Origin of the sequence: Paenibacillus sp. FSL E2-0178 (assembly GCF_038593005.1) — a bacterium.
In the GTDB taxonomy this organism is placed as follows: Bacteria; Bacillota; Bacilli; order Paenibacillales; family Paenibacillaceae; genus Paenibacillus_AQ; species Paenibacillus_AQ phytohabitans.
Genome location: NZ_CP151953.1, coordinates 7,775,233 through 8,005,918, shown reverse-complemented (window position 1 = coordinate 8,005,918; position 230,686 = coordinate 7,775,233). Strand labels below are relative to the sequence as shown.

Here is a 230,686-nt window from a genome sequence, read left to right as displayed (position 1 = left end):
GCCTGTACTTACAATCCCGGCGAGCAGGACGAAAAGAACGGCACACTGAATCAAGCGCACATGCTGGCTGTGGGCTGCCTGATTTCGTTTTTTTCTAACAAATAACATGCTTATCCCCCTTTTTATAAATATAATTATTCGACAATTTTCAATGTTTTCCTTTTATTATAATATTTAATTATAAAATTCCTTAGCAGCTCAGATTATTGTTATAGCCAGATTGTAACTCTTATGGAACAGCATAGATTCACCTATAAAGAGTGCTTCAAGGAAATATCACTCTGAAGCATGCACTGATCCGCTGTGTACTCTCGCTATACCTGTATTTCAGTTATACTCTCTGTTAAAATAGCAAGCGCCGGAACCCGCGGATACTCCCGCTTCCCGGCGCTTGCAGTAGGTGCACTCAGTCACTAGACGCTGTCAGTCTCCATTATTCTTCCCATACCACAGTGCAGAGGCGATTTATTTCATCCTCCGCCGGTTTGCTTAAGTGGACCTTGTGATATAAAAGCCAAAGAATAGAAATATACGGACTGAAGCCTGACAACAGATGATTCCGTTCGTCGTCATCCATAAAAGGCGGAATACTCTGGTAGCACGATCACTGCTTCTTCCAATTTATGAGCAAAAAGACACCAACAAGTTGTTAGTGTCTTGGTTTATAACTTCAACAATAAGGATCAAAGCTCACCGTTCAAGTTTTTTGACCTTCTCTAATTGCTGTGACCAGAAATCCGGCTGCGCGTAGCCGATGTATGAATAATCCAGTTCATCACCCTGCGGAGTGGCTAATTGAATGAGCAATACCTTTTTGAGATCAAAGGGACGCAGATCACCTGTTTTGATAGTTGCGACTTGAACGCCACCATGTTTGGGGGTACCTGTGACAACTACCTGATTGCCTTTGGTATACACAGCTGTAATCTCCGTTTGAAAAGCAATGATATACAGATCCAGATCCGTTTTGTTCTGGAACAGCGGGAATTGAATGCCTACATTTTGCTGGAAATCGTATTGGCTGGATAGACCAATGTCGTAGGTTGTAAATAACCGGTGGAGTGCGTATTGTATCCGCGTAGGCATGTAACTCCATCTTCCTCCACTATAGGTGCTATGCCAGTGTTTTTCGTACACAGGCCTCTGATAGAGAGGGTCATTCTTTATAATAAAGAAAGGAATCCTCGTGCCTTCATGTATTACTCTGGAAATGGACATTGTATCTGTAGGCTGGTGAGCCGCAGCCTCCGCTTCCTCTGGCGAGTTCATAATGGTAACGGGTTCGCGCGGCTCCAGGTGCTTCAGGCGAAATTTCAGCTGTTCCAGTTGTTTAGCGGTCTCTTCGGGATTACCGACCCCAGACTTTGGTAAATTTTGAGCATAAATAGTTATGGGGGATGTAGTAAACGCGAGTAACAGGGATAAGATTATTGCCGGACCTTTGCTTAATAATGGCATATGGACCACCTCATCCATAGCTTGTTCCCCGCTCCATGAATTTATGTAGGCTGAACGTAAGGTAACCTATTTAAATCCTGCACATAATACAACATTTCCCTAAATTAATCGGCCCAAATCCAAAATTGTTGTACAAAAGGCAGGATTTCTCCTTCTCCAAGCGGCCTAGCAGAATTATTGTTGTATTTCGTACAACAATCTTCCCTAGTACCCGGGTATCTACGCATCAAAGTTGCAAAACGTACAACAATTTTGTCTATAGCCTTTATTTGTCTATAGTGCTTACTAAAATGTATCCTACTGCCGATGTGTTTTCGCCCAGCCTATACTATTTATCAAACAACCCCAATAACCCATCCAGACGATCAATCACATGATCATAGCTGCTCACTTCGCCAAATCCGTAACTCGCGTACACAAAAGGAATCCCGGCAAAACACGCCGCCTTCATATCACCCTCCGTATCCCCCACATAAACAGGACTGCTTAAGTTATTCCGGTCCATCACCAGCTTGATGTTCTCGCCCTTGGATAGTCCCGTTCTGCCCGGATTCTCGTAGTCTATGAAATACTTCTGCAGCTGATGGTATTCATAAAAAGCCTCAATATACCCCGCCTGGCAGTTGCTCACGATGAACAGCTTATATTTTGCCGACAACGCCTTGAGCACTTCTTCCAGCCCTTCATACAGCCTTCCGCCTTGCTTCGCCAGACTAAGACACTCTACTTCACAGCATTCTCTGAGAATTCTCTGCTGGGTGTCCTCATCGATATTCGGGAACAGCTTCCGGCCAGCCTCATCTACCTGCAGACCCATGATTCCCTGTAAATCTTCCTTGGTTACTCCGTTCACAACGCCTTGGTAATTGCTGAGCACACTATTCCATCCCACCACTACTACATCCGAAGAATCCCATAACGTGCCATCCAGATCAAAAATAATGCTGTCCATTCCACTTCTCCTAACGTTCAGTTCGTAGTTGCTGCTGCGGCCGGGCCCAAATCAAATGAATCATATTCAGCGAGTAGCTCTCTACCTTACTAATCTGCATCCCGGACTCCCGGACCAGTCCAATAATATCCCGGGTGTGATGGCATCCATAGACACGGTACAGCAGCGGATTCAGTGCCCGTTGCAGCGTTGACACCACGAAGTTAGAACTGATTCCATGCTCCAAAAACAGGATAGTTCCGTCCGGCTTACACCAGCGGTTAATCTTCTTCAGCATCTCCAGGGGATTCTGATAGCTGCAACAGGATAACGTAGAAACAATAGTATCGAAGGATTGCCCGGGGAAGCTCATTTCTTCCATATCTGCACATACAAAATTGGCGTTCACGTGGTAATGTCCTGCTGCCTGCTGCGCTTTCTCAAGCATTGCGCTGCTGAAATCCGCTGCAGTAATCCTGACCTCCCTGGGATAGTAAGGGAAGTTAGCCCCCGCCCCCACTGCCAGCTCAAGCACATCTCCTTGTGCCTGGCCTATAAGATTCCGGCGCCAGCGCTGCTGTTTGGGATCTTCTCTTTTGCGGGCATAGTCTGTGGCCTGTTTATCAAAAATACGGATCAGCTTCTGCTTATCCATCTGCGCCGGTCACCCCATTCATTAATAGAGTCGTTTCTCGTAGCTCTCCTGTATGCCTTGCCGGACTACTTCCACAGTAAACTCGGCAGAATTCACATGATCCGCGATAATCGCCGGAGCAGACGGAAGCGAGGCTTCTGCGGGCCAGGAGCCGCTGTCCCAGAGCTGCGATCTTTTAAAAGCCTTGGCACAATGCATATAGCATTCCTCCACCTTCACACCAATTCCCAAGGTTGGCCGTTTATCCCGGACCCTCATCCTATCCAGAATAGCCTCATCTCTGATCACGTAAGCTTGCCCGTTAATCCGCAGGGTCTCTTCAAGCCCCGGGATGATAAAAATCAGTCCTACATTGGGGTTAGCGAGGATATTTAGCAAGGAATCAAATCTGCGGTTGCCCGGCCGCTCCGGAATCACCAAATGACCGTCATCCAGCACCACTACCGATCCGGGTGCATCCCCGCGTGGAGAGACATCGCAAGAGCCGTGTTCATCTGCGGTGGACAGGAATAACAGCGGTGACATAGCGATAAAATTGCGGCAATTATGATCCAGATGATGGATCGATTTACGCTTCACCACCTCACTGGGATAGCCCAGGAGTTCTCTAAGCTCCGCTTCTGAAGTCAGAATTTCTGTAAAAGGATTATTCATCTAGCGTCCTCGATTCTTGTTTGGCTTCTATAAATATATTCTATACTCAGCGCCAGATCTTCATCCGCTCATCGAGGGTAGAAGTATGCAGTTCTAGCTGGATTCCATCCGGATCCAAGAAATTAACGGACCAGCCTACTCCACGCTGTATCGGGCCTCTTACAATGGTTACATTACTTTGCTTCAGGATGCCCACAGCATCATTGAAATCGTTCTCTGCGATATAAAAAGCCACATGATCCATCCCGGCAAATCCGTCTGCGTGTTCTCCGGCATCCATGCGTTCGACCAGGCAGACCCAGGCACTTCCCCACTCCAGATAAGCATCCGTTCTGCCTCGGTGTCTTAAGGTCATACCGAGAATGCCATGATAAAAATCCAGGGACGTCTGCAGGTTGCGAACATTGATTGTAATATGACTAAATCCGGTGACTTTCATTGCGGTGCCTCCTTTGTGGTTTAAAGGTTTAACTTTTCAGATGATTTTAGCACTTGTATACCATGTTCATAAACTCATAAGTGCTTCCGTTTGTATTCTGATTGTAGGTATTTGCTGCGGTAAACCCGGCTTTTAAATACACTTTGATAGCCCTGGTATTAAAGGTTGCTACAGCCAGGGTAATCTGTTCAGGATTGAAATTCACAGTAACATAATGCAGCACCGACTTCAGGAAAGCTTGCCCTGCGCCTCGCCCGGTTAGATCGGGTCTCATGCCTAAACCTATCTCAGAGGTATTACCCTCAATTTGAAGTATGGTAAAAAAGCCTATAAGTTCATCGTCTTGCGATACAGCGTATGTATGATCCCCACGTCCGGCCGGGTCCAGGAATTCGATTAAATCTTCCTCGTCCGAATCCATATCATAAAAAGAATATTTACCCGCATAATGCCAATGGTATGCAATATCATCAGCTTGAAGCTGTGTTAATGGTCTAATAACTACAGCCATCGCGTAAACCGTTTGTGCAACACTTCAATCTGATGCTGATCTGCCCATTCCTTCAGGTCCTCTATCCCTTGATCCTCTTTGGCTGAGAAACAGAAACAGTATTTGTATGGCACCAGCAAATTTGCTTTGGGCTTAACCGCTATTACGGGCTTAAAGTATCCTTTGATAAAAATCTTCTTAACCTTTCCCGCTTGTATCTCAATATTCTTGATCTGAAGGGCTTCAGGCTTAATCTCAATGACGAACACTCTGCTACATGTCACCAAGCGAAAAATTAATATCCCCATAATAATTCCACCTGCTATGATGAGTAAATAAATTAAGAAAAGATCGAATCGGTTAGATCTATTAAATAGTATTACTAAGTTTAGCCAGGATAATATCAGTAAAGTAAAGCTTATCGTCATCCCAATTTCAGCAGGACGTTTGCCTTTATGTCCAATCATCGTTTCCATTCATATCCCCCCGCTTTGGCGATAATAACAACCACTTGGATTCTTATTATAATACAGGAAAAAGATGGAACGCAGCAATCTGTCGTAACATTCTTTGACGGAATAGGCGAATCCCTTAATTTGCGTATTCTTTTTTTTGACTAACCGGGTATGAAACTATAAGATATATGGCATGAGAGTGATTTCAGATCAGGAGGGAAAGCCATGGAAGAGTTTGCAGAGTATTTAGCTAAAATTGATAATCCGGTACACCGCGCTGCGACGGAAGAGGTACTGACCTGGGTGATACAGGAATTCCCCCAATTAACGCCGAAAATTGCCTGGAACCAGCCGATGTTCACCGATCACGGAACTTATATTATCGGCTTCAGTGTATCCAAAGCGCATCTGGCTGTTGCTCCCGAGAAGGCGGGAATGGATCATTTTGCCGATGCCATTAAGCAGGCTGGCCTAGATCATACCAAGCTGCTGGTGCGGATGAAATGGACGAGCCCGGTTGATTACACCATACTCAGACAAATGATCGAGTACAACATTGCGGATAAGGCTGACTGTACAACTTTTTGGCGGGCATAGAAGCCAGCAAGGAAACACGGGGATCAGCCACGAAAAAAAGGACGTGCAGGATAGCACGTCCATCGTATGACATATCATTTTACAGGATAACCCCAGTGACAATCTTGCGGTGATCCGATACATAAGCTCTGAATTTATTCTCTTGCGCTGCATCCTGGAACGATTGCTTAGCAATGAACCAGTATTCCTGTTGACCGTGGAACAGTAAGTAATAGCCTTTATTCTCCCACACCCGGGTGAAGGAGCCCCATTTCATGATGGACTGGTCTACTTCCGGACTAAAGTTGATCCCTTCTGCATCGAACAGATATTCGAATTCCTTGTTGTACCTTGTATCTGCCGACAGTATCTTTGGCAGCAGCAAGGTACGCATAACCATCGACATAGCGATCGTAAGCACAAGCGTTATCGATATCCCGAGGAGTATAATGGATTCGTTCTTAACATATAGAATCATACAAACGGCTACAAACACCGCTTGAACCCCAATGGAGAGTATAGATTTCCACGAATGGAAATATAGTGCCCGCGCAACCTTTTGAATATGTTTCCCGTAATGAAAGCTGATTTTCTCCATCTTGTCACCCTTTATCTGTTCACTTAATAACCTCTAGTAGTATAGCATTCATTACACGAAACCCATAGCGGATTAAATAGCTTGCCGCCTTCTGCAGTCTACTTGGAGCTAGGCTCCACCGCCGGCACCGGTCCCAGCTTCACGAACAGCGTAGCAATCAGCGCGATTAGAAAACCGGTCGCACAGGCGATCAGGAAGCCGCCGAACCCGTCTCCCAGATAAGCAGGTAAAGTCGCCAAGCCCGGAAAAGCGAAAGAAATCGCCGACGATCCGAACATCCCGACCATTCCGCCTCCGATCGCTCCTGCGCAGCAGACAATGACCATCGGCTTGCGCAAGGGCAGATTCACACCGAACATCGCGGGCTCGGTCACTCCGAACAAAGCCGAAATGGACGCGGACAAGCATAAGGTTTTGAACTTCTTGTCTTTGGCTTTGATGAACACGGCGAGTGCCGCTCCTGCCTGTGCGAAGGAGGCCGGTCCCATCAGCGCGAGGATGGTATCCGAGCCATGTACGCTGATATTGTTGATTGCCAGCGGTACCAGACTCCAGTGCAATCCGAAGATAACCATCGGTTGAATAATCGCGCCAAGCACCATTCCCGCCCCTACCGAACTGAGTTTGTATACAGAGCGGTATCCTTCAGCAAGCACGTCTCCGGCAAGTGAGCCAATTGGACCGAACACCAGCAGTGTCACGGCGGACACCGTCACAATCGAGATCAGCGGGGTAAAAAACTCCCGGATCACCTCAGGCAATATTTTAACGCAGAATCGTTCTACATACACTAAGAGGCCTACCGCAAGGATGATCGGAATGGCGCTCGCAGGATAGTTAACGGGAGTAATACTCATCCCGAGAAATTGTATGATTTCCTGGTTGTCAAACAGCGTGGTCAGGCTCGGGTACAACAGCACCCCGGCAATCACAACAGCAGTAAAGGGGTTAGCCCCGAATTTGCGGGCGGCTGTAAACGCAAGCAGCAGCGGAAGATAGTAGAACAGACTGTCCGCCATCGCATTCAGCACCGTATACGTGCCTTCTGTCTTGCTGATGATCTCCAGTGCAACCGCGCCGGCGAGTAAACCCTTCATAATGCCTGCCGCACTAAGAATATTAACGATTGGAAGAAAGATTCCGGAAATGCCGTCAATGATGACATTGACTATACTTCTCCTGACTTGCTTCACAGGTATCTCCTCATGCTTCTCTTCCATATGTTCCTCCTGAACCTATACTTACATCTTGACATAAATGACCCGTAAGAAGGGGCACTTTGTTCAAAGCTGTCCTCTTACGGGTCACCGTCAGACCGGCGTTATTGCCGGCTTTTTAGAATACTTTTGTCGTCCACGATTCGCAGTTCCAGATATCCGTCACGATATCGCGGTAAAATTCAGGTTCATGGGAAATCAGCAGGATGCTGCCTTTATAAGCTTTGAGCGCACGCTGCAGCTCTTCCTTGGCATCTACATCGAGATGGTTGGTAGGCTCATCCAGTACAAGCAGGTTGCTATCACGGTTGATCAGCTTGCACAAACGTACTTTGGCTTTCTCGCCGCCGCTTAAGACCGCAATCTTGCTCTCGATATGCTTGGTCGTCAGGCCGCATTTGGCCAGTGCCGCCCGGATTTCAAATTGGGAGTAGGACGGGAACTCGTTCCAGATCTCTTCAATACAGGTGTTGTAATTCGATTCCTTCATTTCCTGTTCGAAATAGCCGATCTCCAGCAGATCACCGAGTCTGACCGAGCCTGAAATGGCTTGAATCTGGCCGAGAATGCTGCGCAGCAGCGTCGTTTTACCGATCCCGTTCGCACCGACAAGGGCTATTTTTTGTCCCCGCTCCATGCTCAGATCAAGCGGTCTGGACAATGGGGAATCGTAGCCGATCACCAGATCCTTCGCTTCAAAAATCACCTTACCGGAGGTCCGGCCCTGCTTGAAGTTAAATTGCGGCTTCGGCTTCTCCTTGGCAATCTCGATGACATCCATCTTATCCAGCTTCTTCTGCCGGGACATTGCCATATTCCGGGTAGCTACGCTGGCCTTATTGCGCGCAACGAAGTCCTTCAGATCGGCGATTTCCTGCTGCTGGCGTTTGAAGGCCGATTCCAGCTGCGATTTCTTTGCTTCGTACACCTGCTGGAAATACTCATAATCGCCCACATAACGTGACAGCGACTGATTCTCCATATGATAGATCAGGTTAATTACGCTGTTCAGGAACGGAATGTCATGCGAAATAAGAATGAAGGCATTCTCGTAATCCAGCAAATAACGCTTCAGCCAGTTGATATGCTGTTCATCCAGATAGTTCGTAGGCTCATCGAGCAGCAGGATGTCCGGCTTCTCCAGCAGCAGCTTAGCCAGCAGAACCTTGGTCCGTTGACCGCCGCTGAGATCGTTAACGTCTTTGTCCAGACCGATGTCGGTAAGACCCAGCCCGCGGGCCGTTTCATCGATTTTGGCATCGATCATATAGAAATCCTGGCTGGTCAGCATGTCCTGAATCGTTCCGACATCCTCCAGCAGCTGCTCCAGCTCCTCCGGGGTAACCTCACCCATCTTGCCGTACATATCGTTCATCTCTTGTTCCATATCGAACAGATATTGGAAGGCTCCGCGCAGAACATCACGGATGGATTGTCCCTGCTGAAGTACAGCATGCTGATCCAGATAACCGGCGCGCATGCGTTTCGCCCATTCCACTTTGCCTTCGTCCGGCTGCAGCTTGCCGGTAATGATATTCATGAAGGTCGATTTACCTTCACCGTTGGCACCAATCAGACCGATATGCTCGCCCTTCAGCAGGCGGAAGGATACATCGGTGAATATGGCCCGGTCTCCGAACCCGTGACTCAGCTTTTCTACATTTAATATGCTCATGAAATTAACACCTTTTCCTTTATTCTATATTCTCGTCATATTATAAAGGCTAAAGCGCCACAACTCCAGACGGTTTGCAAAAAAAAGGCGAAAAAACACTAACATGACGTTAGTGTCTACTTACGCTATGACCTCTCTTGGAACATAAGCATAGTTCTTGGCTCAATCCAGGCATTTGGCGAAAAGCTCTGTTAACTGGATGCCTCTGTGCCAATCTGTTCCTCCATCTTCGATCGTCCAGCATGCCTCAAGCACGCCTCGTACCACGCCCCACATTGCGATTCGGCGAGGGTCCAAGCCAAGACGGCCGGCCATAATCGCAATCCGGCCCCGAAGTGCCTGCTCGCAATCGCCACCCCGATCCATATAGTTAAGCAGATACTGTACAGTATCAAAATGAACGTCACCGATGATGCCCTTGGGATCAATAACAACCCATTGCTCTTCTCCTTGGCGGAGGATGTTGTCATGATGCAGATCACCGTGCAGCAGATAATTCTCTTCCGTGGTGTTAATGAGATACACCAGACATTCTTCGGCATTCTCCACCCAGCTCTCAGGCAGCGGCGCTGCAGCGTTCCCATCGTCGAATCGCTCACGGTATCGCTCTATGGCCGCGAAGTGCTGCTTCATAGACGGGTACCGGCTGCCGGCTGGTGCAGGAAGCTGAAGACGCTGAAATACTTCACAAAAGATATTCGTCGCCTTCGCATCATCCTCAATCGCAGACAACGGCGTGCCCGGGTCAGCTCCCTCCAGCAGAGCAATCCCCCAATCTTCGTCTGCTTCCAGTACACGAATCGCCCCCCGGCCCTCATAGGCACGAAGTATACTAACTTCCTTAGAAAGCTCCTCCTTCATGAAGGATAATTTTAGGACTGCCGGCTTCCCGTTACTGAGCTTTGCCCGGAGTACAAAGTTATAGGATAAATTGGAAAAGGGAGCTTCCGGACTAATGCCGAAGCGGTCTGCACAGTCGGTAATCAGATCAGGCAGCGCCTCCGCCCATGCTACGCCCTGCTTACCGTAGAGTTCGTGCATTCTTTTGGTAAAAGGTTCAGGTATTACAATCATGCCGCAACGGCTCCTTTCAGTCATGTAGCCAGTCTGCTCTCCATTCCGCTTGGGTCAACTCATAATCGATAAAACTCTGCCTTTCTCCAAGCTGATCTGTCCACGCATCCGTTCGTACCGCAATTTTCCAGAAGCCGAGTTTCTCATATACATGCTGTGCTCTGGTGTTCTTAAGATTGGTATCGAGGATGATTGTGTGATATCCCGGAACCTCAAATAAATAACGGATAAGCATCGTTAGAAACCGGGGCCCCGCTCCTTTATTCTGCTCTTTGAAATCGCAGATTTTGATACCGATCTCTGCCACACGGTCTGCAGCTGCGCTGTAACTCATCTCCCCCACCGGAACGCCGCTGATCTCCAGGATCAAACGGCCTTGCCGTTCCGGGTCCGCCCCGCTCTGCAGTTTGCTTCGTACCTCTTGTTCAGTAGTGCCTATTCCATGGGGAAAACCGGCGTGCGCCATAATCCTCCCGTCGTTCCACCAGCTGCATAACAGCTTTGCATCGCCTATAGCCGCATCCCGGATGACCAGGTTCCCTTTGTGCAGATACATTTCTTCCCCTCTGTTCCTTCAGCCCTGAATAATCGCAAGCTCATTATATCATGCAACCATTTCCAGATTAAGGGAGGGTTTCGTTATACATAAACTATACGGAGTTGAAGTTCACTAAGCTCTAATCAAGCGCTATGGTCATGTTCAGATACAGATACAGAAGCAGCAGCACGTAAGCAAGCGTGACTCCCCCGGCGGTATAATCCATCCGCGATAATCTTAGCTCTCTATAAGAAGTGCGGCCCCTTCCAGTCCCATAGGCTCTTGCATCGATTGTCATTGCCAGCTGCTCCGCCCGTTGAACCGTTATTATTAGCAGGGGAACCACCAATGACAAATATGCAAATACCCGCTTATGTCCTTTGATTGCTATAATGTCATACCCTCTGGCTCTTTGCGCCAGCATAATGCGGTCCACCTCTTGAATAATTGTCGGGATGAAGCGGACTGCAATTACGAGCATCAATGCGATAGCCTCTACCGGGACTCCCCGGCGGGATAACGGCTTAAGCAGTTGTTCCAGGCCTTTTGCCAGATCCAGCGGCTTGGTCGTCAAGGTCAGCAGCGAAGCAAGCGACACGAGCAAGAGAATACGCCAGACAACGAAGAGGCCCTTCTCTATTCCTGCTTCTGTCACTTGAACGGCCGAACCCGGCCAGAGTGGCGTTCCCGGGGTAAAGAAGAGATGGTATACAAAAGTAAAGGACAGGATAAGCACAACCGGCTTTAATCCTCTAAGTAAATTCCGCAGCGGAACTCTGGACAACAGCAGCTGGCTTCCCACAAAGACAGACGCTATAGCATATCCGCCATAATTATTGAGTAAAAGAGAGCAAATTGTAAAGGTTAGCATGCTTAACAGCTTGGTACGGGGGTCTAGCCGGTGGAGTACTGAATCTGAAGGGATATACTGGCCCAGCAGGATGTTATCCTTCATGCTGAAGACCTCTGGACTGCCAGACGTTCCTCACAAGCTGCATAATATCTTCTTCCCTGCAACTCGCCGGTGTAAGAGTCCGTCCGGAAATCCCCTCAATGAATCTTAAGAGCTGTATGGGCTCCGGCAAAGGCAACCGGGCTTGCTCCAACAAAGCTGCACGCTTCAGAAATAACTCATTTGCCACCAAATGGGCTAATAAGCGTCCCTTCTGGAAGACCATCACCTCGTCCGAATAGTCGGCAACCTCCTCAAGCTGATGAGAGATGAGCAGTACTGTCCGGTTCTTCTCCCTCTGCCATACCTGGAGCTGCTTCAGCAGCGCTGTCCTGTGCACGGAATCAAGTCCGGCGGTGGGCTCATCCAGAATAAGGAGCTCCGGCTCCGTAATCAGCACGGAAGCGACAGCGACAAGCCGCTTAAGCCCCCCGCTAAGCTGGAACGGCTTCTCCTGGAGAAGATCCGCCGGGAGTCCCAGCTGCTCCATAACCGTCTTGACCGCTGCTTCCACTTTCCCCGGTGATTCCCCCTTTACGGTGAGACCAAAGGCAAGCTCTTTATAAACCGTCGTTGCGAAAAGCTGCTGCTCCGGATATTGAAATACATAACCGATCTGCGGGACGGCCTTCATATTCCCTTTACTGTCCCTGGGCAGAGGTTGGCGTTCATGCGTATATTCGCCTCTGTAGAAAGGAACCAGCCCCTTCATTACTTTGGCAAAGGTCGATTTCCCTGCCCCGGTATGGCCAATTACCGAAATCCATTTCCCCTCCTGAAGCGTGCAGCTTACGGATTGAAGGATCTCTACCCCGTTCAACTTTACACTTACGTCATTTAACTCGTAGCCCATAAGGCAGACACCGTCTCCTTCCAATCCGCACGCAGGGGGGCTTTCAATCCGAGCGCTTGATGTAGTCTTACCGCAAAAGGGGGAGAGAGCTGATGCTCTGTAATGGATACGCTGCTAAACAAGGCGGAGGGTGATCCGTCAAAAGCAATTTCTCCTCTGCTCAGAAGCAGAACACGGTCAGAGGAAAGAATCTCATCCATATGATGCGTGATCTGAATAATGGTCTTACCCTGCCGGTGAAGGGAGTTCATCAGCTCGAGGATGTCTCTTCTTCCCTGCGGATCGAGCATGGAGGTCGCTTCATCAAAGATGATTATCGAAGGTTCCATTGCCACAACGGCAGCAACAGCAACCCGCTGTTTCTGGCCGCCTGACAGTTGATGCGGCATGGCTTCCGCATAATCTTCCATGTGAACTGCTTGCAGAGCCATATTCGCCCGCCCGGCCATATCAGCTCTCGGCACGCGCAGATTCTCCAGTCCGAATATCACTTCATCCAGAACAGATGTTGTGATGAACTGATCGTCGGGATTTTGAAATACCAGTCCGGCCTGCTCCCGAATCTTCCCAAGGTCATCAGGATTCCGTGTATTCCATTGGTCCAGCATTACTTTTCCGTCTCTTGGCTGCAGGAGCCCGTTCATTAACTTGGCGAGCGTGGACTTTCCGCTTCCGTTCCCTCCAATGATGGAGAGGAATTCACCTTGGCGGATTCCAAAGCTTAGCTGGTGAAGAACCGGATTCCCGCTCCGGTAATAATAATCGACCTGATCAAATACAAGCATCTGCCCCGCGCTCCCTCCGCTGTTTACTTATTTCAAAAAAATCTTCCGGCGCAGAAGTAACTGTAGCAAGCGGCCGTGGCTTCTCCCAAGGTGTAATCTGCTGTCCGTTAATGCCGAACACTTGCCCCGTCAGCTCCGGGTCCTTGTGATCCAGAAGCGCACGCACGAACCGGGCCACATCGTCCGCTTCACCCAAGCTCCATGCCTCAGGAAGCGGCTCATTAAGCTGTGCATATTTTTCTGTCAAATGTTGAATCACCGGCCGGGTCATATCGGTTAAGGCAGCAGGAGCAATGCCGTTAACCCTGATCCGCTTGACCTTCAGTTCATCAGCAAGCGTCCACAGCATCCCGAGAAGTCCGGCCTTGGCCGCACTGTAATTGACCTGTCCCGGCGAACCGGTGAGTCCCGCAGTTGAGGTCAGCAGCAGGATATCGCCTCCGTCCCGGCTCAGATGGGCAATTGCACGCCGGATGCAGTAGAAAGCCCCATTTAAATGAACATCCAGAACGGACTGCCATTCCCGGTCTGTCATGAATCCGCATTTGCGGTCATGAATGATGCCTGCGTTATGAATTAAAATATCCAGGGAACCCATCTTCCCGGTCACTTCGTCCATCATTGCCGTAACGGCAACGGGATCGGCAACATTGGCACAGAATCCCTCCGCGAAGCCGCCTGTCCCCCGGATGTCCTCGACTACTTGCTTAACACTCTCGCCATTTAAACCATTAACGGCGACCTGATATCCGCAGCGTCCCAGTTCAATAGCCATGCTTCGTCCAATCCCTCTGGTTGCCCCTGTAATCAATACCGTCTTCATATATCCATGATCCCCTTTACAACGCAAAAAGAGCCTTTAGCGATGATATCCCCGTGATCTGTCACTATCGTTACCTGGATCTGATCATGCTTCAAATCGTTATACCGGAAGCATACGGCTGAGCCTTGAACACACGGCTGCTCAAACCGCATAGTAATGGACTTAATCCAATGGGAACGGTGTTCTTTCATATATAAAGACTGCGCCAGCCCCATGATATACATTCCATGGGCAATGGGAGCCTCGTAACCCGCTTCTCTTGCGGCTGCGGCATTCAGATGAATCGCTGCCTCATCCTTGGTGACAGCAGCATATTGCCGGATATCCGCCTCAGAGATCCTGATTCTCATATCATTCACCTCTCCCGATCAAGACGGTTTCTGCTACAGCGATGGGGCTGCCCCGGTGACAGCAGAATAGAGAATGGGTATAGAAAGTCAGCACGCCGCTCCGGCCGTTTTTGTGCTCTACAGCAAGTAAGGTTAGTTCGCAATTCAGATTCATACCCGCCATCAGCGGAGCATGATAAGTAAACTGCTGCGTTCCGTGAATCATTGCCGCTTTCAGGGGAAGCCAGGGGACATCTGCTGTCTTCCAGAATGTGACCGGCATAGTCGAAGGAGCAACGGCTGCTCCTCCTATTCTCTGTAGGGGCGAAGCTATGCTGTGTGCATATTGCACGATATTTCCCGTCGTGAGCTGAACCTGAAAGCGGATCTTGTTCATATAACCGCCTCCATCAGAACGGCCAGCCCCATCCCGCCGCCAATGCCAAGTGTAGCTATCCCCCGTTTGTAGGGGGTTTGCAGCATCTCCGAATATAGACGCGTCATAAGGATCGCACCGGATGCGCCGTAAGGATGACCTAGAGCTAACGCGCCTCCACCGGGATTAACCTTATCTGCTGGAAGCTGAAGCTCCTGCAGTGATGCTAATACCTGAGCGGCAAAAGCTTCATTAAATTCAACGATATCCACATCTCCGATGGTCAGACCCTGGCGGCATAACAGTTTCCGGACCGCCGGAACCGGTCCGATCCCCGGATAACGGGGGTCCACTCCGGCAGCCTGAGAGTCAACAAAACGGAGGATGGGCGTCAGGTTAAGCTGTTCACACTTGTCACGCGACATGATGAGCACCAGAGCGGCACCGTCATTAATAGGACAGGCATTCCCGGCAGTCACAGTGCCATTCTCCGCAAATACAGGCGGCAGGCTGCGCAGCTTCCCCAGGCTTGTATCCGGTCTCGGACATTCATCCTCTGCAATCCGTAAACCGTTGAATTGCAGCGGTACAAGCTCCGGTACATATCTGCCTGTACTTTGAGCCCGGACGGCTTTCAGGTGGCTCTCCAGCGCATACAGATCCTGCGCTTCACGGGTAATCCCGTATTTGGACGCCACATTCTCTGCAGCAAGCCCCATGTCAGGATCTCCGTAAGCAATGGGTGTGAACGGTGCGCGTGTATATAAGGTTGGCGTCCCCGCCAGCGTGCCGGGTCTGAACATTCGCCAAGGCGCCCGGCTTACACTTTCGGCTCCGCCTGCCAGGAATATCTCTCCGGCACCGCTCTGAACGAGGCGGGCCGCCATGATGATGGCTTCAAGCCCTGAACCGCATTGACGGTCGACTGTGACTCCCGGTACCGTAACAGGCAATCCTGCTTCAAGCACAGACTTACGGGCAATATTCCCGCCAGGTCCCACTACATTGCCGATGATGACATCATCAATCCATTCCGGCGGCAGCTGTGCTTCAGTAACGAGGAGGCGAATCAGCGGGGCAAGCAGCTGCTCCGGTTCGAGCGAGCTTAGCTGTCCACCGATTTTGCCGACAGGTGTACGCCTGGCCATAACCAGCACGGCCTCTTTGATTTCTCTCATCTCAACCCTTCTCTCACATTGTCCATCATCCGCTGGCGTGCGATTTTTCCGCTGCTGGTATAGATGAACTGTTCCACAGGAACGAGCTGCCTGGGCACCTTATAGCTTTCAAGATATGGACGGCAGTAATCCCTGATCTGCTCCAGACTGAGCTGCTGTTCTCCGCTCCACTCAATCAATGCCGTTACCTGCTCTCCCCACCGCTCATCCGGCTTGCCGAATACCATAACCTCGCGGACCGCCGGAATACGTCGCAGCACACTCTCCACTTCTTCGGGGAACACCTTGAGTCCCCCGCTCTTGATCATGTTGCTGGCACGGCCAGCCAAGTGCATATGCCCGTTCTGATCAAGGAGCATGTAGTCGCCCGTACGCAGCCAGCCCCCGCGAAACACGCGTGCCGTCTCTTCCGGCAGCAGGTGATACCCGGTGAACATCATTTCACTCCGGATATACAGCTCACCAACCGCACCCGGAGGCAGCACACGAAACTGCGCATCTCGGATAGAAATATGCACGCCGTCGAACGGTTTACCTAAGGAATCTGCCTCCTCCTCGCCGGTTATTTCAAGATAGCTGATGTAACTGGCCTCCGAGGAGCCGTAATACTCATAGAGCTTCGTCTCCTTGAACAACTCATGGCATCTTTGTTTCAACGTCACTGGCCACTTGCCCCCAGAGCTGATTATGGCCTGTATTGATACCGGGGCCGTGGTTGCAGCGGCCTGCCGGACCAATGCATCAATCATCGCAGGCACAACGAACAGGACCATATCAGGTTCATGGGAGCAGAGATTCAATACGCTCACAGCATCGAATACGGGCAGCAGATGAAAAGTCGCCAGACTATACAGGGATTGCATCATGGCAAACAGCGACAGGGAATGCACGAACGGCCCGGGTGCAAGTACGTGCTTCATACTATTCAGCCTGAATGCTTTCTCCGTCGCCTCAAAGCTTGTTAACCAGGACCGGTGAGTCCGCATGTACCCTTTGGGGAGACCGGTTGTGCCTGATGTATACCCGATGAACAGCAATTCCGGGTTCTCCTCTGCAGCGGCATCCGGCGCGAAGGCAGACAGCCAAGAGCTATAGCTGCCGATGCTCTGCTCCCCGCCGAAGTATAGCTGCGGAATTTCTTTATAACGTGCTGTGAAATCAGCCGCAAAACGCGCTTCACCAACAATCAGTCCGGGCTCACACTGCCGGATAACCTTATCCATCTCCTCCGGATGCCATTTGGGGTCCATCAGCACGGGAACACATCCCGCATAGATGGCGCCGAGAACAAACTCGGCGAACTCCATACGGTTACCGGATACAACAGCAATATTCCGCTTTATGTGTCCGCCATGCCGCAAACCGTTTGCAACCTGTTGTACCAGCCTCATCAGCTGGGTGTAGGAGCGTTCTTCCCAGCCGTCCGTGATCGCAATGCGGGAAGGGGCAGCCTGTCCACGTTCTAAAATGTGCTGTACAAGGTTCATGGGTATGCTCACACCCCCGCTTGATCTTCAATGGGGCTGATTTCTTTCAGCTGCATCGTTATGACGGCCGCAATAACCGCTTTGATCATGTCTCCGGGAAGAAAGGCCAAAGCCCCAATCAGTCCGGTCCAGACCGGTGTATCTGTAATTAAGGCCATGACGGGTGCGCCAATCAGATTCACCAGCAATACGCCAAAGATCAGGTTGACGGCTATCAGTTTCCAGATGCGGACCCTGCGCCAGATTTTCTCGGAGCACCAGCCGATGAAGCCTGCCGCGACCAGCCAGCTGAATATGTATCCGGCAGACGGTCCAACGAGCAACGCCAGTCCGCCGCGCCCGCCGGTCAGTACCGGCAATCCGAGGGCTATGAGAATGATAAAAACAACCAGACTGAGGATCCCCATCCGTCTGCCCAGAAAACAGCCGGCCAGCATGACCCCAAGCGTCTGGGCAGTGACCGGAACAGGAATGAAGCCAAGGGGCAGGGGCGGAATCATGCCGAGCACCGCGATGAGTGCAGCGAATAATGCGGCATATACAAGTTCTTTTGTCTTCAAGATATTGACCTCCATTGGATAAAATAAAGGTTGTGCTCTGGTTAAAGAATACAGCCAGTACGCTGAATTATAATGGAGACTCATTCTATTGTAAACCAATTAAATTAATTTGGTTCACAATACAGCGAAAATAACACCTTCGTTTTCCTATTGTTATCTAAGCATGTTAATATAATCGAATAGGATTGATCGGAACGTAATATTTCTGGAGGGTTATTTCCATGACAGTTAAAGAACAAATTCTATCCTTGCTGGGCAGCAACAAAGGCGGTTATATATCCGGCGAGGAGATTGCAGGGCAGTTATCCGTAACACGCAGCGCAGTCTGGAAAGCCATCAAGTCGCTGCAGACAGACGGTTACTCCATACAGGCTGTAACCAATAAAGGGTATTCCTTATCCCCACTAACGGATATTTTATCTGCCGGTGCCATTTCGAAACACCTGAAACCACAGGGTCAACAGCTGCGCCTTGAGGTTTACAAGACTATACCTTCAACGAACGAAGCAGTAAAAATCCTGGCCGCAACTGGAGAGGCTGAAGGGAAAGTGATCCTCTCGGAAGAGCAGACTGCCGGCCGCGGAAGAAATGGCCGGCCCTTCTTTTCCCCGCGGGGAACGGGCATCTACATGAGCATCCTGCTGCGCCCCAAGCTATCTGCGGCAGAATCCATTCTTCTGACGACCTCCGCTGCAGCCGCCGTTGCCCTGGCCATCGAGAGCGTATCCGGTAAAGACACGCAGATTAAGTGGGTCAATGACGTATTCATGGATGGCAAAAAAGTGTGCGGAATTCTCACCGAGGCTTCCTTATCATTGGAGAATGGCTTGCTGGATTATGCCGTTCTCGGCATTGGTATCAATGTAACCCTACCGGCGGCCGGCTTTCCTGACGGGCTTGGCGGGATTGCAACGTCTGTATTTTCCGAAAGCAATCATTATGATGATCTCCGCTGCCGGCTCGCGGCAGAAGTGCTGAATCATTTCATGGAATACTATGCGCATTTAACGGACAGACCGTTTCTCTCCGAATATAGACAACGAATCCTTTCCCTTGGTAAGCCTGTAACGGTGATGAAGGATAATAAACAACGCGGGGCGACAGCCATTGACATTGATAACGACTGCCGTCTGAAGGTCAGATATGAGAATGGTGACGAGGAGTATCTTTCAAGCGGAGAAGTCAGCATTACCATCTAGCCGCTGGCTGTATCAAATCCATACCGCAAAAGCGTAAAAGTGCAGATAGAACAAAGACAGATTCAGCAGCAGTCCAAGTATAGACAATTTGTTTCTAGAGAAAATCCCCAGCACACTGATGCAAATGGCGAACAGCAGGAAGAAGTATACCAGATAGATTAGAAAGTCTGCGTTAAGCGCCAAGACTTCCGAACCTGAATTATTTAGCCAGATTTCGTCGTACAGGCTCTTGTTCTTGCTGATTGTATATATCAAGAGACCACTGATACAAACCGAAGACAACAACACAGGGATAGCAGTCAAGCCTCTGATACTCTTCTGGTGTCTTCCCGAAGTCACTGACCATACACCATATACAACGAACACTACGGCAAGACAGACCAAGTACAGCTGATAGAAATATAACCCTTCTTCCCGGTCCCCGGTTCCGCCGCCATCCGGACCTGAAGCGTATAAGAGCAGATTAGTAATGACTAGTATAAAATTCAGGATTGCATATTTGATTGTGCTGCTTCCTATTCCCGCAAATTTGTTCATGATTACGCCCTTTCTTGCGATCGTAACTTTTACTGCATATCTATAATTCTCGGATTCCCTAAAATAAACCAATAATTCACTTCGTCGTACCCTATAATATTAGCTGTTACATTTAGACCTTTATGTATGTTCCGGTTCTTATAGTTTGTCTGAACGCCCAGCCTGCCTCATCCACTTCGAAATACCATCTTTCCTTACCGCTATGATCAAGCAGATATATCATTTGAGTTCTTTCCCCTTAAATAGTATGCGCAGATTAATCTTTAGGAGCAGCGTGGAGTGAATAGCGGAAATAGATGTATTTAGTGCAATTAAAAGGCGGCGAAAAACCGCATGTCTAGGAATAACTGCATTCTGTACAATTAAAAATAGGGAAATTGTTCTTTTACAGCAAAGAAGCCATTTATAAGTGTACAAAGTGCAATTAAAACTGTTCCGGCGCAGGAATGAAGCATTATAGTTGTACAAATTACAGTTATAATATGAGCGGTAATCCGGTTGCAGACAATCTGCAACTTGCAATCGAGGCAAGACGTGCTGCGAATCCGGAAGTTCTCCAGTTCAAGCTAAATAGTTAAATATAGAATAAACTTCAACATTTGATCCATCATTTCCTGCCAAAAGCACAAAAGACGCTAACCCGATGTATTTCTACATCCGTTAACGTCTTTGATTGAAGTGGATTACGTACGGCGCATATACGCACGCACCGTGATCGGAGCGAAGATGGCGACAATGACTGCCGCTCCGACGAGGGAATAGACCAGATCGCTGCCTACCGTTCCATTGTTGACCAGATTACGGACGGCAGTGACCAGATGTGAAATTGGATTGATGTTTACAAACCACTGCAGCCATTTCGGCATCGTATCAACCGGCACGAACGCATTCGAGAGGAAGGTTAACGGGAACAGTACAATCATCGAGATCCCTTGCACACTGGAAGCTGTCCGGGCGATTACACCGAAGAAAGCGAAGATCCAGCTGATCGCCCATGAGCATCCGATTACAAGTACCGCTGCAAGCGCAACATTTCCGATGCCGCCTTCTGGGCGCAAGCCCATGATGTAACCCATAACGAAGGTAAGAACAGTAGCAATGGTATAACGGATAGTATCTGCGAGCAGCGCGCCAGCCAGAGGAGCAATCCGTGCGATCGGCAGTGATTTGAAGCGGTCAAACACACCTTTCTCCATATCCTCCCGCAGCTGGACACCTGTGACGACAGAGGTCGTAATTACGGTCTGCACTAGAATACCAGGTATAATCACCGGCAAATAGCTTGCTACATCACCGGCAATTGCCCCGCCAAAGATATAGGTGAACATTAGCGTGAAGATGATCGGCTGGAACGTGACGTCAAATAATTGTTCCGGTGTCCGCCGGATCTTGAGCAGCCCCCTGTAGGCCATCGTTAAAGAATTGCGTACCGCCTGGCCGAAGCCTGTATGATTCTTCAGACGCCGTTCTGTCCCCGGCTTGATGAATGTACTCATGCCATTACCCCCTGTTTGTTCTTGGCTGATCCGGATGCATATCCGGCCTCTTCCTTCACTCCATCACCGGTTAAGGTGAGGAATACTTCATCGAGCGTCGGCTTCTGCACACTCATCTCCAGCAACGGAATTCCCGCCCCGCGAAGCGCGATCAGCAGGTCGGTTACCCGGTCAACATCGCCCATCGGCGCCATGATTTTTGCGGATTCTGACGATACATTGGACCGCACCTGAAGCACCCGCTCGACGATTAGACGGGCATTCCCCATATCCTGCGGGTTCAAGACCTTCAGATGCAGCGAGGAGTTGCCGACTGAAGCCTTCAATTCATCTACGGTGCCCTCTGCAACCACCTTTCCGGTGTCGATCACGGCAATCCGGTCAGCCAGCTGATCCGCTTCTTCCAGATACTGCGTGGTTAACAATACGGTTGACCCGGTCGATACAAGCCGCCGGATGGTGTCCCACATTTGATTGCGCGTCCGCGGATCAAGTCCGGTCGTTGGTTCATCCAGAAAAATGAGCGGCGGCTGCGCAATCAGACTGGCAGCCAGATCCAGCCGCCGGCGCATCCCGCCGGAGAAATTCTTCAGCGGACGCTTGGCCGCTTCCGTCAGGCCGAACTCTTCCAGCAGCTCTTCAGCCTTATTTCTCGATTCGGCGCGTCCCAGTCCGAGCAGTCTGGAGAAGATGATCAGATTCTCTGTTGCACTGAGTGACTCATCCACTGATGCATATTGACCCGTTACTCCGATTAGCTGACGCACGATCTGCGGTTCTTTAACCACATCATGTCCGAAGATACGCGCCGAACCTGCGTCAGGCCGCAGTAAGGTGGCCAGCATGCGGATTACTGTCGTTTTCCCTGCCCCGTTCGGACCCAGCACCCCATAGATCATGCCCGTGCCGACCTTGAGATCCACACCATCGACCGCGCGGTTGCTGCCGTACGTTTTGACAAGCCCCTGCGCTTCGATGGCATAGCTGCCAGTCTCCTGCGCTCTTCCTGATTGTTGTACTTGTTTCATCCCTTATTCCTCCTAGACAACTGAATGTATTAGGATGGTAACCGACTTTTTTAAACTGAATATAAACTTGCCTCTCATCCGCCGGATTGCTTTTCCCACGTCTTATTAAAACAAAAATCCGATCCCTTGGGATCGGACTGAAGAAGTACGCTTGCAGACGTACCCTTTAAATACAATATTATTAATCATAACCGCCCTCGGCTTCCGGCAATGCCTGGTACGCCTCCTTACCGGCTACGATGTCCGCGATGAAGTTCCGCAGCTCCAGCAGCTGCCCGGCATCTTCTGTAAGCTCACAAGTCTCACCGGACCAGCTCAAATCACGTGTAACTCCGTCTACAGTTATCTGCCAGCTGTCTTCCTGGTAAGGGGTGACGGCACAACTCTGCCTGGCGGGCACAAGCTCCATCGTCCCCAAAATGTTGATTTCCTTCATCTGGTCATAGATGCTGCGCATTTCATCCCCGGTCAGAGTAACATTCGCCGTCGCTGTCCCATTCATGATCAGATCCTTTACCACTATATCCTGATACGTATTGATCTCATTCTTGGTAGCTTCTCCATAGCCGTACCGGACCAGAAAGTCGAAATCTCCGGGCATTTGTTGCGGCATTTCCTGCTGCTCCGGAGCGGGTTCTGCTTCATTATGTGTATTACAGCCTGCTATAAGCAGTACTGCGAGCAGCAATAAGTATACCCGCCTCAATGAACTCACCTCCATAGGGAAACGTCTTAAGCTTGATATGAGCCTGTTATAATAGGATAATAATACCAATAATAACATTTCAATCACTAGAGGGAGGATATCTTTTTTGAAAAAAACTATCATACTATTAGCTTGTGTCTTCTTACTGGCAGCCTGTGAAGAGAATTCAGCAGGCGGGACAGTGAATGAAACTCAGGTTCAGCTGGATGCTCAGAAACTCGATTTCCTCCAAAAAGAGAATGAAGCGCTGAAAAATCTGCTGTCAGAACCGCCTTCGCAACCTCAGACTAAGGAGGCCGTTACTCCGGATACCTTTAAAGCCAGCGATCATGAGAACCGGCTGCTGGATTCAGTAACGTTCCGTAATCTGCAATACCGCTTTTTCAACAAATCTGCAGACAATTCGGCGGAGATCGGTGTAGCCAAGGTCGATGACGGCGCTGTAGAGATCTACTTTCAATTTACCAGAGAGAATGATATCTGGCTATTTGACGGGATGATTACCAATTAGGGTGATCTAAATAGGTTGAATAAGTGAACACCAACTCCTGATTCCGGTAATGCTGTTGCGTGATGATATCCGGTTCGATCTATAATTTCTTTTTCCTCTCAGTAATACGCCCGTTAGGTATATGTTCGATTCTGACCGCAAAAAGGCTGCCGGCCACAGATTTCTGCACACCGCCAGCCCCGCATATTATGCTTACCGCCAATTCTTCACTTCTACCCATGCTGCATCCGGGCCGCTCCGTTCAAATGCCGTACCTACAGCTCCTCTAAAAGGCTCCAGTAAGCCCGGGTCGCGGTCAATCAGATCGTACACATTCATGATCGCGGTATTCTTGGGATCACTCAGGTATGCTCCATCCTCATCCCCGGTGAATAGCCTCCATCCGCTGTCCTGCTCCCGTGTGGCTGCTTCACGGTACATCCAGCGAACCCCGCTGCCGGGCAGCATGCATTTCTTGGTCACCAGCGCCGCCTTCTCGCCTGCCTCGACCCACGCCGGGTCTCCTTCTCGCAGAATTGTCCGGGCAATATGTCTGGGCTCGAATTCCACGGTAGCTCCAGGTTGCAGTGTCTGTATCACTCCGGGCACATTCGTCAGCAGCCCCGTATAACGTCCGGTAACCGGATCTTGCCCGGTAATCTCCACCCACATCCGTTCAGCGCGGGGTTCTCCTTCTTTCGGGTTCGTCAGGATGAAATGCAGCCTAACCATTCTTCCTGGGTTCTGGGTCATCCGTTCTTGCCGGGAGGGAATAAAGAAAGAATTAGGATGCTGCCGGCTCACTTCTTCCACATCTTCCAAAGTCCATTCCATAACGTGTGCCTCCTAGTCTGTAGTGCTAGACTACCATTACCCCATTGCGGGAGACACGATTCATTTGGACAGGAAAATCCACCCATCTTAAGCTCAGGCACAGGTACAATTAAAGGAGTTTCGATTCCTGTACAGGTATCCATATTTCACTTTTGTACGCTGGCGAGGTTGTATCCTTGCTCTCATTCCAGAGGATCTCCGGCCCTTCGACCTGCTCGTAATTGGAAGAGGGAAACCATTCGGAATAAATCCGGCCCCAGATATTCTGGAGCGTATCCGGAAACGGCCCCACCGCTTCAAATACAGCCCATGTAGACGCAGGGACTTCAAGCTTGGCATAGGAGGGAGGACAGTCCAGTGTGGTAGCTACACCAATATAATGATCGAGCTCACCCCGTTCCTCCATCCGCCCTTCGGAGAAATTCACCGATGCGCTGATCATCCCCGCAGGAACGATGTTGGACAGCTGCTTCAGTTCTGTAATGATCTCCATATTGAGACTCTGCCACATCGCTGCGATTTCCGGATTCACTCCGTTGAACTGGATAGGCACCCTTTTCTTCAGTCCGACGATGCTAAAAGCCGCTTTCTCTTCCATACGGTAATTCATTTCACTGCCTCCTCTGATCGTTAATTGAAAAGTCATCCGAGGAAAGGCCTTCAGCGGTGTCCCTGCGCTTCTTGCTTCCGACGGCGTCACGCCGTGAACCAGCTGGAAGGCCTTGGTGAAGGCATCCGGTGAACTATAACCAAATTCCAGGGCCAGATCAATAATCCGCTGCTGGCTGCCCTGCAGTTTGAATGCGGCCAGTGTGAGACGTCTGCGGCGGATATATTCCGACAGCGGAATACCTGCCAGAAAGGAGAACATCCGCGTGAAATGATACTCCGAGCATAACGCCCGCCTCGCTGCCTCCCTGACATCCACCTCACCCTCCAGCTGCTCTTCAATATAGGAGAGTGCCGCGTTCATATTTTCGAGCAGGTTCATCGTTTATCACCCTTTCCTCACCATCAGATTAACAGCTATCCCAAGACCGGGTCCGACAGTTCCTGCACCAGATTGACGGGTACTGCCCCTGGAGCAGCAATAATTCTGCCATAATATAGTTGATATATATGAAGACAATCCGCTCTATTTTAATGATAATAAAGCATAGATACTATATAAAAAGCAATTTCCCACAGCGGGAAGACGGAGGGTTGAAATGAAGCTTATACCCAACTGCATAACGCTCAGCCGGACCTTGCTGGCACTCCTGCTGTTATGTCTTGAGCCGCTGGGCGCGGGCTTCACCGCTGTCTATATCCTGTGCGGATTCACAGATATGCTGGACGGGCCGATTGCCAGAAAAACCGGAACAACCAGCAGTATCGGCGCCAAGCTTGACTCCCTGGCTGACATGACGCTGGTAGGCGCCGCATTATATACATTGTATCCGTTCCTTGGACTTACACCCGGGGTTCTCCTCTGGATCATGCTGATCGCCTTAATCCGGGGTGCCTCCATGCTGACCGCACTGCGCAGATTCCGGACCTACGGCAGCATTCATACCTATGGCAACAAGCTCGCCGGACTCCTGTTATTTATCACACCTCTGCTGCTTCCGTATATTCATCAAGGTGTCTGGACTGCTGTTGTATGCACCGTAGCTACTATATCCGCTGTGGAGGAATTCATCATCCTTCTGAGCTCAAGCCAGCTGCAGCTGGACCGGAAGGGGCTGTATCGGCGGCGCTAATCTTCTGTTCATACACCCCAAAGAACCCATAACACGAACAACGGGTTCTCCGGTAACACTGCCTATTCTTCTATAATCCCGCACACCACGAATACTTAGCCAAAAGGTCCGGCATCCGCAAAGCTTCTGATTAACGCCTTGACCTGTCGTCTGGAGGTAACGGTGATGACTTGCTGATGAGCGCCGGCCTGCCGGAGTCTTGCAATGGTGTTGTCGCGGCTTCGTGTCTTGTAGTTCCAGACCCATTTCACGAACGCCCGGTCGAGCTTCTCCGGACAGCCTTCGTTCATATCGGGTCTGGTTTGGTTATGATACATCAGACGCCGCTTCACAATCCGGTACATGCATAAGAGCCTCGGCAAATCCAGAAAAATGATGACATCCGCCCGCTTGATCCTGATATCCATCGTCCTTGAGTAGTTGCCATCCATAATCCACTGCTCTTGATCCGTATATTGCCGGACCAGCCCGTCCCATTCCTCATCCGGCTTGGGAATCCAGCCCGGGCTCCAGAAATGGGAATCCAGATGCACAACCGGAAGATGGAGCAGACCGCCGAGCTGCCGTGCCAAGGTGGATTTGCCCGAGCCTCCTGATCCGAGAATTAGAATCCGGTTCATAAGTTCTCCCTGTCCAATATGACGTAACTACTATCCCTTCAATCCAGCTGCAAGTATTCCTTGATTCCATCCGCGATGGATGAGGCCACTGCTTCCTGGAACTCATTGGTCCACATCTTCGCCTCATCGCCCGGGTTGGTCAAATACCCCAGTTCCAGCAGCACGGACGGCATCTCCGTCTCCCGCAGCACAAAGAAGTTCGCAGCCTTGACTCCGCGGTCTTTGAGCCCGGTAGCCAGAATAACATGCTTATGTATAGTCTCGGCAAAAGCCAGTGATTCGTCATGATAATAAAAGGACTCCGTGCCCGATGCCGATGCATCCTCATAGGTATTACCATGGATGGAGATAAATAAATCTGCCGGAAGGTCATTCGCGAACTCCGGCCGGTACAGCTCATGCGTGGAAATGAAAGCATCCCCGGTCCGGGTTAGCTCAATCTGAAGCTGCGGATCATCCGCCAGCTTCGCTGCTATTGCCTGTGATACGCTGAGGTTGAACTCCTTCTCAAACCGTCCGCTCACAGAAGTCGCACCCGGGTCTTCACCGCCATGCCCCGGATCGATTACGACCTTGTATACAGGTCCGGAATACACCGGATCACTGCTTCCAGGCCCGCTTGTACGATCTGGTTCATGAATTGCCCGATTACCCGCCGCCGGAGCCGCAGCCAGACTTGAATCTGCGCTGTTCCCGCCTGAACCGTTACTGACGCCATCACTGCATGCCGCAAGCAGTAGCAGACTGAGCCATGCGGCAGCTATAATGTACATCTTCCTCATTCCGGTCTCTCCTTATCGCCTACTTCATATTCGTCTCCCCTTCCATTTCAGCATACCGGAGGCTGGATAGGCAAGACCTAATTCTGAAACGATACACGGACACCTATAGATTCTTATCCTTGCAAAAAAACTGATGGAGGCCTTTGTCATGGCTCCAATCAGTCTTTTGTTATTTCTATGCTATTTGGCGGGTGTATGCTCTGCTGCCTGCCCGGCATGACTAGATGAATTCAGCAAGACGAGCCCCCCGATAATGATAAGCAGACTAATACCGGTGAGCAGGTTGAAGGGATCATTCCAGATCAGGATGCCGATAAGTGCAGTCAGCGCCGTCCCTGCCCCGGACCAGATGGCATAAGCCAGGCTTAACGGTATGGTTCTGAGACTAATGGATAAGCTGTAAAAAGCCACACCCATTCCAATCACCACTCCGATAGACGGCAGCACAGTGCTGAATCCGTCGGAGAGCTTGAGCATCGTTGTGCCGAAGATTTCCGAGATGATGGCAATACTTAGTGCAAGATAACTTTTCACAGTTCAACCCTCCGTTGAAAGCTTCAGGAGCACCACACCGCCAATGATGAGGACTAGTCCTGCTACTTTTTTGACATTAAGACTTTCTTTATAGACCAGTACGCCAACCAATGCGGTTAACGCCGTTCCCACACCTGACCAGATGGCATAAGCCGTCCCGAGGGGGATCTCTTTCAGCGCGAGTGACAGATTGAAGAACGCCAGTCCCATGCCGGCGACCACCGCAATGGATGGAAGCAGTCTTTTGAACCCGTTCGATGCCTTGAGCATGGAGCTGCCGAAGACTTCACTCACTATAGCCAACGACAATAATACATAAGAATTCACTTGGGTTACCTCCTAATTAATCATCTCCAGCAATTTGCGGACAACCTTGTCACGCATTTCGCTGCTGAGATCGCCGATTCCAAAAACCTCCGATAACCACAAGCCGTCTACAGCCAACCGGACCATCGAGGAGATCACCGGATCAAGTCCATCGTTCTCAATGTTCTCCTGCCAGACGGAGTACTGTTTCCGAAGGTCCTCCAGCAGATCCCCGTTGCTAAAAAGCGCTGCGTTAAGCGCTACGTTCATGCCCTGCGCTTCCTTATCTGCTTCGACGGTGGACTGCAAATAGGCCCGGCTCCATTTCCCTTGATCCCGTGTATCCCGGGCTGCCCTATTCTGAACATCGGTTATGAATTCATTCGTTATCCCTGACACCATGCTATGAATTAAGGCGTCCTTATTCGGAAAATGATGCAGCAGTCCGCCCTTGCTCACCCCTGCTTCGGCGGCCACCGCTTCAAGCGTAAGCTTCTCAATTCCTTGATGCTTCACAACATTTGAAGCGGCTGCCAGAATCAAATTGCGTTTGGAATTGCTGTTCATGTGAATCACCCCTACATTTACTATACCGTCTGGACGGTTTGTTTGTCAAATGAAGGACAGGAGTAACGTCGCCCGGCAGAAGAATCCAACTGGAGTTTATGCATATGCGGCTTATCCGGCTTTTAGCAACTTTGGAGATTGTAGGCCACCACATGCTCCCCTCAGACTTCTTCTGGGGCAGCTCCCTCTGTACAGTTCCCCCCGGGAAATTAAGCGCAATACTACTCCTCATCCCCGCTTCCCGCCCACTTTCGGCGGATTCAGGGGCACTTTTGCCCCTCATTTCCGCTTCCCGCCTACTTTCGGCGAATTCAGGGGCACTTTTGCCCCTCATTCCCGCCTCCCGCCCACTTTCGGCGGATTCAGGGGCACTTTTGCCCCTCATTCCCGCCTCCCGCCCACTTCCAGCGGATTCAGGGGCACTTCTGTCCCTCATTCCAGCTTCCCGCCCACTTTTGGCGAATTCAGGGCCCCTCATCCTGCTAATCAGAGGGATTTATCCATTTGATTTTCCCATGCCAGCCACTTTCGGTGAAATCAGAGGGATTTATCCCTTTAATTTTCCCGTGCCGCCCAATTTCGGCGAAATCAGAGGGATTTATCCCTTTAATTTTCCCATGCCGCCCACTTTCGGCGAAATTAGAGGGATTTATCCCTTTGATTTTCTCATACCGCCCGCTTTCGGCGGGATCAGAGGGACTCCGACAAAATCACCTTCTTTCTTCAGACGGAGAAGGATCTGCCCCAAATTCCAATGAAACTTATCCCCAACAGACGAATATCATAATTTCCGGGCACCCCTTACACAGCAAAAAACGCCCATCCGCTGATGAGCGTCACGCAACCATTATTCCCGCGCTATTAATAAGAACTTGATTATCGGCCTGCTTATGATCCTGATAACAATCCCTTAATATAGCCGCTTAACTCTCGCGCCGTCTGCTGATGGGCCAGTAACCCCGGATGGGTTCTTGCTCCCGCCGTTTCGTCTGTCATATCCGGCAATTGAAACACTGACACTTTCTTGTCGCCAGTGGACTGGATATAAGCATCCACAGCACGGTATATCGCCGGCATCAGCGGAATGCCCAGCATGCCATACGCCCAGAGAATATGGGCAGTGTTGTTATAACGTCTCAGCTTGCCCAGGAATTTCACAACCGCCGCCTCAAAAGCTGCCAGATCCTCTTCATGGTAACTTCCATCTTCCTTCAGCCGCTGCTTATATCTCTGCCCGGTACCTTCATCCACCCATTCCGGGGAATGAAATGCACCGTTATCATTGGTGCCAAGATTAACGACCACGACATCCGGCTGCCAGGATTCGAAGTCGTTCACCTTATGCGCTCCGAGCGCTTCATTAAGCTCTCCGGTGAGCAGACCGCAGACTTGCTCGTAGATATCTGGAAGATTACCCTTCGGATTGTTATCCCAGCTGGTGAGCACACCCCATCCGCTCTGCGAAATTACCCGGTATTCTGCCTGTACTGCGTCTGCAGTCATAGCCGTATAATTATGTACTCCGCTGAACCAGGCCGGTATCCAGTCCAGCTCCTCCCGGGCTCCGATGACGCCTTCACCTGAAGTGATACTGTCGCCGATGAACTCAAGCCGGTAGGGCTTCGCTTCAACCGGCAGGAACGCTCCGTCTGTCCGGACCGCATGGAACTGCAGATAGCAGCCCGGGTCGCCGCTCATCGCCTGAACCTCTTTTACAATCCGGATATTCTTCACGGTGTCAGGGTTCATCCCGCGGAATACACAGATCCAGTGCCTTCCGGCATTCAGCATCTGTCTGCTGACCGGAACGGAGTTAATCAAGATACTGATCCAGGATTCGTATTGGTCATAGCCGGATTCCACCTCAATCCACAGCCCGGAAGCCTGGACATTCAGCTCGATGGCACTGCCCGTCCAGAATAACGTAACCGGGTCCAAGCCGCCGGTCGTTCTGCCGTGAATCTTCAAATGCTCGATTTCAGCCAGCCGCTGTACCTGTAAATGCGCGTCCCCGCTCATTCTGATCCCTCCCGCCTTGTGGCAATCGTGAAGCTGCGGACCTTCATCCATTTGCCGCCGACCCACTCGTCGATGGTTCCCTTCTTCGTCCGGACACAGAATTTATGCGCCGTCCCGCGGTCAAAGCCCGTTGCCTCATACAGCAGATCATCACCTTGCTGCCCTTTGAAGTACACCTGCTTCAGTCCGAGTCTGTTCAATAATTCCAGCTTCACACTTTCGGTATATTGCCGTGAGAATTCTTTTGACATCTATGTTCCTCCTGCGCTAATTAAGTTCTTTTGTGTTTTTTCGGATCGCTTATATGAGGATAACGTAAAAGCTGCGGATTTACATCTTTATTTTAAATCCCGCTGCCTTAAATCTAGTTGATTTTGAACTCTCCCATGTAATAAAATGAAAAGATTAAATAGAAAAGGATGCGCATACGCAATGCCGTTTAAGGAATCACGCTCGCTCAGTAAAAGATCGATTCTATTCTTCTCCCTAATTATGCTAGTTAAAAGCTATTTCGCCTGGTATTACCTGTTCGAAGACGGGCCGACCTGGACCACATGGCTGAAAGAGATTCCTTTTGTGCTGCTGCTGTTCTGCCTCATCGAATGGTTCGCCACGAAGCGGAAAATTGCCATCTATATGCTCGTCAATCTGCTTATTACCGTTTTATTCTTCTCTCTGATTGTCTATCATAATCATTTTGGCATTATTGCTACTTCTCAGGTCTTCGGCCAGGTCAAGCAGGTGGGAGCCGTCAAGAAAAGTATATTCGCCGTCGTGCACCCTCAATATATGCTTATTTTCGTAGACATTATCATTATCAGCCTGGTTATGCTCAGACGCAAGAAGGCGCTGGCTTGGAAGCACTCAATGTCACGCCCCAGTAACCGCAAGGCGGTCGCTGCCTTGTTCTGTGTTTCACTTGTCATGTGTATGATGAATATTTTTCCGAATAAGGCCAGTATGAACGAGAATGTCAAAGCCGAACAAATGGGGATCCTCAATTATGAAGCTTATGCCCTGCTGGGTGAGCCGGAGGAAGAGCCGATTAATCAAGCGGAAATCTCACAGGCAGGCATTGATAAGACCAAAGGCATTCAGACCCTAGCCAATCCGGTCATGTACGGGGCCGCCAAGGGTAAGAATCTGATCATCCTGCAAATGGAGTCCTTCCAGAACTTCCTGATCAATCTGTCGGTTGACGGTACAGAAATTACACCTAACCTGAATAAGCTTGCCGCCGAGAGTTATTACTTCCCCCGGTTCTTTCAACAGGTAGGTCAAGGTAACACATCGGATGCCGAGTTTATCGTAAATACTTCCTTCTATGTTCCGCCGGATGGTCCGGCTACAGAAATGTATGCACCTAAAGATCTGCCGAGTCTGCCGAAGCTGCTGCAGGCCCAAGGCTACGACACGGCAACCTTCCATACGAATGAAGTCGACTTCTGGAACCGTGGAGAACTCTACGATGCGCTTGGGTTTAACCGTTATTATGACAAAGCCTACTTCGGTGAAGACGATACTGTCTTCTATGGTTCATCGGATGAGGTCCTGTATAACAAAACATCGTCAGAGCTGGCCCGGATGGACCAGAACGAACAGCCCTTCTATTCACATGTAATCTCGATGTCATCGCATAACCCGTTCACCATTCCAGAGAGCAAATATAAGATGACACTGCCGGAACGTTACGAAGGTACGCTTGTGGGAGACTATATCCGTGCCGAGAACTATGCCGATTATGCGCTGGGTCAATTTATGGATGAACTCAAAAGCAGCGGGGTATGGGATAACAGTGTGGTTGTGCTTTATGGTGATCACCGGGGACTTCCTATTTTCTCGCTCAAGGATGATGATAAAGTCTTAATGGAGGAAATTCTGGGGCATGAATATAATGAACGCGATCTGATTAATATCCCGCTCATCATATCAGCTACCGGCATTACATCTCCAAGCGTGAAGGAGCAGCTAGGCGGACAGGTTGACATTCTTCCTACCGTAGCGAATCTGCTCGGTGTGCCGCTGGACTATCATATTCATTTTGGACAGGATTTATTGAATCAGACCCATTATAACCTGCTGCCGCAGCGCTATTATCTGCCTACGGGCTCCTTCGTTAATAACGAAGAGCTCTTCTTATCCGGCAGCGGGTTCGAAGACGGACAGCATTATACGTTATCCGGTGACGGGACAGAGCTCCTGCAATCGACAGAGGATGAGTTCACCCGCGCACTTGAGCTTCTGCGGATGTCGGACAGTTATGTTACACAGCTGCCGGACCGTGAAGTTAAGGATGAGAGTAGCTCTGATTAAAAGCTAGCACGAATAGAGCCCGGACCCGGAGAAGCGTCTCCAGGACCGGGCTCTTTATCTATGATTATAGCTGCTAATTCAGGAAATCCTTCACAGCCTGACCTGCAGGAAGCGGCAGCTGCATCCAGACATAAGCATGGAGAGAGTCAGGAATCCGCGTAATCTCATAGCTGTCCAGCAGCCCTGCGAAAGCGTCCAGACTGCGGCGGATGGACTCGTCAGCCCACTCTTCTTCGCTGGGGAGGAATAGTACCGGACACTCTATTTTCTGATAATACTGCTCAAATGACAGATCCCAGAACTTCACGATATATTCGGTCCTTACACGGTTCAGATAACAGTAGGTGTACTTGCCGTCCGGAAGCTGCTGCAGACTATGTTCATAAAAGGCCGAGAAATATTCATTCCACAGCCCCTCCGCTGTCAGCTCCGCCCGTTGTTCGGCAACATACTCCTCTATGCTGTTGAAGATCCGTTCTTCCCGCTCACCCAATTCTGCACGCAGCTGTTCTTTTCTCTGCACAATTTCTTCTGCTGTACCTTGGAAAATTCCGTATTCGCCGAATTCATTATTAAGTGCGCCTTCGCAGACCAGGGATAACACTCTCTCCGGATGCGCCGCCGCCAGACTCAGGCCAACCTCTGCTCCCATCGAGCTGCCGACGATATGGCACTTGTCTACCTGCAAATGCTGCAGCAGCAAATACATATCCTCAGCCATCTGATCGATATGATAGCCGGTTTCCGGTTTGTCCGATTGACCATGTCCCCGGATATCGGGAGCAATGATGCTGTAGTCCTGTGCAAACTGCGGGAGAATTCCCTCCCACATGTTGAGGTTCCCGCCGCTGAAATGAAGAAACAGAATAGCAGGCTTGCTGTTTAATGAATGCCTCACGTTTATCGCTAGCTGCCCTAATGAAATACGTTCCTCGATCAAAATTTAAACCTCCATGTTATGTATGATAATCCTATGTATTGGCCAGAAATTCTGGTGCAACCGCCCATCCATAGGCACCAATCCCGCCTGCTGATCATACACAGATAGAAAGAAGGGCGGGATGCGGGATGAGTAACATGCGGGATGAGTAACATGCGGAATGAACAGGACTGGGCCATCTTTCTGGCTGCCGTCTGCGGGCAGACCTATGTACAATTTGAACATGCGGACGGTTCGTTCGTGGTTCCGGCGGACTTCTCGGTCGTGCATAATTTCCGGGCGAAATCCATGGGCGGAATCTCCGAGCCGTTTGGTTTCATTCTGGAATCACCGCAGGAGATCATTATTGCCTGGCGCGGAAGCAGCTCAACCACCAATTGGCTCTCCAACATGAATGCTGCGCAAAAAAAGTTCAAATATATCAAGGAAGATTGCCTGACGCACAGAGGCTTCACAGATATTTATTCGTCAGCAAGAGAGGAAATCCTCTCCATACTCGGCACCTTGTCACCGGAGAAAACGCTATACGTTACAGGCCACAGCCTCGGCGGGGCACTAGCAACCTTATGTGCTATAGATATCGCTGCTAATTCAGCCTACAGGTCTCCCCGCCTGTATACGTACGGATCTCCGCGTGCGGGTGATCCTGCATTTGCCAAAGCATTCAGCAGCTATGTCCGCAGCAGCTTCCGTTATGCCAATCTTTTTGACGTCGCCACCTACGTTCCGCCTACCATCTACAAGCTGCCCCGGCATGAGAAAAAATATTATTACACCCATGTGCAATCGCTGTACTCATTATCTTTCCAGAACGGGACGGTTGAGCTCAATCATGTGCTTAGAAGCTACTTCGCAGTACTGTCGAAGCAACGGCCAGAATACACAGAAATGTTATGTTCCACGAATCCCGGCTTTTGTCCGGTGCTTGAATTGATTACCTGATCACCGGGGGAGCCCCTGCATATTGTTAATTAATTCGCCAAAATTTGATTCAGGCTCTTCTCCAGCACTTTCAATCCTGCTTCCGGCTGAATCCGGTTACGGATAATATTCTGCAGCTCCTCTGACATTGCAGTGAATAGTGCCGCATATTTATCGGTTTGCGGGGCGAACTTCACCTGATCCCTCGACTGGATAAACAGCTCGCGGTAAGGCAGCTCCCGGTAAGCCCGGCTCTCTGCGATATCAAGATTGGCCGGGACATGACCCGCCTCCCCCCAAATATGTCCGCCCACCTCTGAGAAATACTTCATGAAGTCCATCGCGCCCTCCTGCTCCTCCAAGCTTACGTAAGCCGGAATAACTAGCGTATGTGAGCTTCCCCAGTGGGCGGCGCTGCCGAAGATGGGCGGGAGAGGCATAATACCGATTTCGGTATCCTCATTGCCCAGATGATGGCCCGCTTCCCATACTCCGCCGAACCACAGTCCAGCCTGGCCGTTATAGAAGGAGTCCCAAGGTGTATTATCATTCAGATCACTTAATCCCTCTTCGAACAGCTGCTGGTAGAAGGTCAGGACTTTCACCGACTTCTCATTATCGACCGCTGCATGCTTCATATCGGGACTGAACAGCTCTCCGCCTGCCTCATAATACAGATCCAGGAACGATTCCTGAAAATAAGGGGTGTTGACCGCCATCGGCTGTACCCCCGGAACCCGCTCAGCGATCTGCCGCAGCATACGGATGAACCCTGCGGGAGAATTCTCTTCGAGCGTCGGTGTTCCATCTGGAGTAAGCAATCCGGCCCTGGCCAGTATATCCTTGTTGTAATAGAGCATGTGAAAATGGGTATCGAGCGGGACTGCATAATATTGTCCGCTGTAGCTGACGCTCTGCAGGTTCTGTTCACCGATTTCACTCCACTGGAATCCATCCTGCTCAGCCAGAGCATTCAGCGGAACAATTTGCCCCGCTTTAATGAACGGCGACAACCGGTCCGCATGGACAACGGCTACATCAGGCCCTTTGCCGAAGGACAGAGCAGTGCTCAGCCTGGCGTAATATTCGTTAGATTCAAGTCTGAGCTGCTTCACAAACACTTCACTCTGGGAAGCATTATAATCTTTGATAATTCTCTCTACGAATTCGCCTTCGCCGCCTCCGAACGGATTCCAGAAGGATACCTCGACAGGCACTGTACTCTCCTGGGGACTCTGATTCCCGGAAGAGAGCTCTGCACAGCCCGGCAGCAGGAACAGATACAGCAGCAGAACGGGCAGCATACGGCCCATGGTTTTCATCTCACTCCCCCTTTCCGGAACAGGTTCACTCCAGTCATATTCTGTAAGCGTTTGCACAAAATCCCACTCTCACAGCCCTCATTGGCCGCTCTTACGAACCAGCCCGCGATATTCCGAAGGAGACACGCCAGTGATTTTCTTGAACACCTTGGAGAAATATTTCGGGTCCTGAATCCCGACCAGGGTACCGACATCTCCAGCCTTCAGTTCTCCGGTTAGCAGGGTCTTGGCCTTCTCAATTCTGATCCGGGTCAGATACTCCAGGAAGCTCTCGCCTACTTCCTTCCTGAACAGGTTGGCGAAATAATTCTTGCTTAAATGTACAAGCCGGCTAATCGACTGCAGTGTGATTTCCTGATCATAGTACTGCTGAATATACTGGGTTGCCTTGATAATGCTGTTCCGGTCGCTGTTATACATCTCTATCATATGCTCTACCAGCGCTTCGAAGGCCTGCATGAACCATAGCCGGCTCTGTTCAAGCGTTTCCAGCATCGACAGCTCGTCAAAGTACTGCTTCTTGAGCTCCAGAACCTGTTCAGCATCCCTGGATACATCGGGCCACAAGGTTGTTAGGATCATCAGCAGCTCAAGTGAGATAATCTGCACGAGATCCGCATCCCGGCGTACAGCCAGCTGCCCGAACAGCTGATTCAGATACTCCTCCAGCTCTCTGGACTGGAAGGCGTACACCATAGACTGGATCTGGCGGCTGCTGATCTGAAGTGCCTCAAGCGGAGGTACTTGCGCCTTCAATTCTTCGCTGCCGTGAACCAGAACACGACCGCTCCCCATAAACAGCTTCTGCCTGGCAGCTTCCACGGCCTGGACATAAGCATTCTTCAGTTCTGCCCACTGCCCGTTCACTCCGCTTAGACCAATCGTTGCAGTCCAGCCGTATTGGGCCGATAAGCGGCCGATAAGCTCTTCACTACAGCTGTGCACGAAGTCTAACCAGGCTAATCCTGCGGGCTCTGCGTTTACGTCTGTGGTCACTACAATATTAAGCTCCCCCTGTCTGTCCGGGAACATCTCATAGCCGAGGGTTCGCTCATCCCACATCTGCTCCAGCAGCCTGCGGATCGCGCTCTGTCCTTGCCCATACCCCGGCTCAGCACTGCTGCCCAGGCTAATATGCAGCAAATATAGCGGCCGTGAATCCGCAAGTCCCGCCTGTGCGAGTCTATTTCTGTCTATCTGCCCCTGAGCCGCCCCTCGCTCCATGAGCTCCAGCAGGAAATTCTCCTTATGCACCGGCTCCGGGGGAGCAGCCTGGGAAGAGACGGGCATATTCTTCTGCACCGCCTCCAGGCTTTCCTTCAATTTAAGCAGCACCAGCTCAAAGTCACGCGGCATCATATCCGATTTGATCATATACTCGGATACACTATGTCTGATCGCCTCCTTGGCATACTGGAAATCTTCGAGGTTGCTGAGGATAATAATCCTGATATCCGGTGAGAGCTTCCGTACCTCGGCAATGAGCTCGATGCCGTCCATCACGGGCATTTTGATATCGGTAATCAGGATATCAGGCAGCCCGGATTCCATCACCTCCAATGCCTCCCTGCCGTTCGACGCTTCGCCTATGACCTCCATCCCGATGGACTCCCAATTAATCATCGACCGGATTCCATATCTTACGATAAATTCATCTTCTACGATAATGACCCGGTGCATCTCAGCGGTTCCCCCTTATATCCTCTGTCATGAGTGGCAGCTTGATTCGTATGGACGTTCCTGTACCAGGCTCACTGTGAATCTCGATGCCGTACATTTTCCCGCAAATCAGCTTAATCCGTTCATCCACATTGGCAAGTCCAATGCCTCCCGGCTTCTCCTCCTCCGCCGCTTGCCCGGCCAGCAGACTGCGCGCAAGCGCCGGGTCTATCCCCTTCCCGTTGTCCGCCACTTCGAACCATACCAGATTGCCCGGCGCTTTGCTGCACGATATGCGGATGCAGCCGCCGGACTCCATATCTCCAAAAGCATGGATAATCGCGTTCTCCACAATCGGCTGCAGAATCAGCTTGGGCGTCCGCAGGTGACGGACATCATCGTCCATCTCAACAACGGTCTCAATATTGAAGTTGAAGCGAAACTTCTGAATGCCCAGATAACACTGCACATGCTCGATTTCCTCCTCCACCGTAACGGTCTCTTCCCCTTTGCCCAGACTGATCCGCAGCAGCCGCGACAATAAGCTGACCATCTCTGCCGCGTTGTTGGCTTTCTGAATCAAGGCCGTCCATTTAATAATATCCAGGGTGTTGTAGAGAAAATGCGGGTTGATCTGCGCCTGCAGCGCCTTGAGCTCCGCCATCCGTTTCTGATCCTGCTCCAGATATACCGCTTTCAAAAGCTCGTCGATCCGCACAACCATGTAGTTGAAATTATCGCCGAGAATATCGATTTCGTCATGCCGGCTTTTGGCTTTGTAGCGGACGCTGAGCTCGCCGGACATCACCTGCCGCATCAGACGGATCATCTTCAGAATCGGATTCGTAATAGAATTCGCCAGCACCAGTGCAGCAATGACCGAGAAGACAATGCAGAGCAGCCCGACGAAGATGAAAATCTGCAGCAGACGGTTCGAATCCTGGTACAGCGCCGCCTTGGAAATGACATTCACCACCACCCAGTCATTGGTGTGCAGCTTCTTGGCATTCACAATCAGGCTGTCGCCCTTGTACGTGAGCGGAAATCTCGTCTCCTCCGGTCCGGAGTCTATGAGCTTCTCGTAACCCGCCTCACCCAGCACCTCAGTCACACTTCTGCCAATCAGACCACTGTCCGGGTAGGAGACCAGCATGCCACGTCCGTCCATCACGAAGCTTTGCAGATCCCGGTTGTTGCTCACCGCCTTCGAGACCAGCTCCTTAATGACATCCTCCCGGATATCCAGAACTGCCACAATCCCCAGCGGACTGTCATCGGATATTTTGTACAACTGCTTGGCTACCGAGAAGACGTGGGTGCTCTGCGAATTCAGACTGTCTACATAGGTCCCGTAGCGGGTCGGATACCAGCGGAAGTTGCTGCCGCCCTCAAGCGTCTGCAGGAACGGCTCTACCTCGGCGGGCGTGCGCTTGTTCCAGCGGTAGATTCCTTTGATATAATGCCTATCCGATACAAAAGAAATCGACTGCACATCCTGATTGATCGCCACAATCGTGGACAGCTTCGTCGTTAGCGACAGACTATCCACATCATAGCTGGCCGTGTCTGTCCGATCAAGGGTCCGCAGCATGCCCACGATCTCGTTATTGTTCAGCACCTGCATCATCATGTCCTTGTACACACCCAGCCGCGTATCCAGATTATCAGCGGTCTGGTACAGCAGATGCTCGGAATATTCGGTTACTTTGTGGTTAATCGTTGATTTGGAGATCGAAAATGAAATAATCCCCATGACCACCAGCGGTGTCAAGGAGAAGAGAACAAGAAGCAGCATCCACTTATAGCGCATGCTGCTCTTCATAATTTTGATCCAGGATATCAGGCGGAGCCGCATGGGCCTGGCAGAACTCTCAGGAGATGTAAGCATGCCCACTATCCTTTCGCGTTTAAGAATTAACCTTTGACACCGGACATCGCCACGCCCTGGACAATATGCCGCTGAAGAAGAATGAACACCAGAATTGTCGGTATTGCTGCAATGGCACTTGCCGTCATAATCAGATTGAGCGACATGTTATTATTCGACAAAAAGGTGGGCAGCCCTGCCGAAAGAATCATATTCTCTTCTGAGGTAATCGCCAGATAAGGCCACAGGAAGTTATTCCAGGAGAGGATAAAGAAGAAGATTCCCACAGAGACCATGGCTGAGCGCGTAAGCGGTAGACAGATGCTCCACCATAACCGGAAGCTGCGGCTGCCGTCAATCTGCGCGGCTTCAATATAATCCCTGGGTACCCCGTCCATGAATTGCTTCAGCAGCAGAATGCCGATCGGGTTGGTCAGCCCGGGCAGGATAATCGCCCAGATGTTATCAATCAGCTGCAGATGCAGCGCAGTTTCATAGAGCGGAATCAGGATAGCTTCTGTCGGAATCAGAAGACCTGAAACGATCAGCACATAGAATATCCCCCGCGTCCGGAAAGGCAGCTTCGAGAAGGAGAATGCCGCCAGCGAGCTGAGCAGAATGGATATGACGGTGGTGAGGACACCAATGACCAGACTGTTCCAGGTCCAGTGCAGAATTTGCGAATCCCGGATGACTTTGACATAGTTGTCGGTATTCAGATCTGACCAATTCACCCAATCAGCCAGCGTATATACGTTCACACCGTCAGGCTTCAGGGAGGTGAGGAACATCCAGATCAGCGGAAAAACAAACAGCAGCGCAAGCAGAACAGCAGCAATATTTAAAGCAAGCTTCTTCATGAACGTCTCCCTCCTATCCGTCTTTGCGGTCTGTGATTTTGAATTGAACCACGGCGATCAGCAGCATGATGAAGCAGAAGATCATTGATTGCGCTGCGGCCAGGCCGAACATATCCTTCTTGAACCCCGTGACATAGATATAGCGGATCATGGTATTGGTGGAATCTCCCGGCCCGCCGCCGGTCATAATCTGCACCTGTCCGAACAGCTTGAGGCAATTGATAATCTGATAAAAGATCTGGATCTTCATCACACTGGACAGCCCCGGCAGGGTGATGCTCCAGAAGCGCTGCCAGGCATTCGCGCCGTCGATCTTCGCCGCTTCATAATGATCTGTAGGGATTTCCTGCAGTCCGGCCAGAAACAGCACCATCACAAACCCGACGCTCCACCAGTCTGTCGCTATCGTAATCGCCCACCACACGAACCTGTGATCGGTGAGCCAGTTGATATCCGTGTTCATACCGAGGGCATGCAACAGAGCATTCACCGGGCCGTTCTTCGCATCGAACAGCTTCAGCCAGATGAAGCTGACCACAGAGACGGACAGGACATAGGGCAGGAAGAACACGGAGCGGATCAGGGTCCGTACCCAAATTCTCTGATTGATGATCAGCGCCAGTACCAGTCCAAGCACCAATACGGTTGGCGCGCACAGCAGTACGAAATAGAAGGAGTTCCACAAATACGAATAGAAATCCGGATTCTCTAAGATTTTCTTATAGTTGGCCAATGCAACATACTTCTGCATCCCCTGAATGCCCCAGACATGCAGGCTCATCCAGGCTCCATTGATTACCGGCCACAGGTAGAACACCGTAAACGGTACCAGAAAGGGGATCAGATAAAAAATAGCTTTCAGTTCCTTCAGTAGGTGTATGGGCTCTCTCCTGCGAAGAGGCGTTGCCGCTTTATTCTCTATTACACTCCGCTCCATCGGTCATTCTCTCCTTCAATTAAGTTTGCGCTTGGGCTGGAAGGACAGGCCACCCGCTCTTTATTTAAGTCGGCGGGGGGCCGTACCTTTCCTGCAGAGGGAGCTAGTTCTCCAGCACTTCGTTAATCTGTTTCTCCAGCTTCGCCAGCCCGTCTTCCGGACTCTCACTGCCGAAGATGATGTTCTGCAGCTCTTCGGAGATCGTTGTAATGATGGTTGTATACTTATCTGTCGGCGGAGCAAATTTCACGGTCTTCTGAGCCTCGATGAATTCGCTGCGGTAAGGCAGACTCTTGTAGGCATCGCTGGTGGTTACTTTGCTGTTCGCAGGCACATGACCCGCCTGTCCCCAGGTTTCTCCGCCGATTTCAGAGAAATACTTCATGAACTTGGCTGCCGCCTCCTGCTTCTCAGGAGTGACGTAGGACGGAATTACAAGCGTATGGGAGCTGGCCCAGTGCGTCTGGCTGCCAAAGATCGGAGGAAGCGGCATCGCGCCGATATGCAGGGATTCATCCCCGAGGAGCAGCCCCGCTTCCCATACACCGCCGAACCAGAAGGCAGCTTTGCCGTTATGGAAGGTATCCCAAGGTGTTTTATCGTTGAGATCGGCATATTTGTTGTTGAAGACGTCCAGATAGAATTTCAGGACATCCAGCGCCTGCGGATTGTTGATACTGGCTTTGGTCATATCGGAATTCAGGATATCCCCGCCGGCTTCATAATAGAGATTAAGGAACGGCTCCTGGAAGTAGGGGGTGTTCACAGCCATCGCCTGCACATCCGGCACTTTGGCCTGAATATCCGCCAGTGTCTGCTCGAAGCCCGCCGGTGTCAGGTCTCCAAGCTTAGGGGTGCCGTCTTCATTCAGCAGACCAGCCTTCTGTAGGATGTCCTTGTTGTAGTAGAACATATGGAAGTGGGTATCCAGCGGAACAGCGTAAGGCTTACCCTCGTAGGACACGCTCTGCATGTTGGAATCAGAGATTTCCTTAAGGTCAAATCCGGCCTTGGAGGCCAGCTCATCTACAGGTACAATCTGCTGCGCCTTCACGAACGGGGAGATCCGGTCCACATGGGCAATGGCAATATCCGGTCCTTTGGAGGAAGACAGCGCCGTACTGAGCTTCGCGTAATATTCATTGGATTCGAGGCGGAGCTGCTTCACAGTTACCTCTTTCTGCGAGTCATTGAAGTCCTTGATAATCTGGTCTACGAATTCCCCTTCCCCGCCGCCGAACATGTTCCAGAACGAGATCTCTACCGGACTGCCGCCTGCACTCTCTGTCTTTGCCGGTGCATCCGATGCCTTGACGGCTTCTCCGTTCTCTTGGTTTCCGGATGAGCACCCCGGCAGAATCAGGGCTAACGCCAGCCCGGCCGATACCAAACCTGTGTACTTCTTATTCATCCTCATTTGAACAACCCTCTCGTCAAAAAAGTTTGTGTGCGAGAGCCCTTTCAAACATTCATGTAAGGGCTTTCTTATCACTTACTCTACAGGGGATGCGGCAACGGTTGAACCGACAAACCGCCGCTCCTTGGTGAACAAATGACAGGTGTTAATGGCACGGAGCCGCCGTGAGGGTAGACGATCTTAAGGAGGGTGGAGAATCGAAAGGTGCGGAAACGGGACTTCCTGTTCCCCATTGAAATTAGCTGCTGCTGGAAATGGTGGTCATTCTCGCATCTGCCGCATCTCTCTGGCTCTGGCTCTGGTTCTAGCTCTGGCACTGGCACTGGCACTGGCACTGGCACTGGCACTGGCACTGGCACTGGCACTAAAAATATTAGTTGGATAAATGTATCTTAATTTGGAGGTTCTGGAGGTTTTGAGGTGATTAGATGGATAAACGTCATTTAATTACATGAATACACCCTACTTTGGATTATTCCCGGAATATTAAGTGCTTTTTTTCCAACTGTTGCCCGGCAAGGGCACCTCCGTTCATAAGCAAGTGGAGAAAATCCAACTGCTATATAGATTGGTACTTGTACCAATAAAAAAGAAGCCCCGAAGGGCTCCAGAAAGAAATTGCAGATTAATTCACTGTAATATTATCGAAGCTTACGCTGTTATTGAAGCCGCCGCGTACTCCGACGGTGCCCGAGGTAAACACCGCGTCATTCAGGTTAATCTTAGGCACAGCCATATCACCAGCATATACCTTGATGTTGCCGCTGCTTACGACCACCTTCATATGATACCAGGTGTTTACCGCAATGGGTGTGGCCACGGTCTGGAGCGGGGTCCAGTTATTGTTGAAACGTCCGAGCCATACCTGACCGGCAGAGTCAATGCCTGCGGCGTATCCCTTCTGAGAATCGGCACCGGTACCCGGACCCGTCAGATTGAAGACCAGACTGCCCTGGCCGGCATTATTCAGCCTGATGTCTCCTTCGAGCGTATAGTTCATTTTAGATGGGTACGGGGTAAGCACGGATTTGTCCGCATTGACCGAACTGAGGTTATAGGTTCCGCCGCTCACGGCCCAGGTTCCCCCATAACGGGCCCATCCGTTGTCATTCGCCGCAAAATCGTTGCTATACGAGCCGCTGAGCGTGCCGAACCGGACCTGGACATTATGCCCGCCAACACTCCGCTCGACCGAATCCACAAAAGCAATCTCATTCGCCCCGGTCTGGTACATCGCTGTCCACCACGAATTCCCGAACGCCGGAACATCATTATCCACCCATGTGGTCCCGTAATCATTACTTAACGAGAGCACATTGGAGTTGGAGCTGAGCAGCAGACGCCCGTCGGTTAAGGAGAGGAGATAAGGTCCGCCCTGCTGATTGGTCGATACCTGGGTGCCGATGCCGCTGGACCATGTCTTGCCATCCGTGCTTTTTTTGGTGAAAATCCGGCAGTTCTGCGTTCCGCACACCTCAAAGGCGACAATATACTGTCCGTTCGCCATCTTGCTCCAGACCGGCATGCCTGGACGAGCCCCGGCGTTAGACGGGTCCCAGGCTACATAAATCTCATTCCCCCAGCTGGCTCCGCCGTTCGTGGAAATTTTCTCAGAGATGATCTGGCTGTAGGAAGGGTTCTCGGTCACATGCTTCTCACTCGCATACATGACTGCCACCGAGCCGTCGTTCAGCAGCTGCATATGCGGCTCATATACCCCTTTATCCGGGTTCCCCAGGGAACCGGCGGTGCCGTTGTTCTCATCAATTGTGCTCAGGAAGCTCCAATTCGCGCCGCCATTCACACTCTTATACACTCTGAGCTGGTACGACTCCTGCCAGCGGACCGAGCGCATGGCCAGCAGAATATCGCCATTGGCCAGCTGCACGAACTGCCCGTTGTCCAGGTCACGCCCGTCTTCCCACAGGGTGGACACCAGCGACCAGGTGCGGCAGTTGTCTGTGCTGCGGAAGACCTGCAGCCGGGTGCCACCCCAGGAGACCTTGGTATAGCCGTTGTTGTCGTAAATAGCAGTGACGGCCAGCCAGTCCCCGTTCGCCAGCTTGATCATCCGGGCATATTCCGCCCCGAACGTTCCGGGTCTGAGCCCGCGGGCATCAGTCCCCGCATCTGTGAAGGTGTTAATATCGGTAATCGTGGATGAGGTACCCCACACCACCGGGCCATTCGCGGCAAATGCCGGAATGGCGGTCAGGACCAGAAGCAGACACAGGGAAGCCGACAGCGAGGTGAATAGTTTTTTTAACAAATAAGCCCCTCCTCTTCATCTTCAATTATGAAACCTGTTGACCGCACCTACATGTAAGTGCTTTCACTGAAGATTCTAAAGGGCTTCTTCTTGTCATTGAACCGATAATTCACCGCTTTTTGGGTACCAATGTTACGATTATTCCGTCAGCTGCAAATTGGCCTTCCGGATCACTTCCAGCGGAATCTTCGGTGTCCGGTCCGCAGTGAGCAGCCCGTTCACTTCCTGCTGGACATCCGTAATCTGCGTATAGCAGTAGCCGCAAATATAAGGGGTGTCCTTGATAGCCTGCGTAATCTTGCTGAACCGTTCAATGAAGGCATCGGTGCTGCTTACCTGCTCTCCATACCCCCAGCCGTCGCCGGAATCAAAGGCAATGCCCCCGAATTCGCTAACGATCACCGGCTGGCCGCGGTATTCATAGCCCTGAGCCATGGCATATTTCCAATTGTTGAATGAGGCTGCCCTGCCAAGTATGCTGCCGGAGTCTGCATAACGTTCAAGCAAGACATCTCCGCTCTCTTCATAATCATGCAGGGTGATGATATCGCTGATGGTATGCTCCCAGCCGTCATTCACAATGACCGGACGATTCGGGTCGATGGATTTGGTCAGATGATAGATTCCCTCGGTGAATTTCTGCTGCAGCTTGCTCGTGTAGACCTGCGGAATCCCCCAGGATTCGTTAAAAGGCACCCAGGTGATAATCGAAGGATGATTATACTGCTGCCGGACAATCTCCGTCCATTCGTTCGTGAAGTTCTCCACAGCTTCATCATTGAACTCAAAGGTCGCCGCCATCTCCGACCAGACCAGCAGGCCCTTTACATCGCACCAGTACAGGAACCTGGCATCCTCGATCTTCATATGCTTGCGCACACCGTTGTAGCCCATCGCCAGAATCGCGTCGATATCGGCAATCAGTGCTTCTTCGGACGGCGGGGTCAGATGGCTCTCCGGCCAGTAGCCCTGATCCAGAATGAGGCGCTGATACACAGGTGTATTGTTAAGCAGCACCTTGCCTTGTTCGACCGAAATTTTGCGCAGTCCGAAATAGGAGTATACCCGGTCAATGACCAGATTATCTTTATAGAGAATAAATTCCACTTCGTACAATGTCGGCGCAGCAGGTGACCATGACTGCAGCTTCCACGGGCCGTTTGCTTCGTGAGTCAGCTCCACATCCAGCTGCAGCCAGGCCCGGTCTACATGGAGCGAGACCTGCTTGAATGTCTTCTGCCCCGTGCTGATCTTGGTCTCCAGGCGGAGATGGTCGTCCGCTGCCTGTGTCTGATATTCGAAACGGACAGAGCGGTTATCGAGATCCGGGGTGATTTTGACAGCTTTGAGATAGGAGGGCGACACATACTCTACCCACACACTTTGCCAGATTCCCGTTGTCTGCACATAGAAGCACTCGAAATTCTCATCCACCCAGCGCTGCTTGCCCCGCGGCTGAGTACAGCTCTGGCTGTCTTCCACCTTAACCACCAGGCGGTTGGACGCTGCCGTATCCGTGTTAACATAATCCGTAATATCCAGCGAAAAGGCCGCATAACCGCCTTGATGCCCTCCTGCATAGCTGCCGTTAACCCACACCTTGGCTGTATAATCCACCGCCTGGAAATTCAGCATCACCCGCTTACCGTTCAAGTCCGCAGGTAGCTGCAGTTCCCGCTCATACCATACATAAGGATGGAAGGTCGTCTCGCCGATCCCGCTGGCCTCCGTCTCATAAGTAAAGGGAACCTGTATCTTCAGATCCCCGTGCAGCTGCTCATTCCAACGCTCCCGTTCACCAACGTTGCCATCATCAAACCGGAAGCTCCAATCTCCGTTTAAGTTCTGCCATTCCTTGCGGACGAACTGCGGACGCGGATAATCCTTAATATAATGCTCGGTTGCCATAGTATTGCACACGCTCCTTAAGAACAATATTTTTGTTTTATTACAATAAATATGTATTAATTATTGCAGAATCTGCTGAAATGTCAATCACCGATTGTACAGCATGAAGAACCTGTGCCTAAGGCGTCAGGTTCTCTGCATAAATATCATAGGTTCATCGCAAATGCTACTCCGTCTATCGCTTGTCGTTGAAATTCCGTGACTCAGGTTTCTTATACTGTATAGAAGATCTTCATCACCAGATCCTGCTCATAATCGCCGAACTTCCGCCCGAACAGATTCATTCCGCCCTTGAAAACCGCATTCTCCTTCACACCCAGCCGCAGATCCACATGGTTCTGCTCTGTAAGCTTCAGCTGGCTCAGATTGACGGCGGATATCTCTTTGTGGTCGACCGTGCTGCGGGTATTGTCTACGCTCCAGGTCTTGAGCGAGCCGAACTGGGTACCCGTATCGATCCACCAGGAAGGATTCAGCTTCCCGCGTCTGCCGCCGAAGTCGCCGGGCGAGGTCCAGGTGCCAACCTCCACATTGTTGATCCACAGCGTAATATCCGAAGGCCAGTCATTCTCATAATTCGGCGCCTCGGAGCAGATCTCCATCGAGAACTGGATCAGGCGGACCGCTGCCCCCTGCGGGATTTCCAGCGGATAGCGGTATTCGAGATACCCCTTTCGCAGCCAGAGCAGTTGGGCATGAACACGGTCCGGATGGAAAAAACCCGCCGGCGAGTCCTCCACAATAATCGGCCCTGCCTCACTGACCATGCCGCAGGTAGGCGCCACTTCACAGGCCGTGAAATTGCCGATCGGCATTGCAATCTCGTAGCAATAGTCCCCTTGCTCCGCCTTCGCGCGGCGTTCCGGCACATTAATGATGATCTTGATATCATCATAGATGCGGCTGCAGACCTTCATGGAGCCGCGCGAAGCCGGCAGCAGCTCGGTCTCAATCAGCCCCGCCTGCTCCAGTACCTTCACATTCGAGGCGGAGGTGGATACCGGTATCTCCAGCGCCTCCGCCAGCTCCACTACATTCATTCTCCGGCTGTTGAGCAGCTCCAGCATTCTTAGTCTAAGCTCCGTAGACAGCGCATGCGTCACTTTCACCAGTTCCTCAGGATGTTCCATGGATAATTCCAGAATATCAATCACCGCTTTGCTGTCTATTTAAGATCTATTCCTATTCCTGCACAAAATACAACATTTCCCTCATTAAATCAGCCCAAATTGAAAATTGTTGTATAAAAGGCAGCATTCCCCCGCCTTCAAGCAGCTTAGCGGGAAAATTCCTGTATTTCGTACAACAATCCTCCCGAATGTCCGGGTATTCAGGAGTCAGAGTTGTATTATCTACAACATTCCTGCCTAGTCAGCGTCAACTTAAGAAACTCACTCCGCTGCGGACCCTTCCGGCAGCAGAACCACCTGATCCCCCAGCCGGACCTCCCCGGTCCGGATCACAGAAGCATATACGCCAAAGTTCAGATTGAACTCCTTATTCACTTGTTTGAGCAGCGAGCTGTCCCGCTCCAGGGTATCCGGGTTCATCGTAATCATAACGCAGCGGTCACAATAGCTGTCCACCTGCAGCTCTGCACCACCTATCGATAAACGCCGGCCGAGCCATTCCTCTTCCCCAAGGGAATCCTCACTCACTTCCACGACAAAGTTCCCCCGGAAGCGGCGCTGATCAACAGGCTTGCCCCATAAAGCCTCCAGCTTCTTCAGGCTCTTATCGGTCACAAGCAGGATACTGGCCCCGTCCACAGATAACAGCTGCGGGTGTTTCGCTTCCGGGTGAGGCGCTTTGAACTCGGACATCGTAATTTGCGTGGAGGTCAGGCTCTGGATTTCATTGAGCAACTCCGTATCCCAGCCGAAGACTCTGCCGTCTGCCGCCGTCACCCGGATATTCCCTTCGATATATTCCGCCTGATAACTAAGCATATTGGGGATCTTTCTGGCGGTAACATACTGCCACCAATCCTTCTTGGTCATATCATAGAAGGAGCAATACCGGTCCCCCTGCACCCCGTAAGATTCTATCTGACACACTTCCAGCTCTTCTCCCGCAAAGGATTTTACAGGATAGCGGTTAATCGCCGTAATTTCACCAACTGTTAAGGACACTATTTCCGCACCTCTTCTGTCTATAATGTAATGTTCCAACCATTCCCTGAATCTTCAATCATCCTTCTGCTCTTATCCGACAATGCCTTCTGCAGTAAGGTTTCATTGTAGCCCCGATCCTTGAACACACGAAGTATCGCTTCTGCCCGGTCCATCCTGTTTCTCCGGATATTCGACTCCAGCTGAATCTCAAGCGGGACTACAGGAACGGTATATCCGTCAAAAGGCACCTGCTTAGCGTAGCTCCAAATCGACTGCCCGCCTTCCCAGATTCCCGCCCCATCTTCGGAGTCAGGAATGCCCGCTGAATCAGAAATATGTACTGCTTCCACATCAAAACCTTCAATGATCCATTTCCCTTTGGTCCAGGTGAACCCTGAAGCAAACGACTGCGTGAACAACGGTTCCTCGATTGACGATAACCAGCCCGGTTGTTCCCAGGACAAGGGAGGTTTAACCTTTAAGCTAAAGGGTTCAAGGACAGAAGCGATAACCGCCGCATCCCCTGCGTTCTGTGCATACAAATCGAGATCCCCCGGGGTCATCTCCGCTCCTTGCAGTACCGAAGCGACTGAGCCTACGATGATCCATTTACAGTCTGCGCCTGATTTGGCGTAACGCTCACATACTGCTTTTAATGCTTCACTATAACTCATAGATGCCTCCTGCAATATAAACAGTATAGACCATACACTTTACCGTTTCGGCAAACACCTGTCCAGTTCCTTCCACTACACAAAGTTTCGCAAAATAGCCCCACAAAGTGGGGCCTTGGCTTCGGGTGATGACTTATAGTGATTCCCGGATCACACGCTTGTAATACAGTACGGAGAGCAGTCCGAAGATCGAATACAGCACAGTGTAAACCGCCATTACCACGAACATCGGAGTAAGCATTTCGGTGCCGAAGAAGAACCATCCGGACTTCACCGCGAAGTAGCTGTGGCACAGGCCGATGACCAGCGGAATGCCGAAATTGAACAGCTGTTTGAACTGGATACCGCGCAGCAGGTCTCCCTGAGTGAAGCCCAGCTTGCGCAGAATCGTGTATCCGCCCTTCTCCTCCTCGCCTTCATCCATCTGCTTGAAGTAGAGAATGCAGCCGGAGGTGATGAGGAAGGTCAAACCCAGGAAACCGACGATGAACATAATGAGCCCCATATTCGTACGCTGGTTCAATTCAAATTCATATTGGGCGAAGCTTGGTGCTGCCGGCTGCTGGTCCACATAGATTTGATATGCTGCTTCTCTCTGCGTGCGGTCAAGCAGTTCAATACCGTAATAGTTATCCGCTTCTTTCTTCATCTGCAGCTTCGGGTCCAGCGATTTAGCCAATTCCTGATACACAGTTTCATCGACTACAAACACACCGGCGCCGCCGCTATAATAGTAGGGAAGGATCGCATCCGCAGATAAGCTGATTAACTGCTGCTTAATGCTGCCGTTAGCAGTTATTAGCCCGACTTCTCCGGGATCAAGGCCCATGAATTTGTCCAGCGTGCTGTCATAACCCATAATCCGGACTTCCCCGGGTAATACGTCGATACCTTCCACACTGCTGTCGCTGACAACAGAGGTGCTGAGGATGCGGTCATCGGGATTGTCGAAATTATTTTTGCTCATGATATGCTGTGCGTCCACTTCGATCTGAAGCAGGTGCATTTCAATCTCTGTGTACTTAATGTGCTGCTCATCCAGGGCCTGGACAAACCGCTCCTTCACGGCCGCTCTGGCGAAGCCGAAATCATCCGGGGAGCTCTGCTTGGCTGTGGCCTCCGCCGAATAGTACGAAATATAGCTGAGGGACAGCAAACCGATGGCAAGCGCAGAGACCGCCGTGATGATTGTCAGCAGCAGCGAATTCGACTTCATCCGGAACATAATGGACGAGAGGGATAAGACCTCGTTGATGGATAAGTAGCCTTTTTTGCTATTGCGGATCGTATTAAATATGAAGCTGACTGAGCCCTTATAGAACAGATAAGTGCCGGCAATCACCAGAGCGAGGATGACAATCATGGCGGCCATCAGACCAGTCATAGTGACGAATTTGCCGCTGAACAGCTGTGTGGATACATAATAACCGCCAGCAATGAATCCGATGCCGAGCAGTCCGAGAATAATCTCCCACACCGGCATTTTACGGATACGCTGCTGGGTGGTGGATGTCGCCTTGAAGAGGGACAGGATGCTTTGCGCTTTGATGAAGGTGTAGTTCATGATCATAATCAGCACGTACACGGCAGCAAAGACCAGAATCGTCCGCACAAGCGCCTCCGGAGAGAAGCGGAGCTTCGCCTGGGCTTCTACGGCAAGAATTTTGTACAGGATCATCAGAATCAGCCGTGACATCACAAAGCCCGCACCCATGCCAAGAATCATAGACCCGAAATACAGAATCAGGTTCTCCGCACTCAGCAGCCGGAAGATCTTCCCCTTCGTCAGCCCGATCAGCTGGAACAGCCCGATCTCCTTGCTGCGCCGCTTGATGAAGATCGTATTGGCATACAGCAGGAAGATCGCGACAATGGCAATCAGCAGTATGGAGGAAGCGCCAATGGCTGCACCGCCTTTGATTGAACCGCTGACGGCATCCATAGCCGGATCGAATTGCAGCGTCACGAATGAGAAATAGAGGGCAACACTGAACACAAGAGCGAAGACATACAGATAATAGTTTTTGATATTCTTCTTCAAATTACGGAAGATAATATAGTTCAGACTCATTGCGCAGCACCGCCAAGCACGCCCTGGGTATTGATAATATCGTTGAAGAAGGACTGCCGCGATTCATCGCCTTTGTTCAGCTGTGTGTAGATTTGCCCGTCACGGATGAATACTACCCGGCTGCAATAGCTCGCGGCAACGGCATCATGGGTGACCATGACAATAGTGGCCTGGCGTTTCTGGTTCATATCGGCGAGCTTGTTCAGCAGATCGGAAGCCGACTTGGAATCCAGAGCCCCTGTAGGCTCATCAGCAAAAATAATACTCGGATCATGCACAAACGCCCGTGCCGCCGAGGTACGCTGCTTCTGCCCGCCCGAGATTTCGTCCGGATATTTGTCCTTCAGCTCATTTATTCCCAGTTCGCCCGCCACCTGCTCGAACTTCTGGTGAGCCTCCTTCTTCGGGATCCCGGTGATTGAGAGCGGCAGCAGCACATTTTCTTTAACAGTCAGCGTATCCAGCAGATTATAATCCTGAAAAATAAATCCGAGATGTTGCTTGCGGAATTCCGCCAGCTGTTTCTCCTTCATTCCCGTGAATTCCTCGCCCTCTATTTCAATGGTCCCCTGGCTCACCCGGTCGATGGAGGACAGGACATTCAGCAGAGTCGTTTTACCGGAACCGGAAGGACCCATGATTCCCACGAACTCCCCTTTATTCACCTGAAGATCGATCCCCTTCAAGACCTCCTGCTTGTTAAATTTATTGCCATAGGTTTTATAGATTTTGTTAGCCTGCATGATAATCATTTTGTTCACCCACTCCTTTTCTATAACTCAATCATAAGCGGGCTCCGGTTTATTTTCCTGCGCATCGCCGAACAATGTGAAGAAGCATGTGACATTATTGTCACACGCCTGTAATTCTCTGAAAGTCGTTCTCCCGGGGAAAAGTAAGCGTAAATATACTCCCTTCTCCGGGTACGGATGCCGCATGAATGCTGATCAGCAGCGGCTCTGCCACCTGCCGGGTCAGATAGAGTCCCATTCCGGTGGCTGCACCATCCTGGCGCCCACGCGATGACGTGAAGCCTTTGTCATAGATCCGCGGAAGATCCCTGGGATCAATGCCCTGGCCGCTGTCTTCGATGGTAAGCACGGTATGACCGTCCTTTTCACCGCTCCTGATGAGGATATCGGAGACTTCGCTGTATTTCACAGCATTCGTGAGCAGCTGTCTGAGCATGAAGGCCAGCCATTTGCCGTCAGTCAGCACCTCTTCCACCTCAAGCTCCACATCAAAACCGATTCCCTTGGAGATACACCATGATTTCAGCGCCCGGATTTCCTTATTAAGAACCGGCTCCAGACTGATATTCTCAATGAACAGATCATTGCGCATAAAAGGAATCCGTTTCTGATGAAGCTGCTGGTCGAGCAGATGATGAATCCGCAGCCATTCGTACATGAGCTGTCTTTGCAGGGTTTCATCCGGCAGCCGCTCAATCATCAGCTGCATGGCGGTGAGCGGTGTTTTGACCTCATGAATCCAGGACAGCAGCTCGTCCTTCTCAGACTCCAGCAGCTGGTAGTTCATGGAGGATTCGCGTTTGTACCTGTTTGTCTGGGCGGTAACGGCCTCATGGACGATCCGCTCCAGCGGATTGCCGGGCTCAATTACAGCATGAAGGTCATAGATCTGATCCCAGGCTTCCAGGCTCCTGTAGAATCTGGTTTCTTTGGCGTATCTCAGGAATACGAACGCGAGACATAGCAGCACATTCAGCAGCACAATGTACAGTACCGGCAGCAACGGGATAGCCGCATCAACATAAGCCACGAATATAATGATGAGCTGCAGGACGGCAAGGAGCAGCAGCCAGCTCCGCTTCTCGGTTATGTATTTCCTTATCATTCTGCCGCCTCTTCGGTCGCCATATACCCCTGCCCAACTTTCGTTTCAATGAAGGCTTCAAGCCCCAGCGGTTCCAGCTTTTTGCGCAGCCGGTTTACATTTACGGTCAGGGTATTGTCACTCACGAAATGCTCATTGTCCCATAAGCTCTTAATCATCTCTTCACGGTCAACGATGCTGTCCTTGCGCTCCACTAATATTTTTAGGATCAGCATCTCATTCTTTGTCAGCAGAGCTGCTCCCTGATTGTTAGTGACCGTATTCTTCACGAATTCAATCGCTGCCCCGCGCCAGGTCTTCAGCTCAGTGCGTTCGGTGCTATAATTGTAGACCCGGCGGAGCGTGGCCTGGATTTTGGCAATCAGCACTTCGAAGTGAAACGGCTTCTGGATGAAGTCATCCGCTCCCAGCTGCATGGACATGACCATATCACTCGGATGATCGCGGGAGGAGAGGAAGATAATCGGCACATTGGAGTGAGCCCGCAGAATCCGGCACCAGTGGAATCCGTCGAACTGCGGCAGCTGAATATCAATCACCACCAGATCCGGCTTCACCTCCGTAAATTCCTGCAGAACCTTGCCGAAATTCGTGATCCCGTATACCTCATACGACCACTGGGACAGTCTTTCCTTGATCTCCCCGAACAGGGTGATGTCGTCTTCAATAAGCATAATTTTGAACAATAGAGACTCTCCTTCTGCAGTAGTGCTATTCATTAATCCAATTGGAAACTGATAAGCTGATTCGGCAAAACACTTTTGATAACCTCAGTGTTACTGGAGTACAGCGCTGTCATATACTTGTCGAAGGTTAACTTATTGTCATTGGTTAGTAGAGTAACTGTTGTATCTCTTGAAGGATTTCCGGATTTGCCCCTCAAGGTTAATAAATAAGAAAAGGGTGTTGGTTCACCGGTCTCATCAGCACTCTCAAATATATAATATTTGCCATCCTGAAGGAATAAGTCAGAATAAGAAGAAGAAATGCCCTCTTCATTATCATGAAAAGTGGCTAGCCGAACCCCCGTATTCAACCCTTGCGCAGACGCTGCAACAAACTGGTCCCATACTGCCCTGCCTGCAACCACCTCTAAATTGTGCTTAACCACATATCCGCGGGCTGCGGCATCCATCATTGTATAATCCCCGGGCAATCCGGTGAACCCTGTATAGAAACCTCTCATGTCCTGCGTCAGGGCAACTGTATGACCGGCAGCTTCTCCCGCGGTATTATTTGTAAAATCATCTGTTGCTTTACCCGTTGTATTCCCCGCTGCAGTAACCGCAGTAATATCAGCAGTCACACCAGCAGCATTATTAACGGTATTCCCCTCATTCTTGCAGCCTGCCAGCACACCCGCAGCACATATGACCACCAGAACACCTGTCATCATTTTAAGCCTCTTCATCCTCATTACTCCCCGCCGGAAATTGTAATTATTGGATAATTATACTTCACATTGATGAATTGACAAAGGCTTGGGCAAGTCTTAGAATATGAAATATATCTTGATGATCAAGATAATTGAATTCGAAGATATTTTTTCGAACCGGGAGGGCTCATGAATGGCATCACTAATCTTATACGCTACCAAATCTGGAGCTTCAGAGCAATGCGCGTTCCTGCTGGCAGAATATATTCCCGGGAGCACGTTATGCAATCTGGAGTCAGAGAAGCCGGACATTGAGAAGTATGACCACATCATTCTGGGCGCGGGTGTACGCGACGGTAAGCTCTACAAGCCAGTCCGGGATTTCATCAAAAAAAACAAACCCGCCCTGCTGGACAAGCAGATGGGCTACTATATCTGCAATGAGAAGCCCAAGAAAACCGAAGAGATTATCACAGAAAATATTCCTGAGGATCTAAGGCAGGCCTCTCTCTGTATTGAGTCTTTTGGCGGATATAAAGCCTATGCCGCTCCCGCAAAGGATGCGGATCAGCTCAAAGGAATTTTCGTGGAGAGAATCCGCACTTTTTCAGAACATTTCAAATAACCCGCTATGTCCCTCACTCATACTGTCTGCCGCTCAATCATGTTCAAATGAATCTCTTCATGGGCCCGGCCTCCGTCCACCGCCTGCAGGAAAGCCCTCCGGCCGATCTCCACCAGCGGAATCTCGAAGGTCGTGATATGCATCATCCGGGCGATCGGCTGATTGTCGAACCCTACAATGGCAAGCTGTCCCGGAACCTCAATCCCATTCTCCCGGCAAAAGGCCAGAATTCCCGCCGCCACCTGATCACTGGTAACCAGCAGTGCAGTTGGAGGGTCGTCCATCTTCAGAATCCGCTGCATAATCCATTCCCCGTCTTCCAGCTGCACACAATCGTAGAACATATAGTCATGGTTATAGGCTTCATGCCGGTTCATATAGAAGTCCCGGTAGGCCGCCTCCCTTAAATTGCTGTTGGGACTGGACTGCCTGGCCAGGCAATAGCCGATTTTGTGATGGCCTTTGCTTCTCAGATAGGTAAGCGCACGGGTGAAGCTCTGATAATGATCCATAAATATAGAAGAAACCTGATGTCCCCTGCCGTCCTCCAACACAATAATAGGGCCGTACTGCGTATACTCCTCCACCGTCTCCCAGCTGCACGTCCGCGAACAGATAATCAGCGCATCAATCTGCTTCAGCTTCAGCATCATCAGTGCATCCAGCTCCCGCTCCGCTTCATAGTTGGACTGAATCAGCACCAGCTTGTAATTATCCTTGATAGCCTCATCCGCTATTCCTTCAACGAGCATCCCGAAATACGGCCGCGTGATATAGGGAACGACCACCCCAATCAGATTCGTCCTGCCCCTGCTTAGATGTACTGCATTTATATTACGTTCATAATCGGCCGTCTCCATGGCCCGCAGAACGGCTTCCCGCTTCGCTGTGCTTACATAAGGATGACCGTTAAGAACTCGGGATACGGTTGTAACCGAGACACCGGCCAGCTTCGCGATATCTTTGATATTCGCCATAAATTCCACCTTCCCATGCTTGCTGCATACAGCCTGTACTTCTCTTAATCTTACCTCAAACCGCCGGAATGCGTTACATTCAGACCACAAATAAAGCATTTGACATGGAAGGCGTTTCATAGATTACAGTGGTTCTGTAATAGGGCGAAATCAGGGCTAAGTATTGTAAAAGAGGTGAGTAGAAGATGTACAACGAGGATGCCGGGGCTGATCCTAAGAATCACCACCGGGACTTATGGGATACGTATGAGGCTCTGGCCGGATTCATGGGTGCGCAGCTGATCGAGCACCCTTTTCCGCAGACGATAGGGTCTCTTGTTTCGCTTGAGCTGATGACCAAATTCCATACGTCATTGCTGGCAGAACGCCTGCTGCTGAATTCAGGCTTCTGCCATGAGGCTTATTGTATACTGCGCCTGATGCTTGAATACACAATTACCTTGAAATTCATTCTGCTCCTGCCTGAAGAAAGGGCCATGCGCTATTTGGATGACACCTCCGCAGCTTCCCGGCCGTTTGATTTCGACATTCCGCTGATGGCAGACGAAACCCATATGCAGGAGTGGCTACGAATCATTGAACACCCTCTTTCCGGCTGCTCCAGCCCGCTTGAAGCCGGTGATCTGCTGGCGAAATCCTGTGAGCTGACATCCCTTATGCTGGAAACCGGCCGGAATAGCTAAGAGCCGGGCAGGCAGCCCAAGAGTTCATCCTGAATACTGCCTAGCCCGGCTCAATGTTGAAGCGGTATCCTGTGCTTAGTTCAAACCTGCTGCAATTTCTTCACTGGTCCGTACCCGGCCTATTCGCGGGAAGATCGTGCTGCAGACATAATCATGTTCTTCCTTGGTGCTTGCTGTCATCGCGTCCTCTGCGAACACTTGCTGATAGCCGTGCTGATAGGCTTCTCTGGCTGTAGTATCCACGCCAATGCTGGTGGAGATGCCGCAGAGCACTATGGTCTGAATTCCGCGGCGGCGCAGCTGCAGGTCAAGATCCGTCCCGAAGAAGGCCCCCCATTGCCGTTTCGTAATTGTGTACGTATTCTTGAATTCTGCAATAGCGGGTACAATATGGTCCCAGCCTTCAGGATAACCCGCCGCTGCCGAAACGGAATCGGTCACAGGTCTGACCATATCCTTGCCGTCGAGCGTAGATACCTTGACCAGCACCACAAATGCCCCTTTCTGCGTAAAAGCATCCACCAGCTTCGCCGCATTCCCTATTACCTGAGCAGCCGTATAAGGAGCAGCCTGACGGCCTCCTCCCGCGATGCCGTTCTGCAGGTCGATCACCACTAATGCCGCCTTGGCTGCTTCAAGGGTTAGTACCGCCGTTTCATGTAAGTCTTCCATGTTCTTCCCTCCTGTTATTCTACGATTTTATTCTGCTGCTGCCAGACTGATTGCATTCAGCTTCCGGTAGACTTTGAAGTACACCAGGGCAGCATTAATCAGCAGCAAGCCGCTTGTAACTATAAATACATACCGCATGCCGAATGCCGCAGCCACTTGTCCGCCCAGCACGGAACCGCCGAACACACCCAGATAACCTGCCGACATATTGAGGCCGAACACTCTCCCGGTCAGCGCCGCAGGGGTGATCTTTTTGACCATAATGGATACCGAAGGCACCAGTCCGCCGGCCGCCAGGCCCAGCAGGAAACGCAGACCCATCAGCTCCCAGGGACTCCGGACAAAAGCCTGCGGGATAAAAATCAGTCCGGCCGCAATCAGGGCGAACAGGATTACCTTATGCGCACCGATCCGGTCCGACAGCCTGCCGAGTCTTGGCGCAGCCATAATATTGGCCAGCCCGGAAGCCGAGAAGGTAAGTCCGGCGATCAGCGCCACATGACTGGCCGTCCGGGATAGCTGGGTTACATAGACCGTCATGATCGGCTCTATCGAGTATAGGGCCACCGATAAGATGAAGAAGGTTACGAACAAGGTAATCGTTAGGCTTTTCTGCGGGACACTGCCCCATATTTCCTTCATGCGCAGCGTCTTTTTATGCTCACGGGTGAACGATTCTTTCACGAAGCCCAGCGTCAAGGCAAAGGCAATCAGCATCAGAATACCGGTCACAAAAAACGTATTCTGCACACCCAGATTCTCGGCAATAAAGCCGCCGATGGTCGGTCCCAGCAGGGAACCGGCGATATTCGCCGTGGACAAGGTGCCCAGCGCATATCCTGCATGTTCCTTATCCGTCTGCGTGGCAATGAGTGTCGTACAGGCGGTGCCGTAACCAGTGACAGCCCCCTGTAATAGACGCAGGCCGATTAAGACATATACATGTTGCGCAAACCCCATACACCCGATAATCAGCGCCATCCCGAGACTCGCCCGCAGCAGCATCGGCTTGCGCCCTACCTTGTCGGCAGCCATTCCCCAGATGGGTGAGAAGATGGCAGATATGATATAGGTGATGCCAAAGGCTAACCCTGACAGCTGTGCAACAGAGTCTGCATTATCTACTCCCAGCTGCTGAATATAGAGCGGAAGGACCGGCGCAAGCTGGCTCATTCCCACACCTGTCACGAACATGCCGAACCAGCATACGATCAGATTTCTTTTCCATACCGGCATGACAACAAGCCTTCCTTCTGTTATGAATCCACTATTGTGTATGCGCACTTCACAATAACATCCTCATATTATCAGCCGGAACGGCTCCACACCATGCATTATTTTAAACTACATGGACATTTTTGCTGTAGAATTCGGAAGGGCTGATGCCTTCAATCCGTTTGAATATCCGGCTGAAGTAGAATTCATCCGCGTACCCGAGCTCCCCGGCGATCTCTTTCACTTTTTTGCCGCTGCCTTCGAGGATCAGCTCCTTGGCCTTATCCATTTTGATTCTGCTGAAGAACTCTATAGGCGAATAGCCGGTAATCTCCTTGAACGCCCTGGACAAATACGCAGGTGACAGCTGTACCAGGCCGGCCAATTCCGGCAAGGTGACTCTGGTGCTGATATGCTCCTGCATATACCCGATGACCTTTTCAACCTTCAGGGAGGTGGAGAAATTCTGGTCATGCCGCTTGTTGTTCTGGTAAATCGCTATCAGCAGCTGCTGCAGTGCTGTCTTCGCGGTAAATTCATAACCCGGCAGCTTGGCACTCCAGCCTTCCACCAGTTTACTGAAGATCTCTTCAATCTGATAATAATCCTTCAAGTCCTGTGCAGTGTGCAGCGGGAACATCTCCGGCTCTTCTCCCAGAGTCCACCTTCCCTCCATCAGATTCACCTGCGCATAACTGAAATGTACAGCCAGGAAGCAGAGCGGGTCCTCAAGATCAAACTCCATCGAATGAAATACACCGGGCCGGATATAGAACAGCATCCCTGCCTTGAACTGATGTTTCTTATGATCCACCGTCACACTGCCTTGTCCCCCAATGACCAGGATCAGCTCATGATGCTCGAGAGTACGGGCGATTCGGGTTGAATATTTCCGGGTATCCTTGAATCTTCTGAAGTTACAGTAATGGATATGGAAAAAAAGATTGTTGATGTTCACGTTTCCCTCCGTATGTCCGTACAAGATGTATTGAAAGTAATGGCTACCCTCAAACCATTCGCTTCACTCGCAATAATTCCTTTATAGTACTCCCCTTGTATGTTGTATAGCAAAAAGCAGCGCCTCCCGCTGACAGGAGCTGCGCTGCTAGTATCATTCCCCCGCTGACCGGCTTCTACTGATGGTTCAGCACAGCCTTATGACAGGATCGTTGGTCTGATCACAATCTCATTCACGCTGGTATCCTCAGGTTCATCAATCGCGTAAGCAATCGCTCTGGCAATACTGTAAGGCGATATAGCCATGCTGTTCATCTGGCCCGCTATCGCCCTGATCTCCGGACTGCTGATCGTGTGGGTCAGCTCTGTGTCCGTCATCCCCGGCGAGATAATGGTCGAACGGATATGGGAGGCGGCTGATTCTTCCTGGCGCAGCCCTTCAGAGATGGCCCGGACAGCATATTTGGTCGCGCTGTAGACTGCAGATGAAGGACTCACGTTATAACCCGCAACCGAGGACAGGTTGATGATATGTCCTGACTGCTGCTCCCTCATGACCGGCAGGACCGCAGCAATGCCATACAGCACGCCTTTGATATTGACATCAATCATCTGATTCCATTCTTGTACCTTCAGCTCCTGGAGCATGGATGCGGGCATTACCCCGGCGTTGTTCACCAGTACATCAATCCGCCCGTATTGCTGGAGGGCAAACCCTGCCAGCCTCTCCATCTCCTCCGCAGAAGTTACATCGGTCTGCAGATACACCGCATCGCCACCTTCCTGGACAATCTCTCTGGCGAGTACCTGCAGACGGTCTGTTCTTCTGGCTGCCAGGACTAGCTTTGCGCCTTTCTGAGCCAGCAGCCGGGCTGCAGCTTCACCTATTCCGCTTGAAGCTCCCGTAATGATGATTACTTTGGATTGTTTCTTTTCCAATTCTGACCTCTCCTTTATTCAACTTGTGTTGATTATCTAACTAGTGTTGATTATTATTATATAGAGAAGAGATGGCAATTCAATCGCTAATGTAAGCGGAAATGTCCTATATGCAACAAGTGCAGGCTATGTGTTCATTAACTGAAGGAGGTTCATCATCATGGGTACCGGAATCAAGACAGACAGACGGATTCTGAGAACAAGAGAGGCGATTAACAGAGCCTTTCTGGAGCTTTTTGGGGAGAAGGAGCTGGAACAAATCACGATCAACGATATCGCGGAACGGGCGAATGTAAACCGGGGAACCGTCTATCTGCACTACACCGACAAATATGACCTGCTCAACAGATGCATTGAGGACCACCTGGGCAAAATGTTCCTATCCTGCAATATGACCCGCACTCCGGACGGAGATGTTGGACTCATCAGTGAAATGAAGCCGGTATTTCTCTATTTCGAACAGAACTTCCTGTTCTTCTCCGCTATGCTTGCCAACCAGAGAACCACAATCTTCCGTGAACGCCTGCTGGAGATTGTCTCGGCGAATGTAATTCGTAAGCTGGAGATGGAGAAATCTGTTCCTGAAGGGATGGATGAACAGCTGATTGCCCATTTCATGGCCTCCTCCTTCGTGGGCACAGTGGAGTGGTGGATTCAGAAACGGATGCCGCATCCCCCCGAAGAGATGGCGCAGCAGGTGCGGAGCTTGTTTGAGGGTAACACAATGTATAGGGGACACCAATAATCCCGCCTCCTTCCACTTGGGAAAGATGCGGGATTCGCAGCCGGGGACCAGGGCCTCCGGGTTAATCAATATGTACGCTGAATTAGACTAACTTATTCAGTTCAGTCAATAATGCCTGTTTCAGTTCTGCCAGCCTTTCCTCACTTGGTTTGCAGCTGTCTGCGTACATCGTTTCTCTGGGTGTCCACCAGACGGGATGTGCCGGATTCGGTTCCGTTAGCTGTCTCGGGAAAATATGCCAGTGCATATGCGAATCGCCGTTTCCCAGCAGCTCATAATTTAATTTGTGCGGCTTGAATGCCTTATACACCGCTTCTGCTGCGATGCTCATTTCGACCAGAAATTTCTGTTTGTAGCCGCTGCCCAGTTCATGCAGTTCGCGTTTATGTTCCTTACCCAGAAATAAAGTGTAGCCTTCGAAATATTGATGGTCTCCAAGCACCACACACCCTGTCTCGAGCTCGGCTACAAAGTACTTATTTGTGCCTTCTTTGATCATATTAATGCGGCTGCAAATCAAACATTCTTCCATATTGTGAAACCTCCCATTAGATAAGTAAAACTGTCCATTATCACCACTTGTGTAAGCTGAACTTAAAAATGATGGCCAGCCGATAGACACTTCTTCCTGAGCCGGGTTTAGTCCATGCAACAAGTCAGATTCTTAAGTTGACTCTATATAGCAATAATTATTTATGAAATGCCCCTAAATAATAACATTACAGATGTCGATAATATTAAAGTAATATAAATTCCTTAGAAAGGAAAATAAATATATTATTGAGATTTTAATACATAGGTCAAATATCATATAGTGAGTAGGAGGAATTATTTAGTATGAATATTACAAAAAAAGTATTTATCTCTTCCATTTTGGCTACCGGATTGTTATGCGGGGCTGTAGGGGTTTACGCTGCAGACGGGGTTTCGTTAGTACAAGCTTACCTTAATAGTACTATTAAGTTTACTGTGAATGGCGTTTCGTGGACTCCTAAAGATGCTAGTGGAAATAAACTCTCTCCTCTAGTATACAATGGTTCAACCTACCTTCCCGCCAAGGCAGTCGGTGAAGCAATGAATGCATCCGTTCTTTGGAATGCCGGTACTAAAACCGTTGCCATTACAACTACAGGAAGTGCCAGCGCCGGAGAACCTTATAATGATTCATCATCAGCTACGACTACACCAGTCACTAACGTACCAGTAACAACTGCTCCAGCAGCTACCGCCCCTGCCTCTCAGTCAAGCAGCCTTCCAAGTGGACTGCTCACCCTGCCTTATAATCATGATCTCACTGCAGTAGGCGAAAATAACAAATCGGTAGCATTAGCTTTTATCCAAGCTTACGGAAATGCCTTAACTTCCGGATCCAACTCAAGCTATAATGCTTTAATCGATAAATATGTGATTGACGATTTAAATGACTACGACATGGGCTACAAAAAAACATCGAAGGACAATGCAGCTAAATCGATTTCCGGGGTAGTAAAATTGAATGATAGTGGAGTTATTACGAAATATGCGGGTATTTTAAAAAGTGCCACACTTAGTGATGTGAAATTAGACACAACCTGGTCTGAAAAATATTCAACCTCTACTACATTGTGCTACAAAGTAGAATTACCCGGCTTCTTCATATCTTCATTCAGTGTCTTTTTTGAATTTGATATGGATAAAGAAACGAACACTTATTATCTTGTAGCAGTCAATATCTAAACTTCCAAATGAATGGAAGGTGTGCGGGCCCATGATGGCTTGCACACCTTTTTTGGATATATCCAAAAGAAATAGATACTTCTCAAAAGTTTGGAAGGATGCCGCACCAAATGAATGTCTAAATAGCTCGCTCTTATTCGCTGACAACGATGAACTGGCGATTCTTCCATTCGAAATCCGGCTCCGCCTGGAACCCGGAGAGGCTGATCTGCCGGTTAAGCTCCTTGCGGGGCAGCTCCCCGAATCGTCCTGTATCATCTGCAAAGCAGGAATACAGCTCGAATTGCTCACCAGGAAGCAGGTTATCCTGCAGATAACGGAATAACTCCGCAACGCATTTCCTGCCTGTTACAGCAGCACCGGGATAGGGTTCAGCCATTTCGGAGATCATTTGGAAGCTTCCCCCTTCAGGATTCACCTGATAAACCAGAGGTTTCTTGAACAGATGCGACGAATCCTCCTGTGTCAGCGGTCCGGAAACATACAGACCGGCAGCATCCTCCGCCGTCTCAAAGACCTCAATCATTTTCCCTTCCAGCGTACCGCTCTCCCTCATACCCTTCACTGGAAATTTGTCCAGGGCAGCAGGATCATTCTGCATCAAGTAATCCTTGAGCTTCATCATGGTCCCCCGCTGTCCGAAGGAGCCGGCAGGAAGCTCACGGTCAGCGGCAATATAATAAAATAAAGTCATCCGTGTTCTCCCCCTCTTTAACGCAAGCCGCCAAGTTTGCTCTGACTAATATACCGGAGTTCCGGACTACAATGCCTCTCGCGCGGGCAGCTGCAATAATGTACTATAGCCATTTCCCTGCCGGGTGTATATTCATGTGACTACTTCACCTGGAGGTCATCATGAATATCGTTTCTTTTATCATCTATTGTATTGTGGTAACCTTCACACCCGGCCCTACCAATATAGTGATTCTATCTTCCGTGCAGCATCACGGGGCCAGAAAAACAATGGGATACGTCGGCGGAGCCACACTGGCGTTTGGACTGCTGCTTGCCGCCTCCGCCCTGCTGAACCGCATGCTTGCGGACATCATCCCGCATATTCTCGGCGTTATGCAGATCATCGGCAGCCTGTACATGCTCTACCTGGCTTACCAGGTCTACACTATGGGCCGTACAGAGGAGAATCCCCGGCAATCCTCCGGATTTGTCTCCGGTCTGGTGACGCAATTCGCCAATCCGAAGGTGCTGCTGTTCACGCTGACCGTTATCCCGGGTTACGTTATGCCTTATTATAGTTCACCCGCAGCAGCCTTCATCTTCGTTATGGTAATTACTGTAATAGGTTTTCTCGCATTCACTACCTGGGTCGTATTCGGCTCCATATTCAAGAGCTTTCTGCAGCGGCATCAGCGGGTGATGAATAGTATCATGGCACTTTTTCTAGTATACTCTGCTGTAATGGTATCCGGAATTTTATAGAGGACGGTGATTAAGGTGGAACAATTCAATTATAGAAAGTCTGCAGAGATTCTCGCCTTATCGGCCAGCATGACGGATTTCACTTACAAAAAGCATTGTCACGAAGAATATGCCCTGGGCGTAACACTGCGCGGAATCCAGCAATACCATCTGGCCGGCAGCCTGCACTCCTCCCATCCGGGCGGTGTCATGTTGTTTAACCCCGAACAGTATCACGACGGCAATTCCTATGATAGAGAAGGTATTGATTATGTCATGCTCTATATCAAGCCGGCCATGTTTGCAGAGATTCTGGGCAAGCAGGAACTGCGGTTCACCTCGCCTATCGTCTATGACAAGGAGCTGGCGCAATCTATCTGTTCCTTGAATCAAGCGGTCCAGAATGGCGCTGACAGCGCACTTTGCAGTGAACTGCTGCTTCAGCTGGCCCATCTGGCCGCCCACACCGAAATCGAAGCCGCCATGCGGACCGATAGTGCCTTTGTTCAGCAGGCCAAGGAAATGATGTACTACAGCCTCGGCCAAGTACTTAAGCTTGATCACATCTCACAGGAGTTAGGCCTGTCCAAATACCAGTTCATCCGCGAGTTCAAATCACATACAGGCATCTCCCCTTACCAATTCTTCCTGAACTGCAAGGTTGAGCATGCGAGACAATCGATCGAAAAGACCAAAGATGTCTATTTCGCAGTAGCGGAATGCGGCTTCACAGACCTGACTCACCTGAACCGGCATTTCAAAAGTGTCTTTGGCCTTACAGCCTATGAATACATGTCCCAGCTGGCTTAATCCATATTCTTCTGCGCCCGCATAGCACTGTACCCTTGTGCACTTCTTATGTTACGGAATCCGCTCTGTTACTCTGCCGCCAGCACCTTCTCAAGCTGCTCCAGCACCATCGGCCACGCCTGCTCATGCTGGTCCCTGGACTCCTCATCCGGGAAACCGGCATGCGTCAAGCGAAGCAGGGTATCAGTACCCCGAGTCTCTAATTCAACCCGTACCACGGTTTCCGCCCCCTTCGTCCCTCCTGCACCGGTAACCCAGGTCATTTCCACCAGGCGGTCCTGCTCCAGACTCAGGAATCGCCCGTAATGCGGATAACGCTGGCCTTCATGACGTGCCTCGAAGAAGAACGGAGTATTCACGCTTCCCTCCATGGACACCGTTCCCGGCGCTGCAAACCAGCGGTCAAACTGCTTTGTCCAAGCCTTGTACAGGTCTTCTGGTGAGGCTGACAACAGGCGTTCCACACTCAGGTTATACGGCCTGGATGAAAGATCAGGTGCATTTACGGCCATAGCCATTGTAATCATCCCTCCCTATTCGATGTCTAGTTCTACAAAACGGTTTGTTAAGGCATTCAAATAATACAGTTTATTATCCACGATGTGGATATATAAAGTCTTGTCATCACTCAGCTTCTCACTGGTATAATCGGTTAGATTGAGCCGGTACAGCTTCTTGCTGTACTCTGAGTAATTGCTGAAGTACAGATAGTTTCCGCTCAGATTAATCTCTTTGCCATTCAGACCGGAAATTCGGGTTAATCCGCTTCCATCCAAGTTCATAGTATATAAATTCTCTTTGAAATTGAAGTACATAATATCGTCTTTCATCACTATATTAGTGATGTATCCGCCATCCAGCAGCTTCTTTTTGTGGCTGCCGTTCAGATCCATAACAAACAGCTTACTGAAGTCAATCGTATAGTAGATCTTTCCGCCATACACCGCCAGGCTGGATACCCCGTACTGTTCAAGCACCGTTCTGGAGCTGCCGTCGGTCTTCATCCGGTAGAGCGGCTTGTTCATCGAAGAGTTTCCCTGCGTGAAGTAGATCCAATCATCAGCAACCGTCACCAGGTTCTTCCCGATGGCAAAATCTCTAAGCATCGTCCGGTCCGAGCCGTCCGTATTCATGCTGAACAGCTTGTTGTTGTCGCCCGTATAATACAGCTTTCCGTCTACAAGATTAATATAAGCCGCATATTCGTCATCGCTGAGCTTCTGAAGTTCAGTACCCTCCTTCTTCTGTTTATAGAGCCTCCCCGAGTCTTGCGGATTATTGAAATATACCCATTCATTGTCTGTAGCGTACAAGCCTCCATTGTTCAGATTGCCCACCGAATTCCCGGTTATACCAGGACCGACGGGTTGTACGGATTCTTCCTGCTTGATTGCTACCTGCCCGTTGGCATAGGTGACCGTTGCATCAAAAACCTCAGAAAGCACCCGGAGCGGCACCAGCATTCTTCCATTCACCAGTCTCGGAGCCGCGGCCAGCGTGAACGGCTGCTGATTCTTATAGGCTGCGGTCGAGCCCGCCGTTAGACTCAGCGTAATGGTTCCTTTGGAGATTATGATTGCTTTATTATTCCCCGGAACAATCATCCCGCCCAGCTCATCCGCCACGAAGCGGAGGGGAACATATACCGTACCCTGATCATTCACTGGCTGCACATCAAAATTCACCAGCTTCCCATTGACTGTAACCGTAACCCCCGGCTGATCCGCCGAAGCTGCGAAGCCTGTCCCCGCCCCCGTTAAACTCAGCAGCAGAGGGGCAATAACGAACCATTTTCTCAATGAACACACCTCTTTGAACTCAATTTCTGAACAAACAACTCCTATGTATTCTACACCCTTCTTCTTCATTCTTCCATAATATCAAAGGATCACCATCCTGAAGATCAGCTTCCGCACACAATCTTCACTTTACAATTTCTTGTATATGGTTTATTTTAACATTAAGTATTCACTGAATGTTGTTGTATGTAAGTTAACATTCAGTATTCAAAATAATTAACTGGAGGACATGATGAACCATTCTTTGCAGGAGACATTACTGAAGAATATCCGCTTTGCTTACAATGAAGCAGTCGAACTTGTGATTTCCATGGGAATGCTTGCTTGTGAGGACCAGATCTCAGATTTGGCAGATGATTATAAAATCGAAGCAGATGAGCTGCTTGGAGCCTATCTTGATGATGCGCGCAAGCGGTTATCCCCCTTCTTTACCCGTGAGCTGCTGTTTTTTTTCCGTTATGACTTGCTTCATAATGCACTTGATTTCCCGTTGTATGAATCCATCTTCACTCATCGGGAAGTGCTAACTGCAGAGGCGTTGATTAACCGGCTGGATAACAGCCCTGCGGAGCATATCGTTGCAGAGATGGTCTACGGCGTCTACAACGATAACCTGGAAGCGCTACTCCAGGGCAACGACTGGGAGCTGGTCAAGAAGGATCTGAAGAAGCTCTCTGAACTGGTGACTGCAACAAAACCGCAGCCCGAGGTTGCTGAAGCCCATGCGCCGCTGCTTGAATGTCTCGCTAATCCGCAAGAGACCAAGCTGCGCTACCTGCAGCTATTGCGTCAATTCAATCAGGATGTCTTCATTCACTGGAAAGACCGGATCCGTGAGCTTTCTGAGCAGGCTTCCCGCAGGTATGAGGCTCAATTCCGCAGCAACCCTGAGGTTTTCATTCGTGAAATCCACAATAATGAACCTTCGCTGTTTGACTTCCCCGTCACCTTCCATGTCAGCTTTGTTTTCCAGGTGGCAAATGGCTTTTACAATTTCCACACCGATGCCGGGAAGGTCGGCTGGGTCATCTTCGGCATTAATAATGAACGGGTGCACGGCCCCGCCGCTGACCGGGAGAAAACCGAACTGTTTCTCAAAGCCTTATCGGATAAACGGCGGCTGGATTTCCTGCTGTTACTCAAGCAGCGTCCGCATTACGGCCAAGAGATTGCTGCAGCGCTAGGCATTACACCGGCTGCTGTGAAGTATCATTCCAACTTCCTGTTCTTTCTGGATCTGCTCGATGTCGAGCGGGTGGATCACCGGCTGTATTACGTGCTTAGAACCGATACTTTGCGCAATCTGCTGGCCTTGATGGCTAAAGTTATGCTGGACAAAGATCAATTCATGAGTTGATAACTGGAGGGGTTCACTTGAACAGGATCACGAATACCGTGGCAACGCCGCTGGATGAACCGCCCGCCGCTGCCCAGAGTACATTTATACGTTTGCTGCAGCTAGGCAAACCTTATACAGGCTGGTATATCATTCTGTGTGTTCTGGCAGCGGTCAGCTCACTCACAACTGTAGGTTTGGCTGAGTCCCTGCGGCGGATTATCAATGCGGCCACCAACCACAACACCTCCGGTCTGACAGCCGGAATGACCTTTGCTGCTGTCATCGTAGTTACGGATGCCGGAGTCCACTTTCTGAATACATATCTCTCAGGTCTGCTTGAGATCAAATCTACCTCGAAACTCCAGATGTCCATGCTGACAAGAATGCTGAATGTCCGGATGAAGGATCTGGACCGCTATCATTCCGCCGATCTAATCAGCCGGATGAATGACTCGGCTCCAGCCGCACAGCAGGGAATAAACCGGAAGACGATTGAACTGATCAGCAATCTGCTGCAAATCATTTTTCTGCTCACTTATCTGCTGTCTCTGCAATTTGCTCTGACACTGGGGACAATCATCATCTGTGCACTGGTTCCGCTGGTTATGCTCCCCTTCACCTCACGTCTCCGCACCATGAATGAGCAGCGTCAGAGCATTGAGAGCGCCCAGCAGGCATTCATCCAGGATTCGATGCAGGGCGCTGAGGTGGTGCGTGCCTTCTCCCTTGCTCCCCGTCTGCTCGGGCAGTTCACAGGCAGAGCCCGGCAATTCAACACCGTACACGTGCCCGTCTCACGGATAGAGGCTATAGGTTACAATATGCCGCTGGCCGTTATTCTGGGCGGATTACTGTATGTACTCTCCTATGGCGGCTATCTTGTAATTGGAGGGCGGATTGATGTAGGCGCCGTTGCTGCTTTTCTCATTTGCTTTGAACAAATTTCGAATCCGGTATCGCGGCTCGCCAACCTGTGGACAGAACTGCAGGCTTCGCTGGCACAGGGGAAGCGTTTATTTGAAATCATGGATTTAACCGAAGAAGGCAACAGCCCTGCTAATCCCGGTACCGCAGGGCAACTGGCTGAAGCATGGGATACCGTTAATCTGCCCGTTGCCGGACAGCAACCGATCATATTCAACAATGTCAGCTTCGGGTACGGACAAACGAAGGTATTAACTGAAACTCAGCTGCGGATTGAGCCCGGTAAGGTTACCGCTTTCGCTGGTGCCAGCGGGAGCGGCAAGAGTACGATTCTTCAGCTAATGCTTGCAGCTTATGTACCTGACGGAGGAAGCATTTATCACGGCAGCACGCCCCTACATACGATTCCTCCGCGCAGCTGGCGCAGCCGTATCGCCTATGTATCCCAGGAGCCTTATCTGTTCTCCGGAACTCTATACGAGAATATTGCCTGGGGACGGCCGGAAGCCTCCCGGGAAGAGGTGATAGCTGCCGCACAGAATGCAGGTATCCACGAGTTCATTATGCGGATGCCGCAGGAGTACAGTACTCTCATCGGTGAGCGAGGGCTTACCTTATCTGGAGGTGAACGCCAGCGTCTGTCGATTGCTCGCGCCTTCGTCCGTGAACCGGGGCTGCTGCTGCTTGATGAACCTACTGCTGCCCTTGACAGCCATAATGAAGAGATTGTCCAGCAGGCATTGAAGGCCCTGATGACGAACCGGACAACGGTCGTAGTCGCCCACCGGCTCTCAACTATTAAGTACGCTGATCATATCTACTTCATGGAGGCCGGAGCAATTGTTGAACAAGGGACCCATATGGAGCTGATGGCGCTGCAAGGTAAATATCACGCAATGGCCCAAGCGGGCGTTCAGACAGAGGCTGCTGCCGGAGGAGGACTGCAAAATGAATACTAAATCATCATCATCCGGCCGAATCCGGCTCGGGGAAGCCCTCCAGCGGCTGCTTCCTTATGTCAAGCCATACCGGCTCGGCTTTCTGGCAGCAATAGTGCTGCTAATGGCCAGGCTTGCACTGGATATCGGATTTGCTACAATTCAGCAGGTTTTCATTGATACGATCAACAACACGAACATGCAGTCACTGACACGGATAACCTTAATTTGTTCACTGGCCTGCTTCCTGATTATTCTCTGTCTTATGCTGCAGCATTACTTCCGCTTCACCGTGCACAGCCGGATGGCCTGGGATTTCCGGGCGAAGCTGTTTAACGCCAGCCACCGGCTGCCTTTCCGCCAGCTGGAAGCCATGCACTCCGGGGATCTGACCTCCCGGAATACCAAGGATGCCGGAGCGGCCATGGGGATGATTAGCAGTCTGGTCTACGATCTGGGTTATAATCTTCTGCTCTGCCTGGTTGCATTTCTGTATTTGGCCAGCATGGATGTCTGGCTTGCACTCCTTGCACTTGGAACGGGCCCCGTTGTCTTTCTGTCCGGCCGTTTCTTTGACCGCAGACTGCGTAAGCTGTTCACGGAAATCTATGCCCAGGAAGCCTTGCTGCGGGGAATCCTGCAGGAGACCCTCCAGGGGATGAAGGTTATCCGTTCATTTTCACTGGAGAATACGCTGCTGGGCAGGTATGCAGCTGAACGCGAGCAGTTGAACCGGCTGCAGAAGCAAAAAACTCTGTTAAACGCACTGCTCTGGCATTCTTCAGCCTTCATCAACAATGCAGTAATGATCAGCTGTGCGGTACTAATTGCCCGGTCAGCGCTCCGTGGGGAGACTTCGGCAGGGGAAGTGCTTGCCTTCATCATCCTGATGGGACGTGTTCAGTGGCCATTCGTCCACATGTCGCAGACTTGGGGCGGGGTACAGGAATCACTAGGGGCGGCTGACCGTGTATTTGAGATTCTTGATGCTCCCCGGGAAGGGGCAGCATCTGACGATGGACAGGATATTGCTACCGTATCCGCTGCGGTAGCCGCCGCTGAAGCAACCGCCTTGGCGGAAGCTGCTGCACTAAGCATACAGGGGCTGCACTACAGCTTCGCGGGACCCCAGTCCAGGGAGGGAACCTGTCTGAGCGGGATCCACCTTGAGCTGAAGTATGGCGAGACGGTTGCCGTTGTGGGCCCCAGCGGCTCGGGCAAGACGACACTTGTACGGTTGTGCTGCGGACTCTATGAACCGGAGGCCGGCAGTATTACCGTGTGCGGTTATAGTGTGCATGATCACCTGGAGGCGGCGCGCCGGAGGATCTCCTATGTGCCGCAGAATCCTTACCTGTTCTCCGGCAGCATCCGGGATAATCTCGCGTTCAGCGATGAACATGCCAGCGATGAAGAAATCCGGGAAGCTGCCCGCCTGGCAGGTGCAGATGAATTTATTATGCGGATGCCTGAAGGATACGACACGCTGATTGGTGAACACGGCTCTACTTTATCAGGCGGTCAACGGCAGCGCCTCGCCATCGCCAGAGCTTTTCTGCGTAATGCCCCGCTCCTGCTGCTGGATGAAGCTACTTCAGCACTCGACAACGAGTCCGAACGGCTGGTTCAGCAATCGCTTGACCTATTGATGAAAGACCGGACCACCCTCGTGATTGCCCACAGGCTCTCAACGGTAAGGGAGGCTTCGCGGATCATTGTTCTGGATCATGGGAGAATTGTTGAAGAAGGCACACATGATGCGCTCATTGAACAGGATGGGCTCTATGCGGAGCTGTATCATTTACAGTTTAGAACATCACCGGCTGAAGAATTGGAATCCGCATCCTATGCGAAATCCCTTACTTCAGTATTACCGGCATAACATCAGTTCTCCCGGGAAAACAAATCACAATTACAGACGAAGACCCCGAAAGTCCGTGTCACCACAGCTGCCGGAGTCTTCGTCTCTTTTCAGACTCAAATAGAAATGTTGTAAATTAACGGCTTGTTCACGGAGGAATGCTGCATTGTGTACAACAATTTGCGATTAGGGCTGATATTACAAGGGAATTGTTGTATTTCGCACAACACTTCCATCATTGAAGGTTGTGCGAAGCCCCTGCACTCTTATTTTGAAGCACCAAGCGGAATCGCCCCGCTGTCTCTGGCGTCTGTTATGATTTTGGAAGCGGCCACTTCCCCGTCCTCATCAAACCCTTCAATCTCAAACGGGACACCCGCCGTAACCGGCTGAAAAGCGAACCAAATCGTCCGGTCTGATCCGACTTTAATCAGCTTCGCTTCGGATGTATCCGTTCCTGCCTCCTTCTGCTCGACAGTAATATGCTGAATGGACGGGTTCAGAACATCTCCGATCACCATGGGAAATGGAGTCGAAATATGCTCCAGTTCAGGAAAACACATATAATTTATCGCAGAGCTCTCCGGACCTCCGCCCATTCCGTAGCCGCCTCCCCATACCCACTTCCATCCGAGCCAGGTTTTGCGGACATACTCTACTTGAAGATTACTGCTGCCTTGCTGCCCCGCCCGGGTAAGAAATACCAGCTCCCCTCTGGCTGCAGGCTCCTGATGAATTACAGTCATCGGGTCAGAGCCGCGGAACAGCCGGACAGCTTCTTCCGGACTTTTACCAAGTGGAATCTGGAGGGTCTGGTCCATTCCGAGTGAGCGGGACATCCGCTGGTCAGACCACCCGCCTGGTCTTTCATACATATACAAAAGTAAATAGAGTACGGCTACGGAAGCTAGAATCACTCCGGCAGCCATTCCCAATCTCCGGCTATTCTTCATGAATAATTGCATCCCCTGTCTCATGTGTTTGCGCTTACAATACCTTCCATAATACTATAGAATATTTCAGCGCAGAATACAAAAAAGCCCGTAGAGCAAGCCCCAAAGGGCCTGTCTACAGGCTGTTTGCAATCCATTCTAATATTGTAACTGCTATATTAGGTTCGAATTATTTAACTTCATTTGCTCCGGTTACTTTGCCTTCGATCACAGCAGTAGCCTTCACATCTTCACTTGCATAGTACAGGTTACCGTCGATAGTAGCATCCTTATACAGGTTGAATCCGTTAGCTTCTACATATACGTCGCCTTTGATTGTACCGCCTTGAACGCGGAAGTTCTCGCTCTGTACAGTTACTTTAGGTGCTGTCAGTGTGTAGGTAGCTGTAACCTTGTGGTCAGCATCCTGTGCATACAGGGCAAGTTTACGGTAGATCGCTGCAGATGCATCGCCTTTATCATGGAATTCACCGGCTACAACAACATCTTTGTCAACGGTCAGGTCGTTCAGGATGGCTACAATCCAGTTGCCGCTTTCGCTTACAGCAGCAGTGAAGGCATCTGCCTGGTTAACGATGGAAGCTGTTGTTACTGCATCAGTCTGCTCTGTGGCTGGAGCTGTTGTTGCTGCTGTACCTGCATTATTAGCTGCGTTATTATTATTCGATCCACAACCCGACAACAATGCTGCTGATACCCCTGCTACTACTAGAACTTTGAATAATTTCATTTTTAATTCCCCCTGTTTCTTTTAATTAACTTTATTATATATTAAAATTTTATGATAACAACGTGATAGTTTTCACAATATTGTGTCTTTTTTCACAAACAAGCATTATGATTATTTCACATCGTGCAAAATGCAGGCATTTCATGCTTATTTGTCTAAATTTGTTCGTGAACCTCCAGCGGCTGATCCTTTCAATTCTAAAGCTTCCCACTCCTCTCTAAGCAGCCCCATTCGAATAGAATCGTAGAACTGCCCATCGTAGTAACGGCATTTCCGGAGTCTCGCTTCCATCGTCATGCCTAATTTCACCCCGGTCCTGATCATCCGCTCATTCCCGGACCATGTGGTATAGCCTACACGGACCAGCGGATACGCATTGAACAGATGACCGATCCACAGTCTGAGAGCTTTTGTCCCGTAACCACTGCTCCAATATGCCGGATCATAGATGATAATACCCATTTCCAGCCAAAGGGATGGCTCATGTTCCCAATAGTAACTGACATCGCCTATAACCCCGCCCTCTACTTCTATTACCCAATTATTTCCGCATCCAACAATCTCCGCTCTGTTCCCATAATACTCTTCCCACGGAATCCGCTTGTGTTCGTAGTAAGGTGCATCCCATTTCTTCCACTCCGGTGCTTCCTCTTTGTGTGAGAGCTCCCACAGTCTGAATAGATCCCCTTCAGCTATCGGCCGAATCTGCAATTCATTATCCTGATACATAGATTTCCTCCGTTGCCGCTAATATTTTACATACTGATATTATATTAACTGAACTGCTGAAGCTGTTGCCGGTAGTGAACATTTATAATTAAGGAATACTGAATGTAACGGCTGCTGTAAACTTTTCACGGAGCTTAGCGTTGTATAGGGGAAGGGGGCAGGACATGGCCAAAGAAACCATTCATCACTTTCTGCAGCAAGCCGGAACTTTGCTATACCGGTATTTGAGGAAACGCGGACTCGCCCGCGAGGATGCTGAAGATATCGTTCAGGACACCTGTTATAAATACTTAATCTATCAGGATGGTATCGGCCCGAAACAAGTCATGGGCTGGATGTTCCGTGTCGCCACCAATCAGTTCTATGATCTCAAGCGAAAAGACAAACGCCATCCGGCGGTCGATGTTGACGATATCCAGCTTCTTTCTTTAACCCATCTGCCGGAGATCCAGCTGCTGAGGCGGGAAACCGCACAGAATATCCGCGACACGCTGTCTATGCTCTCTGAGCAGCATCAGGAGCTGCTGATTCTCAAATATGAGCTGAACCTTACTTATAAGGAGCTCTCGTCCCTGTACGGTATGAATGAGAACACGCTCAAGACTCATGTTACACGCGCCAAAAACCAATTCATCAAACATTATGGGGAGGATTATTAAATGGAACAGAATCATGAGCAGGACCCGTTTATATTCGGAGGGAAAGGGACTCAGCAGATGATCAAAAAAGCCAGACTCCGCTCCACCCTGAAGACCATTGGCATCATTGTTATCGTAACCCCGGTTATTCTCGCCGTTATCTGGTATGGCCTCTACCACTTGAGACTGAACCAGGGAGACAAGGTACAATCTGAGATTCTCTGGAAAAATGAAATCAGTGCACCCAATGTGCACATCAGCAACCAGTCGGTGAAATTAGACAGCTTTGGAGGCGAAACCTACAATCAGACTTACAAATGGCTGGGAAATAAACCTTATATCTGGCAGCCCATCGAGGAATCCTATAATCTGCTGGGCCACTCGACCGGCAGGTATGGCGCATTCGGAGCGATTTCTCTCCCGGAACAGCTGAGCGCAGCGTCCACACACCGTTACAACTCTGCCACCGGGGACCGGGAAATGATCTTTTATCATCCGGAGATTGATTATGATTCCTATGAGGACAGCATCAGCCAGCTGAAGCAGCTGGGAGACGATACACTTGTGGAGATGGCGTTGTCTTTTGACCAGGCCTATACGCTGGATAAGACGCAGAAGCTTCTGCCTGCCGGGATGCAGCCTGTCTGGTTATGGACGGATGCATATACTCCCTCTTATAAAAAATACCTGAAGGAAACGCGCCAGACCATCGCAGCTGATTCGATGATCATCTACGGATTTCATGGAGAGCAGTTTGCCCCCTACGGCGGTGTAAACTCCTTCATTAATAGTGTCGAACAGCTGCGGAAGCACGGCAAGAACTTCACCTGGGAAGCAGATCAGGTTCATCAGAGCCTGGCCGGGGATAATAATATTCTGGAACCGGATGATATCACAATTATTGGTGTAGTCGTAACCGGCACCGCTAAACAGCTGGAAGCTCTGCAGAATCAGGCTTATATCAAAGCCTCTACCTTCGGAGTGGTCTCTGATTCCATTACACTTCCTAATTAAGCTGTCATTCTAAGGTAGCTTCCCAGCCGGACGGTTGAATTGGACTTCTTCACTACAGCTTGAGATAATTAAGCCAATCTATCCAAAGATTACTGCAAATCCATAAAGCAAGGAACCCAGCAGTATGGGCAGCATGATATAAGACTGCCCGGATGACATAACGAAAGGACACAACTATGAACCTGTCAGCACTTTCCGACTCCCTAAAGCCGCTGAATCTGCGGAGCTGTCTGATCCAGCAGCAGGGCCGTCTGATCTTTGAACATTATAGAGATCAGCGCACTTCTTCCGAGATTGCCAAGATCAACTCCTGCACCAAAAGCATACTCTCCGCACTGGTCTGCATCGCGATGGACCAAAGCCAGCTTTCCGGTCCTTCGGCTTCTATCAGCGAATTCTTCCCGCAGCTCAGCCGCGACGCTGATACACGTAAACCGAAAATTACAGTCGGACAGCTGTTAACCATGTCGGCCGGCTTTCGCTGGACCGAATTCGGCGGAGCGAATTCCTTCCCCAAGATGACCCGTTCCTCCCATTGGGTGAACTATGTACTGGAGCAGCCGCTCGCGGATGAACCGGGAACCCGGATGGAGTATAACTCGGGGATCTCGCAACTGCTGTCGTCTATTGTGGTGCAGGCTTCAGGAATGAGCACAGCAAGATTCGCCGAGCAATATCTCTTCGGACCTCTCGGAATTACGGAGTATGAGTGGGAGACAGATCCCCAAGGCATCCATACGGGCGGCTACGGGCTGAAGCTGAGGCCCGCCGACCTGCTGAAATTCGGACAGCTCTATCTGCAGCAGGGAGTATGGGAGAATTCGCAGATTATATCCGGCGAACGGGTCGCATGTTCGGCGCAGCCGGCTCTGCCGGCTGAACCGCCCCGCCATGGCGGATACGGCTGGCACTGGTGGACAGATTCAATAACGGGTGATACAAGAACCGGGGGGTCTGCTGCTGTGGATTATTATTATGCACGCGGGTACGCCGGGCAATATGTGTATGTACTTCCGGAGCTTCAGGCCGTTGCCGTGGTGACCCAGGATAACAGACGCGGCAAAAACAACCCTCCGCCAGAGGTCTTCCGCGAGTATATTGTACCGCAGCTTATGAATCCAAGCGGACTTTAGCAGCCTCCAAATAAGCTGCCTCTCCGGTGAAACCAATCAGCTTCCCGCCTTCTTCACGTATGCTGAAGAAATCCCGGCTTGCCTGCGGTGCCTGCCGGAAGGCGGCTTCTACGCGTTCCCGCTCCAGTTGCGTAAGACCGGCCCGTTCACACCAGGAGGCAAATTCAAACGGCTTGGCCAAGCATATTAATGCTTCCAGACGGAAGCCGGAATGCTCCAGCCTCTGAATCCATTCCGATTTGGGCAGGGCACGGACATGACTGGGATCTCTCAGCTTCTCCACCTCATTATAGAATCTGCCCAGCGCTTCGTCCTCCGGCACAACATTATCGATCAGCTGGAGTCTTCCGCCCGGCTTCAGCACCCGGTAAGCTTCGGAGATGAAAGTCTGAACCTCCGGGAAGTGGTGGGCCTGCTTAGCTAGATTTAACTCTATTCCTTAATTTATGGGCAGTATACCACAAGAGCGGGCACAGGAGGTTAAAGAAGAATACGTTCAGATACCAGACTTCATTAAGCTCGGCAATCACGGAAGGATTATCCCAGACATTCATCGCCAGCGGAATACTGGCCAGGGCCAGTGGTATCAGGAGTCCGGTATGCTGCTTAAGCCCGAATAACTCCGCACAGCCGTGAGCAGCGATATAGAGGGTAAGAATCAGGCGGTAAAAGATAACGATAAACCAGATCACCGTAACCACGGTTTCACTCCGCTCATAGAATCCGCCGATGGTGACCGTTTTGGCCGCAAACTGGCTTACATAAGGCATATTTGGAGGAAGACTTTCTCCGAGCACCATGATAATTAGTGCCGTAAGTAATACTAAGGTGATGCCGGTAATCCACGTGCTGTGGATCAGTGCCTTTTGATAAGCTTGTTTATTCTTCATCAATGGGACCAGGAACAGACTTAACGCAACCTCACTGTTGGGATAAGCCATGAAATTTATTGTACCTTCAACAACAGGATGAACACCCTTCTCAAACACAGGCAGAAAGTTGCTCCAGTCCGCCCCATATATAAGTGAGAGCAGCAGCATTACCAGCAGTACCAAAGCAATGGGAAAGGTAATCTCCGTGGATCTGCACACCGCGTTAAACCCTTTGTACAGGCAGTACACCAGTGCGAACAGGATCAGCGCGTAAATCGCCGATGGCGGCGTTTCTATAAACAGATCATTGCTGGTAAAGTCACCTAAACTGCGGAGCGTCAAAATAAAGATCAGAAAAGGCACAAAAAACAGGTATAACGCCAGCATGGTTTTTCCGGCTGTTTTGCCCAAAGTACGTACTAAGTATTGCCCCATGGTGTCGCCGTTCATTTGACTGTATATGGCTACAAATAACGGGATGATCAGCATTTGAAACAGCATGCCGAGCAGGATGGGAGCCCAGGCGTCTTTTCCCGACAAACCGATCATCATCGAGGGAAGCCCGAGAAGCGCACTCCCCCAATAATGCAGCGCTAACAGCATAGTCAACTGGCGGGAGCTCATCTGCTCTTCCCCTCCTCTTTGCAGTCAGATTCCCTGGGTCAGCCAGTTCCGAATAACCGGTTCACTTGCCCAAGCAAGCTAATGAACGGCCTTAGTAAATCCGGGATGATCCAGTTCTCCGCTAACATAATACCTAATCCGAGTGCGATAGCATACAGGCTGTAGACAATCACTTTATCCCGGACATTTGCCCGCTTCCCCCGGAACCGGCGGATCTGCCATGCCCACAACAGCACATTAGCTGAGATCAGAAAAACACTCATGGCTCCTCTTCCTTCAATGGAGGATTCACGATCCTTCCTCTGCCCTTAATGGTATAATCCATAACCACCTTCACATCCATCTTGCTAAATTCCTCATTCCATTGATTATGCTTGCTGGCCCAATACGCGGGATACTTCTTATGAAACTTAGTGCCGAAGCCGAAAATATCCACACCAAAATCGCTCTGCACTTTGCGGATACCGCCGGCAATCAGTTCCTGTGTGCGTTTCGCAGCCTGTGTCTTCATCATGTCCAGTACTTCACGGTTGTTCAAATCGAGACTGCATTCCACCTCTGCAATATTGGCTTCAATCGTTATCTTAACCGTGGCAGAGGGTTGTCCATTATGAAGCTTAGGGATAATCCTGGATTTAGCTTGCAGGACCTCCATCACAAAAGTCCCCGCTTTATCCGGACAATCTACCTTGCCCACCGTGGATTTTACTTTTCCGGTCACATAGTTATAGGCTTTGCTGTCATTCTCATTCAGCCAGCCGAGCAGCACATCATCCTTCATCACCCCGATGCCCCGGTACTCGAATTTCAGCGGACTGTTGATAGATTCCACATTTTCTTTGGTTTTGCCCTTTTCCAGGTTGCCTACCAGATGAAGACCGGTTAACACCGCCTCCTGCCCGTCCAGATCAAACCACTTCATCAGGTCAAGCAGACGCACTGCGGAGGTGGGTGCCCAATTCTTCTGGGAACCGTTCAGAGAATCATACAGATCCCTGGCCGGGAGACGTTCAAGAGGAGTCATAATAGACAAGGCATCGTAGGCACTGCCGTCCCGGACGATGGCAACATCAAAGTCCGGCCGTACTTCATGATCCCTGAACAGGAAATCGAGCGGTTTACGGATTCCGTCTTTAGCCATAGCTTCATCGAGTAAAAGCATGCTTAAATGCGATAAATAAATTTTACGCGGCAGCTTGGTCGTTAATTTGCGTAAAGCCTCCATAATCGTAGCTGCTTCAGTATCAACCACAAGGGCTGGAGGACCTCCGCTGCCTCCGCTGCTGGCAGCGGCCAGACTGGGTGCGACAATCTGCACTGTTACCCGGTACCCCTTGTCCGTCCGGTCAATGCCAAGACCGATGGCTACAGCCAAATCCCCCAGTTCCTTACGGCTCCAGCAGCCGGACAGCGCCGTTACCATCACGGCCAGCGCACAGATCAGCATTACCGGTCTTCTCATCATTAGACTCCATCCTTGCTGCGTTTATTCCGCGGGCTTGACCAGTAGGGGCTGCGAAAGACGCCATCTGCCTGTTCTTTTCTGAGATAAGGGGCATAGGGGCGCATATAAGGGATTCCCACAGACTGCAGGCTGCATAAATGCACGACAAGAATGAGGAATCCGACGGTTATCCCGTAAATGCCGAAGGAAGCAGCCGCACCCATAAACAGGAAACGGATCATCCGGATGGAAATAGACATATTGTAGGCGGGAATGACAAAGCTTGATATCCCGGTAATCGCAACTACAATAACCATCCCTGCCGAGACAATGCCGGCATCCACCGCAGCCTGTCCTACGATCAGCGTCCCCACAATGGATACAGCCTGGCCGATGTTGCGGGGCATGCGGATTCCCGCTTCCCGTATAATTTCGAAAGTGATCTCCATCAGAGTTGCTTCAACAAAGGCCGGAAACGGTACCCCCTCGCGCTGAAACATGATACTCAGCAGCAGCCGTGTGGGCAGCAGATCCTGATGGAAGGTTGTGATGGCGATGTATAGACCGGGAGCAAAAACACTGATGATTACAGCGGCAAGGCGCAGGACCCGAACCAGACTGGAAAATAGATAAGGCTGATAGCTGTCCTCCGCAGACTGGATAAAATCTATAAACAGGGAAGGAACAATCATTGCAAACGGGGTTCCGTCAACTATAATAGCTACTCTTCCTTCAGCCAGCCCTGCGGTAATGCTGTCCGGCCTTTCCGTGTTAAGAATGGTAGGAAATACGGTGTATTTGTTTCCCTGCAGATATTCCTCGATATATTCGCCTTCGAGTACCATTTTCAGTCCGATCTCATCGAACATCTCCGCTATTCTATCCAGGACCGGCTCATCTGCCAGACCTTCTATGTACAATATGGAGACATCGGTTTGAGTGACTTGCCCCACGGAGCGGGTAACAATTCTAAGCCGCTCATCCTTCATTTTTCTGCGGATCATGGTAATATTGGTCCGGAGGTCATCCGTGAAAGCCTCCTGCGGTCCCCGGATTACGGTCTCTGTTTTGGTTTCTCCGATGCTTCGTTTCTCATATCCCTGAATGGCAAGAGCGAGCGCTTCATCATAACCGTCAATGAGCATGAGCAGGCAACCGGACAAAATATCTTTAACCGCACCTGTCATATCCCCGGTGATTCTAACCTGCCCTGCGGTCAGGATCTGATCGCTGAAGTACCGGGGCAGGCTGTATCCCTCCGGGACGGGCGGAGCTGACTGAATGGCCGGAATAATCGATTCCTGCAGCACTTGACTGTTCACCATACCATCCAGAAATATTAATTGAATTACACATTCCCTCTCCAGGCTGCTCCAGTCCAGACGAATGGACCGCACGCTGACATCTGAGCTGGCGCCTAATCTATGGCAGATCAGTTCCGTATTGATGAAGGCCTCACGGCTGAGACGCTGGAGGTGGGGGTCATGCGGTTTACGGGACTCCTGATCATGGAATTTCATGCTGATGTCTCCCTGCTGCTGATATCTCTTCCTTATGGAGTCTAGTGTTGCCTAACAGGGTTTATTTCTAAACAAAAAACTCCATTTCAGCCGCACTGGCGAAATGGAGTAGCTTATGTATATACGCATAAATCCCCGCTGCCTGATTACTTGAGGCACGGGGATTTATGTGTTAATTCCTGTATTCACTTCAATCATTTCCTCCTGCTAACAAAGCCATATCCCTGACATGGTGATTGTTCAAATTTCATGTTACCGTGTTGCCCGTTCGCTCCTCTTCGGAGTGTTGCTCCATGTCCTGCATATGGGGTGGATTCCCGCGTACACGATTTCACGAAAAACGTTTTCACGGACGTTTTTCCTGCTGTGAAGAATCGTCTTAGTACGCTTCGCTAACCTTTTTCAACGGAATCACGCTCTTTCTTCCGCAAGATTACTCTTGCTTGAATGAATAGCTTTGGTTCATCTTCAAAGATTTGCTCTTGGGTTCCCGCATACCCACGATCTGCCAGAAGATGTTATCATCCACCTTCCTCATCAGCAGCCGATTCCGGCACGCTTCGCTAACGCTAGTACATCGGGATTCTCTCCTTTCCTTCATTCATTGCTAAATTTAGGAATGAGGCAATCACCTGTGGTTACCACCTGTGGATTGTTGCTGTGGCTCCTTTGGTGATGTCTACATTATACACCGGAAATGATAAAATTTAAAACTTCAAAAACCTGCATATCCCGTCATAATCCCTGAAATTCCCTGCTATTTATAAGCAGAATGCCTATGCCTAACGATTACTCTTTTTAGGGATAATTTGCTCCTGCTTGCTGGTTTCATGTCATGTATGCGTTATCATTGCAGGTTGTCTAATGATTCCTGGGACCACAAAAAAAGCCGGAAAGCCGCACTGCTGCCTGCTTACCGGCCTACTTTTACATGGACAGACTGTGATTGTTCTTCCTGCGGTTCAACACAATCAGCAAATAGATGCCAAATAGCAAATAGAGAATATTCAGAATGGACACCAGCAGAAGCTCATGCTCCACATTCTCATTGCTGACCATCGCCAGTGCATCATAGATGAAATGGAAGCCGATCAGCGGAATAATATTGTTGCCTGCCTCAATCAGCAGTGCGAGGACGAAGCCCAGCAGCAGCGCATTGGCTACCTGGAGAAGTGTGCTTATGATATCTTTTCCGCCAAGCGCGTTGGCCATATGTAGAACACCAAAGAATACAGATGAGAAAACAATATAAAAAACAGGTCCCTTATGCTTCAGCTTATCTCTGATAATTCCTCTGAAGATTGATTCCTCCGTGTATCCCACCAGCAACGTCATGATCACGATACTGATCACCTCAGCCGCCGTCAGCTCCACATTGATTCCACTCATAAGCGGCTGAGCCACTGCAAGAAGCAGCATTGGGATGTAGAACAGCACAGGCCTGGCCTGCTTGGCCTCAAGCTTGCGGAAGCCGAAGCTTACCAGCGAGGAATCCTTTCTTTTCATATATACCGTAACGATAATAGCCATAACCAGGAAGGCGCAGGCCTGGGCATTGCGGACTCCCATATCCCCGAACTCCTGAATGCTAGCTACTGCGGATGCTACGGATACGAGCAGGGTCAGGACAACCCCAAGCATCAGCGAGAATATAACCGGATGTCCTTTTGCAGCGGTGTTCTTCATTTGTTAGCTCCTTTATGTAGTTGGTTTCATCATTGCCATTCAAGGACAATAATGGATTTATTGTAAACGATCGCTTGGAAATATACTACAATTTTCACTGCGGTTATCAGGCTTCAGTCCATCACTTTACCTAATATTCCAGTGGGAAATACGGCTGACGCATGCTATAATCTCTGAGTCCTATAGTGAGAATTGAACATAAGTATGGGGGTTGCAGGAGGTTTCGCTCAACATGAACAGTCCTATTAAAATCTTTAAAGTAACCGTGCAGCTGGAGAAGGATGAATATGATGTCGAAGCCAGTCATTGGAGACTGCTGACAGAAACGAACCGCTACTATGAGATCAAACCCGAAAGCGGCCCTGTAAAGCGGATTTACAAAGAAAAATTGAATACGGTAGTGGACGACACCAAATCCTACACAGATGGATATCTGGCTTGCTCGGCATTCTGTATTGAAGACCGTATTCATGATATGCATATCGAAATGCTGCACAAGCTGCGGATGAAGGTCAACGCTTATATGGATGAGCTGCAGCTGAACCAGCAGGCCATCGAGCTGCAGATCAAGAGCCCCAAGGCTGTTCCGCACAAGAAGTAACCCTATTTCTGCTTGCGGCACGCAAAAAACCGGAAGAATCGCAGTGTGCTGCGGATCTTCCGGTTTTTTGTGTATCTGATTCAATTACAGCAATCCGGCGTTCTTCACGGCATGTTCCCAGCTCGGAAAATAATGCAGCGCACTGCGCATTAACTCCGGATCCTGCTGCTTGACCTGCTTCTTGTTTACGGTACCTCCACCAGACTGAAGCTGCTTGATCCGACTGATTACTTCATCTGAAGCCAGCGTAATATCCAACTCTCCACCCCTTTCTGGTACGTCTTTCCATATTTTTCACAACTCCTGCGTGTTCTATACAAAACCTGCAGCAATGAAATTAATGGCTGACCAGATAGGAGGCATCCAGAATCAGTGCAACCCGCCCGTTCCCCAGAATTGTTGCCCCGGAGAGATGATTCATCGTCCCCAAATACGCACCCAGCGACTTAATGACCACTTCCTGATTACCAATGATCTCATCAACGGCAAAGGCGGCGATCCGGTCCACAGACCGGACAATTACCAGCGGGATGGTCTTGGAGCTGCGCTCGGTTCGCGGGTAATGCAGCTTGTCTCTAAGCCAGGAGAGCGGCACAATCCGCCCGTGGTTGATAATCGCCTGTTCGCCTTGAACGATCTGAATGTCTTCGGGGGAGATCCGCACTATTTCCGCTACATTATACATGGGAAGGATCAGCACCCGGCCGGATACATTCACCAGCAGCCCCTTAATGATGGCGAGTGTAAGCGGCAGACGGATAATGAACACAGTCCCTTGGCCTGGTACCGTTTCAATATCAATGATACCGTTAAGCCGTCCAATCTGGCTGCGTACGATATCCATCCCCACCCCCCGGCCCGATACCTCACTTACTTCGGCAGCCGTTGAGAAGCCGGGCTCAAAGATCAGGTGGATGGCTTCTTGAGCGGTTAAGAACCCGGCCTGTTCTTCAGTGATGATGCCTTTGCTAAGTGCAGAAGCTTTGATTCTGGCAGCATCTATGCCCTGCCCGTCGTCCTCCAGACGGATAACCACCTGATTCTCCTCGTGGAAGGAGGTGAGCGTAATCATACCCTTGGGAGATTTCCCCCGCTCTGCCCGGACTTCCGGGCTTTCAATCCCGTGATCGGTGCTGTTGCGGATCAAATGGATCAACGGATCACTCAGCTCTTCGATAATCATCCGGTCGAGCTCGGTCTCGCCGCCCCGGATCACGAGTTCAATCTCCTTCCCCAGCTTGTGGGCGAGATCCCGCACCAGGCGCGGAAAACGGTTGAACAATTGATCCATCGGCAGCATCCGGGTCTTCATTACACCTTCCTGCAGCTCTTTAATAATAGTCCCCATATGATCCGACACTCCGCCTATACCCGGCAATACCTTAGCCGGATCATTCCGCTGGCCGGCTGCGCTCAGATCGGCTAGAGAGGTCTGCTCGATCAGCAGCTCGCCAACCAGATTCATCAGATGGTCCAGACGTTCCACACTGACCCGGACCGTCGGCTGGGCGCTGTTCCCCCGTTGTTCCTTGTTCGGGGAAGACGGAGGCCCCGCCAGTGACGGTTCAACCGCTGCCGCTGCGCCAGTAACCGTTGCCGGACCGGGCACAAAGGGAGTGATGACAATACTCTGGACATCTGAATCACCCGCCAGCTGTTCTGATATCTGCTGAATTTCTTTGCCGGCAGCAGCCACTACAGCAAACCGGCTGTAACGCGAGTCTTCGTCGTCTGCTCCGGCGGCCGCCGCTGCCGGCAGCGCGACAGCAATGACCTTTCCGCATACATCTTCCATACGCTGCAGCAGCATATAATACCGTGCCGCCTTCATCAGGCACTCCTCTTTGAGCGTTACCGCGAGGGTCAGCAGCGAGTACCCGGCAGCCACGGCTTCTTCGGCCAGGAGCATCTCCGCCGGACTTAAGACGGGCAACCGGACCGGCTGTGGTTCAGCCGGCTGATTAATCAATGCCTTGATCTCCGCAACGACGGCGCTGCAGTCGGCGTAATCCCCGCCGCTGATATATTGCGTGCGCAGCAGCTTCATGGCGTCAAGCGCCCGGAAGAGCGTATCAATCAGCTTTGCGGTAATCTCCGGTTTCCTCTCCCGGACCCATTCAAGGGCATATTCAACCTCATGCGTCAGATCGCTCATTTCACGGAAGCCCATGGTTGAGGCTGAGCCCTTAATCGTATGGGCTGCGCGGAATATCGTCTGGACCAGCTCTGGTGCCGGAGCATGCTCCAGTGTGAGCAGGGATTGGTCGATCCGCTCCAATTGCTCATTCAGCTCTTCTATGAAAATATCGCGGTAGGCAGACAGTTCCATCATCATTACTTGTTCCCCTTCCTAACCGCCCAATATTTCCTCGAGCTTGAGAATGCCAATCAGCTGGTCATCCCGTTGGCCAATCCCGTGGAAGACCGCTTCGCGGCTGCGGTTATGCCCGCCCGCCGGAGGGTGGATCTCCGCATAAGTAGTCACTTTATTGACCTTATCCACAATGAGGCCCACGAATTCCTCCCGGTAGTTGACCACAATAATTCTTGTATTCCGGGTGTACGGCTCATCCGCCATCCCCAGCAAATTGCGCAGGCTCATCACGCAGACCACTTTACCGCGCAGATTGACCACACCCTTCACTTCATTCCGGGTGAACGGGATATCTGTAATGCTGAGCATTTTGATTATTTCATGAATTTCTTCGATACGGATCGCACAGGTTTCGGCTCCTACAGCAAGCTCGATATACTGTTCCTTCTGTAAGGATGACATGGCTTCACCTTCAGTCTGTAGAATTAATGAGTCTTGAATGCGGCAGCGGACTGGGCTAAATCCTCGGATAACAGGGCCAGCGCCTGGCAGGTAGCTGCCGTTTCCTCTGAAGCCGCTGCGGATTCCTCGCTGGAGGCGGCAATGGACTGGACCGAGCTCATCACTTCGGCTGCCTGGGCGGATTCCTCTTCACAGGCGGCAGCAATTTCATTCACTTTGAGTGAAGAAGTATTAACCATACTGATAATCTGTTCAAAGGCCTGGCTGGTCATCGAAGACTGCTCAACGCTTTCCGCTACTGCCCGGACGCTTTGCTTCGTATTCTCCTGCATGGCCTTGATGATCTTCGTGATTTCCTTCGTGGCATCACTGCTGCGCTCGGCAAGCTTGCGGACCTCATCCGCCACCACTGCGAAGCCGCGGCCCTGCTCTCCGGCGCGAGCAGCTTCAATCGCCGCATTCAAGGCCAGCAGATTGGTCTGCTCGGCAATATCATCAATCACTTCGATGATATCTCCGATTTTGCCGGAATCTTCTTCGAGCTGTTTCATCTGGTGATTGACGGTCTGCATCCCCTGCAGCGAGGTCTCAACCACATATCCGCCTTCCCGGGCCGTGCGCACCGTCTCATTTGACAGCTCCGCCGCTTCCTCAGCACTGGAGGCTACGGAATCAATCGCCAGCGACAGCTCCTTGAACAGTTCGGTAATGTTCGTTGCCGCCGCAGACTGGTTCGTGCTGGTGCCGGCGATTTCCTGGGTACTTGCCGAGATTTGCTCGGAAGACGCAGCTACACTCTGTGAATTCATAACAATCCCGTTGATCAGGTCCTTCAGGTTATGAACCATCCGGTTCAGGGCAGCAGCCAGCTGGCCAACTTCGTCCTTGGTGGAAATATCGGATTGCTGGGTCAGATCACCGTTCGCCACCTCTGAGGCCAGCCGCAGCATCTGCATAAGCGGTTTGGAGATGGATCTGGCGATCAGGTAACCTATAAGAACGCTGATGATAACCGCAGCCACGATAACTATAATGGTAAGTACCAGCGAGGAAGAATAGGCCGACTGCGAGTGGCGGTTTGCTTCCTCGGCCAGCTGCACGTTAATTTCGATCAGCCCGTCCAGGTTGCCTAGCACCTTCTCTCCCTGTACAGATAACTGTGTAGTCAGGAATGTATTAAATTCAGCCGGGTCATCCTGCTCTGCCAGAATGAGCGCCTCATCAAAAAGCTTTTGGTAAATCTCATACTCCTTGTCAAAAGCGCTTAGCAGCTCCACCTCTTTGGCGGTAGTCGCCAGCGGCCGGTAATTGTCCACCATCTCGGCAATATCCTGCCGGGATGACGCAATCTTTTCCTGATAATCTGCAATTTTTGCCGCATCTGTTGTGTTGCTCATATCCCGTGTATATACCCGGTTGACCTGATAACTGATTTCAGCGGCGGATAAGTCTCTCACTGAGATCAGGTTATTGTTGTACATTTCTTTCATATTCTGATTGCTGCTGCGAAGTGTGAAGATCGAATATGCTCCGAGTCCCGCCAGAATTAAAGAAACAACCAAAAAAGCTGAGATAATTTTTGTTGCTGTCTTCATGTTTCCGAACCATTTCATGTGATTTCCCCCTGTGGTTAACTTCTTAGTGTCCATCCTGCCGTAATCCTGTTGTATTCTCCCATAACACTCTCCCATCAGCCGGACACATCAGCTATATTTCGACATTTTTCGTTAAATAGTTAATATAATTATTTTGCATTAATAATTTTTTAATTATTTTCCTGTAATGCGCTTCCACATTGTCTATATGTAACGGTTATCCAGCCGGCTGCGTTAGCCATATTCAGCTTGACAGAACATCAAAAAAAGTTATAAATAAACATAATTAGCAAATGGTACAATCCCTACATATACACAACGAAATGAGGACTGCCCATTGACAACAAAAGTACCTTTGGCTGAGAAAATGGTGTTCTCCGGCGGCTTGCTGGGCCAGAATATGCTGTACAGCTTCATGTCGATGTATATTCTGTTCTTCTACACGGATCTGCTGGGCATTCCGGCTACTACTGCCAGTGTCATTCTGGTAGTGGCGAGCATCTTCGATGCTTGCCTTGATCCGCTGATGGGCATGATTACTGACAAAACACGCTCCAGGTGGGGCAAATTCAGGCCTTATCTACTGTTCGCCCCCTTCCTGATTGCACTGGCAACCATCGTCTGCTTCTGGGACTTCGGCGGCTCCTCTACGACGACGCTGGTGATCGCCACCGTATCGTATCTGCTCTGGGGTATGCTGTATACGGTCTGTGATACGCCGCTTTGGGCCTTGTCGTCCGTCATCTCTACAGATCCGGGTGAACGGACCTTGTTCGTCACTTTAGGCAAAATCGGCGGTACCCTCGGTGCGGTCGTGATCACAGTCGGCGGTATCCAGCTGCTGCTGGCCTTCGGCGGTGAACGGAGCACGCAAGCTTATCTGTATTCTGCAATTATTATAGGAATCATTGCTGCGTTATCTATTTTGCTGACCGGAATTCTTACCAGGGAAAGGGTCGCCCCTTCACCCGGGAAGATCTCGTTCCGGCAAAATCTGCAAACGGTGTATAAAAACAAACCGCTGCTCACCCTGCTTGCCTCGCTGCTGATTATCAACCTGGTCAACGGCATCCGGCAGAGCATCCAGCTGTATTATGTGGTCTATGTCTGGGGAGATGCCGGTTATGCAACCCAGGTCGGGATTAGCCTTGTTGTAGGCATGCTGCTGGGCATGACGGCTACGCCGCCGCTTTTGCGCCGCTTCTCCAAGAAGAAGGTATTCATCCTCTCCTGCATACTGGGGAGCTTGTCCTGCATCCTGCCTTACGTTCTCGGTGACCACAATGTTATGACCACACTGGTGTTCTTCGCGGTCAGCTTCTTCTTCTCGGGCATGACAACCATTGTGAGCACGTCCATGCTGCTGGATACCATTGATTATTCGGAGTGGAAGCTGGGCTTCCGGGGCGAGGGGATTGTGTTCTCCACGAACACCTTTGTCACTAAATTCAGCGGGGCATTGTCACGGCTCATTATCGGTGCAAGTCTGGGCCTGCTCAGCTATGTTGAGAATCAGCCGTCGACTCCAAGGCTCCAGCAGGGGCTCAGCTTCGTGATGTTTCTCCTGCCCGCCCTCTGTTTCCTGGCCGCAATTCTGCCGATTCTGTTCTACAATATCAGTGACAAGCAGCGGCTGCAGACGCTGAGTGATTTGGAGAATACCCGGTCCGTATAGAAGGGACAAAAGCATTTATCTGATATAAGGAGTGATCATGAACATGGATATATCCACAATGGCAGCACTGATGTCCCCTCCCGATCTGACAGACTGCCGCAGAATATTATGCGTACAGCCGCACCCGGATGATAATGAGGTGGGCATCGGTGGGACAATCGCCTCTTTGGCGGAGCGGGGCTGCGAGATTCATTATTTGACTGTGACGAACGGGGATCTTGGTGCGTTGGACGAGCATTTGTCTTCTGCCGAGATTGCAGCCGTCCGCGCACGTGAGCTGGAGGCCGCAGGGCGGTCGCTGGGTGCTACGGTGTTCCATCAGCTGGCCCACGGCGACGGCACCCTGGAGCATATTCCGGCGCTGGCAGAAGAGATTGCCGGGATCATCCGCACCGTGCAGCCGGATGTTATCCTCTGTCCTGATCCGTGGCTGAGCTATGAGGCACATTATGATCATATCGTTACCGGCAGAGCCGCAGCCCAGGCCTTCCTGTCGTCCGGACTTCCGCTGTATCCCCGAGGGACAAGCACCCGCCCCTGGCAGCCGAAGGCGATTGGTTTCTATTTCACCTCGGAGCCTAATACGGTGATCGACATTACAGACCACTTCGAGCGGAAGTTCGCAGCCTTAGCCCTGCACAGCAGCCAATTCAGTGAGGAGACTCTGGCGATGTACCGGATCTATTTCCGTGAAAAAGGCCGCCAGCTCGCTGAAGGCAAAGACTTCGAGCTTGGTGAAGGCCTGAAGGTGCTGTCCCCGCTGCATCTGCACTGCTTCGTGGATGCCCGGCTGATCTAAAGTGTATTAACATCTAGAAGAGCAGCACTTCTCACCTTAACGGGAGATTTGCTGCTCTTCTTTACGTGGAATCTATGAACTATAGGCTTATTCCAGGATCTCATCCTTCTCCAAGGCAAATCTCAGCAGACGGCTCAGCGCCGCAGGCAGTACGCTGACATGGCTCTCCCCGGCGAATTCATTAAGACTCGTCTGCAGGCCATGCTCCGCCAGAGATACCAGCCTTCCGGGAAGCTTCCCGGCATCCTCGACCATATGCTCCAGCTCGTCGGCACCGATCGTAATGAGCAGCTTACGCTGCAGAGCCTTAGCAGGATATGCTGCCAAGAACTGCTCCAGTTCAGCCAGCAGGGCATAATCATTCCACCATACTGAAGGACTGCCAGCCGTATAATGGGTTACCAGCTCCGGACGCGTGAACAGTGCGTGCAGTACAAGTAAACCGCCGAGGGAGTGGCCGAACAGCGCCTGACGTTGTGTGTCTACCCGGAACAGGCTGGCTATCATCGGTATAATCTCCAGCTGCAGCAGATCGAGGAATTCGTCTGCCCCGCCGCTCTCCGGCCACTGGCTGCCATCCGGCCGCTTGGGCAGCTGCTGCTCCTCAGCCGGCATGGTGAAATCATAGCAGCGGCGCTTCATATCGAAGGGCTCACCGGAAGGATAGCCGATCCCCACCACTACCACCGGATCATAACCATGCGGTTTGCGGGTCTGCAGACGTGCAGATTCGGCCAGGGTATGGAATACGGCATGTCCATCCAGTGCGTAAATGACCGGATACCCCTCCGGCGGGGCTTCTCCGGTTGGATGCGAGATCAGAATCCGGTACTCCTGGCGTCTTACCCCGGCATAAATGACATGTTCCTCGCAGCCAAGATGCGGGTAGCTCCGTTCATTCGTCATAGTCATGGCGCGAGGATCTCCAGAACATCGTCAATGACATTGCTGAAGGCAACGATACCGCCGCCCAGCCAGTATCGGTCATCCACATCATAGACCTTGCCGGCCTGGACGGCAGGGATGCTTTTCCAGAGAGCGCTCTCTGTCAGTTCCTTATAGAAGGACTCACCGGTGTTGGCTGTATCGTTGGCCAGGAAGATGTAATCGGCATCGATCTGCGGCAAAACCTCAAGCGACAGCTCTACACTGTTCTCTGTAGCAACAAGATCGCTCTTGGTAATTCCCAGCTCTTCCGCCAGTACAAACCCGCCGTAAACACCGCCCATCAGGAACATCCCCCGCGAATTGAACCGGATAATCAACGCCTTTTTGTCTTGGATATGCGGAGCCAGGGTTGTCTTGGCCTCCTCTACCTTTTTGCGGTAATCTGCAAGGCCTTTAGCCGCTTCCTCCTGCTTGCCGAGGAGATCACCCAGTATCGTTACGGAGCTGTCCAGGTCACCTGCCGCCTGCTGGAAGACATAGGTCGGGGCAATTTTGGAGTATTGCTCATAGACACCATTCTCCGCATAGTAGGAGTTATGCAGCACAATGAGATCAGGCTGCATCGCCATGACAACCTCCGGCGAAGGCAAGCCGCTGGTGAAATCAACAAGCGGAACCCCGGCAAGCTGATCCTGAAGATACTGCTGTCCCTGGCCTTTATTGGACCACTGTCCCACCGGCTTGACGCCGAGCACTACCAGAGAGTCTTCCATATATGGGGCAAACACTTTCGTTGGAGCAGTGTTTAATGTAACCTCATGTCCCAGTTCGTCCTGAACCACTAACGGATAGCTGGTTGCCTCTGCAGCTTCAGCCACTGCCGGCTCCACTTCAGGAGACGTTGACGGTGTCGCTTCTGCGGTGTTTGTCTGAGCGGCTTCATTCCCGGCCCCGCTGTCAGCCGCCGAATTGTTGCCACAGCCCGCCAGCAGCATAATCACGAAGATTAGCGATAACAGCGCCGGGATTCCTGACTTCCTTCTCTTGGCTGAATTGACCTTATGATCTTGCATGTTTTATCTCCCCCTAGTGATAATCATTCTCATTACTAGGGATTATAGAGGATAAACAGAAGGGTAACCATGGACAGTTTCCTGTTCCGGGCTTGGACTATTTCCTGTAAACATCAGAACGGCCTCCTCCAGCATCCGGTCCAGCGCTACCGCCGAGTACTCGAACCAGGGATCTGACGGTAACAGGTCCAGTTTGCCTGACTGTACTGCCGGCAGATTACGCCAGCTCTCACTGTGCTGCAGGGACAGCCAATGCCGCCTCGTGGCAAAATCAGGACAGATGATCAGCATTAGCCGCTGCGGATTCAGCAATCTGACCTCCGCAAGCGAAATCGGCTCATTATACAGCGTACCGGAGCCGGTATATGCCGGCTTCAAGGCAAGTTCGCCATAGATCACATCACGGATTCCCCTGTTGCAGTAAGCATGCAATTGATCTTCGTATAGGCGGAGCACCATACAGCTCTCCTCACCCGCAGCAGAGGCCACCTGCTCTCTGGCATGGCGGGCTTTGTGTTCAAACCGCTGCAGCCATTGGCCGCACTGCTGTTCCCTGCCCAGAAAAGCAGCGATCTCCCGGAGCTGGACATCCCAGCGGTCCTGTTCCCGGGGGATGAAGAGGTTCTGGCTATTGCGCAGCAGATGCTCCTCCCATGCTGAATCCAAGGCATCGTGGCCGATAATTGCCTCCGTCCGGGCATTGATCAGCTTAGCCCGCTCAAGCTCCTGGTCCATCAGGTCTACCCTAAGATGTGTTTCAATCCGGTCGTAATACTTGTTGAAATAATAGGAAGTCCATTTGGAATCCAGCGGAGCGGCCACCGGGATAATATCCAGGGCCAGCAGTTGCCCGACCGCAGCTGCAGAGCAGGCGGCAACCCTCCGTTTATGTTGACGGATGAACGACGAAGGCGGGACTCCGGTTTCCTTTTTGAATTTGCGGCTGAAATAGAATTCATCGCTGTAGCCGACTTTATGAGCGATCTCACGGAGTAGATAATCCGATTCCTGCAAGTATTGCTTGGCCCGGCTGATTCTCAGCTCTGTCAGATAGTCCAGCGTGCTCTGTCCGAACGTTTTTTTGAACAATTCGCCAAAATACTTCGGCCGCAGTCCTGCCATACCTGCCAGCTGATCAATGGACAGCGGTTCATGATAATGCTCCGCTATGTATTCCCGGACGGCCGCCAGGTTAAACCGCCCGCCTTCCGGATGAAGACTGCCCTCCAGCAGCTGTTCCCGCTCCATACGTATTCCTCCGTTCTTATTTTTCTTATATAGTGTCATATTGTAATGCAGACCGCAGCAAATGCGGCCGGCTGCAGAATATCAGCTCTACAGCGATAATGATAATCATTATCTGTGAAAAACTCAATAAAAAAGAACGCCACCGGGCACTCTTCTCTGGATTGATGTTAAAAATCAATAAATAGGTTAGCGTAACTAAAATCCTATTCGATTTGTATTTTATAGTGTTATTTTTGTATAATATATTAAACGTAAGGGGGTTATTTCTTGGATGCTATTCACATCAGGATAGGACACAACTTGCAACGTGTGAGAAAGCAAAGGCAGTTAAGCTTAGATAAAGTGGCAAATTTAACTGGGGTTAGCAAAGGTATGCTACATCAAATCGAGCGAGGGGACACACAGCCAACAGTGACCACCGTTTGGAAAATTGCAACGGGACTTAATATTTCTTTTTCATCCCTAATTAAAGACGACAAATCAACAATATCAATCGTTAATCGAAAAGAAGTACCAGATATAACGGAGGATAACGGTAATTGTCTAGTCTATTTATTATTTCCATTCCATCCGCAAACTCAAATAGAAATTTTCACGATTGTATTAAAGCCTAAAGGGAATTATGTTTCCACACCCCACAATGAGGGTGTCCAAGAGTACATTACTGTTGTTACAGGGGAATTTAAAATCATGATTAGGGATGATGAGTATACCCTTCCTACAGGAGGCGCTATACGGTTTGCAGGAAACGTTACACACAAATATATAAATGACACGGATGAAGATGTCATCCTACAAGTTGTCATGCATTATCCTGAATCGTAAAACTGGTATGTAATTCATGATGTGATAAGGAAGTGCTGATATGGTTGAAAAAGTATTTTGGACAACCCCATACTTAACAAAACTAGATACTCGCATAGCCAGTGTAAATGGCAATGACATTACAGTGGAACGAACCATCTTTTATGCTTTCTCTGGTGGACAAGAAAGTGATACAGGATTGATTGGTGGATATTCCGTACATCAAGCAAAGAAAGATGGTCATGAAATCATTTATACAGTTGAAGAAGGGCATGATTTAAAAGTTGGTGATCAAGTGACGATGACCATAGATTGGGATCGTCGTTACAGACTTATGAGACTACATTTTGCTGCGGAGGTTGTATTAGAATTAGCTTACAAACATTTGAAAAGTATAGAGAAGACAGGCGCTCATATCGCTCAAGATAAAGCCCGAATAGATTTCGTATGGCACGAGAACATTTCAAAATCATTTTCTTTGATCGAGAAAGAATCTCGTGAGATCATTGCGGCAAACCTCGACATCATTAGTGATTTCAGTGACGAAGGAAATGGAAGAAGATATTGGGAAGTTAAAGGTTTTTCAAAGGTTCCCTGCGGAGGAACTCACTTGAAGAAAACAGGCGAAGTTGGAGAAATTAAGTTGAAGCGTAACAATATTGGGCGAGGGAAAGAAAGAATCGAAATCTATGTAAGTGAATAAAAGCTAATTATTTCTTATTTAACGGGAAACGTTTATTTAACAACAACAGCGGCAGTCTAAGACTTTATTTATCAAGTCTTAGACTGCCGCTGCTTCTTTTGATTGATCGGTTAAAAACTTAAACAATTGACAAATTATTCTGCTGAATCTGTTATTCACTCGGCCAACCGGTAATAAGGGATGTACAACGATGGCTTGAAGCCCAGCTTCTGAGCCAGTCTGTAAGAACCCTCATTCTCCCGGCGGCAGCCCCACATCGGCTCCAGCCCTTGCTCCAGGCAGTAATCAATCAGCGCAGAACATACGGAGAAGGCAAACTGCTTCCCCCGGTGGCCCGCTGCTGATTCAATCCCAATCTCCAGCTGATCCGCTGTACGGTACGCCGAGAACGCACTCGAGGCCTTCTCCCCCTTCCAGAGCAGGGTGTATCCTATGCCTGTACTTAGGAAATGCTCTGCATCTCTCCAGAAATAGCGCGGAATCACAGCACCTGATTGCCCGTCAAACAACTCGCCGGTCATCTGTACAATCTCTGCATCCTGCCGGAACCATTGCTCCTTCGCACTGTAGTAGACTTCCGGGTCAAAGGTGAAATTCACTCTGGTATGGGTGTACATCCTCCGGGTATCGGCCGTTTCAGGACCGGGCTCAACCGCATTTAGCAGTGCGTTATGCTCAGTAATCATAGACTCAATCAACGGAGACCAGCCTCCTGCCGGGTCTCCCTGCAGCCATTCCGGAGACTGCCTGTCCCCTGTCTTGTTGGTAATATAATCATATAAGCTCCGGTTAAACGCCTCATTGCCTGAATCCCCATAGACCAGCGACATCCCGTAATCATGTGCCACATAAAAGGTACGGGGGTTCTGCACATTATCCACATAAACAGTGCCGGTAGTCTGGCCCTTGAGCACTGCTTCAGCGAAAAGGGTGTTGATCTTCACTTGACTTAACAGCGGCAGAGCCAGCGCATAGTCACGTCTATCCAGCTTCAGCATCATTTTCTCCTCTTTTCTCAGGATTGATTATATGTATTGTACAGCCAGCGGAAATTCCACTCAAAAATATGGGAGCCCTCCCATGTATCAAACGGTGCCGGAATTCCCTTGGCGAGCCAGAAATCCGCGCTCTCCCCGCTCCGGACAGCCGCTGCGGCATACGCCTGGATCTCTTGAAGATAACTTAACATTTCAGCGATGCTCTCACGTCCGGCAACCCCTCCATGACCGGGGATCAGCCGGGTGAAGTCAATCTCGCGGCCAATCCGTTCCACGATTAAGGCCCATGCTTCAGGGAAACCGTGCAGCATAGCCGGATTGGATTGGTTCAGCACCAGATCCCCGGCGATCAGCACCTTAACGTCAGCAATATATACCATGGCATCGCTGCAGGTATGGCCGCCGCCGTATGTAAACAGCTGTATGGACCGCTCTGACCCGTGGATATCAAGCGTATCCTTGAATGTCACAGCAGCTGTTACTCTGCGGATCGCAGGTGTTGCCTCCAGCAGGGCCTGCTTTTCCGATATTTCATATCCCAGCGCTGCCTGCAGGCGGGTGTCCGCAGCAGTACTATGAGCCTCCTGAAGCGCTGCAATCTGCTTCTGCAGCCCTTCCTGCCATTCCCCAAGCTCAGGCGGACCATTCGTTGTCAGCACTTCACGGGTAAGCTCCGTGGAAATGATGACACAGTCGGCAAACTCCATATTCCCGTAATGATGATCCCCGTGATAGTGGGTATTCACTATGTATTGGACCGGCTTCCCCGTCAGCTGCTCAGCCGTTTCCCGCAGAAGCCTCGCTGCCCCGGGCAGGCTGAAGGTATCCACCACGACTGTGGAATCCCCAAGATCTATAATGGACGCATTGCCTACCGCGCCCCGGCCCGGAATAACAATCGCTGCCCACACTCCCTGTGCTACTTCCTCTACCGTGAACATACATATCCTCCCATTTATATTTTTACTTATTATACCTTAATATGGCATGCACTTATTGACTAATTATTTGCAGGGAAAAACAGGAGTAAAAACAGATCATTGTCCCCTGAAATCGTATGTTATAATACATTCAATGTAATTCCATAGCCTTCATTCTGATTCGACCTGAAAGGAAACGATCTATGATTATTCCAGCACCTGAATTGAACTTCACAGCATCCCCATTTTATAATCCCAGCCTCAAAAATGTAGTTATTCTGGCTACCGGCGGCACCATTGCCGGCAGCGGCGAAGCGCATAAAACCTTGAACTACGAACCCGGTGCCCTGCCCGTGCAGGATCTGCTGGATAGTGTGCCCCATCTGGAACGGCTTGCCAATTGTGCCGGCGTGCAGGTCAGCAATCTCTGCAGTGCAGATATCACCAGCGAACACTGGCTTACACTGGCAGCGTACATCAACACACTCGCCCTCCGGGAGGATGTGCACGGCTTCGTAATTACCCACGGCACCGACACCCTGGATGAGACCTCCTATTTCCTGAACCTGGTGATCAAGACCGACAAACCGGTGATCATTACCGGCTCCATGCGTCCGGCTACCGCTATCAGTGCCGACGGACCACTGAATCTGTATCAGTCCGTTGCACTGGCGGCGAATCCGGATGCGTCCGGACAGGGCGTGATGGTTGTCTTCGCCGAAGGCATCTACAGCGGGCGGGATGTGCAGAAGGTGAACACCTTCAAGGCCAACGCCTTTGATGAGCGTGATTTCGGCTGCCTGGGCTACATGCGCGACAGTCATGCCTTCTTCTATACCCGGACGCTCAAAAGACATACGACTGCTTCACAATTCGATGTATCGGCCATGACCGGACTGCCGGAAGTATCCGTAGCCTACTTCCATGTTGACGCCGATCCCGGCATCCTGGATTATCTCGCCACGATCTCCAAGGGCATTGTGATTGCCGGAGCAGGCGGAGGCATCTACAGCAAGCCATGGATTGATAAAGTCGGCGAGCTTAAGAATAATAACATCCCTGTGGTCCGCTGCTCGCGGATCTCAAGCGGAATTACACTCAAGGACTCCTACATTGATCTGTCCGCCAATTCCATTCCCTGCAACAGTCTGGTGCCGCAAAAAGCACGGATTCTGCTCTCCCTGGCGCTGACTCAAACAACCGGATACGACGAAATCGCTGCAATGTTCAACGAATATTAAAACATTAGATATCACTCTAAGGGGGTGTCCCGTAAGCCTTATAATGGCTTCCGGGACACCCCCTTTTTTTGAGTAAGATCAATGTATGCACTTGAGAGGACGCTGCGTGAACGGACCGTTGTTCCAATCGCTTTGCTCTCCAGCTTAGAAAATCAGTAGACTAAGGCGAGTATTAAAACAAACTGCAAATGACCAAAAGCGCAAAGCGGCGATCCCCCAATAACAAGAAATATGCTCTGACTCTACTTATGAATCTACTTATAGACTCTACTTATAAGACGCCACTTTTTTGTCTGCAGGCAGCTATTACCCGGCTGCGGATGGAAATTCAAACGTGAGGACGGCCCCGCCTTCCGGGCAGTTCCAGGCGGTAATCTTACCGCCGCAGCGCTCCACGATGGCGCGCGAGATGGCCAGACCCAGCCCGGAATCACCATTTTTCCCTTTGACGAACCTGTGAAACAGACTGGGCAGCAGCTCCTGCGGAATGCCGGGGCCGTCATCCGAAACTGTTAATGTAATCAGTCCCTTGCTTACATAGCCATGGACATCAATCTTCCTGTCTGCATAACGCGCAGCATTGGATAATACGTTCAGCAGTGCCTGCAGCAGCTTATCACGGTCAGCCCTCAGCATCAGCCCGCGGTCTCCGGAGATTTCAGTCTTGAGCGACAGCTTTCTTGCAGCCAACTGCGGATTGACCCGTTCTACCGCCTCTGAGAGCAGCTCTTCCAGATCGCATTCTACCGCCCGGAATATATCCTCTTCGCTGTCCAGCTTGGCCAGAAGCGTCATTTCGCCCACCAGGTCACGCAGCCGTCCGCTCTCGCACAGGATAATATCCAGCCCTCTACGGACATCCTCACCTTCAAAAATCCCGTCCCTGATGCCCTCCGCATAACCGGATATCGACATCAGCGGTGATTTCAGCTCATGCGAGGCATTCTGGAAGAATTGCTTCTGTACCCGGTTGAACCGGTGCAATTCTCCGGCCATTTCGTATACGGTCCGGGCTACAGAACCGATCTCCCCACCCGCCCGGATCAGATTCACTTCGGCAAACCGGCGGTTTTTCACTTTTTTGAGTTCCTCGCGCAGGCTGATCAACGGATCAATCAGCTTCCTTGTGATAAACAGGCTGAACAGGAACATCACGGCTGCACCGGCGGCAAAGACAAGAATCAGACGTTTGAGCAGTGACTGCTCAATCGCTTTGATTCTGCTGACAGGGGTCAGCAGGGTCAGCTTGCCTTGGGGAAGCGCATTTACCTGCACCAGATAACGCGGGTCGTTGCCGTCCCATAAGCTCTGCAGGCTGCCTGTCTCTACTGCAGCTATGCCGGTAACTGCCTGTGCCTGTCCGGGTATCGCCGGGAGGGTGCCCGACACCACCTTCCCCTGCTGATCCGTCACAATGGCCTGTACTCCGCTGGAAAGCGTAGCATATTGAACCGGAAACAACTCATTTTCTTCAATTGGGACTGCACTTATTGCTGCGGCGGGCAGCTGCTGCATGCTGGCGGTCAATGTTGCGCCTAGCGTCCGCAATCCCTCCTGTTCCTTACCGATGAAATGATCCATCAGTACGAAATGTATCATCACTCCCGTGATGGACAGGACAAGCAGCAGAGACAATCCGAAGGCGAAGTTGATCTGATGCACCAGCTTCAGCTTCTTCATCTGCCCGTTTAGCTTCATCCGCATATTCATCATTCCTGACCTTCTCTCATCCGGTAGCCGTGTCCCCAGACCGATTCCAGCGGCAAGCCGTCTATTTTTTTGCGGATGCGTTTGATCAGATGGTCCACTGCGCGGTCACTGCCGAAATAATCATCCCCCCAGACATAACCCAGCAGCTCTTCCCGCGTAAACGCCCGGTTTGGATGTCCGGCAAACACCTTCAGCATCAGGAACTCCTTACTCGTCAGCTCCACCTCTGTTCCGTGCCAGAAGGACCTCCTTTCTTCCGGAAGCAGCAGCAGTCCGCCCAGCTCTATGCCTGAAAGGGAAGGCAGCGCAGCTGCGGGCTGAGGCTGATGGAGCCGTTCCCACCTTTCCAGCTGCCGTTTGATCCGGGCCACCAGCTCACGGGGACTGAACGGCTTGACCAGATAATCGTCACTGCCCAGCTCAAGACCCAGTATTTTATCGACTTCATTATCTTTGGCTGAGATCATAATGATCGGCACCTCTGCTTCATCACGGATGCGCCTGCATAGTTCATACCCGTCCATCCCCGGAAGCATGATATCGAGCACCCACATGCCGGGAGGATCGCTTGTCCACAAGGCCCAGGCTTCTTCGGCACTTCCCAGGCCAATCGTGCGGAAATTCTCCTTATGTAAATAAGCCTCGACCAGCTTGCGTATATTCTCATCATCGTCCACAACGGCAATGACCGTTTGATTGTTCATCCGTAGCCCTCCACAGTTTTGTCTGCTCCATTATAACAAGCAGCCGGAGGCGGTAGGGGCCTGCCATTGTTTTTCCACAAAGCCACCAATTTCCTGCCACAGTAGAACGCTATATTGGGAGCTGTAAGACAAACCTCACCCATAAGGAGTGTTAGTTCATGAACCGTTTAATTTTCAGAAGAATGGCCCTCTCCACCCTCTTGCTGTCCTCCATCGCAACCCCGGTGTTCGCCAATGCAGACCGCACACCGCCACAGGCCGGGAACGCCCCCGTTACCTTAAGTGCAGCCTCAGCCCCTTTACAGGGAAGTATCCTGATTACTGCACGTATTCCAGACTTGCTGGACCTTGCAGAACGCTACGCGCCGGAAACCGTTCAGGACTGGACCGACACGCTCAGCAGATACAATAAGGCCATCCGCCTTAACGTACAGGTGCTTACCCTGGATACAACAGGAGAAGTTAACGCTCCAGCCGTGCGACTGGCCACACCTGTAACCTTGACAGCAGCCATAACTTCCCTTGCCGGTTCAGCACCGGCAGCCGATCTTCAGCTTGCCGGAACAGACGGCATCCTCAGTGCCTTCGCAACAGGAACAGCGGCTTCATCCACTGCAGATTTCACCGTATTTGCAGTCCCTGACAGCCTCTCGTCCGCCGGACTCACAGGCTCGGGCTCCATAACAGCTGCTGCAGCCCCGGCTCTGCTCCCGATGACTGAAGATAACGGATTCTTCACGGCACAGGCTGCACTGGCTGAAGCCGTAGAAACCAAAGATGCCGGTGCGGTCAAGCACGCACTGGGCGGGCTGCTGGAACAGTACAAGGACCTTACCAAAAAGCTTGAAGAAGCGAAGTAAGCACGGAATAACGTTTCTATAACAGCAGGAGATACAAAAAGCAGGCCAAGGGCGGGTACCTTTGGCCTGCTTTTCGTTTAGACAATCTATCGTCAGGAGAGCGCGGCCACCGATTCAGGGGTAAATGCCTGAAGCTCACTCAGCCGTCCCTCACGGATTTTGACCGCCCAGGCGGGATCTCCGAGCAGCGCCCGGCCCACGGCCACCAGATCAAACTCATTGTTGCTAAGCCGCTCCACAAGTCCCTCCAGTCCGGGATGAGTCTGGCCTTCCCCTTCGGCGGGATCACTGTCCATGCCAACCGCCCCGACCGTAATGGTCGTCTTGCCTGTCAGCTTCTTCACCCAGCCGGCAAAGCTAAGATCCGAGCCGGCAAATTCGGGCTCCCAGAAACGGCGTACTGAGCAGTGGAAGATATCTACCCCGGCGTCCACCAGAACGCCCAGCAGGTCCTTCAGCTGTTCCGGTGTGTCCGCCAGTCTGGCAGCGTAATCGCCCATTTTCCATTGGGACAGACGTATGGCTACCGGATAATCCGGACCTACCGCAGCACGTACAGCTTCGACTATCTGAGCAGCAAACCGGGCGCGCTTCACCAGATCTCCGCCGTAACGGTCTGTCCGCTGATTGGTCTTCGCCCACAAGAACTGATCGATCAGAAAGCCATGGGCTCCGTGAAGCTCTATGCCATCGAACCCGGCTTCTTTGGCATGAAGCGCTGCAGCCGCGTAAGCCTGAATTACATCCGCTATTTCGTCCTCTGTCATCGGCTCGCCTGCCTTGTTCCCCTCCAGATCCAGTCCGGACGGACCGATGGACAGGGCTTCCGGATTAGGCTGGGAACCATTCGGCCGGATCATGCCCATATGCACGATTTGCGGGAAAATTTTGCCCCCTGCTTCATGCACCTGTCTGACCACTTCCGCCCAGCCGTTCAATGCTGCTTCCCCATAAAGCCTAGGCAATCTGGACTCACTGGTTGCTGAAGGATGGTCAATTAGGGCTCCTTCGGTTATCACAAGACCGACACCGTTCTCGGCACGGCGGCGGTAATAAGCGGCTACGTCGGGTCCCGGCACACCCTCAGGCGAGAAGGCACGGGCCATCGGCGACATGACAATTCGTGTCGGCAAGGTCAGTTGATGGATCGTATAAGGCTGAAACAAGGCTTGAATGGAATGATTATTGTTCTGCGGATGACTCATGAACCGCACCTCCAATATTATTTTGGCACCCGCAGTTAAGGGGTACGAATGCAATATTAGCAATGCCACCTGCCCCATTCAACCAACAATCCGCACCATCTGTTGCTTAAGCGAAATGAAAAATATATTGTTGGTTATCCAGGAATACCTTGGTTGGCGCAGCCGCAGATGTTTATAATAGTTAGAGCATTAGTTACCGAAGGGAGCATGGATAGAGGATGCCCAGTATACTTTCACCGAACCCGAACGACCCGCGCGTCATCCGGACACGCCAGTTAATTCTGGACTCATTCGCCGAGCAGTTAAATACCATGGACTTCAATGCAATTACCGTACAGGATATCACGCGAAAAGCCACGATTAACCGGGCCACATTCTATGCTCATTTCCCTGATAAATACGCACTGCTTGAATCGTTCTTATCAGATGCCTTCACGGAGCTTGTCCTCCGCAAAATCGATGACCAGGCAGCCTTGACCGAGGAAACGCTCTATACGCTGGTTGCCGCTCTTTGCGATTATCACGAATCCAGCCATCACTGCCTGAAGAAATATGATTCCCTGGCGCTGATTATTGAAGAGAATATTAAGCTGCAGCTGGAACAGCTGCTGCAAAGGCTGCTGTCCGGAGTAGACAGCACAGTGGATAGCCGCACACTGCAAACGGCTGCAACCCTGCTCAGCTGGTCAATCTACGGGGTGACCTATCGCTGGAATAAGGAGGGCCGTCATGAATCCGCTGCTGCGCTGGCCGGCAGACTAGTGCCATTGATGAACAACGGAGTATCGTTGCTGACTCCCGCTGGCGGAGAGTGAGAAGCACGGTTCCGCTAAACAGCTTCGGATGATTGTCCCCCGCCCGGCAGGCAGCATATTCTTTCCGGACCCAGGCAGTCCCGGTGAAATCAAGTGCACTTATTTTGCTCTTCATTCCCTCCTTTTGGCAGCATTTGGCGGCAATTAGCGGAATTAGAGGGGTTTTTCCCTTTAATTTCCGCGTACAGCCCACTTTCGGCGGAATTAGAGGGATTTTCCCCTTTGATTTCCGCATACAGCCCACTTTCGGCGGAATTAGTGGGATTTTTCCCTTTGATTTTCGTACACAGTCCACTTTCGGCAGATGCAGTGGGACCCCTGATACAAGGACAAGTTCTTCCTTCAGCGGAAACGGATCTGCTCCAATTTCCAAAGAAAAGTATGCAGGGCATTATGCATGTTATATCCACAACAGACGAATATCATAATTTCCTGCATAACAAAAAGGAGCGCAGCCGTTCTGCGCTCCGCACCTCCGCCGCTACTTCTGCTTCCGCTTCTTCCGCTTGCCTCCACCCTTTGTCCCGCCCTGGCTGGAATGCCTGCCGCTCTGATCCGGGCGGTTATGACGCTCCTGTAGCCGTCCCTGATGACGATCCGTCCATTCCTCCGCAGCCTCCATCTGTGCTCTGCCTCCAGGTACTTTAACCTGCAGGGAGGGCTGCCGCCTGCGCCCGGATTCTCTCCCCTTACGCAGTGCCCCCACCGCATAAATGCCTGAGAACACCAGAACAAACATAATTCCCGCGGCCAGACCTCCCCCTTGTCCAGGAATCAGCGGCATGCTGGCGAGTATGGCGACCAGACTACCCATTGCAATCCATGAGCTGTACGGAAAGCCGCGTAACCCGCGCTGGCCCTTGAAGGGTCCTCCGTTGCGCCGGCGCAGCCGGTAGTGGCTGGCCATGATAATGAAGTAGGAGAACAGCAGCGCGAAGCCGCCGGAGCTGACCAGAAACAGGTAGACTCCCTGCGGCAAAAGCATACCCAGTCCCAGCCCGGCCAGCATGGCACCGCCGGAAATGAGGATGCCCCGGTACGGGATATCCGTACGGTCCCGCATCCAGGCCGGAGTATGCCCTTCCTCCGCCAATGAGCGGAGCATCCGGCCCAGGCCGAATACGGAGGCCAGCATCGTTGACAAAATAGCAGACACCAGGACGATATTCATCACTGTCCCGGTCCAGCCGAGGCCATACAGGCTGAGAGCTGATACGAACGGGCTGATCTGCTCAGAGACCAGAGCCCGGGGCAGCAGCAGAAACAATGCGGTCATCGCCGCCAGATAGAGGCTGACCAACAGCAGGATCGTCCGCCGGATCGCTCTGGGGATGGTGACTCCGGGATTGCCTGTCTCCGAGGCTGCCAGTCCCAGCACCTCAAATCCCGCATAGGTAAACATCACCATGAGCATGCTGCCTGCAATTCCGGCGATTCCCCCGGGGAACAAGCTCTGGCCGCGCACAACTTGAATACCGGCTGCAGCTTCGCCCCTGGTTCCAAATCCGGCAACTATAGCCACCGCAATCACAATGAAAGCAACAATGGCCAGCAGCTTGAAGGCTGCCAGTCCGCTCTCCAGCTTGCCCAGCCGTTCTGCCCCGAGCAGATTAAGCAGCGTTACCAGAACAATGATCCCCGAGCCCGCCAGCGCCAGCGGCAGCGCAGGAAACCAGCCCCGCAGCAGAATGGATACTGCCGTCGCTTCACTGGACATCGCGAGCACAAGGCCTGTCCAGTATACCCAGCCGACCGTGAATCCCGCTCCCCGGCCGAACGCCTGCTCAGTGTACGTGCGGAATGAGCCGGGTGCCGGATTCGCCACCGTCATTTCCGACAGCGCGGAGAGGATGAGATACACCAGAACCCCTCCGATTACATAAGCCAGCAGCACAGACGGGCCAGCCGCCCGGATCGCCACGGAAGACCCCAGGAAGAAAGAGCCGCCGACCACGGTCCCCAGTGCGAGCATCGTCAGCTGCCATACAGATAATCCTTTTTTGCCCGGGTTCCCGGACTTCCGCGGCTTCTCCAGCTTCTGCAGCTTATCCAGCCTCGCCAGCTTCTCCACCTGCTCATGCTTCACCTGACTACCTTGTTTTCCTTCCTCCATAATCCTGCCTCCCGGTTTGAGATAACAGAAGTATCTGCATATTCCGGGGAAATTAGCCAGGCTGCCTGAGGGAGAATGATAATTGGCGAGATTCTGCGGGGCTCCCGGTATCCCTTGTTAGTAAGTCTAGCGGCGCGGATACATCGGATAGGGATAAAAAGCTGCCGCCGGCTGCTGGGCTGTGTATGAAGGCATGCCCTTGGCGGCTTTGCCCGCATTCATACCTTCCGTCATACCGTTATATGGCATCACCTGTGCATTGGGATGGAAGGTATTCTCTGCGGCACCGGAAATAACGCATCCCGGAGGTGGACCAAGAATAACCGATTCCTTCAGCGGCGCAACCGCCTTGGCATAATCCTCTTCATTGATACAATAAGCCCGCTGGATCACTTCTTTGGGAACTGCTCGCAGAAAGTCTGACCCATACACGATATCAGGTGTTGGCGCATCGAAGATAGTCAGGAAATGGACCTGGTCGCTCTCAGCCAGAATCCAGTGGAACCAGCCTTTGGGTAAGATGGAGACCTGTCCGGGCTTCAGATGATAGGTCATCAGCTTCTGGGTAAACGGATCGAACACGGAGGTAATCAGCTCGCCGCTGATGACGAACACCATCTCCGTCACATTCGTGTGCCAATGCGGCTGTACAATAAACCCTTTGCTCATATGCGCATTGAAGAACCCGTTCCGGATCGCCGGAAGCTGCTCGCCAAAAAGCTGTGTAATATAGTTATTGGCATCCCGTTTATAGTTAAGTACCTGGTTCGAATCGGCTGCGAGCTTCAGGTCCGGTGCCTGCAATACTGGATCCAGCATTTAATATTCCTCCTATAAGCTTAAGTTTTGTAAGCCTGTAACTCAGCTGGGCAATCGTCCAGATACTTTATGCCGGGGAGGAATCTTTTGACACAGCGGCTTCTATGGCCCAGCAGCATAATCACTCTGACAGGTGAATCAAACGGTGTCGTACGTACGAATCAGATCGCACACCGGGCAGGCGGCTCAGAACCGCTTTTAAAAAAATGTTGAGCGCCCCAATTCAGTTTTTGGACATACCGGTCACCTAGTGACACCCTTCCTTTAACGTCTAATATGATCATTTTCCATTGTAGATAAGAACACAACAAAGGCTGACCCAGGCAGCCATTTCATGGCATACCCGGTCAGCCCACACTTCATTTCATTACCGCTCGAACAGCGTGACGCAGTTGCGTCCTTCCGCTTTGGATTGATAGAGCGCATCATCGCCCAGCTTGTAGATATCCTCCTCGCGGAGCCCGTCGACAAGAACGGCCGCTACGCCGATGGACACGGTAATTCTTCCGTATTCCGGGCTAAGCTCATGCAGAATCCGCAGCTCCGCGATGCTTCTTCTGATCGCTTCGGCATATTCCCGCGACTGCTGAGGGGTGAACCCGGCCACCACAATGCCGAACTCTTCTCCGCCCAGACGGAACGCAACACCGTCAGCCCGTTCAGCTAGCTCATTCAGCAGCTGGCCGACTCTCCGCAATACGGTATCGCCCTCGTAATGGCCGTAGGTATCATTGTATTTTTTGAAATAGTCTATGTCGAGCATCAGGTAGGTCAAATGCCGTTTGTCTGCAGCTGCCTTCTCTACCTCATCCAGGAACAGCTTATTGAAGTATCTGCGGTTATACAGCCCTGTCAGCTCGTCGGTAATCGAGATTTGCTCGATCAGTCCGATATATTTGTTCAATTCCTCGTTGTTAAACTCCAATTCCTTGGTCCGTTCCGCCACGAGCTCCTCCAGATGCTCCTTATGCCGCCGCAGCTCCTCTTCCGCCTTCTTGCGCTCGGTAATATCCTTCACGGTCCCCTGAATGGCCGGTTTGTCCATATACATGATCCGGATGACCTTGTGGATTACGATGACTTCACGGGTCTTGTCCTTATGAACAAGCCGGGTCTCATATTCATCAGGCACCTGCTTGCCTTCAACTCTTCTTGCATAATAATGCGATACTTTCTCCTTCTCGGAGGGGCTAAGGAAGTTCTCGAAGGGCTGATCCAGCATCTCATCCATCTCATACCCCAGCATCTGCGCCAGGGCCTCGTTGACATATTTACACCGCTTGTCCTGGGTAATGAATACCCCGTCCTGCAGATTGTTCACCAGTTCACGGTATTTCTCTTCCGACCGTTCCAGCTCGGTATAGAGGCTGGCATTCTCCAGCGAGAATACCATTTCTCTGGATAACAGATTAATAATCTTCATCCGTTCCTTGGTGAACACGCCGGTAACCAGGTTATTCTCCAGATAGATAATCGCAATCGTCTTATTCTGGTTGATCAGCGGCATACAGACCATCGATTTCGGCTGATGCTTCACAATATACGGATCGTTCACGAACGGTGTCTCCGAAAAAGCATCATTGTAAATCAGGCTCTCCCGGCTCTCTTCCACCTGCCTGATAATGGAGACCGGCAAATTATCCAGCCGGGACGACTCATGAACAGCCACCGAGATTCTATCAGCATCGGCTTTGTATTCACCCTCCACCAGAAGATTCGCCTGGGAGGTCATCAGAATGCAGCCCCGCTGGGCACCGGCATTCTTGATGACAATCTCCATGAGCGCTTCCAGCAGATTGTTCAGCTCAATCTCCTTGGAGATTGCCTGGGAAGCCAGGATCATTGAATTCAGATCAATGCTCTCCGTGTAGTCCGTAACCGTCCGGCCATGGAGGAATTCCTTCGTGTTAATTTTTTTGACTATAGAAGAGTATCGCTCGTTAATGAACCTGATCTTCTCTTTGGCGCCCCAGACCGAATAATAGTATACGGATTGTCTGAGCAAATAAGCGGCGAACTCATTGAACTCCTTATGATAATAGAACCGGGCTGCCAGCTCATTGCTCAGCGCCTTATAGCGTACGAAGCTCCCTTGCTCACTGGTCTCAATCGCCAAATCATAATAGCGGCTTGCCTGATTATCGTTCCCGCTGACTCTGGCCCATTCGGCCTTCATCAGATATTCATGCTGGCGGAAGGTTCCCGGCGCATTCCTGGCCCATTTGCGGACCCGCCCGTACTCTTTACGCATTCTGGATTTAGCCTTACGTTTGCCGTTCACACTTAAATCCTTATAGGCATAAGCCAGATTCAGGAACGTATACAGGGCGAATTCCTCCATAAAAGCAGAACCGGCCAGCGTTCCGATGATCGGGTAGGCCTTATCGATATACTCCAGTGCTTCATGGTGTTTCTCATAAGTGAACAGCAGCTTCATTTTATATATATAATAGATTGCAATTCCCGAATAATACCGTGCTTCTTCCAGCTGGATCAAATAGGCCTCTTCACTAAATGACTCACTGTTGAAGGAAGTCCGGTCCGGCAGCTCGCCTGCGAGACTGCGGAAATACTGGCGGGCCAGCTGCGCTGTGGCAAGCGATTCCTTATATTTCGTATTCTCAATCATAGAAATTGTACGCGTACTCTCCTGAAGCGTGGTCGCGATGTCCATCGACGGGTTCCAGAGATTCACATAGAATGCGGAATGGGCGAGATAGAGCAGATCCCCTGTCCGCAGACTGGCTTCAATCGAGGTGCCGAACCAGTCCTGCAAGGTATCCCAGGGCTCGGTCCAGGAATGGCTGAACAGCGTATATAATACATGTGCCGCGCCTTTCCACTGCAAATCATTGAACCTGTCGTTAATCCTGATCCCGAGCCGCCCGAATTCAAAGGCCCCTTTGGTATCTCCGAAGCCGGACAATAGCATGGCGTATCCGATAAAAGCAAGCGCCGACTCGGGGGAGTTGCCGTATTTCAGGGTCAGGCCCACCTTTTTGAGCACCACCAGTCCAAACAGCGAAGTCTCTCCTGAAATAAAAGATGGCGGGATAAAATTAATCAGCAGCCGCATGACCAGCTTCATCTCCGGATCTTTCATTTCCGGGGACGCAAAAATTCCTTCCGGTGTTCTTCCCCGCAGCGATGCCTTGATCACCAGCAGCTCCTTCAGTACGGAGGCCATTCCCACCTTGGCGGGAATCCGGATTCCCAGCGCCTGCAACCCTTGTCTGCCTGCAGCGATCGATTCCGGCATCATACCCAGATACATATAATGATTAGCCTGCATTTCGTAAATTTCCGCGAGTGCGATTCGGTCTGTAGTATGTTTTTGCAAAAGGCTGCCAGCCTGATCCGCCTGTTCTACATGGTGGGTGAGATAGCCGCATTCCGCATACAGTCTGTAGATCTCCGCAGTCTGCTCCCTGTCCGCCAGCCAAGAATTCTCCGGCAGCAGCAGCATTGCCGCCTCCAGCAGGATGAATGCCGAATCATACCCGTAACCAGCCTTCGCTTTCTGCGCTGCACGGAGATTAAGAGCGATCACATCCTCAATTTCAGAGCGCTCGCTGATAAATTCCAGGCCTTTGTTCATGTGTGCTGCAATATCTACGATCTTGTCCTCGGCATCCCCGTTGCCATAATTCTTCAGCAGAAGACGTCCGATGCTAAGATGCAGCCTTTTCCCCCGCTCAGCGTCAAGCATCTGGTAGAAGGCCTGCTGAATCCGGTCATGGGCAAATTTCAGCCGGATTTCCGTCTGCAGCAGTGCCGTCCCTGCCTCACTCAGCGTCCCGGAGAATATGGCATAGCGGTGGTCCGCAGGAAGAATATACTCCTCGTGTACGGCCCGGCTGATGGCAGCTGCAATCACCTCCGGCGGTTCTTCACCGATCAGGGTAAGCATGCCGTAATCGAATACATTGCCGACGGCCGAGCTTAACATTAAGATCCTGCGGACATCCGCAGGCAGATTCTGCAGCTGACCCACAAGGAAATCAACGACATTCTCATTGACCGGCAGCGCCTCAATCCGCTCCAGATCCCAGTTCCATTCCCCGCTCAGCTTATCAAAAACAAAAAATCCGCGTTTATGCAGATCCTTCAGAATTTCCGTCAGGAAAAAGGAATTGCCTTTGGACCGCTTGAAGATCAGTCCGGTAAGCTTCTGCACTCTCTCCTTACTGCTGTACAATGTGTCAGCGATAAGACTCTGCACATCCTCCTCGTTCAGAGGCTTCAGGTGGATGCGTGAAACCTCACGGCTCTTCTCTATTCTGGCGATGGAGGCAAACAGAGGATGCCCTTCATGAATTTCATTCTGCCGGTAGGAACAGATTACAAACAGCCTCTGCAGATGGTTATCCAGCACCAGCTTCTCCACCAGCTGCAGGCTGGAGTAATCCGCCCACTGGACATCGTCCAGGAACAGGACGAGCGGTTTGTCATTATGGGTGATCCCTTCCACGAACTTGGCAAAGGTCAGGAAGAAGCGGTTCGTCTCCTCGGCTGGATTCAGGGGCTCAACCTCCGGCTGAACGCCGATCCAGGCGGCAAGCTCAGGGATTAACCCGGTAATTACACTGCCGTTTCCGCCCAGCGCCTTGTTCAGCGAACGGCCGATATAACTCTTGTAATCCTCATCCGGGCTCTCCAGCAGCTGGCTGATCAATCTCCGGAAGGCCTGGATCAGCGCGCTGTACGGAATGTTCTTGTTATACTGGTCGAACTTCCCTTCCGCGAACAGCCCTTTCTCCTGGCTGATGGTCTGGTGGAGCTCATGGACCAGTGCCGTTTTGCCGACACCGGCATCGCCTGATACCAGCATCAGCTGCGAGCTTGTTTTGAGGCTGCTGCGGAAAGCATCCCCCAGGCGGGACAGCTCCTGCTGCCTGCCTACAATCTTTTGCGGAATGCGGAAGGTATTCAGGAGGTCCTCCGTACCTATCACGAAATCCTCATGCCCGGCCAGACATTTCTTCAAATCCGCCTTGATTCCGTGAGCGCTGCGGTACCGGTCTTCCGAGGACTTCTCCATAAGCTTCATAATTATAGCCGACAAGCCGCTGGATACACGGCCCCCGCTTGCCTTATAGGGAGGAATAGCCTCTTTGGCAATGATGGAATAGATCTGCTCAAGCATTTCCTGTGAATTAAAGGGCTTAATGCCGGTCATCATCTCATAGAGTACGACGCCCAGCGAATAATAATCGCTCCGGTAATCAATATTGCGGTTCATCCGTCCCGTCTGTTCAGGAGAGATGTACAGCAGGCTGCCTTCAAGCACTCCGCTGTTCTGGAATTCCCGTTTCTCCTTGGACAGCTTCACCGCAAGATCGAAATCAATCACCTGCACAATATCCTGTTCCCGGTTCCAGATAATATTGGACGGCTTGATATCCTTATGGATTACATTCTGCTCATGAATAGAAGCCAGAATATCCACAACCTTGACCGCGAGCTTCAGCAGCGCCTCCTGCCCGGGTTTCTCCTCCGCCAGAACCTTCTTGAGCGAACGCCCGTGGATATCCTCCAGCACCATGATATACAGGCCGTTCTGCTCTTCCAGCTTCAGGGGCCGGATGACCCCCTGTACGGTGTGGCTAAGCTCTGTAAGCAGCCTATATTCCTGCTTGAAGCGCATGACCGCTTCGGTTCCGGTAAATTCCGATTTTAATACTTTTAGAATGACTGTTGCTCCGGTTGTAGCTTCGCTGCATCTGTAAACCGCTTTTATATTATTATCTGAAATGGTTTCCAGTATCTGATAGTTGTCGTTAACAATCATTCCTACTCCACCTTTAGCTCTGTTCTCCCGTGACTTCGATATCGGCGTCGAATTTAAACACGTACGCGGCAATCAGCCAAATAATCCAGCAATTCAGCCCAAAGAATAAATAACCGAAGTATCCGAGAAGCGGCATCTCGGAGAAAATATGAAACTTGTCCAGATAAGGCACGGAATATTTCCAATAATTCGGATTGGTAGGGGCATCGTCATGGAACCACTCACTGCCAAAGTTCCAGAACTCCCAGAAGAAGCCGTTGAATACGGTAGCCAGACCAATCAGCATGACCTTGGACCAGTCCCCGTTCTTAATCGGTGTAAAAGGCGTCCAGTAGCCGGCAAGCGCCATCGCTGCAGACAGCATGGGAACAAGCGCGACCCACAGCACCCAGAACAGCAGATATGGATAATAACCCATCCCAAATGCCAGGATCAGCCCGAGGATATAATAAATGATCAGGAAGACTCCGGATACCTTCAGTTTAGGGCCGTTATTATACCGGGTACGGAAAAAGCGGAAGGTCTTCAGGAGCAGATACCATTCGAAGATGGCCGGAAGAACAGTCGTATAGGATAAGGAGAACCAGAACACATTGCCGAAATTGGAGAACACTTCATTATTGGGATAATACCAGTTCTCGAGTACGAAGAAATTGAGATATTCGAAGGCAAACCAGCTGAAGCAGGAGACCACAGCCAGCAGCTGCATTACCTTGGGCTTGCGCGAGATAATCGAGGCCCCGTTATTTCTTTTATACACCAGTCCGTCCAGAATCAGAATGAATGACCACCAAAGCGGAACAAACGTGTAATACTCCAAGGAAACATGCAGCTTAAGCCGTGCCCACATCAGAAACCAGCTGACCGCGAGGACCGGCAGACTCCACCAGAACCAGACTGGAAAAGGTGTAGCTGCTCCCTTCTGCCGTGGGGCCTCCTGGGTTTTCTTGAAGCCAAACAGCCGGGGGAATACAAAAACCAGCGTAATGATCAGCGCTACAACACAGGCCAGAGAGAAATAAAGCAGGCTGAATCCGGGGTCAGCTTCCACCTTTAGGGCAGGAAAGTCGCCGTAGCCGGGGGGCAATCCGTGCCATTTCGCCAGACTCCCGAATAACGGAAGCAAGAAGATCAATCCAAAAGTAACGATCAGAAATAGTGTTTTTTTCCATGTTTTCATTGTGCAATACCCCGCTTATGTATGTAGTTGAAAAGTCGAAATTTGTTGATATTCGCTACTATTCGATAACCCTCCAGATTATTCCTGCTGACGGCACACAAAAAGATGCCCCAACGTCCACTTCCATGACGTATGGAGCATCCCGTGTGAGGTTTCTATACAATTACCCCTCCAGATCGAGCTTCATGCTTAGCGAACGTATCCCGCGCTCTTCTTCCTCTTCCCCAATCGGCACAAAGCCTTGGGAAGCATAGAAACCAATTGAATTCGGGGATGAATTCACGGTAATTTGCCGGACCCCGTCTGCCTTCATCTTGTCAACCGCATGCTGCAGCAGGATCCGGCCGATCCCGGTTCCTTTGTGTGCATTCTTCACGAACAGCAGCGAGATGTGATTATTGTTGCGGAGTTCTATGATCCCTGTAACCCCCGGCCCGGACGTGGTGATGAATATCTCATGATCCTGCTGCATGCGCTTACGGATCGCGGCAAGTTCAATATACTTATAGAATTCAATAACACCCTGCGCCGAATAGTTAACGGAAATATGTATATCAAACGCCTCGCGGATTAAGGGAGTAATCAGCTTCTCCTCACCGGGCATCAACTGTCTGATTGCTATAGCTGTCATACGGCAAGTCTCCTTTATTCTGACTGGATGCTTCAACCTTCTAAGAATAGCATAATTTAGGGAAATTCGCCCAGTATTTAAGAAATAGAAAAGACAGTCCGCTTCTTCCTGCGGAAACTGCCCATTATACACCATTTCCGCCATGATCTAAGCGATAATTCAAAATTGTTGTGCGGGTTAGCTGGCTTGCGGCTTAATGATTTGCTCCAGCACGGCAACGATCATCTCATGATCCTCCTCACCGGAAAGCCCGGACACGGATATGGTTCCGGCCGCTCCGGCATCCCGGATCAGAAGCGGGAAGCACCCGCCTTCGGCGGCGTATTCCATCGGATCGACAAAAGCATTCTCCTGAATTGTGGTATTCCATGATTTATACAGCACATTCATATAATAGGAGCTGTGTCCGAAATGGTTCACTACATTGATTTTGCGGGCGATCCAGCGGTCATTGCCGGGGCCGTTCTCATCCATTTTGGCGTGAAACAGCACGGTTCCGTTCTTCCGGATATCCACCGTAATCTGCTTGTCCATGCTCTGCGCTCTGGCCAGAATTGCGCTGCCCACCTGGATGGCTGTCTGATTGCTGAACGCGCTGAACTGCAGCTCCTGTTCCTGCTTAAGTATCTGCTCCAATAATGGGGTGTAGTCTTCCATAATCAACACTTCCTTAGTCCGGTTATAGTTGTAGTAGATGGATCTAATGCAGTTAATCGGGTCATTTGAGATATTCAAGTTTGGTTAAAGGCAGACCCAGGAACAGCGCATAGCGCTCAGCGGCCTGCTGCACTCCTTCTATTCCCTTGTGATCCAAGGGGGCGAAAGGGGTTATGAACAGCTCGACACTTTTTTTCTTAATCGTCCGCTTCCAGGTTCCGGCTACCCGCCCGTCAGCTACCACCGTCGCCAGGAAGATGCCGTTATTGCCCGGCACGATCAGCGGGAACGACTCCGGCTCCAGCACGGCACTCCGGTCTTTATAGCCGAGAATATATTCATCGAACCCGGCCAGCAGATGAACACCGGCAGGCTCTGCTGCCGTTACTGCAGCAGGATCAGGCATCCAGTATTCACTGCCGTCAATCACTTCCGGTTGCAGACTGCTCCGCACTGCCTCAAGACCTGCTCTTGCATCCGTTAACGTCAGCCCTGCCCACCAGGCAAAGTCCTGCACAGTTGCAGGCCCATGCGCCGTGAAATACAGCGAGGCCAGTTCATTCAGTGACTCCTCAAATGAAAGCTCACGCGAGTATTCCACCCATTCATCCAGCAGAACGAATGTCTGCTGCTTGCCGCTACGCGGACCAAAGCAGATCAGGCCGTTATACGCACTATGCCATAGAATGTGATAGCCGCGCTGGCCGGAGATGCTGATGCCCTGATCCTCCAGCAGCTTCAGCAGCTCGGGACGCGGGAGCTGGCGTCCGCCCTTCAGTGCGTTATAGATGATCTTCCGGCAGCGCTCCAGGATCTTGTCGTCAAGTTCAAGCTGGGTCAGTCTGGCTGCCGCCTGACGCAGAATGCGCGGGGCACAGAGCTGAAGCATCCACTTCGCATTCTCCGGCGGCACGAAGTGAAGCGTCCCGCGCAGCGTCCAGGTCAGCAGCAGCTTCCTGTCCGCGATGGCCTGCTCAACCTCTATTAATCCTGCTGATGGTGTTCGCAGCCCTATAGCCCAGACGGCCTGCATATAATCCTGAGCCTGCATCGCACCGAACGCACGCACCACTTCTCCGGGCTGAAGGGATGGAGGCTGCTGAATCCGCTGATGCATCAGCCGCTGATCTGCAATACGCTTGCTCATCACAATCATTCTCCTCTGCTGTCCCTGGTACTTTCCTCCAGTATAGGTATCTGCCTATCTGCTGTCCATCTCCAATAAGTAAGCTGCTGGTAGAGCGGCCGGCAATTTGCATCCGCAAGTATAACTCTTTTGCAGGTAAAAACTGTATTATGGCGAATTATACATTCTAAATAAACCTCACTGTAGACAACAATGTTGTACGTTTTACAACTTTGAATCACTGATAGCCGGGTGTTCGGGAAGATTGTTGTATGAAATACAAGAATAATCCTGCTAAGCCGCTTGGAGACGGTGAAATCCTGCTTTTTATACAACAATTTTGGATTTTGGCCGATAGGATGAGGAAAATGTTGTACTATGTGCAGGATTCTATAAACAACCTCCTGATCTCTGCCTCAGAAGTCGATGAATCAAGGACTTCCTGCGGCAACAGCTGCCCCCGGAAGTCCAAATTTCCACAGGGTGAAGGAGTACAAATCACTAAGACATACGGGGTGAATCATTTGCAGCAATTCATGATTGGTCAATACGGAGGATTCGATTACAGCAAATTCCGCAAGGATTTCAAAGCCGGATTCTATGGAATCGAGGCCTGCTCCTTCAAGTCAGAGGAAGATTGCCTGAATCTGATCGCTGAAGCGCAGCAACACCAGTTTCACACCGGTGTCCATTTCCCGCTGCGCGCCGATCCTGCGCGGCTGCGGGACGCCTTGTTCCTCTCGCCGGATGAGTATGAGCGTGCGGAAGCGTTCCGGCACATCCAAGAAGAGCTGGATTATATGGTCAACCTCCGTCCGGGATATGTATTATTTCATTATCCGAAGCCGGTCATCCTGGATGACCGCGTGGACTGGCAGCAATGGCGGTTCAGTGACCGCCGGGAGTACATCTATGAGAGTGAAACCTCTCTGGAAGAGCTGATCCGGCACAGTGAGTATCTGTTCGACTGGCTCAGCCGGAAAGGACGAGAGTATCATTTCCAGCCTATTTTGGAATTCGACGGACTGAACAGCTATGTCTATAATCAGGATTTTCTGGAACGTCTATTAGTGAGGTATCCTGATATTAAGCTGTGTCTGGATACAGCCCGGCTGTATCAGCAGGATAGGTTTGACCCCAATTTCGATGCCCGGGCGCTCCTGAGGAGATACACCAAATACGCAGCACTAATCCATCTGTCGACTGTTCAGGTCAAGGACACCGTCCGGCACAGCCATTACCCGGCACTCCCGGAACTGAGTCCCGCAGACGGCTGGGCACCTATTGAAGACTATCTCCGCATCATCCGCGAGGAGAACAGCGGAGTGAAAATCATGTTCGAGCACCGCTCAGACCTCATCACAACAGAGCAGCTGGAGCGTTGTTATGCATGGGTGGATGGCATTCTATCCGGGGCTGCTGAAGCTTCCGGAGCTTGATATTGCTTCAAAAGAGTCTGACTGCAAGTCCCTCCCGCTCCCTGTTCGCCCATTCTTCTTCCGTGGCGAAGGGCGGCCGGACAGGCCAGTGTTTCTCCAGATTGTATTTGTAGATACAATACGCGAGCGGTATGCAGGCCATCATAGAATCTCTGGCATGCGGATTGGCCTTCCCTGCCGCATCCAGTGTTCCAAGCGCAGACTGCGCCGTGACCGTTATCGCGAATGTTTCGTCCACCAGCGCTTTGAAGCGGGTGCCGATCTCCGCGGGCGCTGCCGGATCACTGCTTTTCAGCTGCAGGGTCTTCCAGCCATGACTCGGGTATACCTCATACAGCCGCGAAGCATGATCCCGTACTTCATCGAAGGGGTAAACGGATACCGCCTCCCGCAGATTAAACAGCAGCTTCCGTCCGCCATACAGCATTCCGTGCATGGCAATCGGTGTCGAAGAGACCGGGCTTTTGGCCTGCAGCGCAATGTCTGTCACCCGCATATCCCGGCTGTTCCTGCCGCTGTGTATCACCCCAAACCGCTGCTTGAAGGACTCGCGGGTATCGTCATAAGCCCCCTTCAGGAAATTGTCCCATGATGAATGATATTGTTCCTGCAAATAATAGTCCGGTATTGAAAATGGAAAGTCGAGGCCCCAGGGGGCCTGGCTTGAGCGGATATAATACGCCAGATCCAGCCTGTCTTCACAGCTGAACACCCGCTCTACCGTTAATTCCCCCGCCTCCAGGTTCCCTTCAGTCACGTAAATTTTGCCCTCCGGATTCTTCGCTCCGCTGAAATCACAGCCATATATTTTCACAGCATAGTCCTCCTGTAATTCTTGTCTCCACTTGTTTCCCTATCTTAGAGTCTGCCAAGTATATTTGTAAATAGACAGGCACATGATACAATATGACAGAACCGTGCCTGCCTTAATTTAACACTAGAGGAGTGACGCATGTGGCAATTGATATTTACTTGAATTTCAACGGAAATACCCGGGAAGCTGTTGAATATTATGCTGAAGTATTCGGGACCGAACCTCCGCATATTATGACTTTCGGCGAAGCTCCTCCCGATCCTTCCCACCCTCTGCCGGAAGAGGCCAAGCACCTGGTGATGCATGCCAATCTGAGAATTGCCGGCAGCACGGTAATGTTCTCGGATGTATTTCCTGGAATGCCTTTTGTGGAAGGCAATAACATCAACCTGACGCTGATGGATACGGATGAAGATAAGATCAAAGACTGGTTCCATAAGCTTAAGGAAGGCGGCACAGTCAGCATGGAGCTGCAGGAGACGTTCTGGAGCAAATGTTACGGCAGCCTGAAGGACAAATTCGGCATCTACTGGCAGGTCAGCCACGATAACGGCCAGAACGGCTAACAATTCCAGCATTAACATATCTTTTATATACAACAAAACCGGTTAGGATATGTTGAATCTTCCCCTTGGGAGGGCGGCATATCCTTTTATTATTTGCTCTTAGCCCTCTCCCTTACGAAGTTGTAACCCAATTGTTAATGCGCTTACATCATGTTATGTGTTTTAATTGAACTAACGTTTATGTACACATCCTACTGTAAAGGAGACTAACCTATGGAAATATCCTCTTTTTTGCTGCCCAAAGATCAGGTGGCGTTTATCACTTCCTCGATCTCAATGCGGGAAGCGCTGGAGCAGCTGGAGAATCATTATTACTCGGCCATTCCGATTATTGACGAAGAAGGCAAATATGTTGGGACCTTGTCGGAGGGCGATCTGCTATGGAAACTGAAGAACACCGAGGGTCTTAGCTTTGAGAATATGACCGGGGTGACTGTGGGCACCATTCAGCGTCATGTGCATAACGAGAGTGTAGAGATTCACGCACAGATGGAGGATATGCTGACATTGGCCGCAGACCAGAATTTCGTCCCTGTGGTGGACGGAAGCGGGATCTTCCTCGGCATCATCCGCCGCAAGGATATCATCGAGTATTACACCCGGAATATTACCGATTAACCTCATAACGCCGCATTAAGTGATCCATTGTTCATCCGCAGCAAAGGCAAAGGCAGGACTGTCCTCCGAAGGACGGCCCTGCCTTTGTTCAAGTCAGCAAGTCTATATAATCTCAAACACATGAGTCAGCCGGGTCAGCTCAAAAATCTTCCGGACATTGTCATTCATCCCCGTCAGCCTAATGGTGCCGCCAGTCTCAACACATTTCTTGTAGGAGCTGACAATCACGCCAAGTCCGGTGCTGTCAATGAAACGGCAGGTCCCGAAATCAAGCAGGAAGCTTGAATGGCCGCCAAGAATATAATTCCGAACTTCTTCTCTGAAATGTCCGGCTTCCTCAACCGAGAACAGCTCCGGCATCTCAATAATAATCTCGCTCAAGCTACTCACCCCTGATTATAAATTTCTCAACAAGAATCTCCAGTTCATTAGCCATAGCACTGATCTCTTGCGCGGAAGCCGCGAAATTATTGACCGTTGCCGCCTGCTCTTCCGTTGCACTGGATACATTCTCTGTATTCGCTGCCGCAAGCTCCGAGATCGTGCCCATGGAATCAATCAGCTTAATAATCTGATCAGAGGTTGCTACTTCATCTCTGGTAATATCCAGAATCTCCTGCACATTCTCTGTAATCCTCTCAACAGACTGAATGATATGCACGAATGCGCGGTCCGTCTCATTCACAATGCTTACGCCGCTCTCTACCGCCTCTGCAGCGCCTCTCATGGAATCTACAGCCTGGGTAATCCGCGTGACCATCTCACTAACCAGACCCGTAATCTCGCCGGCCTGGGTATGCGTCTCATCCGACAGCTTCCGTACTTCACCGGCCACTACACTGAAGCCGCGGCCATGCTCACCGGCACGCGCTGCTTCGATGGCAGCATTCAGGGCCAGCAGATTGGTCTGCTGGGCGATCTTGTTAATTGTTCCGATCATTGTGGATACCTTCTCTGACAACCCGCTGACCGTCAGCAATAGCTCTTCCGTCTCTTGGGTGCTGCTGTGAATCGTATCCATCGCCTGCACTGTACTGATAACTCTGGCTCTGCCTTCCTGCGCTGCCTGATTCGTGTTATCGGCATTACCGGAGGTAGCCGACGCTTTACTCTGCGCCAGCTGCACCAGACTGGATAGCTGCACAAGCACCTGGGAAGCATTGATTACCGACTGGTTATTGTTCTCGGCTCCGGAAGCAATCTCCTGGGTACTGGAGCTAATCTCTTGAATCGATGCGCTGATCTCCTCTGAAGAGGCTGCCATTTCCTCGGACATGGAGGTTAAGGATACCGAGCCTGCTCTTACCTTCTCGATAATGGCCTCCTGCTTGTCAATCATGGTGTTGAATGATTCACTCAGCGTCTGCAGCTCATCTCCGGAGCGGATTGAGGTATGAACGGTCAGATCCCCGTCACCAGCCCGGCCCATGGCTCTCTCCAGCTTCTTGATCGGATTCACAATATTACGTGTGGTAAAGTAATATGCAGCCAGCATGGCAACGACGATAAAGCCCAGAATAATAATCAGCGTAGTATTACGGATTTCGTCCGCCGGAGCCATATAATCCTGTACATTGGCCGTTGTAGCTACTACCCAATTGCCTGCGGGCTGAAAGGAAACATATTTACGCACGCCTTCATAGGTGTAGAAGCCGTGTGCGGTTTCTCCGGCCTTCATCAGCCGGACCAGCTCATTCAGTTCAGCATTGCTGTTGCCGTCCAGATTCTCCTTCAGGACTTTGTCCTGCTCAGGATGCGAGACGATCAGGCCGGTACGGTCAATCATATATCCGTAGCCATGCTCTCCAATCTTCACCCCGGTTACCGGGGAAGTGATATTCTCAAACAAGGCGGTACCGATTAATACGCCTGTAATCTGATCATTTACCCGCAGCGGTCTGGCGATCGCTACGATGTATTGATTCGTCTCCCGCGACAGAATAACTTCACTGACGGCGTCCTTGCCTTGCAGCGCTTCCTGGAAGTATGCACGGTCCGATACATCAAGCCCGGGTGATTCGGAGCTGCTGGTAATCAGCGCCTTACCGTGTGTATCGGCGATGATCAGCGATTCCAATAGCTTGGCGTTGTCTTTTTGCACACCGGATATGTAATTAAATGCTGTGTTTCTTAAGGATGCAGCAGAAGGATTCCCGGCGAAATCGGCCAGCGCGCTGTTCCTGCTGGTGATGCCCAGATCATTGCCTACCGCTTCCAGCTCGGCATCTACCGCTCTGGCTGTAGAATTAGTAGTCCCTCTTAATTCCTCTTCAATCGTCTTCTGCAAGGCTCCCGAAGCCAGCTGATAGGATACAGCCCCGGATATGCCCAGCGGTACGCTGATAATCAGAAATAACAGGATACTCATTTTGACTTTCAAGCTTAATTTCACCGAATTCTCCCCTTTGTAATTCTATGAGGGACAGATACTTTTGCTGATGTACATCGTATTATGTATCATCTCTGCACTGTCCGAGAAACAGCGGATCAGGTATAAACCCCTTCCCCCTTCTTCCAGTAACTCATCGCTCCCGATAGCCTCCGGGAACACCAGTCCGCTGTCCCCGGCCCCCGAATCCTCTATCTGCAGCTTAAGCAGCTGATCCATTAGCAGATACCGGATGGTAATCGGTTTGCTGCAATCACTGAGGTTCCCGTGGTAATAGGCATTGGTTACCGCTTCGATCAGAATCAGGCGGATATCAAACGCATAGGCTTCTAAGTCAAGCTCCTGAATGATTCCGTCAATAATCATCTGATGACGCTCCAGACCGTGAAGCATCACTTCCTTATGAATAGCTCCCATGACTCACTCCTTATAAGTTCTGAAATCATCGTCCCGCGTATGTACACGCCAAGAATCCGCCCTGCAGGCAGCGCCCGTCCGTCACTGGATATTCAGGCCGAGCCAGGTGCAGTCATCCTGCAGCGTTGCTCCGGCAAATCTCTCGAGCAGATACCCGTACTCCCGCCCCAGCTCATCACTGTTAAACAGCAGCTCCATCCCGTCACTATAAAAGCAAAACCGGTCCCCGGATTGAAACGGGATGGTCTTCTCCTCAAATTCACTGCTCTCAAACATGCCGAGCGGTGCCCCCTTAACGGTAATTCTCTCGCAGTCCCTGCCGCGGGGAACATAGAGAAACTCATTAATTCCGGCTCCGGCTGCCTTGAGCAGTCCTGTCCCGAAGTCGAGCAGGAAGCAGCAGCCCGCGATATAATCCTCGCCCAGATGCTGCAGCGCTTTGTAATTCAGATCGCGCAGTACCTGTACGGGGTCCTGTGTACATGACAGGCTGTCCATGAACAGCACCCGTAGGGCCGAGATATTCAGCGCTGCAGTAATCCCCTTACCGGTCACATCACCGATAATGCCAATGACCTGTTCTTCGTTGACCTTATGGAAGATGAAGAAATCGCCGCTTAAGGTTCGGGCCGGGATGTAGAGCTTCTCCAGAACCGCCTTGCTGTCCAGCGGGAAGGATACCGCATGCCGGTGCTCCTGAAGCCGGACTGCCCGCTCCACTTCCCTTTTACTCTCGGTAATATCCCTGAACACCAGCTGCAGCGCCTTCGCTTCTTCATATATGACCGGCACCCCGGAAATTTCAAGATCAAAGCTACGGTTGTCCTGCCGCCTGATCAGCCGCTGTTCAATGCGGAAGCGTTCTTTCAATAGACCTGTTGTCTTGAGCTTGTTATGCTCTGCACTCTGGAAGTACACCTCATTGAAGAAATCCTCAATTCTTTTGCCGGTCAGCTCCTGCTTCTTGGCGCCGAACATCCGCTCTGTCTGCTTATTGGCGAACAGGATAGTGCCGCTGCTATAGACCAGAATAGCCTCGGGGCACAGCTCGACCAGATCTCTGTACCGTTCTTCACTTTCTCGAAGCCGCTGCTCGGAACGGACCCGTTCGCTGATGTCGTGAATTACGGTGTATACACAGTTTTTGCCCAGCATCGTCATCATGCCGGTATGAACCTCCACATCAATGGGCTCTCCGGTGGCCAGAACATGCCGGTCGATGAACACACGGTTCTTCTGGTCAGCGCCCTCAGGCAGCGCCTTCTCTACAAATTCCTGAACCCCTGATTTCGGGTCAGCCGCCAGATCGCAGATCAGAAGCTGCCTGAACTGCCGGATGCTGTAGCCGTAGAACTCGCATGCTGCCCGGTTGGCATCAGCAATTCCGCCGTTCTCCGGGTCCACCAGCAATGTAATGAGATGATTATTCTCATAGATGCAGCCATAATGCTCCATGCACTGCGCCGGACTGGGGGAGCGATGCAGATTCTTACACGGTTTATCTGTTGCCATTTCACAAGCCTCTATTCTATTCAGCTTTAAAGTCTCCCCATTATATTCAATAAAATGGAGATAAGCCGTGAATTCCGACACAGTTAGACAGAAAAACCCGGCCTGCGGCATGAAAACATGACCACAGTCCGGGTTTTTACCTAACATCCTTCATTAAAATAGCAGGCAGAAGCTGATTCTTACAGCTCTGTCAAAATGATGGTGCCCTGCGGAGTTACCGCCAGCGTATGCTCATATTGTGCCGACAATCCGCCGTCAAAGGTACGCGCTGTCCACCCGTCCGCATCAACCTTGGTCCGGTAGCTGCCGGTGTTCAGCATGGGTTCAATGGTGAACACCATACCTTCCTTGATGCGCGGGCCTTTGCCTGCCGGGCCATAGTGAGGCACATCAGGCTTTTCATGCATTTCAGAGCCGATGCCATGCCCGATGAAATCACGGACTACGGAGAAGCCGTTAGCTTCCGCGTATACCTGGATGGCATGAGCGACATCACCAATCCGGTTGCCGGCCACAGCCTGCTCAATGCCTTTGAACATAGCCTCTTTGGTGGTAGCCAGCAATTTGTCCGCCTGCTCGCTAATTGTGCCAACGCCATAGGACCAGGCTGAATCTGCCAGCCACCCGTTCAAGTTGACTACCATATCAATTGTTACAATATCTCCATCCTTCAGCTCCTCGTGCTTGGGGAAGCCGTGGCAGATGACATCATTCACAGATGCGCAGGTCGCATATGGATAGCCATGATAGCCTTTTTGTTCAGGGGTAGCCCCCTGGGAGAGAATGAACTTCTCAGCAAACTGGTCAATCTCCCAGGTCGTAATTCCGGGCTTCAGCATCTGAGCGATTTGCCGGTGGCATTCGGCCAATATTTTGCCAGCCGCACGCATTTTTTCGATCTCTTCCATCGTTTTCATGATGATCATTAAATTCGCCTCTTCTGTACAGAAGCCACTACTCACAGCAATGGCTCTTGGTTATGATTTTGTAGTGCTACTCTATATTATGTAAGAAAACCGCCGGAAATCCAAATTCATTCTGTGAATTGTAGCAAATTCACTGCTTTCTCATAAAATAAAACAGTGCAGGGTTGTGTAGGGAGGGATTTCGGCAGCGCATGAACAAGAAAACGAAACACCGTATCAGAACCACCGGCAAAACCATTCGGCTGCATCCCAGATCCAGAAAGCTTATTGCTCATACGGTAATCCGGGCACTCAAAAATATAAATATAAATCAACAGAATGTATCCGCTAATCTTCCGCAGCCTGCCAAGGCTGTTGAGTTCAAAAAACTGCGGGTTCTACTCGTATCCGCCATGCCGGAAGAGGAGCTGTGGCAGACCGAACAGCTGATTGCCGACCAGTTCAGGCTGCTTACCAAAGAAGTTGTAGCCATTAAGGCATTCCAGAGCTTCTCTACAGCGCTGGTCCAGCTCAATCCGGATCTGCTGCTGGTCGTCGGAGGCGATACAGACTTCTCGGACAATGATCTGGAGGTGATCCGCAGAGCCACTCTCCAAAAGGCAATCTGGCTCACCGACAGCTCCGGCACGAGCAGCTCAACCGGGCGTCTGGCAGCTCTGTTTAACTATGTCTTTACGCAAAATATGTACCATATCCCATTTTATCAGCACTCCGGCAGCAGTTCTGTTATGTATCTGCCTTTTGCTGCGGACCGGAACCTGTTCAGTCCAAAATATGTGGATGAAGCCTGCCGCTGCGATGTGCTGCTGCTTGGCGACGCACTTCCAGCCGGTATAGCCTACCTTCACGAGCTCTCTCCGCTGCTCAGCGGCTGTAAGGTATATGCAGCCGGCAAAGGCTGGGAGGAATATCCCGGAATTACCCCGGTATCTCCTGGTACAGAGCTGCAGGATTATTACAATGGCGCCGAGATTATTATCCACTGGGGCCAGCCGCCGCTTCGGGCTTTTCAAATCGCTTCCTGCGGGGCTGTCCAGCTGGTAGAGGATCATCCCAATCTGTATGCATTTATGAATCCCGGTGAAGACATCATCACATTTCACACCGGCCAGGAATTGAGCGAGAAGCTCAGCTACTACCGAAGCCACCCGGAGTCCGCAAGGGCGGTGGCTACCCGTGCCTTATGGAGGAGCACCTACGATTACTCATTTATGCAAATGGCGGCGAAGCTGCTGCATACTGTTTTTAACAGTTAAACGGGGAGCCCGCAACAATAACCAGTGATTACCTGCAGCAGAATTGGGAGGTAGGTGGATTGAAGCTCATCGCTTTTTTATTGCCGCAATTTCATGTGATTCCCGAGAACAGCCTGTGGTGGGGGGAAGGCTTCACAGAATGGACCAACACCAGGAAAGCTGTTCCGCTCTACTCAGGACATCAACAACCCAAGGAACCGCTCGAACAGTATTATTATGACCTGACGGACGCAGCAGCGAGAAACTGGCAGGCAGAAGTAGCCAAAGCCTACGGCATCTATGGGTTCTGCTACTACCATTACTGGTTCAAAGGCAAGCCGCTGCTGGAGCAGCCCTTGAAGCAGATTATGAAGTCCGGCGAACCGGATTTTCCGTTCTGCCTCTCCTGGGCCAATGAATCCTGGACCCGGAAATGGGACGGCGGAGAGCATGAGGTGCTGATCCGCCAGGATTATGGAGATGAACAGGATTGGGAGAACCACTTTCAAGAGCTGCTGGGCGCCTTCAGGGATAAACGCTATATCCGCATCGGCAACAAACCATTATTCATCATATATAGACCGGGGAATATTCCCCGCTGCGAAGAGATGCTGCAGTTCTGGAATACCCTTGCGCTGCAGAATGGCCTGGATGGTATTTATTTTGTCCGCACACTGGGCGGTTTCGACATTCCGGGCCAGGGTGGCTTCGATGCCAATGTGGAATTCGAGCCGCATTACACCTTTGCCCACGGCAATACAGAACGTCTGTGGAATTACATGATTATCGACGGGCAGGAGCATCTCGTCTTCGACTATGACCAGGTCTGGCTGTCAATCCTGAGCAGGTCTCCCCACCGGAACGGAGGCAAAATATTTCCGGGAGCCTACGTGAACTGGGATAACACCCCGCGGCTGGGCAAAAGGGGACAGAGCTGTATAGGGGCTTCGCCGCACAAGTTCGGCTGGTATCTAGCGAAGCAGATTGAGAGAGCCAGAACCCTGTATCAGAGTGAGTTCCTCTTCATTAATGCATGGAATGAATGGGCTGAAGGTGCGTTTCTGGAACCGGACCAGCAGCATCGCTTCCGCTATCTAGAAGAGGTCAAGAAAGCGCTGGAGCAGACGGGGAGCCTTCCTTCTATAAATTCCCGCAGCTAGGCAGTCTGCATTACACTACGCCAGATGAATAGCCAGGCTCGGTGTCCCGCTGCTGACATCGATAAAAATAACATAATCCAGACCATCTGTGCCCTTTAGCACCAGACCCGGCTGATTCGGCACAGGCAGGAAATAATGTCTGACCTGCTGGATTACTGCCACGCCTGCTGGTAAGGAGGGCTGGTTACTGGCTGACAGCCGGCCTACCGCCAGCACATTTCCGCCTGCATCGACATCTCCGCCGGTTGCCAGGCTGTTGACAATGGACTGGTTGCCGTTGATCTGCATATCTCCCGAAACTGTTTCATTGCCTACAATGTTTAAGGCTCCCATTATTGTTTGATTTCCATTGACCTGCAGGTCCTGCTGAATTGTCTGGTTCCCTGTGACAAGTATGCTGTCGAAGGTTGGCAAGGCTATCATCCCTTTCAATCGGTGATACTATACTATATGTGATTATCAGTAGATGGATATAGTACAACCATACATTTCATAGAAATAATAAAAGAACCTGTCCCTGTGTCATTAGGGAGCAGGTTCTTTCGTATATGGAGAAAAGGCAAACCTAGTCGTGGAAGTTAAGTCCCGAAGTAACGGCTTTGACATAGCCGCTGCGGATAACGAAATCTCCGAAATGCTCACCCGTACTGCGTTCTTTGGCATAACGGTGAATGATCGGCCCGAGAGTGTCGAGAATCTCCTTCTCGTCAATGTTCTCCTTGTACAGCTTGTTCAGCCGGTCTCCGGTAAAGCCGGCACCCAGGTACAGATTGTATCTGCCCGGGCCTTTGCCGATGAACGAAATCTCGCCAAGCGCAGGCCGGGCGCAGCCGTTAGGGCAGCCGGTCATACGGATGATGATCTCTTCATTACGCAGGCCGGCTTCATCAATGATGACTTCCATTTTATCGAGCAGAAGCGGCAGATATCGCTCAGCCTCCGCCATCGCGAGACCGCAGGTCGGCAGCGCCACGCAGGACATAGCGCTTCTGCGCAGCGCGGAATGATGAGCTCCGTCGGTCAGCCCGTATTGCTTGGCAAGCTCGGCTACCTTGCGTTTCTTCGCATGGCTGACACCGGCAATGATCAGATTCTGATTCGGCGTCAGGCGGAAATCCCCGCCGTGAATCTTGGCGATCTCCCGCAGGCCTGTCATCAGCGGATACCCCGGGACATCCTGAATCCGTCCGCTCTGGATATACAGCGTCAAATTCCATTTGCCGTCGAAGCCTTTCACCCAGCCGTAGCGGTCACCGTTGTGGTCGAAATGATATTCCCGTGCCGGTTCAAGCGTCCAGCCCAGCCGCTCATGCAGCTCGCCCGTGAACCATTCCAGACCGTGGCGGTCGATCGTGTACTTGAAGCGGGCGTTCTTGCGGACCGAACGGTTACCGTAGTCACGCTGAATGGTGACGGTCTTCTCCGCCAGATCAATCATCTGCTCCGGACGGCAGAAGCCGATAATCCGCCCCAGCTGCGGATACGTGCTGGTGTCACCATGCGTCATCCCCATCCCGCCGCCGACCGAGACATTGAAGCCGGCCAGCTTCCCGTCTTCCAGTATAGCAATGAAGCCCAGGTCCTGGGAGAACACATCTACATCATTGGAAGGCGGCACCGCCAGGCCAATCTTGAACTTGCGGGGCAGGTACACAGGCCCGTAGATCGGTTCAACCACCTTGCTGTCCACTACCTTCTCGCCATCCAGCCAGATTTCATGGTAAGCCGCGGTGCGCGGGGCTAAGTGGTCACTGATTTTTCTGGCCCACTCGTTTACCTCGGCATGCACCTCTGACTGATACGGATTGGGTCCGCTCATGACATTGCGGTTGACGTCACCGCAGGCTGCAAGCGTAGTCATCAGCGTATCATTAATTCCCTTGATCGTCTTTTTCAGATTCCACTTGAGTACGCCGTGCATTTGAAAAGCCTGTCTTGTCGTAATACGCAGTGTGCCGTTGCCGTATTTCTGGGCCAGATCGTCCATTACGAGCCATTGCGCCGGTGTCGCCACTCCGCCTGGCGCTACAACACGCAGCATGAACTGGTAAGCAGGCTCCAGCTTGGAGCGTTCACGCTCACTGCGCAAATCCCGGTCATCCTGCATATAACTGCCGTGGAATTTCAGCAGGCGGTTGTCATCCTCCGGCAGCCCTCCGGTGATCGGGTTGCTGAGGGTTTCGACAAGTGCACCGCGCAGATAATTGCTCTCCAGCTTAATATGTTCAACATCACTCGGGGGTCCGCCAATCGGCTTCACCGCTGGTTCATTGTTTGCCATTATTGATCCTCTCCTTCCGCATTGCCTCGCACTCTTCAAGAATTGTATCGTAAGCCCAGCGGAGGTTCCTCCGCTGAATATCATTTAATATACATCACGCTGATAACGCTGCTCCTGCTGCAGATTCTCCAGATAAGCGGCTGCCCCTTCCGGGCTCAGTCCGCCTTCCTGCTGGATTACTGTAACCAGCGCAGCGTGTACATCATGGGCCATATGCTTCTCGTCTCCGCATACATAGACATGTGCACCCTCCTGCAGCCAGTTGTACAGCTCCCGGCTCTTCTCCAGAATGCGGTGCTGTACGTAAACTTTCTCATCCGTATCTCGTGAGAAGGCAACGTCCAGCCGGCTAAGCACACCGTCCTTCAGCATTCTCTGCCAATCCGTCTGGTAGAGGAAGTCTGTGACGAAATGCCGGTCGCCGTAGAACAGCCATGACTTGCCCTGTGCCCCCTGCTCTTCCCGTTCCTCCAGGAAGGAGCGGAACGGGGCGACACCAGTACCCGGTCCGATCATGATCACCGGCGTATCCGGATTTGCCGGAAGCTTAAAGTTCGGATTGTTCTGGATGTAGACCGGCAGTGTAGCGCCCGGCTCTGCACGTTCCGCACAATGTACGGAGCAGACTCCGTAGCGTTCACGTCCATGCGACTCATAGCGTACAGCCCGTACCGTGAAGTGTACTTCATCCGGGTTGGCATTATAGCTGCTGGCAATGGAATACAATCTTGCCGGCAGCTTGCGCAGAATCGTCACGAAGCTGCGGGCCGGAACTTCCCACGGTGCGAAATCCTGAATCAAATCCAGCAGATCACGCCCATGGATGTAATTCTTCAGCTCCTGCTGCCGGTCCGGGGACAGCAGCTCCTGCAGGGCAGGCGCAGAGTTCAGCTTGGCTGCCTGCTCCAGCAGCGGTTTCGTCAGTACGGTAATTTCGTAATGCCGCAGCAGTGCTTCATGCAGTGTGCCCTCTTCCCCCTTCTTGTTCAGGGGAACGGATTCACCCGCCTCCCAGCCCATGGCAGCAATGATATCCTGCACAAGCTGCGGGTGGTTCTCCGGATAGACTCCGAGCGAATCACCCGGCTCAAACGTAATATTCGAACCGGCCAGCGACAGCTCCAGATGGCGGGTCTCACGGTCTGAGCCGCGTCCGTTCAGATTCAGATTCTCCAGCACCTCGGCATGGAACGGATGGTTCCGTGAGTATGCCGATTCCAGCGATACTGCGCTCTCGGCTGCCAGCACAGCCTCATCCGCGATCCCAGCAGCCTGCTGCGAACCGGAACCGCTTAGCGAGCGGATTACATGCTCGAACCATTCCGCTACAGGCTCATCATAATCGAGATCGCAGTCCGCACGCGGTGTTAAGCGCTGTGCGCCCAGTTCTTCCAGCTTCTGATCGAAATCTTTCCCGGTCTGGCAGAAGAATTCATAGGAAGTGTCGCCGAGTGCAAGTACCGAGTAACGCAGCTGCGGAAGCTGCGGGGCTCTTTTACTGTAGAGAAATTCATGGAAGGCACGGGCATTATCCGGCGGCTCGCCTTCACCATGGGTGCTGACCAGCAGCAGCAGATTCTCAATCTTCTTCAGTCCATTCGGCTTGAAGCTGTTCATTGCGGCAACCGTAACCTTGAAGCCCTGCTCTTCCAGCTTGCGCGAGAGGCTCGCCGCCAGCCGCTGGCAGTTGCCGGTCTGGGAGCCGAACAATACGGTCACCTCACGGGATACCTCCGGCTGTGGCATTGCGTTGGTGGACGTTGACACTCCTGCTGCCGCCTCAGCAGCAAGGGGGAGCACCGCCGGGCCTGCTTGACCGGTGTCTCCCAGCAGAGACAACGCGGATAAATAACCGCTTAACCATACCTGCTGCGAATGGGTCAGCGTCGGCAGCAGCTGGTTCAGAAGCTCAGCCTGGCTCTCATTAAAGGGACTGTTCGTAACTTGTAATTGCAACAATATCGACCTCTCCTTAACGTGCAATCTTCTATCCTCTTAACATCATGAGTTCAGGCTAACACATTAATAAGAAACGATCAACGAAGCAGATAACAGACATTTTATGGTCACAAAGCATAATAAAGGTATAAAACACACAAAACCCGCCTAAATCACAGTAAAAAGCTCTGATTTAGGCGGGTTCATTACAAATAATGATAACTTGTATTAGATAAAATGATAAACCGGAATAGCTTTAGGACCGCTTTTCTTCCCCTGACCGGGCAGCTTTGTGTCCGAAGTGGTCGACCAGCAGGTAGACTGCAATCAGAATTGCCCCGGCATTAATCGCCAGATCCGCCAGATTGAGAATCCCCCCGCGGTTACCGAACACTAGAAAGTCCGTTACCTGATGGTAGATCACACGGTCAATCGCATTGCCGAGCGCTCCGCCGACCAGAAAACCGCTGGCTGCCTCAAGCAAAGGCCCGCGAATCTTGCCCTGCCGCCGGTAATAGAACACTGCCGCTACAAAAACAACAGCGATTATGGAGAAATACTTTCCGTAGCCCTGAAAGGAACTGAAGGCTGCCCCGCTATTCTCATAATAGACGAACTGCAGGTGCGGACTCCAGAAGGGAATCCTCTCCCCAAGCGCCATATGAGTGCGGACCAGCCATTTGGCGGCTTGGTCAACCAGCACTACCAAAATGGAAATCAGATAAAAAAGCATTTGCCGCCACCTCATCCCCCTGTGATATCATCAGAATGATTTCACTTCTCGCCTTCTAGTCTATCACAGGTAAGAGCCGGGATTCATCCTGCCAGCTCCAGCGGACAGGCCGCTGTCCCGGCCAGTAGCTGCTTGTTACATGATATGGGGCATTGGTTAAACACTCTTAGATTCATTCCTATCTGGAGGGTGGTAGCCAATGGAGTACGGATCGATATTCATTAAGCTGATCGCCGGTTTTATCGGATTATGGGCAATGACCCGATTGCTGGGCAAAAAAGAGATTTCCGCCCTAACCCCATTCGATTTCATCTCCGCCGTTATTCTGGGGGATCTGGTCGGCAATACGATTTACGAGAAAGAGAATTCTGTGCAGATGCTGCTGTTCACTCTGGCTGTCTGGACGGTGCTGTCCATCACCTTCGAGAAGATTACCCAGCATGTCAGCAAGCTGCGCAAGCCCCTGGAAGGGGAGCCGGAAATTCTCATCCGGGATGGTGCCATTGATCTCCATAAGCTGCGCAAGAACAATCTGGACTTCGAGCAGCTCCGGATGATGCTGCGGGCGAAGGATACCTTCTCCATAAACGAGGTTGCTTATGCGATCTATGAAACGAACGGCTCGCTCAGCATTCTGAAGAAGCCGCAATATGAACCGGTAACCCGGGAAGATCTGGATATTGACGCGAAGGGAGTTAGTCTTCCGCAATGCGTCGTTGAGTCCGGCATCATTCAGCGTCCGGCGCTTGAGAGTCTCGGCAAACACGAAAGCTGGCTGCTCCAGGAGCTGCGGAAGAGGGGTTATCCTGAGCTAACGTCAGTGGCTTATGCCGAACTGAATGAAGAGGGGGAGCTGTGCGTCATCGAAGCCGCCACGCATCAGGCAAAACCCGGTGAATTCTGAGCGGCTTCTTAGACCCAAACAGTGAAAGGACTTTAACAAAAAAGGGCCGGACTACCTCCCAAAGGATAGTCCGGCCCTTTTTACTTTAATAACTTGAATTTGTATTGCATTCCGGCAATTACAATCTTACCAGGCGTAGGCTTCCGGTGCCGGCTTGCCCGGTCCGGGGAAAATCTCGTCCAGCTTCTTCAGCACAGCTTCATCCAGTACAATCTCCGTAACACGCAGCGAATCCTCGAACTGCTCTATCGTACGCGGCCCGATAATCGGCGCTGTTACAGCCGGATTGGCGAGTACCCAGGCCAGAGCAACCTGATCCTCATGCTCGCCCAGCTCCTTGCAGAGCGCGGAGAATTGCTCCAGCTGGCTGCGGTGCTGCTCCAGCTTGGCGGAGCGGGCGCTGCGCACACCCGTCTTGGACAAGGCGTTGCGGCCGAGCAAGCCTCCGGCCAGCGGACTCCATGGAATGACGCCCAGCCCCAGCTCCTTGGATGCCGGCAGCACTTCAAGCTCCGGTGTCCGTTCCAGCAGGTTATACAAATGCTGCTCGGACACAAGGCCGAGGAAATGGCGTTCTTTGGCCTTAGCCTGCGCAGCGGCGATATGCCAGCCGGCGAAATTGCTGGAGCCGATATAATCAGCTTTGCCCTGGGAGACAAGAATTTCAAATGCGCCCCACAGCTCTTCCCAGGATACATTCCGGTCAATATGGTGCATCTGGTAAAGCTCAATATGATCCGTCTGCAGACGTTTCAATGAGCCTTCGAAATGCCGTCTGATCTTATAAGCGGACAAGCCGGATCCGGAATTGGGTCCGTCCTGCTCGTCGAACATGTCATTGTACACCTTGGTGGCCAGCACAACCTTCTCGCGCCGTCCGCCCCCCTGCTGAAACCAGCGGCCGATAATTTCCTCGGTCCAGCCGCGGCGTTCCTGGCCGCCGTACACATTGGCCGTATCGAAGAAATTGATTCCCGCATCCAGTGCGGCATCCATAATCCTGAACGCTTCCTTCTCCTCGGTTTCCGGCCCGAAATTCATCGTGCCCAGACATAATTGACTGACCTTCAAACCGGATTTACCCAAATAGCTGTACTTCATCGCATTTCCTCCCATTCATTTCGGTTAGGTTGTCTGCATCGGGTCTAATATAATCCTTAGAGTAGGCTCTAAGGCAAGCTTTTTGTTGAACAAACTTCAAAATACAGTATTACTGGGCCGGGTAAGCGCTGGGTTCTTCGCTCATGAGGGCCTTAGCAGCCCAGCACAGACATGTGGTTACGCGGACTGAGATTCCCTTATTTGCGCAGATCAAGGTGATTTGACGGCTATCCGGACTCAGAATCGCTTATTCGAACAGATACACCTCATTTCAAGCCTAATTGAACAATATAACGGATTCTCAGTCCGTTTCAGCTGTGATAAGAGCTTAATCGTGAATATAAGGTCTTCTCAGTCCGCTTCATCCTGCTTAACCAGCAAACTGAACAACGCATGAAGACTTCTGTGATGTTCTGTTTATGCTTATATACTCAAAAAAACAAGCCCTCCGCGAAGAAGGACTTGTTCAATGAATTTATATAATCAGCTTAAGATTGCATTCACTCTATATAACTATGTTCTCTATTATACGCCTACTGCTCAGTTCCCCCGCTGTCCGGGAAAAGAACCTCACCCGTCTTCAGCTCGATTTGCACAATATCCTGCAAGGTATTCGACAGCTCGCCCGGCGGATACGGTTTGGTCAGATATTTCTGCACTTTATCCATCATGCTCTTATCTTCCTTATCCAGCGCCGAGGAGATGACAATCGGCACATTCTCCGTGCGGGGATCATTCTTCAGCATACGGATCAGATCCCAGCCGTCCAGCTCTTCGCCGAGCATAAGATCCACAACGATAGCTACAAAAGGCGTCTTCAATGCCTGATCAAATGCTTTTTGCGGATGATAGTGGTGAGTCACTCTGAAGCCTTTGCCCTTAAGCTCCTCAGAGAGCAGCAGGGACAGGCTGTAATCGTCCTCGACGATCATTACATTCGGCTTCTGCTCCTTGTCGGCACTCCATTTATGCGGCTCCTCTTCATGACGGCTGCTCTCCGCATGGAGGACCGGCAGGCTAAACCACACCGTGGTGCCTTCGCCTTCAACCGAATCAATTCCGATCATCCCTTTCTGCTTCTCAATGATCTCCTTGCAGATCGCAAGTCCGAGACCCGTTCCGCCAATCCGCTTGGATGCACTGTTATCCACCCGGCGGAATTTCTGGAACAGCTGTCCGATCTGATTCTTCGGAATCCCCAGTCCATGATCCTGAACCCGGACCATCACCGAATCCCGCTCATTATGCAGCGTTACCTTAATCTCATTGCTGCCTGGAGAGAACTTGATGGCATTGCTCAGCAGGTTGGTCAGCACCTGGATAATCTTGTCCTTATCCACCTCGACCTCGGCGTTCAGCGCCTCATCCTCCAGAAGGATATGGTGGGTACCGCTAAGCTTGTACTGGTCAATTACACTTAGAACGGTCTCGCTGAGATTGACCGGCTCTGCATTGTACAGCTGTGTGCCGGATTCCATGCGCTGCAGGTCGAGGAAGTCATTGATCAGCTCAGTCAGACGTTTGGCTTCCTTATGAATCGTTTCCAGATATTTCAGCTGCTTCTCCGGCTTCATTGTCTTGGATAACAGCAGCTCGGTGAAGCCCAGAACACTGGACAACGGTGTCCGCAGCTCATGGCTGACGGTACTGACCAGCTCCGACTTCATCAGATCCAGCTCGTATTCACGGGTGATATCCCGGTGTACAAACAACGTTCCCACCCGCGCTTCGCGGCGGAACACGGGAATCGCATAGACGTCGACATGCTTCATCGCTTCCTTGCCCAGGGAATACTTCATCGTGCTGGAATCCACGGAGTGCTCGGACATCGCCTTCTGGTAGAACTGCCCCATCTCTTCCGATTCATTCACGCGAAGGGTGAAGTGATCCATCCATTGCTCTTTGGGGATCAGCATCCCCTCTGCCCACACATCATAGTCGAACAATTGGCTGAGCGCCTTGTTGATATGCTGAATGACGCCTTCCGTGTTGACGAACTGGATACCTTCATTGACATTGTTGACAATATCCCGGTTCAGCTTGCGGCCATTCTCGATTTCCTCATACATGAACAAACGCTCGATGGCCAGCGCCACCCTGTTCATCATCCCTTGAATTTCGCTGATTTCCTCTTCGGTGAAGGAATGCCCGATTCGCGTACCGCAGAAGATTGCCAGGATCTCATCCTCGGCATTGACTACAGTTGTATAGAAATCATAGCAGTAAACTTCTTTGGCGGAGATCCCCTGCTCTCTCGGGACTCCGGTCCGTTTCACAATATAGGACTTCTCCGTGCTCATCCGGTATAACATATCTTTGTTGTTTGCATCAATATAGCGCTCCACATTCTCCTGCGGAACCCCTTTGACCACCGATATCTTATCTTTGACCAGCAGAAAAAGACTGCTGTCGAACGAGTACAGCCGGTTCATGAACCTGCTGAATTTCTCGGCAAATTCCTGCTTGTCCAGCGTATAGGTAATTTCATGATTGAGCTGGTTGTTAAGCTCCAGCATGATGGTGGTCTGCTCCGTGCTTTTCAGCGTCTCAGCCAGTTCCTGCTGGACACTCTTCATGGACGTAATGTTGTTGGCAATCAGAATGTACTGGTAAATCTGACCCTCATCATTCAGATACGGCATGACCGTCAGCTGGAGCCAGACGGCAGAGCCATCTTTTGCCACAATCTGTGACTCATCGCTCCATACACCGCCAGTCGACAGCTTGCGTATAATCTGCTCCAGCTGAGTGTCCGAAATATTATGCAGTTCAAACAAACGGAAGGTATATCCGATAATCTCGGCGTTCTTGTAGCCGGTGTAGACGCTAATGTTATCATTGGCATACGTGAATACGCCCTTGTTCGATAGAATGGCTACAGCGGAGGTCTGGTTCAGCGCCTTCATCATACTTTCGATTTCACTGAGTGAACGCTCCAGCTTGAACTGCTGATCCTGCAGCTCATCCTGCTGGGCATGCAGCTCTTCATTCTGCATCATCAGCTCTTCTTCTTTATCCTGGATACTCCGGGCCATATTAAGGAAGGCCTCATAGAGACGGCCGATCTCATCCTGCTTATGCAGCTTGCCGAGCAGAACAGCCTCGCCTGCCGCCAGCGAATTCGTTGCTTCTTCCAGCTTAACAATCGGATCAAGCACCACTCTGAGCATCCGCCAGATCATCAGTGTGAAGAATAAGAGCAGTACAGCGCTGAGCCCGAAGGCGATAAACGTGAAGGTATCCGCCTGCTTGATGGACTGAGAAGCCATGGCGTTCAGCTTGCTGTCCGAGCTAGATTTGAACTCTTTGGTATAGGCCAGAAATTCATTCAGAGCCTGGGTGCTGCCGCCTTGAGAGAGATTGCGGATGCCCGTATAATCATCGTTCTCCACCAGCCGGATCGCTTCAGGAAGGGTCTTGGTTTTGTATTGCTCATAGAATAACTTCAGATCATCCCGGTATTGCGCTTCTTCAGGCGACAGATTCAGAGCCGAATATTGCTCCAGAATTCCGTCAAGGCCCGTGAGTGCAGCATTCAGCAGCTTAAGCTCACCGTCGCTTTTGAGGGCAACATAACCTCTGGCCCGGAAAAAGACATCATTCAGCGTCGCCGCCAGCTCATTGATGGTCTCAGTCTTATGCTGCAATACACCGCGGTCATGCTTCAGCTTGTCCTGCTGGTTATTGATGTAGAAGAACAGGCCGATACCAGATAACATAATCGCCAGGAACAAGATGAAGATAATCCGGAAATACTTGGTTTTGATGCTCACATCAGCAAGTTTATTGTTTATCACTAAGGATGCCCTCCACGATCTGCAGCAGCTCCATCGGGCTGAACGGTTTAGGCATGAAATAACGAGCTCCGGCTTCCCTCGCCCGGTTACGGTCCATTTCCTGTGCTTTGGCTGTCAGCATCATAATAGGGGTCTTGTTCTTCAGCTCCTCATTCAGCTCACCGAGCACTTCAATTCCGGTCATCTCCGGCATCATATAGTCCAGAATCACGAGATCGTAGGGGTCGGAAGTAAGCCGCGTTAGCGCCTCAACCCCATTCTCGGCGGTATGAATCTCAACGTCCTCCAGATCCTCCAGCGTATCCTCAATCAGCATGCGCAGTACATCTTCGTCGTCCACAATCAGTATTTTTTGCATTAACACTCACTCTCACTTTCAGTTCATCCACGGCTGGATACATTGCTATTAGAACAAGAATCTGTGGGCCAGGCGCTCAATCCGGGACAGCAGCTCCGGCAGATGAAACGGCTTAATCACATAATCGTCCGCCCCCATTTGCAGGGCATGGATAATATCGCGCTGATCATTGCGGCCCGTCAGCATAATCACCAGAATGTTAACTTCAGGGTAGCTGCTGCGGATCTTCTCCAGAACCTCAAGCCCGTCGAGGCCGGGCATCACCCCGTCCAGCAGAATAATGTACTTCTCCTCCGGAACATACCAGTCCGATTTCAGAAAAAGCTCGCCGTCGGCATAACTGTTCACTTTCATTCCGGAGATATTCCCCGGCTCCCAGGAGGCGAAATTGCCTGTAATAATTCTGCGGATCAGCGGATCATCATCAACAATTATTACATTGAGTACCGTTTCCCTCTGGCCCGTTAACATTCCCTCGCTGTACAAGGTTGTCTGGTTACGTCCGCTATACTTGCTGGAATACAAAGCCTGGTCTGCCTCATCAATTAGTTTATCGGTATCCTGCTGCCGTTCGCTTATCTCTGTAATGCCGCAGGAGAAGGTAACATGGAAGTTTTCCCGTTTGGCACAGAATTCCCTGGAGGCGAATTTCTCCTGAATCCGTTCAATGACAAGCAGCGCTGAGTCCGCAGAGGTATTTGGCATGAACAGGGCGAATTCCTCTCCCCCGTAGCGGCACAGTGTATCCTCCGTACGAATTGAATCTCTGACCAGCTCCGAAAAAGTCTGCAGGACCTCGTCCCCCACAAGATGACCATACGTATCGTTGACATGCTTAAAGTAATCCAGATCCAGCAGCGCGAGCGAGAACGTCCGGCCCGTCCGTCTGAAGTCCGATGAGAGCATCTTCAGGGTCTGATTGAAATATTTCCGGTTAAAAGCACCCGTCAGCTCATCTACAATGATGGACTCCTGCCATTCTTTTTTCAGTTCAAACCGGTTCTTGATCAGCACCAGGAACAGATCAATATCTACCGGCTTCCGGATGTAATCCATCACACCGAGCGAATAGGCATATTTCTGGACTTCCTTGGAGTGTTCACCGCTGATGATAATGATCGGAATCCGCTCTTTTTTGGCTTTGCCGATAATCTGGTTGAGCACATCAATCCCGCTGCGGTCCGGCAGCAGAATATCCAGCAGAATTAAATCCGGCTTGGTCTCATAAAAAATCTTAAGTCCGCGTTCAGCAGACAGGGCAATGCTTACATAGTAGGACTGCTTCTCCAGTGACTCGCGCAAAAAAGCCACCAGCTCCACATCATCGTCAATGACCAGAATTTCGTACTGCTGGTGGGTGCTGCCATGGGACAACGCAATTCCCGGAATCTGGGGAGGCAGTGCACCTGTACTTTCAGGCTCATCAAACAGCTCCAGCAGCGGATATAAATAATCCCCCCACTCGGCTTCCGTCCAGCTTCTATGGTTATCATCCGAGAAATAGAGCAGAGAGTTGCCGGAGAACGCCTCCACCGCGTCAAGGCCCACTGTACCGGAAGTGCCTTTTAAATTATGCAGAAAGCGATAGATATCCCTTTCCTCAACTGCCGGCTGCTGCGACCACTTCTGCAAGGTTTGTCTGGTGCGCTGTTCAACCAGCTCTTTATATTTTCTCGTTGTCATAATAGCTCCTTCAGTTCGTTCCTTCAGTTCTAAAGGTCATTCAAACCTTCAATTAATCATATTTTTAAGGCGGTGTCAATTTTAATCTTTTTTTGTCGAATTGCAAGCTCAAATCTCTGATCAGCCCTACAAAAAAGCTTTGGTTGATAACCTTCTGTTCATTTGACATAATAATTGAAACCGTTCATTCCGTTAAAGCGGCAGTGGGCGGAGAAAACAGAGGAATCTATAATAGGAGGCTTTCAATTGAAGGGGATTATTACGGTACTGGGAAAAGACAAAGTAGGAATTATTGCCAAAGTATGTACATACCTCGCAGAACACAATCTGAATATTCTGGATATTTCCCAGACGATTGTGCAGGACTATTTCAATATGATGATGATTGTGGACATTTCAGCCCCAAGCAAATCCTTTGAAGAAATCGCACGGGATCTGCAGCATGTCGGTGAAGACATCGGTGTGGAAATCAAGCTTCAGCATGAAGATATCTTCAATATTATGCACCGGATCTAGCCGGGTGGCAAAGAGAGGAACAACCATACTATGATCTCAATTGGAGAAGTGCAGGAAACCAATAAAATGATCCGGGAAATGAACCTGGACGTGCGTACGATTACCATGGGCATCAGTCTGATGGACTGCGCGCATTCGGATATGAAGATCTTTAACCGCAATGTATATGACAAAATTACCCGATCCGCCGAGAAGCTCGTGAAGACGGGTGAGGATCTGGAGCGTCAATTCGGCGTGCCGATCGTGAACAAGCGTATTTCCGTAACTCCGATCTCAATCGCTGCCGGCGCCGTACATACCGATACTTATGTTCCTGTAGCACAGATTCTCGACAAGGCGGCCAAGGAGGTTGGCGTCAACTTTATCGGTGGTTACTCCGCACTGGTTCAGAAAGGCTGCACCAAAGGTGACCGGATTCTGATCGACAGCATCCCGGAAGCGCTGGCGGTGACGGAACGCGTCTGCTCCTCCGTGAATGTCGGCTCCTCGCGCAGCGGCATCAACATGGACGCCGTGAAACTGATGGGCGATATTATCATCCAGACTGCACAGCGCACCAAAGACCGCGATTCCATCGGCTGCGCCAAGCTGGTCGTCTTCTGCAACGCCGTTGAAGATAATCCGTTCATGGCTGGAGCCTTCCACGGTGTCGGCGAACGGGAATGTGTCATTAATGTAGGCGTCAGTGGTCCCGGCGTAATCAAGCGGGCGCTGGAAGAGGTGAAGGGACAGGACTTCGAAACGCTGTGCGAGACCATTAAGCGTACCGCCTTCAAGGTTACCCGTGTCGGACAGCTCGTTGCCCAGGAAGCCTCCAAGCGGCTGAATGTGCCTTTCGGCATCATCGATCTGTCGCTGGCCCCTACACCTGAAATTGGCGACTCCATCGCCGAGATCTTCCAGGTCATGGGTCTTGAAGAAGCAGGCGCTCCCGGCACCACAGCTGCGCTGGCTATTCTTAACGACAATGTCAAAAAAGGCGGGGTCATGGCCTCCTCCTATGTCGGCGGCTTAAGCGGCGCGTTCATCCCGGTCAGCGAAGACCACGGCATGATCCAGGCTGTTCAGCGCGGCGCACTGACGCTGGAGAAGCTCGAAGCAATGACTTGCGTGTGCTCCGTGGGCCTCGACATGATTGCCATTCCGGGCAGCACCAGCAAGGAGACCATCTCAGGTATCATCGCCGATGAAGCGGCGATCGGCATGGTCAATAACAAGACAACCGCGGTCCGCGTCATTCCGGTTATCGGCAAGGAAGTCGGCGAAATGGTTGAGTTCGGCGGCCTGCTGGGTTATGCACCGGTCATGGCGGTCAACCCGTTCAATTGTGCCGGATTTGTTAACCGCGGCGGACGTATCCCTGCTCCGATCCACAGCTTCAAGAACTAGGCCATCCTGATACAGACAGGATGGCCGGTTGAGCACCGCCCTTAAGAACTTAAGAACATAAAGACCCGTTACCTCTCCCGGCAGGGATGGATAGCGGGTCTTTATGTTATGCCCCGGGATTAACTCCGCGGCGTCTCGGGATGAACTGTAATACGGCTCATTTTGGCCGGGTCCATCATTAGGTAGATGTTCTGGATCTGCTCGCCGCTCCGGTCGGGAATCAGACAGATCACTCCTTTGATCTCCCCCTGATGGGTGAAGATCAGGCCTGGCTCGCCATTGACGATTCCATAGTGCTGCTCCCATTCCCGCAGATAATGCATCACCCTGCGTGAGGTCAGCAGCGCCAGCACGCCTTTGCGGCCGGTCATCGGCCGGAGAATTGTATGCACTTCCTGTCCGCCGCCGTCAGCAACCAGCACAGGATGTTCCCCCAGCAGCTTCAGCATGCCGCCGACATCATAAGAGGTGAACGCGGCAGTGAAGCGCCGCAGCAGATTCTCTTTGACAGCTCCGTAACCGGGAGAAGGGGAAGGCGATGTAGCCGCACGCTCCGCCTGCAGTGTGCGCTTGGCCCGGCTGAAGATTTGCCGGCAGTTGCTCTCCGTCTTGCCCACCATCCCGGCAATTTCCTCGTAGTCGTACTGGAATGCTTCACGCAGTACAAATACGGCGCGCTCCGTTGGCGCCAGACGTTCCAGCAGCACCAGAAAAGCATACGATAGGCTATCCTTCCGCTCTGCCTCCGCTTCCGGACCATCATACCCTGTGCTGACCGGCTCCGGCAGCCACTCTCCGATATAGGTCTCTCTCCGGCTCCGCGCAGAATTCAGCATATTCAGGCAGCGGTTGGTTACGCCCTTGGCCACATAGGCTTTGATATTCTGGATACCGCTCCGGTCCCGGCGCTGGAGCTCAGCAAACGTATCCTGAACAGCATCCTCCGCATCCGCAACCACACCTAACATCCGGTAGGCAATGGAGAATGCATAACCTTTATAATTCTGATACAGCTCCTCCATACCTAAACTCTCCGCAGACGGACTCTCAGCCTCTAAGCCTTCTTTATCCCGGACCTCCACGCGCTGCCCCTCCTTCACCCTTACGGCTATCTTAATTCAAGCTCAGTTGAAGCATCCGGGAAACATCCCCGTGGTAATTGCAATCCGGTTCCAGCTATTGATCGTATTGATCGCCATAATCCAGTCTACCAGTTCCTCTTCGCTGAAATGCTCCAGTACCTTGTGATACAGCTCCTGCGGAACACCTGCCTGGCTGATCAGGGTTACATGCTCGGCGAATTCCAGCAGCACCCGTTCTTTATCAGTGAATATCGGCGCTTCACGCCAGACACTCAGCAGCAGAATATGATCGGCATAGTTGCCCAGCTTCATCAGATCCTTGGCATGCATATCCAGACAGAACGCACAGCCGTTAATTTGGGAGACCCGTATTTTGACCAGTTCATACAGTACTTTATCCTTGCTGCGGCTTCCTGCATGCTGCTCCAGTGTCATCATTGCCCGGAAAGCCGGCGCGTTAACCTCACGATAATTCATTCTCAGACTCATGTCCAATCGCCTCCATTAATGTTCTACATTACTGTAGACAAGATGGGGCTGTGGTTTGTGACAGGTATCTAAATGTTATTTTGGATTACACCCGGTCAAGTTCAATCAAAATAGCATTAATGTTGTACGTACTGCAACTTAGACACATAGAAATCTGTGTGTTTGGTAGGATTGTTGCAGAAAATACAGGAATTTTCGCGCTAAGCAGTTTGGAAGAAGAAAATTGCTGCCATTTGTACAACAATTATGGATTATGGCCGAGATTATGAGGGAAATGTTGTATTTTGTGCAGGATTCTAAAAAGGAGTCGTCAGCTTCACGCGTTCAATCTCTTAGCCCTGCGGGACGAGAACAGCCGCCAGCCGGTCAGCAGCGCCGATAACAGACAGATGGAAGACGAGGTCATGAAGACAACATGCATCCCCGAGAGGAAAATATCCGGTCGTCCTTCAATCAGTCCGGTCACCCGGTAGCCTGCCCTGCTGCTCATCACGTTGAACAGGATGGACGTAGCAACAGTGATTCCCACGACCATCCCTACATTGCGGACCAGCGAATTCACACTGCCTGCGGAGCCAAGCTGGGTACGCGGCACGGTCGACATCACCAGTGAATTGTTCGGCGAGCCGAACAAACCGCTGCCGATTCCGAGCATGGCAATCCATACGCCGACCAGCAGAACCGGACTGCCTTCATGCAGCCGGGCCAGCCCGAACTGGGCAATGACCATAACAATCAGCCCGGCAAAGGTCAGCAGCTCTGAACCAATCTTATCGGACAACGCCCCGCTAAGCGGCGCAATAATGACCATGGAGATCGGGAAGAGCATCAGCAGAAAGCCTGCACTAAAGGGCGACATATTCAGCATATTCTGCGCATAGAACGGCGCGATAATGTTGAAGCAGAAGTTGGAGACAAATACCAGAAATGCACAGAAAATACTCAGTGAGAACAGCGGATTCTTAAACAGCGACAGCTGGAGCAGCGGCTGCTTGCGGCGCAGCTCCACCATCACAAAAGCAATAAAGGTTATAGCAGCCGCGATCAGGGAGGCCAGAATCCGGTTATCCCTATACCCAAGCTGCTGGCCAAGCAGCAGTCCGGCGAATAAAGTAACAATAAAGACAGCAAACAGCATGCTGCCGGGAAGATCGATTCTGGACTTCACCCGGACCAGATCCTTCGGCAGCACCTTCCAGCCGAGCACAATCGCAATCAGTCCAATCGGAACATTTACCCAGAAAATATATTCCCAGCCCATAGTGGAAACAATGATCCCCCCGAGACTTGGCCCGGCTATACTGCCCAGTGATACGAAGGTTCCGATCAGTCCCAATGCCTTGCCCCGTTCGGTGGACGGGAAAATATCCGTAACAATCCCCTGGCTGTTCGCCATAGTCATCGAAGCGCCGACCGCCTGAACCACGCGCGCCGCAATCAGCAGCGGCAGACTATGGCTTAGACCGCAGAGCAGGGAGCCGGCGGTGAATATAATCATGCCTAATTTAAAAATCCTGATCTTCCCGGCAATATCGCCCAGCTTCCCGAAGAACAGGATGACAGTGCAGATGGCCATCAAATATCCGGTAGTCACCCATTCTACTTGAGCAACCGGCAGCTGCAGCTCCTTCACCAGCACCGGCAGCGCAATATTCACAATACTTCCGTCCAGCGTAGACATAAATGTAAATAAATTCAGGACGATTAGAATAATCCAGCGTTTCTTCTGAATCACTGCATCCTCCTGGTATGTAGCACCTATACTGCTCATTTGCAAACACCCTCTTGCGTCATATTTCAAAACTAGTTGCATGCGCAACAAAACAGCCAATCCCAGTGTACTGCAAATTAGTTGCGCACGCAACCATATTGTTGTAGTATTTGAGGCAGACGGTATTCCAGGTACCCGGAAGACGTCATTATCCCCTGAAGAGGTGTCCGCCTGTGACTTCAAACAAAGAACCGATCGGCAAGCTGATCTCCCATCTGCACCGCCAGAATCAAAAAATCCTGGCCAAAGAGCTGTTGCCCTATGGTATCGGCAGCGGAGGGCAGCATAGCTTTCTCAAGCTGATTCTGAGCCACCCGGGGATCACACAGGATCAGATGACCAGTGAAATAAAATGTGATAAAGCCACCACCGCCCGCTCCGTGAAACATCTGGAGGCCTCGGGATATATCGAACGCCGGACCGATCCCAGGGACCGCCGCTCCTCCCTGCTGTACCCGACGGCCAAAGCGCTTGAATTCGCCCCGGTATTCCAGTCACTATTAAATGATTTCAACCGCAAGCTTTCTGCAGGCCTGACCAGTGAAGAAATTGACACTCTCATTACTTTGCTCCATAAGGTCACGCGGAATTCAGAGCTGCTGAACGGGCAGAATTGACAGCAGCTTCTCCAGCGGCTGTGCAAGTTATCCAGCTCAGATTAAATAGGATGTTAAAATCCGTAAAACACAGCAGAGCAGCGGTTCTCCCGTCTTCCAGGGAGCCGCTGCTCTGCTGTTCGCTTATATTATAGTCTGCTTATAATCCCTACAGCAGATATATACCGTTCAGAATATAATCCCAGCTCTCCGCATCCCCCGCACGGTTCGGAATTCCCAGAGACGCAATACCGGGCAGCGGCCAGTCACGGTCGAGCACGGACTCCAGTCCATCGACACCGTTTACAATCAGAATATGGAAATCCCCGCCGGTTAAGGTGCGCAGCACAGTCTGAAGCTCACAGGCTTCCTCATACGTACTCCCCCAGCGGATAAACAGCGCCTTCCGGCTCATCAGCAGGGTGTCCAGCAGGCGCTGGGAACGCATGTTAATTTTTTGCTTGAAATCCGGGTAGACGTGGCTCCACTCCAGCCCCTCCAGTACCGGAAAGTCATGCACTGAAATTACATTATAATGAAAGTCCTTCACAAAATAGGATTTGACCGGCTGGACGACTTCATTGTCCACAAACACATCATTGCCATCGATCACACCCATATTCGGGAGCTCCATATACCCCGAGAAACGCTGGCCCAGCAGCCGGTTCACATCCGTAAGCGATAACGACACCACCCAGTCCAGCGGCGATGAAAATACCCGGAGGCCTCTGCGGCGCAAATGGGCTGCAGGCTCGCATGAGCTTCCCAGACTGACAATGCAATCATATCCTCCCCTGATTTCCTCAAATTTCATCCGCGCTCACCTCTCACCCTTATTTCTATATTAAATGCCGCCGGTAATTGAAATGTTTGGATCATAGATGAGGAATGTTTTGCAGAGTCTGGTGAAACAGGTTAGAATGTAACCCAATATGAAAACCATGTAATTTCAGAAAGGATGCCAAGATCATGTCGATTGCCAATGTTAAAGAACATTTTCGTAAATTCTCCCGCGAGCAGGATGTACAGGAGTTTGCTGCCTCCAGCGCTACTGTAGAGATGGCAGCCGCTGTGATTGGCGTCATTCCGGCAAGAATTGCCAAAACCCTCTCCTTCCGCGGTGCACAGGAAGATGCCATACTCATCGTTGCGGCTGGAGATGCCAAAATTGACAACAAGAAATTCCGCGAGACCTTCGGGTTCAAGGCACGGATGCTAAGTCCGGATGAAGTCCTGGAACAGACCGGACATGAGATCGGCGGGGTTTGTCCCTTCGGGCTGGCCCGTCCGCTGGATGTATATCTGGATGAGTCCATGAAGCGGTTCAGCACGCTTTTCCCGGCCTGCGGGAGCACCAATTCCGCCATTGAACTAACCTGCGCTGAACTTGCCGAGTACTCCGGAAGCCGGGCCTGGGTCGATGTCTGCAAAGGCTGGAAGGAAGAACCTACAACATCTCAGATCGGAGACAACACCTGATTATGAAACACGCTGCAACTAAATCTGTACCTTCACCCGGCAAGGATCGTTTCCCGTTATCCCTGCTGGTCCTTACACTTGGCGCCTTCGCCATCGGCATGACCGAATTCATCATTATGGGGCTGCTGCCCAATGTCGCCAGTGATCTCGGCGTAACCATCTCCCAGGCCGGCCAGCTGATTACAAGCTATGCGCTGGGCGTAGCCATCGGAGCTCCTGTGCTGACTGTCTTCACCCACCGGCTGCCGCAGAAAAAGCTGCTCGTCATCCTCATGGGTATTTTCATCTTCGGCAACGCCGTATCCGTTATAGCGCCTACCTATCCGCTGCTGATTATTGCCCGGGTATTGACCGCCTTCGCCCACGGAACCTTCCTCGGGGTCGGGACGATTATCGCTTCCCGGCTGGTCCGGCCGGAGAAACGGGCAGGCGCCGTGTCTATTGTACTGGCCGGGCTTACGGTCGCCAATATCATTGGTGTACCGTTCGGAACCTTCATCGGACAGCAGCTTGGCTGGAGGGCTTCCTTCGGCGCCATCACCGTGCTGGGCATTATCTCCCTCTTTGGGATTATCCGCTTCATTCCTGTTATTGTTCAGGAGCAGACAGCCAATCTTGCCGAGCAGGTGCGCGGGCTGATGAATCCCAAGGTACTGCTGATTCTGCTTACGGGAGCGCTGGGCTGCGGAAGCCTGTTCGCTTTGTTCACCTATATCACGCCAATTCTTGAAGACATCACCGGCTTCGCCGAGCATAGTGTCACCTGGATTCTGGTATTGTTCGGAGTTGGCGTTACCCTTGGCAATATCGCCGGCGGCAAGCTGGCCGACTGGAAGCTGATGCCTTCCCTGATCGTCAACTTCGCCGTGCTGGCAGGCATTATCGCATTATTCCCGCTGACGCTGCATCATCCGGTCCTTGCCGTTGCCAACGTCTTTCTCTGGGGGATCGCCGCATTCGGAATTATGCCCGGCATTCAGCTGCGGATCATGAATCTGGCACACAAAGCACCGCTGCTGGCCACCACCTCCAGCCACTCGGCGCTGAATCTGGGCAATGCCGCCGGAGCTTATCTCGGCGGGGTGACCATTAACACACTTGGAATCGCCTCGATTCCGTGGCTGTCCTCGGGCCTTGCCGTTCTGGCCCTGTGCGGAGCATGGCTCAGCTATCGCTCCACCCGCAACGATAAGGCGGAGCATAGACTTGCAGCGAAATCGGCAAATCTGCCTGAGGAAGCCGCGGCTTATACATGATATAGCCAGTCTAGACATCGATAAGGCCGAAACCCGGTAAAGGGCTTCGGCCTTATTTTTGCTGGCTGCATCTTTTGCGGATATGCTGATCCCTGTTCACCGTTTCCTCTTTACGATTCTTGTTCACTGGCTGCTGCTGTTATCCTGCTTACTCTCTGCCTCCCGGATGTTCACAATTTGCGTGACCTCCCGCGTGATTTGTCCGCCGCCCATGCTCATCCATTTCACGGTGAATTCATCAAAAGAACTCAGCGGCGCATCGCCGACGATAATGTTAAGGAAAGTCTCACTCTCCAGCTTCTGCAGCGCCGGCCACTTCGCCGCCATATGCAGCGTACTTCCGTAATACACGCTGCGCACTCCCTCAACGGCTGTTGTGGACAACACGGCTACCCCGTATTTGTAAGCGTTGGCCGCCTTCCAGCCCTCCAGATTCTTCTTCGGCTGCTCTTCCTCCGCCAGCCAGCGGTCATAGATCAGCCGGGTATCGGGGTCGAGTGCATCCGGGTCGATCTTGCCGTGCAGCGCCTGCTGAATATCCGCATAATGCTTCTCGATGGCATCGCTATAATCAATCAGCAGATCGAACGGGTAATAGGCCCGCGGCTGAATACCGGTCTGCGCTGCGAAATCATCCAGCTTCCCGACCTCCTCCACGTTCGGATCACGTCTTCTTTCCAGCCGGGTGAACACATTCAGCAGCTTCACTACAGCCTCGGGATGCTCGTATCCTTTGCGGACAACCAGATACCGGTCCGTGACCGGGGCTATATGGGCTACGAATATGCCGGACTCATCCAGCGGTGCGGCGTAGGCCCGCCATTCGGCTTTGGTATCCTGGGCAACCGCTTCCGACAACGGATAGAAGGGCATCCACCAGGGCCCGAAGAAAATTCCGGCTTTGCCGGCAATAATCGGCTCCTGGGTTTCTTTGTACAGCGCAAACTCAGGATCAATTAATCCCTGTTTGTACCATGCGGCGAGCTGGCCCAGCGCTTTGCGTGTCTCCGGGGTAACCGAACCATAGACTACGTTACCGCTGCTGTCCTTAATCCAGTTGGTCGGGAAGGAATGAAAGGCGCTGAACACTGCGTCCAGACCGTTCACATACGGTTTGGTCCCGTACACAATATTCTTGTAGGCGCTAATGCCCACGGTATCACGCTTGCCGTTGCCGTCCGGGTCCTTGTCGATAAAAGCTCTGGCGATCGCCTCAATATCCCCAAGCGTTCGCGGAGCCGGCAGCTCCAGCCGGTCCAGCCAGTCCTGGCGGACCCACAGCAGGGAGGTCGAATCTGCATGAATGGCTACATTCGGCAGTCCGTACAATCTTCCGCCCCGCTGCGCATCGGCTAGAGCTTCGCCATGCGTAGAATCGTACATATCCTTGATCAGTCCGGAGCCGTACTGCTCATACGTATCGGTCAGATCCTCAATCATGTCGTTTGATATCAGCTTGCTGAGCTGATCCCGGTCCACCACCATCGCATCCGGCAGATCATTGCTGTCTATGGCCAGCTGCGCCTTTTGTGTAAACGGCTCTTCGCCTTTCGCTTCCCAGGAATGAATGACTCTGATATTCGTCAGGCTCTCCAGATAGCGGGAGATCGGATTATTATCATTGCTGTCGCCTGTAGTCAGCCGGGAATCCGGCACCTTGAAGCCGATCCGCATCACGACCGGCTCCTCATACCGGCCGTAAGCAGCGGCATCGGCGGCATTTGCGACCGGCGCTACCCGTTCCGCAGGCTCCCCCGCACCGCTGCTGCGGCAGGCGGACAGACTGAGCAGCAGCAATAGAGGCAGGGAATATCTCATGACCCGGTTCACCGCTCCCCCCTCCCTTCTGCACGGTATTCACTGGGCAGCTTGCCTACATGCTCACGGAACAGCCTGCTGAAATAGCGGTCATCCTCAAAGCCGGACCGGCAGGCAATTTCGCAGACCGGCGCATGGGTATCGCGCAGCAGGGATTTGGCCAGCTCCAGCCGCATGCTCCGCAGGCTGTCCCCGAAGGTCTCCCCGGCAAAGCGGGCAAAGCACTGGCTGAAATAGCCGCGGCTCATATTAATGGCGGCGGCTACATCGCCCTGATTGATTTTATCCCCGGCATGGCTCTTCATATAGTTCACAGCGCTGATCAGGCAGAACATCACTTCTTTGCTCATGCCCAGCTCAATCATCCGCTGCTGAACCTGACCGGAGAACTGGCGCAGCCAGCTTTTCCACTGGCACCAGCTCCGGTTGCGGTGTGCCGATAGTGCAAGCTCTGCCGCCTCCTCCGGCTTCATCAGCAGCCCGCTCCAGCTCTGCAGCAGCTCCCTTCCAAACTCAGCAACCGCCTCCTGGCGTGGCTGCCGGGACAGAATGGCTGCGTTGAAGTCTTCCCAGGCTCCCCGCTCAAGCGTCCACCGGAGATTCAGTGCACGCACCAGCGGCTCCGGTTCCTCTTCAGCGGCAGCGGGACGATGCCTTCCGGCAACCGTTTTGAGTTCGCCGTAGTTCAGCTTCGGCAGCTCAGATTCACCGGTATAATAGAACAGCGCCTGCGGAACCGTCCGTTCCAGAACCTCCTCCAGCTCCTTCAGCGGCTGATCACGCACGCCTTCCACAAGTACACCTGCCCAGCCTGCTCCAAGCACAGCCTCCAGCTCACGGCGGATTTCTTCCACGGCCACACGGCAGGGAAGCGGGGTCATCCACAGGTTCTGGAATGAGATCAGCGGATGGTTCTTGACCAGTGACAGTTCAAACAGCTCCGCTTCCTTCCCCTCAGGCTCCAGGGGCAGATAGAGCAGAGCCTTGTCTGCAGACATAACCTTCAGTTCGCCGGATACCAGGGCGCCCCGGTTGCCGTCCTCCCACCTGATCCGCTCCACCAGCCTGCGGATGGTTTCGTCGGCATTCTCCACCTCCAGCAACGTTTTCACAATATAATCGACTGCTCCCAGCCGCAGTGCCTCCTGCACATAATCGAATTCATGGTGGCAGGTAAGCACCACACAGCGGACAGCCGGAAACCGCAGCCTGACCTGGCGGATCAGCTCGAACCCGGTCATGCCCGGCATTGTAAGATCCACGAACAGCAGATCCGTCTCCTGCTGGCGGAGCAGCTCCAGAGCAGCATTGCCGTCCCCGGCTTCACCGGTAATCACCACCCCGAAGGACGGCCAGTCAATCAGCGAGATGAAGCCTTTGCGCACCAGCCGCTCGTCATCCACGACCACAGCTTTAATCATTGAAGTCCTCCTTGCTCATAATGGGTATGATGATGGATACCGTTGTCCCGCCGCTCTCCCCGCTGAGAATATCCAGACTCATCTGCTCCCCGTAATACACGCGCAGCATCCGCATCACATAAGCGAAGCCGATGCCAAGCCCCCGTCTCCGTACGGTCTCCTCTGCAAGCAGCTCCTCAATCTTCGCCTGATCCATTCCCGCACCGTTGTCCTTTACGATGAGCTGCACTTCATTCGTACCGTGCGCGGTAATGATTACATCGACCTTGCCGTTGTCACTCAGTCCGTGATAGATGGAGTTCTCGACCAGCGGCTGCAGCAGGAACCGGGGAACCGCAGCGGACAGCACCTCCGGATCGGCCTCTACATTGAACTCGAATTCATAATCGTAACGGATGCGCTGCAGCTCCATGTAATTACGGATCGCTTCAATCTCCTCCCCGATGGTGACGATGATGCTCTGCTTGCCGAGGTTATAATGCAGCACCTTCACCAGCAGGGTAACCAGCTTGTCAATCTCCTTCTGTCCGTTCAGCCGGGCTAGCCACTGCACCGTATTGAGCGTATTATGCAGGAAATGCGGATTGATCTGGCTGAGCAGCTTCTCAATCTCGAACTGGCTTTTCTGCTTCTCATTGCGGGCCACAGCCAGAATCAGCTCATTCACCTGATCCTTCATCTGCTGGAAATTACTCAGGACAGAATCGAATTCCTCCACATTCGTGAATGCTACCGGCGTGGTGACATTCTCCGCCATGCGGATAATTTCGAGATTGACCTTGCGCAGCGGACCATAGACCCTTCTCCAGATCAGCCAGGCCAGAAATCCTGCGAACAGGAGGGTGAGCAGCGCCAGCAGAATCATTTTATAGATCCAGGTGTAAATCTCGCTGTTGAACACCGACCGTTTGACCACGGCTACAAGCTTCCAGCCCTGCGGGCTCTCATAGCGGAACAAATGATAGCCATTCAGCACCTCATGCGCAGATCCGCCGCTCCGGCCGGCCTGTTGCACGATCCTTTCCGGCACTTCACCGTCAATGACATGAGTAAGGGTGCCGCTCTGATTCACCAGGAGATGATTAACCTTCATTCCGTAGGCTTCCTGATTAAAAATTTTGCGCAGCAGACTGTAATTCGTCTCCAGATAGATATACAGCTCATGCTGCCCGCTCACCCGTACGATCCGCCGCTCCGAGAAGACGACATTATCACCGACAGCATACATCGTGCCATGCGGACCATAATAATCAGCCCCGTTATAGCGCATGAACGAAGGCAGGCTGCTGAGATCGAAGCCCCTTCGCGTACTCATGTTGGTGAACAGCACCGGATCATCACTGTCAGGCATGATATAGGCGGTCAGCCCGATATAGGGATTGGTGAAGTTGACCAGGTTGATCTTCTGATTGATCGAATTCATCATTTGCGACTTGCGGTAGATCTGCTTCTCCTGCAGAAAAGAAGACATCTCCTCCACAATCTGTCCGTCCAGCGCAAACTGCTTGGAGGCGAAATCCAGATTGTCGATGGCATTCTCCAGGCTCAGCGCTTCCTGGCGCAGACTGGCACTGATGCCGCTGCCGATTTTGCCGGACAGAATGGAATAGATGGAAGTGTAGGATATGAAGCCGACAATCAGCAGCGGCAGCAGCGTACCGATCAGCAAATAAATCACCAAAGTAGTCCGCAGGGACTTCCCCTTCGGCGGATGGCCTGCTTGCTTCTTTCCAGGCATGGGCCGGACCTCATCTCTTAATGAAAGCGTTTCAATATATAGAATCAGAATACCAGATTTTTCTTGTTCTGAAAATAAGAAGGCAGAACAGCCCGGTCGCTGCCCTGCCTATTCCCTATCCGCTGCTGCTTACTTCACACTTTTGCGGGCTTCGAACAGCTCTTCCGCTTTCTTCACCGAGAAGTCCATCACGTCCTGATAGCCGAGACCGTTAACTTTGTCATGCAATTCTTTGTTCAGCTTATCGAATTCCGCCTGATTTTTGGCGAAGACCATCTTCCAGGAGATCTGCTGGATCACAGTACCGATCTGCTTGTTTTTCTGCTCCAGCGTTTTGTCCATGGTCAGCGGCTCTTTGCCGGTGAAGCCCTGAGGAGCTACGGCGAGCAGATTATTTTTCTCAAAATATTCCTTGGCCGTAAGCACGCCCATCTTCGCTCTCCAGTCACTGTCGAGCTTCGACGGATTGCGTTCCAGTGTGGTCTGCCACAGATTGTGGTCATACGGCTCATTCGTAGCCGGATTCACCATCGCCGGAACCACGAAGGAGAAGTTCATCTGATTCGAGCCGTAATAGTAGTCACCGCCGCCGTATTCTTCGGGAACCTGCGTGTTCTGCTGATCGGCATAAGCCTTCCAGCCGAAGTCGGTCACGACCGGCTTGCCGCTGCTGTCAATATCCCAGGCCAGTCCCTGCGGTCCATTGGAGACTGCCGTTCCGCTGCCTGCCGAGATCATCGCGCCTTCCGGTGTGTACATCCAGTTGATGAACTCCATGATACGTGCCGGCTCTTTGGCCTTGGCACCGATGGCGATAATTCCGTTGCCGCCGTATACGTTGAAGCCTGTGGAGTACATCAGCTCATCCTTGAACGGTACAAGCGCGAACCCTTTGCCTTCTGCGGTTCTCTCCGGTGTATTGTAGTTGGCTGCGCCCAGCCACGGGAACCAGGAGAAGAGCAGGCGCCCGTCCTTGTATTTCGCTACCACATCATCGAACTTCTGGGTAAGCGAGTCCGGGTCAAGCAGGCCCATCTGATTCGCTTCGAAGTAGAGCTTGAGCGATTTCATATACCAGCTGTCCTCGGAGAGGAAGTCATAGTACTTCTCTTCATCCGCTTTGACATACAGCGCGGTATCCGCGATTTCGTCATAGCCCATCATGTTGGCGAACTGCTTCGCCAGCGTCATTTTATAGTTGCCGTCCCAGTCGGACCACAGTGAGAACGCATAGGTTTTCTTTCCCTGCTCATTCTTCGGCTCCAGCTCCTGCATCTGCTTCAGCACCGGGAGATAATCCTCGATCTTGCTGATTTCAGGTGCACCAAGCTGCTGATACAGGTCCCAGCGCAGGTCGGGTCCCCAGGTCATATCCTTGCCCTCGGAAGGTCCTGACGGGTTGGTTGCCACGTTGTTGCCGATACCGAAGACAGAGCTTCCGCCGCCAAAGGCCACTTTAGCCTTCTCGACCGCTTTGGGGAACTGCTTCACGATATCCGCGCCGTATTTGTCCAGCAGGCCGTCCTGCGTCCAGTCCAGCAGCAGCTTTCCTTTGATCGCGTTCGGATAATGATTCTTATCATCCCCGAAGATGATGACATCGCCGAGGTCACCGGAGGCCATCATGGCTGAGATTTTGGTGTCCCCGCCGGTCAGGTTGGAGGCGACAATATCCAGCTCAATGTTGAATTTGTCTTTGATGACTTTGGCGAACCAGCCGATTTGCGGTCCGGCGTAATTGGCCGTTGTCGAGAATACGGTCAGCTTGAGCGGCTTGGAATGGTCCAGCGCCCCGTCTGCCGGAGCCGCTGTCGCCTCTGTGCCGGTGGCTGGCGTGGCTTCGGCCGCCGGCTTATCCGTGCTGGCCGCCGTGCCCGAATTGCCTGAATTTCCGTTGCCTCCGCCGCAGGCTGCCAGAACCAGCACCATTATCGTGCTTAGCAGAAGTAGCGATACTTGTCTAAATCTGAATCTCATTGCTTCATACCCCCTGATATATTAGTTCGGTCAGCCTTTGACGGCCCCGATCATGATGCCTTTGACGAAGAAACGCTGAAAGAACGGATACACAATCAGAATCGGCAGGACTACGATCATCGTTACCGTCATCCGCACCGACGTCGGAGTCTGCATATTCTGGATGCTGGCCGCCATATCCGGTGAATTGCGGATCAGCGCGGCGAGCGAGCTGGATTCGTTCAAATACCGCCAGAGCAGGAACTGCAGCGTGTAATATTTCGTGTCGGTCATCAGGAACGCCGTATCAATGAAGGAGTTCCACTGGTTCACCGCCGAGAAAATCGTAATCGTCGCCAGAATCGGCGTGGTCAGCGGCACAATGATGCTCCAGAATACCCGCAGGTATCCAGCACCGTCCATCGCTGCCGATTCCTCCAGGGAAGGCGGGATTGCCTCCACGAAGGTTTTGACCAGAATAATGTTGAACGGGGTAATAATCGTCGGCAGAATATAGGCCAGATAATTGTTGGTCAGATGCAGATTGTGCATCGTGATGTACCAGGGGATCAGCCCCGCGCTGAAATACATCGTGACCACAATACTGCGGTACCAGATCTGCCGGCCCCACATTTCTTTCTTGGTAAACAGATAGCCGAGAAAAGCCGATGCCCCAACCGTCAGGAACGTGCCGACTACTGTTCTATAGACCGAGACCAGTGCCGCGTGGCTTAGCCCGCTGATCTTCAGCACCTTGAAGTAGTTGTCGAAATGAATCTGCCGCGGATAGAATTTGATATACCCTCCGGCGCTTAGATCATTGGAGCTAATCGTGTTAATGAACAGATAATAGAATGGATAAATACAGCTCAGGGTGAATAATCCGAAGAGCAGATAGATGATTCCCTGAAAGAGGGCATTGCCCGGTTTAAGCTTGTTCCGCATGTGGAATCACCGCCCTTAAATAATGGATTCGTCACGCACAATCTTCGAGAGTGTATTGGCCGCGAACAGCAGGATAACGCTGACCACCGACTTCAGCATGCTGACCGCCGTTGCGAACGGGAAGTTGTTGGCAAAAGCGATATTGTACACGTAGAGGTCCAGCACCTCGATCGTGTCCTTGTTCATCGCATTCTGGAAGGCGAAATACTGCTCCATTCCGTTATTCACAAAGTTACCGATCGAGAGCAGCAGCAGGACGAAGAAGGTAGGAATGATGCCGGGTACCGTGATATGCCAGATCTTGCGGAAACGGCTGGCTCCATCCACTTCCGCCGCTTCATACAGCTCCTGGTCAATTCCGGCAATGGCCGCAAGGTACAGGATCGCTCCCCAGCCCAGCGACTTCCACCAGTACCAGGCGATCATCGTGATCCAGACATGGGAGCTGGAGGCCAGGAAGTTGAAGCCTTCATCCGCGAAGCCGAACTGGACCAGCAGGTGATTCACCACGCCGCTGTCTACGGAGAACAGCGAGAAGGCCAGCGCATAGACGAGAATCCAGCTGATGAAATTCGGAATCGTGGTCAGCGTCTGCACCAGCTTGCGGTACCAGCCTGACCGGACCTCGGTCAGCAGAATGGCAAAGATTACGGGAAACACTGAGGTCACCAGCCCGAGTGAGCTCATCGCAACCGTATTCTTCAGCACCCGCAGCACCTCAGCTGTCTGAGTCGGATTAGCAACAATGGTCCTGAACCATTTCAGGCCGACAAAGGGCGTGTCCGACAGGGGAATGCCGGGAATGAAATCATAGAAGGCATAAATCCATCCGCTTATCGGCAAATAGTAGAAAATAAAAGTGACCGCCAGAAACGGAAGCGCCATGAAAAACAGCTTGTATTTGTTCTGCAGCTTCCTGCGGGGCGGCGGGGCCGGCTCCACACCATGCAGCAGTTCACCAGAGGGTACTCCCATATCGAAATCTCCTATATCCAGATTTTGTTTGCGCTTTCAGTCTAGCAGAAAGCTGCCTGCTATCAGGAGAGAGGAACGGCGCCCGGCGCGTGACAGCGGTAGGAGGCTATCGGACCATTTTCACAGCGCAGATGACCATTTTCACAGCTCAGCGGACCATTTTCTCAAACCTGCAGCCAAAAAAGATGTTGCCCATCAGCAGCACTCCTGCCGATAGACAACACCTGATCTTACCTGAATTGAATGGAGATATTCATGGTATCCATATCCAACTAGCACAATATCAGAACCAGAGATGTACGTTGATGTTGATCCTCTATCGCAGCATGTAATAGTTGTAAAATGTGCAATTAAAAACAGCGAAAAAGCTTGCTTTCATCCTTTAACTGTATTCTGTACAACTAAATCTCCCGAATGGGTGCTAATCGTTCAACATATGGCAGTTTAATTGCACGAAATACAACTAAACCGATAATCGGTTGTAAATCAGATGTTTTAGTTGTACAAAGTACAGTTAAGCCTACCGGAGGAACTACCGTAATCAGGGTCACTGCAACCCCTCAGCAAGCGATTTACCTAAGTGTTCTCACAAGTTTAAATCTGATGTTATACTATCCGGCGAACCGGATCACCGGTCTGCGGCAGCTTATCCGAGCCATCCTGAAGCGAATAGTCCATCGCATCGACCGTGAAGGTCAGTGTATCTATGTAAAACATTAATCCGGTACTGCTGCCCCTACTCTTTGATCAAAGTAATGGATGTCTTCCGTACCCGCAGCGGGGTCATATGCCCGCAATTCCCTGCCGTCAATATCCACTCAATACAGTTTGCCCTCTAGATGATCCCAATGCGGTCCTTCACCAAGCGCAGCCTTGGCATTGGTAACTAATTCAATTTGTCCGTTCAACGGAAATCCTCCCAGCTCTTGCCTCCGCAGCGCTATTGTACTACCGGCTGCCTGCCAACATGACATACACCTGTCCAGTTCAGCATGGTATCCTTCATATAGCAGAATAATAATGACGAGGTGATCCGGTTGAAAGTTGAATGGAGAAAACAAGACAAATCTCTTTACCTGCCCGCTGCCGAACCCGCGCTGATTCAAGTGCCCGCCTATAATTATTTCATACTGCGGGGTGAAGGCAATCCGAATGCTGCGCCTTTCGCTGAAGCCGTCGGCGTACTGTACTCCCTCTCTTATGCCATTAAGATGCTGCCCAAAAAAGGGCCGGAACCGGATGGGTATTACGACTATACGGTCTTCCCGCTGGAAGGTGTGTGGGATCTCAGCGAAGCCGGCCGTAAGAAAACGGTCCTTGATAAAGACGAATTGGTGTACACCCTGATGATCCGTCAGCCGGATTTTGTAACCCCGGAGCTTGCCGCTGAAGTGCTGGAGAAGGTCAAGCACAGCAAGCCGCATCCGCTGCTGCACAAAGCCGCCTTCGATAGCTTCGAAGACGGCCTCAGTGTACAAATGCTTCATACCGGACCTTATGATGATGAACCGCACAGCTTCGCAAGGATGGAACAATATTGTGCGGAGCAGGGGCTGCAGCGGATTTCTCATCTTCACCGGGAAATCTATATTTCGGATGCCCGCCGGGTCCAGCCGGAGAAGCTGAGAACAGTGCTGAGGTTCAAGGTATCACGCCAGAATTAACGCAGTAATTTCACCGGATTCCGTACCGTTGCACTCTTATGAATCTCTAGGGTATCACGGTATTCCACTGTATCGATCTCGCAGCCTGTGCCGATGATAACCCTTCCGCCCCGCACAGTCTGCGCCTGCGTACTCTGCAGCTCAATCTGGTCCCCTTCAATCAGCCGGGCCTGAAAACTCATTTTCTTGCCTTGTCCGGGCCTCAGCAAGGCTCCGGTCCGGTTGCGTTTGATAGAAATGCTGCTGCCGCCGACCGCATCCGCTCTGCAGGGGCCAAACAATCCCAGTTCGAGCTTCCCCGCATTAAGCAGTCCGCTTACCTCAATGATTCCGGTAAGCTGCAGTTCCTCTGCCTCGCAATCTCCGGTAACCATAATCCCGCCGGTTAGTTTGATTTCTTCTATACGCAGCCCGGTGCCTGCCGTGAGCTGACCTTGTCCGCGCAGACTGGCTCCGTCGATCCGCCCCTTAACCTCACACTCTCCGGTAATCTTCATATGCTGCAGCCGCAGATTGCCGTCCACTTTGATCTCTCCGGTCTGGCTGAACTTCAGGCAATCCACATCCCCGGTAAATTTACATTCTCCGGTCACTTTGACATCCTTGAAATGCCCGCCAACAGAACTGGAGGTCCCCAATATCTTCAGATCATTGCGCGTTACGGAATCATGCACCATTCTTCTCCTCCTTCTCCACACGGGCTCCGGGATGTACTGTCAGTCCCGTTCTATATTCGACCCGGCCGATGCTGCAGCCTTCCCCGATAATGACGGTGCCGCCCCGGACCACATCCGCCGTTGTATATTCCAGATCAATATAATCGCCTTCAATGAGCTTGGCGCGCAGCTCCAGTTTGAACTTGGGAATGATCCCTCCTAACAGCCTGCCCCAGGCTGCGGAGCCGGTTTTGCGGATAATCAGGCTCTCCACCCCAATTTCGCCGGCCTCTGCCAAACCATGAAGCCCGAATTCTATCCGCCCTGCACTGAGCAGCCCGCCTACAGTAAATACCCCTTCACCAATCAGCTCCTCAACCTCACAATTGCCTTTCAGCTTCAGCATGCCATCCAGATCACAGCGCTCTCCCCGCAGACTGCCGTCTCCGGTCAGCACACCGTTCAGCTTCATTACACCAGCCTGGAGGTTGCCCTTCAGTCTGAAATTACCGTTAATCTCCACCTCTTCCGCGGCAAGATCACCGTTCATCTTCATTACACCGTCACATTTATAGGTATGCGCGCTCAGCGCTCCGTTAATCTTGCTTACGCCGTTGATATTCACCTTGTTATATTTGCCTCCGGCGGCTGTATTGACCCCATCCATCTGCAAATCCGGCAGCTCCTTCTTCTCCATTGCCAGTCCTCCCATTAGCTTAATCTTACTTTCAATTGTTCCGTCAGATCGGCGAGACTAAGCCTGCTGACTACCCGGACTCCTTCATCGAAGGCCAGCTCTGCCCCGGACAGCGCCAGCAGATAGAAGCTGACCCCCATCTTCCGTACAAAAAACAGCTCCCAGTTCTTTCCCGCAAATCCCGGGGTATGCACTCCAAGTGTCAGATAGAGCCGGTCTGCTTCCTCCAGATTCAGCTCCCCCTTGCTCAGCAGCAGATCTACAGTGAACAGATTCAGAATCTGCTCAAAGGTTAGCTGCATCCCTTCACTGTCCGGCCTGCCGAACCGCTCCAGGCTACTGTTCGAAACAATGTTACGTTCCCTTAGCTGCGCTACTGTTAATATGACCTGATGCTGAGACAACGGCTCTGACAGCTTTCCAGCGAGTTCATCAAGAGAAAGATCATCTTTCTTCTGCAAAATATGCTGCACCCGCCCCAGTATTCGTTCCCGCGGGAAAAAAGTCTCTTGTCCGGTAAACGTGGACTTGCGGATGAACCATTCCTCAGGAATCAATTGTTTCCTCTTCCAGCGGTATAACTGGCCGTATGAGATGCCGGTTTCATCCAGCAGGTCCTTCTTGGATATTAGCTCCTCTTCCATACGATCACTCCTTGCGACCATCGTAACATAACACTGTTACGTTGTAAATAAACAAGCATCTCTTACTCTTTATATACTTTCTTGAATTCATACTGAGGTTCACAGTGGAATTCGGCAGACAAGTCCTGACATCCCTCTCCTCCAGCTTAATAATTCCCCACAGCTTTTCCCTGTCAGTACAAGTTGCCGGTTAGCCGCTGCGGGACTGGCGGAACACGTCAATTTCAATTTCTTACTCTTGATGCGTTACCGGCTGACTTGGGACTTCTTAGAGTCAGGAAGCACTGTAGACGTGTAGACATAAATGTTGTACGTTTTGCAACATTGATTGCTGGATAGCCGGGTGTTCGGGAGGATTGTTGTATGGAATACAACAATATTCCCGATAAGTCGCTTGAATCAGGTGAAATCCTGCACTTTATACAACAATGTTGGATTTGGGCCGGCATATGGAGGGAAATGTTGTATTATGTGCAGCATTTCAGGAAAAGTCAGCTAGAAACATCCGGCTAGGAGAAGCTGCCAGCTCCCTGCCCCGGAAAGCGGATAAACGGGGAAATTCCCGTGACAAAAGCAGCCGCCCGGAAGCGCAACTTTTTACAGGCATTAAGGATTGGTATCATATGATAACCACTGCGGTGAACATTTGGACTTCCGGCCGCTGCCCGCCCCCGGATTACTTGATGATTACCGCTGTTCGCGGTGGAAATCCGGTGACAAAGGCATCAAAAAAACCAGGCAACCCATTGGCTGCCTGGCTACTCCTGCTTACTTCATGACAATAGCTCTATTCCGCGCCGCAATTCGCTGCTTATTGCACATAAGTGTAATGCGGCGAATCGTACTGCGGGCCGGATTTCTCGTAGGTGAACCAATATTCAATGCTGCTGCCGGTGCTGAGGCCGCTTACCGTCTGGCGCCAGGTTCCCGAAGACAGCGTCATGCGGTAATTCAGCTGTGCGCCGCCGTTCACCTTATAGTGGACATCAACGTACAAGGCTGATGTCACTGGTGTGATGAAGATGCTGGCCTCAGCAGCCGATACCTTGGTTACGCCTGCCGTATAATCCGCTGTCACGTGATTCCCGCTGCCGCCGGAAGCATTCGTGGTTACAGTCACGGCATTACTAGCAGCGGAGAGGTTGCCTGCGGCATCGGCCGCTTTTACCGTGAAGGTGTATGCCGTTGAAGCTGTCAGTCCGCTGACGGTTGCAGTAGTTCCGGTAACAGAAGCCGCCTGGGTGCCGCCGCGGTACACGTAATAGCCGGTTACTCCCGTGTTATCGGTGGATGGCGACCAGCTGAGGCTGACCGTCGTGTCTGTTTTACCTGTTGAGGCCAGATTCCCTGGTAACGTAGGGGCTGTAGTATCTCCAGGATTGCTGCCTCCAGTCAGATACTGGCCGGTGAACGGGTTGAACCGGTGCAGCGAGAGGATCAGCCACCCGGTGCTCGATACACAGTTCTGCTGGGCCATCACCCAGTAGCTGTTGCTTGTCCCCTTGAGGGAATAAGGGATTCCGCCGAGCGACGGGCCGCTGGTTCCCTGTTTTTTGATAATCTCCGTGTTGATGGCATTCGCCTTCGTTGTATTTCCCTGCATGTAGTAGGCAAGCGACATAAAAGCCGTTCCCTCCAGCCACACATCCGCCCCCGTATTGCCAATCTGATTGCCGTTGTCGTCATACGCCGGGAGCACTTCATCCGTCCAGTCAAAATCATACCCGGACAGTGTATTTCCGGCATCGTTATAGGTCAGGGTCTGCTTATAGCGCGGATTAGCCAGTGTTCCCGGTGTACCGGCCGCGTTCTCCACATAGGTCAGGCTTGCCCCGTAGTTGCGCGTTCCGTTCAGCCCGAGGGCGAGCACTCCCCAGGGATTCACATCCAGCGGGATTTTGGGATCGATCAGGTTCGTATCATTCTTCCAGCCGCCCTTGAAGCGCTTAGCCGCATCATCCCAGACCACATTGTCCAGGAAGCTCTTCACACCCGTTGCCGCTGCTGTATAGGATGCCGTTTTGCTGGAATCAACAGAAGCATAGTACTGCAGCACGCGGTACAGATCGATATTATGCTCCGTCGAGCTCCAGGGCTCATCCGAATTGCTCCATGCGCTCCAGCCACCGGCGATCCCGCCGTTTGCTTTGGAGTAAGTCAGGCACCAGTCCAGCGCCTTGAGCGCCATCGGACGATAGCGGGTATCATTATACTGCTTCTCATAAGCCATAGCCGCCATGGCCATCCAGGATACAGGTCCGACATGCTTGCGGATTTCTTCGCCATAGCCATTGTTATACCAGTAGGAGTTCAGCCAATAGCCGGACGGGTCCTGAATGTCACGCATTTTGTTCAGCACCTTCTCGGCCCGGGTCCGTTCCCCTTTGACGATGAAAGCGATGGCTGCGACGGCCTGATCATACGTATAGACAATTTGCTTGGGATTGTCCGGACCCCAGAAATCCTCGAAGCTGTCAACCAATCCGTCAAAAGCATAGCCGGCCGTTGCATCCTGCTGCACCTGCAGCCAGGTCAGCGCCCGGTTTGAAGCATCACTTACCGCATCCGCGCGGGCAATACCGGCAGCGGGCAGTGAAGCGCCCAGAATCAGCACGGCGGTCATCAGGAAGAGAATCAGCTTTCTTTTCATCCATATTCCTCCTTGGTCGATCTATTACTAAAGCGTTTTCAAAGGGCGGAAAAGCGGGTGAAGCTATGCCATACCATGGTATTTATCCTCATTCTCAGCTCTGATAGCGCTTTCGTCAATCTAAAACTGGGACATTTTTACTAAATGAGGCGAAACACCCGTTCGCCCCTTTTTTCGACAAAGCGAAAGTCCTGAATAGGTTTCTGCGGAATTCGTTAATATGCATTTTTTGACAGCAAGGCATGCAAAAAAAGCTCCGGAATGTTGATTAACGCTCCGGAGCCTTACTCTTATTTCAGCTGAGCTCTATGAGCGCAGGACACCCTTCTCCCGGGCTTCACGCAGCCACTTGGGATACTCATTAAACAGGCGGTCATACAAATCCTCATCACTGACCTCATCCAGATCGTCCAGCGCAAAGAAATCGGCATTATCGACATAACGGCCCTGCAGATCATCGAGCTCACGCAGCACACCATAGTCCGCATTGCCGAGCCCGACAAACTGCCAGAAGATGTTATGCTTCGAGCTTTGGATCAGCAGCTTCGAGATCTTCGGTGTCTCATAAATTCCGCCGTCACTGAAGAACACAATATAAGCAGGCAGAGCGCCCGGCTCTTCCTTCGTGTACTTCTTGATAATATCAGCCATAACCACCGGCTCATTATTGCCGATGCCCAGCCCGCCGAACATCTTCGGCCCCGGGTATGTTCTCTTCACATAATCCTCGTACCCGTGCTCATCTACACTCGGCATCCGCTTGCTCTTGGTCGCGAAGAACCATACATCCAGCCTGCCGTCGTCATCCATGCTGGCTGCCACGGCCAGAATCCGCTCAAATGCCCGCTGAACAACGCCCCTCGAATACAGCCCGGACATGGAACCTGACGCATCGAACACAACGGCCACCCTGGCCTTCTCCTGCTCCAGATTCTTCTTGCGCAGCGAGATTCCGACCTTCTGCTTCAGCAGGTCAATCTTCGTTAAGTTCAGCGGGGGCCGGGAAGCCGTCTCCTGCGCCACACTTCCCTCGGTTCCGCTATATGTAGCAGCAGCTTCCGTGTGACCCTGCATCACTTCAGCCTCCGTCTTGCTGCTGTTCTCCGGCTCTTCGTCCTCCACCTCGACTCCGTGCGCTTCAGCCAGCGGCTTCAGACCGCCGTGAAACCCCCGGCCGACAGCTCTAAGCTTGAAGCCTTCGCCGTGACGGTATAACTCTGCCAGCACCAGCGAGGTCTCGGCATTACTCTGATTTATTTCATACACCAGCTCCGTGTTGGCCGCAGCCGCACTGATTCTGCAGCCCCTGACATCGGCAAAAGTCCCCGGCCCGTCCAGCGTGGCTGCGAAAACGCATTTGGCAACCGCAGATTGCCGCAGCGCATGCAGGTCAATGGCAAACTCGCCGCTGTACTTGTCGATGGCATTGAACTCTACGATCCGCTTGGGATCGGCGGGCTGGTTGTAGAAGATGAAATAATCATCGGACGTAACCTTGCCGTTCTCCCCGACCATGAAACAGCTGATATCCAGCTCCGCCGGTGAGCTGCTGCAGGAAATCTTCACCGTCGCCTGCGGCGAGGCTTCATCCAGCTTGGCATTGGAGCCGGTGACCAGCTTAACGATATTCAGATTCATGAATGCACTCTCCCTTACTTTCACAAGGTATAATAGATGATTGCAGGATTCCGCTATTTAGCAAAAAGGAGCAGACAACTCCCTGATGAGGATATGTCTGCTCCCAGTTGATCAAGCTTATGATCCGCATATCAGCCGGTCTTAACGGACTGTGGTGCGGCTTGTCCAATGAACTGGACTATAAATACATGATAAGTTACTCTTCTGTCTTGCCTTCATCAGCTGCTTCTGCCGCTGCTGGTTCAGCAGCATCTGCATCAGCAGGCTCTTCAAGGACAAGCGGAGGTGAGATCCGCACGATCAGCGTATCCTCAGGGGTAAGGATCTCCCAGCCTTCATGCTTCGGCAGATCGGAGACCAGCAATTGATCACCGATGTCGAGTCCGCTGATATCCACCTCGAAGGAAGCGGTCAGCTTGTCCGGCAAAGTACGGATATCCAGCTCATAGAGCTCTACCTGCTGGACGCCGCCGCTCTTGACACCGACAGGATCGCCGGTGAAGTGGAACGCAACCTTGGTGTCCAGTTCTGCCTTCATATCAATCTGCTGCAAGTCTACATGGAGCAAGGAACGTGACAGCGGCTGGCGCTGTACTTCCTGAATGACCGCATTTTTGGAGCCTGAACCGGGGAATTCCACTTTCAGGATCGCCCGCGGGTTTTTGCCGAGAATCTCATTCAATGTTTTGGCTTCTGCTGTAAAGGACTGGGTATCTGAACCTGCACCGTAGACGACGACCGGTACAAGGCCTTTGCTGCGCTGGGAAGAGGTAGAGCCGGATCTTTCTGTCAAGCGTACTGTGGTATTCATGATATTCCTCCTAAAGGTTTTTTAGCGGTGCATACTTTCAGGGGCAGCTTCTGATGCTGAACAAAGCTGGCCTGCAAGCATCCGCCAAGTGGTGTCAGCATAGCTGCAAGTGATGGTTCTTCGTACAATACTGGCTTATTGCTCAGGTAATAAAAAACAAGACCAATTAGATGTCTTAAGTCTAATCAGTCTCTTATTAACCATATTTGCCTGCTGTGGAATCAGTATAGCACTGGGAAGTAGGCAAGTCAAAATAGGTGGATATTCAATTTAAATCCATATTTAATATTTATTATACTAAATGACAGGCTACAAAATGTCCTGCGCCAGCGTCCCGGAACAGCGGAATCTCCGCCTTGCAGACCTCTACGGCAAAAGGGCAGCGCGTATGAAATTTGCAGCCTGAAGGCGGATTCGCCGGGCTTGGAATATCGCCTTTCAGCACGATCCGCTCCCGCTTCAGCCGGGGGACCGGCACGGGTACGGCAGACAGCAGCGCCTTCGTATAGGGATGCAGCGGATGCTGGAACAGCTCATCCCTGGAGGCGGTCTCCACCATCGATCCCAGATACATCACGCCGATCCTGGAGCATAGATGCTCCACTACGCTAAGATCATGGGAAATGAACAGATAGGCCAGGCCTTTGCTCTGCTGCAGCTTGCTGAACAGATTGATAATCTGCGCCTGAATTGATACATCGAGCGCCGACACCGGCTCATCCGCAATAATCAGCTCCGGATTCAGGATTAGCGCCCGGGCAATGCCGATCCGCTGGCGCTGTCCGCCGGAGAATTCATGCGGGAAACGGTCGATATGATAAGAAGATAAGCCGCAGGCCACCATGGCCTCCAGCACCAGCTCCCGCACCTCCCCCCTCGTGCATAATCCATGGTCCAGCAGCGCTTCGCCTATTGCATCGCCGACCCTCACCCGCGGATTAAGCGCACTGTAAGGGTCCTGGAAGATCAGCTGCATCTGCGGCCGGATCAGGCGCATGTCCGCAGCGGACAGGCTGTGGATATCCACTCCCTTGAACTTTACCTCACCGTCCGTTTTATCCGTCAGCCGCAGCACTGTCCGTCCCACCGTGCTCTTACCGCTGCCGGATTCGCCCACCAGGCCGAAGGTCTCGCCCGGCTGAAGCGTGATGCTGATGTCGTCCACCGCCTTCACATGCCCCACTGTGCGGCCCAGCAGCCCTTGTTTTACCGGGAAGTACTTCTTCAGAGATTTAACTTCCAGCAGCGCTTCAGACATACACTTCCGCCTCCTCATACAGCCAGCAGGCTACCTTCTGCCCGCTTCCGGTCTCCTGCAGCTGCGGCTGGCGGGTGCGGCAGACGTCCATGCAATGTCCGCACCGGTCATGGAAGTAGCACGAAGGCTCAAGCGCAAGCGGACTGGGCACCTGGCCGGGAATGGAATAGAGCTCCTCCAGACGCTGGCCCATGACGGGCTTGGACTTCAGCAGCCCCCGCGTATACGGATGCTTGGGATTCTGGAACAGCTCTACCACACCACCCTCTTCAACGATCTGGCCGGAGTACATGACGATGACATAATCGGCCATCTCGGCCACTACGCCAAGATCATGGGTAATCAGCAGGATCGACATACCCGAGTCCTCTTTGAACCCGCGCAGCAGATCAAGGATTTGCGCCTGAATCGTCACATCCAGCGCGGTCGTCGGCTCGTCCGCAATCAGCAGCTTGGGCCCGCAGGAGATTGCGATTGCAATCATAATCCGCTGCAGCATGCCTCCGCTCAGCTCGTGGGGATAGCTGCCCATAATCTGTTCCGGACGGGATATCCCCACCTGGGTGATCAGTTCAATAGCCCGGGCCCGGGCTTGCTTCTTGTTCATTCTGAGATGAACCAGGAGCGGCTCCATGATCTGCTCACCAATCCTCATGACCGGATTGAGCGACGACATCGGCTCCTGAAAAATCATGGCGATCTCGTTGCCGCGGATGCTGCGCAGCGTATTTTTGTCCAGCCGGAGTAAATCTTCTCCCCGGAAATCAATGCTCCCCCCGGCAACCTTACCGCCCGGCTCCTCCACCAGCCCCATAATCGACATGGCGGTGACACTTTTGCCGCAGCCGGATTCACCGACAATGCAGACCGTCTCGCCTTCCCGGATACTGAAGCTTACCTCATCAACCGCGGTCACCTTCCCGTCCTCTGTGAAGAACACGGTGCTTAGACGGTCTATATTCATTAAAGGCTCCATCGTTATGGCCACCTACCTCTTCTGTTTAGGATCAAGCACGTCTCTGAGGCCGTCACCAAAGATATTAATCGCAATAACCGTGGCAAAAATCGATAACCCCGGCGGAATCCACAGCCATGGCCGGTCCTGGAAATCGAGGATATTATTCGCCGCGTCAATCATGTTGCCCCAGGTCGGCGTAGGCGGCATAACCCCCAGCCCGAAGAAGCTAAGCACCGATTCACTGAGAATCGCACCGCCGATATTCAGCGTTGCCATGACGATCAGCAGCGGAACAATATTGGGCAGCAGATGGCCAAACAGCTTCCTGCGGTCGCGCAGACCCAGCACCACGGCGGCCTGCATGAATTCGCGTTCCCGCAGGCTGAGCATCTGTCCCCGTACCATCCGCGCCAGCCCCGGCCAGTTCACCATGCTCAGCATGAGCATGACAATGTACATCCGGTAATCCGTCGGAATCTTCCATTCCGAGAGCAGCGCACCGAAGATGAACAGCAGCGGAAGGCCGGGAATAGTCATCAGCAGATCGGCGATCCGCATAATGATCTGGTCCAGCAGACCGCCGTAATATCCGGCAACCGCACCGAGCAGCGCTCCAAGGAACACAGACAGCACCATGGAAGCCAGACCCACCGTAAGAGAGATACGCCCGGCCTGCATGACCCGGGTTAAGATATCCCGTCCCAGCGCGTCTGTCCCCAGCCAATGCTGCAGATTCGGGGCCTTGTTCATCATCGCCATATTGATTTTGTTATCCGTATACGGCGAGAAGAACGGGCCGATGAAACATAACACAAACATAAATAAGACAACCGCGAAGCCCGCCACCGCCAGCTTGTTGTGCAGAAGCCTCCGCAGGGATTGCCGGAACAGGGAAGATTTCCGCAGGTTGACCCTTGGGGCCGTTATTTCACTTACTCTGCTGTCAGCTGCCATAAGATCCTCCCCCTCCTATAACCGGACACGCGGATCAGCCACCCGGTACAGAATATCCGAGAGCAGTGTTCCGATTACGGTCAGAATAGCCAGAAACATCGTGAAGCCCATCAGCAGCGGGTAATCCCTAAGCCCGAAGGACTTCATATACAATTGGCCGATGCCGGGCCAGTTAAAGATTTGCTCGATAATAATCGAACCCCCGAACAGCGCGGGCAGCTCGAAGCCGACCAGGGTAATGGCAGGCAGCAAGGCGTTGCGCAGTGCATGGGTGAACAGCACCTTCCGCTCCTTCAGCCCTTTGGCTCTGGCTGTGCGGATATAGTCCTGCTTGAGAACATCGATCATATTGCTGCGGAAATAACGGGTTAATGAGCCCAGACCCAGCAGCGTCATGACGATGACCGGCAGGGTCATATGATGCACCACTTCTTTGAAGTAGGCGAACCCGGTGGCATTGCTGCCCGTAGTCATCATTCCCCCCGGCGGCAACCATTTCAGGTCAACGGCCAGAATTTTGATCAGAAACAGGCCGATGAAGAATGACGGGAGCGACATCGCCGCGAAGATCGCAATCATTACCAGCGTGTCGAACCAGGAGTATTGCTTATAGGCAGAAATGACGCCGATGATCACAGCAATCAGCCAGGTGAGGAACGTAGAGACAGCGGCCAGCAAAAAAGAATTCCAGATATAATCACCGAACAGCTGAAGCACCGGCTTCTGCTGGGCAAGTGAATATCCGAAATCCCCGTGAAAAGCATTGTTCATCCAAGTCCCGTAACGTTCCAGCACCGGCTTGTTCAGGCCGTAAATCTCCCGCAGCTCCGCTTTGCGCTCTGCAGTCAGCTTAATATTTCCGGTAATGAAATCACCCGGGGTAAGTGCATACAGGCAGAAGATCAGCAGCGATGCGGCAAACAGGATGATCAGCATATACAGCATTCTTTTGGTCAGATAAGTGCTCATGATCGGCTCCTTAGGATTCATCCCCTGCCCATGACGCAGGCAGGGGATGAACAATTCTTTATTTCAGAGTCCAGTTTGGCAGGCTGCCGGCAAGACCGATGAACGGACTGACCGATAGATTCTGGATGCGGCCGTTATAGGCATATACTGTTTTCTTGTAGTTGGTGAAAATAATCGGCAGTTCATCGTTGAACAGCTGATACAGCTCTTTATAGACTGCTTTGCGCTGTTCAATATCTGTAGTTGCCAGCGCTTTGTTGTACAGCTCCACGAATTTCGGATTCTCATAATCGGTGATTTCACCGTCGAAGAACTGCATGAAGCCGTCCGCCGGATCAGTCAGCATACTGGTGGAGTAAGACACGAGATCATAATCCCCGCTCTCCGTCTTGGAGACCAGCGAGTTGAAGTCAGCGAAGATTTCCGGCTGGAAGTCGATGCCGAGCGCAGCGAAGTTCTCTTTGGCCACCGCGATGAAAATATCCGAGTTCTTGCTCTTGCTCGCCAGATAATGAATGCTCAGCGGCTTCCCGTCCTTCTCGCGGATACCGCCTGCCCCTACGCTCCAGCCTGCCTCATCCAGCAGCTTGTTCGCTTGGTCCGGATCATATTTATAAGGGTTGATCCCTTCTTCTGTATAGGACCAGGAGATCGGCGAAGCCGGAATGTTGGCCACAGCACCCGCGCCTTCAGCAGCATCTACATAGATGCTCTGCCGGTCCAGTCCATAGGCAATCGCCTGTCTGACCCGCTTATCCTTCAGCTGCTCATGCTTCAGGTTGACCTGCATGTAGCCGTAAGTGCTTGGGGTATACGGAAGTATGTTCACATAACCTAGTTCCTTCAGCTTCCCGATATTTTCTTCCGTAGCCGGGAAGGATGCGTAGTCCACCTCACCCGTCTCAAGGAACTGCCAGGCATCGCCGGTCGTTGTTTTGTAGATAAAGTGCTCTGTCTTCGGTTTGCCTTTGAAGTAGTTCTCATTGGCTACAAGACGGACCTCTTGTCCGGGAATGAATTTCTCCAGCTTATAAGGGCCGTCGCCCAGCGGCTTCTCATGCAGCTTCTTGATATACTCCAGCTGGCCGAACTTATAGTCCTTGCCATAGTAAGCCTTCGACAGCACATTGGAGCCGAGAGTCACCAGCGCCGTAGCATTGGGCTGTTCCAGCGTAACCGATATTGTCTGCGGATCAATGACTTTAATGCCATCTATAGACTCTGCAGTTCCGGCTTTGTAAGCTTCGCCGCCCTTCACCTTCAGCGATGGAAGTGATGAGCCTCCGTCATAAGCTTTGTCGTACTGGATCGTCCAGGTGAACGCCACATCATCCGCAGTGAGCGGTGAGCCGTCACTGAACTTCAGGTCTTTGCGCAAGTGGAACGTATATGTAAGCTGATCCGCCGATACCTCCCAGCTCTCGGCAAGCTCCGGAGTTGGCACACCCTTGTCATCTACCGTCACGAGAGACGCATAGAGCAGTGAGGATACATTGCCGTCATAGCCGCTCTCCTGGAAATAAGGGGTGAACGCCCCGCTCGGATCAGTAAGACCAACGATGATCGTATCGGTGCGCTTCTGGGCGACTGCGGGCAGCTTCGTAAGATCGGTTGCTGTAAAAGGCTCGCTGAGCGCACCGGCAGGTACAACCGCCGGGGATGCCGGTGCTTCCGTACCGCCAGCCGCTGCACCCGGATCAGCTGTTGCTGCCGTGTTTGCAGGGGTGTCCGTGGATGCTGCATCCGTGTTGCCGTTCTCCGAGCACGCGGACAGCAGCAGGGATCCTGCGATTAACAATGAGGATAATAAAAGCGTACTTTTTCTCATGACATCATCTCTTTTCTCTCCATTTTATAAATGCTAACAATTCCTACCCACTAAGTATGATTAAAGACCGATAGTTCACATTATAGAAAGTAAAAGTTGTTCTGTAAAGAGAGAACTTGAAATTAATTCTTCCCGAACAGAATAAAATTGGATGATCGAAGCAAAAAAGCCAAAATCTTCTCCATAACAGAGAAGACTTTGGCTCTGGTGAGGTACAGGAATATTAGGCAACGCTATATTTACTTCAAATAAGTAAACAGCTGTTCATTCATCTGCTGAATCCCCTCAAGCCGCAGACTGTAAGAGGTGACGTTCTCTCCTTCGATATAAGCATTGAGCAGACCAGCGCTCCGGAGACTGGAGATATGATCATGGACAATGCCCTTGGACAGGCCGGCCTGTCTGGCAATTTCCGTGAACGATTTGCGTTCTCCGCCCAGTGACTTCAGGATCTTCAGCCGGCTCTTCTCGCCCAGACTGCGGAGTGTCCGGTGCATGGACGGCGAGATTTCCTCTTCAGCAATTTGAATTTTCCCGGCATAGTGACAGATCGTCAGCGGACCAAAATTATAGATAATATTGATCGGCTGGAAGTGAAACTGCGGGATCAGCACAAGCCTGCGCAGACCATCACCCGGCATGAAATAGAATCCGTTTGTAGTCTTATTCACAAAATCGGCTACCGGGCTGCCGGCCAGCGCCTGTCTCCGTTCCTCCGCATGCTGCTGCAGCTTCTTCATGATGTCCGGACTACAGCTGCTGAAGTATTGCCGGTTCCACTCCGACAGCAGGAAGACCATGCGGCTGCGGTACTGCTCCATTTGTACCGGGAATACACTGACATAACCTGCGAGAGCCTCGTACATCTCTCCTACGGACAGGCCTTCCAGCCACTCCAGCACACGCTCCACGCTGTCTTTGTCCGGACACAGATAGATCAGCAGATTAAGCAGCTTCCAGTCATTGTCGAGATCTGTCTCCTCCAGTGCTTCCAGAAGTTCGGGGCTTAAGCCGCGTGATATTTCTGCCGCCCAGGGTGTACCCAGATCTATCTTTTTACTTCCCTTCTTGCATATAAACGTATGTATACTGCTGATTAATTCATATACCGGCTGAAAATGAACCTCAACCTCATAATCCATGGCTATTCCTCCTGATGCAACTTCTATTCGTTACAGCGTTAGTGCCTTAATCTTAGGGCATAGGGAAGCCAATGTGCAAGTCATTACGCTTTTACTGACCTTGTATGGAATACGCATGTTATATTGCTGGCATTCCTGCCATGCCTTTTCTCGCTTTTTGCCGGGCAGGGTAGTAAAATATAGGCAATACACCGGAATGGAGTGAAGAAACATGGAACAGATTGCTAAGGGAGAAGGACGTTTCTATATAGCTGGTGACGGTAAGGACCTTGCCGAGATTACATACAGAACGGAAGAGGCTACAGGTAACCTCGTGATTGATCATACCTATGTCTCCGAAGAGCTGCGCGGTCAGGGTGCCGGGGAGAAGCTTGTGCGGGCGGTCGTTGACCTGGCCCGGGAAGAGAAAGTTAAAATTGTGCCTGAGTGCCCGTATGCGGCCCATCAATTCGAGAAGCACACGGAGTACCGGGATCTGCTGACATAGGGGGAAGATAGATTGACTACGGCTGATACACTGAAAGAAATTGAAGAACTGCAGCAGCGCTGCGAGCAATACGAAGGCATCACACTCAAACTGAATTGGGACATGCTGAGGCTCCCGGCGGGAACAGGCGGAGTGGAATGGCTGGTGACCTATGAAGAGGAGCTGCTGGTCGGCTTCATCGGGTTATACAATATCGGCGGAGACATGGAAGTCTGCGGCATGGTACGGCCGGGATACCGCCGCCGGGGCATCTTCAGCTCGCTCTGGCAACGGGCGCAGACCCTCATCTCACGCAGTAAGATTAAGACGCTGCTGTTGAATACGCCCGCGGCCTCAGCCTCAGGTACTGCTTATCTGAAGACACTGCAGCTGGAATTCAGCCACGCGGAATTTCAGATGAAATGGGATGGCGCAGCCAGGAATCGGGGGGCCTCTGAAGCAAGTTCAGCCGCCGGTAACGTTATGCTCCGGCCTGCACGTGCAGACGAGACTCCGGTATTAATCGCCTTCGACTGCGACGGATTCAACATGACGGAGGAAGACGCCGCCGAAACGTACACGCAGCTTGAGCTCGAAGGCTCCCAGGAGCATATCATCATTGAGATGAACGGCCAGCCAGCCGGCAAAATGCGGCTGTGGTCCGAGGACAACGAGACCTGGATCTATGGCCTTACCGTAGACAAGAATCTGCGCGGCCTCGGCATCGGCCGGAGTGCCCTGATGCAGACTATTGAACGGGAACGGCGGAATTACAACGGTGTGAACCTCGAGGTTGCCCTTGATAATCCCAATGCGCTGAAGCTCTATGAGAGCTGCGGGTTCGTCATTCTGAACCAGCAGGATTACTACCGTGCTGCGCTCTGAACCCTAAGGCCAGCCTAGCCGGCCGGTTCAACAACAGATACTAATTGCATTTAACAAATCACGAAGCATTCTTTCCTAAGGGCCGGATCAGCCCTCAGGCAAGGATGCTTTTTGTTGTTTTTTGATGTCCTTATGTTACCTCAAGGTACCTATATGACCTCAAAGTGCGTACTGTTCAGCACTCCTGCGGCAATACATAATGATGGCATACTTTGGCGAAGGAGAGCTGCACATGAACCCTTTGGATTCAGACTTACGTAAAACAGCACTTGTAATCGGCGCGAACGGCGTCATAGGGCGCAACCTGATTGATCATCTGGCTGCGCTTCCCGATTGGGATATCATCGGCGTGTCGCGCCGCGGAGGGCTGGACACCAGCCGTGTGCGTTATATAGCTGCGGATTTACTCGACCCGTCGGAGAGCCGGCGGAAGCTTGGCGGTCTGGCGGAGGTGACGCATATTTTCTATGCCGCCTATCAGGACCGGCCTACCTGGGCAGAGCTGGTCGCTCCTAATCTGGCTATGCTTGTTCACGCAGTTGAAGCTGTTGAACCTGCGGCGCAACGGCTTCAGCACATCAGCCTCATGCAGGGATATAAGGTATATGGCGCGCATCTTGGCCCGTTCAAAACACCGGCACGCGAAACCGATGCCAATCATATGCCGCCGGAATTCAATATTGCGCAGCAGGATTATCTGGAAGAGAAGCAGTCTGGCAAAAGCTGGACCTGGTCGGCGCTGCGGCCTTCCGTCGTCTGCGGATATGCTCTCGGCAATCCCATGAACCTGGCGATGGTAATCGCCATTTATGCCTCCATGTCGAAGGAACTGGGAATTCCGCTGCGCTTCCCCGGCAAGCCGGGCGCCTATCACAGCCTGCTTGAGATGACAGATGCCGGTCTGCTGGCCAGAGCAACGGTGTGGGCAGCAACGGAACCGCGCTGTGCCAATCAGGCCTTCAATATTACCAACGGCGATCTGTTCCGCTGGAACGAGCTATGGCCCAAGATTGCCTCCAGCTTCGATCTGGACACGGCGCCCCCGCTCCCGATGTCCCTCTCAATGGCCATGCAGGACAAAGAGCCGCTCTGGAACCGGATGGTCGAGAAATACGGGCTGGAGCCGAACAGCTATGCTAGTGTCTCCTCGTGGGCCTTCGGTGATTTCGTATTCTCCTGGGACTATGATTTCTTTGCCGACAGCACCAAATCCCGCCGCGCAGGGTTCCTTGAGTTTATGGATACGGAAGCCATGTTTATGGACATCTTCGCGGATCTCCGCCACCGCAGGATCATTCCTTGATCCGCCGCAAACAGCCGGTCTCTGAAATTCAGAGACCGGCTGTTCTATTCTTCCTTCTGCGGTTGAGAGAGCACGACTGCCGTGTCTCCGTACACTCTATCGACATGGGTATCGCCCCATCTGCACATCAGATGCAGAATCTCCTTGAGGCTCCAGCCGTAGTCGGTCAGCTCATACTCCACTTTGGGAGGCACCACATTATACGAGGTTCTTGTGATTACCCCGTCCGCTTCCAGCTCCCGCAATTGCTGCGTCAGCACCTTCTGTGTAATGAACGGCATCTGGCTGATGAACTCCCCGTTGCGCTTCTTCCCAAAGGTGAGCAAGAACAAAATGACCGGCTTCCACTTGCCCCCAATCACTTCGAGTGTTGCTTCCACTCCGGTGTTGTAGGTTCTAATTCCTTCAGACATAAGCCAAGGACACCTCCTGTGGCTTAACCATATCTTCTTTGAACGCCCCCTGCAAGGATTACGATGAAGTTCTCCTGTCTACATCAGGCCGTATCCGCGAAGGATAGGCTCATCCCGGTCGTTCCTGCGGCTGCCATATTTCATGCAGCCTTCCGCATGCTCTTCCCGTTCCAGGAACACAGACAGCAGGCGCACATAGTCGAGCGACTCCTGAAGCGGGATACCTGCTCCGTCAAAGATATGCCGCCGTCCATCCAGAAGCGAATAGATTCCGATTGTTTCTGCCGGTTTCCCATAGGCCTGATGACAGAAGACGCTGGCCATATGCAGAAAGCCGGTGATGACATCTTCATTCCCGCTCACCATGAATTTCTGGATATTCAGACAACGCCCCTCCTGCCCCGAGCTCCAGGCGAGCTGAAAAATCATCGCCAGTTCAATTTCAAGCTCCGGCACAGGAACATGCCACTGTTCATACAACATCACCGGAATCTCACCGGTGTGATTGCCGGCAACAATCCGCATCAGCTCATCGGCAACTGCTTGCTTGATATCCCAATAATGCATCAGGGAAGGAAAAGCATGACCCTTCGGCGGCCAGCGGCGCTCCAGCAGAAATTGCACAGGCGTCTCCCGGCGCACCTCAGGCTGCAGACTGTAGAAGTCATTAAGCGTATGTCCGACCGCGTACTGGACCTGCTGTCTCCAGCGGGGAACTCCCGTGGCCGGAGCTCCGCTGCCGTTCATCTCCGCTCCGCCCAGCATGATATGCTCCATCCGGAAATCATTCAGCCTGCTGTAGCGGACAGTCCCTGCATCCTGCATCTTTCCTGCGAAGCATCCTGCCCCGGCGCCCATCCTTAAGAAACCGCCGCGCAGGTCTCAATGAACTGGCGTCCGAAGCTGCGGCAGGCGTCTTTCTCTGCTGCGTTCGGCCCGTACTCAATCTTCAGGCTGGCCTGTACGATCTCGGCACCGCGTTCCTTCAGCTTCTCTTCAATCTGATCAACCGCTCCGCAGTAGATTTCATAACCGGTATCTCCGCTTCCGAAGGCGGCAGCCTTGCAGGAGCTGAGGTCGAGCTCATCCATCTCTTCATAGAAGTCAAGGAATTCATCCGGCAGCTCGCCGTCCCCCCATGTATACGCACCCAGCAGCACAGCCTCGTAAGCCTTTATCTCATCGGCATTGCAGTCAGTGACCGATTTCAGTACGGCCTCTCCGCCTGCCTGGCGTATTCCTTCCACAATCAGTTCAGCGATTTCCTCCGTATTGCCTGTCAGGCTGGCATATGCCACTAGCACCTTAGCCATCACTCTGTCCTCCCAAGGTAAATATGAAATGTATTCTGTATAGTCCATCTCAAAAGGCAACCATGTTTTGCTAATCTCATTCTATTTGATAATGATTATCATTGTCAATATTTTAAAAGCTGGCCGCTCCGGGAAATAAGGCATACTTGTCCCCGATAACAGAAGCAGCGGCAATGCCGGACTTGAACTTCTGGCCGGCATTGCCGCTGATCTTTATCCATATTTTCAGATGAAATGCATATAGAAGAATGCCTAACCTATTCTCCTTTGCCGTCCGAACAAATTTCGATAAGATTCCCCTCCGGATCAGCGATATAACAGATTCGCAGTCCATACGGTTCAGTTGTAGGCGGGTACACCGATTGGACGCCCGCCTCCATCAGCCTGTCATATTCCAGATCGACATCTGCAAAGTGAGGCACATTAAAGGTGATCTCCATCTTACCGTTCAGCCCTCCGGGATAGTCAAACTTCCGCGATAACTGGCTCTCCAACAGCTCACGCTCACACAAATTGAAATAGATACCTCCTGCTGTCCTGACTCCTGTAAACCCTCCGCCGTCATAGTCCAGTTCCATCCTCATTAAATCTCTGTAGAACCGGACCATCTTCTCCATATCATCCACGCACAGGGCGATTGCTCCCTGCTTCATGCACTAAACCTCCAAATATCCGCCTTCCAGCAGGGTAATGCCGTTGCCGTCCGGATCACGGAAATTCATTTCTTTACCGCCGTATTCCATCGTTACTGGAGGCTGACAATCCAGCCCTTTCCCCTTCAGCTGCTCATAAGTTTCGTCCAGGCTGCTGCAGGAGAATACCAGATTAACGACTCCTGTCGTGTGCTTGCCCCATTTGCTCTCGTCCCAGATAATCAGCCCCGGCTGGCTGCGGTCGAAACCAATCTTCGCACCGTCATACTGTCCAAAGCCTTCAAAAGGAATCGGAACTCCCAGTACCTCGGAATAGAATGCCGCCAGCGCCGCCGGGTCCTTGCTGTACAGATTAATGCCGTCAAAACTTGTAATCATAACTTAAATCTCCTTCCGCTCAATAGCTGTAGTATGATCCGGCTGTGGTTAGCCTGTCTGACCTCATTGTACTTCTGTCCTGCCGGGCTTGTATTGCAAAAAAACGACATTCAGCTCCGCGCATAGCTCAGCGCATCCAGCGGTGTTCTGCCGGCAAATTTCCGGAAATTGTTGATGAAATGCGATTGGTGGCTGTAGCCGTAGGCAAAGACAATATCCTGCAGACCGCCTCTGTGCAGCGGTGTCCGGTACAGCTCCAGCCAGACATTCTGGAAGCGGACAAGATCTGCCACCTTTTTGGGCGGAAGTCCGATATGCTGGCGGAACAGGCGTTCAAGCTGGCGGCTGCTGAAGCCTGAGCTAAGCTCCAGCTCCCCTGCACTCACCACCCCGCGGGACTTAAGCATCCTGTGGACAGCGTTCATCATCCCGTCACTGCTGCGGCCGGCATTCTCCAGCCTGCGCAGGAGGAATAATTCTGCCATGGCAATGCGTTCGGACATCGTATGTGTCCCCCGCAGCTTATCCCCCAGCTCCATACGGAACGAACGGAAGTATTGCTCCACCGGAGCGTGGACATTCAGCACATCCTGCAGCTGTTCGTCTGTGAACAGGTGAACCGCCCAGAAGTGAAACCGGATGGCGAAACGCTGCCTCCCCGCAGGCTGGCGGGCTTGTCCCACTTCAAACGGGGTATCGTTAATGCCGCAAAAAATCCCGCCAGACTCCCCTGTATGCTCATCCCATTCCCATATGATGTCCATACAACTATCCGGTATGATCGTTTCCGTCCGGTTACGGAAAGTACTTTCACTTTCACTTTCACTTTCACTTTCACTTTCACTTATAACTGCTCCGTTATGCCCTTGTGCAATTTCAACGGATTGCGCTTTCTGCTGCTCACCCGGCGGCGGTACAGTCCCCCAGAAACAGCGGATGTACGGCTGCAGCAGCCTACCGGGCAGATACTCGCCGCCTCCGGCCGGGTTTGCAGTGATCGGGTAATACAGTTCCGAGAGGTTGAACATAGCATCCGGCCTCACCTTCGTAATGCTTAGGCAGCAAAGGACGGAATTACTGTTCAGCGCCTAAGCTCATTTTATTTTATAGCCGCCTGTATTAACTTCATTAATGGGTTTTGCTCCAGATAACAGCCTTGCGTAATCTGATCATACACAATCTGTGCAAGATGTGCCAGAAGCACGCCGGCCAGATTCCCCTTACATATGCTTTAGTATTTTTCATGGCGCATCCTGCTCCTGCAAACTTTTATGGGAATCTTATACATGGATGCACTCTTGGCTAAAATGAGAAATAGTCGCAGCTTTGCAACCATTATGTTTGTAGCAGCGTGCTTATATGTTGTACAATAAAGGCTAAATGACTTTTTGAAGGATGGATTAATAATGTATATAGCAAGTGACTGGAAGGACTATGAAGTGATTGATACCGGAGGCGGAGAGAAGCTTGAACGCTGGGGCGATATTATGCTGCGCCGCCCGGACCCGCAGATCATCTGGCCGCTGGCCAGCGAGAGTGCCAAATGGCGTGATGTGCACGGACACTATCACCGCAGTTCCGCCGGGGGCGGACAATGGGAAATGAAGAAGAGCATTCCGGATGACTGGAAAATCAGCTACGGCAAGCTGAAGTTCCATCTCCGTCCAACGAACTTTAAGCACACGGGTCTCTTCCCTGAGCAGGCTGCCAACTGGCGCTGGATGATGGACAAGATCGCTGCGGCTAACCGCCCGATTTCCGTGCTTAACCTGTTCGCATATACCGGCGGTGCATCCGTTGCAGCGGCAAGTGCCGGAGCCTCCGTAGTTCATGTCGATGCCGCTAAGGGCATGGTTCAGTGGGCCAAGGAGAATGTAGCCTTGTCCGGGCTTGCCGACAAGCCGGTCCGCTACATTACAGATGATGTGTTCAAGTTCGTGCAGCGTGAACAGCGCCGCGGCAGCAAATATGATGCAATTATCATGGACCCGCCTTCCTACGGAAGAGGCCCTGGCGGTGAAATGTGGAAGCTCGAAGCCAGTCTCTATCCGTTCCTGGAGAGCTGCATGGAGATTATGAGCGACCGGCCTTTGTTCATGCTGATTAACTCCTACACAACGGGAATTTCGCCTACCGTACTGCGCAATATGCTGTCAATGACCATGGGCAAGCGCTACGGCGGCAAGCTTACCTCCGGTGAGATCGGACTGCCGATTACATCCTCCGGAATGAATCTGCCTTGCGGAATTCTGGGCCGCTGGGAGGCGTAAGCCATGACCGCGCAGAACAACGGAACAACCGGGAAGTCCGGCGGCGGACAATCCCGGTTCGAGATTTTATATGAGGACAACCATCTTCTGGGCATCGTGAAGCCCGTTAACATTCCGGTGCAGGAGGATGCTACAGGCGATGCGGATCTGCTGACCCTGCTGAAGGAAGATGTGAAGGAACGTTACGCCAAGCCGGGGAATGTCTTCATGGGCCTCGTTCACCGGCTGGACCGGCCTGTAGGCGGCGCGATGATCTTCGCCAAGACCTCGAAGGCAGCCTCGCGGCTGTCTGAGAGCGTCCGCACCCACGCCTTCCACAAGGTGTACCTGACCGTCGTTCATGGCAAGCCCCCTGCATCCCAGGGCCGGCTGATTAATACACTGCTGAAGGATGAGCGGAGCAACACGGTCAGTATTGTCCGCACAGGAACACCGGGCGGCAAGGAAGCGATTCTCGATTATACGGTGCTCGGCAGCGCTGAGGGCTACACCCTACTCAAGATCGATCTGCTTACCGGACGCTCCCACCAGATCCGTGTACAGCTGAGCGGCATTGGCTGCCCGCTGTACGGAGATCAGAAGTATGGTGCCGCAGTGAACAGACCCGGACAGCAGATTGCGCTGTGGTCAGCACTGGTCGGATTCCCGCATCCGGTGACCAAAGAGGAAGTTGAATTAATCTCCCTGCCTCCACAGACCCATCCCTGGAATCTGTGGACCCCGCAGAACCAAAAGCAGGCTATCCGGTAACGGACAGCCTGCTTTTGTGTGTATGCATATATATGAGGTCAACACTGGGCATCTATTAAGGAGTCGAACCTTCCGGTGCCGGAGCGGGAGCCACCGCCATCTTCCCCATCAGATAGAGCAGCAGCTGCTGGTTATGTGATGAAATGGGATCGAGCGCTTCGGCAAAAAAATCACTGCGGATCTTCAGTCCGCGCGAGGTCTCGTTCTTGCCTGTCTCGGTGATGCTCACCCAGACGATCCGCCTGTCGGAGGCATCTCGTTCACGGATAATGAGATTATGCTTCTCCATCCGGTCAAGCAGCATAGTTACAGCCGCCGGGCTGGTGGCCAGATGCGGAGCCAAATCAGAAGGTTTCATCGCGTCACGTTCCTGCAGCAATTCCAGTACGGTAAGCTGGGCATCGGTCAGTGTAGGGGCAAGCTTGCTATCCATATGTAGCTTATAGTCCTTTAATATCTTATGCCAGATTTTACTGAATTCAGTGGAGTGCACACTTATTCCTTCCTTTCCCTGCGGATCTCTATCCGGTATACCTAAACATTTTCGCGAAAAAAATTCCATTTCCTGCAAAAGAAAAAAATAAAATCACGGCCGCTAGTCATTTCATTATATAATTCCTGCACGAAATACAACATTTCCCTTATGATATCGACCTTAACCCAGAATTGTTGTATTAAATACAGCAATCCCCGTCTTATAAGGAGCTGCACGGGTTTATTCTTGTATTTCATACAACAATACCTGTGCATACCCTGGTATCCATGAGTCAAAGTTGTAATACGTGCAACATTAGGCATTCAATCCAGATCAACAACATCAATAATCCGGCTAAGGAAAATGCAAATCAAATAAACGGCGTTCGGAGCTCTGTAGACCAGAGCAGCCGGACGCCGTTTAAATTATTTAATATTCTAAGGTTCTGCCCCGGCTATTTAACTGCCGGGTACAGGCTGATGATCTCATCCTTCTTCTCAACAGCAACCAGCTGCTTGCCGATGGAACGGCGCTCACCAAGCGGTGCTGATTCGGAGGAGAAGGCATGAACCGCACCGCTCTGGGTGATGGCGGTCAGCTCCAGCGGCTCCTTGCAGTAGAACGCCCCCACAAGTCTGCTGCCGTTCGGGCGAACCCGTTTGCCTTCTTTGAACTCGAATGTCGGCATTCCTTTGCCTCCGCGGCTCTGGGAAGGGTAATCCAGCAGCAGAGAGCGTTTGGCATAGCCAATCTCGGTAACCGCAAGAATCTCCCCTTCGTCCTCACTGACCCAGAAGCTGGAGACGACTTCGTCGCCTTCACGCAGCTGAATCCCTCTTACCCCTGTGGCCACACGGCCCATAGGGTTGACTTCACTCTCCCGGAAGCGGATACTCATCCCTTCACGGGTCACAAGCACGATGTCCTTGTCTCCGCTGCTCAGCGCCACTGTAATGATCTCATCACCGTCAGCTACCTTACAGGCGGCCACGGCTCCGGAACGGCTTGTAGAGTACTCCTTGAGCTCTGTACGCTTCACCTGTCCCTTACGGGTGACGAAGACCAGACTTGCCAGCGGATCCTCCAGGTTGCCGACCGGCAGCACACTGACAATGCCATCGCCCTTGGCGAGACCGATCACGTTCACGATCGCCGTACCAGGCTCCTTCCATTTGAATTCCGGTATCTGATGAACCGGAAGCAGGAAGTATTGGCCCTTGCGGGTGAACACAAGCAGGCTGTCCCGGGTATTCAGGTCCAGCAGCCTGACGATATGGTCGCCGTCCTTGACACCCGATGAGTGGCGCTCTCCGCCTGAACGGGTGAAGGATGGCATGCCTGTCCGCTTGATATAACCACCCTCTGAAATGGCGACCAGCACATCCTCCGCATTCACGAGAACCTCCATGCTGACCTTCAATTCCTCCACTTCACCCTGAATCAGTGAACGGCGGTCGATCCCGTATTTATCACGGATCTCCAGCAGCTCTTTGCGGATGACGGCAACCAGCTTCTTGTCACTGTCCAGAATGCCCTGAAGGACAGCAATCTTGGCATGCATCTCATCAAGCTCCTTCTGGAGCGAGTGAATCTCCAGATTGGTTAACCGGTACAGCTGCAAGGTAAGGATGGAATCGGCCTGGCGTTCGCTGAAGCCGAACATCCACACCAGATTATTCTGGGCATCCTGGCGGTTCTTCGATGCCTTGATTGCGGCAATCACTTCATCCAGAATGTTCAGAGCTTTAACCAGCCCTTCCAGGACATGGGCCCGGTCCTCTGCCCGCTCCAGATCAAATTGGGTGCGGTGGGTAACCACTTCACGCTGATGGGCGATATACGCTTCAAGAATCGACTTCAAGCCGAGCTGCTGCGGAGCCTTGTTAACGATGGCCACCATGTTGAAGTTGTAGGTGATCTGCAGATCAGTTTTTTTGAGCAGGTAGGCCAATATACCATTCGCATCGGCTTCCTTCTTCAGCTCAACCACAATCCGCAGCCCTTCACGGCCGCTCTCGTCGCGGACTTCAGCAATGCCTTCGATCTTCTTCTCCAGGCGGATATTCTCCATGGAGGTCACGAGCCGCGACTTCACAATCTGGAAGGGCACTTCAGTGATAACAATCTGCTGCTTGCCGCCGCGCAGGTTCTCAATCTCCGTCTTCGAGCGCAGGTAGATGCGGCCTTTACCGGTACGGTACGCGTCCATGATGCCGTCGCCGCCCATAATCGTTCCGCCTGTAGGGAAGTCGGGACCTTTGATGAAGGTCATGACGTCCTCCAGCGCGATGTCCGGCTTCTGCATGACAGCGATACAGGCATCGATGACTTCACGCAGGTTATGCGGCGGAATTTCCGTAGCGAACCCGGCAGAGATCCCGCTTGTCCCGTTGACAAGCAGATTCGGATAACGGGATGGAACCACGACCGGCTCCTTTGCCGTATTATCGAAATTGTCCTTGAAAAGCACGGTGCGTTTCTCAATATCACGCATCATCTCCAAAGCGATTGGAGACAGGCGCGCTTCTGTATAACGCATAGCTGCTGCAGGGTCATCATCCATCGAACCCCAGTTGCCGTGTCCGTCGACAAGCACATGTCCCAACTTCCAGGGCTGAGCCATCCGGACCATCCCGTCGTAGATCGAGGAATCTCCATGGGGATGGTAGTTACCCATTACGTCACCGACCGTTTTGGCCGACTTGCGGTATGGCTTGTCCGGCGTATTGCCCGAGTCGTACATCGCATACAGAATCCGGCGCTGCACAGGCTTTAGCCCGTCGCGGACGTCCGGAATCGCCCGGTCCTGAATGATATATTTGGAATACCGGCCAAATCGGTCACCAACGACCTCTTCCAGAAAAGCCGGCAAAAATTGCTCTGATAAACTGCTCATTCACTTTTCACCTTCTGTTCCTCAATCTGTCCACGTTTGTAATGATTGATGATCTGACTGCTGCGCGCCTGAGATATTTGATTCGTATTGCCTCAAGGCTCTTAAGAATAAAACTAAACAAATCAGTGTTAAGCCGTAACTGCGGTGAGTTTTGGACTTCCGCGCTGTTATCCCCATATTTCTTGAATCATACCGCTTCTATATAGATTGAACTTGTATTTTTTCTATTATGGGATTGCCGTGACTCCAGAGAATGTTTGGCCCTCCGGCCGCTGTTGTCTGCAGATTTCTTGAATTTAACCCGCTGTTCGCAGTGGAAATCCGCAGACAAAGGCGGACGCTGACGCTCCTACAGTTCCAAAATTCTCCTCCGCCACTTTTCCCTTTTTAGTATATTTTCAAGTTCAATCTAAATAGCGGTAATAATCCGGAAACAAAGGCGGACGCTGCGCTACTACAGGTCCAAACTCACACTCCGTTACAAACCACCTTATTTAGCTTCGCTTTATTCTAAAGTTCTGGCGGCAATCTGCGAATATCCCATTCGCTGCGCTTAAAGCAATCATCAAAAATTAAAAACAGCGGAAGTAATCGTCACTTCCCCACTAACCCCTACTCTACTATTTCTGTAAAGTCGACGTTCTCGACAATCCAGCGCTTACGCGGATCAACCTTGTCGCCCATCAATGTGGAGACGCGGCGTTCCGCCTTGGCGGCATCCTCGATCTGCACCTGCAGCAGCGTGCGCGAATCCGGATTCATCGTTGTTTCCCACAGCTGGTCCGGGTTCATCTCACCAAGTCCCTTGTAACGCTGCAGCTCGAAATTCTTGCCGAATTCCTTCAGGTAATTCTGCAGCTCCTCATCACTCCAGGCGTAGCGGACTGTTTCCAGCTTACCCGATTTACGCGTCAGCTTATACAGCGGCGGCTGGGCAATGAAGACCTTGCCGGCATCGATCAGAGGCTTCATATAGCGGTAGAAGAAGGTCAGCAGCAGCACCTGAATATGCGCACCGTCCGTATCGGCATCGGTCATAATGATAATTTTGGAATAATTGCTGTCTTCCACGGCAAAATCAGGACCAATGCCCGCACCAATCGCCGATATAATCGCCTTGTATTCATCGTTCTTCAAGATATCCAGCAGCTTGGCCTTCTCCGGATTCATCGGCTTCCCCTTCAGAGGAAGAATGGCCTGAATCTTCGAATCACGGCCCTGCTTGGCTGAGCCTCCGGCGGAGTCACCTTCTACGATGAAGATTTCGGTACGCGTGACATCCTTGGATTGTGCAGGCGACAGCTTGCCGCCAAGATTCGAGCTCTCGCTGCGTTTCTTGCCGCTGCGGATTTCATCGCGGGCTTTGCGGGCCGCTTCGCGCGCCTTGGACGCCTGAATCGATTTCTTGAGCAGGCTCTGCGCAACCTGGGGATTCTCCTCAAGGAAGCGCGCCATTTTCTCCGAGACAATAAAGTCTACGGCACTGCGGGCAGAAGCACTACCCAGCTGATCCTTCGTCTGTCCGACAAATTCCACATCCGACATCTTAATGCTGATAACCGCCATCATCCCCTCACGGAGATCATTACCCTCAAGATTCTTATCCTTCTCCTTAAGCAGCTGCGTCCGCCGGGCGTAGTCATTCAGCACACGGGTATAGGCTGTCTTGAAGCCGGTCTCATGCGTCCCGCCGCTGCGCGTAGGAATCGAGTTGACGAAAGAAGCAATGGTCTCCGTGTACCCCGCATTGTATTGCAGCGCAATTTCCACTTCAATCTCATCCTTCTCGGAGCTGAAATGAACCACATCATGCAAGACATCCTTGCCCTCATTGAGGAACTGTACAAACTGGCTCGCGCCGCCCTCATAAAAGAACTCATCCTGCCGTCCGCTCCGCTCATCGCTGAGGTTGATCCGCAGGCCCGAGTTCAGGAAGGCAATCTCCTGTACCCGTTCCGCAAGTGTGTCGTAATTCAGTGAAATGCCAGTCGGGAAGACGCGAATATCCGGCTTGAAGGTGATCTTCGAACCGGTCTTATTCGTATTCCCCAGTACCTCAAGGCCAGTCACAGGCTCGCCGACATGTTCTTTCCCGTTTTTGTCGACCCAATATTCGAAGCGTTGCCGGTGGATCTTGCCTTCACGGTAAATCTCCACTTCCAGCCACTCGGACAAAGCGTTGGTTACAGATGCCCCTACGCCATGCAGACCGCCCGATTTCTTGTAGCCGGAGCCTCCGAATTTACCACCCGCATGCAGAATGGTGAAAACAACCTGCGGAGTCGGCACTCCCGTCTTGTGCATCCCGGTCGGAATTCCCCGTCCGTTGTCAATTACGGTGACCGATCCGTCCTTGCGGAGTGTAATATCAATCTTCGAGCAAAACTTGGCCAAATGCTCATCTACGGCATTGTCCACTATTTCCCATACTAAATGGTGCAGTCCCGAGGAACTCGTACTGCCAATATACATGCCGGGCCGTTTGCGGACCGCAACCAGACCTTCGAGCACCTGAATGTCGTCAGCATCGTATCCAGTCCGGCCCACTTCGGCGTTCTTAGAGACTTTTGCAAACATATCGATCTGTTCGAGCATTCATGCTCCTCCTTCTTGTGTCTTACTATCTCTATAAAATGCAAACAAACGTTTTCGTTCACTTTGTACATTCTAATTCAAAATATCCCGTTTCGTAAAGACGGCGAATGAAATGATTACTGCAGCCAGTCCCCAAATCGCCAATACTGCCATCGAAAATGCCAGTGTCATGCCCTCAATCGGTGCGGGAGTACCTGCTAAATACCCGGTAAGCTCCATATTAACCATAAATAAATATTTGGCCGCAGTCCAGGCTGAAGCCATATTCGTCAGGATCGTGCCTGCAATCAGCGCCGCCATCATCACCACTATACTGGCTGCCGTACTGCGTACCAGAACCGACACCATGAAAGCCAGCAGAGCAACAACTACGCTGACGAACCAGATCAAACCGCCCTGCATCAGCAGGTATTTCCATTGCGGCACGGCGTGAACCGTGGTCATATCGACCGTATCCCCGCTCAGCTGGAAGCCTGTGAACACCGGAACATTGAATCCTTTGTATCCAAAAGCCAGCCCCGACACCAGATAGCTGATGATAAAAGCAGACAGGACGATTAAGGAGACAAACATCATGAGGGCCGTCATTTTACTGAACAGCACCTTCCAGCGTTTGACCGGACGCGTCAGCAGCATCTTGATCGTTCCTGTCGTTCTCTCCCCGGAGACCAGATCCGAGGCCACCGCCATAATCAGCAGCGGAATGAACAGGGACACGGAATTGTCCAGAAATTCACGGGTAAAGGTAACGCCGCTCGGCTCGTTCGGATTCACATCATGATCCAGATAATACTGCAGCTGCTGGACAAAAATCCGCCGGTACGACTTCCATTCTTCCGGAATCCGGTCGCTGCCGAGGGAGTTCTGGTTATCGGTAATCTGCTGCTGGACCTCCAGCCTCCAGTCAGAGTTAAACTTATCCCGGCTGCGTTCCGCTATACGCATCTGTGCATAGGTAAACATAGGCACAAGCACAAGCAGAATGAGCAGGATGACATAAAACCGTTTCTTTTTTATGATTTTGAGGCACTCATTGCGGATGAGCGGCAGCAGGTTAGTCAATAGTTTCACCTTCCGTTAGCTTCAAGAATAGCTGTTCCAGTGTAGGGTTGATTTTTTGCACAGCCCGGACCTCAACCTCTCTAGTAACCAGTACGGCGACAATTTCCGGGATTAAATCCTCCTCCATAACCGTGATCAGGGAATTCACTCCCATGCCTGCGATAATGGAGTCGTCCAGTGTTACCTCATCAAGCTCCAGCAGATGGATATCCGGCCGGCCGGTTAGTAATTCTCTTGCCCTCTTCAGCGGCTCCAGCTCCCACAGGACGTATGGAGAATTGCGGGCAACCAGCTCGTCCACACCGCCTACGGCGAGTACCCGCCCTTTACTGATGATCGCCACACGGTCGCACAGCAGCTGAATCTCGCTCAGCAGATGGCTCGAGACGAACACGGCAAGCCCTTCATCCGCCAGCTTGCGGATGAATTCGCGCAGCTCCTTGATGCCCTTCGGGTCCAGGCCGTTCGTCGGCTCATCGAGAATCAGCAGCCGTGGCCGGCCCAAAAGTGCCTGGGCAATGCCCAGCCGCTGGCGCATCCCCAGTGAATACGTGCTTACCTTGTCATGAATACGCTGATCCAGCCGTACAATATCCACTACCTCGGCAATCCTCGCCTTGTCCACACCAGGCTGCATACGGGCGAAATGCTGCAGGTTCTCCCAGCCTGTCAGATACGTATACACCTCGGGATTTTCGACGATGGAGCCGACGTATTGCAATGCTTTTTCCGGGTCACGGTTCACATTGTAGCCGCAGACGGTAATTGTTCCTTCACTTGGCCGGATCAGGTCAACCAGCATGCGGATCGTTGTGGTTTTGCCGGCCCCGTTGGGACCGAGGAAACCGAAAATCTCGCCTTTCCGGACGTCAAACGTAACATCATCTATGATCCATTTGCGGCCGATTTTTTTGCGGACCCCTTGTACGGACAGGACTACCTCCCCGGAGGCTTCTTGCATTGGTTTAGCCATCTCTATACAACTCCTTGCTGCGGTCATTTCTGTTCAGAATGTTCCCTGCCCTGCTCCATACCCTGTCCCAGGTTAATGTACAGCCTGTACAATCCGCTCACTCATCCGCTGATAACCGTCCCCGTTCGGGTGGAAGTGGTCATTCGAGAGATACTTGTCCAGATGCCGGTTGAACAAATCGAAGGTCGGAACGAGCGTCATATTGCTGTGGGTGTTGATGATATCCATCGCTGCATTGTTCCAGGCGGTTACAGCCTGATTGCCCGGAACTAGCAGGTCCGCAATATCTCCGAAGGGATTATACAATCCCACGTAATAAATCTGTGCCTGTGGATTAATCCCGGCAATGGTGTCAAGAATACTGCCCAGCCGCCCCGATGCATCAGGCAGAGCCGAGAGCAGAGACTCGGGGGTCAATTCGTCAGTGGAGGCTGTAGGCACGGGTGCTGAACCTTCTACCGTGTTATTCGCAGCGGATTCAGTCCCCAGCGGCGCTATTCCGTCCGCAGGATTCTCCGTATCTGCTGACGATGCTGCCTCTCCGCTGCTGCTGCCTGTCCCCAGAATATCCGAGCCGCGGAACAGGTCATTGCCGCCTATAGAGATCAGGATTACATTCGCCTGGCGGAGCGCGTACTGCACACCCTCCTCCTGAAGCTTGCTCTGCAGCCCGGCTGTGGTTAAGCCGTTAATGCCCATGTTGCCGAGCAGCTCCGCCTTGCCTCCGTCCGCCGATAATGCCTCCAGCGTACGCTTCACAAACCCCTGTCCGGAATTGTCGCCGGTCCCTTTGGCCAGAGAATCCCCCAGCGCCAGTATCTTCAATTCATCCGTTGCCGCGGCTGTCGGTGCAGCTGTTTCCTGCGGGAGGGATGACAGGAGTGTCTCCCCCTTGGGGTTGATAATATCGCTTACCGCATACACAAACCCTGTAATTAAAAGTAAAGTTGCCAGGATGGATACCAGGCCCACTGCCCTCCAGGTCCATTTGGAATCGTTCAATGCTATCCCTCCGTATGCCGTTCTATTCTCCATTGTTCCACATTTTACAAACTTCTTAACTATGTAGATAAACATAATTCTTCTTTGCTTAATTTGCAAATAAAGCGGGGGTTTTGGTGAAAGGCGCGGCTGCGGTGATTTTGGACTTCCGGCCGCTGTTTTCCCCAGTTTTTTTGATCTGTACCGCTCTTCGCGGTGATAATCTGGTGAACAAAGGCGGTCGCTTCCGCTCCTACAGTTCCATAATCCCCTCCGCCGCTTCCACCTAAACGGGGTGGAGCAGGCAGGGCGGCACTATAGCACTTCGCTAATCGTGCGAAACCGCAAAACTGCAAATTGATTTATCTTCGTCAGACAAAAACCTTCATTTCCCGATCCAGAACAAAAAAGACAATGCCGGAGTCAGGTACTGAGAGGCATCCACTCTTGCAAGAAACAAGTGGAAAAATGTATCTTAGCTCTTCGATTTCTGAGGAATAAACATCAGCAAGTGGAAAAACAACAACTATTATTGGTGTTTCTCGTAGACTATCTTCACTTACTAAACCTCAAAAAAAGCCCCCCGGCAGTGCCGGAGGACAATTGAAGCTTAAGAGCTGCGTTATATTATTTACCGATGAATTCCTGAACCCAGTAATTATTGTCGAAGCCTACGCCGATGTAGTTGAAATTCGTGCTCAGAATGTTAGCCTTATGGCCCGGGCTGTTCATCCAGGCAGTCATAACTTCCTGCGGCGTTTTCTGGCCCATCGCGATATTCTCTCCGGCTGCCTGATAAGTAATGCCGAACGCGGACATCATATCAAAAGGCGATCCGTAGGTCGGGGAAGTATGGGAGAAATAGTTGTTCGTACGCATGTCAGTAGCCTTAGCTGCTGCGACTTTGTTCAGGCTGTCCAGTGCGGAGACAGGAGCCAGTCCTGCTGCTGCGCGTTCTTTGTTCACCAAGGCTACAACTTGTTGAATGTAGCTTGAAGAGCTGTCTGCGACAGCTGGAGCTGCAGTTGCAGCTGGGGTAGCTACCGGCTTAGCTGTGGCCACAGGGGCAGCCGTCGGTGCTGGTGTAACAACAGGCTTAGCGGTTGCTACTGGCGCAGCTGTGACTACTGGTCTAGCTGTCGCTACTGGTACAGCAGTAGCCACCGGCTTAGCCGTTGCTGCCGGAACTGTTGCTACAGGATTCTTATAGATAACGGTCTTGGATACGGTGAACGTATTCCCGTCAAATACAAATGACTTCGAATTGTACTGTGTGAAATATTCCATGAATTTTGCGAAATTCGTATCTGAAGCGGTTGCCGTAGTGGCTCCAGCTGCTGCGCTTGCCTGTAATGGAAGTGAAATGCTAAGTGCCATAACAGCTGCTACACTTCCACCTATCATTGCTCTTAAAGTCTTGCTTTTCATTCTGCCATCTCCTTATTCTTGTTGTAGAATTACCTGACTGCCGAGAGTTGCGGACATCAATTGTTACAAAGTTGTAATTTGTTCCTCAGTCATTGTAACATAAAAAATCCGGCTGTGCGCTTCTAAATTATGACATTTTTCTTCACGGCTGAGGCTTGTCCACTTCTGTTCAAACATGTGGAAACGGCTTTGCCGTCCTTTAATAAGCACGGTGCCGTTTCCACGAGAGATAAAAGGATACTTTATAACGCGAAGCATATATATTCTTATATTTAAGAAACCGTCCTCTTCAGGACGGTCGCTTGTTCTTACAATTAATATCGGCATTCACCGGCCCCCCGCTTAATGAAAGGACTGCCAGAATTCCCCTTCAGTCGAGATCAGGCCCATAATTTCGGCATACGGAATCCGGAAAGTAGGAAAGCCCGCAGCATACGGAGCAATTTCATAAGGGGCAAAATAGAGATACAGCGCTTCGCCATCCACATAAAAGGGCTGGTCAGCCGTAATGCCTTTGTACGTATCCGGAAAAACATAAGAATACTGCGGATCATTCGCAATCTGTTTTCCGACAATATCACTGAGTTTCTGCACATATTTGCTTCCAGGCTTGAACAGATCACTCAGCGTGTAAAATTTGCCGGTGCGCAAATTGATATGCTCATAGATCATAGTCGGCATTCCATGTGCCGCTCCAAACGGAAAGCGGTATCCGCTGAGCTCCAGTACCAGCAGGTTTTTGCGGAAGAAGGATACGGCAAAGTCCCCCGTATAGCTGAAATCCTGCCCCGCTCCTCCAGTTCCTGCACCCTCTGCGAGAGAGAGACTGCGCAGCTTATCATTGACTGATTTGGATATCTCAGCGACAGCAATTCCTTCTACTACCGGATAGTAGACCAGGTAATCCCTGTTCGGTTTATATTTCTTCTCCAGCACGGAGTACGGAGGTCTGAGCGGAATGACCCCATTTTGCCGCCATACCTGCTTGCCTCTGCGGTCATAGTAGGCAGTACGCTGGTCAACATCCGCTCGGATCAGGTTGCCGCTGAAGGATAGAGATCCTGAGCCGGCAATGACCGGCGGCTGGGCAGCTTTTTTACCGCTTTTATCGATAAAATAGGTATCCTTGGCATCATACACCGACGCAAGCCCGTTCTGATAATTGTTCACCCCGAGCAGCGGATGGGTACTGAGAATTCTGCCTGTAAGCGCATCGGCAATCACATAACGTGAACCCCGGTACGGCTGATCGGCATAAAGCGGAGTTCCCAGCGCAACCCGGTTCTCACCCAGCTGCTGGACTTCATAGTAAGTCGCCGGAATAATGGCTTTGCCCTGCTTGTCGATCAGACCGTATGCATTACCGTAGTCCTCAGCTGTGTTGATTACCGCACGCCCTTCCGAGAAAGGCAAGGCTGCCGTAAACTGCGGCTGGATGGCAATGCTGCCGTCTGTATGGAGGTAACCGTATTTCCCGTTCTCCGTAGCTTGAAAAGCAAGCAGACCTTCCCCCGGATACCCCACGAATGGATATTTATACGTATGCAGCACCGTTCCCTGGGGATCAATCAGCGCGTACTCCCCCTCAGCGACTTTGACCAGAGCCGTTCCGTCATTGAAATCCCCGGCATCCAGATACACCGCTGGCAGCACCTCTTTGCCTTGGGCATCCAGATATCCGTAGTATGAGTTCCCCCCGGTTGTATTCTGCTTGGAGAACAGCGCGCGGCCTTCATGCAGCGAATTCAGATAGTCATACCGCGCGGACGTGACCTCTTTGCCTTTTTCATCAATAAAAGTATAGCCCTTGGCATCCGAAACCACAGCCCGCCCTTCGGCAAACGGAGCAATAAAGGAATATAGCGGTTTGACTTTCTCCCGCCCGGAGCTGTCAATCAGGCCGCTGTAATTCTTGCGCTGCACTACCGCCAGGCCATTCTCCTGGAAATCCTCCGCATAGTCGTATCTGGGCTCGATCACAGTCCGTCCGTCGTTATTAATGTAGCCCCACAGTGTTCCGTCTTTAAGCTTAAAAGGAGCCGGATGCAGCAGCTCTGCCCGCAGCCCGCTGGCATCTACCTCCGGAAGCACGATAAGCGCCTCCAGCGGCTTTTTGGAGTAGTCTACACGGTATAATCCCGCCTCTGCCGGGATCGTCACGAACAGATCATCATCCGCACGGATGAAATCCTCCTCCTGCTGCGGAATAACCTCATTCCAGCCGATTCCGTCCCACCGCCATACCTCCGTCTGAATCAGACCATTGTCATTCTCTTTTCCCAGCTCGTTCAGCTTAATCCTCAGCATTCAGTCGCTCTCCCTTACAAAGGCATTTGCCTATAGAATATGAGAGTGAGGGGGAAAGGGTGTTTATGTGCCCAGAGCTGCCGATACGCGTGTGTATGAGCGTGTGCGTGGAGTGCGTGGAGTGCGTGGAGAGCGTGGAATGCGTTAGGAGCATGAGGGCTTAAAGCAAACTAGGAAAGGTGCGGCCGTAACTGCGGTGAATGTTTGGACTTCCGGCCGCTGTTGTCTCCAGATTTCTTGATTTGAACCGCTATAACGCGGTGGAAATCCGGAGACAAAGGCGGACGCTTCCGCTCCTCCAGTTCAAACTTCCCCTCCGTTACTCTCCACCTTTCTTCAGCAAAACCAAGGTCACAGGCACAAACTACATCAAAGGCATAAACTGCAACCCTAAGAGCAGCACAAAAACACCCTTTCAGAGGGTGTTAGCCGGATGTTCAAGGGCTGCTTCGCCTGCCCTATCACTGGTGAAATATGGTATAGTAGCTGCGCTTGCTGGCTGTTTCGTTGAAAATTTCCAACTAACTTTTATTTTGGTCCCTGATCCAGTTCCAAAATGCTTCTCACATAATAATTTGCAAAGTCCAATTGTTTTCTCATAGGTTTCAATAGGATTGCTAACAGCAAATCTGATTGAAATCTCTTCGACCTGCTCCGCTAATTCACCACAGTTCATCTCTATTTCTATAATGCAATTACTATCATCAAGAGTGTAATAGCACCTAGTACTTTGGTAACGATGTAAATCTAATGGTGTATATGTGCCGACATTCAGAATGGAGGAAATAATTTCCGCGGTTTCAAGGAATGAATTGCCTACAACAAATCCGCCAACGATGTCTAATATATTATCCCCGTATTCATCTGGTGCCACAATCGCCTGATTTCTTTTATCAAACATCAGAAAATGATAAGATTCCTGACCCATGCGCTTCACCCTGTTCCACGATTTATCCTAAGTTAATGCCTAAATTTAAGATTTTTAAATGAGTAACCCGCTCGTTATTATTAAAAATCTTGCACTAAATATAGGCGTGTTGATTTCCCAAAAAAAGGGACGAAAAAGGCCGCCATTTCGGGTAATGGTAAGTACGACCAAACCAAACCGAAATGAGGCGACCTCATGAATAAATATACCCCATTTTTAGCCGTTTTCAAACAAGTATTAACACCGGAAGAAGTCCAAATGGTGACTGGACAAACCAAGGACTACGTGGATAGAGGAACCAAAATGACCGTCGGGCTGCTACTCGATTACTTTGTCCAAGCCTGCTACCACAAATGGGACGGCTTCCGGCAAAGTGCCCGCTTAGGCCCAAACTTTGACTTGCCTGAGATTCATTACTCCACCCTTTCCGGCAAGGCCGGTGAAGTCCCTTACGAAATCTTCAAATGTATCTTTCAACTGCTCGTCAAGAAATGTAACCGTCAAACCCGGCGGCATTTGAATGTGCCTAAAGATCTTCTGCTGATTGACTCGACTACGGTCACGGCGGCGAACTCCCGAATGCCTTGGGCCTCATACAAAAAATTTAGAGGGGGCATTAAGCTGCATGTCGCTCTTTCGCAAGGTCAGCGTTTACCCGTGAACGTGGAGGAATCGATTGCGAAGCGCAATGACGCTCCGTTTGGAGAAGTTTTGGCAGATACGGACTACATTTTGGTACAGGATCGGGCGTATGGAAAAATTAGCAGATTGGATCAATATGTGCTCCAGGGCCAGTCGTTTGTGATTCGACTCAAAGACAATCTCCATTTGGTGAAGCCGAGAAACCTCCAGCGACCCGCAGAGGGAGAAACGAAAATTGTTCGTGATATGACTTGCTATATCGGTCAAGGGAAGTGCCAATCCGCTCAGCGCCACCGGGTCGTAGAATTTGAAAATGACCGGGGGGAAGTCGTACGGGTCGTGACCGATTTGAGAAAAGAGTCCGCTCATGTAATCGCTGAAATCTACAAGACACGCTGGGAAATTGAAGTCTTTTTCCGCTGGATTAAACAGCATCTGAACGTGCCATGTCTATTTGGAACCACCGAAAATGCAGTATACAGCCAATTGTTTGTGGCCCTTGCTGTCTATGTGCTTCTGAGACGCGTTTATGATGAAATCCACCCCAACGTGCCTGCCTTTGCTCAACTGACCCTTTGGGAATTTATGCAGCATTGGCGTATATTTAGTCTTCCGCTGGAGTGGCAGGTTCAACTGAGTCTACTCAGGAACAAGAGCGTTTTGGAAATTATATCCATTCCATAATATGGGGAATCAACAGGCCTGCACTAAATACAACATTTTGCTCATCATACCACCCTTAAATCCAAAATTGTTGTACGAAATACATCATTCCGTCTTCTTCAAGGAGATTTTCAAGAAAATTATTGTATTTCGTACAACAATCCGCCCGAACACCTATATATTTATGCTTCCGAGTTGTACTACGTACAACATTTATACAACTGGTTACTTTTGGGGTTTGCTGCACACTTAAGCGTGGAGATATTGGGCATGGTTTTGGAGCAACGTTGCGACAAAATCAACAAGCCCCAAGCAAAAGACGTTTGCGAAATACCGCAAACGCTTAATTTGCACCACCCCCACCTGGGTGAGGTGATGGGAGTAACGAAGGTAAAGTTTGGAACTGGAGGAGCGGCAGCACCCGGAGAGTCCTTGCATTCAATCGAAATGTAAGATGAAATTTGAACTGTTAAGCTGATAAAAAGGGAAAGTAACGGAGGGGATTTTGGAACTGTAGGAGCGATAGCGACCGCCTTTGTCTGCGGATTTCTACCGCGATGAGCGGTTTAAACCAAGAAATCTGCAGACAACAGCGGCCGGAAGTCCAAAACTCACCGCAGTTACGGCCAAGCCTTATCCCCAGGTTCCACAGTTCATCTTACATAGAGCATTGAACGCAAAAACTCCGGGTGCACCAGCACCCGGAAGTCCAAACATTCGCAGTTACGGCTAATCACCGAACCACAATTATTTCTTCGAAGAATATTTACGCATATCGAACGATACAGCGGCGATGATGATAAGGCCTTTGATGATCAGCTGGTAGTAAGGGCTGATGCCGATGAAGGTCAGACCGTAGTTGATCAGGGTGAAGATGATAACACCGACCAGAACACCTGGAACTGTACCGATACCGCCGGTAGTGGATACGCCGCCGACTACGCAAGCCGCGATGGCGTCAAGCTCGTACATGTTACCATAGTTGTTGGTAGCGCCGCCTGTTCTTGCAGCTTCAAGCACACCTGCCAGACCGTAAAGGGCACCAGCGATAGCGTAGATGTAGATCAGGTTCTTGGATACATTGATACCGGAAACCTTGGCAGCCTGCATGTTGCCGCCGATAGCGTACATGTTTTTGCCCAGCTTCGTTTTGTTGAACAGCACCCACACGACGGCCGCGACCGCCAGGGCTATGAGGACAATGTAAGGTATTGAATATTGGCCACTGCCGATAAAGCCGGAGCCGATTTTGGTGAAGTCAGGACGCAGACCGCCGATAGGCTGGGATTGGTTAGGGTCCATATCGAAGTACAGGGAGTTCAAACCGTACACGATAAGCATGGTGCCCAGGGTTGCGATAAATGGCGGAACGTTGAGCTTGGAGACGATAACCCCGTTGATGAGACCACAGAGCAGACCGGCAACAATAGCAATCAGGATGGGCAACCATACCTGTACTTGCGGCAGATCAGGGAAGAAGCGGCGTGAATAATCCGGTATCTGCAGCATGGATGCGGAGATAACCGCTGTGAAACCAACCACGCGGCCTGCCGACAAGTCGGTACCGGCTGTGATGAGGATAAAGGCAACCCCAAGCGCGATGATAACGCGTGTAGACGACTGAATCAGTACGTCACGCAGGGTGTTGATGGACATGAAGCTTGGTTCATATATGATGATCCCCATAATCAGCAGTACCAGCACGATGTAAATTGCGTTTTGAGTCACAAAGGACTGAGCTTTTTTAACGTTCATTAGTAGTGATCCCCCTTAAAATTACGCGAGCATATTCTCCTATCCGTACTCCTTAATGCTGTGCAGCGAGACGCATAACTTCGGTTTCCGTAGCTTGCTCGCCTTCTAGTATTCCTGTAAGCCGTCCTTCCGACATCACCATTACACGGTCAGACATCCCCAGCAGCTCAGGCATTTCCGAAGAAATCATGATAATGCTCTTCCCCTGCTTGGCCAGGTCGGCAATGATGGTATAGATTTCGAATTTGGCACCCACGTCAATTCCGCGTGTCGGCTCATCCAGCAGCAGGACTTCAGGCTCTGTAAGCAGCCATCTGGCCAGTAGCACCTTCTGCTGGTTACCGCCGGAGAGATTCATAATCTGCGTTTTGGTGGTTGGTGTCTTGGTGCGCAGCTTCTCAATCATTTTATCGACTTCAACTTTCTTCTTTCTGCCGTTCAGCAGGAAGTAAGGCGTCTTATAATGGTCAAGGTTGGCGATTGCACCGTTCTCATGAACGGACAGTACCGGGAAGATACCGGTTACACGGCGTTCCTCGGTTAACAGCGCCAGGCCATGTTTCTTGGCATCCTGCGGCGAATTGATCTTCACCTTCTTGCCTTCAATTGAGATCGAGCCGGATTTAATGGCGCGGAGTCCGAATAATGCTTCAATAACCTCTGTTCTCTGCGCACCGACAAGACCGCCGACACCGAGAATTTCACCGCGTCTCAGCTCAAAGGATACATCCTTAAAGGATCTTGGCTCCGGTGAAGTCAAGCCTTCCACCTTCATATAGACTTCGCCTGGAACATTAGTGCGCTCAGGGAAGCGGTTAGTAAGGTCACGGCCGACCATTTTGGAGATAATCAGATCCGTGGTAAGCTCGGCCGACGGCCAGGTACCGATCTTTTTACCGTCACGCATGATGGTTACTTCATCAGAGATTTCAAGAATTTCTTCCATCTTGTGAGATATATAGATAATAGCTACGCCTCTTTTTTGCAGATCCCGGATAATCCGGAACAAATGCTCAACTTCTACACTGGTTAAGGAAGAGGTTGGTTCATCCATGACAATGACGCGTGAATGAAAAGAGACAGCCTTCGCGATTTCAATGGATTGGACCTTGGATACGGACAGCTTGCCCACCAAAGTTTCGGGATTCAGATCGATATCCAGATCTTTAAATAAATTTTCCGTGTCCGTGAACATTTTTTTGTGGTCAATGAACTGAATCGGCCCGATGCCCTTGGTCGGAAAACGTCCTAGCCAGATGTTCTCCATGACACTGCGGAAAGGTACCGGGTGCAGCTCCTGGTGAATCATTGAAATTCCGTGCTTAAGTGCATCGTTGGAGTTAGAGATGGTGGCCTTCTGGCCATCCAGGAAGATCTCACCGGCATCCGGTGAATAGATTCCAAAGAGACATTTCATCAGTGTCGACTTGCCTGCGCCGTTCTCGCCCATAAGTGCATGAACCGAACCCGGTCTAACCTTTATGCTGACTCCGTCCAGCGCCTTAACGCCGGGAAATTCTTTAGTAATGCCGTTCATTTCCAGCAAAAACTCAGCATTTGCCATGTTGTTACGCCCCCTACGCTTTTTTTCTTTTTCCATGAGAGGCACAGCGGTTCCATCCTGTTCCCTACCCGAAAGGAATTCCGGAGAGCGGGTGACCGCCCTCCGGGATTTTTGTTTATGAAGCTTATCTGTATCTGGAGCAATCTAACTATTATTGAGCGTCAGCTACGTTGTCTTTAGTGATCTTTTTGTAGGAGATCCATACGTATTGGTTGTCAGTGATGTCGAAGCCTACAGTTTCTTTGGTAGGTGTTTCGCCTTTTGCCAGCAGGGAAGCCAGGACGATTGCCGCTTTACCCTGGTTGTTGGCATCGTTCAGTACAGTACCGAGCATCGTTCCGTCTTGCAGCGCTTGAACCGCTGGAGCAGTCGCGTCAACGCCTACAACCGGCATGTATTTGTCTCCTGAGAAGTACCCTTGAGCTTTCAGAGCTTCGATTGCACCGAGTGCCATGTCATCGTTGTTGGCAAGAACGGCTTCAATCTTGTCGCCGTGGGAGCCGAGGAAGGCTGCCATTTTTTCCTGTCCTTTTACGCGATCCCACATTGCAGTATCTTCAGCCAATTTCTCAACCTTGATGCCTGCATCTTCGATAGCCTGGATGGAGTAAGTAGTACGCAGCTCAGCATCCTGGTGTCCAGGTTCGCCTTTGAGCATTACGTACTGCAGCACGCCGTCGCCGTTCTTGTCAGCTTCAGGGTGAGCCTTCCAGTAGTCAACGATCAGCTGGCCGGACATTGTGCCGGACTCTTCTGCTTTCGCGCCTACATAGTAAACTTTATCCCATTTCTTCATATCTTCGGGAAGCGGTTCGCGGTTCAGGAAGACAACCGGAATGTCAGCTGTTTTTGCTTTGTCGATGATAACGCCTGCAGCTGTGCGGTCAACCGGGTTGATCAGCATGCCGTCATATTTTTTGGTGACGAACAAATCCACCTTGTCATTTTGTGTAGGCTGGGAATTCTGGCTGTCTACGATATCTACAGTAGCGATGCCTTTGGCTGCAGTATCGATGGCGTTACGGACACCCGTCATGAAAGTATCATCAAATTTGTAGATCGCTACGCCAACCTTTGGAGTTTCAGCAGCGGAACCGGAGTTTGCTGTTGCAGCAGCGTTGCCTGTGTTAGCTTTGTTACCAGTGTCAGCAGCGTTGTTGTTGTTGCCGCCGCAGCCTGCGAGAGCAGCACCCAGCAATGCACTAGCAAGTAAAACGGAAGTGATTTTTTTCATAATCAATTGACCTCCTGAGGATATTTCTTTTGTTATCCCGGTGTGTCCCGGGTACATCCTTATTATGCCCTACATGAAAACGGTTGCGAATATAAAATACTACTCATTTTCATGAAAATTCTAATGTTTAAAATCTGATTTTCTCCTATCTGACAAACGGGAACAGCAGCTTCTGGTTCTCGGGCCACAGCATATTCTCCAGATCAATCAGCTTGGTGCCTGTGTCCACCCGCTCCGGAATAGTCGCACCCTCAAGCGCTTCTACGGCGTATTTCACGGCTAAATACCCGTTGCTGAAAGGGTTCTGGATCACGGTCGCCTGCACCGTGCCATCCTGCAGCGATTCCATCATGGAGGGGGAACTGTCAAACGCAACCATCTTTATGTTGTCCAATCTTAAGCTTTGTATTACTTTGGCTGCTCCCTGGGAAGCAATTTCATTCAACGTGGCAATCCCGCGCAGATTAGGATGCTTCTCCAGCATCTCCCGGGTCAGGGTTTCGGCCTCCACCGTGCTTGAGGAAGTGTAGGAGATCTGCACCACTTTGACATTCGGATAACGGGCTGCGTAATTGAGGAATCCTTTCTCGCGCTCATCCGCATCCCTGGCCCCGTAATCAATGCTGCCGCTGGAGTCCGGCGCAACATTCAAGGAGGAATTGGTGAAGTTAATAATTCCGATCTCGCCATATCCCTGCAAAAGCTGGATCAGCCGCTCCGCGGACTTCTGTCCGGCTTCATAACCATTCGAACCTACATAGGCTTGAACCCTGGCCGATCCGACTTCCGCATCCACTGAAATCACCGGGATTTTGTAATATGCAGCCTGGTCTACGACCTGGGCTAATCCCATATAGCTGCTGGCAGCGAGAATAATAACATCCGCTTTCTCCTTAATGGAGTCCTCCACCATCCCCACCTGCTCATCGATATCACTTTCCGAGTCCGGCGCTTTGAACGTCAGCTTGACATTGAATTCCTTCGCTGCTGCTTCCGCACCCAGCTTCACTGTATTCCAGTAATCCCCCTTGTTCATCTTGACAATCAGGTGGATATTACGTGTCTTGCTCGTATTGATATAAGCAGGCGACGAATTAAAGCAGGAGGACACGGAGATCCAGAGCACCCCGCATAGCAGCAAGGTCAGCCAAAAACGTATGCTTCTCACCGGTTGGTCTCCTCCTTCTGCTCATCCATGTCTTCTCCGGCCAGCCGGGCAGGGAACACAATGGTGACGATAGTACCTTCTTCAATTTCACTCTGAAAGGTTAGTCCATATTCGCGGCCATAATATAAGCCGATCCGTTCATGAACATTCCGTACGCCTACGCCTGAGCCGCTTCCGCTTTTGACGCCTCCGCTAAGAATCACGTTCATCGTTTCTACGGACATCCCGAGACCGTTGTCACTGACCTTGATAATAATGAGCCCGTCCTTAAGCTCTGCGCTGATGGAGATCAGCCCTTCATCCGGCATCATTTCGATCCCATGGTAAAGTGCATTCTCAACGATTGGCTGCAGGATCAGCTTAACCGTCTGGTACTGCAATACTTCATCCTGTGCCGTTATTTCGTAACGGAACTTATTTTTGAAACGGAAGCTCTGAATCACCAGGTAATGGCGGATATGATCCAGCTCCTCCTGGATAGTAATAATATTCTTGCCCTTGCTCAGACTGATCCGGAAAAATTTCGAAAGGGACTGAATCATCGTGACGACCTCATCCGTTTTGCCGCGTTCTGCCAGCCGGATGACCGAATTCAGTGTATTGTATAGAAAATGAGGGTTGATCTGCGACTGCAGGACTTCTAGCTCACCTTTGCGTTTGGTCTCCTGCTCATAGATGATCTGATCCATCAGCTGCCGGATACGCTGGAGCATCATATTGAAGCGTTTGGACAGCTGTTCCACCTCATAGGCGCCGCTGACATTAATCGGGGTATTGAGGTCTCCCTCGCCCACCTGCTTAACCGTGCGCTCCAGCTTGCGGATCGGACTGGCAATCAGCCAGGACAGGAACACAGATACGGCAACCACACACACCAGGACAACTGCGAGGAACCAGGACAGAAATTGGTTCAGGTCGCGTTTGGTCGTGACAATCTCATCGTAGTAAGCGACCCCGACGATCTTCCAGCCGGTCTGGGCCAATGTACGCACGGTAATAAACCGCTTCTCTCCGGTCGACTCATCCAGATAGCTGCGGAAGGCATATTCCAGCACCGGCTCCACATTCTCATATTTGAGGCCGGCATAGATCAGCTGCTGCTGCGGATGGTAGACGATATTCCCTAGCGGATCGAGAATGTAAGCGTATCCTCTTTTACCGAGCTTCACTTGCCGGCTCAGCTCATCAATCGTCCTGAAATTGAAATCCAGCAGCAGGACACCGGTTTTCAGCTCGCCCTTCTCCCTGTACTGAATCATTTTGCTGATCGATACGACCCAGGTATACCGTCCCTTGAATAAATTCTGAATATGCGGGGCTGAGTAGGATATCTCCGAGGTCCGCTTGGCCGTGGTGAACCAGCTCTGGCTCTCCAGCTGAGTGTTCAGGCGCATGCTTTGACCAGGCGTACCTACTACATATTTGCCCTGCGGTGTAAAAACAGCCATGGATACCAGGTCCTCACGGCTGCTCATCAGTGTGTCCATGCGTTCATAGAGCAGCGGAGAGTCAATGGATTGACTCGTGGTGATCTGCTTCTCCGCCGTCTCAAAAATGCTGCCCATCCCTTTAACATACAGCTCCAGATTATAATTCACCTGCTCGATAATCTGCTGCATGTTGAGATTCGCATTCTCCTCCGCCGTGTTGGCAAACTTGCCGTAGAGCATAATGCTGACGATCACTGCAACGGCTACCGTTATCGCAGTGAAGGTCAGAGTAATGATGAGCTGGATGCTCCGCAGCTTGGAAGACAGGCGGATTTTGCCTCTCTTGCGGGGCTGCGGGCGAAGCGGAAAGAAAGTACCCTTCGGCTTGGTCATGAGTTATCCTCCCCGCGAGCTGTTCTTATACTCTTTGGGTGACTGTCCGTATTTCTTGCGGAAGCAGAAGCTGAAATAATTCGGATCGGCAAAACCGATCCGCTCGGCGATTTCAAATGCCTTAAGCTCGGTCGAGCGCAGCATTTCCTTCGCCGCCTCCAGGCGGATCTGCAGCAGATAGCTGACAAAGGTCATCTTCATTTCTTTCTTGAAAATACTGCTGAAATAGCCTGTGCTGATATGCAGATGCTGGCATACCTTGCCGATGGAAATATCGGACTCCTCATAATGGGCCCGGATATAATCCTTGGCCTGGTCAATCAGCTGCTTATAGCTTGACTGCCGCTCAGAGGCAATGGTATCCATCAGCCGGCTGCACACTGTGATAATCCACTGCTTGGCATCCCCCATATTATTGAACTTATTGAGCTCGGTCAGCGATGAAATGCCGGAGCCGATAAAGTCATTCGTTTCACTGCCGGATTCCTTGGCCACCCGCAGAATCGATGTAATGATCTCCAGCAGGAAAATCTGATAATCCTGTGTCGAGACCTGCGCCGTATCCAGTCCCCCGAACAGCTCGTCCACCACTTCCCGCAGCTCCTGGACTGTACCCAGCTTGATCGTGCGGATCAGCGACTGCTGGGTCAGCTCATCATAGGCCAGCATCTGGCTGGATCTCGACTCCACATCCTCAATCCAGATCACGCGGTTGTTGCCGAGAATCAGCCGGTAATCCAGTGCCTGCAGCGCATCCCCGAAGGAATTGAACAGCAGGGACGGCATCCGGCATACCGTTCCTGCACCAGCAGTCACTGTAAGCTTCAGGAAACGCTGTACATTCTGGCGGATTTCTTCAAGGATAGCGAAGGTTCTGCCTGTGATTTCGCTCTCATCGGTTCCCTGGCTGACCGAGAGCAGCACCACATCATCGCGGTGGATGAACACCTTGCCGAAGCTGTGCTTCTGGCAGATCTCCTCGGCAATGTTCAGCACGGCAAAGAGCTGCAGATTACGGTCTCCGGTGTCACGCAGGGATACCCGCCCCGCCTCAGGAACGCCGGAGCTTCTGTCCGGGCGGATATAATCAATACTGATAACAGAGGATTGGAATAACTCCCCGCTCAGATTGATGCCGTATTCTGCGCTTTTCTCGGCAATTTCCGCGGAGCGCAGACGTCGTGACACCAGGGAGGACAGGAACTGCTCACGCAGCACGGGCAGGCTCTTGCGGTAATGCTCGCTGAGCACGAATACATTTTCCTTCTCGGCAATCTCTGTCTCAATCGCGGCTCTAACCTTCAGCAGGACATCAATTAGCTCCTGGGAAGAGAAGGGCTTAAGAATATATTCATCAATCTGCAGCTTAATCGCCTTCTGGGCATATTCGAATTCATCATAGCCGGTCAGAATGATTATCTTCGTGTTAGGGTGACGGCTGCGGATCCATTCCGCCAGCTGCAGTCCGTTCATGAACGGCATCTGGATATCGGTAACCACCACATCCGGCAGCAGCCGGTCTATCGCATCTGCGGCTTCACGGCCGTTCTCGGCCTGTTCCACCACTTCGAATCCGTATTTCTCCCAGTCGATCTGGGCGATAATACCTTCTCTTACATCTTCCTCGTCTTCGGCGAGAATTAATTTATACATGCTTCATCCCTCTTCGGATATGGTTTGGAGTTTTACAGCATTATAATAGCTGATTCAGTAAGCTCAATCTATGTTTAAATAATGAAAGCTGTAGCAGCGGATCAAGTCAAATACGGGGAGCAATTCACTATATAGGCTGAATGCATTTATTGCAAGTAAATATTATGTACATACATAGTGCAAATCCATTTCAGAATGAAATTCCCCGGACCGCCTGACGCCGCTACATTCCCTGAATCACACTCTTATAGGTGAGGTACGGTCCATCCCGCTTCATGATCAATAAGTGGAATTTGGACACTTAATTTCATCATATAATCTGTCATCACCATTGTAAGTGGAAAAACAACACTTAATCCCTTGATTCGGGCACCAAGTGACGGATGCTGGATGAATAAATGTATTTTTTCCAACTACTGTTCAAGAAACGTCTGTTTCGGCAAATTTAAATGCTCTTTTTCCACTAATTACTTGAGGAAACGGCTTTGTCGCCGTGAATCATGAATAAGGATGATACCGTTTCAGCAGGAAATAGATGGATATGTTATCGGGTGAGACTTATAAATTCTGTATTCCGGCATAAAAAAAACCATCCCGCTTATGCCGGGATGGGGATGTTCGGTTACGTATAGGAATTATAGCAATGCTTTGTTAAAGCGGTAGCCTGCTGTCTTTTCGAATCCGATATGGCGGTAAAAAGCATGCGCCGGTGCACGTTCGACGCGGTTGCCGCTTCGCAGGAACAGCTGGCAGCAGCCTTGATGGCGTGCCCATTCTTCCGCTGCGGATACGAGTCTTTTGCCAAGGCCCTGTCCTCTAAGTTCCTCTGATACGATCAGCGCGGTAATTTCCGTAATACAATCTGCATGTTTGTAATAGGACTTCACCTGCCGGAGTCCGATCATTCCCACAACTTCGTTATTGAGTTCTGCGACCATTGTGCAGTGGAGCGGATCATGCTCCATGCCTTCCATTCTCTCTTTCATCACGCTAAGCGTCGTCGGATAGCCGAATTCCCGCAGAAGGGCTGTAACTCTCTCCAGATCATTCATGCCACATTTGCGAATTTGCAGTACCTGCTCCTGAGTACTACTGTTCATCCTCGTATACCTCCACTTTTAGCATAGACGCCGCCTGCTTGGCCGTCGTCCGCGCGATTTCCACATCTTCCGCTGAACTGAGTGTTACTGCCATCCGCCGTCCAGGGCGGATCTCCGGTTTGCCGAATACACGGACTTGCGTTCGGGGAAAGGTTAGTGCCTTATCTATCCCGGTTACCGCAAAAGCTTGTCCAGTTCCTTCGGCCTTCAGGGTAGCTGAAGCACCCGGTGTCAACAAACGTACCGATTCCAGCGGAAATCCAAGAATGGCTCTGACATGCAGAGCAAATTCCGACAAATCCTGCGTAATCATTGTAACCATACCTGTGTCATGCGGTCTGGGTGATACTTCGCTGAACAGTACCCCGTCCGGGGTCAGAAACAGCTCCACTCCAAAAATCCCATATCCGCCAAGCTCATCCGTAACGGCCCGGGCCATCGACTGTGCTTCGGCAAGCAGCGCTTCACTCATCTGATGCGGCTGCCAGGATTCCACATAATCGCCATCCTTCTGGATGTGGCCGATCGGCGGACAAAATACGGTTCCGCTAACCGAGCGGACGGTAAGTAATGTAATCTCACTCTCGAAAGTGACAAAAGCCTCTACAATGACGCGTGTACCTTTGGCACGTGCTCCTTCCAGAGCCGTATTCCAGCATTCTGCGGCATCCTCAGGTGTCCTGCAAATACTCTGTCCCTTGCCGGAAGAGCTCATAATCGGCTTGATCACACACGGTGTTCCAAGCTCACTTACGGCCAGGCGAAGTTCGTCCAGACTGTCAGCGAACCGGTATCCGGCGGTCGGCAGACCCAGCTCTTCAGCCGCAAGGCGGCGGATGCCTTCCCGGTCCATCGTCAGTCTAGCGCTACGTGCGGTCGGGACCACGAGGAAACCTTCTTCCTCCAGTTCCACCAGCGCTCCGGTAGCAATAGCTTCGATCTCGGGGACAATCAAATCCGGTTTCTCTGAACGGATTAATTGCTTCAGTGCCTCTGCATCCAGCATATCCAGTACATAAGAGCGGTGGGCTACACCCATCGCCGGTGCAGCTTCATAACGATCCACAGCTACGGTCTCTACGCCAAGGCGCTGAGCTTCGATAATGACTTCCTTACCCAGTTCACCGCTGCCGAGCAGCAGCAGCTTCTTGCTCCGGGCTGAAAAAGGAGCTCCCCACATTGTCGACTCCAACCTCTTTTCGCAAATTTGACTGCCGACTTCTCTATTTCTGTAAATTGTCGCAGTTTCATTGTAAATTTTCAGGCTTCTTTATTTTCATCCATCAACCAGCAGATTGCAAGCGTTCTTCGACATTTTCCTACAAACTTCACAGATGACTGTCCACCATATTGACGAAAGATTGCTCCATGAGCGATAATTCGCCGGCAATTTGGCCCCAGTGCTGCGCTGAATCACCCCCTTTCAGGAGTTCCGACATGGCCGCTTCCTGCTCGGCCAGACCTTCACGCAGCTGCTCTGCGGCAAGGGAAAGTGCCGCCGCTGCCGCACCGGTATAGAAAGACAGCAGCCGTTCTTCCTGGCTTACTGCCGCAGCAGCAATAGCTTCTTTGAACCAGTGCTCGGCAGCTGTACGGATGTCTGCCCGTCCAGGGCCTTCAAAGAAATGACGCGGTGATCTGAAGCGGCTCCAGAGTGCTGCCCAATCCAGCGGGGCAAGGGAGCAATCGAGCTTAGCCGGCGCAGGCCAGCGCTCGTCTGGATTCTCCAGAAGCTGAAGCTCCTGACCCGGGATGGAAAGCTCTGCGGCTGCAGCCGCAGCCGCCTGAGTTACCAGCCTGCGCCCTGCCGCCTCCAGCCGCAGGGTGGTCGCCCACAGCTCCTGCTCCAGTTCACGCAGGATACTGCGCTCCAGCTCCCGGCCGCAGGCGATGAAGATGTCTTTCAGGTGACCGCCCTCTTCCCGGAGGATAGAGGGATGGAACGATTCCTGAAAGGAACGGCCGAAGGAGAAGGACAGGCGCTGCCGGACATGATAGAGAAGCTCCTCACCCTCGCGGCGCAGATCCCGGATGGGCCGCTCTTCCCGCTCAAGCTGTGCCAGCCGGAGGCCTGCGTCATCCCGGCGCTTCCGGAACCGCCGGAGCCCTTCTTCCCGCTGGTCCGCTGCCATAAGCGCCATATGCTGCCATTCCTCCGCGCGGAGCCGGACCGAGCTAAGGCTATCCCTCGCCGCCGCCAGTGACAGGCGCGGCAGCTCCTCACCCGCAAATTCAGACAGCGCTTCTTCGAAGCTGCTGAATCCGGAAGCCTCGTAGGACTCCCGTACCCCGCGCGACTTGCCCTCCAGCGCGAGCAGACTGGACAAGGCATAGATCCGCGGGGAGGTCAGGCCGCCGGCACGCAGATTCTGCGTCACATGCTGCTTCACTTCTTCCAGCTCTGCCTCGTCTGAAGCGAGGTCGGACGCATTGATGATGAAGAACATTTTATCCAGGGCAAAGCTGTCCTTGATTCTTCCCAGCTGGGCCAGGAGACTGCGGTCGGCTTTGGAGAAGGCATGATTATAGTAGGTCACGAAGCAGATCGCATCCGCATTCTTCATGTAGCCAAAGGTTACACCAGTATGCCGGGCATGTAAGGAATCCGCTCCGGGGGTGTCAACCAATACGATGCCGCTCCGTGTCAGAGGGCTGTCATAATAGAGGTCGGTACTCTGCACGAAGCAGGCCCGTTTCTCATCGGCTACCAGGCTGCGGTATTCCTGCAGGCTGACTGTACGCTCTGTTCCGAGCAGCGGGCCGGATTCCTCCCAGCCCGCTGCCGCTGCGCGCAGGAATCCGGCATGCGGCAGCGAGGACGGATGAAGCCCGCCGGTCTGCAGGCGGGCCACCGCTGCAGTCCAGGTTGAGTGCTGCGGTGGTGCCAGCTGCAGCACACTGAAGGAATGGAGGATATCGTCCCAGAAATCATCCGCTGACTTCATGGTCACGGCCGCAGTCGCGTGGGCGAATCCGCCCTCCGGGGCCAGAATGCGGCCGACGGCAGCCGTGGCGGGATGCGGAGACACGGGCAGCACTTCTTCGCCCAGCAGGGCGTTGGCGAAGGAGGATTTGCCGGCGCTGAATGCTCCGAACAGCGCCATCGTGAAGCGGCCGCCGGCGAGGTCCTCCGCCCGCGCCGCCAGGCTGCGCGCAGCCGAGGCCATGGCCGGCTCGCGGCGCAGCAGCCCGGCCGCAGCGTGCAGCGCCGCTGCGGCCTGCGTCAGCCGGCGGCGCCCGCCCGCCGGCTGTGCCGTACCCGCCGCCCACGTTGCGGCGGCGGGGTGTGAAGCCGCTGCGCTGCGCGGCGGCTTCACGGGGCTGGCGGCGTAAGGCGCGCCAGCCGTTAGGGCCCTCACCTCCGGCAGGACGCCGGGGGTGAGGGTACGGCGCGGCGGCAGCAGCGCCGCGAGTTCGTCCGCGCGGGCGGCAGCCGCGCGGTCCAGGGTGGCCAGCGCGGCGTGCGCGTGCGCCTGCCGCAGCAGGGCCGCTTCGCGGCGCGCGAGCTCCGCGCGCCGCTCGTCCAGCAGCGGCGGCAGCTGGGCCAGCAGCTGCTCGCCGAAGGCCAGGGCCGCGCGGCGGAACTGTGCCTTAATCTCTGCCGCAAGCGCGCGGCAGAAATTAAGCAGCGCCTCGCCCGACGACCCGGTTCCCGGCTTGACCTGATCCGCCAGCCACTGCTGGCTCACCGCCGGGAACGCCTGCTTCAGCAGCGGCTCCGCCCCTTCCTGCCACAGCCCTGCGCCTTCAGCCCAGTCACGCACGAGCTGGAGTATATGCCACTCCAGCTGGGCAGTGATCTCTCTCTGCTGAAGCCCGTGCCAGTGGAGAAGCCGCGTTGCCTGCTCCTTCTCCCGCTTCGCCGCGGTGAACAATAACCCGCGCCGGAAACCGGGGCTGCTGCTCTCGATATAGGCTCCAGCAGCATCCCTTACATCGGCTGGCATCAGATTGCTGTTGCCAAGCAGGGCATCCAGCTTACTGCGCAGCTCCAGCCGCATCTGCTCCGGCAGCTGCACGAGCAGCTCTTCCGCCTGCGAAACCGCCCGGATCTCTGCCTCCACCTCTTCCTTATTCGCACCCCCGGCCGCTTCCAGTAACTGAGAGCGCTCCTCCTGCTGCTCCTCGCGGTAAGCCGCAAGCACCGCAGCTGCCGTATGGTGCATGGAACGGGACAGACTGTAGCCGAGCAGTTCTCCGCGCTGCTCCAGCAGAGCTGCAATTACCGCGAGCAGATTATCCCATTGGTTCAGAGGATGATCCTTCACTTTGAGTGAAGTGAACAACAGACCCGCGGAATGAATTCCCCATTCACGGAAAGCGCTTTCCACTTGTTGCCGGTATTCCACTATGGAGATTTCCAGTTCTCTGTGCTTGTCGATCTGGTTGATGATAAGGTACAGCGGCTTGCCCCAGTCACTGAGACTTTTGGCAAACGCCAGATTATTCTCCGATTGCACATGGTTGTAATCCATGACGTAGAACACGGCATCAGCCAAATGCAGCGCCGAGTGGGTCGCTGCCTGATGCCCCTCATCCGTGGAATCCACCCCGGGAGTATCCATTAGAACGCCGTGCTTCCCCAGCAGCGGGACTTCCTCCCAGACCTCAATCGCTGAATATTCAGCGCCCTGGCGGCAGTACTCCTGCAGCCGGTCTGGTGTAGTCTCTATTGCCGGGGCAGAACTCCCACGTGCCTCCGGCTCTGCATAAAGCACTACCCGCGGAGCCCCGCTGCGGATCGATACGATATTGGCGCTGGTCGGAACCGGACCTGAAGGCAGCACTGCTTTTCCGCATAGGCCATTAATCATACTGGATTTACCTGCGGAGAAATGTCCGCAGAAGGCAAGGGTCAGCTCCCCTGCCTGCTCTTTGAGCATCAGATCTGCAGCTATCTGTGCACTATTCTGTTCGCCCCAGCTCTCCAGCTGCTGCTTCAGCAGCATAAGCGTTGATGTACCGGATATTACTTCTCTCATCCTGCTCCGTTCTGCTCCCACGACAACCCCACCTTCTGCAATCTACAACATGTGCATCCAATTATATTTATAGATAATAATTTATAGGCTTCGGGCTTCCACTTATGTGAAGCTATAACATTAGTATGTTTATCTGATCAGCAAGAATAGAATAATTACATTTTATCATCAGATTGTCACAAATCAACTAGCCGCTTTTACAAAATCAGCTATAATCCTTCACGAAAAACAAGACTTCGCTGGACTAATCCCCCCTTGACAGATGATTCCAGATTTATTACTATATCCATATCGGATATATCCAACTTAGATATAACCAACTTGGATATACAACTAAGGATCTTCTATTATCGGACAGGAGGTGTGTAATGACCAAGAATAACCCATTGCAAATGGAGCAATTATCCGACTCAGCTTATTATATTCTGCTCGCGTTGCTCACTCCGAAGCACGGCTATGCAATCATGAAGTACATCGAAGAGCTAACCGAAGGCGAGGTCAGAATGGGACCCGCTACACTCTATACACTAATTAAGAAACTGCAGAAATCCGGCTACATTCTATTGAACGAGGATGAGGATGAGCGGCGCAAGACCTATCAGATTACTTCAAGCGGAACGGCTCTGGTGGAGGCTGAGATTGAACGGAGACTGCGCATGTCGAGGCACGGGAACATAGCACAGCTAAATGCTAAGGAGGCGTTGACTCATGAAAAATAATAAGCAGACACGGTACATTCCGTCTAAAGGACTGGCTTTTGCCGAGCAGAATGAAATGAATAAATTAAGCAGGTTGTCAGAGAAAGGCTGGCTGCTGGAGCGGTTCTCCCTGTTTGGTTCTGGCTTCATTGTCCGCAGAGGTCCAGCGCATAAGCAAATTTATTGTCTGGACATCCAGCATGTGCCGCAGAAGGACGAGAATGAGTACCGTGAAATGTTCGCTGACAGCGGCTGGGCTTATGTGTGTTCCGCCGGGGATATGCATATCTTCGTTGCTGAACCGGGAACCGTTCCCATTCATACAGACCGCTCAACACTCTATGAGAAATACCGCAAAATCACCCGTACCAGCAAAATTTTCGCTATTGTAGTCATGCTGCTGACGCTCATCACTTGTGTGCTGCTATATCTTTCCCGACAGGTGTGGGACCATCAGCTGCTTCAAAACATCTCGCATGTTTCCCTGCTGCTGTGTGCCGTGTTCTTCCTGCCTTCTCTTATGGTTTACATCGCCTATTCTCTAAGGCTTAGAGCGTTCTCAGATTAGCCAACCACGCATATAACACCTAACACACTAAGGCCTTATCTTCGATGTTTACTCAGGAATTTGCCGGGCCCCAAACCTATATATTCTTATATTTTAACGCAAAGAGCCGGCCCAAGGGCCGGCTCTTTGTACATATGAATTGCTATTAAGCTGTTTCCAGGACTGGAAGCAGGATTTCGAACACTTTACCGTGCTGCAGAATAGTGAGGCCGCGGGCTTTGTCCTTCATTACAACCACTTCAGGTTTCACGGACATACGTTCCAGGTAGAACTCAGGCACATCGCCGGAGTGACTGATTGTGATGCCCTCTACTTCCTGCTCTTCATTTTCTTCCATAGGGCTGTCCACCACACGGTCAAAAATATCGGAGAACGCTTCAAAATTATCGGTGTATACAGAAATGCACTTCATCTCTATCCCATCCTCTTCTTCATCTCTAAATCTTTGTTTGATTTCGTATGAACCTTATCTTTCCTGATTACAGCGGTTTTCATACGTTTTTTGCCTTCCCGGCATACATCCAGCAGCGGGCAGACCTGACATTGCGGATTCTGCGACTTACAGTGATAACGCCCGAAAAAGATCAGCCGGTGGTGCGTTAGCGTCCATTCGTCACGCGGCACCGCCTTCATCAGCTTTTTCTCCACTTCCAGCACCGAATCTTTCCAGCCCGCAAGCGCGAGCCGTTTGGCTACCCGTTCCACATGAGTATCCACGGCAATGGCCGGTACGCCGAAAGCGTTGGATATGACCACATTCGCAGTCTTGCGGCCGACACCCGGTAAAGTTACCAGCAAATCATGGGCCTGAGGCACTTCGCCGCCATACTGCTCAATCAGAATGGAGCAGAGGTTCTGAATATGCTTGGCCTTGTTGCGAAATAAGCCAATCCGCCGGATATCCCGCTCGAGCTCTTCAAGCGGCACTGAAATGTAGTCGATTGGAGCTTTGTACTTCTGAAACAGGTCCTCGGTCACCTTGTTCACTGTTGCGTCCGTACATTGGGCCGAGAGCAGCACCGCTATGGTTAGCTCAAAAGCGTTACTATGGTTCAGCTCGCAATGCGCATCAGGGAACATGCCTCCGATGGTATCCAGGATGTGGCGGACTTCTGCAACTTTCATAGCGTCCCCTCCACGGAGTACTTACACCCGAAGTTGATCACTCGGGCATAACTTCTCTAGATAAAAGAAATATAAGCAAAGAATACATTATATCGTATACTTCCATAGCGTTCAAGTGAACACAGCGCTGTCCTTATATTTCAAAAAAAACGTCTTGATTCAGGGCAAAAGCCTGAATCAAGACGGTGTTTCACACGGAAAATCACCAAAACGATTATTGTTTCACTATTTCCACGATCTTGTCGTTGTTGAAATACATTATAATATTATCATTTTCTTTGAGAGATTGCACGGGTAAAGTCGTGTCACCTTGATGAATATATGCGTTTGCCGCAAGCACAAACTTATAATTTTCATTCAGAGTAGCGCGTTTGGTCATCACTTCATTGGTCGCAGTCTCATAACGCGAGAAGGTACGGCTAAGCTGACTGAATACCGAGATTATGATTACCCCGCTGGCATCCTTACGCGCTAATACCCGGTCCGCTGTAGTAAGGCCGCTCAGATCAGTAGTGGTTACACCATCCCGGGTAATTCTCACCCCTGCGCTGGCGGTGAAATTCTGAGACACTCCGGAATAATCCTTCACGGTCAAGGTTTTCGCTGCAGCGTCCACTGATGAGATTTGTCCGGAATACTGCTTAACCGACTGCAGCGATAATGCTGTAGTCCCGTCAAAGTTAATGTTCACATAATCGCCAGTCTTTATCTCACTAAGAGTAATTGTCTGGCCGGCTTCATTGCTAAGTGGAACGGCCGCTACGTAAATATCGCTGGTTCCACTGCCTGTTTTGACAGTGACTTTGTTGGTATTGGCATTCACTCCTGCAACCTCAAGCTGTGCAGATGAAGCTACCCGCAGGACCGAAATTACCTCTTGATTGCCGGTGAGTATTGCAGTTACTGGTACATTCACCGAAACATCTGCCATAGTCGCACCTGTTTTGCCAAATATATCTACGGCAAGCGGATAGCCCATGGTCATCAGCTGGCCATTACTCATTTTGAAAACAATGGTCCTAGCCGAAGCATTAATCGCAGTCAGTGTACCGGAATATTTGGTTGATAGCTCAACCGACAGTGCCCGCTCATTAATGGCAGTCACATCCACTTTCCGGTTTTCGGCAAGTCTTGCACCCATACTGGTAATGGAAGTTGTCGGAACGCCATCATAAACCATTTTAGTACTTGTATCCAGTTTTATTACATGTGCTTTTCCATCATTATCAGTAAAGGTAAGGAATTGTGTCTTCGCATTGAAATCAACCACCGTTGCTCCGGTAAACTGATTGATTTGCCGGCTGACCACCTCAATTTGGGTCACCTGATCACTGCTGTTAAGCGTAAGCTGAACATTGTCTCCGCCAGTTTTATCAGAGATAAGATCACCAATCACAGGATTAGCCACATTCGGAATTACAATTACCGGTTTGCTGGCCAGAAGTTTAACTTCACGGCTTCCATCCGTCTTTTGATAGACAATAGTAGAATTCGTCAGCTCATAGATAAAGCCCTTAACAGTACGCTCTACACCTGAAGTAACTTCCACAGAACGGATCACGTTATCCTTGATTGTGTAGGAGACAGCAGCACCTGCCTTCATATCAGCCGGCAGAAGAATGGAATTCTGGGAGCTGAATAGGGAAACTCCATCTTCCCACTTGAAGCTTTCCGTTGTTCCGTCTGTATTCTTGAACGTTATGCTCTTGGAAGCCGCATCTACATTATGAATTGTGCCGGTTGCAGTCTTATTAACTACGCCAGAGGTCACTTGGACCTTCACCACTTTATGAGAACCGCTGTACGTTTCACGTGTTAATCTTATTTTGCTGCCCGCAGTAATTGATGACGGTTGGATCACTGACCCATTCACATCGGTGAATACAGTTTCGGCATCATAGTCATATTGATCGTAACCCAAAGCTGAATCCACCCAGACGATACCCGAAGAGATCTTGGTAAACGTCCCCTCCGCCTGATCGAGTTGTTGTGTAGGATCTGTCAGTTCTACATATGCTGCGTTATAGGTTGCTCCGATAACAGTCACCTTGGTGTAGGGCTGTATCTCGTTCAGAGAGATGCGGGTCTCCGAAGTACTTGTGAAATAAGCAGTGTTCGCATTCAAAGTGAAGTCCGTAGTGCTGCCGTTATTGAATAGTGTCAGCTTGCCGTCTTTCAGTGAACTTACCGTTCCTTTGAATGTATTGTCGTAGTCAAGCGTGTTGTGTGCCTCAGCACGGCTGAAGAAGGTGGCTAGCTGGGCACGGGTAACTGCGCCCTGCGGATCGAAGCGGTTGCCGTCCAGTCCATTGGCCAGGCCCAAATCAACTGCGGTGTTAATATAGCCGCGCTTATTCGCAGATACCTTGGAATCGTCGGCAAAACCGGTCGGTTCACCCGCTGCCGCTGCTGCTGATGCACTCTTACCCAGTGCCCGGACCAGTAATTCTGCGACCCACTCGCGGCTGGCCTTGCGCTCTCCCCAGGAGTTCTTCAGGTTATCTGCAGCCATTTCTACTGTCTTATCCAGCAGTCCCTGCTGAAAAGCCAGCACAACATAAGGCTTGTAGTAGTTAGTTACAATGAAATCAGCAGGAAGAACCACATCTGTGCTTGTGTTCACGTTGCCCTGCAGCTTCATAAAGCGCAGCGCCATCAGCACAGCCTCTTGCTGCGTAACAGAGTCACCCGGACGGAATAAACCGTTATTCCCCACAACGATGCCTTGGGTTGCCAGCTTGTAGATATGTTTCTCGGCCCAGAAGGCTGTTTTGACATCACTGAATATTCCTGCAGCTGTTGCTGCTGACTGGGGAGTTACGGCTGCTGCCGGCGTTCCGGTTGATGTGGTGTCGGCAAAAGCTGCTCCCGTGCCGCCAAGCACCATAGTGCCGGCCAGAACGGCGGACACCGCTTTAGCAGAATAAGATTGAACCTTACGCTTTAATTTTTTGTGACCGGACAATTAGATATTCCCCTCTCTATGGCTCATCTGAATTTCTATGTTGCCTACTTCGTCAGCCATTGGCCTATTTCCTGCGCAATGCTTACAATCCGTTGTTCTCACGCGTTATTGGATGCACTAGATCCACATGCCCCATCAGGCTCTCCACTTGTTCTCCGTCTACCAGAACATCGATATTCTTCACTTCTTCAAACTGGAAGAAGGTCTGGGACAACGCGCTGATTGCCAGGGCCTCACCGCCTGCACCAAGCTGTGCTTCATCCGGCTTATGGATATCCAGGACAATCTGTCCATTCGTGAATTCCAGAGATTTCAGCTCAATTTTGCTCCACAGCGGAATCTGGTCGGCATTCTTGCTGCTCTGAAGAGCCTTAAAGGCCTCTGTGTATTTGTCTTTGGCATCTGTGAAGCTGACAGAGACTTCGGCCGCCACCAGATCTGTCTGCTGCGGATCTGTATAATAGACCTTGATATTCTGGCTCTGCTTCTCTGGCGCTGCCGGCTGTTCAGTAGCTACAGGGGCTTCCGTGGCTGCCGGTTCCGGCGTACTTGTAGCCTGAGGTGCATTAGTGCTATTAGCGTTGCTGTCGTTCCCTGCGTTTCCTTCAGCTCCGCTCGATACGGAGGATGAATCCTGTCCCGCTGCATCTGCCGGTGAGGCGGTTGGTTTGTCACCGCATCCCGAAATTACTGCGAGCAGTAATACTGCTATACCTGCATATGTCAATTTCTTGTTCATCACTAAATAACCCCCTCCATATGAATACGGGCAGGACAGGGCCGCAAAGTCCTCTGACCCCAATCTATGGCCGAAATCCGACTTTGCGGCCCTGGCTGCCGCCCGCTGTTATTGAACCCCGAGATATTCCTTAATCCCGCTGACCATTGATGCAGCAACTTTGTTCTGAAGTGATTCCGTGAACAGAAGTGCCTCATCATTCTTGTTGCTGAGGTAGCCAACTTCAAGCAGTACCGCAGGCATCGTTGTCTCGCGTATAACGTGGAAGTTGCCGTAACGTACACCCCGGTCACTAAGTCCGGTAGCCAGTACAAGATACTTGTGCATCACATTCGCCAGAGCCTTGCTGGCTTCGCGCTGATAGTAGGTCTCCGTTCCGCTTGCTGCGGACGAGCCGCTGCTGTTGGCATGAACAGAGATGAATAAATCAGCTTTGAGGTTGTTGGCAATTGCCGCCCTGTCCTTCAGTTCAAGGAAGGTATCATCACTGCGGGTCAGAACCACGTCAATTTTGTTCTCCTGCTTCAGCAGCTCCGCCGCCTTCAGAATAACAGCCAGATTGAAATTCTTCTCGTATTTACCGGTAACCCCAACGGCCCCGGAATCCTTGGCGCCATGCCCGGCATCGAGCACCACCAGTTTACGCCCGCTGTTGCCGGGCTGTGTAGAAGTATCTCCAGTGCTCTGCGCATTCAAATCAATGACAATCAGCTTGGAGACATCGCCCGAAACTTCAACGCTATAATTTCTCGAAGTAGTAAGGTCAATTACAAAACGTACAGTGTACGGGGCGGTACTATACAGCGAGTAACGCACACCGGATACATCCGGATAATCCGTAACCGTAAGCATACCGTTCAGGTTGGGATCCAGCTGTTGGCCTGTACCGAATACATCCGAGAAAGTGGCATTCGGCAGGTCAATTACAATCCGGTCCGGTCCGCTCACTTTGGAAACCTTCGGCTGGGTGCTGCCCTCAAGTGCAATGCTTAGCCTGTTCTCGTTGAAGCTGATTCCGTTAATCATGCTCAGGCCGCTTGCCGCATCATCCGGCGGCACTACAACGGTTCCCCCGTCTCCGTTACTTCCACCTGTTTCCGTGTTAGTATCCGGGATTTCCGGGGTAATAAGATCTACAATCTTCTTCGTATTGTCCCATTTGACTGTAAGGCCAAACTGCTCTCCGATGAATCTGATCGGCACGAGAGTTGTACCGTTCCGCAGAAGCGGTGACGTGGTCAAGACCACGGTCTTGCCGTCTACGGAGGCTGCAGTCTGATTCACGATCAGCTGCATAGTCTTACCTTGCTGTTCAATCGTAACGGTCTTGCTTGTCTGATTCCAGTCTACCTTGTATCCAAGGTTCTCAGCGATCATTCTTAGCGGCACCATAATGGAGTTGTTTACATTTTCCACCGGAACATCCTGCCCTGCGGTCAGTTCCTGTCCATCCAGGAAAATCTTGTTGGTAGCCGCAGCAGCTTGTCCATGCCCCGGCAGAATCACAACAAAGAACAACAGCAGCAACAGCATACAAGCAAATTTCTTCATTCTTCACCTCTAAGACTCTAGTATTCCGCCCCCAAACGAGCGTTCTTGGTGCTATCCTACTGACAACCTTCGACATAGTTTAGACGCCTGATGAACTTAAAAGTTGCGAATAAATACCATTAAAAATCAGGACTGTTCACACGCAGCTCCCTTGCCGCGTTACTTAAAGCCCAAGATATTCCTTAATTCCCGCTACAATTTCCCGCGCCAGATTATTTTGCATCTGCTCGCTGTACATAGCCGCTTCATTTCCCGGATTCGTTAGATAACCTGCCTCCAGCAGAACAGCTGGCATGCTTGTTTCTCTGGTGACATGCAGACTCTTCGATCTGACGCCGTTATCTTTGAACCCTGTACCGGCTACCAGATGCTTTTGCATGATTTGGGCAAGCGGAAGACTTTCGCTGCGGCTGTAATAGGTTTCACTGCCATTGACTTTGTCACGGTTCGGATACCCTACATCTAACGAATTCCCATGCAGCGAAACAAACAGCGTAGCCTTTGCAGCTTCAGCAATTTTCACACGGTCCTGCAGACCGAGAGTAACATCCGACGTTCGTGTGTATACAACATCTGCCCAGCCCTCTTGTGTGAGAATTGCTCCAACTTTAAGGATAACTGCAAGATTGAAGTCTTTTTCCGCTTTGCCTGTGAGACTGATTGCTCCCGGCTGCGTACCTCCATGACCTGCATCAAGCGCTACAATAGGCTTGCCGGTAAGTCCTGTATTCACCGGTGTGCCAGCTCCGCTATTCCCCGTGTTGAGATCTACCGTCACCAGCCCTGTGCTGTCATCCGTACTCAGCTGGTAATTCTGGCTGCCTGCGGTTTGGATTACGAACCGGACCGTAGAAGGACTGGTGCTGAACAGTGCATAGCGTATCTCAGATACCAGCGGGTAGCCGCTTACGTCCAGTCTTCCCTGCGGACTGCCGCTGGCAGATACCCCCGGAAAGCTGCCGCTGAAATCAGAGGCAAACGCAGCTCCCTGAAAATCAACTACAATCCGGTCAGGTCCGGTAATCTTGGTTACCGTAGGCTTGGCACCTCCGGCAACCGCAACAATAAGACGGTTCTCACTGAATACAGCCCCCTTCACTGTCGGGGACGTAACTGCAGGAGTCGGAGAGGCCGTAATACTGCCCTCGACCTCTTCAGTATTCTCTGTATTGGTCTGAGGCAGCTGTGTCGGAGCAGGGGATTGCACTGCAACCACAGGGCCTGCAGAGGCTTCAGGCGCCACGGTAGCTGAAGGCAGCGGATCTGCAGATACAGGGGATTCAAGCGGAATTCCGCCGCTTAAGTAGACTGTTTTGTCGGAATTATCCCAGCCGACACTGAGTCCGAACTGTTCACTCACGAAACGGATAGGAACCAGTACAGTACCGCCATTCTGCTTGGGTGCGGCATTCAGCAGCAGACTTACGCCATCGGCTTCAGCCGTCTTGCTTCCTACTGCGAGCTGTACTGTCTTGCCGTCCTGCTGGACGGTTACTTTGCGGGTGGTCTGCTCCCAGAGCACTTCAAAACCAAGGTTCTCCACCACCACCCGGATCGGAATCATAACGCTTCCATTCACGTTCTCAAGGATGACTCCTTTGGGCAGCGCAAGCTCCTTACTGTCCATCACAATCCTTCCCTGGCTGCTTGCGGCAGCGGCAGCTTCATGGCCGGCGAATGACAGTAACAAGAGCGGCAGCAGCAGTAGGAATAACATCCGTTGTCCGGCTTTCTTCATCCTTTCCTCTCCCTTTTGTCAATTGATAGAACCATAGATAAGATTAAGACGACAGAAATCCCCAAAAGTTGCCTTCACAGGCAATGAATATATCGATTATAGCAAAAAAACTTCTATTTCCGACACCCGGAAATAGAAGTTTTGTGTAAAATTTGTAAAGTTTACGAATTTCTTCGCCAGATGTTCACTCTCTTCCCTGCAAGCATCCCGGCATTGCTTAGCCGAAAAGCTTGGCCGCATGACGTTCTTCGTACGCGGCAATCTCATCTGCGTGCTGAAGCGTCAGACCGATATCATCCAATCCCTGCAGCAGAAACTGGCGGCGGTGCTCATCCAGCTCAAACGTAATGGCAAGGCCGTATTCATCGCTCAATCTGTTGTTCTCCAGATCTACAGTCAGTGTATAGCCTTCATGCTCTGCGGTACGGCTGAACAGGTTATCCACCTGCGTTTCCGACAGCTTGATCGGCAGAATGCCGTTCTTGAAGCAGTTGTTATAGAAGATGTCGGCATAGGACGGTGCGATTACCACTCTGAAGCCGTAATCCATGATAGCCCAAGGTGCATGCTCCCGGGAGGAGCCGCAGCCGAAGTTCGCACGCGAGATCAGCACGGATGCTCCCTGATAGCGCGGCTTATTCATCTCAAACGCTGCATTATCATTTCCTGCTTCATCAAAACGCCATTCGTAAAAAAGAAATTGTCCAAACCCGGTACGCTCGATCCGTTTCAGGAATTGCTTCGGAATGATTGCATCCGTATCTACATTAACCCGGTCTACCGGGGCTACAATACCTGTTAATTTCTTGAATTCTTCCATTTGCTATGTCCTCCTGCTCTCTCAATTATTCTATGAGTTGACGGCTTCCGTCTTGTAATTCCAGTCACGGACATCGGTGAACCGTCCTTTAATTGCAGCCGCAGCCGCCATAGCAGGAGAAACCAGATGCGTGCGTCCGCCGCGTCCCTGGCGTCCTTCAAAGTTACGGTTGGAGGTCGATGCGCAGCGTTGTCCAGGCTGCAGAACATCCGGATTCATAGCCAGGCACATACTGCAGCCTGCTTCACGCCATTCAAAACCGGCTTCTGTGAAGACCTTGTCCAGACCTTCCTTCTCAGCCTGCAGCTTAACGCGTCCGGAGCCCGGTACAACAATTGCCGTCACCTTATCGGATACCTTATGGCCTTTGGCTACTTGAGCCGCAGCCCGCAAATCCTCAATCCGGCCGTTGGTGCAGGAGCCGATAAAGACATAATCAATACCGATTTCAGAGATAGGCGTACCTGGCGCCAGATCCATATATTCAAGCGCTTTTTCAGCAGCTTTACGTTCGTTTTCAGTGGTGAAGTCTGCAGGGTTAGGTACACTTGAGTTGATGTCCGTACCCATTCCCGGGCTGGTACCCCAGGTAACCTGCGGAATCAGCGTTTCTACATCGAATTCTACGATAGTGTCATACTGTGCGCCTTCATCGCTTACAAGACCTTTCCAGATCTCCACAGCAGCGTCATAAGCTTCACCTTGAGGCACATATTGACGTCCGCGCAGATAGTTGAACGTAGTCTCATCGGGTGCGATCAGGCCGGCTCTAGCTCCGCCTTCAATCGACATATTGCAGACTGTCATGCGTTCTTCCATCGACAGTTCACGGATTGCTTCGCCTGTATATTCGATAACATAACCAGTCGCAAAATCCGTACCGTATTTGGCGATGACGCCGAGAATCATATCCTTGGCGGTTACTCCCGGATTGCGGTTGCCTGTGAAGCGGACTTCCATCGTCTTCGCCTTGGACTGCTGCAGACACTGGGTTGCAAGCACATGTTCAACTTCGCTGGTGCCGATCCCGAAGGCAAGCGCACCGAACGCTCCGTGTGTGGAGGTGTGGCTGTCCCCGCAGACAATGGTCTTGCCGGGATGTGTCAGGCCGATTTCGGGCCCCATAACGTGTACAACACCCTGGTCAATATCATTCAGATCGAACAGTCTGACACCGAAATCACGGCAGTTCTGTGAAAGGGTATCTATCTGCTGCTTGGAGATCGGATCTGTAATATTGTAGCGGTCCTTGGTAGGCACGTTATGATCCATAGTCGCGAAAGTAAGTCCCGGACGGCGGACCGGACGGCCGCTCAAGCGCAATCCTTCAAAGGCCTGCGGAGAAGTAACCTCATGAACCAGATGCAGATCGATATAAATGATGCTTGGCTTGCCTTCCTCTTGATGAATAACGTGATTATCCCAAATCTTTTCAAACATTGTCTTGTTGCCCATGAATTTCACCTCATATAGTAGAATCGTTCCATTTGGAAGAGAGCGTGGAGTCTCTCTTGAATGTTCTAAATATAACATCAGTACGTTTATAATTCCAAGATATGATTTCTATAGCACTTATAGGTTCATCCTATAATGCAGACCTGCAGTAAGCTTGAAATGGAACCTTACCCTTCAATCTTCTACAGCTCCTTAAGGGTATGTATCAGCAATTATTCCGCGCTGAATGTTCATTTCCTGCTTTATCTCATTAAAAACATCTTCAAGTGTACTGTTAGGGAGCAATGTGTTCTGCCTGATATGATTCAGAACGATAGCAGTGCTTTGCCCAAACTTGTGATATTGTTCACTTTTGACATTGACCAGCATTTGGCTGCAAAGTGCGGTTAAGCGTAAATAATCCGCCAGCACATGCTTCTGCATATGGGCCTGGTGAGGCTGCGGTTTCGACCAAAAGCCTGCCTCTCCGTGCTGATAGTCATGTGGCTCCTCCAAAGCTTCAATTACAGAATTATTATAAATAAAATACTCCAGCTGTTGCTCGATCTCGTCAAATGATTGCATTATCCTTGCCAAAACACCCATAATACACCCCCGTTTATTTGAAGAACGTATGCCTAGAGCATGCATAAGGGCTCCTGAAGAATAATTTAAGTATATACTTATGTTCAAAATAAAGATATTTAATATGCATATTATGTAAAATTACCAACCTACTGAAGCACACCAACCTTTCGGCTGTCAAATAATTTGCCTATACTAAATCTGATATCTATAGGTTATACTTATAGACAAATATCCATTTTTTATATTAAAGGAGCCTGTCCGTGGAACTCAGACAATTGCAATACACACTTCAGATCGCTGCAGAAAGAAACTTCTCACGTGCAGCAGACAAGCTGCATATCGCCCAGCCCTCACTGAGCCAGCAGCTCTCCAAACTGGAGAAAGAGCTGGGTGTCCTTCTCTTCCAGCGTAATACCAGCTCCGTTGAGCTGACCCATGCCGGGGAGAAATTTGTTGAGCAGGCCCAGGCGATCATTGATGCCGTGGAGCTGCTGCGCCAGGAAATGTCCGATATCTCCCAGCTGCGGACCGGAAGGGTCGTGGTTGGCAGCATGCCGATCACCGGTGCGCATCTGCTGCCGCATGTACTGCCGGTATTCAAAAGCAAATATGCCGAGGTTGAAATCACCCTGCTGGAGGACTCCTCTATGAATCTGGAGAAGCTGACTGCCAGCGGCCAGACGGATCTAAGCCTGCTCTCCCTGCCGCTGGAGATTCCGACTCTGGCCTATGAGGTGCTTGGCGAGGAACGGATCGATCTGGCGGTCCCGCCTGAGCATCCGTTGGCAGCGCGGAGTGCTCAGGGTATCCGCACCTCACTGCATGAGCTTAAGAATGAACCTTTTATCGTGCTCAAAGAAGGTCAGGGCTTCCGTAAAATGACCGTTGAACTCTGCCGTGAAGCCGGTTTTGAGCCGCAGATTGTTTTTGAAAGCAATAATATGGAGACCGTTCAGTCGCTTGTAGCCACCGGTATGGGGGTAACGCTGGTGCCCCATTTCATCGCTCGTGCTCCGCGGAGTGAATTCGTACCTGTCTACCTGCCCTTGGCTGATCCGGTACCCAGCCGTACCCTGGTCGTCGCTTACCGGCGCGGACGCTACTTATCCCGGGCCGCCGAAGCTTTCATTGAAACCTTCAAAGCAACGGTTGCCGGACTGGCGGACGAATAAACAGCAGAAAAATGCAAATGCCCATCCGGCTCCTGTCTTGAAGCCGGATGGGCATTTGCTGTATTTTCTCGGGGAGCAATTATTTATTTACGCAAATTATGCTGCGTGATCAGACGGTTCTGATCATCCGGCAGACGGGCTGTACTCTCATCAACCGGTCCCTTAGTACGGGAATCTCCGGCTTTATCCTCGACAAACTCTCTGATCGCCTTATTTTGAATTTTGGCGGCTTCTTTGGCATTTTGATTCTGTTCCTGCTGGACATTAGTGCTCTTACTCAAATCAATCCACCTCCTGGTAACAGATTATAAATACTTTACCCGTCCCCCGGAAGGTCAAACATTAAATCCGCTCCCCTTCCATCCCAAAAATTTCGCCGGACGGCTCTTTGCAAACCCTGCTTTCCCATGGTATTCTAAATGACAAATAGTGAAACGTGCAGACGGGACCAGTAAGAATTGACAATGATTCGCGTGCAGAGAGTAAATTCCGGAAGGCTGGGAGAATTTACCGCGGATGTCCATTCCGAATCCTACCCCCGAGCGGCCTGCCCTGCAGGACGGATACTCCCGTTACGAGAATGAAGTCGGATGAACCCTCATCAATGAAGGTGGTACCGCGGAAGTTAACCAAGCTTTCGTCCTTTGCTAAGTCTAAGGATGGGGGCTTTTTGTCATTTTCGGGCTGACAGCGATTGAAATTGGAGAGGAAAGTGAAAGACAATGACGACAAGAATCGTGGTCAAAATCGGCAGCAGCTCACTGAGCGGCCCTGAGGGCGGATTGAACCGGTCTGCGGTCGCCTTCTTCGCCGCCGAGATTGCCGCACTCCGCAAGCAAGGCTGTGAAGTCCTGCTGGTTACCTCAGGAGCGGTGGCGGCCGGATTCCGTGCCATCGGTTACCCGTCCCGCCCCAAGCTGCTGTACGAGAAGCAGGCCGCAGCAGCGGTAGGACAGGTTATGCTCATGCAGGCTTACCAGGAGGCCTTTGCCGGGCACGGTATTCCTACCGCACAGATTCTTCTGACCCGCACGGACTTCTGCAGCCGCCGCGCCATGAACAACGCCATGATGACTGTGGAGGAGCTGCTCCGGCTGGGCGCTGTACCCGTGTTCAACGAGAATGACACTGTATCGGTAGACGAATTGAAATTCGGTGATAATGATACCCTGTCGGCGCTGGTCGCCAATCTCCTGAAGGCCTCGCGGCTGCTGGTCCTGACGGATATGGATGGCGTCTACAGCGGGGACCCGCGCAAGCATCCGGATGCGGTCCGGTATCAGCATATCGAAGAGATTACACCGGAGATCTATGCTATTGCAGGCGGCGCAGGCTCAAGCGTAGGTACTGGCGGCATGCGTTCGAAGATCGATGCTGCCAAGATTGCCACCCGGGGAGGCGTTCCTGTCTTTGTAGGCAGAGTTACGGAGCCTGGGGATCTTTCACTTGCAGCTGAAGGTACAGGCAAAGGCACATATTTTGCCACGACCCTCTCCTCCCTGCCCGTCAAAAAACAATGGCTTGGATTCATGTCCACCCCGCTGGGCTCCCTGTACGTTGACGACGGCGCGGTAGAAGCTTTGCTCCATGGAGGGCATAGCCTGCTGCCGGTCGGGGTCAGACGAATCGAGGGCAGCTTCCATTCGGGAGATGTCGTAGAAGTACTCGGCCCGGATGCCAAACTGCTTGGACGGGGCATCGTCAATTATGATGATACCCAGCTCCGCAGCATCCAGGGGCTTCCCAGCCGCGAGATTGTCCCAAGGCTCGGTGAGGTGCACCGGCTCGAGGTTATCCACCGCGACGAATGGATTACACTGCGTTAAGCCAACAAAACTTTTAGCGTATGCTTTCGAAGAGAGTTTTGTCCGAAGCAGTTTCATAGATGCATATGCCAACAAAACTTTTAGGGGGAATCGTCATGAGTGAAGTGGTAAACAAAACAACGCTGGCCAAAGCGACCACAGGGGTACTCGCAAGCTTGACTACCGGTCAGAAGAATGAAGCTCTGCTTGTTATGGCCGCAGCCCTGCGCGCCGAAGCAGATTACATTATTGCCGCCAACACCGAAGACTTGGAGCGCGGGCGGCTAAACGGGACAACGGAGTCGATGCTCGACCGGCTGGCACTGGATACAGGCCGGATTGACAGCATCGCTGAGGGCTTGCAGCAAATCGCCGTGCTGCCTGATCCGATTGGTGACAATCTGGAAACCATCGAACGCCCGAACGGCCTTTTTATCGAAAAGGTCCGCGTTCCGCTTGGCGTTATCGGTATCATCTATGAAGCCCGTCCGAACGTAACCGTTGATGCTGCGGGCCTGTGTCTCAAAACTGGCAATGCCGTGGTCCTGCGCGGCGGCTCGTCCGCTCTTTCCTCGAACCGTGCGATCGCAGAGGTACTACACCGCGCACTGGCGGGTACAGCAGTGCCGCCTGATGCCCTGCAGCTGATCGAAGATCCCAACCGCTCCTCCGTAGATGAAATGCTAAAGCTGAACGGCCTGCTGGATGTCATCATTCCGCGCGGCGGAAGCTCACTGATACAGAATGTCGTGCTTAATGCCACGGTACCGGTAATTGAAACAGGTGCAGGCATATGCCATACTTATCTGGATGCCACTGCCGAACCCGGGATGGCGCAGCGGATCAGCCTGAATGCGAAGGCGCAGCGGCCTTCTGTCTGCAACTCCATGGAGACTTTGCTCGTTCACCGTGATTTCGCAGCCAGTCATCTGCCGGCTTTGGCAGAGGCCTTCCGCGGTGTCCATGTGGAATTGCGCGGCTGTCCGGCTACAATCGCTCTTGTCCCTTGGGCTCTGCCGGTTACATCGAAGGATTTCGCCACGGAATACAGTGACTATATTCTCAATGTCAAAATCGTGGACACGTTGGAAGCGGCTCTCGGGCATATCGCCGAGTTCAGTACCAAACATTCTGAGTGCATTGTGACAGAGGATGCCGATAATGCTGCCCGCTTCCTGCAGGAAGTGGATGCCGCCGCTGTATATCATAATGCCTCCACCCGGTTCACTGACGGGTTCGAATTCGGCTTTGGTGCCGAAATCGGGATCAGCACCCAGAAGCTGCACGCCCGCGGCCCGATGGGGCTGCCTGCGCTGACTTCAAGCAAGTATATTATCCATGGCTCCGGCCAGATTAGGGGATAATCAAGTATCCATGCTTCATAAGCTAACATAACTTTTTAGGGGGACTACCAGCCATGTGTCAGCAACCATCCATACCACTTATTAATCATAATATCGTTTTTTATGGCGCAGGCTCGATGGCTGAGGCAATTGTGCGCGGAATGATCGCCCGGAACGTAGTGGAATCCGGCAAAATCATCATGCTAAACCGCAGCAGCAGCGAACGTCTGGCCGAGCTGCGCAGCCGTTATGGCGTTCTGGGCTTCAATGATCCCGAACAAAAAACAGAAGCTCTGCGTACAGCACCCGTAATTGTGCTTGCGATGAAACCCAAGGATGCCGCAGAAGCATTACGTAACCTGGGCCCGCTGCTGTCGCCGGATCAGCTCGTAATTTCCGTGATTGCCGGACTTACGATCCGCACCATGCAGGGTCTGCTGGGTACACAGCAGCCTGTAGTCCGCTCGATGCCTAACACCTCCAGCTCCATCGGCCTGGGTGCAACCGGCATAGCCTTCTCCAAGGAGGTTGACGAACCGGGCCGCCGCACAGCCCTTAATATCTTCGAAGCTGTCGGGTTAACGGCCGTAATTGATGAGGAGCGGATGGAAACCTTAACAGGGATTTCCGGCAGCGGACCGGCTTATATCTACTACATGATGGAGGCCATGATTGCCGCCGGCATCCGCGGCGGACTGCCGGTTGAGCAGAGCCGCGAGCTTACGGTTCAGACCGTGCTGGGAGCTGCGCGGATGGTGCAGCAGACGGGTGAAGAACCTGCCGCGCTCCGCAAGAAGGTCACCTCGCCGAACGGCTCTACCCAAGCCGCGATTGAAGTGCTGGAACGCGGAGATTTTTTCGAAACGGTCATCGCTGCCGTTAACCGCTGTGCCGAGCGTTCCCGTGAAATGGGATCGGCTTTGGAGAAAGAGCTGCAATAATTCTTTAGGA

The 230,686-nt window shown here is 51.6% G+C and carries 213 protein-coding genes (1 of these 213 cut by a window edge); 53 read left to right on the top strand and 160 right to left on the bottom strand.

Features of this window, described 5'->3' with window-relative positions:
• From MHI42_RS34560 to MHI42_RS34525, 8 genes are all read right to left on the bottom strand, one after another.
• A protein-coding gene (locus MHI42_RS34560) for a CAP domain-containing protein (protein WP_342422118.1) crosses the window boundary here: on the bottom strand, positions 1 to 108 show its 5' portion. The gene continues 1,998 nt to the left of window position 1, outside the view; 108 of the gene's 2,106 nt are visible here — the first part of the coding sequence; the start codon lies at positions 106 to 108; its stop codon lies off the left edge, out of view.
• Positions 109 to 690: 582 nt separating this feature from the next.
• Positions 691 to 1,476 (bottom strand): hypothetical protein, encoded by a 786-nt coding sequence (locus MHI42_RS34555; RefSeq protein WP_342422117.1) that lies wholly within the window; start codon positions 1,474 to 1,476, stop codon positions 691 to 693.
• 310 nt (positions 1,477 to 1,786) lie between these two features.
• Positions 1,787 to 2,410, bottom strand: a complete 624-nt coding sequence (locus tag MHI42_RS34550) for an HAD family hydrolase (RefSeq protein WP_342422116.1) — start codon at positions 2,408 to 2,410, stop codon at positions 1,787 to 1,789.
• A gap of 10 nt (positions 2,411 to 2,420) precedes the next feature.
• A complete protein-coding gene (locus tag MHI42_RS34545; RefSeq protein ID WP_342422115.1) occupies positions 2,421 to 3,044 on the bottom strand; it encodes a class I SAM-dependent methyltransferase in 624 nt (207 codons plus the stop codon).
• A 21-nt stretch (positions 3,045 to 3,065) separates the two neighbouring features.
• Positions 3,066 to 3,698: a pyridoxamine 5'-phosphate oxidase family protein gene (locus MHI42_RS34540; RefSeq protein ID WP_171716167.1), complete on the bottom strand. Its 633-nt coding sequence runs from the start codon at positions 3,696 to 3,698 to the stop codon at positions 3,066 to 3,068.
• 46 nt (positions 3,699 to 3,744) lie between these two features.
• Entirely contained in the window at positions 3,745 to 4,137 is a 393-nt protein-coding gene (locus MHI42_RS34535; RefSeq protein WP_342422114.1) for a VOC family protein, read from the bottom strand.
• A gap of 46 nt (positions 4,138 to 4,183) precedes the next feature.
• Positions 4,184 to 4,648 (bottom strand): GNAT family N-acetyltransferase, encoded by a 465-nt coding sequence (locus MHI42_RS34530; RefSeq protein WP_342422113.1) that lies wholly within the window; start codon positions 4,646 to 4,648, stop codon positions 4,184 to 4,186.
• Positions 4,639 to 5,103, bottom strand: coding sequence for a hypothetical protein (locus MHI42_RS34525; RefSeq protein WP_342422112.1), 465 nt, complete (start codon positions 5,101 to 5,103; stop codon positions 4,639 to 4,641). The genes MHI42_RS34530 and MHI42_RS34525 overlap by 10 nt, the downstream gene beginning before the upstream one ends.
• Positions 5,104 to 5,307: 204 nt before the next feature.
• On the opposite strand from MHI42_RS34525, the gene MHI42_RS34520 reads away from it, so the two are divergent.
• A complete protein-coding gene (locus MHI42_RS34520; protein ID WP_342422111.1) occupies positions 5,308 to 5,679 on the top strand; it encodes an iron chaperone in 372 nt (123 codons plus the stop codon).
• A 79-nt stretch (positions 5,680 to 5,758) separates the two neighbouring features.
• Here the strand turns inward: MHI42_RS34520 and MHI42_RS34515 are convergent, their stop codons facing one another.
• The 14 genes from MHI42_RS34515 to MHI42_RS34450 all read right to left on the bottom strand — a co-directional run bounded on the left by MHI42_RS34515 (position 5,759) and on the right by MHI42_RS34450 (position 18,103).
• Positions 5,759 to 6,256, bottom strand: a complete 498-nt coding sequence (locus tag MHI42_RS34515) for a YcxB family protein (protein ID WP_342422110.1) — start codon at positions 6,254 to 6,256, stop codon at positions 5,759 to 5,761.
• 98 nt (positions 6,257 to 6,354) lie between these two features.
• Positions 6,355 to 7,476 carry a PTS transporter subunit EIIC gene (locus MHI42_RS34510; protein WP_342422109.1) on the bottom strand — a complete coding sequence of 374 codons (1,122 nt, stop codon included), beginning with the start codon at positions 7,474 to 7,476 and terminating at the stop codon, positions 6,355 to 6,357.
• 115 nt (positions 7,477 to 7,591) lie between these two features.
• On the bottom strand, positions 7,592 to 9,148 hold the full coding sequence (locus MHI42_RS34505) for an ABC-F family ATP-binding cassette domain-containing protein (protein ID WP_042138297.1): 1,557 nt from the start codon (positions 9,146 to 9,148) through the stop codon (positions 7,592 to 7,594).
• Between the two features lie 162 nt (positions 9,149 to 9,310).
• Entirely contained in the window at positions 9,311 to 10,222 is a 912-nt protein-coding gene (locus tag MHI42_RS34500; RefSeq protein WP_342422108.1) for an aminoglycoside phosphotransferase family protein, read from the bottom strand.
• A 16-nt stretch (positions 10,223 to 10,238) separates the two neighbouring features.
• Positions 10,239 to 10,778: a GNAT family protein gene (locus MHI42_RS34495; RefSeq protein WP_342422107.1), complete on the bottom strand. Its 540-nt coding sequence runs from the start codon at positions 10,776 to 10,778 to the stop codon at positions 10,239 to 10,241.
• A 121-nt stretch (positions 10,779 to 10,899) separates the two neighbouring features.
• Positions 10,900 to 11,715 (bottom strand): energy-coupling factor transporter transmembrane protein EcfT, encoded by an 816-nt coding sequence (locus tag MHI42_RS34490; RefSeq protein WP_342422106.1) that lies wholly within the window; start codon positions 11,713 to 11,715, stop codon positions 10,900 to 10,902.
• A complete protein-coding gene (locus MHI42_RS34485) occupies positions 11,705 to 12,565 on the bottom strand; it encodes an ATP-binding cassette domain-containing protein (protein ID WP_342422104.1) in 861 nt (286 codons plus the stop codon). Before MHI42_RS34485 ends, MHI42_RS34490 begins: the two co-directional genes overlap by 11 nt.
• Positions 12,550 to 13,350 carry an ATP-binding cassette domain-containing protein gene (locus tag MHI42_RS34480; RefSeq protein ID WP_342422103.1) on the bottom strand — a complete coding sequence of 267 codons (801 nt, stop codon included), beginning with the start codon at positions 13,348 to 13,350 and terminating at the stop codon, positions 12,550 to 12,552. The genes MHI42_RS34485 and MHI42_RS34480 overlap by 16 nt, the downstream gene beginning before the upstream one ends.
• The gene (locus MHI42_RS34475) at positions 13,337 to 14,173 is read right to left on the bottom strand and encodes an SDR family NAD(P)-dependent oxidoreductase (protein ID WP_342422102.1); all 837 of its coding nucleotides are present in this window, start codon (positions 14,171 to 14,173) and stop codon (positions 13,337 to 13,339) included. The genes MHI42_RS34480 and MHI42_RS34475 overlap by 14 nt, the downstream gene beginning before the upstream one ends.
• On the bottom strand, positions 14,170 to 14,523 hold the full coding sequence (locus MHI42_RS34470) for a MaoC/PaaZ C-terminal domain-containing protein (protein ID WP_336101837.1): 354 nt from the start codon (positions 14,521 to 14,523) through the stop codon (positions 14,170 to 14,172). Before MHI42_RS34470 ends, MHI42_RS34475 begins: the two co-directional genes overlap by 4 nt.
• Position 14,524: 1 nt before the next feature.
• The gene (locus MHI42_RS34465) at positions 14,525 to 14,899 is read right to left on the bottom strand and encodes a MaoC family dehydratase N-terminal domain-containing protein (RefSeq protein WP_342422101.1); all 375 of its coding nucleotides are present in this window, start codon (positions 14,897 to 14,899) and stop codon (positions 14,525 to 14,527) included.
• The gene (locus MHI42_RS34460) at positions 14,896 to 16,047 is read right to left on the bottom strand and encodes a thiolase family protein (RefSeq protein WP_342424855.1); all 1,152 of its coding nucleotides are present in this window, start codon (positions 16,045 to 16,047) and stop codon (positions 14,896 to 14,898) included. Before MHI42_RS34460 ends, MHI42_RS34465 begins: the two co-directional genes overlap by 4 nt.
• Before the next feature lie 5 nt (positions 16,048 to 16,052).
• A complete protein-coding gene (locus tag MHI42_RS34455; RefSeq protein WP_342422100.1) occupies positions 16,053 to 17,543 on the bottom strand; it encodes an AMP-binding protein in 1,491 nt (496 codons plus the stop codon).
• Positions 17,544 to 17,551: 8 nt separating this feature from the next.
• Positions 17,552 to 18,103, bottom strand: a complete 552-nt coding sequence (locus MHI42_RS34450; protein WP_342422099.1) for a biotin transporter BioY — start codon at positions 18,101 to 18,103, stop codon at positions 17,552 to 17,554.
• A gap of 221 nt (positions 18,104 to 18,324) precedes the next feature.
• Here MHI42_RS34450 and MHI42_RS34445 point away from each other — a divergent pair, with 221 nt between their 5' ends.
• Positions 18,325 to 19,302 carry a biotin--[acetyl-CoA-carboxylase] ligase gene (locus MHI42_RS34445; RefSeq protein WP_171716184.1) on the top strand — a complete coding sequence of 326 codons (978 nt, stop codon included), beginning with the start codon at positions 18,325 to 18,327 and terminating at the stop codon, positions 19,300 to 19,302.
• Positions 19,303 to 19,314: 12 nt separating this feature from the next.
• Here the strand turns inward: MHI42_RS34445 and MHI42_RS34440 are convergent, their stop codons facing one another.
• From MHI42_RS34440 to MHI42_RS34425, 4 genes are all read right to left on the bottom strand, one after another.
• On the bottom strand, positions 19,315 to 19,839 hold the full coding sequence (locus MHI42_RS34440) for a hypothetical protein (protein WP_342422098.1): 525 nt from the start codon (positions 19,837 to 19,839) through the stop codon (positions 19,315 to 19,317).
• A 683-nt stretch (positions 19,840 to 20,522) separates the two neighbouring features.
• Complete coding sequence (locus tag MHI42_RS34435; protein WP_171716186.1) at positions 20,523 to 21,335, bottom strand: ABC transporter permease; 813 nt, start codon at positions 21,333 to 21,335, stop codon at positions 20,523 to 20,525.
• Positions 21,332 to 22,363 (bottom strand): ATP-binding cassette domain-containing protein, encoded by a 1,032-nt coding sequence (locus tag MHI42_RS34430; protein ID WP_171716187.1) that lies wholly within the window; start codon positions 22,361 to 22,363, stop codon positions 21,332 to 21,334. Before MHI42_RS34430 ends, MHI42_RS34435 begins: the two co-directional genes overlap by 4 nt.
• Positions 22,364 to 22,544: 181 nt before the next feature.
• Positions 22,545 to 23,069 carry a hypothetical protein gene (locus tag MHI42_RS34425; protein WP_342422097.1) on the bottom strand — a complete coding sequence of 175 codons (525 nt, stop codon included), beginning with the start codon at positions 23,067 to 23,069 and terminating at the stop codon, positions 22,545 to 22,547.
• A 106-nt stretch (positions 23,070 to 23,175) separates the two neighbouring features.
• Between MHI42_RS34425 and MHI42_RS34420 the strand changes: the two genes are divergently transcribed.
• On the top strand, positions 23,176 to 23,580 hold the full coding sequence (locus MHI42_RS34420; protein ID WP_342422096.1) for a hypothetical protein: 405 nt from the start codon (positions 23,176 to 23,178) through the stop codon (positions 23,578 to 23,580).
• 192 nt (positions 23,581 to 23,772) lie between these two features.
• On the opposite strand, the gene MHI42_RS34415 is transcribed toward MHI42_RS34420, so the two are convergent.
• Entirely contained in the window at positions 23,773 to 24,393 is a 621-nt protein-coding gene (locus MHI42_RS34415; protein ID WP_171716190.1) for a DUF2185 domain-containing protein, read from the bottom strand.
• Positions 24,394 to 24,502: 109 nt separating this feature from the next.
• Entirely contained in the window at positions 24,503 to 25,384 is an 882-nt protein-coding gene (locus tag MHI42_RS34410) for an AraC family transcriptional regulator (protein WP_171716191.1), read from the bottom strand.
• Positions 25,385 to 25,601: 217 nt separating this feature from the next.
• On the opposite strand from MHI42_RS34410, the gene MHI42_RS34405 reads away from it, so the two are divergent.
• A complete protein-coding gene (locus MHI42_RS34405) occupies positions 25,602 to 26,135 on the top strand; it encodes a CDP-alcohol phosphatidyltransferase family protein (protein WP_342422095.1) in 534 nt (177 codons plus the stop codon).
• Positions 26,136 to 26,230: 95 nt separating this feature from the next.
• On the opposite strand, the gene MHI42_RS34400 is transcribed toward MHI42_RS34405, so the two are convergent.
• The 7 genes from MHI42_RS34400 to MHI42_RS34370 all read right to left on the bottom strand — a co-directional run bounded on the left by MHI42_RS34400 (position 26,231) and on the right by MHI42_RS34370 (position 31,214).
• Positions 26,231 to 26,755: a DNA topology modulation protein gene (locus MHI42_RS34400; protein ID WP_342422094.1), complete on the bottom strand. Its 525-nt coding sequence runs from the start codon at positions 26,753 to 26,755 to the stop codon at positions 26,231 to 26,233.
• A gap of 38 nt (positions 26,756 to 26,793) precedes the next feature.
• Entirely contained in the window at positions 26,794 to 27,537 is a 744-nt protein-coding gene (locus MHI42_RS34395; protein ID WP_342422093.1) for an N-acetylmuramoyl-L-alanine amidase, read from the bottom strand.
• A gap of 180 nt (positions 27,538 to 27,717) precedes the next feature.
• Complete coding sequence (locus MHI42_RS34390; protein ID WP_171716196.1) at positions 27,718 to 28,071, bottom strand: SMR family transporter; 354 nt, start codon at positions 28,069 to 28,071, stop codon at positions 27,718 to 27,720.
• Between the two features lie 3 nt (positions 28,072 to 28,074).
• On the bottom strand, positions 28,075 to 28,398 hold the full coding sequence (locus tag MHI42_RS34385) for a multidrug efflux SMR transporter (RefSeq protein WP_342422092.1): 324 nt from the start codon (positions 28,396 to 28,398) through the stop codon (positions 28,075 to 28,077).
• A 12-nt stretch (positions 28,399 to 28,410) separates the two neighbouring features.
• Positions 28,411 to 28,944, bottom strand: a complete 534-nt coding sequence (locus MHI42_RS34380; RefSeq protein ID WP_342422091.1) for a TetR/AcrR family transcriptional regulator — start codon at positions 28,942 to 28,944, stop codon at positions 28,411 to 28,413.
• 888 nt (positions 28,945 to 29,832) lie between these two features.
• On the bottom strand, positions 29,833 to 30,963 hold the full coding sequence (locus MHI42_RS34375) for an SGNH/GDSL hydrolase family protein (RefSeq protein WP_342422090.1): 1,131 nt from the start codon (positions 30,961 to 30,963) through the stop codon (positions 29,833 to 29,835).
• Positions 30,960 to 31,214, bottom strand: coding sequence for a hypothetical protein (locus MHI42_RS34370; RefSeq protein ID WP_171716200.1), 255 nt, complete (start codon positions 31,212 to 31,214; stop codon positions 30,960 to 30,962). Before MHI42_RS34370 ends, MHI42_RS34375 begins: the two co-directional genes overlap by 4 nt.
• 241 nt (positions 31,215 to 31,455) lie before the next feature.
• Between MHI42_RS34370 and MHI42_RS34365 the strand changes: the two genes are divergently transcribed.
• Complete coding sequence (locus MHI42_RS34365) at positions 31,456 to 33,276, top strand: LTA synthase family protein (protein ID WP_342422089.1); 1,821 nt, start codon at positions 31,456 to 31,458, stop codon at positions 33,274 to 33,276.
• A gap of 73 nt (positions 33,277 to 33,349) precedes the next feature.
• Here the strand turns inward: MHI42_RS34365 and MHI42_RS34360 are convergent, their stop codons facing one another.
• The gene (locus tag MHI42_RS34360) at positions 33,350 to 34,216 is read right to left on the bottom strand and encodes an alpha/beta hydrolase (RefSeq protein ID WP_342422088.1); all 867 of its coding nucleotides are present in this window, start codon (positions 34,214 to 34,216) and stop codon (positions 33,350 to 33,352) included.
• Positions 34,217 to 34,369: 153 nt separating this feature from the next.
• On the opposite strand from MHI42_RS34360, the gene MHI42_RS34355 reads away from it, so the two are divergent.
• On the top strand, positions 34,370 to 35,158 hold the full coding sequence (locus MHI42_RS34355) for a lipase family protein (RefSeq protein WP_342422087.1): 789 nt from the start codon (positions 34,370 to 34,372) through the stop codon (positions 35,156 to 35,158).
• Positions 35,159 to 35,187: 29 nt separating this feature from the next.
• Here MHI42_RS34355 and MHI42_RS34350 read toward each other — a convergent pair whose 3' ends face one another.
• From MHI42_RS34350 to MHI42_RS34325, 6 genes are all read right to left on the bottom strand, one after another.
• Positions 35,188 to 36,459 (bottom strand): ABC transporter substrate-binding protein, encoded by a 1,272-nt coding sequence (locus MHI42_RS34350; protein ID WP_342422086.1) that lies wholly within the window; start codon positions 36,457 to 36,459, stop codon positions 35,188 to 35,190.
• Between the two features lie 78 nt (positions 36,460 to 36,537).
• Positions 36,538 to 38,139: a response regulator gene (locus MHI42_RS34345; protein WP_342422085.1), complete on the bottom strand. Its 1,602-nt coding sequence runs from the start codon at positions 38,137 to 38,139 to the stop codon at positions 36,538 to 36,540.
• A gap of 1 nt (position 38,140) precedes the next feature.
• Positions 38,141 to 39,940 (bottom strand): sensor histidine kinase, encoded by a 1,800-nt coding sequence (locus MHI42_RS34340; protein ID WP_171716207.1) that lies wholly within the window; start codon positions 39,938 to 39,940, stop codon positions 38,141 to 38,143.
• A gap of 92 nt (positions 39,941 to 40,032) precedes the next feature.
• The gene (locus MHI42_RS34335; protein WP_042138366.1) at positions 40,033 to 40,845 is read right to left on the bottom strand and encodes a carbohydrate ABC transporter permease; all 813 of its coding nucleotides are present in this window, start codon (positions 40,843 to 40,845) and stop codon (positions 40,033 to 40,035) included.
• Between the two features lie 13 nt (positions 40,846 to 40,858).
• Positions 40,859 to 41,782, bottom strand: a complete 924-nt coding sequence (locus tag MHI42_RS34330; RefSeq protein ID WP_342422084.1) for a sugar ABC transporter permease — start codon at positions 41,780 to 41,782, stop codon at positions 40,859 to 40,861.
• 103 nt (positions 41,783 to 41,885) lie between these two features.
• The gene (locus MHI42_RS34325) at positions 41,886 to 43,199 is read right to left on the bottom strand and encodes an ABC transporter substrate-binding protein (RefSeq protein ID WP_342422083.1); all 1,314 of its coding nucleotides are present in this window, start codon (positions 43,197 to 43,199) and stop codon (positions 41,886 to 41,888) included.
• A 232-nt stretch (positions 43,200 to 43,431) separates the two neighbouring features.
• Between MHI42_RS34325 and MHI42_RS34320 the strand changes: the two genes are divergently transcribed.
• Positions 43,432 to 43,584: a hypothetical protein gene (locus tag MHI42_RS34320; RefSeq protein ID WP_342422082.1), complete on the top strand. Its 153-nt coding sequence runs from the start codon at positions 43,432 to 43,434 to the stop codon at positions 43,582 to 43,584.
• A 240-nt stretch (positions 43,585 to 43,824) separates the two neighbouring features.
• On the opposite strand, the gene MHI42_RS34315 is transcribed toward MHI42_RS34320, so the two are convergent.
• The 10 genes from MHI42_RS34315 to MHI42_RS34270 all read right to left on the bottom strand — a co-directional run bounded on the left by MHI42_RS34315 (position 43,825) and on the right by MHI42_RS34270 (position 55,503).
• Positions 43,825 to 45,468, bottom strand: a complete 1,644-nt coding sequence (locus MHI42_RS34315) for a family 16 glycoside hydrolase (RefSeq protein ID WP_342422081.1) — start codon at positions 45,466 to 45,468, stop codon at positions 43,825 to 43,827.
• 138 nt (positions 45,469 to 45,606) lie between these two features.
• Positions 45,607 to 47,376 (bottom strand): sugar-binding domain-containing protein, encoded by a 1,770-nt coding sequence (locus MHI42_RS34310; protein WP_342422080.1) that lies wholly within the window; start codon positions 47,374 to 47,376, stop codon positions 45,607 to 45,609.
• Positions 47,377 to 47,588: 212 nt separating this feature from the next.
• Entirely contained in the window at positions 47,589 to 48,530 is a 942-nt protein-coding gene (locus MHI42_RS34305; protein ID WP_342422079.1) for a helix-turn-helix domain-containing protein, read from the bottom strand.
• Positions 48,531 to 48,767: 237 nt separating this feature from the next.
• A complete protein-coding gene (locus tag MHI42_RS34300) occupies positions 48,768 to 49,508 on the bottom strand; it encodes an MOSC domain-containing protein (RefSeq protein WP_342422078.1) in 741 nt (246 codons plus the stop codon).
• A gap of 20 nt (positions 49,509 to 49,528) precedes the next feature.
• A complete protein-coding gene (locus MHI42_RS34295; RefSeq protein ID WP_342422077.1) occupies positions 49,529 to 50,164 on the bottom strand; it encodes a hypothetical protein in 636 nt (211 codons plus the stop codon).
• A 133-nt stretch (positions 50,165 to 50,297) separates the two neighbouring features.
• Positions 50,298 to 52,235 carry an ABC transporter permease gene (locus tag MHI42_RS34290; RefSeq protein WP_342422076.1) on the bottom strand — a complete coding sequence of 646 codons (1,938 nt, stop codon included), beginning with the start codon at positions 52,233 to 52,235 and terminating at the stop codon, positions 50,298 to 50,300.
• A complete protein-coding gene (locus MHI42_RS34285; protein WP_342422075.1) occupies positions 52,232 to 52,987 on the bottom strand; it encodes an ABC transporter ATP-binding protein in 756 nt (251 codons plus the stop codon). Before MHI42_RS34285 ends, MHI42_RS34290 begins: the two co-directional genes overlap by 4 nt.
• Before the next feature lie 100 nt (positions 52,988 to 53,087).
• A complete protein-coding gene (locus MHI42_RS34280; protein ID WP_342422074.1) occupies positions 53,088 to 54,092 on the bottom strand; it encodes a sensor histidine kinase in 1,005 nt (334 codons plus the stop codon).
• The gene (locus MHI42_RS34275) at positions 54,089 to 54,778 is read right to left on the bottom strand and encodes a response regulator (protein ID WP_342422073.1); all 690 of its coding nucleotides are present in this window, start codon (positions 54,776 to 54,778) and stop codon (positions 54,089 to 54,091) included. Before MHI42_RS34275 ends, MHI42_RS34280 begins: the two co-directional genes overlap by 4 nt.
• A gap of 32 nt (positions 54,779 to 54,810) precedes the next feature.
• Positions 54,811 to 55,503 carry a hypothetical protein gene (locus MHI42_RS34270; protein WP_342422072.1) on the bottom strand — a complete coding sequence of 231 codons (693 nt, stop codon included), beginning with the start codon at positions 55,501 to 55,503 and terminating at the stop codon, positions 54,811 to 54,813.
• Positions 55,504 to 55,660: 157 nt separating this feature from the next.
• Between MHI42_RS34270 and MHI42_RS34265 the strand changes: the two genes are divergently transcribed.
• Positions 55,661 to 56,092 (top strand): flavodoxin domain-containing protein, encoded by a 432-nt coding sequence (locus MHI42_RS34265; RefSeq protein ID WP_342422071.1) that lies wholly within the window; start codon positions 55,661 to 55,663, stop codon positions 56,090 to 56,092.
• Between the two features lie 17 nt (positions 56,093 to 56,109).
• On the opposite strand, the gene MHI42_RS34260 is transcribed toward MHI42_RS34265, so the two are convergent.
• Positions 56,110 to 57,069: a LacI family DNA-binding transcriptional regulator gene (locus MHI42_RS34260; protein ID WP_342422070.1), complete on the bottom strand. Its 960-nt coding sequence runs from the start codon at positions 57,067 to 57,069 to the stop codon at positions 56,110 to 56,112.
• 185 nt (positions 57,070 to 57,254) lie between these two features.
• On the opposite strand from MHI42_RS34260, the gene MHI42_RS34255 reads away from it, so the two are divergent.
• Entirely contained in the window at positions 57,255 to 57,752 is a 498-nt protein-coding gene (locus MHI42_RS34255) for a hypothetical protein (RefSeq protein ID WP_342422069.1), read from the top strand.
• A 75-nt stretch (positions 57,753 to 57,827) separates the two neighbouring features.
• Here MHI42_RS34255 and MHI42_RS34250 read toward each other — a convergent pair whose 3' ends face one another.
• The 4 genes from MHI42_RS34250 to MHI42_RS34235 all read right to left on the bottom strand — a co-directional run bounded on the left by MHI42_RS34250 (position 57,828) and on the right by MHI42_RS34235 (position 61,535).
• Positions 57,828 to 58,424: a hydrolase gene (locus tag MHI42_RS34250; protein ID WP_342422068.1), complete on the bottom strand. Its 597-nt coding sequence runs from the start codon at positions 58,422 to 58,424 to the stop codon at positions 57,828 to 57,830.
• Between the two features lie 27 nt (positions 58,425 to 58,451).
• Positions 58,452 to 59,660: a multidrug efflux MFS transporter gene (locus tag MHI42_RS34245; RefSeq protein WP_342422067.1), complete on the bottom strand. Its 1,209-nt coding sequence runs from the start codon at positions 59,658 to 59,660 to the stop codon at positions 58,452 to 58,454.
• Between the two features lie 103 nt (positions 59,661 to 59,763).
• On the bottom strand, positions 59,764 to 60,597 hold the full coding sequence (locus MHI42_RS34240) for an AraC family transcriptional regulator (RefSeq protein ID WP_342422066.1): 834 nt from the start codon (positions 60,595 to 60,597) through the stop codon (positions 59,764 to 59,766).
• A gap of 197 nt (positions 60,598 to 60,794) precedes the next feature.
• Positions 60,795 to 61,535, bottom strand: coding sequence for an SDR family oxidoreductase (locus MHI42_RS34235; RefSeq protein ID WP_342422065.1), 741 nt, complete (start codon positions 61,533 to 61,535; stop codon positions 60,795 to 60,797).
• A gap of 160 nt (positions 61,536 to 61,695) precedes the next feature.
• Here MHI42_RS34235 and MHI42_RS34230 point away from each other — a divergent pair, with 160 nt between their 5' ends.
• Positions 61,696 to 62,280, top strand: a complete 585-nt coding sequence (locus MHI42_RS34230) for a TetR/AcrR family transcriptional regulator (RefSeq protein ID WP_342422064.1) — start codon at positions 61,696 to 61,698, stop codon at positions 62,278 to 62,280.
• An 82-nt stretch (positions 62,281 to 62,362) separates the two neighbouring features.
• On the opposite strand, the gene MHI42_RS34225 is transcribed toward MHI42_RS34230, so the two are convergent.
• Complete coding sequence (locus MHI42_RS34225; RefSeq protein ID WP_342422063.1) at positions 62,363 to 62,812, bottom strand: HIT family protein; 450 nt, start codon at positions 62,810 to 62,812, stop codon at positions 62,363 to 62,365.
• Between the two features lie 305 nt (positions 62,813 to 63,117).
• Here MHI42_RS34225 and MHI42_RS34220 point away from each other — a divergent pair, with 305 nt between their 5' ends.
• On the top strand, positions 63,118 to 63,996 hold the full coding sequence (locus MHI42_RS34220) for a stalk domain-containing protein (protein ID WP_076243264.1): 879 nt from the start codon (positions 63,118 to 63,120) through the stop codon (positions 63,994 to 63,996).
• Positions 63,997 to 64,129: 133 nt separating this feature from the next.
• On the opposite strand, the gene MHI42_RS34215 is transcribed toward MHI42_RS34220, so the two are convergent.
• The gene (locus MHI42_RS34215) at positions 64,130 to 64,690 is read right to left on the bottom strand and encodes a hypothetical protein (RefSeq protein WP_342422062.1); all 561 of its coding nucleotides are present in this window, start codon (positions 64,688 to 64,690) and stop codon (positions 64,130 to 64,132) included.
• A 161-nt stretch (positions 64,691 to 64,851) separates the two neighbouring features.
• On the opposite strand from MHI42_RS34215, the gene MHI42_RS34210 reads away from it, so the two are divergent.
• Positions 64,852 to 65,433, top strand: coding sequence for a LysE family transporter (locus MHI42_RS34210; protein ID WP_340986460.1), 582 nt, complete (start codon positions 64,852 to 64,854; stop codon positions 65,431 to 65,433).
• A gap of 15 nt (positions 65,434 to 65,448) precedes the next feature.
• Positions 65,449 to 66,222 carry an AraC family transcriptional regulator gene (locus tag MHI42_RS34205; RefSeq protein WP_042141316.1) on the top strand — a complete coding sequence of 258 codons (774 nt, stop codon included), beginning with the start codon at positions 65,449 to 65,451 and terminating at the stop codon, positions 66,220 to 66,222.
• A gap of 68 nt (positions 66,223 to 66,290) precedes the next feature.
• On the opposite strand, the gene MHI42_RS34200 is transcribed toward MHI42_RS34205, so the two are convergent.
• Positions 66,291 to 66,740 carry an SRPBCC domain-containing protein gene (locus MHI42_RS34200; RefSeq protein ID WP_340986459.1) on the bottom strand — a complete coding sequence of 150 codons (450 nt, stop codon included), beginning with the start codon at positions 66,738 to 66,740 and terminating at the stop codon, positions 66,291 to 66,293.
• Positions 66,741 to 66,755: 15 nt separating this feature from the next.
• Positions 66,756 to 68,021 (bottom strand): DUF5050 domain-containing protein, encoded by a 1,266-nt coding sequence (locus MHI42_RS34195; protein WP_342422061.1) that lies wholly within the window; start codon positions 68,019 to 68,021, stop codon positions 66,756 to 66,758.
• 244 nt (positions 68,022 to 68,265) lie between these two features.
• Here MHI42_RS34195 and MHI42_RS34190 point away from each other — a divergent pair, with 244 nt between their 5' ends.
• Genes MHI42_RS34190 through MHI42_RS34180 form a run of 3 tightly spaced genes read left to right on the top strand, consistent with a single transcriptional unit; the run spans position 68,266 to position 73,104 of the window.
• Entirely contained in the window at positions 68,266 to 69,378 is a 1,113-nt protein-coding gene (locus MHI42_RS34190) for a hypothetical protein (RefSeq protein WP_342422060.1), read from the top strand.
• A gap of 17 nt (positions 69,379 to 69,395) precedes the next feature.
• The gene (locus MHI42_RS34185; protein ID WP_342422059.1) at positions 69,396 to 71,243 is read left to right on the top strand and encodes an ABC transporter ATP-binding protein; all 1,848 of its coding nucleotides are present in this window, start codon (positions 69,396 to 69,398) and stop codon (positions 71,241 to 71,243) included.
• Positions 71,233 to 73,104 (top strand): ABC transporter ATP-binding protein, encoded by a 1,872-nt coding sequence (locus tag MHI42_RS34180; RefSeq protein WP_342422058.1) that lies wholly within the window; start codon positions 71,233 to 71,235, stop codon positions 73,102 to 73,104. The genes MHI42_RS34185 and MHI42_RS34180 overlap by 11 nt, the downstream gene beginning before the upstream one ends.
• A 245-nt stretch (positions 73,105 to 73,349) precedes the next feature.
• Here the strand turns inward: MHI42_RS34180 and MHI42_RS34175 are convergent, their stop codons facing one another.
• From MHI42_RS34175 to MHI42_RS34165, 3 genes are all read right to left on the bottom strand, one after another.
• Entirely contained in the window at positions 73,350 to 74,036 is a 687-nt protein-coding gene (locus MHI42_RS34175; RefSeq protein ID WP_342422057.1) for a hypothetical protein, read from the bottom strand.
• 169 nt (positions 74,037 to 74,205) lie between these two features.
• The gene (locus MHI42_RS34170) at positions 74,206 to 74,766 is read right to left on the bottom strand and encodes a polymer-forming cytoskeletal protein (RefSeq protein ID WP_171716236.1); all 561 of its coding nucleotides are present in this window, start codon (positions 74,764 to 74,766) and stop codon (positions 74,206 to 74,208) included.
• Positions 74,767 to 74,913: 147 nt separating this feature from the next.
• Positions 74,914 to 75,495 (bottom strand): GNAT family protein, encoded by a 582-nt coding sequence (locus MHI42_RS34165; protein WP_342422056.1) that lies wholly within the window; start codon positions 75,493 to 75,495, stop codon positions 74,914 to 74,916.
• A 164-nt stretch (positions 75,496 to 75,659) separates the two neighbouring features.
• Between MHI42_RS34165 and MHI42_RS34160 the strand changes: the two genes are divergently transcribed.
• The 3 genes from MHI42_RS34160 to MHI42_RS34150 all read left to right on the top strand — a co-directional run bounded on the left by MHI42_RS34160 (position 75,660) and on the right by MHI42_RS34150 (position 78,280).
• The gene (locus tag MHI42_RS34160; protein WP_340986450.1) at positions 75,660 to 76,154 is read left to right on the top strand and encodes a sigma-70 family RNA polymerase sigma factor; all 495 of its coding nucleotides are present in this window, start codon (positions 75,660 to 75,662) and stop codon (positions 76,152 to 76,154) included.
• Complete coding sequence (locus MHI42_RS34155) at positions 76,155 to 77,147, top strand: anti sigma factor C-terminal domain-containing protein (RefSeq protein ID WP_342422055.1); 993 nt, start codon at positions 76,155 to 76,157, stop codon at positions 77,145 to 77,147.
• A gap of 176 nt (positions 77,148 to 77,323) precedes the next feature.
• Positions 77,324 to 78,280, top strand: coding sequence for a serine hydrolase (locus MHI42_RS34150; protein ID WP_342422054.1), 957 nt, complete (start codon positions 77,324 to 77,326; stop codon positions 78,278 to 78,280).
• Here the strand turns inward: MHI42_RS34150 and MHI42_RS34145 are convergent.
• From MHI42_RS34145 to MHI42_RS34120, 6 genes are all read right to left on the bottom strand, one after another.
• Positions 78,258 to 78,716 carry a methyltransferase domain-containing protein gene (locus MHI42_RS34145; RefSeq protein ID WP_342424854.1) on the bottom strand — a complete coding sequence of 153 codons (459 nt, stop codon included), beginning with the start codon at positions 78,714 to 78,716 and terminating at the stop codon, positions 78,258 to 78,260. The two genes, MHI42_RS34150 and MHI42_RS34145, sit on opposite strands and share 23 nt — an antisense overlap.
• Positions 78,697 to 79,776 (bottom strand): endospore germination permease, encoded by a 1,080-nt coding sequence (locus MHI42_RS34140; protein ID WP_342422053.1) that lies wholly within the window; start codon positions 79,774 to 79,776, stop codon positions 78,697 to 78,699. Before MHI42_RS34140 ends, MHI42_RS34145 begins: the two co-directional genes overlap by 20 nt.
• 38 nt (positions 79,777 to 79,814) lie before the next feature.
• On the bottom strand, positions 79,815 to 80,039 hold the full coding sequence (locus MHI42_RS34135; protein WP_171716241.1) for a hypothetical protein: 225 nt from the start codon (positions 80,037 to 80,039) through the stop codon (positions 79,815 to 79,817).
• Complete coding sequence (locus MHI42_RS34130) at positions 80,036 to 81,241, bottom strand: Ger(x)C family spore germination protein (protein ID WP_342422052.1); 1,206 nt, start codon at positions 81,239 to 81,241, stop codon at positions 80,036 to 80,038. Before MHI42_RS34130 ends, MHI42_RS34135 begins: the two co-directional genes overlap by 4 nt.
• Positions 81,241 to 82,740 (bottom strand): spore germination protein, encoded by a 1,500-nt coding sequence (locus tag MHI42_RS34125; RefSeq protein ID WP_171716243.1) that lies wholly within the window; start codon positions 82,738 to 82,740, stop codon positions 81,241 to 81,243. Before MHI42_RS34125 ends, MHI42_RS34130 begins: the two co-directional genes overlap by 1 nt.
• 927 nt (positions 82,741 to 83,667) lie before the next feature.
• A complete protein-coding gene (locus MHI42_RS34120) occupies positions 83,668 to 84,426 on the bottom strand; it encodes a CPBP family intramembrane glutamic endopeptidase (RefSeq protein WP_342422051.1) in 759 nt (252 codons plus the stop codon).
• A gap of 232 nt (positions 84,427 to 84,658) precedes the next feature.
• Here MHI42_RS34120 and MHI42_RS34115 point away from each other — a divergent pair, with 232 nt between their 5' ends.
• Positions 84,659 to 85,027, top strand: coding sequence for a hypothetical protein (locus tag MHI42_RS34115; RefSeq protein ID WP_042138419.1), 369 nt, complete (start codon positions 84,659 to 84,661; stop codon positions 85,025 to 85,027).
• 84 nt (positions 85,028 to 85,111) lie between these two features.
• Here MHI42_RS34115 and MHI42_RS34110 read toward each other — a convergent pair whose 3' ends face one another.
• From MHI42_RS34110 to MHI42_RS34095, 4 genes are all read right to left on the bottom strand, one after another.
• Positions 85,112 to 85,285, bottom strand: a complete 174-nt coding sequence (locus MHI42_RS34110) for a hypothetical protein (RefSeq protein ID WP_171716245.1) — start codon at positions 85,283 to 85,285, stop codon at positions 85,112 to 85,114.
• A 79-nt stretch (positions 85,286 to 85,364) separates the two neighbouring features.
• Entirely contained in the window at positions 85,365 to 87,362 is a 1,998-nt protein-coding gene (locus MHI42_RS34105) for a chemotaxis protein CheA (RefSeq protein ID WP_342422050.1), read from the bottom strand.
• Between the two features lie 15 nt (positions 87,363 to 87,377).
• The gene (locus MHI42_RS34100) at positions 87,378 to 87,803 is read right to left on the bottom strand and encodes a chemotaxis protein CheW (protein ID WP_042138421.1); all 426 of its coding nucleotides are present in this window, start codon (positions 87,801 to 87,803) and stop codon (positions 87,378 to 87,380) included.
• 23 nt (positions 87,804 to 87,826) lie between these two features.
• Positions 87,827 to 89,416: a methyl-accepting chemotaxis protein gene (locus MHI42_RS34095; RefSeq protein WP_342422049.1), complete on the bottom strand. Its 1,590-nt coding sequence runs from the start codon at positions 89,414 to 89,416 to the stop codon at positions 87,827 to 87,829.
• A gap of 319 nt (positions 89,417 to 89,735) precedes the next feature.
• On the opposite strand from MHI42_RS34095, the gene MHI42_RS34090 reads away from it, so the two are divergent.
• Both MHI42_RS34090 and MHI42_RS34085 read left to right on the top strand, forming a co-directional pair.
• On the top strand, positions 89,736 to 91,073 hold the full coding sequence (locus tag MHI42_RS34090; RefSeq protein ID WP_342422048.1) for a glycoside-pentoside-hexuronide (GPH):cation symporter: 1,338 nt from the start codon (positions 89,736 to 89,738) through the stop codon (positions 91,071 to 91,073).
• Positions 91,074 to 91,116: 43 nt separating this feature from the next.
• The gene (locus tag MHI42_RS34085) at positions 91,117 to 91,872 is read left to right on the top strand and encodes a PIG-L deacetylase family protein (RefSeq protein WP_171716248.1); all 756 of its coding nucleotides are present in this window, start codon (positions 91,117 to 91,119) and stop codon (positions 91,870 to 91,872) included.
• Between the two features lie 87 nt (positions 91,873 to 91,959).
• Here MHI42_RS34085 and MHI42_RS34080 read toward each other — a convergent pair whose 3' ends face one another.
• From MHI42_RS34080 to MHI42_RS34070, 3 genes are read right to left on the bottom strand one after another with little or no spacing between them, the layout of a single operon-like run.
• On the bottom strand, positions 91,960 to 92,784 hold the full coding sequence (locus MHI42_RS34080; RefSeq protein ID WP_342422047.1) for an alpha/beta hydrolase-fold protein: 825 nt from the start codon (positions 92,782 to 92,784) through the stop codon (positions 91,960 to 91,962).
• A complete protein-coding gene (locus MHI42_RS34075) occupies positions 92,781 to 93,833 on the bottom strand; it encodes an ABC transporter substrate-binding protein (RefSeq protein ID WP_342422046.1) in 1,053 nt (350 codons plus the stop codon). Before MHI42_RS34075 ends, MHI42_RS34080 begins: the two co-directional genes overlap by 4 nt.
• 42 nt (positions 93,834 to 93,875) lie before the next feature.
• A complete protein-coding gene (locus MHI42_RS34070; protein ID WP_342422045.1) occupies positions 93,876 to 95,081 on the bottom strand; it encodes a helix-turn-helix domain-containing protein in 1,206 nt (401 codons plus the stop codon).
• Between the two features lie 267 nt (positions 95,082 to 95,348).
• Between MHI42_RS34070 and MHI42_RS34065 the strand changes: the two genes are divergently transcribed.
• The gene (locus tag MHI42_RS34065) at positions 95,349 to 95,906 is read left to right on the top strand and encodes an XRE family transcriptional regulator (protein WP_340986425.1); all 558 of its coding nucleotides are present in this window, start codon (positions 95,349 to 95,351) and stop codon (positions 95,904 to 95,906) included.
• 40 nt (positions 95,907 to 95,946) lie between these two features.
• Positions 95,947 to 96,588 (top strand): alanyl-tRNA editing protein, encoded by a 642-nt coding sequence (locus MHI42_RS34060; protein ID WP_342422044.1) that lies wholly within the window; start codon positions 95,947 to 95,949, stop codon positions 96,586 to 96,588.
• A 155-nt stretch (positions 96,589 to 96,743) separates the two neighbouring features.
• Here the strand turns inward: MHI42_RS34060 and MHI42_RS34055 are convergent, their stop codons facing one another.
• Together MHI42_RS34055 and MHI42_RS34050 are read right to left on the bottom strand one after the other, a co-directional pair.
• Positions 96,744 to 97,589, bottom strand: a complete 846-nt coding sequence (locus tag MHI42_RS34055) for a GNAT family N-acetyltransferase (protein ID WP_342422043.1) — start codon at positions 97,587 to 97,589, stop codon at positions 96,744 to 96,746.
• Positions 97,590 to 97,603: 14 nt separating this feature from the next.
• On the bottom strand, positions 97,604 to 98,527 hold the full coding sequence (locus tag MHI42_RS34050) for an MBL fold metallo-hydrolase (protein ID WP_342422042.1): 924 nt from the start codon (positions 98,525 to 98,527) through the stop codon (positions 97,604 to 97,606).
• Positions 98,528 to 98,709: 182 nt separating this feature from the next.
• On the opposite strand from MHI42_RS34050, the gene MHI42_RS34045 reads away from it, so the two are divergent.
• Positions 98,710 to 99,747 (top strand): asparaginase, encoded by a 1,038-nt coding sequence (locus tag MHI42_RS34045; protein WP_076243282.1) that lies wholly within the window; start codon positions 98,710 to 98,712, stop codon positions 99,745 to 99,747.
• A gap of 306 nt (positions 99,748 to 100,053) precedes the next feature.
• Here MHI42_RS34045 and MHI42_RS34040 read toward each other — a convergent pair whose 3' ends face one another.
• Together MHI42_RS34040 and MHI42_RS34035 are read right to left on the bottom strand one after the other, a co-directional pair.
• Positions 100,054 to 101,460 carry a HAMP domain-containing sensor histidine kinase gene (locus tag MHI42_RS34040; RefSeq protein ID WP_342422041.1) on the bottom strand — a complete coding sequence of 469 codons (1,407 nt, stop codon included), beginning with the start codon at positions 101,458 to 101,460 and terminating at the stop codon, positions 100,054 to 100,056.
• Positions 101,457 to 102,161 carry a response regulator transcription factor gene (locus tag MHI42_RS34035; protein ID WP_342422040.1) on the bottom strand — a complete coding sequence of 235 codons (705 nt, stop codon included), beginning with the start codon at positions 102,159 to 102,161 and terminating at the stop codon, positions 101,457 to 101,459. The genes MHI42_RS34040 and MHI42_RS34035 overlap by 4 nt, the downstream gene beginning before the upstream one ends.
• Before the next feature lie 158 nt (positions 102,162 to 102,319).
• Between MHI42_RS34035 and MHI42_RS34030 the strand changes: the two genes are divergently transcribed.
• Positions 102,320 to 103,021, top strand: coding sequence for a hypothetical protein (locus MHI42_RS34030; RefSeq protein WP_342422039.1), 702 nt, complete (start codon positions 102,320 to 102,322; stop codon positions 103,019 to 103,021).
• A gap of 92 nt (positions 103,022 to 103,113) precedes the next feature.
• On the opposite strand, the gene MHI42_RS34025 is transcribed toward MHI42_RS34030, so the two are convergent.
• Entirely contained in the window at positions 103,114 to 104,226 is a 1,113-nt protein-coding gene (locus MHI42_RS34025; RefSeq protein WP_342422038.1) for an NADH:flavin oxidoreductase, read from the bottom strand.
• A gap of 218 nt (positions 104,227 to 104,444) precedes the next feature.
• On the opposite strand from MHI42_RS34025, the gene MHI42_RS34020 reads away from it, so the two are divergent.
• Positions 104,445 to 105,041 (top strand): TetR/AcrR family transcriptional regulator, encoded by a 597-nt coding sequence (locus tag MHI42_RS34020; protein WP_342422037.1) that lies wholly within the window; start codon positions 104,445 to 104,447, stop codon positions 105,039 to 105,041.
• Between the two features lie 481 nt (positions 105,042 to 105,522).
• Here MHI42_RS34020 and MHI42_RS34015 read toward each other — a convergent pair whose 3' ends face one another.
• From MHI42_RS34015 to MHI42_RS33985, 7 genes are all read right to left on the bottom strand, one after another.
• Positions 105,523 to 107,154, bottom strand: coding sequence for an amino acid permease (locus MHI42_RS34015; RefSeq protein ID WP_342422036.1), 1,632 nt, complete (start codon positions 107,152 to 107,154; stop codon positions 105,523 to 105,525).
• A gap of 126 nt (positions 107,155 to 107,280) precedes the next feature.
• Positions 107,281 to 107,973 (bottom strand): cupin domain-containing protein, encoded by a 693-nt coding sequence (locus MHI42_RS34010; RefSeq protein ID WP_342422035.1) that lies wholly within the window; start codon positions 107,971 to 107,973, stop codon positions 107,281 to 107,283.
• A 367-nt stretch (positions 107,974 to 108,340) separates the two neighbouring features.
• Complete coding sequence (locus MHI42_RS34005) at positions 108,341 to 113,764, bottom strand: diguanylate cyclase (RefSeq protein ID WP_342422034.1); 5,424 nt, start codon at positions 113,762 to 113,764, stop codon at positions 108,341 to 108,343.
• Positions 113,765 to 113,777: 13 nt separating this feature from the next.
• Positions 113,778 to 114,944, bottom strand: coding sequence for a small-conductance mechanosensitive channel (locus MHI42_RS34000; protein ID WP_342422033.1), 1,167 nt, complete (start codon positions 114,942 to 114,944; stop codon positions 113,778 to 113,780).
• Between the two features lie 163 nt (positions 114,945 to 115,107).
• On the bottom strand, positions 115,108 to 115,575 hold the full coding sequence (locus MHI42_RS33995; RefSeq protein ID WP_171716578.1) for a GNAT family N-acetyltransferase: 468 nt from the start codon (positions 115,573 to 115,575) through the stop codon (positions 115,108 to 115,110).
• A 177-nt stretch (positions 115,576 to 115,752) separates the two neighbouring features.
• The gene (locus MHI42_RS33990) at positions 115,753 to 116,232 is read right to left on the bottom strand and encodes a heme-degrading domain-containing protein (RefSeq protein WP_042138453.1); all 480 of its coding nucleotides are present in this window, start codon (positions 116,230 to 116,232) and stop codon (positions 115,753 to 115,755) included.
• Positions 116,233 to 116,293: 61 nt separating this feature from the next.
• The gene (locus tag MHI42_RS33985) at positions 116,294 to 117,379 is read right to left on the bottom strand and encodes a winged helix DNA-binding domain-containing protein (RefSeq protein WP_246354200.1); all 1,086 of its coding nucleotides are present in this window, start codon (positions 117,377 to 117,379) and stop codon (positions 116,294 to 116,296) included.
• Between the two features lie 494 nt (positions 117,380 to 117,873).
• Between MHI42_RS33985 and MHI42_RS33980 the strand changes: the two genes are divergently transcribed.
• Positions 117,874 to 118,797 (top strand): TIM barrel protein, encoded by a 924-nt coding sequence (locus tag MHI42_RS33980; protein WP_342422032.1) that lies wholly within the window; start codon positions 117,874 to 117,876, stop codon positions 118,795 to 118,797.
• Positions 118,798 to 118,804: 7 nt separating this feature from the next.
• Here MHI42_RS33980 and MHI42_RS33975 read toward each other — a convergent pair whose 3' ends face one another.
• Positions 118,805 to 119,611 (bottom strand): hypothetical protein, encoded by an 807-nt coding sequence (locus MHI42_RS33975; RefSeq protein ID WP_342422031.1) that lies wholly within the window; start codon positions 119,609 to 119,611, stop codon positions 118,805 to 118,807.
• 140 nt (positions 119,612 to 119,751) lie between these two features.
• Between MHI42_RS33975 and MHI42_RS33970 the strand changes: the two genes are divergently transcribed.
• Both MHI42_RS33970 and MHI42_RS33965 read left to right on the top strand, forming a co-directional pair.
• Positions 119,752 to 120,177, top strand: coding sequence for a VOC family protein (locus tag MHI42_RS33970; protein ID WP_171716581.1), 426 nt, complete (start codon positions 119,752 to 119,754; stop codon positions 120,175 to 120,177).
• A gap of 213 nt (positions 120,178 to 120,390) precedes the next feature.
• Positions 120,391 to 120,795: a CBS domain-containing protein gene (locus MHI42_RS33965; protein WP_039293958.1), complete on the top strand. Its 405-nt coding sequence runs from the start codon at positions 120,391 to 120,393 to the stop codon at positions 120,793 to 120,795.
• A 102-nt stretch (positions 120,796 to 120,897) separates the two neighbouring features.
• Here MHI42_RS33965 and MHI42_RS33960 read toward each other — a convergent pair whose 3' ends face one another.
• The 5 genes from MHI42_RS33960 to map form a co-directional block, all read right to left on the bottom strand.
• The gene (locus MHI42_RS33960) at positions 120,898 to 121,185 is read right to left on the bottom strand and encodes an STAS domain-containing protein (RefSeq protein ID WP_341066891.1); all 288 of its coding nucleotides are present in this window, start codon (positions 121,183 to 121,185) and stop codon (positions 120,898 to 120,900) included.
• Entirely contained in the window at positions 121,178 to 123,187 is a 2,010-nt protein-coding gene (locus MHI42_RS33955) for a methyl-accepting chemotaxis protein (protein ID WP_342422030.1), read from the bottom strand. The genes MHI42_RS33960 and MHI42_RS33955 overlap by 8 nt, the downstream gene beginning before the upstream one ends.
• A 21-nt stretch (positions 123,188 to 123,208) precedes the next feature.
• Complete coding sequence (locus MHI42_RS33950) at positions 123,209 to 123,601, bottom strand: ATP-binding protein (protein ID WP_042138462.1); 393 nt, start codon at positions 123,599 to 123,601, stop codon at positions 123,209 to 123,211.
• Between the two features lie 81 nt (positions 123,602 to 123,682).
• The gene (locus tag MHI42_RS33945) at positions 123,683 to 125,113 is read right to left on the bottom strand and encodes a PAS domain S-box protein (RefSeq protein WP_342422029.1); all 1,431 of its coding nucleotides are present in this window, start codon (positions 125,111 to 125,113) and stop codon (positions 123,683 to 123,685) included.
• Positions 125,114 to 125,292: 179 nt separating this feature from the next.
• Positions 125,293 to 126,039 (bottom strand): type I methionyl aminopeptidase, encoded by a 747-nt coding sequence (map, locus tag MHI42_RS33940; RefSeq protein ID WP_039293962.1) that lies wholly within the window; start codon positions 126,037 to 126,039, stop codon positions 125,293 to 125,295.
• A gap of 191 nt (positions 126,040 to 126,230) precedes the next feature.
• Here map and MHI42_RS33935 point away from each other — a divergent pair, with 191 nt between their 5' ends.
• Positions 126,231 to 127,295, top strand: a complete 1,065-nt coding sequence (locus tag MHI42_RS33935) for a glycosyltransferase (RefSeq protein ID WP_342422028.1) — start codon at positions 126,231 to 126,233, stop codon at positions 127,293 to 127,295.
• A 59-nt stretch (positions 127,296 to 127,354) separates the two neighbouring features.
• A complete protein-coding gene (locus MHI42_RS33930) occupies positions 127,355 to 128,434 on the top strand; it encodes a glycoside hydrolase family 99-like domain-containing protein (protein WP_342422027.1) in 1,080 nt (359 codons plus the stop codon).
• Between the two features lie 15 nt (positions 128,435 to 128,449).
• Here MHI42_RS33930 and MHI42_RS33925 read toward each other — a convergent pair whose 3' ends face one another.
• The 4 genes from MHI42_RS33925 to lspA form a co-directional block, all read right to left on the bottom strand.
• On the bottom strand, positions 128,450 to 128,767 hold the full coding sequence (locus MHI42_RS33925; protein WP_246354201.1) for a hypothetical protein: 318 nt from the start codon (positions 128,765 to 128,767) through the stop codon (positions 128,450 to 128,452).
• Between the two features lie 232 nt (positions 128,768 to 128,999).
• Positions 129,000 to 130,715 carry an assimilatory sulfite reductase (NADPH) hemoprotein subunit gene (gene cysI / locus MHI42_RS33920; RefSeq protein WP_342422026.1) on the bottom strand — a complete coding sequence of 572 codons (1,716 nt, stop codon included), beginning with the start codon at positions 130,713 to 130,715 and terminating at the stop codon, positions 129,000 to 129,002.
• Between the two features lie 84 nt (positions 130,716 to 130,799).
• Positions 130,800 to 132,671, bottom strand: coding sequence for an assimilatory sulfite reductase (NADPH) flavoprotein subunit (locus MHI42_RS33915; RefSeq protein ID WP_342424853.1), 1,872 nt, complete (start codon positions 132,669 to 132,671; stop codon positions 130,800 to 130,802).
• Between the two features lie 238 nt (positions 132,672 to 132,909).
• Positions 132,910 to 133,386 (bottom strand): signal peptidase II, encoded by a 477-nt coding sequence (lspA, locus tag MHI42_RS33910; protein ID WP_342422025.1) that lies wholly within the window; start codon positions 133,384 to 133,386, stop codon positions 132,910 to 132,912.
• 199 nt (positions 133,387 to 133,585) lie between these two features.
• Between lspA and MHI42_RS33905 the strand changes: the two genes are divergently transcribed.
• The gene (locus tag MHI42_RS33905; protein ID WP_342422024.1) at positions 133,586 to 134,290 is read left to right on the top strand and encodes a DUF421 domain-containing protein; all 705 of its coding nucleotides are present in this window, start codon (positions 133,586 to 133,588) and stop codon (positions 134,288 to 134,290) included.
• Positions 134,291 to 134,416: 126 nt separating this feature from the next.
• On the opposite strand, the gene MHI42_RS33900 is transcribed toward MHI42_RS33905, so the two are convergent.
• The 4 genes from MHI42_RS33900 to MHI42_RS33885 form a co-directional block, all read right to left on the bottom strand.
• A complete protein-coding gene (locus MHI42_RS33900; RefSeq protein WP_171716590.1) occupies positions 134,417 to 135,391 on the bottom strand; it encodes an aldo/keto reductase in 975 nt (324 codons plus the stop codon).
• 533 nt (positions 135,392 to 135,924) lie between these two features.
• Positions 135,925 to 139,188, bottom strand: a complete 3,264-nt coding sequence (locus MHI42_RS33895; protein ID WP_342422023.1) for an ATP-binding protein — start codon at positions 139,186 to 139,188, stop codon at positions 135,925 to 135,927.
• Positions 139,175 to 139,546: a response regulator gene (locus MHI42_RS33890; RefSeq protein WP_171716592.1), complete on the bottom strand. Its 372-nt coding sequence runs from the start codon at positions 139,544 to 139,546 to the stop codon at positions 139,175 to 139,177. The genes MHI42_RS33895 and MHI42_RS33890 overlap by 14 nt, the downstream gene beginning before the upstream one ends.
• 48 nt (positions 139,547 to 139,594) lie before the next feature.
• Positions 139,595 to 141,229, bottom strand: coding sequence for a diguanylate cyclase (locus MHI42_RS33885; protein WP_342422022.1), 1,635 nt, complete (start codon positions 141,227 to 141,229; stop codon positions 139,595 to 139,597).
• 246 nt (positions 141,230 to 141,475) lie between these two features.
• Here MHI42_RS33885 and MHI42_RS33880 point away from each other — a divergent pair, with 246 nt between their 5' ends.
• Positions 141,476 to 141,745: an ACT domain-containing protein gene (locus MHI42_RS33880; RefSeq protein ID WP_039293974.1), complete on the top strand. Its 270-nt coding sequence runs from the start codon at positions 141,476 to 141,478 to the stop codon at positions 141,743 to 141,745.
• Between the two features lie 33 nt (positions 141,746 to 141,778).
• Positions 141,779 to 143,134, top strand: a complete 1,356-nt coding sequence (locus MHI42_RS33875; RefSeq protein WP_268794603.1) for a PFL family protein — start codon at positions 141,779 to 141,781, stop codon at positions 143,132 to 143,134.
• A gap of 119 nt (positions 143,135 to 143,253) precedes the next feature.
• Here the strand turns inward: MHI42_RS33875 and MHI42_RS33870 are convergent, their stop codons facing one another.
• The 3 genes from MHI42_RS33870 to MHI42_RS33860 all read right to left on the bottom strand — a co-directional run bounded on the left by MHI42_RS33870 (position 143,254) and on the right by MHI42_RS33860 (position 146,476).
• Positions 143,254 to 144,156: a sigma-70 family RNA polymerase sigma factor gene (locus MHI42_RS33870; RefSeq protein WP_342424852.1), complete on the bottom strand. Its 903-nt coding sequence runs from the start codon at positions 144,154 to 144,156 to the stop codon at positions 143,254 to 143,256.
• 102 nt (positions 144,157 to 144,258) lie between these two features.
• Entirely contained in the window at positions 144,259 to 144,705 is a 447-nt protein-coding gene (locus MHI42_RS33865; protein ID WP_342422021.1) for a carboxymuconolactone decarboxylase family protein, read from the bottom strand.
• 316 nt (positions 144,706 to 145,021) lie between these two features.
• Positions 145,022 to 146,476, bottom strand: coding sequence for an MFS transporter (locus tag MHI42_RS33860; RefSeq protein WP_342422020.1), 1,455 nt, complete (start codon positions 146,474 to 146,476; stop codon positions 145,022 to 145,024).
• A gap of 173 nt (positions 146,477 to 146,649) precedes the next feature.
• On the opposite strand from MHI42_RS33860, the gene MHI42_RS33855 reads away from it, so the two are divergent.
• On the top strand, positions 146,650 to 147,093 hold the full coding sequence (locus MHI42_RS33855) for a MarR family transcriptional regulator (RefSeq protein ID WP_342422019.1): 444 nt from the start codon (positions 146,650 to 146,652) through the stop codon (positions 147,091 to 147,093).
• 148 nt (positions 147,094 to 147,241) lie between these two features.
• Here the strand turns inward: MHI42_RS33855 and MHI42_RS33850 are convergent, their stop codons facing one another.
• Positions 147,242 to 147,886: a DUF1796 family putative cysteine peptidase gene (locus MHI42_RS33850; protein WP_342422018.1), complete on the bottom strand. Its 645-nt coding sequence runs from the start codon at positions 147,884 to 147,886 to the stop codon at positions 147,242 to 147,244.
• Positions 147,887 to 148,041: 155 nt separating this feature from the next.
• On the opposite strand from MHI42_RS33850, the gene MHI42_RS33845 reads away from it, so the two are divergent.
• Positions 148,042 to 148,551 (top strand): YbaK/EbsC family protein, encoded by a 510-nt coding sequence (locus MHI42_RS33845; protein ID WP_342422017.1) that lies wholly within the window; start codon positions 148,042 to 148,044, stop codon positions 148,549 to 148,551.
• Positions 148,552 to 148,553: 2 nt separating this feature from the next.
• Complete coding sequence (locus MHI42_RS33840) at positions 148,554 to 149,807, top strand: MFS transporter (RefSeq protein WP_342422016.1); 1,254 nt, start codon at positions 148,554 to 148,556, stop codon at positions 149,805 to 149,807.
• Between the two features lie 123 nt (positions 149,808 to 149,930).
• Here MHI42_RS33840 and MHI42_RS33835 read toward each other — a convergent pair whose 3' ends face one another.
• The 6 genes from MHI42_RS33835 to MHI42_RS33810 form a co-directional block, all read right to left on the bottom strand.
• Entirely contained in the window at positions 149,931 to 151,637 is a 1,707-nt protein-coding gene (locus MHI42_RS33835; protein WP_342422015.1) for an extracellular solute-binding protein, read from the bottom strand.
• Positions 151,634 to 153,046, bottom strand: a complete 1,413-nt coding sequence (locus MHI42_RS33830; protein WP_342422014.1) for a response regulator — start codon at positions 153,044 to 153,046, stop codon at positions 151,634 to 151,636. Before MHI42_RS33830 ends, MHI42_RS33835 begins: the two co-directional genes overlap by 4 nt.
• Positions 153,039 to 154,784 carry a histidine kinase gene (locus MHI42_RS33825; RefSeq protein ID WP_342422013.1) on the bottom strand — a complete coding sequence of 582 codons (1,746 nt, stop codon included), beginning with the start codon at positions 154,782 to 154,784 and terminating at the stop codon, positions 153,039 to 153,041. The genes MHI42_RS33830 and MHI42_RS33825 overlap by 8 nt, the downstream gene beginning before the upstream one ends.
• A gap of 129 nt (positions 154,785 to 154,913) precedes the next feature.
• Entirely contained in the window at positions 154,914 to 156,761 is a 1,848-nt protein-coding gene (locus MHI42_RS33820) for an ABC transporter substrate-binding protein (protein ID WP_171716603.1), read from the bottom strand.
• Between the two features lie 30 nt (positions 156,762 to 156,791).
• On the bottom strand, positions 156,792 to 157,685 hold the full coding sequence (locus tag MHI42_RS33815; RefSeq protein WP_171716604.1) for a carbohydrate ABC transporter permease: 894 nt from the start codon (positions 157,683 to 157,685) through the stop codon (positions 156,792 to 156,794).
• A 15-nt stretch (positions 157,686 to 157,700) separates the two neighbouring features.
• On the bottom strand, positions 157,701 to 158,660 hold the full coding sequence (locus MHI42_RS33810; RefSeq protein WP_042138501.1) for an ABC transporter permease subunit: 960 nt from the start codon (positions 158,658 to 158,660) through the stop codon (positions 157,701 to 157,703).
• 89 nt (positions 158,661 to 158,749) lie between these two features.
• On the opposite strand from MHI42_RS33810, the gene MHI42_RS33805 reads away from it, so the two are divergent.
• Together MHI42_RS33805 and MHI42_RS33800 are read left to right on the top strand one after the other, a co-directional pair.
• On the top strand, positions 158,750 to 158,992 hold the full coding sequence (locus MHI42_RS33805) for a hypothetical protein (RefSeq protein ID WP_342422012.1): 243 nt from the start codon (positions 158,750 to 158,752) through the stop codon (positions 158,990 to 158,992).
• 696 nt (positions 158,993 to 159,688) lie between these two features.
• Positions 159,689 to 160,324 carry a GyrI-like domain-containing protein gene (locus MHI42_RS33800; protein WP_342422011.1) on the top strand — a complete coding sequence of 212 codons (636 nt, stop codon included), beginning with the start codon at positions 159,689 to 159,691 and terminating at the stop codon, positions 160,322 to 160,324.
• On the opposite strand, the gene MHI42_RS33795 is transcribed toward MHI42_RS33800, so the two are convergent.
• The 3 genes from MHI42_RS33795 to MHI42_RS33785 are packed head-to-tail and all read right to left on the bottom strand — an operon-like array spanning position 160,321 to position 162,321.
• The gene (locus MHI42_RS33795) at positions 160,321 to 161,001 is read right to left on the bottom strand and encodes a hypothetical protein (protein ID WP_042138507.1); all 681 of its coding nucleotides are present in this window, start codon (positions 160,999 to 161,001) and stop codon (positions 160,321 to 160,323) included. The two genes, MHI42_RS33800 and MHI42_RS33795, sit on opposite strands and share 4 nt — an antisense overlap.
• Positions 160,991 to 161,677 (bottom strand): hypothetical protein, encoded by a 687-nt coding sequence (locus MHI42_RS33790; RefSeq protein ID WP_342422010.1) that lies wholly within the window; start codon positions 161,675 to 161,677, stop codon positions 160,991 to 160,993. The genes MHI42_RS33795 and MHI42_RS33790 overlap by 11 nt, the downstream gene beginning before the upstream one ends.
• 14 nt (positions 161,678 to 161,691) lie before the next feature.
• On the bottom strand, positions 161,692 to 162,321 hold the full coding sequence (locus MHI42_RS33785) for a YhbD family protein (RefSeq protein WP_342422009.1): 630 nt from the start codon (positions 162,319 to 162,321) through the stop codon (positions 161,692 to 161,694).
• A 363-nt stretch (positions 162,322 to 162,684) separates the two neighbouring features.
• On the opposite strand from MHI42_RS33785, the gene MHI42_RS33780 reads away from it, so the two are divergent.
• Complete coding sequence (locus MHI42_RS33780; protein WP_342422008.1) at positions 162,685 to 162,834, top strand: hypothetical protein; 150 nt, start codon at positions 162,685 to 162,687, stop codon at positions 162,832 to 162,834.
• A gap of 298 nt (positions 162,835 to 163,132) precedes the next feature.
• On the opposite strand, the gene MHI42_RS33775 is transcribed toward MHI42_RS33780, so the two are convergent.
• From MHI42_RS33775 to MHI42_RS33735, 9 genes are all read right to left on the bottom strand, one after another.
• Entirely contained in the window at positions 163,133 to 164,971 is a 1,839-nt protein-coding gene (locus tag MHI42_RS33775) for a fibronectin type III domain-containing protein (RefSeq protein ID WP_342422007.1), read from the bottom strand.
• A gap of 306 nt (positions 164,972 to 165,277) precedes the next feature.
• Positions 165,278 to 166,609: a VWA domain-containing protein gene (locus MHI42_RS33770; RefSeq protein ID WP_342422006.1), complete on the bottom strand. Its 1,332-nt coding sequence runs from the start codon at positions 166,607 to 166,609 to the stop codon at positions 165,278 to 165,280.
• Positions 166,610 to 166,805: 196 nt separating this feature from the next.
• Positions 166,806 to 167,420: a 50S ribosomal protein L25 gene (locus tag MHI42_RS33765; RefSeq protein WP_171716613.1), complete on the bottom strand. Its 615-nt coding sequence runs from the start codon at positions 167,418 to 167,420 to the stop codon at positions 166,806 to 166,808.
• 292 nt (positions 167,421 to 167,712) lie between these two features.
• A complete protein-coding gene (locus MHI42_RS33760) occupies positions 167,713 to 168,678 on the bottom strand; it encodes an oligopeptide/dipeptide ABC transporter ATP-binding protein (RefSeq protein ID WP_171716614.1) in 966 nt (321 codons plus the stop codon).
• Positions 168,671 to 169,654, bottom strand: a complete 984-nt coding sequence (locus MHI42_RS33755; protein WP_342422005.1) for an ABC transporter ATP-binding protein — start codon at positions 169,652 to 169,654, stop codon at positions 168,671 to 168,673. Before MHI42_RS33755 ends, MHI42_RS33760 begins: the two co-directional genes overlap by 8 nt.
• A 12-nt stretch (positions 169,655 to 169,666) precedes the next feature.
• The gene (gene opp4C / locus MHI42_RS33750) at positions 169,667 to 170,590 is read right to left on the bottom strand and encodes an oligopeptide ABC transporter permease (protein WP_340986372.1); all 924 of its coding nucleotides are present in this window, start codon (positions 170,588 to 170,590) and stop codon (positions 169,667 to 169,669) included.
• A gap of 15 nt (positions 170,591 to 170,605) precedes the next feature.
• Positions 170,606 to 171,559: an ABC transporter permease gene (locus tag MHI42_RS33745; protein WP_042138520.1), complete on the bottom strand. Its 954-nt coding sequence runs from the start codon at positions 171,557 to 171,559 to the stop codon at positions 170,606 to 170,608.
• Positions 171,560 to 171,617: 58 nt separating this feature from the next.
• Positions 171,618 to 173,387: an ABC transporter substrate-binding protein gene (locus MHI42_RS33740; protein WP_342422004.1), complete on the bottom strand. Its 1,770-nt coding sequence runs from the start codon at positions 173,385 to 173,387 to the stop codon at positions 171,618 to 171,620.
• A 239-nt stretch (positions 173,388 to 173,626) separates the two neighbouring features.
• Positions 173,627 to 174,529 (bottom strand): winged helix-turn-helix domain-containing protein, encoded by a 903-nt coding sequence (locus tag MHI42_RS33735; RefSeq protein ID WP_342422003.1) that lies wholly within the window; start codon positions 174,527 to 174,529, stop codon positions 173,627 to 173,629.
• Between the two features lie 211 nt (positions 174,530 to 174,740).
• On the opposite strand from MHI42_RS33735, the gene MHI42_RS33730 reads away from it, so the two are divergent.
• From MHI42_RS33730 to MHI42_RS33720, 3 genes are all read left to right on the top strand, one after another.
• Positions 174,741 to 175,016, top strand: coding sequence for a GNAT family N-acetyltransferase (locus tag MHI42_RS33730; RefSeq protein WP_039309214.1), 276 nt, complete (start codon positions 174,741 to 174,743; stop codon positions 175,014 to 175,016).
• A 12-nt stretch (positions 175,017 to 175,028) separates the two neighbouring features.
• Positions 175,029 to 175,880 carry a GNAT family N-acetyltransferase gene (locus MHI42_RS33725; protein ID WP_342422002.1) on the top strand — a complete coding sequence of 284 codons (852 nt, stop codon included), beginning with the start codon at positions 175,029 to 175,031 and terminating at the stop codon, positions 175,878 to 175,880.
• Between the two features lie 232 nt (positions 175,881 to 176,112).
• A complete protein-coding gene (locus tag MHI42_RS33720; protein WP_342422001.1) occupies positions 176,113 to 177,183 on the top strand; it encodes an SDR family oxidoreductase in 1,071 nt (356 codons plus the stop codon).
• A gap of 44 nt (positions 177,184 to 177,227) precedes the next feature.
• Here MHI42_RS33720 and MHI42_RS33715 read toward each other — a convergent pair whose 3' ends face one another.
• From MHI42_RS33715 to MHI42_RS33690, 6 genes are all read right to left on the bottom strand, one after another.
• Positions 177,228 to 177,596 (bottom strand): helix-turn-helix domain-containing protein, encoded by a 369-nt coding sequence (locus MHI42_RS33715; RefSeq protein WP_342422000.1) that lies wholly within the window; start codon positions 177,594 to 177,596, stop codon positions 177,228 to 177,230.
• Positions 177,597 to 177,674: 78 nt separating this feature from the next.
• On the bottom strand, positions 177,675 to 178,421 hold the full coding sequence (locus tag MHI42_RS33710; RefSeq protein WP_342421999.1) for a hypothetical protein: 747 nt from the start codon (positions 178,419 to 178,421) through the stop codon (positions 177,675 to 177,677).
• 35 nt (positions 178,422 to 178,456) lie between these two features.
• Complete coding sequence (locus MHI42_RS33705; RefSeq protein ID WP_039309205.1) at positions 178,457 to 178,909, bottom strand: flavodoxin; 453 nt, start codon at positions 178,907 to 178,909, stop codon at positions 178,457 to 178,459.
• A gap of 257 nt (positions 178,910 to 179,166) precedes the next feature.
• The gene (locus tag MHI42_RS33700; protein WP_342421998.1) at positions 179,167 to 179,562 is read right to left on the bottom strand and encodes a VOC family protein; all 396 of its coding nucleotides are present in this window, start codon (positions 179,560 to 179,562) and stop codon (positions 179,167 to 179,169) included.
• A 3-nt stretch (positions 179,563 to 179,565) separates the two neighbouring features.
• A complete protein-coding gene (locus MHI42_RS33695; protein ID WP_342421997.1) occupies positions 179,566 to 179,940 on the bottom strand; it encodes a VOC family protein in 375 nt (124 codons plus the stop codon).
• 110 nt (positions 179,941 to 180,050) lie between these two features.
• Positions 180,051 to 180,968, bottom strand: coding sequence for a helix-turn-helix domain-containing protein (locus tag MHI42_RS33690; RefSeq protein WP_342421996.1), 918 nt, complete (start codon positions 180,966 to 180,968; stop codon positions 180,051 to 180,053).
• Positions 180,969 to 181,346: 378 nt separating this feature from the next.
• Between MHI42_RS33690 and MHI42_RS33685 the strand changes: the two genes are divergently transcribed.
• Complete coding sequence (locus MHI42_RS33685; RefSeq protein ID WP_342421995.1) at positions 181,347 to 182,210, top strand: class I SAM-dependent methyltransferase; 864 nt, start codon at positions 181,347 to 181,349, stop codon at positions 182,208 to 182,210.
• Positions 182,211 to 182,213: 3 nt separating this feature from the next.
• A complete protein-coding gene (locus tag MHI42_RS33680) occupies positions 182,214 to 182,960 on the top strand; it encodes an RluA family pseudouridine synthase (RefSeq protein ID WP_342421994.1) in 747 nt (248 codons plus the stop codon).
• Positions 182,961 to 183,015: 55 nt separating this feature from the next.
• Here MHI42_RS33680 and MHI42_RS33675 read toward each other — a convergent pair whose 3' ends face one another.
• From MHI42_RS33675 to MHI42_RS33630, 10 genes are all read right to left on the bottom strand, one after another.
• Positions 183,016 to 183,453, bottom strand: a complete 438-nt coding sequence (locus MHI42_RS33675; RefSeq protein ID WP_039309191.1) for a MarR family transcriptional regulator — start codon at positions 183,451 to 183,453, stop codon at positions 183,016 to 183,018.
• A 436-nt stretch (positions 183,454 to 183,889) separates the two neighbouring features.
• Positions 183,890 to 186,331, bottom strand: a complete 2,442-nt coding sequence (gyrA, locus tag MHI42_RS33670) for a DNA gyrase subunit A (protein ID WP_342421993.1) — start codon at positions 186,329 to 186,331, stop codon at positions 183,890 to 183,892.
• 612 nt (positions 186,332 to 186,943) lie between these two features.
• Positions 186,944 to 188,926, bottom strand: a complete 1,983-nt coding sequence (parE, locus tag MHI42_RS33665; protein WP_042237532.1) for a DNA topoisomerase IV subunit B — start codon at positions 188,924 to 188,926, stop codon at positions 186,944 to 186,946.
• Positions 188,927 to 188,998: 72 nt separating this feature from the next.
• Positions 188,999 to 189,988, bottom strand: a complete 990-nt coding sequence (locus MHI42_RS33660; RefSeq protein WP_039307732.1) for an ABC transporter permease — start codon at positions 189,986 to 189,988, stop codon at positions 188,999 to 189,001.
• Positions 189,981 to 190,961 carry an ABC transporter ATP-binding protein gene (locus tag MHI42_RS33655; protein ID WP_342421992.1) on the bottom strand — a complete coding sequence of 327 codons (981 nt, stop codon included), beginning with the start codon at positions 190,959 to 190,961 and terminating at the stop codon, positions 189,981 to 189,983. Before MHI42_RS33655 ends, MHI42_RS33660 begins: the two co-directional genes overlap by 8 nt.
• Before the next feature lie 72 nt (positions 190,962 to 191,033).
• Positions 191,034 to 191,963: a GDSL-type esterase/lipase family protein gene (locus tag MHI42_RS33650; RefSeq protein ID WP_342421991.1), complete on the bottom strand. Its 930-nt coding sequence runs from the start codon at positions 191,961 to 191,963 to the stop codon at positions 191,034 to 191,036.
• A gap of 606 nt (positions 191,964 to 192,569) precedes the next feature.
• Complete coding sequence (locus tag MHI42_RS33645; RefSeq protein ID WP_342421990.1) at positions 192,570 to 193,370, bottom strand: CAP domain-containing protein; 801 nt, start codon at positions 193,368 to 193,370, stop codon at positions 192,570 to 192,572.
• 63 nt (positions 193,371 to 193,433) lie between these two features.
• On the bottom strand, positions 193,434 to 193,697 hold the full coding sequence (locus MHI42_RS33640) for a hypothetical protein (protein ID WP_342421989.1): 264 nt from the start codon (positions 193,695 to 193,697) through the stop codon (positions 193,434 to 193,436).
• A gap of 15 nt (positions 193,698 to 193,712) precedes the next feature.
• Positions 193,713 to 195,677, bottom strand: a complete 1,965-nt coding sequence (locus MHI42_RS33635; RefSeq protein ID WP_342421988.1) for a WG repeat-containing protein — start codon at positions 195,675 to 195,677, stop codon at positions 193,713 to 193,715.
• A 415-nt stretch (positions 195,678 to 196,092) separates the two neighbouring features.
• Entirely contained in the window at positions 196,093 to 196,605 is a 513-nt protein-coding gene (locus MHI42_RS33630; RefSeq protein WP_342421987.1) for a hypothetical protein, read from the bottom strand.
• Between the two features lie 195 nt (positions 196,606 to 196,800).
• On the opposite strand from MHI42_RS33630, the gene MHI42_RS33625 reads away from it, so the two are divergent.
• Positions 196,801 to 197,931 carry an IS4 family transposase gene (locus MHI42_RS33625; RefSeq protein WP_342421986.1) on the top strand — a complete coding sequence of 377 codons (1,131 nt, stop codon included), beginning with the start codon at positions 196,801 to 196,803 and terminating at the stop codon, positions 197,929 to 197,931.
• 726 nt (positions 197,932 to 198,657) lie between these two features.
• On the opposite strand, the gene mglC is transcribed toward MHI42_RS33625, so the two are convergent.
• The 9 genes from mglC to MHI42_RS33580 all read right to left on the bottom strand — a co-directional run bounded on the left by mglC (position 198,658) and on the right by MHI42_RS33580 (position 213,189).
• Positions 198,658 to 199,665, bottom strand: coding sequence for a galactose/methyl galactoside ABC transporter permease MglC (gene mglC / locus MHI42_RS33620; protein ID WP_039307739.1), 1,008 nt, complete (start codon positions 199,663 to 199,665; stop codon positions 198,658 to 198,660).
• A gap of 52 nt (positions 199,666 to 199,717) precedes the next feature.
• The gene (locus MHI42_RS33615; protein WP_171716632.1) at positions 199,718 to 201,229 is read right to left on the bottom strand and encodes a sugar ABC transporter ATP-binding protein; all 1,512 of its coding nucleotides are present in this window, start codon (positions 201,227 to 201,229) and stop codon (positions 199,718 to 199,720) included.
• Between the two features lie 151 nt (positions 201,230 to 201,380).
• Positions 201,381 to 202,463, bottom strand: a complete 1,083-nt coding sequence (locus MHI42_RS33610; protein WP_342421985.1) for a galactose ABC transporter substrate-binding protein — start codon at positions 202,461 to 202,463, stop codon at positions 201,381 to 201,383.
• Between the two features lie 145 nt (positions 202,464 to 202,608).
• The gene (locus MHI42_RS33605) at positions 202,609 to 203,631 is read right to left on the bottom strand and encodes a substrate-binding domain-containing protein (protein ID WP_342421984.1); all 1,023 of its coding nucleotides are present in this window, start codon (positions 203,629 to 203,631) and stop codon (positions 202,609 to 202,611) included.
• A complete protein-coding gene (locus MHI42_RS33600) occupies positions 203,628 to 205,454 on the bottom strand; it encodes a sensor histidine kinase (RefSeq protein WP_342421983.1) in 1,827 nt (608 codons plus the stop codon). The genes MHI42_RS33605 and MHI42_RS33600 overlap by 4 nt, the downstream gene beginning before the upstream one ends.
• Positions 205,455 to 205,457: 3 nt before the next feature.
• Positions 205,458 to 207,107 (bottom strand): response regulator, encoded by a 1,650-nt coding sequence (locus MHI42_RS33595; RefSeq protein ID WP_342421982.1) that lies wholly within the window; start codon positions 207,105 to 207,107, stop codon positions 205,458 to 205,460.
• Between the two features lie 635 nt (positions 207,108 to 207,742).
• Complete coding sequence (locus tag MHI42_RS33590) at positions 207,743 to 208,207, bottom strand: GNAT family N-acetyltransferase (protein ID WP_042138559.1); 465 nt, start codon at positions 208,205 to 208,207, stop codon at positions 207,743 to 207,745.
• Positions 208,197 to 209,387 (bottom strand): formate-dependent phosphoribosylglycinamide formyltransferase, encoded by a 1,191-nt coding sequence (gene purT, locus MHI42_RS33585; protein ID WP_342424851.1) that lies wholly within the window; start codon positions 209,385 to 209,387, stop codon positions 208,197 to 208,199. Before purT ends, MHI42_RS33590 begins: the two co-directional genes overlap by 11 nt.
• A gap of 148 nt (positions 209,388 to 209,535) precedes the next feature.
• The gene (locus MHI42_RS33580) at positions 209,536 to 213,189 is read right to left on the bottom strand and encodes a dynamin family protein (protein WP_342421981.1); all 3,654 of its coding nucleotides are present in this window, start codon (positions 213,187 to 213,189) and stop codon (positions 209,536 to 209,538) included.
• Positions 213,190 to 213,557: 368 nt separating this feature from the next.
• Here MHI42_RS33580 and MHI42_RS33575 point away from each other — a divergent pair, with 368 nt between their 5' ends.
• A complete protein-coding gene (locus tag MHI42_RS33575; RefSeq protein ID WP_342421980.1) occupies positions 213,558 to 213,908 on the top strand; it encodes a PadR family transcriptional regulator in 351 nt (116 codons plus the stop codon).
• Positions 213,898 to 214,455 (top strand): DUF2812 domain-containing protein, encoded by a 558-nt coding sequence (locus MHI42_RS33570; protein WP_342421979.1) that lies wholly within the window; start codon positions 213,898 to 213,900, stop codon positions 214,453 to 214,455. The genes MHI42_RS33575 and MHI42_RS33570 overlap by 11 nt, the downstream gene beginning before the upstream one ends.
• 145 nt (positions 214,456 to 214,600) lie before the next feature.
• Here the strand turns inward: MHI42_RS33570 and MHI42_RS33565 are convergent, their stop codons facing one another.
• The 9 genes from MHI42_RS33565 to MHI42_RS33525 all read right to left on the bottom strand — a co-directional run bounded on the left by MHI42_RS33565 (position 214,601) and on the right by MHI42_RS33525 (position 225,433).
• The gene (locus MHI42_RS33565; RefSeq protein ID WP_039308864.1) at positions 214,601 to 214,867 is read right to left on the bottom strand and encodes a hypothetical protein; all 267 of its coding nucleotides are present in this window, start codon (positions 214,865 to 214,867) and stop codon (positions 214,601 to 214,603) included.
• Positions 214,868 to 214,869: 2 nt separating this feature from the next.
• On the bottom strand, positions 214,870 to 215,580 hold the full coding sequence (gene nth / locus MHI42_RS33560; RefSeq protein WP_042138565.1) for an endonuclease III: 711 nt from the start codon (positions 215,578 to 215,580) through the stop codon (positions 214,870 to 214,872).
• 214 nt (positions 215,581 to 215,794) lie between these two features.
• On the bottom strand, positions 215,795 to 218,545 hold the full coding sequence (locus MHI42_RS33555) for an S-layer homology domain-containing protein (RefSeq protein ID WP_342421978.1): 2,751 nt from the start codon (positions 218,543 to 218,545) through the stop codon (positions 215,795 to 215,797).
• A gap of 82 nt (positions 218,546 to 218,627) precedes the next feature.
• The gene (locus tag MHI42_RS33550) at positions 218,628 to 219,284 is read right to left on the bottom strand and encodes a GerMN domain-containing protein (protein WP_171716639.1); all 657 of its coding nucleotides are present in this window, start codon (positions 219,282 to 219,284) and stop codon (positions 218,628 to 218,630) included.
• A 108-nt stretch (positions 219,285 to 219,392) separates the two neighbouring features.
• Complete coding sequence (locus MHI42_RS33545; protein ID WP_342421977.1) at positions 219,393 to 220,835, bottom strand: N-acetylmuramoyl-L-alanine amidase family protein; 1,443 nt, start codon at positions 220,833 to 220,835, stop codon at positions 219,393 to 219,395.
• 163 nt (positions 220,836 to 220,998) lie between these two features.
• Positions 220,999 to 222,573 carry an N-acetylmuramoyl-L-alanine amidase family protein gene (locus tag MHI42_RS33540; RefSeq protein WP_342421976.1) on the bottom strand — a complete coding sequence of 525 codons (1,575 nt, stop codon included), beginning with the start codon at positions 222,571 to 222,573 and terminating at the stop codon, positions 220,999 to 221,001.
• A gap of 217 nt (positions 222,574 to 222,790) precedes the next feature.
• Positions 222,791 to 223,393, bottom strand: a complete 603-nt coding sequence (leuD, locus tag MHI42_RS33535) for a 3-isopropylmalate dehydratase small subunit (RefSeq protein WP_342421975.1) — start codon at positions 223,391 to 223,393, stop codon at positions 222,791 to 222,793.
• A 30-nt stretch (positions 223,394 to 223,423) separates the two neighbouring features.
• Positions 223,424 to 224,848: a 3-isopropylmalate dehydratase large subunit gene (gene leuC / locus MHI42_RS33530; RefSeq protein ID WP_171716642.1), complete on the bottom strand. Its 1,425-nt coding sequence runs from the start codon at positions 224,846 to 224,848 to the stop codon at positions 223,424 to 223,426.
• Positions 224,849 to 225,040: 192 nt separating this feature from the next.
• Positions 225,041 to 225,433: a hypothetical protein gene (locus MHI42_RS33525; RefSeq protein ID WP_342421974.1), complete on the bottom strand. Its 393-nt coding sequence runs from the start codon at positions 225,431 to 225,433 to the stop codon at positions 225,041 to 225,043.
• 242 nt (positions 225,434 to 225,675) lie between these two features.
• On the opposite strand from MHI42_RS33525, the gene MHI42_RS33520 reads away from it, so the two are divergent.
• Positions 225,676 to 226,587, top strand: coding sequence for a LysR substrate-binding domain-containing protein (locus tag MHI42_RS33520; protein WP_171716644.1), 912 nt, complete (start codon positions 225,676 to 225,678; stop codon positions 226,585 to 226,587).
• 83 nt (positions 226,588 to 226,670) lie between these two features.
• Here MHI42_RS33520 and MHI42_RS33515 read toward each other — a convergent pair whose 3' ends face one another.
• Positions 226,671 to 226,868: a hypothetical protein gene (locus tag MHI42_RS33515; RefSeq protein WP_342421972.1), complete on the bottom strand. Its 198-nt coding sequence runs from the start codon at positions 226,866 to 226,868 to the stop codon at positions 226,671 to 226,673.
• 441 nt (positions 226,869 to 227,309) lie between these two features.
• On the opposite strand from MHI42_RS33515, the gene proB reads away from it, so the two are divergent.
• The 3 genes from proB (at position 227,310) to proC (ending at position 230,676) form a co-directional block, all read left to right on the top strand.
• The gene (proB, locus tag MHI42_RS33510; RefSeq protein WP_342421971.1) at positions 227,310 to 228,413 is read left to right on the top strand and encodes a glutamate 5-kinase; all 1,104 of its coding nucleotides are present in this window, start codon (positions 227,310 to 227,312) and stop codon (positions 228,411 to 228,413) included.
• Positions 228,414 to 228,508: 95 nt separating this feature from the next.
• Complete coding sequence (locus MHI42_RS33505) at positions 228,509 to 229,756, top strand: glutamate-5-semialdehyde dehydrogenase (RefSeq protein WP_342421970.1); 1,248 nt, start codon at positions 228,509 to 228,511, stop codon at positions 229,754 to 229,756.
• A 53-nt stretch (positions 229,757 to 229,809) separates the two neighbouring features.
• Complete coding sequence (proC, locus tag MHI42_RS33500) at positions 229,810 to 230,676, top strand: pyrroline-5-carboxylate reductase (protein ID WP_171716648.1); 867 nt, start codon at positions 229,810 to 229,812, stop codon at positions 230,674 to 230,676.
• The last annotated feature ends 10 nt before the right edge of the window (positions 230,677 to 230,686 follow it).

Excerpts from the sequence above, each read along its gene's own strand:
- MHI42_RS34555 (WP_342422117.1), bottom strand. The coding sequence starts at position 1,476 with ATGGATGAGGTGGTCCATATGCCATTATTAAGCAAAGGTCCGGCAATA.
- MHI42_RS34550 (WP_342422116.1), bottom strand. The coding sequence starts at position 2,410 with ATGGACAGCATTATTTTTGATCTGGATGGCACGTTATGGGATTCTTCG.
- MHI42_RS34545 (WP_342422115.1), bottom strand. The coding sequence starts at position 3,044 with ATGGATAAGCAGAAGCTGATCCGTATTTTTGATAAACAGGCCACAGAC.
- MHI42_RS34540 (WP_171716167.1), bottom strand. The coding sequence starts at position 3,698 with ATGAATAATCCTTTTACAGAAATTCTGACTTCAGAAGCGGAGCTTAGA.
- MHI42_RS34535 (WP_342422114.1), bottom strand. The coding sequence starts at position 4,137 with ATGAAAGTCACCGGATTTAGTCATATTACAATCAATGTTCGCAACCTG.
- MHI42_RS34530 (WP_342422113.1), bottom strand. The coding sequence starts at position 4,648 with ATGGCTGTAGTTATTAGACCATTAACACAGCTTCAAGCTGATGATATT.
- MHI42_RS34525 (WP_342422112.1), bottom strand. The coding sequence starts at position 5,103 with ATGGAAACGATGATTGGACATAAAGGCAAACGTCCTGCTGAAATTGGG.
- MHI42_RS34520 (WP_342422111.1), top strand. The coding sequence starts at position 5,308 with ATGGAAGAGTTTGCAGAGTATTTAGCTAAAATTGATAATCCGGTACAC.
- MHI42_RS34515 (WP_342422110.1), bottom strand. The coding sequence starts at position 6,256 with ATGGAGAAAATCAGCTTTCATTACGGGAAACATATTCAAAAGGTTGCG.
- MHI42_RS34510 (WP_342422109.1), bottom strand. The coding sequence starts at position 7,476 with ATGGAAGAGAAGCATGAGGAGATACCTGTGAAGCAAGTCAGGAGAAGT.
- MHI42_RS34505 (WP_042138297.1), bottom strand. The coding sequence starts at position 9,148 with ATGAGCATATTAAATGTAGAAAAGCTGAGTCACGGGTTCGGAGACCGG.
- MHI42_RS34500 (WP_342422108.1), bottom strand. The coding sequence starts at position 10,222 with ATGATTGTAATACCTGAACCTTTTACCAAAAGAATGCACGAACTCTAC.
- MHI42_RS34495 (WP_342422107.1), bottom strand. The coding sequence starts at position 10,778 with ATGTATCTGCACAAAGGGAACCTGGTCATCCGGGATGCGGCTATAGGC.
- MHI42_RS34490 (WP_342422106.1), bottom strand. The coding sequence starts at position 11,715 with ATGAAGGATAACATCCTGCTGGGCCAGTATATCCCTTCAGATTCAGTA.
- MHI42_RS34485 (WP_342422104.1), bottom strand. The coding sequence starts at position 12,565 with ATGGGCTACGAGTTAAATGACGTAAGTGTAAAGTTGAACGGGGTAGAG.
- MHI42_RS34480 (WP_342422103.1), bottom strand. The coding sequence starts at position 13,350 with ATGCTTGTATTTGATCAGGTCGATTATTATTACCGGAGCGGGAATCCG.
- MHI42_RS34475 (WP_342422102.1), bottom strand. The coding sequence starts at position 14,173 with ATGAAGACGGTATTGATTACAGGGGCAACCAGAGGGATTGGACGAAGC.
- MHI42_RS34470 (WP_336101837.1), bottom strand. The coding sequence starts at position 14,523 with ATGAGAATCAGGATCTCTGAGGCGGATATCCGGCAATATGCTGCTGTC.
- MHI42_RS34465 (WP_342422101.1), bottom strand. The coding sequence starts at position 14,899 with ATGAACAAGATCCGCTTTCAGGTTCAGCTCACGACGGGAAATATCGTG.
- MHI42_RS34455 (WP_342422100.1), bottom strand. The coding sequence starts at position 17,543 with ATGAACCTTGTACAGCACATTTTAGAACGTGGACAGGCTGCCCCTTCC.
- MHI42_RS34445 (WP_171716184.1), top strand. The coding sequence starts at position 18,325 with ATGACAGTTAAAGAACAAATTCTATCCTTGCTGGGCAGCAACAAAGGC.
- MHI42_RS34440 (WP_342422098.1), bottom strand. The coding sequence starts at position 19,839 with ATGAACAAATTTGCGGGAATAGGAAGCAGCACAATCAAATATGCAATC.
- MHI42_RS34435 (WP_171716186.1), bottom strand. The coding sequence starts at position 21,335 with ATGAGTACATTCATCAAGCCGGGGACAGAACGGCGTCTGAAGAATCAT.
- MHI42_RS34430 (WP_171716187.1), bottom strand. The coding sequence starts at position 22,363 with ATGAAACAAGTACAACAATCAGGAAGAGCGCAGGAGACTGGCAGCTAT.
- MHI42_RS34415 (WP_171716190.1), bottom strand. The coding sequence starts at position 24,393 with ATGGAATGGACTTTGGAAGATGTGGAAGAAGTGAGCCGGCAGCATCCT.
- MHI42_RS34410 (WP_171716191.1), bottom strand. The coding sequence starts at position 25,384 with ATGAACCTGCTCGAAAATATGAACGCGGCACTCTCCTATATTGAAGAG.
- MHI42_RS34405 (WP_342422095.1), top strand. The coding sequence starts at position 25,602 with ATGAAGCTTATACCCAACTGCATAACGCTCAGCCGGACCTTGCTGGCA.
- MHI42_RS34400 (WP_342422094.1), bottom strand. The coding sequence starts at position 26,755 with ATGAACCGGATTCTAATTCTCGGATCAGGAGGCTCGGGCAAATCCACC.
- MHI42_RS34395 (WP_342422093.1), bottom strand. The coding sequence starts at position 27,537 with ATGAGGAAGATGTACATTATAGCTGCCGCATGGCTCAGTCTGCTACTG.
- MHI42_RS34380 (WP_342422091.1), bottom strand. The coding sequence starts at position 28,944 with ATGAACAGCAATTCCAAACGCAATTTGATTCTGGCAGCCGCTTCAAAT.
- MHI42_RS34375 (WP_342422090.1), bottom strand. The coding sequence starts at position 30,963 with ATGAGCGGGGACGCGCATTTACAGGTACAGCGGCTGGCTGAAATCGAG.
- MHI42_RS34370 (WP_171716200.1), bottom strand. The coding sequence starts at position 31,214 with ATGTCAAAAGAATTCTCACGGCAATATACCGAAAGTGTGAAGCTGGAA.
- MHI42_RS34365 (WP_342422089.1), top strand. The coding sequence starts at position 31,456 with ATGCTAGTTAAAAGCTATTTCGCCTGGTATTACCTGTTCGAAGACGGG.
- MHI42_RS34355 (WP_342422087.1), top strand. The coding sequence starts at position 34,370 with ATGCGGAATGAACAGGACTGGGCCATCTTTCTGGCTGCCGTCTGCGGG.
- MHI42_RS34350 (WP_342422086.1), bottom strand. The coding sequence starts at position 36,459 with ATGAAAACCATGGGCCGTATGCTGCCCGTTCTGCTGCTGTATCTGTTC.
- MHI42_RS34345 (WP_342422085.1), bottom strand. The coding sequence starts at position 38,139 with ATGCACCGGGTCATTATCGTAGAAGATGAATTTATCGTAAGATATGGA.
- MHI42_RS34340 (WP_171716207.1), bottom strand. The coding sequence starts at position 39,940 with ATGAAGAGCAGCATGCGCTATAAGTGGATGCTGCTTCTTGTTCTCTTC.
- MHI42_RS34335 (WP_042138366.1), bottom strand. The coding sequence starts at position 40,845 with ATGAAGAAGCTTGCTTTAAATATTGCTGCTGTTCTGCTTGCGCTGCTG.
- MHI42_RS34330 (WP_342422084.1), bottom strand. The coding sequence starts at position 41,782 with ATGGAGCGGAGTGTAATAGAGAATAAAGCGGCAACGCCTCTTCGCAGG.
- MHI42_RS34325 (WP_342422083.1), bottom strand. The coding sequence starts at position 43,199 with ATGAGGATGAATAAGAAGTACACAGGTTTGGTATCGGCCGGGCTGGCG.
- MHI42_RS34310 (WP_342422080.1), bottom strand. The coding sequence starts at position 47,376 with ATGGCAACCGAGCATTATATTAAGGATTATCCGCGTCCGCAGTTCGTC.
- MHI42_RS34295 (WP_342422077.1), bottom strand. The coding sequence starts at position 50,164 with ATGAGTTATAGTGAAGCATTAAAAGCAGTATGTGAGCGTTACGCCAAA.
- MHI42_RS34290 (WP_342422076.1), bottom strand. The coding sequence starts at position 52,235 with ATGAGTCTGAACTATATTATCTTCCGTAATTTGAAGAAGAATATCAAA.
- MHI42_RS34285 (WP_342422075.1), bottom strand. The coding sequence starts at position 52,987 with ATGATTATCATGCAGGCTAACAAAATCTATAAAACCTATGGCAATAAA.
- MHI42_RS34280 (WP_342422074.1), bottom strand. The coding sequence starts at position 54,092 with ATGATAAGGAAATACATAACCGAGAAGCGGAGCTGGCTGCTGCTCCTT.
- MHI42_RS34270 (WP_342422072.1), bottom strand. The coding sequence starts at position 55,503 with ATGAAGAGGCTTAAAATGATGACAGGTGTTCTGGTGGTCATATGTGCT.
- MHI42_RS34265 (WP_342422071.1), top strand. The coding sequence starts at position 55,661 with ATGGCATCACTAATCTTATACGCTACCAAATCTGGAGCTTCAGAGCAA.
- MHI42_RS34260 (WP_342422070.1), bottom strand. The coding sequence starts at position 57,069 with ATGGCGAATATCAAAGATATCGCGAAGCTGGCCGGTGTCTCGGTTACA.
- MHI42_RS34255 (WP_342422069.1), top strand. The coding sequence starts at position 57,255 with ATGTACAACGAGGATGCCGGGGCTGATCCTAAGAATCACCACCGGGAC.
- MHI42_RS34250 (WP_342422068.1), bottom strand. The coding sequence starts at position 58,424 with ATGGAAGACTTACATGAAACGGCGGTACTAACCCTTGAAGCAGCCAAG.
- MHI42_RS34245 (WP_342422067.1), bottom strand. The coding sequence starts at position 59,660 with ATGCCGGTATGGAAAAGAAATCTGATCGTATGCTGGTTCGGCATGTTC.
- MHI42_RS34230 (WP_342422064.1), top strand. The coding sequence starts at position 61,696 with ATGGGTACCGGAATCAAGACAGACAGACGGATTCTGAGAACAAGAGAG.
- MHI42_RS34225 (WP_342422063.1), bottom strand. The coding sequence starts at position 62,812 with ATGGAAGAATGTTTGATTTGCAGCCGCATTAATATGATCAAAGAAGGC.
- MHI42_RS34220 (WP_076243264.1), top strand. The coding sequence starts at position 63,118 with ATGAATATTACAAAAAAAGTATTTATCTCTTCCATTTTGGCTACCGGA.
- MHI42_RS34215 (WP_342422062.1), bottom strand. The coding sequence starts at position 64,690 with ATGACTTTATTTTATTATATTGCCGCTGACCGTGAGCTTCCTGCCGGC.
- MHI42_RS34210 (WP_340986460.1), top strand. The coding sequence starts at position 64,852 with ATGAATATCGTTTCTTTTATCATCTATTGTATTGTGGTAACCTTCACA.
- MHI42_RS34200 (WP_340986459.1), bottom strand. The coding sequence starts at position 66,740 with ATGGCTATGGCCGTAAATGCACCTGATCTTTCATCCAGGCCGTATAAC.
- MHI42_RS34180 (WP_342422058.1), top strand. The coding sequence starts at position 71,233 with ATGAATACTAAATCATCATCATCCGGCCGAATCCGGCTCGGGGAAGCC.
- MHI42_RS34175 (WP_342422057.1), bottom strand. The coding sequence starts at position 74,036 with ATGAAGAATAGCCGGAGATTGGGAATGGCTGCCGGAGTGATTCTAGCT.
- MHI42_RS34170 (WP_171716236.1), bottom strand. The coding sequence starts at position 74,766 with ATGAAATTATTCAAAGTTCTAGTAGTAGCAGGGGTATCAGCAGCATTG.
- MHI42_RS34165 (WP_342422056.1), bottom strand. The coding sequence starts at position 75,495 with ATGTATCAGGATAATGAATTGCAGATTCGGCCGATAGCTGAAGGGGAT.
- MHI42_RS34160 (WP_340986450.1), top strand. The coding sequence starts at position 75,660 with ATGGCCAAAGAAACCATTCATCACTTTCTGCAGCAAGCCGGAACTTTG.
- MHI42_RS34155 (WP_342422055.1), top strand. The coding sequence starts at position 76,155 with ATGGAACAGAATCATGAGCAGGACCCGTTTATATTCGGAGGGAAAGGG.
- MHI42_RS34150 (WP_342422054.1), top strand. The coding sequence starts at position 77,324 with ATGAACCTGTCAGCACTTTCCGACTCCCTAAAGCCGCTGAATCTGCGG.
- MHI42_RS34140 (WP_342422053.1), bottom strand. The coding sequence starts at position 79,776 with ATGAGCTCCCGCCAGTTGACTATGCTGTTAGCGCTGCATTATTGGGGG.
- MHI42_RS34135 (WP_171716241.1), bottom strand. The coding sequence starts at position 80,039 with ATGAGTGTTTTTCTGATCTCAGCTAATGTGCTGTTGTGGGCATGGCAG.
- MHI42_RS34130 (WP_342422052.1), bottom strand. The coding sequence starts at position 81,241 with ATGATGAGAAGACCGGTAATGCTGATCTGTGCGCTGGCCGTGATGGTA.
- MHI42_RS34125 (WP_171716243.1), bottom strand. The coding sequence starts at position 82,740 with ATGAAATTCCATGATCAGGAGTCCCGTAAACCGCATGACCCCCACCTC.
- MHI42_RS34120 (WP_342422051.1), bottom strand. The coding sequence starts at position 84,426 with ATGAAGAACACCGCTGCAAAAGGACATCCGGTTATATTCTCGCTGATG.
- MHI42_RS34115 (WP_042138419.1), top strand. The coding sequence starts at position 84,659 with ATGAACAGTCCTATTAAAATCTTTAAAGTAACCGTGCAGCTGGAGAAG.
- MHI42_RS34105 (WP_342422050.1), bottom strand. The coding sequence starts at position 87,362 with ATGATGATGGAACTGTCTGCCTACCGCGATATTTTCATAGAAGAGCTG.
- MHI42_RS34100 (WP_042138421.1), bottom strand. The coding sequence starts at position 87,803 with ATGTCATCCTTACAGAAGGAACAGTATATCGAGCTTGCTGTAGGAGCC.
- MHI42_RS34095 (WP_342422049.1), bottom strand. The coding sequence starts at position 89,416 with ATGAAATGGTTCGGAAACATGAAGACAGCAACAAAAATTATCTCAGCT.
- MHI42_RS34085 (WP_171716248.1), top strand. The coding sequence starts at position 91,117 with ATGGATATATCCACAATGGCAGCACTGATGTCCCCTCCCGATCTGACA.
- MHI42_RS34080 (WP_342422047.1), bottom strand. The coding sequence starts at position 92,784 with ATGACTATGACGAATGAACGGAGCTACCCGCATCTTGGCTGCGAGGAA.
- MHI42_RS34075 (WP_342422046.1), bottom strand. The coding sequence starts at position 93,833 with ATGCAAGATCATAAGGTCAATTCAGCCAAGAGAAGGAAGTCAGGAATC.
- MHI42_RS34070 (WP_342422045.1), bottom strand. The coding sequence starts at position 95,081 with ATGGAGCGGGAACAGCTGCTGGAGGGCAGTCTTCATCCGGAAGGCGGG.
- MHI42_RS34060 (WP_342422044.1), top strand. The coding sequence starts at position 95,947 with ATGGTTGAAAAAGTATTTTGGACAACCCCATACTTAACAAAACTAGAT.
- MHI42_RS34055 (WP_342422043.1), bottom strand. The coding sequence starts at position 97,589 with ATGATGCTGAAGCTGGATAGACGTGACTATGCGCTGGCTCTGCCGCTG.
- MHI42_RS34050 (WP_342422042.1), bottom strand. The coding sequence starts at position 98,527 with ATGTTCACGGTAGAGGAAGTAGCACAGGGAGTGTGGGCAGCGATTGTT.
- MHI42_RS34045 (WP_076243282.1), top strand. The coding sequence starts at position 98,710 with ATGATTATTCCAGCACCTGAATTGAACTTCACAGCATCCCCATTTTAT.
- MHI42_RS34040 (WP_342422041.1), bottom strand. The coding sequence starts at position 101,460 with ATGATGAATATGCGGATGAAGCTAAACGGGCAGATGAAGAAGCTGAAG.
- MHI42_RS34035 (WP_342422040.1), bottom strand. The coding sequence starts at position 102,161 with ATGAACAATCAAACGGTCATTGCCGTTGTGGACGATGATGAGAATATA.
- MHI42_RS34030 (WP_342422039.1), top strand. The coding sequence starts at position 102,320 with ATGAACCGTTTAATTTTCAGAAGAATGGCCCTCTCCACCCTCTTGCTG.
- MHI42_RS34025 (WP_342422038.1), bottom strand. The coding sequence starts at position 104,226 with ATGAGTCATCCGCAGAACAATAATCATTCCATTCAAGCCTTGTTTCAG.
- MHI42_RS34020 (WP_342422037.1), top strand. The coding sequence starts at position 104,445 with ATGCCCAGTATACTTTCACCGAACCCGAACGACCCGCGCGTCATCCGG.
- MHI42_RS34015 (WP_342422036.1), bottom strand. The coding sequence starts at position 107,154 with ATGGAGGAAGGAAAACAAGGTAGTCAGGTGAAGCATGAGCAGGTGGAG.
- MHI42_RS34010 (WP_342422035.1), bottom strand. The coding sequence starts at position 107,973 with ATGCTGGATCCAGTATTGCAGGCACCGGACCTGAAGCTCGCAGCCGAT.
- MHI42_RS34005 (WP_342422034.1), bottom strand. The coding sequence starts at position 113,764 with ATGATTGTTAACGACAACTATCAGATACTGGAAACCATTTCAGATAAT.
- MHI42_RS34000 (WP_342422033.1), bottom strand. The coding sequence starts at position 114,944 with ATGAAAACATGGAAAAAAACACTATTTCTGATCGTTACTTTTGGATTG.
- MHI42_RS33995 (WP_171716578.1), bottom strand. The coding sequence starts at position 115,575 with ATGACAGCTATAGCAATCAGACAGTTGATGCCCGGTGAGGAGAAGCTG.
- MHI42_RS33990 (WP_042138453.1), bottom strand. The coding sequence starts at position 116,232 with ATGGAAGACTACACCCCATTATTGGAGCAGATACTTAAGCAGGAACAG.
- MHI42_RS33985 (WP_246354200.1), bottom strand. The coding sequence starts at position 117,379 with ATGAGCAAGCGTATTGCAGATCAGCGGCTGATGCATCAGCGGATTCAG.
- MHI42_RS33965 (WP_039293958.1), top strand. The coding sequence starts at position 120,391 with ATGGAAATATCCTCTTTTTTGCTGCCCAAAGATCAGGTGGCGTTTATC.
- MHI42_RS33950 (WP_042138462.1), bottom strand. The coding sequence starts at position 123,601 with ATGGGAGCTATTCATAAGGAAGTGATGCTTCACGGTCTGGAGCGTCAT.
- MHI42_RS33945 (WP_342422029.1), bottom strand. The coding sequence starts at position 125,113 with ATGGCAACAGATAAACCGTGTAAGAATCTGCATCGCTCCCCCAGTCCG.
- map (WP_039293962.1), bottom strand. The coding sequence starts at position 126,039 with ATGATCATCATGAAAACGATGGAAGAGATCGAAAAAATGCGTGCGGCT.
- MHI42_RS33935 (WP_342422028.1), top strand. The coding sequence starts at position 126,231 with ATGAACAAGAAAACGAAACACCGTATCAGAACCACCGGCAAAACCATT.
- MHI42_RS33925 (WP_246354201.1), bottom strand. The coding sequence starts at position 128,767 with ATGGGAGCCTTAAACATTGTAGGCAATGAAACAGTTTCGGGAGATATG.
- cysI (WP_342422026.1), bottom strand. The coding sequence starts at position 130,715 with ATGGCAAACAATGAACCAGCGGTGAAGCCGATTGGCGGACCCCCGAGT.
- lspA (WP_342422025.1), bottom strand. The coding sequence starts at position 133,386 with ATGCTTTTTTATCTGATTTCCATTTTGGTAGTGCTGGTTGACCAAGCC.
- MHI42_RS33905 (WP_342422024.1), top strand. The coding sequence starts at position 133,586 with ATGGAGTACGGATCGATATTCATTAAGCTGATCGCCGGTTTTATCGGA.
- MHI42_RS33900 (WP_171716590.1), bottom strand. The coding sequence starts at position 135,391 with ATGAAGTACAGCTATTTGGGTAAATCCGGTTTGAAGGTCAGTCAATTA.
- MHI42_RS33890 (WP_171716592.1), bottom strand. The coding sequence starts at position 139,546 with ATGCAAAAAATACTGATTGTGGACGACGAAGATGTACTGCGCATGCTG.
- MHI42_RS33885 (WP_342422022.1), bottom strand. The coding sequence starts at position 141,229 with ATGACAACGAGAAAATATAAAGAGCTGGTTGAACAGCGCACCAGACAA.
- MHI42_RS33870 (WP_342424852.1), bottom strand. The coding sequence starts at position 144,156 with ATGGAGGAGCTGTATCAGAATTATAAAGGTTATGCATTCTCCATTGCC.
- MHI42_RS33865 (WP_342422021.1), bottom strand. The coding sequence starts at position 144,705 with ATGAGTCTGAGAATGAATTATCGTGAGGTTAACGCGCCGGCTTTCCGG.
- MHI42_RS33860 (WP_342422020.1), bottom strand. The coding sequence starts at position 146,476 with ATGAGCAGTATAGGTGCTACATACCAGGAGGATGCAGTGATTCAGAAG.
- MHI42_RS33850 (WP_342422018.1), bottom strand. The coding sequence starts at position 147,886 with ATGAAATTTGAGGAAATCAGGGGAGGATATGATTGCATTGTCAGTCTG.
- MHI42_RS33845 (WP_342422017.1), top strand. The coding sequence starts at position 148,042 with ATGTCGATTGCCAATGTTAAAGAACATTTTCGTAAATTCTCCCGCGAG.
- MHI42_RS33840 (WP_342422016.1), top strand. The coding sequence starts at position 148,554 with ATGAAACACGCTGCAACTAAATCTGTACCTTCACCCGGCAAGGATCGT.
- MHI42_RS33830 (WP_342422014.1), bottom strand. The coding sequence starts at position 153,046 with ATGATTAAAGCTGTGGTCGTGGATGACGAGCGGCTGGTGCGCAAAGGC.
- MHI42_RS33825 (WP_342422013.1), bottom strand. The coding sequence starts at position 154,784 with ATGCCTGGAAAGAAGCAAGCAGGCCATCCGCCGAAGGGGAAGTCCCTG.
- MHI42_RS33820 (WP_171716603.1), bottom strand. The coding sequence starts at position 156,761 with ATGAGATTCAGATTTAGACAAGTATCGCTACTTCTGCTAAGCACGATA.
- MHI42_RS33815 (WP_171716604.1), bottom strand. The coding sequence starts at position 157,685 with ATGCGGAACAAGCTTAAACCGGGCAATGCCCTCTTTCAGGGAATCATC.
- MHI42_RS33810 (WP_042138501.1), bottom strand. The coding sequence starts at position 158,660 with ATGGGAGTACCCTCTGGTGAACTGCTGCATGGTGTGGAGCCGGCCCCG.
- MHI42_RS33795 (WP_042138507.1), bottom strand. The coding sequence starts at position 161,001 with ATGGTGCATGATTCCGTAACGCGCAATGATCTGAAGATATTGGGGACC.
- MHI42_RS33790 (WP_342422010.1), bottom strand. The coding sequence starts at position 161,677 with ATGGAGAAGAAGGAGCTGCCGGATTTGCAGATGGATGGGGTCAATACA.
- MHI42_RS33785 (WP_342422009.1), bottom strand. The coding sequence starts at position 162,321 with ATGGAAGAGGAGCTAATATCCAAGAAGGACCTGCTGGATGAAACCGGC.
- MHI42_RS33780 (WP_342422008.1), top strand. The coding sequence starts at position 162,685 with ATGGAATACAACAATATTCCCGATAAGTCGCTTGAATCAGGTGAAATC.
- MHI42_RS33775 (WP_342422007.1), bottom strand. The coding sequence starts at position 164,971 with ATGAAAAGAAAGCTGATTCTCTTCCTGATGACCGCCGTGCTGATTCTG.
- MHI42_RS33770 (WP_342422006.1), bottom strand. The coding sequence starts at position 166,609 with ATGAATCTGAATATCGTTAAGCTGGTCACCGGCTCCAATGCCAAGCTG.
- MHI42_RS33765 (WP_171716613.1), bottom strand. The coding sequence starts at position 167,420 with ATGAATACCACAGTACGCTTGACAGAAAGATCCGGCTCTACCTCTTCC.
- MHI42_RS33760 (WP_171716614.1), bottom strand. The coding sequence starts at position 168,678 with ATGTCTGAAGCGCTGCTGGAAGTTAAATCTCTGAAGAAGTACTTCCCG.
- MHI42_RS33755 (WP_342422005.1), bottom strand. The coding sequence starts at position 169,654 with ATGGAGCCTTTAATGAATATAGACCGTCTAAGCACCGTGTTCTTCACA.
- opp4C (WP_340986372.1), bottom strand. The coding sequence starts at position 170,590 with ATGGCAGCTGACAGCAGAGTAAGTGAAATAACGGCCCCAAGGGTCAAC.
- MHI42_RS33745 (WP_042138520.1), bottom strand. The coding sequence starts at position 171,559 with ATGAGCACTTATCTGACCAAAAGAATGCTGTATATGCTGATCATCCTG.
- MHI42_RS33740 (WP_342422004.1), bottom strand. The coding sequence starts at position 173,387 with ATGAGAAAAAGTACGCTTTTATTATCCTCATTGTTAATCGCAGGATCC.
- MHI42_RS33735 (WP_342422003.1), bottom strand. The coding sequence starts at position 174,529 with ATGGATTATGAGGTTGAGGTTCATTTTCAGCCGGTATATGAATTAATC.
- MHI42_RS33730 (WP_039309214.1), top strand. The coding sequence starts at position 174,741 with ATGGAACAGATTGCTAAGGGAGAAGGACGTTTCTATATAGCTGGTGAC.
- MHI42_RS33720 (WP_342422001.1), top strand. The coding sequence starts at position 176,113 with ATGAACCCTTTGGATTCAGACTTACGTAAAACAGCACTTGTAATCGGC.
- MHI42_RS33715 (WP_342422000.1), bottom strand. The coding sequence starts at position 177,596 with ATGTCTGAAGGAATTAGAACCTACAACACCGGAGTGGAAGCAACACTC.
- MHI42_RS33710 (WP_342421999.1), bottom strand. The coding sequence starts at position 178,421 with ATGCAGGATGCAGGGACTGTCCGCTACAGCAGGCTGAATGATTTCCGG.
- MHI42_RS33705 (WP_039309205.1), bottom strand. The coding sequence starts at position 178,909 with ATGGCTAAGGTGCTAGTGGCATATGCCAGCCTGACAGGCAATACGGAG.
- MHI42_RS33700 (WP_342421998.1), bottom strand. The coding sequence starts at position 179,562 with ATGAAGCAGGGAGCAATCGCCCTGTGCGTGGATGATATGGAGAAGATG.
- MHI42_RS33695 (WP_342421997.1), bottom strand. The coding sequence starts at position 179,940 with ATGATTACAAGTTTTGACGGCATTAATCTGTACAGCAAGGACCCGGCG.
- MHI42_RS33690 (WP_342421996.1), bottom strand. The coding sequence starts at position 180,968 with ATGTTCAACCTCTCGGAACTGTATTACCCGATCACTGCAAACCCGGCC.
- MHI42_RS33685 (WP_342421995.1), top strand. The coding sequence starts at position 181,347 with ATGTATATAGCAAGTGACTGGAAGGACTATGAAGTGATTGATACCGGA.
- MHI42_RS33680 (WP_342421994.1), top strand. The coding sequence starts at position 182,214 with ATGACCGCGCAGAACAACGGAACAACCGGGAAGTCCGGCGGCGGACAA.
- gyrA (WP_342421993.1), bottom strand. The coding sequence starts at position 186,331 with ATGAGCAGTTTATCAGAGCAATTTTTGCCGGCTTTTCTGGAAGAGGTC.
- parE (WP_042237532.1), bottom strand. The coding sequence starts at position 188,926 with ATGCTCGAACAGATCGATATGTTTGCAAAAGTCTCTAAGAACGCCGAA.
- MHI42_RS33655 (WP_342421992.1), bottom strand. The coding sequence starts at position 190,961 with ATGGCTAAACCAATGCAAGAAGCCTCCGGGGAGGTAGTCCTGTCCGTA.
- MHI42_RS33645 (WP_342421990.1), bottom strand. The coding sequence starts at position 193,370 with ATGAAAAGCAAGACTTTAAGAGCAATGATAGGTGGAAGTGTAGCAGCT.
- MHI42_RS33640 (WP_342421989.1), bottom strand. The coding sequence starts at position 193,697 with ATGCCGATATTAATTGTAAGAACAAGCGACCGTCCTGAAGAGGACGGT.
- MHI42_RS33635 (WP_342421988.1), bottom strand. The coding sequence starts at position 195,677 with ATGCTGAGGATTAAGCTGAACGAGCTGGGAAAAGAGAATGACAATGGT.
- MHI42_RS33630 (WP_342421987.1), bottom strand. The coding sequence starts at position 196,605 with ATGGGTCAGGAATCTTATCATTTTCTGATGTTTGATAAAAGAAATCAG.
- MHI42_RS33625 (WP_342421986.1), top strand. The coding sequence starts at position 196,801 with ATGAATAAATATACCCCATTTTTAGCCGTTTTCAAACAAGTATTAACA.
- mglC (WP_039307739.1), bottom strand. The coding sequence starts at position 199,665 with ATGAACGTTAAAAAAGCTCAGTCCTTTGTGACTCAAAACGCAATTTAC.
- MHI42_RS33615 (WP_171716632.1), bottom strand. The coding sequence starts at position 201,229 with ATGGCAAATGCTGAGTTTTTGCTGGAAATGAACGGCATTACTAAAGAA.
- MHI42_RS33610 (WP_342421985.1), bottom strand. The coding sequence starts at position 202,463 with ATGAAAAAAATCACTTCCGTTTTACTTGCTAGTGCATTGCTGGGTGCT.
- MHI42_RS33600 (WP_342421983.1), bottom strand. The coding sequence starts at position 205,454 with ATGACCAAGCCGAAGGGTACTTTCTTTCCGCTTCGCCCGCAGCCCCGC.
- MHI42_RS33595 (WP_342421982.1), bottom strand. The coding sequence starts at position 207,107 with ATGTATAAATTAATTCTCGCCGAAGACGAGGAAGATGTAAGAGAAGGT.
- MHI42_RS33590 (WP_042138559.1), bottom strand. The coding sequence starts at position 208,207 with ATGAACAGTAGTACTCAGGAGCAGGTACTGCAAATTCGCAAATGTGGC.
- purT (WP_342424851.1), bottom strand. The coding sequence starts at position 209,387 with ATGTGGGGAGCTCCTTTTTCAGCCCGGAGCAAGAAGCTGCTGCTGCTC.
- MHI42_RS33580 (WP_342421981.1), bottom strand. The coding sequence starts at position 213,189 with ATGAGAGAAGTAATATCCGGTACATCAACGCTTATGCTGCTGAAGCAG.
- MHI42_RS33575 (WP_342421980.1), top strand. The coding sequence starts at position 213,558 with ATGACCAAGAATAACCCATTGCAAATGGAGCAATTATCCGACTCAGCT.
- MHI42_RS33570 (WP_342421979.1), top strand. The coding sequence starts at position 213,898 with ATGAAAAATAATAAGCAGACACGGTACATTCCGTCTAAAGGACTGGCT.
- MHI42_RS33565 (WP_039308864.1), bottom strand. The coding sequence starts at position 214,867 with ATGAAGTGCATTTCTGTATACACCGATAATTTTGAAGCGTTCTCCGAT.
- nth (WP_042138565.1), bottom strand. The coding sequence starts at position 215,580 with ATGAAAGTTGCAGAAGTCCGCCACATCCTGGATACCATCGGAGGCATG.
- MHI42_RS33550 (WP_171716639.1), bottom strand. The coding sequence starts at position 219,284 with ATGAACAAGAAATTGACATATGCAGGTATAGCAGTATTACTGCTCGCA.
- MHI42_RS33545 (WP_342421977.1), bottom strand. The coding sequence starts at position 220,835 with ATGAAGAAATTTGCTTGTATGCTGTTGCTGCTGTTGTTCTTTGTTGTG.
- MHI42_RS33540 (WP_342421976.1), bottom strand. The coding sequence starts at position 222,573 with ATGAAGAAAGCCGGACAACGGATGTTATTCCTACTGCTGCTGCCGCTC.
- leuD (WP_342421975.1), bottom strand. The coding sequence starts at position 223,393 with ATGGAAGAATTCAAGAAATTAACAGGTATTGTAGCCCCGGTAGACCGG.
- leuC (WP_171716642.1), bottom strand. The coding sequence starts at position 224,848 with ATGGGCAACAAGACAATGTTTGAAAAGATTTGGGATAATCACGTTATT.
- MHI42_RS33525 (WP_342421974.1), bottom strand. The coding sequence starts at position 225,433 with ATGGGTGTTTTGGCAAGGATAATGCAATCATTTGACGAGATCGAGCAA.
- proB (WP_342421971.1), top strand. The coding sequence starts at position 227,310 with ATGACGACAAGAATCGTGGTCAAAATCGGCAGCAGCTCACTGAGCGGC.
- MHI42_RS33505 (WP_342421970.1), top strand. The coding sequence starts at position 228,509 with ATGAGTGAAGTGGTAAACAAAACAACGCTGGCCAAAGCGACCACAGGG.
- proC (WP_171716648.1), top strand. The coding sequence starts at position 229,810 with ATGTGTCAGCAACCATCCATACCACTTATTAATCATAATATCGTTTTT.